Raw genomic sequence first — 221,563 nt, 5'->3', positions numbered from 1 at the left:
CTGCGTGGTCATTGGCGAAGTGGTGGACCGGTTTCGATCTGTCAGAACCGTGTCTATGGCTCACGGCGAGTGCGCGACGGGGCTGTAGTCACCGCGAGCAGATGGACGGGGGCCTAATAAACGGTGGGTTTCCGGTCAGGGAAAACGGCAAGTTACCGTAGTTCGACCGGCGCGAGCCGGTTCTGTATGGTCGTCCGTGTGATTTTTGTTGTGGTTTGTTTGCATGCGTCCCATTCTCTTCCGCCAGCGGCGTTGGGCGTGAACGGGGACGGAGTACTGGTGCGTTCAGGCTCAGAAACTGGTCAAAGCGTATACAACCGCTCGAAGCGAGCGTTCGGGTATGCAGATCACGACCACAGATACCGTCCCGGACCGAGAGATCGTCGAAGTACTGGGCGTCGCCCGCGGCAACACTGTCGAGGCCAAGAACGTTGGTCGCGACATCACCCAGGGAATCCGGAACGTCTTCGGCGGCGAGCTCAAAGCCTACTCCGACCTGCTCACGAAAGCCCGAAACGAGGCGATCGACCGCATGGAGGCGGACGCCGAGCAGATGGGCGCTGACGCCGTCGTCACCGTTCGCCTCGAGACGTCACAGATCACCGACGGCGGCTCGGAAGTGATGGCGTACGGAACCGCCGTTCGGCTCCGGTAGCCGGAACGTAGTAGGGCTCGTTACTCTTCGAGTCCCTCGAAGTCGACGATACGGCTCCGGATCGGCTCCGGGATGGAACTCGGTCGCAGCTCTTCGTCGTCGACGAAGACGATCGTCGTCTCTGCCGTCGCGACAGTTGCGTCCTCGACGCGCAGGTCGTAGGTCATCGTCGCGCTGGTCTCGCCGAGCCTGGTCGTCTCGATTGCAACCGTCACCGTCTCACCGAGTGTCACCGGCCGTTCGAACGAGAGCTCGAGGTGTGCGAGGACGAAGTTGTACTCTCCGAACTCGAAGCCGAGGACGTCGTGAGCGTACGCCGCGCGAGCCTCCTCGATGTACGTGCCGTAAACGGCGTTGTTGACGTGGTTCAGCGTGTCGAGATCGCGATAGCGAACGGGGACGTCGACCGTGTACTCGTCGCTCATGTGTCGCGTCGGACGGCGGGGAAGACGAAAGTAACTGCGGTTTGGCTGGAAGGCGTGGGTCGATCCTGACGGCGGACCGCCCCTGGCTCGGCTACCGGAGACGGCGATGACTTCCCCGGCCCGCACAGTTATTATCGTCAGCTGTGAACGTCACGACGGTTTATGGGCGTCATACTGGCGGACGGACTCGCGAAGTCGTACGGTTCGGTCGAGGCGCTCTCCGGATTGAGCCTCGACGTCTCGCGAGGGGAGCTGTTCGGATTTCTGGGGCCGAACGGCGCCGGAAAGACGACGACGATCCGTATTCTGACCGGCCAGCTCGCGCCCGACCTGGGCACGGCTGAGGTGCTCGGGGTCGATCCGCTCGCCGAGCCGATCGAGACGCGTCGTCGCGTCGGCATCCTGCCCGAACAGGGGATGCCGCCGAGTTTCCTCACGCCGCGGGAGTACTTCGACTTCGTCGGAAGGGTGCGCGACCTCGAGCCCGACCTGGTCGCACAACGAGTCGAGCGGTGGGCTGACCGGCTCGCCTTCGGCGGGAAGCTCGACACGCTCCACACCGACCTCTCGCGGGGGCAACAACAGAAGGTGATGATCGCCCAGGCGTTCCTCCACGAGCCCGAGGTCGTCTTCATCGACGAACCGCTGGCGAACCTCGACCCGCTGGTTCAGGAGCAGGTGAAACGCTTCCTCGTCGCGTACGCCGCCGACGACAACGCCGTCTTCGTCTCGACGCACAACATCGACGTCGCAGAAGAGATCTGCACGCGCGTCGGCATCGTCGCCGACGGCCGGCTGGTCGCCGAACGGTCGCTCGAGGGTGCGCGAGCGGACGACGGTGACGGGGTCGCGGACGAGAGATCGCTACTCGAGACGTTCCTCGATCACGTCGAGGCCGCGGACCCGCGGGACACGCCGACGCCGACGGTGAGCGACTGATGCGATTGCACACCGACCTGGCGGTGTTCACCGCGCTGTTTCGCGAGGAGTGGCGGCTGCACGCCGAGCTGTTCGGCGGCCGTCGCTTCCTGCTCTTTCCCGCGTTGCTCGCCGGGCTGTCGGCGGCGGGGGCATTCGCGCTCGCCGAGACCGGCACCGCGACGAACGAGGTCGTTGTCGGCCTCCACCTCCTCGTCTTCACGTTCGGCCTCTACAGCGGCACCGCGGGCTTCGCTGGCTCGGACATGCTCGAGAACGTTTTCGGCCGGCTCACGCTCTTGCTCTCGAGTACGGAGACGCTTCCGCTCTCGAGACGACGGCTGCTGGGGGCGTTCCTCGTGAAGGACGCGCTCTACTACGGCGGGCTGTTCGTTCTGCCAATGGCGCTCGGAATCGTCCCCCTGGTAGGGCTCTCGGCGTCGACGCCCGCGACGGTCGGCTGGCTGTGGTGTTCGCTGTTCTTGCTCTTCGCGGCTGGCATGGCCGTCACGGTCGCCACCATCGCCGTCCGGACGCGGGGCGTGCCGGCGTGGGCCATCGGCGTCACCCTCGGACTGGTCGTCGTCGCCGCGTGGTGGAGCGGCGAGTACGGTACCGTCTGGAACGTCCTCGTCGTCTACGGCGGCTCGCCGGCGCAGGCTGCCGGCCTCGCCGTCGCGACCCTCGTCGTCGGAACGGTGGCGCTCGCCGGATACGACCCCACGTACAGCCGCCCGTCGCGGACCGCGAGCGATCGCTTCGCCCGGCTGGACGACTCGCTCCCGACCGGGGGGAAGGGGCTGGTCGCGAAGACCTTGCTCGACCTCGCGCGTTCGTCGGGCGGCGTCGTCAAACCCTTCGTCTCCGCGGGCATCCTGCTCGCGCTGGTGGCGTTCTTGGTCGGCGTCGTGAACGCGATCACGGGCATCGAACCGGCGCCGGGGATCTTCTTCGGCGCCGTCCTGGGCCTCTGTGCGTTCACGACGTACAACTGGCTCACCCAGTTCGACGCCGTCGAGGAGTACCTCGCCTACCCCGTCGCCGTCGAATCGGTGTTCGACGCCAAGCGGACGGCGTTCGTCCTCGTCGGCGCGCCGACGATGGCCCTGCCGTACCTCGTCGCCGTCGTCTGGTTCGAGGCGACCGCCCTCGACGCGGTCGCTGGCGCGATCCTCATGGGCGGCTACTCGCTGTACTACTACGGGCTGACCGTCTACATCGCGGGCTTCTCGCCCAACGAGTTCCTCTTCGACGCGCTACGTTTCGGGGCGTTCACCCTCGGCGTCGCCGTCCCCCTCGTGCCGACGCTGGTCGCCGGCTTCGTCGTCGTCCCGCCCACGCTCCCGATCGTCGCCGCGCTCTCCGCGTCGGGGCTCGTCTTCGGCGCGGTCGGGATCGTGCTCTCGAGTCGCGCCGGCCCTCGCTGGAGCGTTCGGTACCGCGCCGGCTAGTCTCGTCCCGTTTCCACAGCTGACAGCGGCTCGTCACCAGAGGCCAGGGACGAGCCGATACGGCGTCCGTTCGGCGTACGCCTCGTACTCGTCGCCCAGCTGGTCCCGGAGGGCGCGCTCTTCGACGGTGATTCGATAGCCGTAGCCGACCAGCCCGGCGCCGATCACGACGGCGAGGCTGACCCAGTTGCCGACCGCGACGCCGAGCCCGACCAGCGTGGTGAACCCGCCGGTGTACGACGGGTGTCGCACCCATCGGTAGGGACCCGACGTGACGACCGAATCCGTCGAATCGACGGTCACCTCGAGCGAGAAGTACTCGCGGAGCGTCCAGGCCGCGTACTGGCGAACGACCACCCCGAGGACCATCGTTCCGATCCCGCCCCAGAACGCGATCGCCGGGTGCGCCAGCGAGAGTGCGGTGACGAATTCGGAGACGAGGGCGGCGCCCAGAACGCCGGCAGCGACGGACAGTCCGAGAACGCGTTTCGACCCGCGGTCCTGCGAGGCGTCACCCCGCCCACCGAATCGCCACGCGATGTGCAGGTCCGATACGATCCAGAGGCCGATCGCCCCGAAAAAGACGTAGATGTGTGGCGGCTGTACATACACTGGCGGCGACATAGTTAGGAACCGATCGTGCCAGTCGATAACTGTTGGGAAATTGTCCCCTCAGCAGCACCCGATCGAGCCCGCTTCGAGAGACCTCGAGCGCCCGCGTTCGAACCCGCGACACGCTCATGTCCCCAGCAGTGGTATCGTATCCCGAAGAATGCCCGAGTGCGAACTCTGCGAGCGGACGGTGGCGAAGACGACGCGTCACCACCTGGTCCCGAAAAACCGCAAGGGGAGCCCGACCGTCGATCTCTGTCAGCCCTGTCACGACCAGGCCCACGCCGTCTTCACCCACCACGAGCTGAAACAGCACTACGACACACTCGAGAAACTCGAATCGGCGCCAGAGATCGAGAAATTCGTGCGCTGGGTGCGAAAGACCGACCCCACGCGAGTAAAGACCCGCGACGCCGAACGCGTCCGCGACTGGCGGTCGTAAGATGGCCCGAAACGCCCTCGTCACCGGCCCGCCCCGAAGCGGGAAGACGACCGCCCTCGAGCGAACCATCTCCCTGCTCCGCGAGCACGACTACGCGGTCGGCGGGATCTTCTGTCCCGAGTTGCGCGCAGACGGCGAGCGAGTCGGCTTCGAGATCGACGAAATCGCGCCGATGGAACTCGAGAGCGAGCGATTCGTTCGGGAGACCCGTCGCGCCCTCGACGCCCCGGTGCCGGTGCTGGCGGCGATCACGTATCGATCTCGGGACGGATTCCTCGGTGAGGTAAAGTCGAGAGCGGACGTCGAACGGTTCGAGGTGACGCTGGAGAGTCGCGACGAACTCCCCGGGGAACTGCTCGGGTGGGCTCGCACTCACTGAGGTCGATCGACGTGGTTCGGTCGTCGATCACTCCTCGACGAGCAGGTACGTCCGCGCGCCGCGGTGCTCGAGTGAGACCCGATCGGTGGCGACGTTCTGCTGGACGTACTCCTGAACCCCCTGCGCGTCCAGGCGGGTGACGTCGATGCGTCGCGGTGTCATCTGCGTCGGGTTCGGTTCGGCAGTTGCGTCCGATTCGTCAGTCGCCGCCCGTTCGCGTCGCGGTGCAACGAGTTCCATACCAGTCAGTGGTCGTGACCGTACGTCAATCCGATCCGTCCGGAGTGAAAGTGAAAGTGAGTGCCGTAAGCGGGGTCACTCTCCAGAGGTGCTCGAGCCCCTATTCGGCGCTACCCGAGCGGTTTGACCGTGACTCTGACCGCCTCGTCCTCGCGATCGAGTTCGAGTGTGACCTCGTCGACGATCGATTCGAGCGCCCGCTCGCGCCAGGACTCGAGGGCCGTCGCGTGTACCTCGCGAAGCCGGTTCGGGTCGGCCGACCCGTCGTCGGTGCCCCCAGCGCTCGAGTCGACGCCGTCGGCGTCGCCCCTCTCGGCCTCGACGGACTCGAGCGTGGGGTAGGCCTCGACGACCGCCTCGGTCAGCAGGTCCGCGGGCGAGACGTGGATGGCACCCGTCGCGCGGGTGTCGTCGACGTGGTAGACGTGGAGCCGGGCACGCATCCGACCGTGAAACGGCGGCGTAACGCGTACGACGGCCGTTCCGGGGTTCTCACGGCTGTAGACGAACGCGTTCACGACGTCCGCTCTCGAGACGGCGAGTGAACGGATCGCAGCCGGATCGGTCCCTCCCATCGACTCGCCGGTTGGGGGTCGAGCGGCTTAGGTTTCGTGTTCGCGCCGCTCGGGAACGCCTCCCCTATGGTAACCGTTGAACGTCATTGTACACCCGGTCACGACTGCAGCTCAGGCTGGGCTCGCCACTAGACGTCTCGCTCGACGACGAACTCGGTGAACTCGGCGAGTCGTCGCGTCACGTCGGGATCGAACTCGAGTTCTCGGATCTCCTCGCGCGCTTCGGCGGCGAGTTCGAGCGCGCGCTCGCGGGCGTACTCGATGCTGCCGGTCTCTTCGAGGATCGTGAGCGCCTCGAGGATCTCTTCGTCGGTGTTCTCGTCGGCGGCCAGGATCTCCTGGAGGCGCCGGGCGTCGTCCGGGTCGCTCTCCGCTAAGGCGTGGATGACGAGCAGGGTCGTCTTCCCCTCGCGGACGTCGTTACCGAACTCCTTACCGAAGTCGCCCGCCCGGCCCAGGGAGTGTTCGACGTCTAAGATGTCGTCGCCGATCTGGAACGCGATGGCGGTGCGCTCGGCGTAGTTGGCGACGGCGTCTTCGACCTCGGTCGGTTGGCCGGTGATGATCGCCGCGAGCCGGGCGACGATCCGGGCGAGACAGCCCGTCTTGCAGGCACACATCTCGAGGTACTCCTCGTGGTCGACCCGAACCTCGTCCTCGTTGTGCCAGCAGATGTCCATCCCCTGGCCGAGGTGAGTCCGGTTGAGTTCGTACGTCAGCATCTCGTAGGCCGCCAGCCGCCGCTCCGGCGGCAGGTTCCCGGGGTCGTTGGTCAGGACCTTCAGCGGGAGAAAGTACATCGCGTTCCCGGCGTTGAGCGCGACGTCCTGTCCGTAGCGGTGATGTAATGCCGGCTCGCCTCGCCGTATCGACGCCTCGTCCTCGACGTCGTCGACGATGATCGTCCCGTTGTGGAGGATCTCCGGAATGCAGGCGTACGGGAGGTACGCCTCGGGATCCTCCCCGAACGCCTCGACGAAGACGAGAAAGAGGACGGCTCGCCAGCGTTTCCCCCCACGATCGAGTAAGTCCCAGATCGGATCGGACAGCGCGTGCTGGATTCCCTCCGAATCGTACCGGTAGGTCGGCGCACCGAAGAACGACTCGAGATACTCGTCGTCCACGTTCCGAGGGAGCAGGTCGGAGATCGCCGCATCCACCGCCGGCCGCCACTCGGCAAGCGTTTCCCGCATACTCATCACGGTTGCAGAGCGACGTGAAAAAGGTTCAGTTCCGCCCGTACAGCTGACAGCGAGCAGATACTCGGGCCTCGAGCGACCCGGACGAATCCGCATCCACGCAACCGCCGGCCGAGAATTCCGTCATACAGACCGCTGAAGTCAGTTCTGGCGCAACCGCCACACGGTCGCGGTTGCGCCGGCAAATCACACAGTAATCCGTATCAGAGATCCATACCGCCGTTGACGTCGATTATCTCGCCGGTGACGTAGGAGGACTCCTCGCTAGCGAGGAATCGAACGACGCTCGCGATGTCTTCGACCTCCGCCAGCCGCTCGAGGGGGATGCCCGCGACGATGCGATCGAGGACCTTCTCGGGGACGGTCTCGATCATCTCCGTCTTCGTGTAGCCGGGGGCGACGCAGTTGGCCGTCGAGCCACCCTGGGCGAACTCGAGCGCGATGGTGCGGGTAAAACCGAACATCCCGCTTTTGGCCGTGGCGTAGTTGGCTTGGCCGAAGTTGCCCTGCTTGCCGACGACGCTCGAGATGTTGATGAGCCGGCCCTCCTCGGCCTCCCAGATGTCGTCGTAGAACTCCTGGGTGCAGTTGAACATCCCACCCAGGTTGACGTCGATGACGCGATCCCACTCGTCGCGGGTCATCTCGACGAACTGGGTGTCTGCGGTGATGCCGGCGTTGTTCACGAGGACATCTGCCGGGCCGAACGCGTCGTGACAGACCTCGCGTAAGTGCTCGACGGCCTCCCGGTCGGCCACGTCCGCCCGGGCGGCGACGGCTTCCCCGCCGGCGTCCTCGACCGCCACGACGGCCGCTCGCGCCGCCTCCTCCGAAGAGCGGTAGTTGATGACCACGTTCGCACCCTCTCGCCCGAGGTGCTCGGCGATACCGCGACCGATTCCCTTCGCGGAACCGGTGATGACGCAGGTTCGTCCATCCATCGACATGGGAATACGTTGGACCTCCGACGATATATAACAAGCTGTGTGACTAAGGTCCATACTAGATTCTGGTCCAATTCTCAACCGTATCTGGTCGGGAAATTATGCCTGATTGACGGATACTACCGGCAATGCGTTCGGCAGTCGGAGCCCTCGATCCGGCGTTCGCCATCACCCTCTGGATGGTCGGGTTCCTCCTCGCGGGGGTCTGTTTCGCGTACGCCATCGGGATGGACGCCACCGTGCGCGGCGCGAGCGGCCTCTTCTGGGGGCTTTCACCTGGATCCCCCCGTTCCTCGCGGTTCCAGCGTACCTCTTCTACCGGGCCCGTCGACTCTCCTCACGGGAGACGCTGGGACGCCTCGAGCGGTGGTTCGGCGCGTTCGGAATCGGGTTCGCGATGGCGGCCGTCGCCGCTGCCGTCGTCAGTCCGCCCGACCCGTTCTCCGTGATACTCGTCGACCTCCCGCTGGCGATCCGCTTCGTGCCAGGTGCCGCCTACCTCTGCTATGGGCCGGGCTGGTGGTCGCTCCGGGCACGTGTCGCGTGACAGAAAATCGGGAGCGCTATCGCTCGGTCGCTTGCTCGATCCAGTCTTCGATCCGACTCGGGGAGATACCGGTGTCGGCAGAGAGGGTCGCGGCGTCGGCGCTCGTGAGGTCGTCGAACGTCTCGATGCCGGCCTCGCGGAGGTCGTCGGCGTAGGCCTCGCCGACGCCGTTGAGTTCCGTTAGGTCGTCTGCATCCACCGTCTCGCCCGCACCGTTGGCCTCCGTTGCCTCGGCGAGAGTCGCGTCGGCTTCCTTCGGCTCGGGCGTCTCGGGCTCCGCGGTGACGGGCTCCTCGTCCACCTGCGAACGCTCCTCGAACCATGCACAGACGTCGGGCCAGAGCTCGGCGTGGCTCCGCGAGGAGACGGACATCCCGATGTGGCCGGTCGCGAACTCCATGATCTCGGTGTCCTCGCTCGGGATCTCCTCGTTGAATGGCTTCGAGGCGTTCGGCGGGATGAGGTGGTCGTACTCGGCGACGATCTGGAGGACGGGCATCTCGAGGTTCTCGATGTCGACGTGTTTGCTGTCGAGGTACAGTTCGTTCTGTATCAGCTTGTTCTCCTGGTAGACGTCGCTGATGAACTGGTCGTACGTCGCGCCGGCGACGTCGATACCGTCGCCGAGCCACTTCTCCATCCGGGCGAAGTTCTCGACGAAGTCCTCGTCCTCCATGTTCTCGTAGAAGCGGACGTACTTCGTCACGTTGTTCTGGACGGGGTCCATCAGCGCGAAGCCAACGTCCAGGAACTCCGCCGGGACGTTGCCGAAGGTGTCGGTGACTCTCTCGGGATCGTAGTACTCGTCGGCACCCCAGAGCTCGAGGACGCCGCCGTCGCCGGCGAAACAGAGGCCGGCGGCCATCAGACCGAGGTTGCGAACCTTCTCGGGGTAGAGGGCGGCGTACATCGTCGACATGGTGCCACCCATGCAGTAGCCGAGGATATTGATGGCGTCCTGCCCGGAGCGGTCGCGGACGACGTCGACGCAGTTGTCGATGTACCGGGTGACGTAGTCGTCGAGCGTCAGCGTCCGGTCCATGGGCGAGGGTTCACCCCAGTCGACCAGGTAGACGTCGAAGCCCTCCTCGAGTAACGTCTGGACGACCGACCGATCGGGCTGGAGGTCGAGGATGTACGGCCGGTTGATCAGCGCGTAGACGATCAGGATGGGGACGTCGTGTTGCTCGTCGGTCAGTGGCTCGTAATGTTTGAGGTGGAGTTTGTTCTCCTCGTAGACGATCTCGTGGGGGGTCTGTCCCACCTCGACTTCGTTCAGCGTCTCCGATCGATCCGGGGCGACGGAGGCGTTCTCGGTCAGTTCGATCGCTCCCTCCCAGGCCTGGCGCTGCATGTCCAGCGCGAGTGCGTACGGGTTCTTCATTCTTCGAGTGCCTCGAGGACGCGGTCGAGTTTCTCCTCGACTGCGTGCTGTCGCCGCTCGAGTTCGACCAGCCGATCGCCGACCTCTAAGACGTCGCTCTCGGTAGCGAAGCCGAGGCTTCGGAGCGTCGTTTCGGCAGCCTCGTCGGCCTGTTGCTGTGCCTCTAAGACGTCGCCGACGGTCTCGCCGGTCATCTTGGCGAAGGCCGTCGTCGACATCACTTCTTTGAACGCCTCGTTGGCCGTGTTGAGCCAGATGTCGCGAAACTCCTCGAGTTCGACGTCCTCGCCCTCGAGTACGTCGTTCATCCGCTCGGCCATCTGCGTCGAGGCGGTCATCCACGCGTCGTACGCACGGGCGTAGCCTTCGACGCCCTCGGCCATCTCGCCGTCGTCGGTCGCCTCGCCGACGGCGTCGGCCCAGCTCTCGACGAACTGCGCCTGGGCTTCCATGTTCCCCTCGATCGCCTCGAGGAACTGCTCGTTCCACCGTTCGACCATCGCGTTCCAGTTTTGCACGTCTGCGCTTGAGTCTGTCATTGGACGAAAATGGGGCTGCTAGCGTGAAAAAGTATTGTTACTACGCCGAAACGTCGAACTCGCTCGCGGCGTCCTCGACGTTCTCGGAGAGCTCTGCGACGTTGGCCTCGACCTGTTCGTGGGCCTCGAGCAGCGAGTCGAACGAGGAGTCGACGACCTCGGCGTAGCTCTCGGCGAACTCGTCGTAGGCCGTGCCGGACTCCTCGACGGCGTCGACGACTGCCTCGAGCGACTGGACCTGTGCGTCGGTGGCGGCGTCGAACTGTTCGTCGACAATCTCGCGGAGCTCGTCGAAGTCGGCCGTCTCCTCGGGCATGTTCGCTTCGACGGCGTCGAAGTAGGCGTGGATCGCGCCCTTGGTCAGTTCGGCGTTCTGCTCGATCATCGACTCGGAGGCCGAAACGACGTCGGCGGCGGCGCCGAACGAGGACCGCTGGGCCTCGAGCAGCTCGTGGGTCATCGACTGGCTCTGTTCGACGGCGGTGCGCTGGGCTTCGAAAACGGCGGTGAATGGGTTCTGGGTCATGATTACTGATCCTCGCGGGTTCGTTTGACGGGGACGACGATCGTCTGCACGATGTCGCCCTCTTCGATGTCGAGTGCATCCCGTTCGGGTTCGGGAATGCTGATCCGGCCGCCGCTCTGCACGCGGGCTTTGAACGTCGCGGTTCCCATGTTCATCGGACCGAAGCTCGAGGCCCCTTCGAACGCTTCGAAGGGGTTCGTGCCGGCTTGCATCAACTGTGTCATCAGCTCCTGCTGGGACTCAGCGACCTGCTCGCCCGCTTCCTGCATCTGCTTCGTGAACAGCATCGGCAACCAGGGCGGCTGGCCGGAAGTATCCGTCATCAACTGAAACAACGGTCGGATCACTATTAAACCTTTCCACCGAATACCATATGGTGACATTGAATGGTTTTGAGTGGTGTTTCCCTCCTTTCAGCAACCATCTATGGGTCGTCCCCCCCTCTCGATCGAACGAATCGAAGCCTGCCCAACGCGATCGACTCGAGCAGTCAGCACCGGCTCGAGGCGACGCTTCGCAAGCGGCCGATCGTCGCGAGCGGGACCGCCTGAACGGGCGTCCGTCGGCCGCTCGATTCGGATCGTTCCACGACGATATTCCCCGCGTATTTGACGCTTGTTGACACGTCGTGCTCCGACCAGCGCCTCGAACCAGACGTGCGCTCGAGTGCCAGCAGCGCTCGAACGGGCTATCGGAGGAGGCCGTCTCCGTGACGATGGGGTAAGAGGTTCTTATGTAAACCAAAGAAGTGATAACCGTCAGCCCCTTACAGTGTTACTATATGACACAGCAGGACGCTGCGGGGAGTAATCTTTCGGCGATGACGAACGTATGGACGACGATGACCAGTAGCTTCCTGCAGGGTGCAGTCGCAGCCAATCGCGCTGCCACCGCTGCGATGCTACCGCCGGTCGCCAGCGCCAACGGTTCGAGCCACGAACCCGCCGCGTCCGACCCCGAGGCCGTTTCGCCGCCGATTCCCTCGCTCGAGTACTCGAATCTCGGCTGGGAGTTCGAGCGCACCGTCGACGATCCCGAGGCCATGACGGTCGGCGACCTGGTCACCTTCGAGAAAGCCATCACCGAAGCCGACGTCCGCGCGTTCGCGGAGATTAGCGGCGACACCAACCGACTCCACCTCGACGAGGCGTTCGCCGCCGAGAGCCGATTCGGCGAGCGGATCGTCCACGGCACGCTCGTCTCCGGGCTCATCAGCGCCGCCCTCGCTCGCCTCCCGGGGCTAACCGTCTACCTCTCCCAGGATCTCGAGTTCCGCGCCCCCGTCGCGATCGACGACCGCGTCTCCGCCCGGGTCGAGGTCGTCGAGGACCTCGGGAACGGCCAGTTCCGACTCGAGACGCTCGTCCGGGATGAGACCACCGACACGGTGGTCATCGACGGTGAGGCCGTCGTGCTGATCGACGATCTGCCCCAGGAGTGACCCTGCGCCGGCGCACCATTTTCTCGCCGACCGCCGATATCGTCGGCCCTGTGCCGGGCACGCGTACCCTGGCTGGCGTCCTCCAGTAGTATAAGTAGTTCCTCGAGAACACCCCTAGCATGACGCTGTTCGGGACGGCAGGGATTCGTGGCCCCGTCGAGGAACGAGTGACACCGGCGCTGGCCCTCGCGGTCGGGCAGGCTGCTGGGGAATCGGGAGCGACGTTCGTCGTCGGCCGGGACGGCCGGGAGACGGGAGCTGCACTCGCCGCGGCGGTGACTGCCGGCCTCGAGAGCGCCGGCGCGGACGTCAAGCGCGTCGGCGTGGTGCCGACGCCCGCGCTCGCGTTCGCCTCGCAGGGTCGCCGCGGCGTGATGGTGACCGCGAGCCACAACCCGCCCGCGGACAACGGGCTCAAACTCTTCGTCGACGGCGTCGAGTACGACCGCAGCCAGGAGGAGGCCGTCGAAGCCCTCGTCGAGGCACCGGAACTTGCCCCCTGGGACGAGTGGGGCCGGTCGGAACGACTCGAGGTGCTCGAACCCTACCGCGAGGCGGTCGTCGATTACGTCCGCGAGGCGGTCGCCGGCGAGGCGCGGCCGCTCGAGGGACTGTCCGTCGTCGTCGACTGCGGGGCGGGCGTCGGCGCGCTCGCGACACCACAGGTGCTCGAGCGCCTCGGGGCCGACGTGGTCGCCCTGAACGCGACCGTCGACGGCCACTTCCCCGCCCGCGAGAGTAAGCCGACGCCAGAGACGCTAACCGACCTCTCGGCGTTCCTCGCCGACGGATCGTTCGACCTCGGGCTGGCCCACGACGGCGACGCCGACCGGCTGGTGGTCCTCGACGGCGACGGCGAGGTGATCCACGAAGACACCGTGCTGGCGGTCGTCGCCGCCCACTACGCCCGGACGACCGACGCCGACGTTCCGGTCGTCGTCACCACCCCCAACGCCTCCGCACGCATCGACGAACAGGTTCGCGAGGCGGGCGGGCGCGTCGAACGCGTCCGACTCGGTGCCCTCCACGAGGGAATCGCGCGGGAACGCGAGCGCGGCGGCGCCGGAACCGCGGTCGTCTTCGCCGCCGAACCCTGGAAGCACGTCCATCCCGCCTTCGGTGGCTGGATCGACGGCGTCGTCAGCGCCGCGGTCGTCGCCGCGCTCGTGGCCGACGCCGGTGGAACAGACCCGCTGCGCGAGCCGGTCTCCGAACGCCCGTACCGAAAGGTGAGCGTCGACTGCCCCGACGCGGCGAAGGCGGCGGCGATGGCCCGACTCGAGACGTCCCTGCCCGAGACGTTCCCCGACGCGACCGTCGAAACGGACTACGGCGTGCGACTCGAGTTCCCCGACGCCTCGTGGCTTTTGGTTCGGCCGAGCGGCACCGAACCCTACGTCCGGCTCTACGCCGAGAGCGACGCGGTCGACGACCTGGTTGCCGACGCGCGTGCGGTCCTCGAGTCCGCGGTCGAAGCCGCGGGATAACCGTCGATCGAAACCGGTCGTCGAGCGCGGATCGGCTGTGACCGATCGCGGATCGTCGGCCGTGGACCGATTGCGAGCGTTCGGCCGACGATCGGGACCGTTTGCGCTCTCTCAGCCGTCAGCGGACCGTATTATTTAACTTACTGTCGTCTACAATGGACGTTCATGGTACGTGATAGACGACGATTCTTACAGGCAGTAAGCACCGCCGGCCTCGCGGCCGTCGCAGGCTGTGTCGGCGGGTTCGGCGACGAAGAGACGGAGTCGGCGGCGACCGTCGGGATGATCTACTCGACGGGTGGGCTCGGCGACAACTCGTTCAACGACATGGCTCAGCAGGGGGTCATGGCAGCCGACGAGGAGTTCGGCGTCTCCTACGACGAGACCGAACCGGACACGGAGGGCGACTTCGACTCGATCCAGCGGGACTTCGCCGAGTCCGGGGAGTACGACCTGATCACCTGCGTCGGCTTCCAGCAGGAGGATCCGCTGGCGGACAACGCACCGGAGTACCCCGAACAGAACTTCATCATCATCGACGCGGTCGTCGAGGACGCGGACAACGTCCGCAGCTACGTCTTCGGCGAGCACGAGGGCTCGTTCCAGGTCGGCCACCTCGCGGGGCTGCTTACCACCGAGGAGTTCGAGGCGGGCGACGCCGCGACCGACCCGGACGAGGCGACCGTCGGCTTCGTCGGCGGCATCGAGGCGCCGCTGATCCGAAAGTTCGAGGCCGGCTTCGTCGCTGGCGTCGAACACGCCAATCCGGACGTCGAGGTCGTCACGAGCTACGTCGGCGACTTCAACGATACCGCCGGCGGCCGGGAGACGGCGCTCTCGATGTACCAGGACCAGGGCGCCGACATCGTCTACCACGCGGCCGGCGCGACCGGCGTGGGCGTCTTCCAGGCCGCCGAGTCGGAGGGGCGGCTGGCGATCGGCGTCGACGACGACCAGTCGGTCTCCGAAGAGGACTACGCGGACGTCATCGTCGCGAGTATGGTGAAAGGAGTCGACGAGGCGGTCATCGACGCCGTCGCCGACGTCATCGACGACGAGTTCTCCGGCGGCGTCGAGGAACTCGGGCTCGCGGACGACGGCGTCGGCGTCGCCTACGGTCAGTCGATCGGCGACGCCGTCCCCGACGAGATCGTTTCCGCGCTCGAGGAGTCTGAAGCCGCGATCGTCGACGGCGAGATCGACGTTCCCGAGCAACCCTAGGTCGTCATGACCGAACCGGGAGCGGGCGAAACGAGCGAGAGAGCCGACAGTTCGGTCACCGACGGTGCGGTCGCCGTCCACCTCGACGGGATCACCAAGCGATTCCCCGGCGTCGTCGCGAACGACGACGTCGACCTCCGCGTCGAACGGGGGACCGTCCACGCGCTGCTCGGCGAGAACGGGGCGGGGAAGACGACCCTGATGAACGTCCTCTACGGGCTGTACGAGCCCGACGAGGGCCGGATCGTGGTCGACGGCGTCGAACGAACCTTCGAGACGCCGCGCGACGCGATCGACGTCGGCGTCGGGATGATCCACCAGCACTTCATGCTCGTCGGGCCGATGACCGTCGCCGAGAACATCGCCCTCGGGAACGAACCGCGCAAGTGGCTCGGGCTGGCCGTCGATCGGGACCGCATCGATCGCGAGATCCGGCGGCTCTGTGAGAAGTACGGCCTCGACGTCGATCCCGACGCCACCGTCGAGGAACTGGACGTCGGCGTGCAACAGCGCGTCGAGATCCTCAAGGCGCTCTACCGCGGCGCGGACGTGCTCGTCCTCGACGAGCCGACGGCCGTCCTCACGCCACAGGAGGTCGAGGGACTGTACGCCGTCCTCGATGAGCTCACCGACCAGGGGAAGACGGTCATCTTCATCACCCACAAGCTCGGGGAGGCGATGCACGCCGCCGACGCGATCACCGTCCTCCGTGACGGCGAATCGGTCGCCACGGTCGATCCGGCGGCGGCGACCCGCGAGGACCTCGCTGAGCGCATGGTCGGTCGCGAGGTCGTCCTCGAGATCGACGCTCCGCCGGCGGACGCCGGCGACCCGGTCCTCTCGGTCGATACCCTCACCGTCGAGGACCGACGCGGCGTGGAGACGGTCTCCTCGGTCGACTTCGAGGTCCGGGCCGGCGAGATCTTCGGCATCGCTGGCGTGGACGGCAACGGACAGGCGGAGCTGGCAGAGGCGATCACGGGGCTCCGGACGCCCGCAGCCGGGCGAATCGACTTCGACGGCACGGAGATCACGACCCTGTCCCGGCGCGACCGGATCGACGCGGGGATGGCCTACGTCCCGGCGGACCGCCACGAACGCGGACTCGTGATGTCGTTCGACCTCGTCGAGAACGGCGTCCTCGGGAGCCACCGATCGCCGCCGTTCGCCGAGTCCGGCCGGATCGACTGGGCAAGCGCGCGCGAACACGCCGACGCGATCGTCGACACGTACGACGTCCGGCCGCCGGACGCCGAGGCGGGCGCCGCTTCGCTGTCGGGCGGGAACCAGCAGAAGTTCATCGTCGGCCGTGAGATCGAGCGCGATCCGACGCTCGTGATCGCGACCCACCCGACCCGCGGCGTCGACGTCGGCTCGACGGAGTTCATCCACGACCGGCTGCTCGAACTCCGTCGCGAGGGCGTAGCGATCGTGCTCGTCTCCTCGAAACTCGACGAGGTGCGGGGGCTGTCGGATCGGCTCGCGGTCATGTACGAGGGCGATTTCGTCGATGTGGTCGATCCCAACGACGTCACCGAAGAGGAAGTCGGGCTGTTGATGGCCGGCGAGCGTCCCGAACGGCTCGTCAGCGCCTCGAACGGAGGGGTGCGCTGATGCGAGCCAGGCTCGAACGGCTCTTCGAACGGCTCGTCCACGCGTCAGCCCTCGAGCGCGTGGCGATCAGCGTCGCGGCGCTGCTCGTGGCGATCGTCGTCGGCGGCGTCTTCGTCTTCGTCTCGGGTGCGTTCGCGAGCTGTCGAACCGGCCTGAACCTGGCCGGCCAGACGTTCTGTTACAACCCGATGCAGGTCTACTACGAGCTGTTTCTCGGCGCGCTCGGCCATCCGCTCGAGGGCGGCTGGCACCCGCGGAACCTCCGGCTGGCGACGACGCTCCAGCAGACGACGCTGCTGATCTTCGCGGGGCTGTCGGTCGCCGTCGCGTTCCGCGCGGGGCTGTTCAACATCGGGACGCAGGGGCAGCTGGTCGTCGGCGGGTTCGCCACCGGCATCACCGTCCTCGCGGCGGCCTCGATCTTGCCGGGCGGGTTCCTCGGCACCGTCTTGCTCATCCCGATCGGCGTGCTCGCGGGCGCGGTCGCCGGCGGGCTCTACGGCGCGATCCCCGGCGCGCTCAAGGCGTACGCCGACGCCAACGAAGTGATCACGACGATCATGCTCAACTTCGTCGCCGTGGGCGTCACCTCGACGCTGCTCTCCTGGCAGTTCCAGGATCCCGACAGCGCGAACTCACAGACGGCAGCGGTCCCGGAGTACGCGACGATTCCGACGATCCCGATCGTCGGCTTCCACGGGCGGATGAGCTTCTCGCTGCTCGCGCTGGCGTTCGCAATCGCCCTCATGGTCGCGATCGCGTGGCTGCTGGCGGCGACCTCCTTCGGCTACGAGCTCCGGACCAGCGGCATCCAGCCGGCGGCGGCCGCCTACGGCGGGGTCGACGAGAAACGGATGGTCGTCGCGAGCATGACCCTCTCGGGCGCGCTCGGGGGGATTGCCGGCGCCTTCTGGGTGCTCATGGTTCACGGTCGCTGGCTCGAGAACGTCCCTCCGCTCGGGTTCGACGGCATCGCCGTCTCGATCCTGGCGGGCAACAACCCGCTCGGCGTCGGGGCGGCGGCGTTCCTCTTCGGCATCCTCTCGAGTGGCTCGAGCGCGGTCGGGACGGCGACGGCCGTCCCGCCGGAGCTGGTCGGCATCGTCAGCGGGCTCGTCATCCTGTTCGTGGCGATGCCGGAGTTCTTCCGGCTGCTCGGCCGCCGGTACCTCGACGTCGAGACGCATCGTCCGGTCCGGGCGGACGGCGGAGGTGAGGCGGATGAGTGATCGCATTCCCCGAACGGCTGCCCTCGCCGTCTTCGGGGCCGGCGCCGCGACCATGCTCGTCGTCGGCCTGGCGTTCCCGGACTCCTGGGTCGCCGCGTTACTCTCCGTGTTCGCGAGCCCGAGCATGCACGAGGCCACCCTCCGACTGGCGGTCCCAATCGCGCTGGCCGCGATCGGCGGCATCTTCGCCGAGAAAAGCGGCGTCATCAACATCGGCCTCGAGGGGCTGTTGATCGTCTCGGCCTTTTCGGCGATCCTCGTCACCTTCTGGATCGGCGCCGGCGAGTCGACGATGGGCGTCTCGAACCACTGGTGGGGCTTTCTCGCCGGCGTCGGAGCGAGCACGCTCTTCGCGCTGGTGTTCGCGGTCGTCTGCCTCGAGTTCGAAGCCGACCAGATCATCGCTGGCCTGGCGATCTGGCTCATCGCGCTCGGGCTCGCACCCTTCGCCTCACGGATCGTCTTCCAGAGCCCCAATACGGCGCGAGTCGGCACGTTCGACAGCGTCACCGTACCGGTACTCTCGGAGCTGCCGGTCGTCGGCTACCTGCTGTTCGATACGGGCCCCGAGGTGTGGATCATGCTGCTCGCGACGGTCGCCGGCTGGTACCTGCTCACGCAGACCGCGTTCGGCCGGTGGGTCGTCGCCAGCGGCGAGAACCCGAAGGCGCTCGATACGGCCGGCGTCGACGTCCGGCGGGTCCGGTACGCCGCCGTCCTCCTCTCGGGCGTCTTCGCGGGGCTGGGCGGGGCCGGCTTCGCGCTCGGCCAGCTCGGAACGTTCGCCGGCGGCGGCGAGACCGACATCGGTGGCCGTGGGTTCATCGCCATCGCGACCTACCTCTTCGCGAACTACCACCCCGTGGGTGCCCTCGGCGGCTCGCTCCTCTTCGCCGGCCTCGACGCCGTGCAGATCCGCCTGCAGGCGCTCGGCTACGCGGTGCCGACCGAACTCATCCGCACTATTCCCTACGTCACGGTCGTCGTCGTGCTCGTGTTCGTCGGCAAGACCCGGATCCCGTCGTCGGCCGGAGAGCACTACGACTCAAGCGAGGACTGACCTCGCCGTCGCACCCACTTTCGGGACGCTGCGAACCGACCCGCGACCACCGGAACCGGCAGCCATCCACTGGTACGAGGCCGGTGACTTCTTACCCCGAGCGCGAGTGTCTCCGCCATGGACGAGTTGATCGAGGCCGCCCGCGAGGTCCAGGATCGCGCGCACGTCCCCTACTCCGACTACCGGGTTGGGGCTGCACTCGAAACCGCCGACGGCGAGGTCTTCGTCGGCTGTAACCTCGAGAACGCGAACTACAGCAACAGCCTCCACGCCGAGGAGGTGGCGATCGCCGAGGCGGTCAAGCAGGGCCACCGCGACTTCGTCCGGCTCGCCGTCAGCTCCGACCGCCGGGACGGGGTCACGCCCTGCGGGATGTGCCGCCAGACGCTCGCGGAGTTCTGCGACGACGACCTCCTCGTCCTCTGTGACGAAGGCGACGCGGTGTGTGAGTACACCCTCGGCGAACTCCTGCCGAACACGATCACCGAAGAGATGCTCGAGTAACGGGTCCTACAGCCGTTTCTCGAGCACTTCCCGGAGGATCGTCCGGTGACACCGCTTCTTCTCGGTGTTCTCGTAACAGACAAGTGCGAGCGACTCGCCTCCCGCGAGTCGGTCCCCGAGTTCCTCGAGGGCCGCCCGCGCGTCGGCCGACTCCTCGAGGTACATTTGATATCGCGACTCGAAGTTGACCTGGTCCCACGCGGCGTTGTGAGCCCCTTCCTCGCAAAGCCCCTGGATCTTCAGGTCGTCTTCGGCCGCGCTGACCGCCTCGAGCAGGTCCGACGGCGGCCCGAGCTCGGGGACGTTCTCGTCGACAGACCCGTGGAACCATCGCGTCGGTTTGCGGACGACGCCGACGAGCGTCGCGTCCGGATCGACGTCAGCCCGGTCGTGCTGCAGGGCGGCGACGTACGTGTCCTCGAGCGTTCCCCGTGCCATACCGGACCTTCGTTCGCCTCCCAATTATATACGGTGTCGGATCTAACCTCGCCACCGAATGACCGGCGATAGCGAAGATCCGAACGCCGACGTACAGTATCACCTAGAGATCGGTCCCGGCGACGTCGCGGAGGCCGTCCTCCTGCCGGGCAACCCCGAACGAGTCGAGAAGATCGTCGCCTGCTGGGACGAGTACGACCACCGGGCGCACCACCGCGAGTATCGGACGGCGACCGGAACGTACGAGGGGACGCCGATCTCGGTCACCTCGACGGGCATCGGCAGCCCCTCGGCCGCCATCGCCGTCGAGGAACTCTGTCGCGTCGGCGCCGACACGTTCATCCGGGTCGGTTCCTGTGGAGCGATCCAGCCCGAGATGCGCGTCGGCGACCTCGTCATCACCACCGGCGCCGTCCGTCAGGAGGGGACGAGCGACGAGTACGTGCGCCCGGACTACCCCGCCAGCGCCGACCACGAGGTAGTCTGTGCGCTCGTCGCGGCCGCCGAACGGCTGGATTATGACTACCACACCGGGATCACGATGAGCGCCGACTCCTTTTACGCCGGCCAGGGCCGGCCCGGCTTCGACGGCTTCCGGGCCGCCGACTCCGAGGGGCTGGTCGAGGAACTCCGTGAAGCGAACGTCGCGAACATCGAGATGGAAGCCAGCGCCATCCTCACGCTCGCGAACCTCTACGGGCTCCGGGCGGGCGCCGTCTGCACCGTCTACGCCGACCGGAGCGGCGGCGAGTTCCGCACCGAGGGCGAGACTCGAGCCGCCGAGACCGCCTCGCTCGCCGTTTCCCTCCTCGCGAAGATGGACGAGGTGAAACGCGAGGCCGGCGTCGACCGGTGGCACGCGGGGCTCTCGATCCCCTAATCTCGGATCCGGACGATCCCCTCGTCGAACACCTGCCGATTCGGAATGATGTACTCTTCCGAGTCGGACTCCACTTTCGTCACGAAGAGGTCGACCTCCTGGACGATCCCTCGACGATCGCCGATCTCCACTCGATCGCCGATGCCGTACGGTTGCTCGAGCAGCAGGTAGATGCCGACGGCGCTCGAGACGACGAAGTCCTTGAACGCGTAGGCGCCGACGATGACGAGGCCCGCAACGTAGACGATCAGCAGGATGTACAGCGCGATCACCTGGACGTGGACTTGGTCCAAGGCGATGAGGAAGGTCACGTACAGCACCGAGTACTTGACGACCTTCGGGATGATCGACACTTCGGGGAGTTTCACCCCGCGGAGGTACTCGCTGACGTAGAGTTCGGCCTTGTCGGCGACGACGAAGCCGACGATGAGCACGAGCACCGCGATGAACACCTGCGGGACGAACCCGATGATCCGCTCCCAGAACACGTCCGTCTCGAGCAGCTGTGCGATGTGGATCGCCGTGATGATCGCGATGCCGTAGATGAACCACGAACTCAACCGGGCGACGATCTCGACGGTCGAGGTGCCGAGCGACTGGGCGGTTCGCTCGAACGGCGTCCCTTCGACGGCCTCCGGTACGCCCGCGGCACTCAGCAGCTGTTCGTTGAGCCGACCGACGAGGTAGCCGACGACGAACCCCAGCGCCAGGACCGCCAGCGCGATGACCGCTGGTTCGTCGATCAGCGTCTGCCACGTCTCCATGTCAGTACTCCTCCGGGTCGACCTCCAGGATGATCTCTCCACCCTTGAACGCCCGGACCATCCCGTCGCTCTCTGAAAGCACGATGGCGATCGCGTTCGTATCCCGGGTGATCGCGCCGCCGGCCATGTGGCGCGCGCCGAGCCCCTTCGGAATGTCGACCCCCTCCGCGGAGGGCTCGAGGTAGCGGTACGCCGAGACGATCTTCCCCGAATCCGAGATGACGAACGCGCCGTCGAGCCGGGAGAACTCCTTCAACATGACGTTCACGATCGGATCACCGACGTGCACGTGAGACTTCTCGAACGGGTTGTACGACAGCGGCCGGGACTTGTTCATCACTTTCCCCGCGTCGCCGACGATGAACAGCGCCCCCACCGGCTTTCCCTTCTGCCCTTTCTTGCCGAGCTCGATCGCCAGCTCGAGGACGGCCTTGACGACGCCCGTGTCCGCACGCGAGCGCGTAAACAGGTCGTAGATGCCAGTCTGCGTGTCGGAATCCACGCGCACGCGCGATACGGTGTCGATGCCGTCGCCGAAGACGCTCGTTGCACACGCCAGCTCGTCCCCATCGTCGACGAGGTCGGCGTCGAGACAGCCCTCGAGGCCGAACCGGATCCGGTCGGTGACGTCGTCGAACTCGATCGGCAACTCGACGAAGACGTCGGCCCCGACGGCGTTCTCCGTTCCCACGACGATCACCGGACACTCCTCGTCCTCGAGCGACTCGAACCGCTCGTAGTACGAACCGCTGGGCGAGAAGAGAAGCACCCCGTCGACGCCCGAGAAGAGGTCTCCGAACGCGTCGTCTAATCCGGCCATTGCTACTACAACCCGTTCCCGCTCGAATAAGCGTTGTGGACTGTCTGACGCGCGTCTGTCGATCCGCTCGTCGGCGACGCGGCGAAACAATCCCGCGGTGTGTCGTCGACGTGGCTGGCAGTGAGATACGATCACGGTTCGTGTAGATAGATATATACAATTCGTTCAGGATAGTATATAGATATGTCGCCCAGAACGCCCCTCCTGAACCCCCACGAATACTTCGCCGACCGGGACGATCCGTTCCCGACGGGGTTGCTCGTGTTCGTCCTCCACGTCGCCGTCGATATCTTGCTGCTCTTCGTACTCGTCCACCTCCTCTTCAGTCGGATCGAAAACCCACCGAAGGGGCTCCAGGGCGAACTGACGAACATGCTCGTCGGAGTCCTCCCTGTCGGGCTCTTGCTCTACGGGCTGGCGTGGCTCATCGTCGCAGCGATGATGCACGGGTTCATCGGCGGGTCGTCGACTGACGGCAGCTTCCGCGACGCCCTCGGTGTGGCCGGCTGGGCGTACGCCCCGGAGCTCATCACGGCACCTGCTACCCTGGGATTCACCTGGTACCAGCTCTCGCAGCTGCACCTCGACGGTTCGGACACGGCCCAGCTCGCAGCCGAACTCGAGGCCATCGAGAGCGCGACGTTCCACCCGGTTTCCCTTGCCATCCTCCTGTTGGTTACCGGCTGGAGTCTCTGTATGCTCGCGAGAGGGATTGCAGCGACGCACAACGTCTCCGTGTCCGAAACGCTCTTTCCGGCACTCCTGATCGGCGTGGGTTCGTTCCTTCTCGCGCTCATATAGCCTCCGAGTGCGCGAGTCCGAGTCCTCGAGTGGCCCACGTCGATCGTCCGTCGCTCCGTCGGCGAGCGAGCGGCTCGACACACTCGAGCGCTGTGACTTGCAGAATTTGAAGCACTCGTCGTGATGCTTCTCCTTGCGAAGGTGCTCGGAGAAGCATGCGCGGGACAGGATTCGAACCACGGTCGGACGTTCCGGGTCGCTCCCTTCGGTCGCTTCCCGGGCTGCGACCTCCCTGATTCGAATCCCGCCGTCGCGCAGACACGTCTCTCACGTTCGTTCGAGACGGTATGCGCGGGACAGGATTCGAACCGTAGCAAGACGGTCGCTCTCGTTTCACTCGAGCGCTGTGACTTGCAGGGTTCGAATCCTTCGTCGTGATGCTTCTCCTCGCGAAGTTGCTCGGAGAAGCATGCGCGGGACAGGATTCGAACCTGCGGACTCCTACGAGACAGCGTCCTAAGCGCTGCGCCGTTACCACTTGGCTACCCGCGCGCAGTTTCGGGTTCCCGCGAGCCGGATAAGAAGTTGTCGGTCCGCCTCATTCGTGGGTCACCGGCTCCTCCGGCGACCAGTCCGGCGGCACGATAAACGTCACGTGCTCGGGGTCACGCAGCTGGTGGAGCTCCGCCGCCTGTTCGGCCAGAGATCGATCTCGGTACGGCATCTCGAGTCCGCATCCAGTACAGACGAGTTTGCAGGTTGGTTCGTTCATCGAGGTGACACCGGGGCCATCCGGCGGTTGGCGTCGACGCAAGCTTGGTCGGCTCGAGCTATTAGTAATCGTCTCCTAGTGAAATCGGCGACGAACGGCCGGTTCAACTAGTCGTTCATAGATTTTCGGTGTGGCTGGGCGTCCGAACTGTTACCGGGCGTAGCTGATCGTTGTCAGAACAGTGTTTTCGACCCGAATTCCACCCGCCAGTGAGTCGACTCGAGCGATCCCGAAACGATCGGGACGAACGAGTGGCTCCCCGAGAGTATATGATTCACGGCCGACTACACGGCTGTATGTACAGCGCCCGCGACCGCGTCGAACACGAGGGCTGGCTCGAGGAACTCGAGCAGGTCGCCGATCGGCTCGAGCTCTCGACTGAGGCCCGATCGTGTGCACTCGATCTCTTTCTGGCCAACGTCCCCGACGCCGATCGGTCGAAGCAGGCCGTTCTCGCGGCCAGCGTCTATGCTGGATCGCTCGTCGCCGGCGACGGTCGCACACAGGGCGAAGTCGCTGACGCCACCGGCGTGTCCCGGCTGTCGATCCAGAAACGGTGGAAAGAACTCCTGGCGGCTGCCGGCCTCGAACCACCACGGTGGTAGTTCGTCGCGTTCGACAGGCGTAACAGGCTACTTCTACCGCGAAGTTCGCTACTTCCGGGGCATAAGCTCACGCTACGTCGAGAAACTCGGTGAACGGTTCTGGAAGCGGTACCCACGAACCAGCGCGTGCCGGGTAACCCCAATCGACGACGCTATCTCGGCTGGTCGGCCCCGCGGCCGTCGCGTTCGGGGGTAAGATTCCCGTGTTCGTCGATCTCCCCCTGTACGATACGGGTGCTCGAGATAATGTCGTCGTCCTCGGCGCGAACGTGTGGGACGACGACGATCTCGAGCGGATCGTATCCCCGTTCGCGGCGGAGCTCGTTGATTCGCTTGCCACCGTCGACGGTCTCCGGTGAGACGATCAGGTAGTCGAACTCCGGTTCGGTCGCGATCCCCGTTGGTTCGGTGAGCGTTCTGATCTCGAACGACCGGTCGCGTCCGTCGGCGAACGTTTCGAGTTCGGCCTCGAGGTCACGCGCTCGTTCGTCGTACGGTCTGACGTATCGATCGACGTGACGGGTCTTCGGTGCGAGTTCGTCGCTCGTCAGTCCGACGGTCACGTCCCCGAGTTCGAACGCCCGTTCGAACAGTCTCCGGTGGCCGTCGTGAACGGGGTCGAACGTCCCACCAAGCGCGACGTCCATACCCCACCCCACTGGTGCGGTGCGTATAAAACGGTCGAATCGGGCGAACGAGTGCTCCGGAACCCTCGGCACGCACGTGAACGGGGTTCGACAATCGTCGACTGTCCCTTTCGCATCGTTTTTAATAGCCGCCGACAGTGAGCTTATTTATGGGACTCGACGAGGATGCGCTGGAATACCATCGCATCGATCCACCAGGAAAGCTCGAGATTTCGACGACGAAGCCGACGAACACGCAGCGCGACCTCTCGCTCGCGTACTCCCCGGGCGTCGCTGCGCCGTGCATGGAGATCCACGAGGACGAGACGGGCGCCTACACCTATACCGCGAAGGGAAACCTCGTGGGGGTCGTCTCGAACGGATCGGCGGTGCTCGGCCTCGGAGATATCGGTGCCCAGGCGTCGAAACCCGTCATGGAGGGAAAGGGCGTCCTGTTCAAGCGCTTTGCCGACATCGACGTCTTCGACGTCGAGCTCGACGAGGCCGATCCGGACAAACTCGTCGAGGCGGTGAAGATGATGGAGCCGACGTTCGGGGGGATCAACTTAGAGGACATCAAGGCACCCGAGTGTTTCACCGTCGAGGAGCGCCTGCGCGAGGAGATGGAGATTCCGGTGTTCCACGACGACCAGCACGGCACCGCGATCATCAGCGGCGCCGCGTTGCTCAACGCTGCCGACGTCGCCGGCAAGGAACTCGAGGACCTCGAGATCGTCTTCTCTGGAGCGGGAGCGAGCGCGCTGGCGACGGCGCGCTTTTACGTCTCGCTGGGAGCGCGCAGGGAGAACATCACGATGTGTGACTCCTCGGGGATCATTACGAAAGCCCGCGCGGAGGCCGGTGACGTCAACGAGTACAAACGGGAGTTCGCCCGTGACGTCCCCGAAGGGAGTCTCTCCGATGCGATGGCCGGCGCCGACGTCTTCGTCGGCCTCTCGATCGGCGGGATCGTGAGCCAGGAGCAGGTCGCGTCGATGGCCGACAACCCCATCATCTTCGCGATGGCGAACCCCGACCCAGAGATCGGCTACCACGAGGCCAAGGAGGCCCGGGACGACGACGTCATCATGGCCACCGGCCGCTCTGACTACCCGAACCAGGTGAACAACGTGCTCGGCTTCCCGTTCATCTTCAGGGGGGCACTCGACGTGCGTGCGACGGAGATCAACGAGGCGATGAAAGTCGCCGCGGCGGAGGCGCTCGCAGACCTCGCCCGCCAGGACGTCCCCGACGCGGTCGTCAAGGCCTACGGCGACCACCCGATCCAGTTCGGCCCCGACTACATTATTCCCAAACCGGTCGACCCCCGGGTGCTGTTCCAGGTCGCACCGGCCGTCGCGAAGGCGGCGATCGAGTCGGGCGCGGCACGCATCGAGATCGACGTCGAGGCGTACAGAGAGCAACTCGAGGCCCGTCTCGGCAAGTCCCGCGAGATGATGCGCGTGGTCCTGAACAAGGCCAAGACCGATCCAAAGCGCGTCGCGCTCGCGGAGGGCGACGACGAGAAGATGATCCGAGCGGCCTACCAGCTCCAGGAGCAGGGCATCGCCCTGCCGATCCTCATCGGCGACGAGTCCGAAATCAAGCAGACCGCAGCGAACCTCGGGCTCGACTTTACACCCACGGTGGCCGATCCCACCGCGGGTGACTACGAAGAGTACGCCGACCGGCTGTACGAGCTGCGCCAGCGAAAGGGAATCACCCGCTCTGAGGCGACAGAACTCGTCCGGCGTGACACCAACTACTTCGGCAGCGTGATGGTCGAGCAGGGGGACGCCGACGCGCTCCTGACCGGACTGACCCACCACTACCCCTCGGCGTTGCGGCCACCGCTCCAGCTCATCGGGACCGAACCCGACGCGAATTACGCCGCCGGCGTCTACCTGCTCACGTTCAAGAACCGCGTCATCTTCGTCGCCGACGCGACGGTCAACCAGGACCCCGACGAGGAGGTGCTCGCGGAAGTGACCAAACAGACTGCACGGCTCGCCCGCCGGTTCAACGTCGAACCGCGCGCCGCATTGCTCTCGTACTCGAACTTCGGCAGCGTCGAAAACGAGGGGACGCGGAAAGTCCGGAACGCCGCCAGTCTGCTCAAAGGCGACGACGAGGTCGACTTCCCGGTCGATGGCGAGATGCAGGCCGACACCGCCGTCGTCGAGGAGATTCTCACCGACACCTACGACTTTGCCGACCTCGAGGAACCCGCGAACGTGCTCGTCTTCCCGAACCTCGAGGCGGGCAACATCGCCTACAAACTGCTCCAGCGGCTGGGCGGTGCGGAAGCGATCGGGCCGATGCTCGTCGGCATGGACAAGCCCGTCCACGTCCTCCAGCGCGGCGACGAGGTCAAAGACATCGTGAACCTGGCCGCCGTCGCGGTCGTCGACGCCCAGCAGACGGAGTAGCCGGGACCCGGGCGTCGACCGCGCACGGGTTGCCGCCGTCTGAACGCTATTTTCCGTGGCGCGACAGGGAGTCGTCATGCGCACGATCGACGCGCGGCCGGTCCGCTTCGGCGAACTCGCCGGTCCGCTCGCTCACAGTTCGACGATCTTCGACTGGCAGATCCGCGCGCTCGAGTACGTCGTCGCCACGTTCGGCTACGGCTTTCCCGACCTCATCGCCGAGGGGAAGATTCCCCACGCACCGGTTGCCGTCGACACCACCGTCCATCGCTACCCCGCGCTCGAAGACGTCGTCACCGTCGAGGTCGACCCGGTGGCCGTCGGCGAGTCGAGCCTCGAGTTGTGCTACGAGATGAGAGACGGGACGGGGGAACCGCTCTGGGCCGCGCGAATCACCCACGTGACCGTCGACGAGAACGGGGCGGCGGTGGCGCTCCCCGAACGGGTTCGCCGGAACGTCGCCGACGTGCTGGTCGACCGGGCTCCCGCGGTCGGTCCGGCGAAACTCCCTGACGACGACGCCGACGACGCCAGTGACGTCCTGGCGACCATCTCATCAACGGTTCCGATCCGCAGCCCCCACACCGAGGGCGTCTCGTGGGCCTACTTCGAGGAGTATCCTCGCTTCGCGACGATCGCCCTCGAGGAGTTTCTCGAGGAGCGTGGCTCGAGTCTGGCGGCGACGAGCGGCGAAAAACAGCCGTTCCGCATGGGCGACTGGCACTGGGAATTCCGCTCGCCGGTCCCGCTCGGGTCGACGCTCGCCGTCGAGGGCGACGTCCTCGCGGTGGACGAGGAGACGGTCCGGGTCGGCCACACGTTCACGTGCGACGGCAGGCTCGCCATCGAGGGCGTCACCGAGTACGGCTGTTTCGACCGGGCTGGCGAGCCGATCGCGTTCGACGGGGCACACCTGGAACCGTTCGACGCGTGACGGGCGCCGACACCGACGGCGCGAGCCGTCGCTGACGCAAAAGGTTGCATTCAAGTATTCGCCGGGACTGGTTCCGGGTATGCAAGACCAGGGACGCTCCACGCGAAAGCGAACGGGCGGTCGACTCAAGCACTTCCGAAACCGCAAGAAATCCGAACTCGGACGGCTCCCCGCCGAGACGCAGGTCGGCGAGCCCCGCTTCCGGACGGTCGGCGTCCGCGGCAACGGTCAGAAGGTTCGCGCGCTCGCGACGGACGTCGCGAACGTCAGCGTCGATGGCGAGACGGTGACGACGACGATCACCGACGTCGTCGAGAACGACGCCAACCCCAACTACGTCCGCCGGAACATCATCACCAAGGGCGCGGTCATCGATACCGACGAGGGCGAGGCGCGCGTCACCTCCCGCCCCGGCCAGACCGGACAGGTCAACGCCGTCTCCCTCGAGTGAGCGGCCCCGTTTTCTGTCTTCGAACGCGAATCGGTGAGCCGACGCGCTCTCGGTCTCGGTGAAACAGGTACTCTACCGACCGATTTGAACCCCGAGTCGTCTCTCTCCTCGATCCAGCTGGGTCCGACCCCGATCACCGCAGCGTCGTCGGGAGCGCCGCGAGCGACTCGAGTTCGTACGCTGCCCCGTCCGGCAACGGCGCATCGTGGTTGTGTGGACGACGGAGATACGCGGGCTCGAGCCCCGCCTTCCGGGCGGCGATCACGTCCGTCTCGCGGTCGCCGACGTAGATCCCGTCGGCGACCCCGAGGGCGTCCATCGTCTCGAGGAGATAGTCGGGCCGTGGTTTCCGGCGGCGAAATCCCTCGGGCGTCGGGTCGCGGCCGCGGACGGCGTCGAACGGGAGTTCGAAGTGCAATGCGACGAACTCGGCGGTCGCGTGACGGTTGTTGGTGACGAGCGCGAGCGTTACGTCGGCTCCGAGAGTCCGGACCACCTCGAGGTCGTCGTACGTTCTTCGCTCGCCCGATAAGAGACGAGCGTGAGTAATCTGTGAGGCGTGGGCTTCTTTCAGCCGCCAGAACTCCTTGGGATCGAGCTCGAGCATCGTACAGCCCGTCTCGACGTCCGCGTACTCGTAGGTGCGAAGCAGCCGCCTCGCGTCCACCGGCGCGTCGACGCCCAGTTCCTCGAGTGCGGCGTCGGCAGCCCGGTCGTAGACCGACGGGTCAGTGCCTCGACCCTCGAGGAGAACGCCGTCCATGTCGAAGAGAAGCGGTGGCGTCATCGGCGGTGACGATCGCCGACGGTCACGGCCGTGGGGCGGCCTTCTGGAGGGCGTTCTCGGCGATGTTGCCGCCGTAGTCGGCGCTGCGGGAGAGCGAGTCGACGATCAGCCCGAGCGACTGTGCCTGGACGGGGTCGAGCTCCCTGAGCATGTCGTCGATCGTCCGGGTGTGCTCGTCGACGTCGATCACCGACTCGATCGCGTCGTGGGCCAGGCGGTTCGCCTCGTCGGTCTCCTCGGCGAACAGTGCGTCCATCGACTTCTCGAGGATGTCGGCAGCGTCGTCGTGGAGCTCCTCGAGCGCTACCGCAACGTCGTCGGGGATCTCCTCGAGTTTCAGCGCGAGCTTGCTGATCTTGACGGCGTGGTCGGCGACGCGCTCGAGCTGGCGGGCGCTCGAGTGGTAGTCGAAGCAGTCTTCCCGGGAGACGCCGAGCTCCTCTGCTGCCCGGGGCGAACGCAGCGTCGCCCGGAAAATTCGCGAGACGACGAGCCAGAGGCGGTCGACGTCGTCGTCGCGCTCGATGACGTCGCGGGCGACGTCGTCGTCGTTCTCGATCAGCGAGACGAGCGCGTCCTCGAGCATCGAGGTGGCGATGAGACGCATCCGCGTGACGGCGTTGACGATCGAGAGCTCCGAGGAATCCAGTAAGTCCTGAATGACGACCTTGTCGGTCGTCTCCTCGAGCACCTCGACGCCGACGAGGTTCTGGGTGGCGTCCCTGATCGCCCGTCGCTGCGCCGTCGTGATCCGGCCCGCCTCGAGGGAGATGATGTCGAAGCCGCTGACGTACATCGTCATCACAGCCCGGACGAGGCGTTCGTCCTCGAGGCTCGAGACGTCGAGGGTTCCCCGTTCCCGTTCGATTTCGCTCTGTGGGGTCAACAGCAGGGCGTCGTCCTCGGGGTAGAACTCGACGGTCGTGCCGGCGCTGACGTCGTTGTCGGTCGCCCACGTCTTCGGGAGCGAGACGGTGTACGTCGAACCACCGGTCACCTGGACCTTGCGCGTCTCCATGCACCGTAGTTTTGAACGAGGGAATATAAATCCACTACAATCTATAGAGACGATTGGAAAACGGGAGTACTCCGCAGTAACACACGATATACTGGTGTCGGAGAACGAAAAAGACGACGCCCATCCACCCAGACAACGGTTGTCGAACATACTACTATATAGAAAACATAGTAGGGTATTTAGAGACGGTATCGTCAATAGGTTACCGATGGGAAACGAGCCGACACCGGGGCACGCCGGGGGGATCTCCCGTCGGCGCGTTCTGCTCGGTACCGCAGGAGCGACCCTGGTGGGACTGGCAGGGTGTATTACACGAGGTGAGGATAGCGGGTTGTCGGGGGAGATCCGGATGGACGGAAGCAACACCGTCCTCCCCCACGGTGCCATCGTTTCTGAGGAGTTCATGTGGCGGAACAACCGCGTCGACATCCCCGTCAACGGCTCGGGGACGGGCGCGGGATTCCAGCGATTCTGTGCGGGTGAGACGCACGCCCAGAACGCGAGCCGAACGATCCTCGAAGACGAGCGCCGACTTTGCGAGACTAACGACGTCGAGTACCTCGAACTCGAGACGGCGCTCGACGGCCTCGCGGTCTTCGTCAGTCCGGAGAACGACTGGTGTGACTGTCTCACCGTCGAAGAACTGAGCCGAATCTGGCAGTCGGGATCCGACGTCGAGACCTGGAGCGACGTTCGCCCGGACGACCCGGACTTCCCCGACGAGGAGATCGAACTTTACGGTCGCGATCCGGCCTCGGGGACGTTCGACTACTTCACCGAGGCGATCAACGGCGAGATCGGCGACATCCGTTCGGACTACTCCGCGAGCGCTGACACGAACGTGATCGTCCGTGGCGTCCGCGGCGGCCCGCACACGATCGGGTTCGGGGGTGCCGGCTACTACTACGAGAACGAGGAAGACCTCAAACTCATCGCCGTCGACGACGGCGACGGCTGCGTCGAACCGACGCGCGAGACGATCGAATCCGGTGAGTACACGCCGCTGACGCGACCGCTCTTTACGTACTTTCGCACCGACCTGTTCGAACGCGAGGAGGGGCGGGCGTTCGCCCGCTTTTTCTTCCAGGAGATCGACGACGTGGCGGCCGAGGCCGACATCGTCGAACCTGGCGAGACGCTGACCTGGACGCAGTGGGGTGCTCGCCGGGTCGGCTACTACGCGATCCCCGACGAGACCGTCGACGCGGAGCACGAGAAACTCGAGAACGCCATCGCGGGGGTGGTCGCGTGAGCGGCACCGACCGAACTGTCGACATCGCTCGCGGAAACGGCGGAGTCGCAGACCGAACGGATTCCATCGTTCGATACGTGTTCCTCTCGTGTGCACTCGTGACGATCCTCACGACGCTCGCCATTATCGGCGTCCTGGTCGCGGGATCGGTCGAGTTCTTCCAGCACGTCTCGATCGTCGAGTACCTCACGGGAACCGAGTGGTCGCCGGTCATCCGTCCCCAGAGTTACGGCGTGTTGCCGCTCGTGTGGGGGACGCTGGTGATCACGCTCGGATCGGCGCTCATCGCGATCCCCGTCGGGACGGCCACGGCGATCTACCTCTCGGAGTACGCCGACCCGGAGATCCGGAAGGTCATCAAGCCCACGCTCGAGGTCCTCGCCGGGATTCCGACGATCGTCTACGGCTTCTTCGCGCTGTCGTTTATCACGCCGATCATCCAGCAGTTCTTCCCCGAAACGGGGACGTTCAACGCGGCCGCCGGCGCGATCGTCGTCGGGATCATGATCATCCCGATGGTCTCGAGCCTGAGCGAGGACGCCATGTCCTCGGTGCCCGACGACCTCAGAAACGCTGCCTACGGCCTCGGCGCGACGAAGTTCGAGGTGTCGACGAACGTCGTCGTCCCCGCCTCGCTGTCGGGCGTGATCGCCTCCTACATCCTCGCGCTCTCGCGGGCCATCGGGGAGACGATGGCCGTCACGCTCGCCGTCGGGATGACCCCACAGATCACGGCGAACCCGCTCGAGTCGATGCAGACGATGACCGCGTACATGGTCCAGATCGGCATCAGTGACGTCTCGGTGGGCTCGATCGGCTACCAGAGCCTGTTCGCCGTCGGCCTGACGCTGTTCGCCATGACCCTCGCGATGAACCTGTTCAGTATGTGGATCAAATCGCGCTACCGGGAGGAGTACCAATGAGCACCGAGAATCCCTTCGCCGAGTCGAGGGGCGACATCGAACGCAAGCGCACGATCGGTCGCGCCTTTGTCGCCGTCTGCTTCGCCTCGACGCTCGTCGGCATCGTCGCCCTCGTCGCCCTGCTCGCCGACGTCATCTACGAGTCCTGGGGCTGGGTCACCTGGGAGTTCCTCACGTACCCGCCGTCACAGGCCGTCGAGAACTTCCTGCCTGACGGGCGAGGAGCCGGCATCTACCCTGCCATCGTCGGCTCGATCTTTCTCATCGCGCTGACAGCCGTGTTCACGATCTTCCTCGGCGTCGGTGCGGCGGTCTACTTAGAGGAGTACGCCCCCGAGAGTCGACTGAAGTCGTTCATCGAGGCGAACATCGCCAACCTCGCCGGGGTCCCCTCGATCGTCTACGGGCTGCTCGGGCTGGCGATCTTCGTCCGCGCGATGCAGCTGGGCTCGAGTCTCATCGCCGGTGCGCTCACGCTCACGCTACTCATCCTCCCTATCGTCATCGTCTCGACTCAGGAGGCCCTGCGTGCAGTGCCCGACTCCCAGCGGCAGGCGGCCTACGGCGTCGGCGCGACGCAGTGGCAGGTCACCCGTGACGTCGTCCTTCCGCGGGCGCTGCCCGGCATCATGACGGGGACGATCCTCTCGCTCTCCCGGGCGATCGGCGAGACGGCGCCGATCCTGATGGTCGGCGCGTCGACGTCGCTGTTCGTCGCCCCCGACGGCCTCACCAGCCCGTTCAGCGCGATGCCGATGACGATCTTCAAGTGGGCCACCCTGCCCGAGGCCGAGTTCCAGCACATCGCCGCCGCTGGGATCGTCGTCCTGCTCACCATCCTGTTGCTGATGAACGCGACGGCAGTCCTCATCCGCAACCGGTACGATCCGCGAAGCTGATCGCCGCCACGAATTTTCACACCCTCGTTCAGGTCTTACCGGACGAACGGCCGGTCTTCGCAGCCACCAGTACGCCACTCGAGTGAGACCTGCCGAAGAGTGAGACCCACCGAATACTCAATAGCAGTATATAGATGTCATAGTAGCCTATTTACTCGAGAGCCCGGTTCGTTCACTCGATGGCAGACGAGACGTTCGACGGGCGACGTGACGCGTCCTCGTGGCGGTACCGTTTCGCAACAGGTAACTTCCGTAGCGCCCTGTCTCCAGTAACTGCATGACCGCTGATGGAGGTGGATCCGAGACCGTTCCGCGGGCCCAGTCGGGTTCGATCGGTGAGGAGACGACCGACAGAGACTACACCGCTGGCTCCCCTCGCGTCGACGAGGCGGTCATCGAGTCGCGCGACCTCAAGGTGTTTTACGGCGACGACCAGGCGCTTCAGGGGATCGACATGGATATCCCCGAAACGCAGGTGACGGCGCTCATCGGCCCGTCGGGCTGTGGTAAGTCGACCTTCCTCCGGTCGATCAACCGGATGAACGACCTCATCGACGTCGCCCGCGTCGAGGGTGACCTCTACTTCCACGGGAAGAACATCTACGACGACGACGTCGATCCCGTCGCCCTCCGCCGAAAGATCGGCATGGTCTTCCAGAAGCCCAACCCCTTCCCCAAGAGCATCTTCGACAACGTCGCCTACGGCCTGCGCGTCCAGGGGAAAGACGACGACGTCGAAGAGAAGGTGCTAACGGCACTCGAGCGCGCCGCCTTGCTGGACGAGGTCGAAGACCGACTCGACGAGTCGGGACTCGAACTCTCCGGCGGCCAGCAACAGCGGCTGTGTATCGCCCGTGCGATCGCGACCGACCCCGAGGTCATCCTCATGGACGAGCCTGCCTCCGCGCTCGACCCCGTCGCGACCTCCCAGATCGAGGATCTGGTCGAAGAGCTCGCCGAGGAGTACACGGTCGTCATCGTCACCCACAACATGCAACAGGCCGCCCGCATCTCCGATAAGACCGCCGTCTTCCTCACCGGCGGCTACCTCGCGGAGTTCGACGATACCGCGAAGATCTTCGAGAACCCCGAGAGTCAGCGCGTCGAGGACTACATCACCGGCAAGTTCGGCTAACCGGGTTCGGCCAACCGGCCACCACTAGCAATCGGTCGTCGGTTCGACGTCTGGTACCTGTTTCCATCAGTGCTGTGAGAGTACCTGCGGGTTCGATCGTCGGTTCTCGAGTCCGCCTCGAACTTCGTCTGTAAAACCGGGCGGAAGCCGCGACGGCGTGCTCCGACGCGCTCGAGGTGAGTACCGACGCGTTCGATGCGGGAGCTGTTTCGCTGCGAGCAGTGTGTCTCCCGTTTCAGTTGTTACTATATCCGTTCAGACGTCCGCTCGGCGATCTTCGAGTTCTGGCCGAGAACCGTCGTTCACGAAATTCTATATCACGGTATGTGGTTTATCGGGTGGCTAGTCGCCGCTGTCGGCTGACCGAGGACGAACGAGTGGCCCTCGACGCGAGCCCGAACTCCGCACACTCCGCTGGTGTCTGTGGACGCAGACCACCAGTTCGACGCCGATCGGGCCCGTACCGAAGCGACCGCGAGTCGGACGACGTGTCACCGAACCGGTTCGCCCGCGCGTGCGTACTACCGAGCCGGTTCGGGATCGACGGTCGACCACTCCCCGGCGAACCGCGCACGAGTGGACGGTTGTCTCACGGGAACGACGATGAACGACCGAACCTGTGGTTTTCAGTGAATGAGGTGAGCGCAACATACATCACCACCGGGGAGTGTGTCACATTCATGGCCAGGAAATCGTACCAGGAACAACTCACGGAGCTCCGCGAGGACGTCTGTTACATGAGCGAGGTCGTGATGGAGCGGCTTCGGATGGGGCTCGACGCCCTCGACCGCAAGGACGAGGAGCTCGCCCAGGAGGTGATCGAAGGCGACGGCGAGGTCAACCGGATGTACCTCGACTTAGAGCAACAGTGTATCGGGCTGCTGGCGCTCCAGCAGCCGGTCGCGAGCGACCTGCGCTTTATCGCCTCCTCGTTCAAGATCATCACTGACTTAGAGCGGATCGGCGACCTCGCGGTGAACCTCGGCGACTATACGAAAGCGTCCGAACGCGACCTCTTCCCGGACGTCGACGTCCAGGCGATGGGTGAACTCACCCTCGAGATGGTCGACGACGCGATGCAGGCCTACGACACCGGCGACGTCGACGCCTGCCGGGAACTCGCCGTGCGTGACGACGACCTCGACCACTTCGCCGAGCGCGCGAGCGAGATCGTCGTCCGCGACCTCATCGAACGCGAACTCGAGTCCCCCGCCGAAGTCGAGATCCTCCTCCAGGACGTCTCCCGGCTGTTGCTCACGATCCGTGACCTAGAGCGCGTCGGCGATCACGCGGTCAACATCGCTGCCCGGACGCTATATATGGTCGAGAACGACGACGAACTCATCTACTGACTCGAGTCGTTCGGTGTAACGACGGTTTTCACCGTGTGCTCGGACGAACCTTGCCGTGAGAGCCACTGCTCCGTCGCTCGAATCGCAGGGTTGGTTCTCAGCTGGTCCCCGACGGGGCGAAACGTGGGTACAACGGCAGGGCCGCCGTTCACGAGCGAGGTCGCCGTTCTATCGAGCGTAACCGACGGTCGCACCACAGCTGAGAATAAATGGTATATTGCGATATCAATTCGAGGAGGTGAGCTCACACGATCGCGGGGTAAGAAACCGGACAGGGAGGCGAGTCGATCAGAGATACGGCCGGAGCAGGTCGCCATCGTGGAGGTTTCCGGGAATCGTCTCGAACCACCGCGCCGCCTGAATCTCCCCCTCGGCCACACCCAGCTGTGACGCGTCGGGAATCTCACCGTCAGCGGTCGCCGAATAGACGGCCTGCAGTGCCGAGAACTGTGGGTCGCCGTCGGTTTCGGAGACGTAGGTCTGCTCGAGCGCGACGAGCGGCCCCTCGAGGGTTGCCTCGAGACCCGTTTCTTCACGCACCTCCCGTCTAGCGGCCCCAGCCGGCGTTTCACCCGGTTCGACCGCGCCGCCGGGGAGGAACCAGCCGTCGGTCCAGTCGTTTCGGACGAGTGCGATGCGTCCGTCTGGATCTCGAACCCGGGCCAGCGTAGCGAGTCCAGTCCCGTCGATCGCCCACCCCCGCAGCGAGGCCAGCGTCGATGCTGGAAGCACAAGCGTCTGTCGAACGCGCGGGACGTCGGGAGCGATGTCGTCGGATTCGATCATGCGTCCGTTCGCTGGGTCGACTCCTTTCTTTCTACGGGTCGCCTGTCGACCCGCCGAGCGGCCATCGGTTTCATCAGTAAACCGTTCGTTTCGTTCCGTTCGGGGTGCATACTCACCCGTTCGAGGAACGCGTTCCGTTCGAAAATCACGGTCACGTCGACGCGGTTCGAACGAGCGCCCGAACGAAGTCGACCGCCTCGAGCGCCGTCGTTCCGAAGACGTACGTGATCGGTTCGATACCGAACGCGCCACGGTGGTAGATGACCCGTGGAACGCGACCCTCGTCGTCGAATCGCTCACAGAGGTGCGCGGCACGATCCTCGTAGTCGGGGTCGAACTCGAGTGGCTCGCAACCGAGTTGTCGGGCGGCCTCGAGGAGACTGTCGTCGGTGGCGACGTTCACGGCACCGCGAACGGTGGGGTCGACCGTCGAGGCGGCGAGCACGGCGGTCGAGACGTTCCTCGAGGCGCCGAACTCGGGATTGGCCGGGACCTCGACGCGACCGCCCACCACGTAGATCCGCCCGGGGATCGCTGCGACGTCGGTGACGTCCGCCGCGTCTGGCAGTGCCGTGCCGACGTTGGTTCCGACGTTCGGGACGTACGCGTCGAAATCGGCCGTCGCCGCGAGCGTGCGCGCGGCTTTCCGAACGTCTGCGAGGACGTCACGTTCGGCCTGCACGTCGGTGTCGATCCCTCGGACGCACAGATCACAGCCGAGCCCCTCGAGTGCTGGCATCTCGGCTTCGTGGAGTTCACAGATCGGGCCACGATCCTCGAGCCGTCTGATCAACGAGAGCAGTTCCGCGAGTGCGTCGTAGCCGTCCATCGAACCGTCCGCGAGTCCGTCGGCGATCAGTTCGACGGTCGCGACGGTATCCGGATCGGCTCGAAATCGGTCGTCGCCCGTCGCCTCGCCACCGACGTACTTGCTGACTGCTGCCTGTGTGACCCCGAGGTGGGTCGCGATCTCCTGTTGGGTCAGTTCTCGGTCGGCCAGCCGTGTGGCGAGCATCGCTCTGACCGTCGGCAAGAATCGGTCGACGACGAGTTCACTCGGCAACACTAACGACATGACTCGCCGTTGGCCTGGAACTGTGATAAAACCGTCCGAGGGACGCAAGCGGTCGGTGGGAGACGACCGGCGAGGTCTGGCAGTGGCGACCACACAGCCACGAGTGGTCGCGAACGGTGATCGAGCATGAGTGAGTTCGGGAGACAGTTACATCTCCCTTGACTGACGATTCGTGAGAATCGTTTGCCACCGGCACTCACAGGGATCGGTCAGTTGGCGGTACGTCGCGTCGTCGTCTCGCAGACGACAGTCATACTGTATGCGTGTCCAGTATTAAAGCTACCTTTTGAGGATAATTCGACTCTGTAGACCGGATGATGTGTTTTCCTGAAGTATTGTCCCGTGATAGTTGGACAAGAGTGTTTGTTGCCCTAGTTGCGGAGTGAATAATTCACGACTGTCGATCCGAGGCTACGGATCGATCTCCGTCGGTGCCATTCGGCTCGAGAGTTCCGCGTTCACGAGCGCGGCGTGGCTTCGCCGAAGTCGTTCCGAGAGCGCCTGATGGGAGACGTCGAGTTCCGCGGCGAGTTCTTTCAGCGTCACTTTCCGCGGGACGTCGAAGTAACCGAGTTCGTACGCCGTGACCACCGTCTCGTACTGGGTCTTCGTCAGCGGCGACCCCTCGCCACAGGCGCCGTCCATCGTCGCTACCCGCGTCACCGTCGCGCCGAACTCGTATCGCTCGAACAGTCCGTGGGCTACAGACAGCGCCTCGCGATCGTGAAACAGCAGCGTGAGCGACCACGTCCCGTCGCGTCCGGACGCCTCGAGGATCGCGCCGGCGTTCTCCGAGACGAGCTGCTGGAAGAGCTTCACCGTCTGTCCGAACGCCAGCCGGTAGAGCCAGCGGCCGCCACCGGCATCGGTCAGCCGTGCGATCACCTCGACGCTCGCATCGTCCTCGAGCGCCGACTCGACAGCCGCCCGATCGGCACCCGACACCCAGACCAGCGGCGGCGCGTCGCCGATCATCCCGCCGATTCGAAACTCGAACGTCGGCACCCGTTCGAAGGTCTCTGAGAGACCGAACTGTGCAGCCGGTATCTCGAGTTCGACGACGGTCGTCATTATTGGAAACCACCACAAACTCGTATAGACGGATTGTGATAGCGACAGGGTTTCCCGCCACCATTCTGCCCTGAACGTCCACGCTGGAAGATCATCTCTTCAGCGTGAGAAACCACGCCGGCCGAACGTCACCGACACAAACAGTCGATCCGGATCGGGCGCAGCGCATATCCGCACGAGGGCCGTACCCGAATCGATGATTCAGGTCGGCGTCGTCGGTGCGGGTGTGAGCGCGAGTGCGCTCACGTTCGCCCTCGATCAGCACGGTTCGGACGCAGCGGTGACGATCCTCGAGAAGTCTCGCGGCGTCTGTGGCCGCGCAGCGACCCGTCGCCGCGGCGACGTGACGTACGACTACGGAGCGAACTACGTCACATCGGCCGACGACCGCGTCACTGACGTACTCACGAACGACCTCGACACCGACGGACTCGTCGACGTGATCGAGCCGATCTGGACGTTCGACCGGGACGGCACCGTCTCCGAAGGACGAACCAAAAACGAGCACAAGTGGACCTTTCGATCGGGACTCACCCAGCTCGCCAAACGGTTGCTCGAGCCGACGGACGCAACGGTCCACCGCGGAACGCGCGTCGAACGGATCGAACGCCTCGACGACGGCTGGCGGCTCACTGACGCCGACGGGACCGCCTGGGGGCCGTTCGACGTCCTCGTGTTGAACCCGCCCGCCCCACAGACCGCCACGCTCCTCGAGACGGCCGACTGGGACGCCGCCGTCCGGGACGAACTCGCGGCTGCCGCGAGGGCTGTCCCGTACCGGACGGTCTGGACAGCCGTCCTCGGATACGAGTTCGAACTCGAGGTGCCCTACTACGCGCTCGTGAACGACGACAAAGCCCACGAGGTCGGCTGGATCGCCCGCGAGGAGTGCAAACCCGGACACGTTCCGGACGGCGAGTCGGTCCTCGTCGTCCAGGCGAACCACGAGTGGTCGACCGAGCGGTACGACGTACCGGCGCCAGCGAACGTCGCCGAACTCGCCGAACTGACCACGTCGATTCTCGACGACGAACGCCTGACAGCGCCCGACTGGACCGACCACCAGGGCTGGCGCTACGCGCTCCCCGAGGCGGCTGTCGATCGCGGCCCGCTCGTCGAGGCCGAAACGCACGGTCTCTACGCCGTCGGCGACTGGATCCCCGGCGAGGGCCGCGTCCACGCCGCACTCAGAAACGGCCTCGAGACCGGCGACCGACTCGCGAACGAGTATTGATCGTCGACGATCTCTCCTCTCGAGAGTCGAGGCTGGTGCCGGGTTCGACCTCTCGGGCCGACCGAAGCCACGTCTCTGACGAGCCGAACCGACCGTCCAAATCGCTCGAAAGCCACATTCGCCCCGGGTCCGGAACGCTGATACACTGCACCACTAAATCGCTGACAGGTGACGACGATACACGTGCGCTATCTCTCGGTTCTCAGCCGTGAAGCACGGCGTCTCTGGAGCGATGGTCGCGGACCGATTCTGCTCGTAATCGCCGCCGGGTGGCTCCTCTCACTCGGCGTCAGGATGATCTATCCCGTGATGCTGCCGTACCTCCGGGACGCCTACGGACTCGATCTTACGACGGCGGGCTTCCTTTTGACCGTCCTGTTCATCGCCTACGGGCTCGGACAGTTCCCTGGCGGGGTGCTCGCGGATCGATTCGGGGAGAAGGCGATTCTCATCCTCAGTTCGGCCATCTCCGTGGGCACCCTGGTCCTGATCGTAACCGCGCGATCGACGCCGGTCCTCTTTCTCGTGACGGCGCTGTTCGGTTTCGGCGTCGCACTGTACGCCGTCGCCCGCTACACCATCCTCGCCGATCTCTACCCCGACCAGCTCGGTGCCGCAAACGGCGTCACGTCAGCAGCCGCCGACGCCGGCCAGTCGCTCCTCCCGCCAGTCGCCGGCTTCATCGCCGTCGCCTTCGCCTGGCAGTACGGCTTCGGCTTCGCGATCCCGCTGTTCGCCCTTGCCGCGATCGCCCTCTGGGCAGTCGTCCCCTCCGGACGCGCGACCCCGTCTCCACCAGCGGAGACTTCCTCGCTCGAGTCCGCGCGCACCGTCCTCTCGGGAATCAACCGCCCGCCGGTCCGCTACGGGACGGCGTTGCTCTTGCTCGGCGTCACGGTCTGGCAGGCGTTCACCGGCTTCTACCCGACGTACCTGATCGACGAAAAGGGTCTCTCGGGGACGCTCGCCGCCGTCCTGTTCGGGCTGTTCTTCGGTCTTGGGGTCGTCGTCCAGCCCCTCTCGGGTGCCGCCTACGACCGAATCGGCATCAAACGGTCGCTGCTGGTCGTGATGGGTATCTCCGGGATCGGTCTCGTGGTGTTGCCCGTCCTCGAGGGATTCTGGCCCCTCGTCGCTATCACGGTCGTCCTGAGTACGATGCTCGGGTTCGCGACGATCACGCAGTTACACCTCATCCTTTCGCTCCCCGAAGAGATCCAGGGGACCGGCTTCGGGCTCCTCCGAACGGTCTCGTTCACGATCGGGGCGGTCAGTCCTGCGCTCTTCGGCGCCGCCGCCGATCGGGGCTTCTTCGACGAGGCGTTCCTGGGTCTCGCCGTACTGGTCGGCCTGATCGTGGTTCTCGGGCTGGTAACACCAGCAGCACAGGCTACCGAATCAGACCGACCCTCGAGCTGAGGCGATACCCCCAGTCGTTTCATCGCTGCTCGGTCTTGCAGACGAACTCGTCCTCAGAGAACGCGGACGCTCGAGTGGTCTCGAGAACTGAGAAAGTGAGAGCGGCGTTTATTCGCGGCCGAACATCTGGCGCATCATCGGATGCATTTCCATCATCTGCTCTTCGGCGATCTCCTCGTACAGCTTGTACGTGATGGAGACCGCGAGCAGCAGACCGGTCCCGCCGACGGCACCGATCGTGCCGAGCATGTTCGCCCAGACGGCAAGCAGGCCGACGAGCGCGCCGCCGATGACGGTCACCTGCGGAATGTACCGCTCCATGACTTTCTCGACGACGCCGACGTTCTGTCGGAAGCCGGGGATCTGCATCCCGGAGTTCTGGATCTGTCGCGCGGTCGCTTCGGGGCCCATGTTGGTCGTCTCGACCCAGAAGATGGCGAAGATGGCACCGCCGATCACCATGAACGTCAGGTCGACGCTCACTCGGATCATGACCATCCACGCCTCCTGGGTGACGGCCCCCGTCCACCACATCCAGTCCTCCGGCGAGTAGATCGGGGCGGTGTAGTAGAAGAAGCCGCTGACCGGCTGTCCTTGGGGACCGTAGACACCGAGCCAGTCGGGCATCGACTCACCCAGCTGACTGTTCAGGATCTGCCCCAGGAACTGGATGTTCGCCTGGAGCGCGCGGACGAGGATCATCGGCAGGACGCTCGCGTAGATGAGCTTCACCGGGAAGCGACCGCGAGCACCCTTGACGCGCGAGTGGCTCAGCGGAATCTCGACGCGGACGGACTCCGCGTAGACGACGATCCCGAAGATGAGCAGCGTCGTCAGCAGCGCGATGATCATCCCCTCATCGACCAGCAGCTGGTAGAGGCCGTCACCGGCGACCAGCGAGCCGATCTCGGTCTGGCCCGTGACGATCATGTACCAGCTGTAGAAGAAGCCGTCGGGGCTCAGCGAGAGGAACCCGGCGACGAGCATCTGGCTCACGCTGGCGATGATGAACAGCCCGACGCCGCTGCCGATTCCCCACTTGCTCACGACCTCGTCCATGTACAGGATGAGGATGCCGCCGATGAAGATCTGGAAGAACACCAGCGCCTTCACCTCGGTGGGACCGAGGACGAGACCACCGAGCTGGAGCTGTGGCTGGGCTGGAAGGAACTCGCCGGCGAACACCATGGGGAGCGCCGTCAGCGCCGTCATCACGATGACGAGCAGCTTCTGGAGCCCCTGGTAGAGCACCTGGTCCCGCGGATCGTTCGTATCGAGCCCGAGCAGGTTCGCCCCGCCGAGTAGCTGCAAGACGATGCTGGCGGTGACGATCGGCCCGATGCCGACCTGCATCAGCGACCCGTGTTCACCGGCCAGGATCGTCCGGAACTGCCCGAAGAGGTCGTCCTGGGCGTCGGCCTCGAGGAGTCCGACCGGTGCGACGTTCGTCAGGAAGAAGTACAACACGAGGATGCCCGCCGTCCACATGAGCTTGCGCTTGAACGGGACGTGGCCCTCTGGGCGCACGACCGTGGGCATCCGAGTCAGGACCGGTTCGGCGGTTTCCTTCCATCCCATAGTTTACTCCTCGTCCTGTTCGTTCGCGTCGGCCTGGGCACGCTCCGTGAGGATCGCGTCTCCGCCGGCGTCCTCGAGTTTCTCTTCGGCGGCCGCGGTGAAGGCGTCCGCGGTGACCTCGAGTGCGTTGCGCACCTGGCCGCCGCCGAGCACCTTCACGACGTCGGCCTCGTGGCCGTCTTCGACGACGTCACGGACGTCGATCGCGTAGCCGTCGGCGGTCTCTTCGGCGAGACCGTCGGCGGCGTAGAGGATCGCGTCCTCGTCGAGCGTCTTGACGTCTACCTCGAGGACCTCCTCGCGGATGCCCTGGGGACGCTTGAAGCCGTGTTTCTTCCGCGGTTCGTAGTTGTGGAACTCGTGTTTGCTGCGCCCTGCGCGTCCGCGGCCACCTCGGTGGCCCGCACCACGGCGGTTCTTGTGCGTGCCGCCGCCGTGGGTTCGTGAGCCGCGCTGGCGTCGTTTCTTACTCGTCATGATTATCGCATCGACGTTAGGAGGTCGTTAATCTCCTCCGTTGTATGTTTTCCGAGTTGGCCGCCTTCGATTGCCGGGTGCTTGATACCCTCGTGACCGCCACGTGGCGGGTGCAGGCGGAGCGTCGGCGACAGTCCCTGCTCGCGCAGGGTCGTCTCCTCGTCGAGCAGCGCCTCGGCTAACTCGGCGAAGTCGTCGTAGTCGGTGTGCTCGGCGAGCCACTCCTCGTCGACGTCCGACTGTCGACCCTCGAGGGGCTCGGCGCGCTTTGCGAGCACCGTCTCGAGCACTTCCACCGAGGGTTCGCCGTAGGCGACGAAGTCGTTGACCTTCGTGATCATCCCACGGTAGGCGTCGGTGTCGGGGACGACCGTCGCGTGGTTGACCTTGTGGATGTTGAGCATCGACAGCGTATCGTCAACGTCGCTCGAGCGGTTCACCTCACCGCGCAGCTGGACGATCGCTTTCATTGTTCGACCACCTCACGTGCGGCCGGCGTGCGCGACTGCGAGGCGTTCTCGAGTGCGTTGAACGTCGCCTTCGCCAGATTGACCGTCGTGCGGGTGTTGCCGAAGCTCTTCGTCCAGGCGTTCTCGATGCCGGCGAGCTCGAGCACCGCGCGGACGGTGTCGCTCGCGGCCAGGCCCAGGCCCTCGGGGGCCGGGATGAGCTCGACTTCGACCGAGCCTGCTTTCCCTTTCGTCCGGTGGGTCAGCGAGTGGGGTCGGTCCGAGCGGTCCTCCCAGGAGCCAGAGCCCCGGGGAACCTGGATGATGTTCAGCTTCGCGATGCCGATCGCCTTCTGGATGGCCGAGCCGACCTGGTCGTCCCGTCCCTCGGCGTAGCCGACGAAGCCGTCGCGGTTGCCGACGGCGACGACACACCGGAACTTGACCCGGCGGCCGGAGTCGGTCATGCGCTGGACCATGTTGATGTCCAGCACCTCGTCGTCCAGTCCGGGGAGGAGCTGGTCGACGATCTCGGGCTCTTTGAGCGGGAGTCCCGAGTCGAGGGCGGCCTGCATCGTGTCGATCTCGCCCTCCTGTACCATTGTGCCGAGACGGGTGACAGGCTGCCAGCCGTCGTCGTAGTCGTTTCGACTCATTCTAGGATCGCCTCTCGTACCGCATCGAAGTGTTCGGGGAGTTCCGTGGCGTCGAAGTCCGCATACAGCGGCTCCTCGAGCTGTTCGGCGTACTCGGCGATGTGCTCGCCGCGCGTGCGCGACCAGTCTGCGAGGACGCTGTCGTTGTGCGGAATCTCGACGCCCGCGTCGATCGCTCCTTCCTGTACCGCGAACACCTTGTTGCCGGGCGTCGCCGTGTTGAGGCCGATATCCAGCACGGCCTCCTCGACGCCCGCCTCGAGCGCTCGTTTGCCGGCCAGCAGGCCGGTGAGGTACGCTGCTGGAAGGTTACCCGTTGGGGCTTCCCAGCCGTACTCCTCGAGGTCGCTCGAGTGTGCGTTCGCGAGCGTTTCGTCGCCCTGGGGTCCGGGGACGATCAGCTGCGCCGTAGTGTGCTTGTTGCTCTTGCGAGCGACCAGCCGGGGCTTGCCCGATTTCAGCAGGCGCAACCTCTGATGGTAGTCCGTCCGGACCTCGCGGCGACGACGCATCGGTACCTTGTATCGTGGTCCTGTTGCCATTATTGGTCACCGTAGTTGTCGTCGATGTAGTTCAACAGGTACCGGACGCTTCGGAACTCGCCACCGCTCGCCTTGCGGTAGAGCTCGCGGTACTCCGTGGGCGTGAGTTCGCCCTTGTCGCGGAGTTCCCGCAGCGTCCGTCGCTGTGCACGGATCTGCTGTTGCCACTGTGCTTTCTCGTTCTGCCGTGCGCCTTTCTTCCCCTTCCGGGTGCCCGGCCCCTTGCGGTGACCGTAGGCGCGTTTCTGGTTGCGCTCGCGGGCGCGGCCACGCGAGTTACCGCGGGCGTCTTTGGCCTGAATCAGGCCCTCCTCAACGAGGTCGCGGATCTCCTCTCGCGTGATGGCCGCCGCGATGTCGCCCTGGGCGTCGGGGTCGAACCAGACGCGGTTCTTCCCGACGTCTAAGACGTCCGCCGCGAGCCGTCGCTGTGCGCGCAGGTCAGTCATTTCTCCACCTCGACTTCGACGTAGGTCGGGTTCAGGACGCGAATCCCGTCCGCTTCAGCCTCCTCTTCGATCCGCTCGCGCTTGCGAGCGCCGACGGACGAACCGATTCGAACCGCCTGCGTGTCGCCGTCGACGTCCTCGAGGTCGTCGACGTTCTCGACGCGAACCTCCTCGAAGCCGCTCGGGTGCTTCCCGCGCACCGTCGTGGGCGTGCGGTAGCCGGCCTGGACCTTCGGGCCCTTGCCTTTGATCCCGCGCCGTTGCTTCGAGAGGCCACCACGGGGGCGACGCCACGATTCCGGCGTGCGCTTTTTCTTGTGGTAGTCCTGCCGGTTGAACTGTGGCTTGCCCTCGCGCTTGCGGCGGGCGAGCAGCCGCTGTTCGTCGTCGGTGAGCTCCGGCGTCTTCTCGACGAGTCCACGCGGCTGGAGCTCCGTTTCGACGTCTTCGGCCGGCTCTGCTTCCTCCTCGGCGGCTTCGTCTTCGATCTCGGCTTCGGCCTCTTCGGTGACCTCGAGGTCACCGACGTCGGCTTTGATACGGGCGGCCAGTGCCATCCCGATGCCGTCGACCTCGGCGAGGTCGTCCTGTGAGGCCTCTCTGACGTCCGTGACGGACTCGTAGCCGGCCTCGCGAAGCGCCTCGGCTTTGCTCGAGCCGACGCCGCTGATGTCCTCGAGCTCTTCTGGACCGTCGTCCTCGGCGTCGACGTCTTCCTGGGCTTGCTGTTCTTCGTCTGCCATCTATCAGGCACCTCCGTTGGCGGGTTTGGCGGTGATGTAGACGCCGTCCTGGAAGACGCGGGTGTCCTTGCCTTTCACCTTGGTCAGCTGTTCGATGTCGGCGGCGGTCTGTCCGACGTCGTCCTTGTTGGGACCGGACAGGGTTACGGTCTCGCCGTCGACGGAGACGTCCGTGTCACCGTGGATAGTCGTTCGTCGCGGTGCTTTCTCGCCGAGGAAGTTCTCGATGACGACCTCGTCGCCCTCCACGCGGACCTGCATCGGGAAGTGAGAGTAAAAGACTCCCATCTCGTACTCCCAGCCCTCGGTCACGCCGTGGAACGCGTTCTCGACGTGGCTCTCGAACGTGCCGACGGTCGAGTTGGTCTTCGCGTTCTCGACGTCGCTCTCGATCACCACGTGGTCGTCTTCGACCTCGACTGAGACGTTCGGGTACCAGAGGCGGCGCGTGACGGCGCCGTTCGGTCCCTCAACGGTCAGGTCGAGGTGGTCGACTTCGGCGGTTACCTCGTCGGGGATTTCCAGTGCTACTCTCATCGTTAGTAGACGTACGCGATCACCTGGCCCCCGATGCCCTGCTCTCTGGCCTCGTAGTGGCTCATGATGCCACTGCTCGTCGTGACGACGAGCGCGCCGAAGTCCCGAGCGGGGAGGTATCGCTTCTCCCACTTCTCGAACTCGTCGGCTTTGGCCGAGTAACGTGGCTTCACGGGGCCACACTCGTTGATCGCTCCTTTCAGTTCGACCTCGAACCGACCGGCTTTACCGTCGTCGACGAACTCGAAGCCGTCGATGTACCCGCGGTCGTAGAAGACCTCGAGTACGCTGCCGATCTCGTTCGAGGCGGGCGTTACCTCGTGGCTGAGATGCCCCACGCTCTCGGCGTTGTCGATCCCCGAGAGTGCGTTGCTGAGTGGGTCGTTTCCGGTCATTTGTACTTCTTGAATCCCATGTCGCGGGCGATCTCGCGGAAACACTGCCGACAGAGGTTGATGTCGTACTTGCCGACCAGCCCCTGTTTGCGGCCACAGCGTGGGCACGCTTCGGTCTGCCCCGTCGCGACCTCACCCGTCTCGTTCTCGCTTTCACTCATCCTCGGTCACCTCGACGTCGAAGTTCGACTCGAGGAACGCGATGGCGTCCTCCGGTGTGAGTCGGTGTCTCGACGGAATCGTCTGGCTGGCCTTATCGCGTTTCGCGACGCGGTAGCCCGGACGCACCAGGTTGACGGTGACGTCCATCCCGTAGATCCCGACGGTCGGGTCGTACTCCTGGCTCGGGAACTCGGTGTGTTCCTCGACGCCGAAGCTGAAGTTGCCCGTCTCGTCGAACTGCGTCGACGAGAGCTCCGCGAGCGGCAGCGCGGTCTCGAGGAACGACTCGGCGTCCTCGCCACGGAGGGTGACCTTCGTACCGATCGGGTCGCCCTGGCGGATGCCGAAGTCCGGCTCGGTCCGTTTGGCCTGCGTGCGGACGCTCTGCTGGCCGGTGACGTCCTCGATGATGTCCTCGGCGTGACCGAGGTCGCGGCCACCGCGGCCGACGCCCATGTGGACGACGACCTTCTCGACGCGGGGTTCGCGCATCTCGTGGAACTCGGCCTCGCTCATTCGTCGTCACCTCCCTCATCTCCGATGAAGTTCTCGTCGATGACGACGACGTACTCCTCGACGGTCTCGAACGTCTCCTCGCCGTCGAGCGTCTCGACGGTGACGATGTTCGAGCCGCTGCCGTAGGTGACCTCGATCTCCTCGAGCGAGCCGATCTTACCGCCGTGGTTACCGCGGACGGCGGTCACGAGTTCGCCCTCTTCGTACGGGAAGTGGGCGACGATCTCTTTGGTTTCGTTGTCGACGACGATCGAGTCGTTCGTGCTGTACTCGTCGGAGTCGACGACGACGTTCGTTCCGTCGTGTAGCGACAGCTGGGTGTTCCCACCCTGGACCTGGCGCTTGCCCGCGACCTTGCCGAGGCGGCTTCCGGCCGCGTCGGCGTCGATCGGTGTCAGCGAGAGGCGTCCGCCCTCGTCGGGGAAGACGCGGTAGTACTCCTCACGCTGGGGGAACGCGACGATGTCGAACATCCCGATCGGGCGTCCCTCGTCGTTGATCGGGTCGCCGTTGACCAGGATTGCGTCCTGGCTGAGCGCGTAGCGCGCTTCTTTTCGGGAGTCGACGTAGCCCAGCACGTCCCGAAGCAAGATTAGCAGCGGGACGCCGTCCTCGCCGTGGGGGCCCGCGCGGGCCTTGACGGTGAACGTGTCGGTCTTGCGCTCGACCGGCCAGGACTTCGGTACCGAGAGTCGTTTCTGGTGGTTGCTCATTCGTTATCACCTTCGAGGCGTGCCTCGCGTCGCTCGTCCTCGAGGTCGAGCGCCGTGATCCGGACGTTCGACGGGTAGGTTGGCCGCGGCACCTCTTCGCCGTCGGCCGTCTCGACCGTGACCCCCTCGACGTGGATGACGCCGTCTTTGAGGATCGTCCGGAGCACCTCGCCTTCGTGCCCGGCGTGGTCGCCGCGCATGACCTCGACGGTGTCGCCCACGTTGACGCGGGTCCGGCGAGTGTCGTACTCCTCGCGAAGCTCCTCAGAGAGGGTCGCGTGAAGCTGTGCGTGTCGCTGGTGCAGCGGGGCACGCTCCGTTTCGTTTCGCTGTTTGCGTGGTTGTCTGCTCATACGATCATCGTGGCTGTGCTCGCGATTGCTCCGAAGCGCTCTGCGACTTCGCGGGCGATCGGGCCCTTGATCTCCGTTCCGCGGGCCTCTTCGTTCTCGTCGATGATGACCGCCGCGTTGTCCTCGAACTTCACGCGCGTGCCATCCGGCCGGCGAATCGTCTGTCGCTGGCGGACGACGACGGCCTCGAGGACCTGTCGGCGCATCTCGGGAGTCCCTTTGGTGACCGAGACGGTCACCTTGTCACCGAGTCCCGCCTTCGGCTGGCGGTTCTTGGTGCCGTGGTAGCCCGAGACGCTGATGACCTTCAGCTCGCGTGCGCCCGTGTTGTCGGCACACGTGACGAGCGAGCCCTTGACGAGCCCTTGCGTGACGTCGGCTTTGATCGCCTCCATCACTGCTCACCCGCGTCTGCGTCTTCGTCGCCACCGGCCGCGAGGTCCTCAGCCGAGAGCTCCGGCTCAGGCTCGGCCTGACCGGTAAGCTCGGCGACGTCCTCGGCGGTCGCTTCTTCGGTTACTTCGACGACCACGTGCGATTTCGTCTTCGACAGTGGTCGGGTCTCTGCGATCTTGACCGTGTCACCGACCGAGAGCGGCTCGAGCACGCCCGGCACGTGTGCCGGAATGCGCGAGCGACGTTTCATCTGACGGTCGTATTTGGGTACCGTCACGTCGTACTCTCGCTCGACGACTACGGTCTTGTCCATGTCCGTCGAGACGACGAGTCCCTCGAGGATCTGACCTCGAACGGGAAGCTCGCCGTAGAACGGACACTTCTCGTAGTCGTATTCCTCCGGCTCTTCTGGTTCCGGAGGGGTGTCAACGTCTAGTCCTATTGCCATGGTGAATCACCACTTGTTTCCGTCCGTCGGGCGGGTCGTGAGAGCAGTCGCGATCCATCGACCGTAACGTAGGCTACGTCCTCGCCAGCCCGGTCCTCGAAGTCGTCTGACGTCGAGGGTTGAGTGTCGGCCAGTTTGGACGCAGTCCCCGATCCCTTCTCGAGACCGGCGGCGTCATCTGTGATCGCGAACTCGAATACTGAGCCCGATTTCGGCACCTGGACCACCCGAACCTCGCCGTCGTCACGAGCCGCGATGTGGAGGGTGTTCGTCGTCTCGATGACGACGCGCCCCTCGAGGCCGACCCGGCCGGGGTCGTCGCTCTCGACGACGCGGACCGGCAGGCCGTTGAGTTCGTGTCGCGGCAGGGTCTCGGGTGTCAGTGCCATCGTTCTATGCTTCGTCTTGGGCGTCGTCCAGATCGCCCTCTTCCCGCTGAACCGTCTTGAGCCGCGCGATCGTCCGCTTGAGCTCGCCGATTTCGCCCGGGTTCTCCGGGGCACCACCGGCGGCCAGCACGGACTTCGCGTTCAGCAGCTCCGTCTCGAGCTCCTCGAGTTCGACCTCGCGCTCGGCGGGCGTCATGTCGCGCATCTCCTCGACGTGCAAGATCGCCATCAGGCGTCACCTCCCTCGTCGGCTTCGTCCTCGTCTTCGGCTTCCATCTCCTCGAGGAGCTCCTCGGCTTCGGCCTCGACGTCCTCCTCGAGTTCCTCGAGGTCTTCCTCGGCCTCCGCGTCGGCATCTGCTTCCGCGTCAGCGTCGGCGTCTGCTTCCGCTTCGTCAGCGGCGACTTCCTCTTCGATGACCTCCTCGACGACCTCTTCGTCGAGTTCGGGCGCTTCTTCGGCCTCGACGTCGGCTTCAGCCTCCTCGGCTTCGGGCTCGTCGGCTTCCTCGGGTTCGGCCTCGAGCAGTTCCTCGACGCCTTCGTTGGCCTCGACGGCCTCGGGGACGACCTCTTCGGGATCGAGATCCTCGTGGATGCGGAAGTCGTCGGGGAGCTCGGCTCCCGGCGGGATGATCTTGACCGTCACGCCGATCGTGCCGAGCTTCATGACGGCGACGCCCTGGCCGTGATCAACGATCTCCTCGGCGGGTTCGCCGTTGTGCTTGATGTAGCCACGGTTGAACTTCTCGACGCGCGAACGCGCGCCCGTGACCTTCCCGGCGAGGACGATCTCGGCGCCCAGCGCGCCAGCGTCCATGATCCGGTCGATCGTCGTGTGACCGGCCTTCCGGAAGTACCAGCCGCGCTCGAGCGCGTTGGCCAGCCGGTCGGCGACGATCCGCGCGTTGAGGTCGGGTTCGTCGACCTCCTGAACGTCGATCTGGGGGTCGTCGAGGTTGAACTGCTCCTCGAGTGCGCGGGTCACTTTCCGGATGTTCTCACCGCCCTTGCCGATGACCATACCGGGCTTCTCGGCTTTGAGGACGATCTGCGTCCCCATCGGCGTCTTCGCGACTTCCATCCCGCCATAGCCCGCTCGACCGAGCTCTTCGGCGAAGAACTCGTCGATCTGCGAGCGCTGCAGGCCGTTTTCGATGAACTGGTGTTCGTCTGCCATCAGTTATCTCCCTCCTCGTCTTCGGGTTCTTCGACGACGATCTCGACGTCGACCTGCGGCGTGTTCCACGCCGTCGCCCGCCCCATCGCGCGGGGCTTGCGGCCGATCGACTCGCCGACCTTGTGGGCGGCGCAGTGGACGATCTCCATCGCCTCACCGTCGAAGCCCTGGTTCTCCGCGTTGGCAGCGACGTTCTCGAGCAAGTCGAGGAACGCTTCGGAGGCTTTCGTCGGGTAGCCGCCGGCGTCCCAGCCGTCGATGTCCGAGCGGTGGCCCGCACCGGTGTTGTGCGACTTGAGGGGGAGCGATCGCTCGCCGGCGATGACCGCCTCGAGGTACTCCTGGGCCTCGTCGACGCGCTTGCCCTTGATCTCGCGGGCGATCTCTTTGCTGTGCTTGTGACTCATGTGACGCTCCCGGAGCATCGCTCTCGCGGTGGTGTCCGGGTCCGCGTCGACCGAGTAGTTGATTCCCATACGTGGATCACTTCAGTGGGACGAACTTCGACGAGCGAGTGGCACCGATCCCCGCCTGTCCGTGTTCGACGGAGTTGCGTGTCAGCTGGAACTCGCCGAGATAGTGGCCGATCATCTCGGGCTCTACTCGGACGCGGCCGAACTCCTGGCCGCTGTAGACGGCGAACGTGAGTCCAACGAACTCCGGCAGCACCGGCATGTCGCGCAGATGCGTCCGGATCGGCGAGTTTGCAGTCTCCTGCTCGTCTTTCTCGCGGGCTTTCTCGAGCAGCTTCTGTTGCTCCTCGTCGAGTCCGCGTACGATACTTCGCCGCTTCCGTGCGGGGAGCAGTTCCGCGACGTCCTCGAGCTCCATCTCCTGCAGCTCCTCAAGCGTGTGGCCGCGGTAGGTGAACTCCTCACCCTCGCGGCCGGTTCTGTACTCTTGGCTCATTTGTTCCCACCTCGGCCGGTTCGGCGCGAAGCGATGTCACCCACCTTCCGTCCCGGCGGGGCGTCCCGCGAGACGGACTTGGGGCGACCGGGGTGCTGGCGGCCACCGCCACCGAAGGGGTGGTCGACGGCGTTCATCGCGACCCCACGGACGCGTGGGTACTTCGTACCTCGTGCGCGCATCTTGTGGTACTTTTTGCCGGCTTTGACGAACGGCTTCTCCGTCCGCCCACCGCCGGCGACGACGCCGATCGTTGCCCGACACTGCGGGTCGAGGCGTTTGACCTCGCCGCTGGGCAACTGGACGACCGCGGCGTCGCGGTCGTGGGTGATCAGGTCTGCGTTGACGCCGGAGGCGCGGGCGAACTTACCGCCGTCACCCGGCTTCGATTCGACGTTGCAGACCGGTACTCCTTCGGGGATCTCCGCGAGCGGGAGCGTGTTGCCCGGCTTGATCTCCGCGGAGACGCCGACCTGGATCTCTTCGCCCACTGTGATACCCTCGGGTGCGAGGACGAGACGCTGATCGCCGTCCTCGAACTCGACGGCGGCGACCGGCGCCGAGCGCGCGGGATCGTGTTCGATGTCGACGACCGTGCCGGAGACGACGTCGTCGTCTCCTTCTTTCCGGTGGTCGAGCTTCGCCTTGTAGCGGTGGCTTGGCGCCCGGAACGTGGGCGTGCCGCGTCCGCGTCGTTGGCCCTGAATTCTGCGTCCCATGTTCAGAACACCCCGATTCTGGAGGCGACTTCCTGGGCGTCGTCGTCAGTCGACAGCGTAACCGTCGCTTTCTTTTTGCCCTCCATCGTCACCTGCGTGTTGATCTTGACGACCTCGACGTCGAAGCGCTCCTCGACAGCCTCGGTGATCTCGGGTTTGGTGGCGTCGACGTTCACGATGAACTGGAGCTTGTTCTGGAAGTCCATGTCGTTCATCGCCTTCTCGGTCACCAGCGGGTAGTCGATGATTCCGCTCATCGGTCAGCCACCTCCTCGAGTGCACTCTCGGTCCAGATCGTCAGCCGTCCGGGCTGTGCGCCGGGTGCGAGGTCCTCGGCGTTGACCTCCGCGGCCGTCGCAACGGTGGCGCCCGCGAGGTTGCGGGCGGCCGTCGACGGGCCGGCCTCGCTCGAGGTCACGAAGAGGATCGACGACGGCGTCTTGTACTTCCGGCCACGGGTCTTGCCGCGACCCGCGCGGATGCCGCGTCCGTCCTCGGCGCGCTCGACGTCTGCGTAGACGCCAGCGTCCTCAAGGAAGGAGACGACCTCTTTCGTCTTCACGAGCTCCTCGAACTCGTCGGAAACGACGAGCGGGAGTTCGGTGTCCTCGTCGAACTGGTGGCCGCGCTCGGCGACCAGTTCGGCGTCGGTCGTCGCAGCGATGGCGCTGCGGACGGCCAGCTTCTTCTCTTTGTCATTGAACGATTCACTCCAGTCCTTCTCGGCTTTCGGCGGGTGGGCCTTCCGTCCTTTGACGGTCTGGGGAACGCGTCGGCCGCGCCCGTTCTGTCGGGGGACGTGGGCCATCCCGCGGCCGCTGCCGAACGACTCCGCGGGCGTTCGCATACCGGCGAACTCGTCGGCGCCGTAGGGCTGGGTTCGGTTGGCCTGGGCGACGCGGACCGCGCGGGCGATCAGGTCCGGGCGGTACTCCGTCTCGAAGACCGCCGGGAGCTCGACCTCCCTTGCGTCCGCACCGTCCAGGTCGCGTACTGTTGCCTGCATGGATTATCCCTGGTTGGATGCGGTAGAGACGTACCGAACCTCGGGATCGAGGCGCGGCTGGTCTCCGGGTCGGATCGCCGGGCGGAAGCGCAGGAGGCGCTTGTTCGGCCCGGGGAGCGATCCCTTGATCAACGCGTGCGGTCCGTCGACCTCGCCGTAGTTGACGAAGCCGCCGTCGACCGTCGCGTCCGCGCCGTCACCGACGTCGATGAGGCGCTTGTTCAGTTCCGTCCGCTGGTGGTAGCCGGTCTGCCCCTGCTGGGGGACCGTCGAGCGGACGCGGCTTGGGTTCCAGGGACCGAGGTTCCCGATGCGGCGGCGCCATCCCTGCCGGGCGTGTTTGCCCTTGCGCTTCTGGACGCCCCATCGCTTGACGGGACCCTGGGTTCCTTTCCCCTTCGTGACGCCGCTCGCGTCGACGTACTCGCCGGCGCGGAAGACGTCGGTCATCGAGTGCTCGCCGCCGTCGGCCAGCAGCTCGAGGCCGAAGTCGACGCGCTCGCCGATCGAGCCGCCGCCGACGCGCGTTTCCATCACGTCGGGTTTCTTCTTCGGCATCGAGGGGACGTCGCCGGGGACGGTGTGGGTGATCGCCCGCACGTCCGAGACGCGTCCTTCCTCGAGGAAGCCGCGAAGTTCGTCTTCGGCGGCCTCGGCGTCGTAGTCGTCACCGGGAAGGTCGAGGACGCGGTCGAGTTCAGGAACGAACTCGCCGGTCCAGACTTCGGTGAGCGGCTGGTGTCCGTAAGGCGTTTCTTCGTACGCACGCAGGGCGACGGCGCGCATCGGCGGCGTCTCCACGATGGTGACAGGAACGGTCGTCTCCATTCCCTCGGTCGGCGAGTTCGCTTTGTCGTCGACCATCACCACGTGGGTCATGCCGGCCTTGTAGCCCGCGAAGCCCTGGAGCGTCGGCTGTCCATCGTCGTCCGGCCACGAGTTGAAACGGGGGACCTCGCTGGTCGCCCGCTGTCGTGGGCCGAACCCGAGTGAGCCTTTGCGTGGTGCGTGTTTTTGTGGCATTCTATCACGCTCTCAGTGAGAGGGGAGCGAGGGTGGCGAACATCGCTTCTTCCGTTCTGACCACCTTGCTGCCCTGGTTCGGAACCGTATTGAGCCAGAGGTCGAACCCCGGATCGGCGGGTTCGACGTGTGCGTCGTCGTCCTCGGTCTCGGCGTCGCCGACGGCGGCGTGGTCGTCCCACGCCGCGTCGACCGACGACGCGTCGATGCCGAGGATGTCCGGCAACCCTCTCTCGGGCGCGCCGAACGCGACGGTCATCCCGTCCCGCTCGACGCGTCCGGCCAGCGTCTCGAGCCCCCCACCGGTGAGTTCTGCACCGAATCGGGAGGCTGCGATTCGAACGCCGGCGTCCTCACGGCCGAGTGCTGCCGAAAGGTCCGTCTGCTCGACGGCGAACCCCGGCAGGGGTTCGTCGACGAGCTTCGCCCGGACCGGTCGTCGCGAAGAGATCCTGACGGTCACGCGTTCTCCCTCCTCGACCGTCATCTTCGACGGAACGGGGAGGGAGATCGGGTGTTGCAGTCCGCAATTGACCCGGACGCGCCCTTCAGGTCCGACCTCGGTCACGATCCCTTGTCTTGTCGACCCCGAACCGTTCGATTCGGAGCCGGTCTGTGACGGTGCGCGGAGCGGCGGCAAGATGCCCGCGTACTCCAGTTCGTCCCGCACGCCCCACGCCTCCTTTCGAAGGTACGGTGGCGTTGCGGCGTACCGCAACACGGTGCTTACGAACCCGCCGTCGAATCGCCCGCGTTCGCCCTCCCGATCGGGATAGACGAGCAGGCGGTCCACCCGGAAGATCGTCGCCGCGCGGGCGACGTAGCCGAGTTTGCGAGTTGCCTCGCGTTTGTCCTCGGCTTCACGGGTGAGCGACGACGGCACGAGTACGCTGACGGTCATGCCGAGACTTCGGCGCCTCGTCACTAGACTGTAGCGATCTTTTGCTGACCACGTCTTAAAAGGATAGCGGATTCCGATCCCGGCTGTGAGCGGTTCACAGCCCCGATTTCGTGGTAATTAGAGACACAGTCAGTGATGATGATACAGTGACCGATGAACCGATTCATACGGATCGTTGTACCGTGTTATAGGTGATCGCTCGAACGGTGCAGCGATCGCCGGTCCCGAGTCACAACAGACCGTATCACACACAGCCCTCTCAGTGGCTATACTGGTTGTTGAAACGATGTACCCCCCACAGCCAAGCGGACTGCCTCGGTCTCGTTGCCGAGGCTAGCCGCGGCCGTTCGTGATCGGGTGTGCACTGACGGTTGACGACTACTGCACTGTGCTCGCCACCCTGGGCCAGTCAGATCGCATCCGCGGGACGACTGAGGGAGAAGTTTCATGTCGTCATGTGAGCCATCGAGTACCGTGACAGACTCAACCACCGCTCTCGCCACCTACTGCGTCGATCGCGCCGAGACGCCGCTGACGGCCGACGTTCGCGAACAACTCGAGCAACACCTCCTCGACTGGCTCGGCGTCGTCGTCGGCGGAGCAGCCCACGCCGATTCAACCCCGGCGGTCCTGGGCGGCCTCAAGGCGCTCGGTCCGGCCGCCCACTCGGCTGCTGCCGACGGGCTCGCCACCGTAATCCCAACGGGCGAACGTGTCCCACCGGATCACGCAGCGCTCGTCACCGGCACGCTCGCGCACTCGCTCGACTTCGACGACACCCACCGGATGTCGTCGCTCCACCCCGGCGCACCCGTGATCGCGGCTGCGCTCGCGACCGCGGAGGCGATCGACGCCTCGACCGACCGTCTGCTCCGGGCGATCGCCGCGGGCTACGACGTCGCCTGCACCGTCGGCGAGGCGGTCAACACTGACGCTCATTACGATCGTGGCTTTCACATCACGGCGACCTGCGGGACGTTCGGCGCGACGGCCGCCGCGGGAATCGTGCGCGGACTCACGACGGTCGAACTCGAGAACGCCTTCGGCGTCAACGGCAGTCAGGCGGCGGGCTCGCTGCAGTTTCTCGCCAACGGCGCGTGGAACAAGCGCCTCCACCCCGGCCTCGCCGCCCAGCGGGCCGTAACCGCGACGGCCCTGGCCGAGGCCGGCTTCGAGGCCGCGGCCGACCCACTCGAGGGCGAGTACGGCTTCTTCGCTGCCTACACCGACGACCCTCACCTCGAGGCGTTCGACCGACTCGACGATCGGGACGCCGTCGTCGAGACGGCGCTCAAGCCCTACCCGTGCTGTCGGTACATGCACGCTGCCCTCGACGCCCTGGCTGACCTCGCCCCGAAGGTCGAGGCCGATCGCATCGAGGCGATCGAGGTCGCGCTTCCCGCCGCCGGCATCCGGCTCACGGGCGACCCGATCGAGGAGAAGCGCCGCCCGTCGAACTTCGTCGACTGCCAGTTCAGCATGCCATTCGGCGCGGCCCTGACGCTCACCCGAGGGGACGCGAGCTTCGCTTCCTTCCTCGCCGCCCAGTCGGAACTCGAGGACCTCCGCCTGCGCGCACTCATGGCGGCGACGACCGTCACGACCGACGAGGAAGTCAGCGACCTGTTCCCCGACCAGTGGGCTGCCAGGGTCGTCGTCGAAACGACCGACGGAACCCACGAACGCTTCGTCGAGTCTGCCCGCGGCGACCCCGAAACGCCGATGTCGCGAGCGGCGACCCTCGAGAAGGTTCGGGACCTGGTCGAGGCGGCCGACCAGGGCGGAGTCGACGTCGCCGAGCTCGAGGCCGTCGTGGGAAGCCTCGAGAGGCGGTCGGTCGAGGAACTCGTCTCGAGTGCGACGTGGGAGTAGGGGACTCGCTCGAATTGTCGACTCTCGTGGGTCACGCATTCACAGCCCACACCGCTCCCGATTCGCAACCCTTATACATCCCTCCCGGTGTAGTTGAAAGTGCAGCACGGCGCTGGTAGTGTAGTGGTATCACGTGACCTTGCCATGGTCACAACCTGGGTTCAAATCCCAGCCAGCGCATTTCTCCGAACACAACCCCACGAGCGCTGCGAAGCAGCGCGAGTATTCGTGTTCGGAGAAATCGAATCTGGATTTGAACTAGACCAGTCGCAGCCCGCGCAACCGAGCGAAGCGAGGTGAGCAGGACCGTCTGGGCGTAGTTCAAATCCCAGCCAGCGCAGTTTTCCCTCGCGAACACGGCAGCCAGCGCAGTTTTTCCCGTTCGCACTCGAGTGTCGTCGCCCCGGACGTGTCCAGTGCCGTCGACGTCAGGGGCTGTACGCCGGCGGTTGCGTCTCGATCGCGTCGGTGACGGTCTCGAGTTACTCGCCGACGGTCATGGAGCCGCTAGCCGGCACGGGCAAGCCCCAGCGCCACCCGCGAGGACACCCTTCGGCCGGGTATGAAAGTCGTCTACAAACCGGGGAACGCCTACGAGGAGATCGACTGCTTCGACTTTCGTGAGTTCGAACGCGGGATCGTCCTGCGCAACGAGGAGGGATACAACATCGGCTACGTCCCGCACGAGATTCTGAGCCACATCGAGCCCCATCCCCAAGAGCGCGTCGAGTTCGAGAGCGGCGGCTAAGCCCGAACCGATAGCTCGAAACCGCCCGGCGCACATCGTCCGCTCGAGCGAATGACCCGAACGATCCTCGTCGCCGGGACGGCGAGTCACGTCGGCAAGTCGACGGTGGCGGCCGGACTCTGTCGGCTGCTCGCCGACGCGGGCGTCGACGTGGCGCCGTACAAGGCCCAGAATATGAGTAACAACGCCCGCGTGGTCGTTCGGGCGGGCGAGACGGCTGCGTCGAGTGAGGCAGGCGACGAGTGGGGCGAGATCGGCGTCTCCCAGTTCGTCCAGTCCCGGGCCGCCCGCGTCACCCCGACGACCGACGTGAACCCCGTCCTGCTCAAACCCCGCGGCGACGGTGAGAGCCAGCTCGTCGTCCAGGGCCGGGCGCTCGAGCACCTCGCCGCCGGCGCGTACTACGAGGACCACTGGGAGCGCGCCCGCGCCGCGGCCGAGGCGTCTCACCGCCGACTCGCCGGGGCACACGACGTCGTGATCGCCGAAGGGGCGGGAAGCATCGCCGAGATCAACCTCCACGACCGGGACCTGGCGAACGTCGAGACGGCGCGCTTTGCCGACGCCGAGATCCTCCTGCTCGTGGACATCGAGCGCGGCGGGGCGTTCGCCAGCCTCTACGGTACCCTCGAGTTGCTCCCCGACGACCTCCGTGAGCGGGTGCTCGGCGCGGCCATCACGAAGTTCCGCGGCGACGCGAGCTTACTCGAGCCCGGGATCGACGCGATCGAGTCGCGAACCGGCGTTCCGATCCTCGGCGTGTTGCCGTACGCCGATCCAGGCCTGCCGGAAGAGGACAGCGTCGCCCTCCCGGCGACGGACGAGCGCGTCGTCGACGGCACCGAAGACGGCGTTCCGTCCGACCGGAGCGTCACCGTCGCCGTCCCCCGGCTGCCGCGCATCTCGAACGCGACCGACCTCGAGGCGCTCGCCGCCGTCCCTGGCGTCAGGGTCGCCTACGTGCCGGTCGACGGCCCCCGCCGCGCCGAGGTGCTCGCCGACGCCGACGCCGTCGTCCTCCCGGGGACGAAAAACACCGTCGACGACCTGCTGGCGCTCCGCGAGGCGGGATTCGGCGAGGCCCTCGAGTCGTTCGACGGCCCCATCGTCGGCCTCTGTGGTGGCTACCAGCTGCTCGGCGAACGGCTGGTGAACGCCGACCGCGAGGGCACCGGTCCCCGGACAGCCGTCCCCGGGTTCGGACTGCTACCCGTCGAGACGAGCTTCGAGGGGACGAAGCGACTCGAGCAGACGACCGTCGACGTCGACGGCACGGGGCCGATCGAGGGGTCGACCGGAACCGCCTCGGGTTACGAGATTCACGCCGGCCGGACGCGCGCGCTCGAGCCCGTTTCCCGACCGCTCGAGCCCGAGAGCGCGGCGGTCGGGCAGGTGCTGGGAACGTACCTCCACGGCCTGTTCGACAATCCGAACGTCCGCGAGGCGTTCCTCGAGTGCGTCTACGACCACGCGGGACGCGAGCGACCGTCGCCGAGTGAGTCGGGCGTCGACGAGGTGTCGCCGTACGAGCGTGCCGCCGCCCTCGTTCGCGAGGGGCTCGATCTCGAGGCGCTCGGCGACCCGTTCCGTTCGATCGACGGCTGACGCGCTGGGATGGCCGCGAACGCTCGCTCGAGGAACAGTTCACCCGCGTTCGGATGGATCGGTCACCGGGGACCGCAGAGCGGACAGCCGGCGGGTTCGACGAGGCCAGCTCAACGACCCACCGAGTGACGGCCGACGGTCACACCTTGCCGGAACCTCGGAGCCCAGACGAGCGCTGTCACCACCACAACTCCCTTACTCGCGCGTCCCGGAGCCACGACCCATGAGTCGCCGGTCACGCGGGCTCCCTCGCCGAGCGTTCGTCCGCAGCGCCGTCGCCATCGGCGGGGCGAGCGCGTTCGCCGCCTGCCTCGAGCGCGAGGCCGACGACGGTCCCGCGCGGGCGTCGGTCGACCCCGACGACCGTCCCGAGCGCCAGCACGCCTGGAACTCGGCCGTGCGCGAGGACGACCACGGAAATTACCTGCTGCCCGAACACCACGTGCTGTGCTGTCTCGAGTACGTCGGCGACGGGCCGACCGAGGGCGAACGCGAGCAACTCGAGGCCGCGTTCACGAGCCTCGAGCGCGCCTACGAGTGGGGGAGCGAGGGACTCGCGTTCACGGTGGGCTACTCGCCGACGTACTTCGATCGATTCGACAAGGATCTCTCCGAGGCCGTCGACCTGCCCCAGCCCGAGGCGCTCGCGCCGATCGAGGACCCCGAACCCGACGCCTACGACGCCCTGGTCCACCTCGCGAGTGACTACGGCCAGGCCGTCGTCGGCGCCGAGGAAGCGCTCGCGGGCGAACTCGAGGAACTGAACGGCGTCGGGGTCGAGGGGACGCTCGAGGGCGTCTTCGACGTCGCCGAGCGCCGAACGGGGTTCGTCGGCGACGGCCTTCCGGCGGCGGAGCAGGCGAACGCGGCCGACGTGCCCGACTCCGAGCCGGTGCCCGAGGACGCCCCGCTGTTCATGGGCTTCAAGTCCGGCTTTCGGGAGAACCAGGCCTCGGAGGATCGCGTCACGATCCGGGACGGCCCCTTCGAAGACGGGACGACGACCCACCTCTCGAAGATCGACCTCAATCTCCACCAGTGGTACGAGCAAGACAGCCGCGAGCAGCGCGTCGCCAAGATGTTCTGCCCGGCCCACGCCGACGAGGGGCGCCTCGAGGGAGCCGGCCACAACCTCGGCGACGGGGCCGACGTCGACGACTGCGGCGAGACGGCCGAGACGGATGCCCGCGAGCGCGGCGTGGTCGGCCACACCCAGAAGGTCGCCCGCGTCCGCGACGGCGACGAGCCCCTGTTGCTCCGCCGAGACTGCAGTTCGACCGACGGCGACCGGGCCGGGCTCCACTTTCTGTCCCACCAGCGACGGGTCGCCGACTTCGTGGCGACCCGCGAGGCGATGACCGGCGCCGACCTCGCCGGCTCGACGGCAGTCGGTTCGCGAACGAACAACGGCATCCTCCAGTATCTCACGGTGCGCCGACGGGCGAACTACCTCGTGCCGCCGCGACGTCACCGGTCGCTGCCGACGCCGAACCCGTCGTGACGCTCTGACTTCGACGGGCGAACCAGTCGGTTCATTTCCGTCGACGCCCACACTCTACCCGTGCGCGAACGCTCCCGGACCACCTGGTACCTGGTCGCGGCCGTCGTCGTCCTCGGCGCCGTCGGGCTCTTTCTCGTCGACGTCGGCTCGACGTCGCCCGACCCCGTCGACTTCGACGACACCATCTCGATGGGGCTCGCCTTCGACGACGAGGTCGCCCTCGAGGACGACGTCGAACTCCCTCGAGTCCAGGTCTTTTACTCCCAGTATCAGTACGTCACGGGCTACTACGGCGTCGAGCGGTTCGTCGAGGTCCAGCGGGAGCCAACCCACGAACAGCGCTTTGGCTACCCGCTCGCGATCTACGTCACCGATTACGCAGAGAGCGATCTCGAGTTGACCGACGACGGCTACCCGAACCCGGCCGCCGAACCCGGCTGGGTCGACGCGGCCGACGCCGTCTACGTCGTCGGGAGCGACGCCCGAACGCCGTCGAGCGAGACGGTCGTCCCGTTCGGCGACCGGGCCGCGGCCGAGGCGTTCGTCGACGACCACGGGGGCTCGGTCCTGACCTGGGAGGCCGTCCTCGAGACGGAGTTCGACCTCGACGACGCCGGGACGGTCCGCGAGCGCGTCGACGATCACCACGCGAACGCGGACGCGCTCGTCGACGACTCGCGAGCCCTGCTCGAGCGCCCCGAGACGGTCGTCGTCGGCGAGGATGCCGACACGATCCAGGGAGCGATCGACGCCGCCGGGGCGAACGAGACGGTCGTCGTCCCCGACGGAACGTACGAGGAGACGGTGACGATCGACCGGCCGATCACGCTCCGGGGCGAGGGCGACGTGACGATCGATGGCGGCGGGAACGGCTCGGTCGTGGCCCTCGAGTCGCCACGAGCCGCGGTCGTGGGCCTCGAACTAACTGGCGTCGGCGAGGAGACCGGCGACGAGCTGGCCGTCGACCACCAGCCGGACGAGGACGCCGACCTGGAAGCGTGGGAGGACGACCTCGAGGGTGCGTACAGCGAGGGTGACGCGGGCGTCGTGACGACCGGCGCCGCGGGTGCGCTGATCGAGGACGTGACGATCGAGACGCCCGCCAACGGCGTCTTGCTCCGCCACAGCCCCGACGCAGTCGTCCGGAACGTCACGGTGTACGGGGCCGAGAACTGGCGCGATGGCTACATGGGCGTCGTCGCGATGCACTCGCCGGGCGTGATCGAAGACTCGACGTTCATCGACGGTCGGGACGGCGTCTACACCCACCGCGCCGACGGGATCGTTATCCGGGGTAACCACATGGAAGGCGGCCGGATGGGCGTTCACTTCATGTACACGTCGGACGCGCTGATCGCGAACAACCACGCCAGCGACCAGGACAACGTGGGGATCTACGTCATGACCGGCCCCGAACGGATCGGGATCGTCGAGAACGAAGTCGTCGGCAATCCGAGAGGGATCCGTCCCGAGGGCAGCGACAGTTACGTGGCCCGGAACGTCATCGTGGGCAATCAGGTCGGCCTTCGGGCCGAGGCCTCGAACACGATCTACGAGGAGAACGTCATCGCCGGCAACGTCCAAGGGATGCAGGCGCGGTCGATGCTGCCGACTAACCTGGTGGTCGGCAACGACTTCGTCGACAACGTCGACCACGCCAGCAGCGGCCCGTTCACGCCGCTTCGCGTCTGGACCCAGGACGAACGAGGGAACTACTGGGACGGCTCGATCGGGGAGACAGACGGCGTCGTCCTCGAGCGATCGTTCTCGCCGACCCACCCCGTCGACCAGCGGCTCCCCGACGTCGACGGGACGCCAACGCTCGCCCGGGCGCCCGTCATCGACGCCGTCTCGTCGTTCGAGGCGACGGTGCCGGGAATGCGAGCGGGAGACATCGTCGACACGGCGCCGCTGTGTGAGCCGACGAACGCCGACTGGTTCGACGCGGTCGAGTGGGAACTCGAGGAGCGCCACTGTGACCCTGAATCTGAGAACTCGTAGGTGTTCGAGCGACCGTTCTGGGCCGGTTCGTTAGCGTCCGCCGCCGGCGAGCGCCACGTAGGCGAGGCGCCAGCCGACGAGCAAGAGCAGTCCCATTCCGGTCATCACGAGCGGGAACGCCCAGGCGATTCCGCCCTCGAACCACGGCGAGGCGCGCAAAATAAATCCGACATTCGCCGCCGCGAGCCACCCGATTACCGTCACTCGAACGGCTGCCGTCGGCGAGGACAGCACCGCTCGAGCGTAGACGCCTGCAAAGGGGGCCACGACGATCCAGGCGAGGACGAACGGCGCGATCGCCTCGAGTGCGCCCAGCGGCTCCGCGAGCGGGTTCTGTCCGTGGCTCAGCTGCCCCAGGAGAACGAGTCCCGCAAGCAGCGCCACGTCGACGACGCCGACGAACACCGTTTCGCGATCCGCCCCGTCTCCAAATCCGGGTATCCGAACGGTTTCGGCCATACCCTCGAGTCGGTGCTCGGGCCCTATTGGTCTCCCGGTTCTCGGTTATGCCCGATCGTCGCTCGCCGAAACTGGTGACAGGAGAGGAGGAACCTCGGCGACTGGCGTCGCCGGGAGTCGGCCAACGGACAGGGCGCTGGCGTGCGAGGATGGCCCTCGCACTCGCTCCGTAGCCGTGTTCGGACTTCGTTATCCACTCCTTTCGCGTCCACCGCTCGCGTTCGATCTGCGGCTTCCGTCGTCGCCGTTCTGTGGTAATCGCTTACTATAGTACTCGTTGAAACGATTTACACCCGGTCACAGCCGAGCGGCCAGCCTCGGCCTCGTCGTCGAGGCTGGCCGCTGACGTTCGTGACCGGGTGTGCAATGACTTTCAACGGGTGCTATATCCCGTCGGGCGTCGACGGGTGCGCCGAATCTGGATTCAGTCACCGACGCGACGACAGGACTGATATAGGACGATGCCGAATCCCTCACCCGATGGCAGTAGTCGACGGACGGCGCGACGGATGTGACGGCTGTGGACGGCTCGTTCTCCTCGACCGGCTCACCACCGTGTCGATGCCGGACGGGGAAACGGTCGCGTGCTGTCTCGACTGTGAGCCGTACGCTCGCGAGGCGGTCGAACGCCTCGCTTCGCTCGATCGATGTCGTGCCGACTGTGACGGCTGTACCGGCGACTTTTCGCGTGGCGACCTCGAGGACGTCGTCCTCGTCGACGGGACGGTCGTCACCTGCTGTCCGGACTGTCTCGCGGAAGTCCCTGGCCGGAGTGATGGGAACACCGAGCCGTCGGTCGCGAACGGCCGGTCGGACGTGGAAACGACCGAACTCGCCACGACCCGGAGCTGCTGTAGCCAGTGTCACGAGTGGGTCGAAGCGGAGCTCTTTCGCGTCACGACGATCGACGACCGAACCGAAGCGCTGTGCGCCGACTGCACGGAGCGAGCCAAAGCGGATGGCGTCGTCGCGGACGTGATGATGCGAACGACGGAAGCGCGTGCGGTCCTCGGCGTCGACGAGGGAGCGACGGACGAAGCGATTCGCGAGGCGTTTCTCAGACAGATCAAGCGGGCGCACCCGGACCGAAAGAGCGGCAGTCGGTCGGCGTTTACGCTCGTCAAAGACGCCTACGACCGACTCCGGTAGTCCGGCTGCGATCAGGGTGCGCTCTCGCGTCGGACGAAGCCGATCGTCGCCGGGTCGAAGTAGTACGTCGTCTCACAGACGTCACACGTCGTCTCGAGGAGGTGACCGTGCTCGCGGAGCTTCCACAGCTTCGGCTGTCCCTGGCTGATCTCGAGGGTGACCGGGTGGCCACAGTCGGGCATCGTGCAGGGGAACCGAACGTACCAGTCGGGAACCGACAGCGCCCCGAGCGGGGCGAGCTGCGCTCGAAGCCGGCTGAGGAGGTTGAAGATCGTGACCGTCAAGTTGTCTCGAGCGATCTCGACGCCGTCGACGTCGGCGAGGTAGCCGGAGCGAAGCGACTCGCGGTCGTACAGCGGGAGGACGGGGACGCCGCTCGCGAGCGCGTAGCCGACCTCCTGGTTGAGCCACTGGCTGTCGGCCGAGGACTCGGTGAGGACGGCGACAACGACGTCGCTGTTCGCGATCCGCGCTTTGAGCCGCTCTCGCGCCCGACCGGACCCCACCTCCTCGAGGGCGAGGTGCACGCCGAAGGGGAAGTTCTTCACCGTCGAGAACAGGTCCTGAACCAGCTCGAGGTCTGCCTGATCGTGAGAAACGAAGACGTGCTCGCCGGTCATGATGGATTGTCTCAACAACGCGCGGCCACAAAACTTAATACTACTGTTCTCGCGCCGATCGGTTCTCCACCGACGACAGCACGAGTTCCGAGAATTCGAGTTCCGAGAGGTCGTCGTAGAGTCGCCTGAACCAGTCGGCCTCGACGCGCCACTCGCCTCTGACCGTCCCGTCGGTCGTCGTCGACGTCGCCTCGAGCGTGATCGGCGTCCACGCCTCGTGCTCGTCGGCGACCTCGAGCAGCGTCCGGACGACGACGCCGACCTCGTGGCTCGTGACCGCCGGCACCTCCGCGACGGTCTCGTACGCACAGTCGACGACGTCGCCCTCCTGTTCCCACCGCGTGAGGTAGATTCCCTTGCCCATGAGCCGATTCTCGAGTGCGACGTCGAACGGATGCTCCTCGGCCATGTGGCTCCTTTCGACGGGGACCGTCAAAGGGTTGCGGGCCAGGACGAGCGCGTCACTCGAGTGCGGCCGCCAGCGCCTCGATCGGATGGTGGGGCCGGTCGTACCCCGCGAAGTCGCCGACCTGCGTTCGACAGGAGGCACCGGGGGCGACCACTGCCTCGCCGGCACTCTCGTCGAGTTGCTCGAGGAGCAGGCGGCCGATCGCTCGCGAGAGGTCGTAGTGGTCGGCCTCGTAGCCGAAGCTGCCGGCCATGCCACAGCAGCCCGACTCGAGCGGGTCGACCGCGTAGCCAGCCTGACGGAGGACGGTGACGGCGTGGTGATCACGGCCGAGGGCCTTCTGGTGACAGTGGCCGTGATAAGCGAGGGTCACATCGGCGTCGAAGGCGAGCGAGTCGACCACGCGATTCCAGTCGAGGTACGCACAGACGCCGACGGCGTTCGCGGCGAGCGTCTCGACTCGCGAATCGGACAGCAGCGAGCCGTACTCGTCGACGACCATCGAGGCGTCGGAGGGCTCGAGAAAGAGAACCGACCGACCGCGCTCGAGATGGGACTCGAGGTCGTCGAGCAGCGCCGTCGCCCGGTCGGCCGCGACGTCGAGCAGGCCCTGGGAGTAGGCCGCCCGACCCGTCGGGCCGAGAGACGGAATCTCGACGTGGACGTCCGCAGCCTCGAGCACCGCGACGGCGGCCTTCCCCGGGTCGGGGTCGGTGTAGTTGGTGTACGTGTCCGGGTAGAGCACCACGCGGTCGATCGCTGTCGCGGGGTTCACCCGTGGGCCGCGCTCGTCGTACCACGAGACGAGCGACTCCCCGGCGAACGACGGTAGCGAGCGCTCGGGCGCGATTCCCAGCGTTCGCTCGAGGAGCCGACGCGAGCCGGGGAGTCGGGGACCGTAGTTCGACAGCGGTGCGAGCCGGCTTCCCAGGGCGGCGAGCCGATCGACGTTCGCGAACAGCCGTTCGCGGGCGCTGATTCCCTCGCGGTCGTGGTACTGGTGTTTCACTTCGGCCTTGAGCTTCGCCAGGTCGACGCCCGTCGGGCAGTCGCTCTGACAGCCCTTACAGCCGATACAGAGGTCGAGGACGCGTCGCTGGAACTCCTCCGTGTACAGCTCCTCGGGTGGGAGGTCGCCGCTGACCGCCGCCCGGAGCAGGTTCGCCCGGCCGCGGGTCGTCGTGATCTCCTCTTCGCTCGCACGATAGGTCGGACACATCACGTCGCGATCGGTCTGTCGGCAGGTCCCACAGCCGTTGCAGAGCTCGACGAGGTGGGAGAAGCCGCCCTCGTCGTCGAACTCGAGCGTCGTCCGTGGCTCGAGCGAGTAGTAGTCGGGGCCGTACCGGAGGTGCTCGCGCATGTCGGCGCCGACGCCGCGTGGCGAGTCCGGACCGGGGTCGTCGGGGCCGTCGCGGTAGACGACGTTGCCCGGGTGCAACAGCCAGTCGGGGTCGAACGCCGTCTTCACCCGCTTGAACGCCCCCCAGAGCTCCTCGCCGTACATCTTGGGCGTGAACTCGGTGCGGGCCATCCCGTCGCCGTGTTCGCCCGAGAACGAGCCGTGGTGCTCGAGGACGAGGTCCGTCACGTCGTCGGCGATCGAACGCATCGCCTCGACGCCGCCTTCCTCCTTCAGGTTCAAGATTGGCCGGATGTGGAGCGTCCCCGATCCCGCGTGGGCGAAGTAGGCCGCCGAGGTGTCGTGGGCCTCGAGGATCTCCTCGAAGGCCGAGACGTACTCGGCGAGCTCTGCGGGCGGGACGGTCGCGTCCTCGATGAACGGGTACGGCTTCGGGTCGCCCTCGAGGCTCATCAACAGCGGAATCGCCGCCTTCCGAAGCTTCCACAGCCGCTCCTGGTCGGCCTCCTCGTACGCCTCGAGGACGTCGAAGGCGTCGCCGTTCGCGACGAAGTGCGCGGTGGTGTCGGCGACGGCCGACTCGAACGCCGCGCGTTGATCGTCCCCGGAAACGAGTTCGTCGTCCCACTCGAGCATGAGCGCGGCCGCGGCCCCGCCGGGGATCGGGTCGGCGTACTCGGCGTAGCCGTCGGACTCGCTGGCGAGGCGGAACACCTCCTCGTCCATCAGCTCGACCGCGCTGACGGGGAACTCGAGGGCCTCGGGGACCGCCTCGAGCGCCTCGAGCAGGTCCTCGAAGGCGTAGAGCGCGAGCGCCGTCTCCTCCGGGTTGCTCACGAGCGAGACGGTCGCCTCCACGACGACACCCAGGGTCCCCTCCGCTCCGACGAGCAGTTTCGAGAGGTTGATCACCGCCTCGCCGTCGTCGGTCTCGTAGATCACTCGGTCGAGGTTGTAGCCGGTGACGCGCCGCTTCAGGTTCGGGTACCGCGCTTCGATCTCGTCCTCGTGGTCCTCGACGAGTCCGCGCACGGTCTCGTAGATCGCGGCCTCGCGGGTGTCCCGGGAGACGATGTCCTCGTACTCCTCGCCGTCGAGGACGACCTCCCGGGTGTGGATCAGCTCGCCGTTCGAGAGCACCACCCGGAGTTCGTCGACGGAGGCGTCCGTGATCCCGTATCTGACGGAGTGGGCTCCTGTCGAGTTGTTACCGATCCCGCCGCCGATCGTCGCCCGGTTCGCGGAGGCGGGGTCGGGCGCGAACTTCAGTCCCCACTCGGCGAGGTGGTCGTCGAGGTCGTCCTGGACGACGCCTGGCTGGACCCGCGCGGTTCGGGCCTCGGGGTCGACCTCGAGGATCGCGTCGAGGTGCCTCGAGCAGTCGAGCACGACGCAGCCGGGGCCGACTGCCTGTCCTGCGAGCGAGGAGCCGGCTCCCCTGGGGAGGACGGGCACCTCGTGGTCGCTCGCGACGCGGACCGCTGCCTGGACGTCGGCGACGTCTCGCGGGAAGACGACTCCTGCGGGCTCGGCGCCGTAGATACTCCCGTCGGTCGCGTAACAGACGCGCGTGTACCGGTCGAACCGGACGTCGCCGTCACAGGCCGCCCGAAGGTCGCGGGCGAGTCGTTCGTGCCCACCCTCGTCCGCCGCTGGTCTCAGCCCTTCGGCCGTCGACCGGCGTTCCATGTCCTCTGTTGCCATGGTACGATACAGCTCACGAGGGTGAATAAATGGTCGCCGTCGAACCGGCATTCGTCGGAGGCGTCGCTCTCGGAGACAGTTGCGCTCGTCGGGGAGGCGTCGCTTTCGGAGACAGTTGCGCTCGTCGGGGAGGCGTCGCTTTCGGAGACAGTTGCGCTCGTCGGGGAGGCGTCGCTTTCGGAGACAGTTGCGCTCGTCGGGGAGGCGTCGCTTTCGGAGACAGTTGCGCTCGTCGGGGAGGCGTCGCTCTCGGAGACGGTCGTCGAAAGAACTAGAACGTGTACCTGGTCGGCTACCGGACGGTCGTCCGGTCGACTACTCGAAGTGGTCGAGACACTTCTGGTACTCTTCGTCGACTTTCTCCCAGTTGACGACGTCGAAGAAGCCCTCGATGAAGCTGCCACGGTCCGGACCGTAGTCGTAGTAGTAAGAGTGCTCCCAGACGTCACACGCGAGGATTGGGTGGGCTCCCCACAACGCGTGGAGGTCGTGCTTGTCGACGGCGAGGTTGCGCAGTTGCTTCGCGACGGGGTCGTACACCAACAGCGCCCAGCCGCTGGCGGCGCCCGCGGCGGCCTCGAACTCGCCCTTCCAGGCGTCGTAGGAGCCGAAGTCCTCCTCGATGCGGTCGGCGAGGTCACCCTCGGGCTCGCCGCCACCGTTCGGGGACATGTTCTCCCAGAACAGCGTGTGGAGGTAGTGGCCACAGCCGTTGTGGGTGACGTTCTTCATCGCCGCCGGGGAGGAGCCGAAGTCACCGGACTCGCGGTTCTCGGCGAGCGTCTCCTCGGCGCTGTTGAGGCCGTTGACGTAGCCCTGGTGGTGCGTGTCGTGATGCCAGGTGACGACCTGTTCGGAGATCGCCGGCTCGAGTGCGTCGTAGTCGTACGGAAGTTCGGGAAGTTCGTGATCAGTCATGGTGACACCGTGTTTCTCTGACGACCGCTCACCTGTTAAATATTGAGGATGGGAACGATAGCACGCCTCACGAAACGTAACCAGTATGGGTTTCAAAATCGCCCAATTTGGGACACTGGTCCATCGCTGCCGTTTTCGTGTCACGACGTCGCCGCGAACGGGGCGATCGACCTAGGAGAGTTCCTTGTGGCAGGCGTGTTCGAGCCACTCCTCGAGTGACGGCTGGCGCCAGTACCGAACCGTCTCGCTGCGCTGGTCGTACTCCACGACGCCGGCGTCCTCGAGCTTCGGCAGATGCATGTGCTGGAGTGACGTGACTACGTGCAGCCGATGCTCCGCCGGTTCGGCGTCTGACTCCTCGAGTGAGGCCACGTATGCTGCGATCTCGTCGATCGTCGCGATGCCGTCGGTCGAGTCGTGTAAGTGATAGAGCACGAACCGTCGCCGCTGATTCGCGAGCACGTCGAAAACGACGTCGAGAGACGGCGTGCACGCGTCGGCTATGGCCGTCGCCTCCCGTTCAGTCTCACGCATCCACGGACCACCTACCGTAAGTTACCATTCGAAACCACCACGGCTCCATACACCTGCCGCCACATTAGTTGTTACGTCTATCTACCTCTTAATATGTAATGATCTATTCATTTATTTGGTGAGATACACGACTGCTGCGGTCGTGAATCGGTGTGACGCGTGTCGGGTCACCGATCGAGTGCGCACGCGGACGCGCCGACGCTGATCTGAGGGGTGATCGACGCGTGGCTCTCCGGTTCGTTCGCGTCCGCCGGCGAGAAAATCAGGTGAGACGGAACTATCCGCGCTATTCGTACAGCCACTCGGCGTCGTGCTGGTCGTAGTCGATCAGCTCGTCCTCGTCGAAGTGGATGGCGATCTCGCGTTCGTTCGCGCCCTCGTCCTCGTGGTCGGCGGCGTGAACGACGTTCCGGCCGAGGTCGAGTGCGTAGTCGCCGCGGATCGTTCCGGGGGCGGCCTCGAGCGGGTCGGTCGCGCCGATCATCTGGCGGACCTGCCGCGTGGCGTCCTGGCCCTCCCAGACCATCGGGACGACGGGGCCGGCGGTGATGAAGTCGATCAGGTCGTCGAAAAAGGGCTTGTCCTCGTGCTCGGCGTAGTGCTCTCTCGCCCGCTCTTCGGGCATGTTGAGCACTTTGATGCCGACGAGCTTGAGGCCGCGCGACTCGAGTCGGGAGACGACTTCGCCGACGAGCCCGCGCGCGAACGCGTCGGGCTTGACCATCACGAAGGTGCGCTCGTGGTCGCTCATTTGTCTGCCTCCTCGGCTTCGGCTTCAGCCTCTTCTTCCTCGGCTTCGCCCTCTTCGGCTTCGTCCTCTTCCTCGGCTTCAGCCTCTTCGGCTTCGTCCTCTTCCTCGGCTTCAGCCTCTTCGGTTTCGTCCTCTTCGACGGCTTCGGTCTCGTCGACCTCCTCGTCGGCTTCCTCGGCCTGGGCCTGAACCGGGCCCTTGCCGCGCCGGCCCTCGGCGGTCCACTCGAGGTCGCGCGGTTCGCGGCCGAGCAGATAGTTTTTCTCCGCCTTCGAGTCGACGAAGTGGAGGACGGTGCCGTCTTTCTGGACGTACATGATGCCCGTTCCGGGCTCGATCTCTTCTCCCGTGTAGTCACAGGTTCGCTTCTCGACCATCTTACTGTCCTCCGATGGAGTCCGCCTCACGGGCGGTCTCGCGGAGCTGGAGGATGTCCCCCTCGCGGACCGGTCCGAGGCAGTTTCGGGTGATGATGCGACCCTGGTTCTCGCCCTCCTTGATCCGGCACTTGACCTGCATGGCTTCACCGTGCATGCCGGTCTTGCCGACGATCTCGATGACCTCGGCGGGCGTGGATCCGTTTTCCTCTTCAGCGCTCATGTTCGGTCACCTCAGCGAAGGTCCTCGACCTTGCCAGCGATGTCCTCGACGTCGCTTCCGGCTTCGCCGGCGTTGACGATCGCCGCGGCGGCCGAGCCGACCTCGAGGCCGGCGGCGTGGCCGACGTCGTCCTGGGTCTCGACGAAGACGTACGGGATTCCCTTCTCGTCGGCGAGTTCGGGGATGTGCATCACGATCTCCTCGGGCGTGACGTCTTCGGCGACGTAGACGAGGTCGGCGTTGCCGCGCTCGATGGCTTTGGTCGTTTCGTTGGTTCCTTTCTTTACGCTGCCTGTGTCTCGAGCGACCTCGAGCGCCTCGAGGGCGTCTTCCTGGAGGTCGGCCGGGACTTCGAAGTTTACGTATACTGACATTGGTTGTTCACCTCTCCTACGCGCGGGCTCGCGCTCCCCTGCCGTCCGGGACACTGGAGATCCCGGGCCGGATGGCGTCCGGCGGAGGTCCTGTGCGGCTAGGAGCATCATCAACCCCGCGTAGGGTGTACGACTTCGTAGCGTGTGCCCCCTTAAAAGCGTGTCCAAATGACCGAGTGGATGCGAACGGTCCGCATCCCGACTGGTCGCCGATCCCGGGCGACCGGGACGAACCGGTGGGACTTACGGGGTCGGCGACCGACCGTCAGCTATGGACGTCGTCGACGTGGCCACCGGGCTCCGCCGTGAAGCGACGCGCGTCGGCGAACGACGACTCCTCGTCCTCGCGGGCGGGCGCGAACGTGGCTACGAAACGCTCGAGGTCGCCCTGGACGCACTCGACGTCCCCATCACACGAACGACGCTCGTCGGCCCCGAGGACCGACTCCGCTGTGAGCAGGTGCCGGTCTCGAACGCCGGCCAGCTGCTGGGTGCGACGCGGGACGTCGTCGTCGTCGACGCACACGAGTCGTTCCGGCCGAACGCGCTGGGGCAGGTCACGGGCGTCGTCGACGGCGGGGGGCTCCTCGTGGCCCTCACGCCGCCGCTGGCGGAGTGGCCCGCGCGTCGGGACGGCTTCGACGAGCGACTCGCCGTGTCGCCGTTTACCCTCGAGGACGTCACCGGGAACTTCCGGGAACGACTGGTCGAGACGCTGTATGCCCACCCGGGGATCGCCATCGTCGACGTCGACGCCGGCCGCGTCGAACGCGACGGGCTGACCCAGCCGGCGCCGAGGCTGCCGGCGGCCCCGATCGAACTGCCGGCGGAGCGTCGGTTCCCGGCCGCTGCCTACGACGCCTGTTACACGGCCGACCAGGCCGCAGCGCTCGCCGGGCTCGAGGCGCTCGCCGAACCGGGAACTGCCGCCGTCCTCGAGGCGGATCGGGGCCGCGGGAAATCGAGCGCCGTCGGACTGGCTGCCGGCTGTTTCGCCGCCAACGGTGAGGACGTCCTCGTGACGGCCCCGTCGTTCGGGAACGCCGCGGAAGTGTTCGCCCGCGCGGCCGCACTGCTCGAGACGCTCGAGGGGCGCGACCGATCCGACGGAGCGAGCGCGGACCGACGGCTCGAATCCGACGCCGGCGGACGAGTGCGATTTCTCCGGCCGCCCGACGCCGTCGAGGAGGCGGCGGCGGCCGAGCTGGTCGTCGTGGACGAGGCGGCGGCGCTTCCCGTCTCGCTACTCGAGTCGCTGCTCGTCGCCGACCGGATCGCCTTCGCGACGACGATCCACGGCTACGAGGGTGCAGGGCGGGGGTTTTCGGTTCGGTTTCGCGACCGGCTCGCCGAGAGCGACCACGCGGTGACCGAACTCGCGCTCGCGGAGCCGATCAGGTACGCCGCCGGGGACCCGATCGAGACGTGGGCGTTTCACGCGCTCGCGCTCGACGCGCGGCCGGCGGTCGAGCCGGTCGTGACTGCGGCGACTCCGGATACGGCGACTTATCGGCGGCTCACTCCGGAGGCGTTGCTCGCGGACGAACACCTCCTCGCGGAGACGTTCGGCCTGCTCGTGCTCGCCCACTACCGGACCGAGCCCGACGACCTGGCGCGGCTGCTCGACGCTCCCAACCTCGCGGTCCGCGCGCTCGTTCACGACGGCCACGTGGTGAGTGTCGCGTTGCTCGCGCGCGAGGGCGGGCTCCCGCCCGCTTCTCGGGCGATGATGTACGAGGGGGGACGCATCCGCGGCAACATGCTCCCGGACGTACTGACGAGTCAGCTTCGCGACGAGGCCGCCGGCGAGCCGACCGGCCTCCGGGTGATGCGCATCGCCACCCACCACGCCGTCCGCTCGCGCGGCCTCGGCTCGGCGCTGCTCGAGCGCATCCGCGAGGAGGTCGCCGACGACGTCGACTGGCTCGGCACCGGCTTCGGAGCGACACCCGAACTGCTCGAGTTCTGGCGGGAGAACGGCTACGCGACCGTCCACGTCTCGACGACCCGCAACGACGCCAGCGGCGAGTACTCGGCGCTCATGCTCAATCCGACGAGCGAGGCCGGGCGCGACCTCCACGACCGCCACGCCAGGTGGTTCCTCCGCCGGTTCCCCGCCGTCGCCTCCGATTCGCTCGCCGACCTCGAGCCCGACGTCGCCCGGGCGCTCCTCACGAGCGTCGACGCGACGCCGCCGTGTTCGCTTTCGGATCACGAGTGGCGCGTCGTCGCGGGGGCCGCCTACGGACCTGGCCTGCTCGACGTCGACCCCGGCCCATTCTGCCGGCTGGTCGTCCGGTACCTCGTCGACGCCCCCGGGAACCTCTCGGATCGAGAGGAACGACTGCTCGTCCTGCGGGTGCTCCAGGGCCGGCCGTGGTCGGCCGTCGCGGACGAACTCGAGTACCCCTCCGCGGGCCAGTGCATGCGAGCCCTCGGCGAGGCGCTCTGCCCGCTCGTCGACCGCTACGGGAGCGAGGCTGCGCTCGAGGTCCGCGATCGGTTTCGGTGACGACGGCTCTCGCGACGGTCCGATCCATCAGAGCTCTGTCTAATGAGAACGATTGTCCTGGTTTATACCCTCACACGTCGTACGGCCCTCGCATGAGCGCCGACTCGCTCACCGACGAACTCGAGACCGAACTGCAGAGCGCGGCGCGGACGGTCGTCGGCGACGAACTGCGCAGCCTCACGTACTTCACCGAGGGCGACGTCGAGCAGGTCTACCTCCGGAGCGACCTCGAGGCGAGCGCCGACCTGGTCGGCTTCGCCGACACCGAACGGCTCGGATTCCGGTCGCAGATGGACTACGCGGGGACGGAACTGGGTGCGTACGAGTTCACGATCCGCGTGTTCGAACACGGCTACCTCACCCGCGTAATCGTCGGTGATCGGGGCGTCTTCGTCACCACCGACGAGATGGCACGCGACCGGTTCGAGGAACTCGCGTCCGCCATGCGAGGCGTCCTCCGCGAGGCCGACGAGGAGTGAGCCGCCGGCGCGGATGAACGGCTCTAGACCCGGGCGAACAACCGCCGGAGCGCCGGCTCCGGCGCCGCCTTCAGGAGCCACGCGACGAGTCGCCACCGGCGGGTGACGTAGACGTGTCGCCGGTCACGCTCGACCGCCCGCAGGATCTGCCTCGCCGCCGTCTCGGGCGAGCACATCCAGAAGCTTCCCATCGCCATCTCGGTGTCGACAAACCCCGGCTCGACCGTCGTGATCGTCACGTTGGCCTCCCGGCCCGCCTGCCGATGTCGAAGTCCCTCGAGATAGGTCGAGACGAACGCCTTCGAGGCGTTGTACGCTGGCGCGCCACCGTTGCCGAAGACCGCCGCAACTGAGGAGATGCCGACGAGGTGGCCGTCCGTTCCGCTCGCCTCGAAGTGCTCGAGCGCCGCCGTCGCGATTGCCGTGAATCCACGGACGTTGACGTCGATCGTCTCGCATTCGGGCTCCCACTCGAGGTCGCGGTTCAGGTGACCGACCCCGGAGCTGATCACCACGAGGTCGACCGAGCCCATCGCGTCGGCGAGTTCGACGAACGCCTCGCGTGCGCGCTCGGCCTCGGTGAGGTCCATGTACGCGACGTACGCCTTCGTCGGGAGGTCGGCCCCGATCGATTTCAGTCGCTCCACGCGCCTCGAGGCGAGGCCCACCTCGTAGCCCTCGGCGGCGAGCGTTCGAGTGAGTGCCTCGCCGATGCCCGAGGACGCGCCAATGACGATCGCACCGTCAGTCATACGGGGGTGTTCACACGCCGGGACCTAATAGCCGGAGGAAAGACGCCAGGGCTTTGCCGTCGGCGCTCGAGCGTCGGCTATGGTCGACGCGATCACGGTCCTCGCCGTCGCGTTGCTGGTCGGGGGCGTCGTGGGGACGCTGATTCCGCTGGTTCCCGGCGGCGCGCTCTCGCTCGCCGGGGTCTACCTCTACTGGTGGCACTCGGGCTTTACCGAGCCAGGGACGCTCGCGCTCGTCGTCTTCACGCTCCTGGGTGTGCTCACGCTGCTCACGGAGTTCTTCGGCGGCGCGATCTCTGCCCGGTTCGGCGGCGCATCCTGGGGAACGACGGCGATCGCCGCCGTCGTCGGCATCGTACTGATGGTCATCACCGGCCCCCTCGGCCTGCTTGCCGGCCTGTTCGGGACGGTCTTCGCCCTCGAGTTCGCCCGAAACGGCGACGTCGACCACGGCGTCCGGTCGGCCGCGTTCGCGACCGTCGGCATCCTGGCGTCGACGGCCGTGCAGGCCCTGCTGACGGCGACCATCCTCTTTGGATTTCTCGTCGTGCTTCTCCTCTGACCCGAATAGGTCGAAACGACTGAGTCCTGCAGGCCCGTCGCTCGAGTCATGGAGTGTTCAGAAGAGGGGTGTGAGCGGCCTGCCGCCGTCGAGTTGTACATTCCCTGGGCCGACAACCGCCTGGTCTGTGCCCCGCACGCCCGCGTACTCGCCCAGCAGGACGGCGTCGTTCCCGATCCGTTGCCCGACAGCGACGACGAGCTCCTGGGATGAGCGCAGTTCGTCGAGGCGAGGGCGTCACCGGGTGTCGAACCCGCTGGCGAGAGTCTCACTCGGGGTCGAACCCGCCGGCGAGCAAGTCGAGGACGAACAGGGAAATTGCACCGACGAGGGCCCACGCCGCCGTCAGCAAGAGCACTTCGTTCGTCAGGCTGTGGGTCTCGGCGATGTTGTGAAGCGGGGCGGGAATCGAACCCGCGATGAGGCTCACGAGGAACACGAGCGTCACCTCGCGGTTTCGGTCGAGGGCGTACCTGACCACCCGCGCGATGGTGACGAGCCCGACCATCCCGCCGAGGACGAACAGCGTCACGGTCGTTCCCGGGCCGACGACGGCCTCGAGCGAGCCGCCCGCGCCGACGAGTCGTCCGACGCCGGAGAGAAACGCACTCAGCTCCGCAGAGAGGTAGACGTACTGGCCGAGCAGGATCAGGATCAGCGCGCCCGAGACGCCAGGGAGGATCATCGCACTGATCGCGAGCGCCCCCGACAGGAAGATCAGGAGGGGACCACTGCCCGGCAGCTGGATCACGTTGGCGGCGATCAACAGTGCGAGCGTGACGCCGACGACGGCCGCGACGGCGTGCTCGAGCGAGGAGAACTCGAGGCTCCGATAGAGGACGAGCGCCGAGGCAGCGATCAGGCCGGTGAAAAAGCCAAAGAGGGCGATCGGGTGAGATGCAGCGAGCGCCGAGACGGCGCCGGCGATGAGCGCCACGGCCGTCACCATCCCGACGCCGAGCGGGAGCAGAAAGCCCAGATCCATCTCGAGCATGGCCTCCTTCGCCCGTTCGCGCCGGGCGGGGTCGTACCCACGGAGGACGGCTACAGCCCGGGCGGGGGTGAGGGCGGTCACGGCGGCGATCAGCCGGCCGTAAAAGCCGAGCAACAGTGCCACCGTCCCACCGGAGACGCCGGGGAGGGCGTCGGCCGATCCCATACAGAGCCCGTAGGCGTAGATTCGGAGTACCGCCAGCCGGTCGACGATCGACCGCTCGAGGCTATACCCCATGCGTTCGCGGGCGTCGGTCGTTCGGTCCCGCCGACGCGTCGCGGTGGGACTGCCGTTCGCGGTACATACGTATCGGATATCGGTGCCGTCGTATAAATGTCACCACCCGCTGCAGTGAGCGACGGTGGGCGTTCTTCTCGGTTTCGGTAGGTGTTCGCGTCGATCCCGTTTTCCGGGTTTCGGTGGGCGGTCGCGTCGACCCAATCGTCGAGTTCGGCAGGCGAGTTCTACAGGGTTCGACGGTGACCTACGGCGAACGAGACGCGTCGGTCGGGAACCGACTGAATGGTCGTGATGTAAGTACGATCCTAACAACAAGTATATCGGCACTCGTTCTGTAGGATCGTACTAACAGAGATGTATCCGAAGGTCCCCGCCGTGACGAAGCGTCCCGACGTGAACGGAGGGCTGCGCGAATGAGCGCCCCGGACCGGATTGGCAACTGGATCACCGCCCACAGTGCCGTCGTCATCGTCACCCTCCTGTTGACGACGGCGTTGCTCGGCTCCGGCGTGGCGATGATCGACGACGACTCGTCGCTCGAGCAGTTCGAGACGGACTCTCCCGAAGTCGAGGCGTCTGAGTACGCCGCGGAGAACTTCAGTACGGCGGGCGACGGGAACACGACGACCGTCCAGCTCATCGTCAGGGGCGAGAACGTCCTCACGAAGGAGTCGCTGCTCGACTCGCTCGCCTTCCAGCAGGAGCTTCGCGACGCCGACGCAATCGACGCGACGCTCGCTGAGAACGACTCGGCGGTCGGCGTCGAGAACCTGCTGGTCATCAGCGCGATGGTCGACGAGCGCATCGACGAACTCGAGGCCGAAGCCGACGCGATCAACGCGTCGGCCGACGAACTCGAGGCAGAGTTCGAGGCATTAAACGAGTCGGCCGATGACCTCGAGGCGGAACTCGAGGCGTTGAACGAGTCGGCCGACGAACTCGAGGCGGAGTCAGAGGCGTTGAACGCGTCGGCCGACGAACTCGAGGCGGAACTCGAGGCGCTGAACGCGTCGGCCGACGAACTCGAGGCGGACGCCGAAACGCTCGAGTGGCAGGCCGAACGGCTCGCGGACCGGGCGGCGCAACTCGAGGCCGATTTCGAACGGCTCGAGAGAGACGGCGAGGAACTCGCCCAGGAGCAAGCGGCACTCGAGGCCCGGGCGGAGATGCTGTCGGGCGCGCTCGCCGACACGAGCGAGGTGCAAGCCGAGTACGAGGCCAGGAACCTAACGGAATCCGAGGCCGACGCCAAGATCGAGGCGCTCCTCCAGGGGGCGATCGACGAGGCGGCCCTCGACGCCGACCAGGAACGGCAGTTCCGGGCGTCGGCCGAGGAGGTTCGAACGCTCACGAGCGAACGGGCCCAGCTCGAGGCGACCCTCGAGCAGGCGTTCGAAGACGGGACGGTCGGCGTCGTTGGACCGGATCCCCGCGCGGACGACCTCCTGGCGGCGTTGAACCAAGTCGCCGAGTTACAGAGCCAGTACGACCAGCTCAACGCCTCCTACGCCGCGGGTGAGATCGACGACGGGGCGTACGCGGAGAACGCGACCGAGCTCGAAACGGCGATCGAGACGACCTTGCAGGAGGCAGCGGACGAGGCTGCACTCGAACAAGACGAGCGCGACGACTTCCTGGCTGCTGCCGCCGACGTTCGGTCGCTTACGAGCGACCTTTTCGAGGTCGAAACGGCGCTCGCGAGGGTCGTCGAAGGTGCGCCGTTCGAGCTCTTCCAGGACGAATTCGCCGAGCTCGAGGCCCGTGGCGAGGAACTCGAGACTCGCGGCGCGGAACTCGAGGCGGAAGCCGAATCGATCGAGGCGCGAGGGGAGCGACTCGCAGATCGTGGTGACGAGCTCGAGGTCCGCGGCGATGAGCTGGAGGCGTGGGGTGAGGAACTCGAGGCGCGAGGCGACGACCTCGAGGCGTGGGGTGATGAGCTCGAAGCCCGCGGTGATGAGCTCGAAGCTCGTGGTGACGAACTCGAGGCCCGCGGCGACGAACTCGAGGCGTGGGGTGAGGAGCTCGAGGCGTGGGGTGAGGAGCTCGAGGCGCGAGGCGACGACCTCGAGGCGGCGTTCGAGGAGCTCGAGGAGTTCGATCCATCGCTCGACGAGCAGCTCGAGTACCTCGAGTCGATGAGCGCGGCGGCGTTCGAGGAGGCAGTGACCGATACGCTCGGGGACGACGACAACGAGTTCGCGCTCGGATTGCTGCCGTCGTCGTACGATCCCGGCTCCACGAGCGCGGACGCCCGGATGACGTTCATCACGCAGTCCACGGCGGAGGCGACCAGCGCTGGTGAGCCCGGGGGCTTCGGCGCCGACGTGGTCGACGCCCAGCTCGAGATGCGCGAGCTGGCGTCCGACCGGAATCAGGAGTACGTCGTCTTCGGGGCCGGAGCGATGATGGACGAGATCGACCGTTCGATGGGCGACAGTTTAGCGATCGTCGGCCCGCTGGCGTTGCTGTTCGTCGTGATCGCACTATCGGTCGCCTACCGGGATCCGCTGGACATCGTCCTGGGGGTCCTCGGCATCCTCGCCGTCCTCGTCTGGACGTTCGGGTTCATGGGCTGGATGGGGATCGCGTTCAACCAGATGATGATCGCCGTTCCCGTCCTCCTGATCGGGCTGTCGATCGATTACGCTATCCACGTGTTCATGCGCCACCGCGAACAACGGGAGGCCGACGGCGTAACTGACGACGTTCGCGGGTCGATGACGGTCGCGCTGGCGGGCGTGGGCGTGGCACTCGTCTGGGTAACGGCGACGACGGCGATCGGATTTTTGGCGAACCTCGTGAGCCCGATCGAGCCGATCCGGGCGTTCGGGATCGTCAGCGCGTTCGGCATCCTGGCGGCGCTCGTCGTCTTCGGTGCGCTCGTGCCCGCCGTGAAAGTCGAACTCGACTGTCTGCTGGAACGGGCGGGATTCGATCGTCGGAAACGAGCGTTCGGGACCGGTGAGAGCAGGTTCGCGAGCGCGCTCTCGGTCGGTGCGATCGCCGCCCGGCGGGCCCCGCTGGTCGTCCTCCTCGCCGTCCTCCTGTTGACTGCCGGTGGGATGTACGGCGCGACGCAGGTCGACACCAGCTTCGAGGACGAGGACTTCCTCGCCGACAGTCCGCCCGACTGGGTGTACTCGCTTCCCGCCCCGTTCACTCCGGGTGAGTACCACGCGAAAGCCGAACTCGACTACGTCAACGAAAACTTCCAGCGCGAGGACGCCCAGGCCCAGCTCCTCATCCGAGGGGAGGTGACCGACGACGAGACCCTCGAGCGGGTCGCCGCCATCGAAGAGCGGGCGGGCGAGAGCGACGTCGTCTACGTCCTCGCCAGCGGGGCGGCCGACGTCGACAGCCCGCTGTCGACGATGGAAGACGTCGCGGCGAACAACGAGTCGTTCAACGAGTCGTTCGTCGCTGCCGACACGACCGGCGACGGCGTCCCGAACGAGAACCTCGAGGCGCTGTACGACGAGCTCTTCGAGGTCGACGAGAACGCGGCGAACCTGATCTATCGGACCGACGACGGCGAGTACGAGGCGATCAGGATGCTCGTCTCGATCAGCGGGAACGCCGGTTCTGCCGAGACGACCGACGAGATGCGCGACCTCGCCGCCAGCTTCGACGACGGCGGGACCGATCCCCGCTGGAGTGCAATCGCGACCGGCGGTCCGATCGTCAATCACGTCGTCGAGCAGGACCTGCTGAACACGGTTCTCGAGAGCCTCGCGATTACGCTCGTGGTCGTCTTCGTCTTCCTCACGGTCGCCTACTGGATGACGGGCAACAGCGCCACTCTGGGTGCGGTGACGCTGTTGCCGGTGGCGTTCACGGTGAGCTGGATTCTCGGGACGATGTACCTGCTCGGGATGCCGTTCAACGTCCTGACGGGGATGATCACCAGCCTTACGATCGGGCTGGGCGTTGCGTACAGTGTGCACGTCAGCTCGCGATACACCCTCGAACTCGAGCGACAGGGCAACGTCTGGGACGCGATGCACACCACGGTGACGGGAACCGGCGGTGCGTTGCTCGGGAGTGCCGCGACGACCGTCGGCGGCTTCGGTACGCTGGCGCTCGCGATCCTCCCGGCGCTCCAGCAGTTCGGGATCATCACCGGGTTGACGATCGTCTACGCATTCCTCGCGAGCGTGATCGTCCTGCCGACGCTGCTGGTGCTGTGGACGCGCTACTTCGGCCCCGACGTCTCGTTCGACGTCTCCAGCCGAACGCCTGCGACGCCGACCGCGAGCGACGGCGGCCAGGACGTCAGTTCTGGAGGTGACGAATGACCGCAGACGAGTCGGCCGCGATCGAGGCGTTCGAACGGCTCGGGCTCACCAGCTACGAAGCCAAGGTGTTCATCGCGCTCCAGCAACTGGGGTCGGGCACCGCCCGCGACGTCGCCGACGTCGCCGACGTGCCTCGATCGCAGGTGTACAGCGTCGCCGAGAGCCTCGAGGGCCGTGGGCTCCTCGAGGTCCAGCAGTCGAGCCCGATCCGGTACCGACCGGTGGACGTCGAAGAAGCGCGCGAGACGCTCCGGAGCCGGTTCGAGACCGAACAGGAACGCGCGTTCGAGTACGTCGAGGCCGTTCGCGAAGAGGCGGGTGGAGAAGAGGCCCAGGAAGACATCTGGACGGTCCGCGGCCGCGACCGCGTCGACGACCGCGTGATCGACGTCCTCTCGAGTGCCGAGAAACGGGCCGTCTTCGGGACCCGCCTCCCGGCGCTGGTCACCGACGAGGTCGAACGCGTCCTGCGAGAGCACGCTGACCGCGGCGTCGACGTCTCGGTGATCAGCCGTGATCCCGCCGTCAGAGAACGGTTCGACGCCCTCGAGGGGGTGACCGTCTTTGCGCCGTCGGATCACCGCGAGGACGACGAGCGCTCCGGGCGGATCGCGATCGTGGACGACGACGCCGTCCTGTTGAGCGTCGTCGACGACGCTGGCAGCGAGACCGCCATCTGGAGCGACGGCTCGCTGTTCGCGTCAGTCCTCATCCAGCTGATCGAAGCCACCGCCGAGCCGCCACTGCGGTGACGGCGCCTCTCGCGTTCGGGAACGCCACCCGCCAGCGCTTCGGGAACGCCACCCGCCAGCGCTTCGGGAACGCCACCCGCCAGTGCTTCGGGAGTCGATCCACGCTGCCCGATGGCTTCGGTTCGCGTGAGCGGAGCGACTCGAGTGAACCCTACGGGTGTGCGTAGTAGGCGACGACTTCGTCGCCGTCGATGTCGTCGATCCGGGCGAAGCCGATCCGCTCGAACTGGACCACCTCGTCGGGCTCGAGGTCGGCGACGTCGGGTTCGGCCCGGCCCGAGACGTCGCCCTCCATCGTCCGCATCCGGACGGGGACGCTCTCGCTCGCGGGGACCCAGTGGACGACGTCGACGTCGCCCTCGCGGACGACCTCGATCTCCTCGCCGGTGTACTGGAGCGCGTCGCGGGTGTACTGGAAACAGCCCAGGCCCTTGAGCCAGACGCGGTCCTCGCGGGCGGGGAGGTCCTCCTCCTCGAGCAACACGGCGTCGCCAGCCGGGATCGTTCGGGTTCCGCGCGCTTCGTGGTCGGGGTGCAGCAGTGGGGTCGCCTCCGCGGGCGGGCTGCCGGCGAGGGGAAGTGAAACACCGTCGCGAACGAGGAAGCGTCGATCGGCCTCCTCGTCGATCAGGTCGCGGTTGGCCGCGTAGATCGCACTCATCGCGAGGTCGACGTCGCTGGTCGACGTGCCGAGTTCGACCATCGCCGACGTGATCGCCTCGCCGCGGATGCCCCGTCGCTCGAGGCTCGCGAGCGTCGGCGCGCGGGGGTCGTCCCAGCCGTCGAGCTCGCCCGCTTCGATCAGCTCCTTGATCGTCGACGTGCTCATCTTCACGTCGTAGGCGTCGAGCTGGACGTGGCCCCAGTGGACGACTTCGGGGTATTCCCAGTCGAAGTAGTCGTAGACGAACTGCTGGCGTTTGGCCGAGTCCTGCAGGTCGATCCCACGGATGATGTGGGTGATGCCGATCAGGTGATCGTCGATTCCCGACTGGAAGTCGAGCATCGGCCAGCAACGGTACTCGCTGGCTTCCTCGCGCGGATGGGGCGTATCGACCATCCGGAACGCGACGAAGTCCCGGAGCGCGGGGTTCTTGTGCTCGATGTCGGTCTTGACGCGCAGGACGATCTCGCCGCTCTCGTACTCGCCGTCGACCATCGCCTCGAACTCGGAGCGCACCGTCTCCGGATCCTTATCGCGGTTCGGCGACGGCTTCCCGGCGTTTTTCAGCTCGCTGAACTCCTCGCCGGGGAGGTCACAGGTGTAGGCCCCGCCCAGCTCGATCAGCTCGCGAGCGTGGTCGTAGTAGGTCTCGAGGCGGTCGCTCGCTCTGTACACCGCGTCGGGCGAAAAGCCGAGGTACTCGACGGACTCGAGGATGGCGTCGTAGGCGTCGAGATCCGGCCGTTTGGTCTCGGGGTCGGTGTCGTCGAAGCGGACGCAGAACCAGCCGTCGTAGCGCTCCTTGTACGTGCCGATGACGGCGGGCATCCGGGCGTGGCCGACGTGCCACGGGCCGTTGGGATTGGGGGCACACCGCATCCGGATCTCGTCGTACGCCTCGGCGTTCGGCAGCGCCGGCAGGTCGTACTCGTCTTCCTCGTCCTCGGCCTCGAGCTCGGCTAACTCGTCGGGGGCGAGTTCCTCGAGTCGCGCGCGTTTCTCGGCGTACTCGAGGTCGTTGACCCGGCTCACGACGCCGCCGACGACGCCGGGGACGGCGTCGGCGTGCTCGCGGAAGTCGGGGTTGTCGCCCATCAGCGGCCCCATCACGGCGCCGACGTTGGCGTCGCTCTCGTGTTTGACGGCGTTCAACAGCGCGTGTTTTTCGGCCTCGCGCTCGACGCGCGTTCGCAGTTCGTCGTCCATTACCGAAGCAGTTTACGCCCCCTGATCAAAACCCCCGCGGTGTCGGTTCGCCACCCACGGTGTCTCTCCTCCTGAGCACCCGACCGTATCGGCGTTGGCGTTTGCATCTCGAATTGTCAGACTCTGTCACACAGACTGTGCGGTGATGGTTCCCAACAGTCGTACTGTATCAGGACGTGAATGTGTCACGAACTGTCAATCGAACGCGGGTTGTGGCATCGTTGTCGACTTCCCCCCGCGTTGACGAGACGCAAAGCGTCTCGTTCGCACATCGGAACGCTCTGCGTTCCGAGGACGCCTGAAGACGCGGGTTTCCGCCTTGCATTCATTATGACGGTTGTAACTGTGTACCGGTGATCGCCGTCCCGGGGGGCGATCACCGGTAAGAGACTACAACCATCAGTATGAGACGGGATCTGCGAGGGTTAGTGATTGGGGCAGTACAGGGAGTGTGATTCTCAGATCATCTCCGTATCCCGGGACAAATGAGATAGCAACCAATATGTTTTTGAGCCACTTGATTTCACGTATGTCCCCGCAAACACGCCGTCAAGTCCTCCGCTGGTCGGCTGCGTCAATTCCGGTTGCGCTTGCTGGATGTTTTGACCGGAGCGAACCGACAAAAGATACACAACTAGATCAGTTGTTGGCTGTTAATTATCAGGACGACCCACATACACTATTCATAGATATCTCTGAGCAGGACGAGATCGTATATGAGACCTCAATCGAGATCCCAGCAGCAGCGGAGACGACGTCGGAGTTAGGAGACGACAGGTGGAGTGGAGTGTATTTCGAAGGCCATCCAACACAGGCAGGATCGTACGTCATCCAAGCGTGGCGGGCCGATCAATTACGAGACGAAGGAATAACACTCGATCTCACCGACTACGATTACGAGTGCGTCCAGGTCCGCGTAGATATCGGAGAAATACGAGAAGATAGTGGGCCAAGGCTTTCGTTCTGGAGAACGTTTGATTGTTCAAACTCTGAATAGGCTAGATATGTGATTCGACTTGAATGTTGTATACCACACGACAGTGAGGAAAACATCTTAGAACTGGCAAACATCCAACGGTGAGTATGCACGTGTAGTGAGCAAACTGGGTCACCGACCTCGGCGTGAACCAAACAGAATCGTCGTGCTGTACTCCTCTCCTGTGTGCAGTCGGCCGTTTGTATCAGTCACCGATGGTCTCAACAGAGCCCAACTATCCCCTCGAGCGGTAATACCTGCGTGCTGGTTGCTCCCAAGGGTTATTCTTCCGGCGACCCTCCAACTACTAATGGACCTCATCGTCCCGCTTCAGGTCGTCGAATCGTTCACCATCGTCGGCGCGCTCGTGCTCGTCGTGGTCGTCGCAGCGATACTGAGCGCGGTCGAAATCGTCGACGCCTACGACAGGGGCGCACTGACGGTCTTCGGCGAGTACCGCAAGCTCTTAGAGCCGGGGATCAACTTCGTGCCGCCGTTCGTCTCCCGGGTGTACCGCTTCGACATGCGGACCCAGACGATCGACGTCCCTCATCAGGAGGCGATCACGCGAGACAACTCGCCGGTCACGGCCGACGCGGTCGTCTACATCCGGGTGATGGACGCCAAGCGAGCGTTCCTCGAGGTCGACGACTACAAGCGGGCAGTGTCGAACCTCGCCCAGACGACGCTGCGCGCCGTGCTCGGTGACATGGAACTCGACGACACGCTGAGCAAGCGCGAACGCATCAACGCCCGGATCCGCGAGGAACTCGACGAACCCACCGACGAGTGGGGCATCCGCGTCGAGAGCGTCGAGGTCCGCGAGGTCACTCCCTCCCGCGACGTCAAGGGCGCGATGGAACAGCAGACCTCCGCCGAACGCCGGCGCCGGGCGATGATCCTCGAGGCGCAGGGTGAACGCCGCAGCGCCATCGAGAAAGCAGAGGGTGACAAGCAGTCGAACATCATCCGCGCCCAGGGTGAAAAACAGAGCCGAATCCTCGAGTCACAGGGTGAGGCGATCTCGACCGTCCTGCGGGCCCGATCTGCGGAGTCGATGGGCGAACGCGCCATCATCGACGAGGGACTCGATACGCTCGCCGAGATCGGCCAGAGCGAATCGACGACGTTCGTCCTCCCCCAGGAACTCTCCTCGATGGTCGGGCGGTACGGCAAACACCTCACCGGCAGCGACGTCAGGGAGGACGGCCACGTCCTCGAGAGCCTCGAGTTCGACGCGGAGACGCGCGAACTCATCGGCCTCGACGACATCGGCGAGATCCTCGGCGAGATCGAGGCGGTGACCGAGATGGACGTCGAGGAGATGGAACAACAGGCCCAGGCGGTCAAAGAAGGGCAGGACGCGGGTCAGAACGAGTTCACTGGCGGGGCGGACGAGGGGCCACAGTCGTAACCCCCCGGCGAGTGTCTCCGTCGACGAATGATGAGCGAACGTCAACGATGAGCGGTTGCCACGACGGATTCCGTGACTTGCGAGCGAGAAACGGGATCGGCGAGCCTCAACGGGACCGGGCGCTGGCCGAGGAAGGCGGCCTCAGTCTCCCGACTCGAGATCTCGAAACACGCCGACGAACTCCTCGTGACTCGAGAGTTCCGAGACGGTCTCGTCGATGCGTACCCGGTGTTCGTCGAGCCGATCTCGAAGGCGCTGGTACTCCTCGGTCTCCGCGAGTTCGTGATCGGTCTTTTCGGACTCGAGGAGCGCCTTTTTCGAGACGAGCGAGTAGTACTCCTGGACGTCGGCCGCGTAGCTCGACCGGCGCAGGACGGAGTTGACGATCTCGTGGAGGTCGTCTTTCGAGACCGGCTTGACGAGGTAGTCGTCGAACCCCATCTCGATGATGTCGAAGTCGGGGTCGACGGCCGTCACCATGACGACCCGACAGTCGTATCCCGCCTCACGGATCTCCTCGAGCACTTCGTCACCTGAGATGCCGGGCATCCGACGGTCGAGGAGGACGACCTCGACGGAATCGGTCAGCTTCTCGAGCGCCTCCTCCCCGTCGTAGGCGGTCGCGACGGACCACTCCGTCTCGAGCCACGCCGCGAACAGGTCAGCGAGACGCGTCTCGTCGTCTACGACGAGTACCTCCGGCTCGTTAGTCATGATGGACTCCTCCCACCGATTCGTCGATTACTGCCACGCCCGACAGATGGTCATAGCGGATGATAAATCTCGCGGCTACGTGATTTGACGTGGGTCGGATGGCGACGGCCGCGGTCGTGTGTCGCCGTGGATGAGACCGATCAGGCGCCGACTCGTGATCGGAGGCCGACTCGAGCTACGCCGGCACGGAACGGGTGCGTTACTTGCCTTCGAACTCGGGATCTTCGCCGCCCATGAACGCGGTGATCCCTTCCATGAGGTCGTCGGTCGCCATCAGCTGCCCGAACGCGGTAGCCTCGATCTCGAGGCCGGCGTCGGTGTCGTTGCGGCCGGCGAGCATGGCACGCTTGGTGAAGCGGTGGGCGATCGGCGGGCCGCCGGCGAGCTGGGCTGCCAGCTCCATCGCGCGCTCTTCGAGGTCGGCGTTGTCGACGACCTCGTTGACGAAGCCGTACGCTTCCATCGATTCGGCCTCGTACCGGTCGGCTGTGAAGATGATCTCCCGGGCGCGGCCCTCGCCGACGATGTGTTTGAGCCGCTGGGTGCCGCCCCAGCCGGGGATCAGGCCGAGGTTGAACTCCGGCTGGCCGAACTCCGAGCGCTCTGCGGCGACCCGGAGGTCGGCGCAGGTCGCGAGCTCCATCCCGCCGCCGAGACAGTAGCCGTCGATTCCCGCGACGACGGGCAGCTCACAGGCCTCGAGTTTGCCGAACGTCCCCTGGCCCTTCCGGGAGAGTTCGACCGCAGCGATCGGATCCGCGCCACCGGCAGCCATGCTCTGGACGTCCGCGCCTGCGGAGAAGGCCTTCTCGCCCTCGCCGGTCAGCAGGATCGCACGCACCTCGTCGTCCGCCTCGAGCAGGTCGATCGCCTCGGCGAGTTCGTCGAGCAGCTCGGTGCTGATGGTGTTCATCCGATGTGGGCGGTCGAGGACGATCTGTCCGACCATCTCGCCGGGGTACTCGACGCGGATCGTCTCGAAGGAGACGCCCTCGTCGTCCTCGTCGACGTCGTAGAAGCCGCCCGCCTCGGCGCGTTCCTCGAGGTAGTCCGCGGGTGCGTAGCGTTCGTGGCCCGTCTCCTCGGAGGCCTCCTCGAGCGTCTCGAGTACGTCCTCGAGGCCGTGGGCGTCGACCATCTTGACCGGGCCGTCCGGGAAGCCGGCGCCGAGCTTCGTCGCCTCGTCGATCGCCTCGGGCTCGGCGACGCCGCCGCCGATCAGCTTCGCGGTTTCGTTGGCCATGATCGCGAGCAGTCGGTCTCGAGCGACCTCGGAGAACTCGTCGGTCGGGATCTCCGCACCGGGGCCGTCCTCGTAGTCGTAGATGCCCGCGCCCGTCTTCTTGCCGAACTCCTCGGCCTCGACTTTCGCCTCGAGCAGCGGCGCCGGCTCGTAGGCGTCGCCGAGCACCTCGTGCATGTACTCGAGGACGTGGTAGCCGACGTCGATGCCGACCTGGTCGGCGAGTTCGAAGCTGCCCATCGGCAGCCCCAGGTCGAATTTGGTCGTGGAGTCGACCTCGGCGATCGTCGCCACGTCGTCGTCGACGAGCCAGGCCGCCTCGTTCATCAGCGGGACGAGGATGCGGTTGACGATGAAGCCGGGTTCGTCCTTGTGGACGTGGACGGGCGACTTGCCCATCGACTCGGCGAGGTCGGCGACGACCTCGAGGACCTCGTCGTCGGAGTCGTCGCCGGCGATCACCTCGACTAGCTGCATCCGGACCGGCGGGTTGAAAAAGTGCATCCCGCAGAAGCGCTCGGGCCGGTCGGTGAACGCGGCGAGTTCGGTGATCGAGAGGCTGGAGGTGTTCGTCGTGAAGATCGTGTGGTCGGGGGCGGACGCCTCGACGTCTTCCCAGACGTCCTGTTTGATCTCCATCTTCTCCGGGACGGCCTCGATGACGACGTCCGCGTCAGCGACGGCCTCCTCGAGGTCGACCAGCGGCGTGACGCGCGCTAAGGCGGCGTCGGCCTCTTCGTCGGTGATCTGGTCGCTCTCGGCGAGCTTTCCGAGGGACCACTCGATCTGGTCGTAGCCGTTCTGGACGAACTCGTCGTTGATGTCACGCATCGTGACGTCGTACCCGGCGAGGGCAGCGACCTCCGCGATGCCGTGACCCATGTTCCCCGCACCCAGAACTGCTACGGTGTTGATATCCTCCAGTTCCATGTTCAGGTATGTAACCGCAAGCGGTTTGAACGTTTCCCTCTCTGAGGGAAGAAACTCTTTCCGAGTTTATGTCGGGTTACGAAGTTCTTTATCGTTCAGGCAAGAAGTGGTGCGTATGGACTTCGCACTCACCGACGAGCAGAAACAGATCCGCGAGGAAGTCCGCCGATTCGCGGAAAACGAGATCGAACCCGAAGCCGAGGAGTACGACGTCGAGGAGAAATACCCCTACGAAATCGTCGAGAAGGCGGCCGAGATGGGCCTGACCGGTCCGTACATCCCGATCGAGTACGGCGGCGCCGGCTACTCGATCCTCGACACCACGATCATCGTCGAGGAGCTGTTCGCCGTCGATCCCGGCATCGCGCTCTCGATCGTGGCCTCCTCCTTTGGCTGTGAGGCCATCATGGAGTTCGGCACCGAGGACCAGAAAGAGCGGTTCCTCGAACCCGTCGCGATGGGTGAGAAGATCTCCGGGGCAGCCATCTCGGAACCCGACACCGGCTCTGACGTCTCCTCGGTTTCGACGACGGCCGAGAAAGACGGCGACGAGTGGGTGATCAACGGCAACAAGATGTGGATCACCAACGGTACCGTCGGCGACTTCTTCGTCGTCCTCTGTAAGACCAACCCGGACGCCGAGGGTCGCTACAACGGCTTCTCACAGCTCATCGTCGAATCCGACCGCGACGGCTTCAACGCGGACAAGATCACCGGCAAGCTCGGCATCCGCGCCTCGGACACGGCCGAACTAATCTTCGACGACGTCCGCGTCCCCGAAGAGAACCTCGTGGGCACGAAAGACGCCGCCTTCCTCCAGCAGATGCAGTTTTTCGACCAGACCCGCGTCGCGGTCGCCGCCCAGGGCGTCGGCATCGCGAAAGGCGCCAGCGAGGCCGCCCTCGAGTACGCCCAGGATCGCGAGCAGTTCGGCAAACCGATCTCGGAGTTCCAGGCGATCCAGCACAAGCTCGCGGACATGCACACGAAGACCGAGGCCGCCCGCATGCTGACCTACAAATCCTCGTGGAAGGTCGACCAGGGCGAGGACATCACCATGCTCGCCTCGATGGCCAAGGAGTACGCCTCCCGCGTCGCCGTTTCCGTCGCCGACGAAGCCGTCCAGATCCACGGCGGCGCCGGCTACGTCAACGACTTCCCGGTCGAACGGCTCTACCGCGACTCGAAGATCACCCAGATCTACGAGGGGACGACCGAGATCCAGAAGAACATCATCGCTCGCGAGCTGCTCGGTAAGGGCTTCTGATACCGGCGGCTCATACTACCGGACGAAACTGTGTGAAGATTCCCGCCACCTGGGGCGGCGAGGATCTTTCACGACTTCCGTCCGGAAGTGTCAATCGACGTGTCGCTCCTGAACGTCCTTGCTCATCTCGATCAGCTCCCGGAACACCGCCCGGACGAGCTCGGGGTCGGCACCCGCGTCCTCGCCGGTGCCGGCGACGCGGTCGAGGACGACCTCTTCCTGCTCGGGCACCTCGATCGGGAGCCCCTCCTCGGCTTTGACGATCCCAATCTCGTCGGCGATCGCCATCCGCGCCTCGATCAGGTCGAGGATCTCCTCGTCGATCGCCGAGACCTCGGCGTCCTCGTACGCCGCTGTCGCGTCCTCCGACGCCGGATTCGACGGCTGAGCACAGCCCGCAAACACCAGCGCGAGCCCTGCGAGCGCCGTCCGACGGGAGACCGTCTGCTTCATCACTCCATCGCCTCCTCGAGCAGTTCGAACACCCGGGCCGTGTCGTCCTCGGCGAGGCCGCGCTCTCGAGCGCCCTCGCGTGCCCGCTCGAGGACGACGCGGCGGGCAGCGTCGGCGTCGTCGGTGAACGGTCCGTGCTCGACGCGTCGGGCGATCGCCTCGACCAGTTGCTGATCGATCGCCGCGAGGTCGTCGCGAAACGGTTCGAGTGGCATGACAGTCAGTTTCACGTATCGGTATATGGCCGTTGTCAATCGATCCGCGCGGTGGCCGGTGGAACCCCTCGTTCGGCCGCTAGAGTACACGTTGAAAGTCATTGCACACCCGGTCACGAACGTCGGCGGCCAGCCTCGGCTTCGTTACCGAGGCTGGCCGCTCGGCTGTGACCGGGTGTAAATCGTTTCAACGAGTCCTCTACCCGTCACGATCCGAGTCCGAGTCGGTGTCACCGTCGTCCCGATCGGTGTCCGTATCGCCGTCCCGGGGAGTGTCATCGCCTGCATCCGGTCGAGCGGTCGACGATCGGTCGTCGTTCGCTGGCTGCCGAACGTAGAGGACGATCGGCGGGAGGACGTACGAGCCGATCGCGACGACGGCGAAGAGCGGGTCGACGAAGATGAGAATCCCGAAGATCGCGAGCGCCGCCGTCGCGGCCGTGTGTATCGGCGTGCTCGTGTACTCACGGTAGTAGTTCCACAGCCCGCGGAGCCACGGAATCGCGGCGATCACCACCATCGCGTCTTCGTACGTGGGTGAGCGGGAACCCTTTTTCCCGTGAGCCCCTCCCTTCGGGTATGAGAGAGTTCGTCTTCGCCCTCGAGCACGAGTCCGGAACCAACCCGGTCGCCGACGTGCTCGCGGCCCACCCCGACGCGACGATCCGGTCGCTGTCGTGTCACGTCACCGAGGACCACCTCTGGCGGGTCGACCACGCCGAGGGATCGCCGGAGGCCCTCGAGGCGCTCGAGGGCGCCTACAGCGAGTCGAGCTACTGCGCCGACTGCCTCGTCAAGGACGACTGCGGCGCAGACTGTGAGATCAAGGTGCTCGACCGCTCGAGCGACACCCTCGTGGTCTACACTCACTGGGACCGGACGGACGTCTGTACGTCGGTGCCACACCTCGCCCTCGAGCATCTCGGCGAGGGGTTGCTGTTCGAGACCGAACGCGAGGGGCGACGCTACCGGTGGCGCATCGTCCTCGGGAACGGGACGCCGATCGGCGACTTCGTCGACGCCCTCGGCGAGGAGGTCGACGACTGCACTGGTCTGGAGCTGCTCCGACTGGCGGACGTCGATCCCGAACCTGACGCGGAGGGCCCCCTCTCGAGGGAACAGCGCGCCGCCCTGCGAGCGGCGGTCGAGCGCGGCTACTACGAGACTCCACGTCGGATCGACCTCTCGGAGCTCGCGGCAGAACTCGAGTTGCCGCGGTCGACGCTCTCCTACCGCCTGCGCCGGGCGGAGGCCGAGCTGGCGACGACGTTCGTCAGGGGTGAAACGGGCGAGGCGCTGTTTCCCCGGCTGTGAGTGTGTTGTTGTCGCGTTTCTGGCGGAATCGACGGTCACTCACCGGCGTCGACGTACAGGTAGACGGCGCAGACGGCGAGGATCGCCTCGGCGGCTTTCGTGATGACGGCTAACGGGTTGAGGTTACCCTCCATGTAGAACGCTTCGACGCCCCAGCCCTGGACCGGGAAGAGCGCGAGGATCGTCACGATCGAGTACGCCGCCGCGACGAGAAACAGCGGTCGCCGCCAGAACCGAGTCAGGTACAGCGCCGCCCCGCCGAGGAAGCCGAGGCCGTTGAGGACGAACAGGATTGCGAGCACCTGACTAAACTCGATCGCGTTGGTGGACGCTACCAGGTGGAGCACGCCCGTGATAACCGCCATGAGGATGGCGACGTATCCGACCGGATTGGATGGTAACTCGAACGTCGAGTCTGTACTGGTCGTGGGAGTTGCGCCCATATCCGTTCTATCGGACTAAATTGTTAAAAAACCACCTGGTGTTCGTATCCCGGCCGATACCGTACGCCGATTCGAGGGGGAGTGTATCGCTGGCGCCACGGCGCTCCAGCGGGGCGCCGTCAGCCGCTTCGTTCGGACTCTTCGACCTCGAGTCGGTCGCCGCGGGACCGTCGGCTGTGTCCCGTCTCCGACGGGGACCGCTCGGGTGCTTCGAGGGCCGCTTCCAGCGCGTTTTCGAACTCCTCCTCCGAGAGCCGCCCGCGTCGGTACTCCTCCTTCAGCCGTTCGACGGGCGACGGTGACGGCGAGGGACTGGACCGAGCCGCGTCCGCGTACTCGGTCGGACGGTCGATTCGACCGATGAGCGAGAGGTAGACGGGCCAGAGCGTGAGCAGGGTCAGACTCACGAGCGCGACGCCCACGGCCGCCGCCGTCGGGACGAGCAGCCACGACACGAGCGCCGGGTTGAGCAGAAAGCCGACTGCGACGATCAGCGAGTACACCCCCACCGGGGCCGTCACCGCGCCGAGCCCCAGTCGTCCGAGCGTTCCGTCGGGCGTGTACGTTTCGACGAGCCGGCGAATCCCCGTCCCCGTCGAACCGTTCTCGGAAGCGGTGGGATCGCGCATGGATAACCAATTGCGCGCGAATTTTCAATAAATTGTCGATACGTATTCACTCCTCGTGAGTCGAGCCCGAATCGAGTCGAATTTGGCGCACGCCAAATAACCCGTATCCCGCTGGAGCGTCTATATCGAGGTGATGAGTGAGCTGGATCCAGCGAGCCCTCCCGCCGAGACGCGACCCCTCGAGCTCGCCGTCCCCGAGATGGACTGTCCCTCCTGTGCCGGGAAAGTGACCAACAGCGTCGAGACGCTCGAGGGGATCGAGCGCCTCGAGCCGCGGGTGACGAGCGGGACGCTCGTCGTCGAGTACGATCCCGAGCGAACGGACGAGGCGGCCGTCCGCGAGCGCGTCGAGGCGGCCGGGTACACGGTCGAGTCCGGAGCGTCCGAACTGACCCTCTCGGTTCCGGAGATGGACTGTCCTTCCTGTGCGGGCAAAGTCGAGAACGCCCTCGAGGGTGTTTCCGGCGTCGGTGCCGTCGAGACCCAGCCGGCGACGGGACGAGTCACGGTCACCGCCGCGGACGTCGAGCCGGCTGTCGCCGTGACGGCGATCGAGGACGCCGGCTACGGAGCGACGCCGATCGACGAGGACGGAGGCCGCTTTCGCGATCCCGGCGCAGTCTGGCGGAGCCGTCGTGCCCTGGGCACGGCGATCGGTGGCGTCCTCGTGGCCGTCGGGATGGCCCTGGCGTTCGTCTTCACCGGGGCAAACCCCGACCTGTTCACGGTCGCCGGCCGGACGGTCGCGCTCTCACACGTCCTGTTCGTCGTCGCGGCCGCGGTCGCGGGCACACCGATCGTCCGCAACGGCTACTACTCGGCGCGAAACCGGAGCCTCGACATCGACCTCCTGATGTCGATCGGGATCCTCGCCTCCGTCGCCGCCCACCACCCCTTCGAGGGGGCGATGCTCGCGGTGCTTTACAGTCTCGCCGAGTTACTCGAGCGCTTCTCGATGGACCGGGCGCGTGACTCGATTCGGGAGCTGCTCGACCTCTCGCCGGAGACGGCGACGATCAAGCGCGAAGACGGCACCGAGGAGACGGTGCCCGCCGAGGCAGTCGCCGTCGGCGACACCGTCGTCGTCCGACCCGGCGAGAAGATCCCGGTCGACGGGGTCGTCCGCGAGGGGGCGAGCGCGGTGAACCAGGCGCCGATCACGGGCGAGAGCGTCCCCGTCGACCGGGAGGCGGGCGAGGAGGTGTTCGCGGGGACGATCGCCGAGTCGGGCTACCTCGAGGTCGAGGCCACGAGCGAGGCGGGGGAGTCGACGCTCGCCCGGATCGTCCGGCTGGTCGAGGAGGCCGAGCGCGAGAAGACCGACCGCGAGCAGTTCGTCGACCGCTTCGCGAGCGTCTACACGCCGGTCGTCGTCGTCGCGGCCGTCGCGCTCGCCGCCGGGCCGCCGCTTTTAGTCGGCGCGCCGTGGGACACGTGGTTCTTGCGCGGGCTGACCCTGCTCGTCATCGCCTGCCCCTGTGCGTTCGTCATCTCGACGCCCGTCAGCGTCGTCTCCGGGATCACGAGCGCCGCGAAACACGGCGTGTTGATCAAGGGTGGTCGCCACCTCGAGGCCGTCGGCGAGAGCGCGGTCGTCGCGGTCGACAAGACGGGCACGCTGACGACGGGTGACCTCTCCGTGACGGACGTCGTCGCGCTCGAGGGAGTAGACGAGGCGGAGCTGCTGGCCCGGGCGAGCGCCGTCGAACGGCGCAGCGAACACCCGCTCGGCGAGGCCGTCGTCGGCTACGCGCGCGAGCGGGGCGTTCTCGAGGACGAGGAGCGTCGGGTCTCCGACTTCGAGGCGCTCGCCGGACGGGGCGTCCGCGCCGACCTCGACGGGGAGCCCCACTACGTCGGCAAGCCCGACCTCTTCGCGGGGCTCGGCCTCGACCTCGAGCACGTCCACGCGACGACCGACGGCGGGCAGGTCGTCGAGTCGAGCGGCGGCGAGGGGATCCTCGAGTCGGCTCGCCAGCAGTGTGGCGACGGTGACTGTCTGGACGTCATCGGCGAAGCCGTCGCCGAACTCGAGCGCCAGGGGAAGACGGCCGTCCTCGTCGGCACCGACGACCGGTTGCTGGGCGTCCTCGGGATCGCGGACACGGTCCGACCGGAGGCCACGTGGGCCGTCTCGCGGCTCCGGGCACAGGGTGCTCGTGTCGTGATGCTCACCGGTGACAACGAGGGAACCGCCCGGGCGATCGCCGACGAGGTGGGCATCGAGTCCTACCACGCCGACCTCCTCCCCGAAGAGAAACTCGAGGAGATCCGCCGACTCGAGGCCGAACACGGCGACGTCGTCATGGTCGGCGACGGCATCAACGACGCGCCCGCGCTCGCGACCGCCACCGTCGGCGTCGCGATGGGCGCGGCCGGGACGGACACGGCGATCGAGACGGCCGACGTCGCGTTGATGGGCGACGATCTCACCCGTCTGCCGTACCTGCATCGGCTCTCCCGGCAGGCAAACGGCGTCATCCGCCAGAACATCTGGGCGAGTCTCGCCGTGAAGGCCGTCCTCGCCGCCGGTGCCCCCTTCGGGATCGTGACGGTGATCCACGCGGTCGTCATCGGCGACATGGGGATGAGCCTCGGGGTGACCGGCAACGCGATGCGGCTGTCGGGCGTGGAGCCGGAGATGCCGGAGGAGGGGTGAGTATCTGTTCGCGTGGCCTTTTACCGACCTTGATGAATCAATAGTGTTCGATATGTGCCATACCTTCTCGTGATGAATACACAGCGCGAATGCAGCACGAGCTGAAGCTCGATCTCGAAGAGTAACGAGCGGTCAATACAGGAGAAGCAGTTATCGAAGTACTCGTCGTTATTTGCCTTCAGTATTATGAGTGGCGTGTCAAATAAGCGCTCTACTTCGTTCGATCTGGTGTACGGTGAGGAGAGTAATATCGGGAGAGTGGTAGCTACTCGTTCATCGCCCGGTCGAGTACGTTCTTAATGAACTCCGATTTCGCAGCAGTATACTTCTCTCTGTTTTTTGGGTGCTTCTCTGCCAACCTTTTCTTCAGTGAGGCGTACCGTTCGGCGGCTTCAGGATGCTCACGAAGATACTCTCTGAAGGCGACTTTCTCGTCGTAGAAGTCACTCCCGTGTTCCGAGATCGAGAGGTATACCGTCCGATTCGTGCGCGGCCCCTTGGCGAAGAAGAGTCGCCCGTCAACGTCTCCGGGGCGGTATTCGTATCCTTGTTCTTCGAGAACTGGAATGAGAGTGTCTGCGTCGTCCAGATCATCGACGACAGCAAGGACATCGATAATCGGTTTCGCAGGCATCCCATCGATAGCAGTACTCCCAATATGTTCGAAATCAACGAACTGATCGCCTGCGATGTCGTCTAACTGGTCTATCTCTTCTCCGTAACGTTCCTTCCATTCGTCTCGGTACGGTTCCAGTTTGACTGTTCCTCGTTCTAATCCAACCATTATTTCGAGAAATCAGCGTGAGTGTATTAGGTTTTTGGAGCAGATCGACTCATTCGAGCGCTCTGGTTGGGGCAGCCATCTAAAGTTAGTCCGTTACAATCCTGCGCGAGAGACACGTACTCTTCAGCGAACAGTTGATTCACCACTGATTGGTCGGAAGCAACGAACCACCTGTGCTGCATACACGCTCTGAGTCTTGCACGCTAACTCTTGCCAATATCACTCCCTCTATGATTGTTTCACCAAATTAGGCAACGGCCTTCTCCTGAACCTGCTGTGTCCGCTGTTTCCCGTCTCAGGCGAGCACCGCTGGCGCGTCCTCGCGGAGCCGACCGACCACGTCCCGGAGCTTCTCGCTTCCGGAGCCGTACGTCCCGAAGACGACCGCGTCGACGTCGACGGCGGCCTCGAGTCTCCCCGTAAGCTCGACGAGCCGATCGACGGCGACCCCGTCGGTCGAGAGCTGGACCACGAAGTCGGCCTCAAGGTCCTCGAGTTCGCTGTCGAATCCTTTCGCGAGGGATTCGACCCAGTAGGTCGTCGCGTAGCCGGCCCCACACAGGGGGACGAGGAAGCCGTCGACGTGGGGGGCAAGCGCATGGGGATCGACGCCGGTCCGCTCACGGAGCGCACCCGGGTAGGGATCGGGGTACAGCGTCGCGATCAGGTCGCCCTCGACGCGGTCGGCCGCCTCGGCGACAAACTCGGTGATGACGTCGACCCGCCAGGCCTCGCGGCTGTCGTGAGCGCTGTCGGCGAACAGCCGGTCACAGCGCTCACAGTGACAGAAGTCCTCGCCCGGGAAGCCGAGCGTGGTGAGTCGGACGTCGCCCGTGGCACCGATCGCGGCGATTCGCTCGAGTACTGCTTCCCGGTAGTCGGGATCTGTCGGACAGACGGTGCCCCAGTCCTGTCCGCGGGCCTCGGGCGTCGCCCGGGTGCCGTCTGCGGCGACCGCGGCCCGGTCTGGCTGGTCGCGAACCGTTTCCGTGTCGCCCCAGCAGGCCACCGAGTTGACCACGCCCTCGAGCGGGGGCTGACGGCGGCCGGACACCTGGTCGGTCAGGTAGTACGTGACGTCGCCGACGCCCGCCTGAGCGAGGTCGGCGTCGTCGGTGAGATAGCCGTACATGCCTGGGACGTCTCCGCGAGCCGAGTTAAGGCTGCCCGTTGGCGCAAGCGCCGCCCGACGGCCGCGTTACAGCCGGGATCGGATCGCCCCCAGTCCCGGCCGCCCGTCGTGCCACCAGAGGGCGACGCCGGCGACGAGGATCACGGCCTCGAGCCAGAGCGTGGTGACCTCGAGGCCGGCGACGGTGCCGAGGGACTTGACGCCGGTGTACTGGGGCATGTGCGTGATCGGCCAGAGCAGAAATCCGAGCTCGTCGTAGTCGCCGGCGAGGACGTGCCAGGGGACGTCCGCCGCGAGGTGTGAGCCGTACCCGATCGCGAACGCGACGCCGAGTATGGGCTCGCCGCGACGACGAGTGAGGTACGAAACGAGGAGAATCGTCGGCACGGCGAACAGCAGCGAGTGGGCGATCGTTCGGCCTACTGGGGTCACGCCGGCGAGCCACAGCGGCTGATCGACCAGGTCGGGGAGCACCGCGCCGAAGGCGGCGACCAGTACCGGTCCGTCGGCGGGCGTCACGCCGCGGCCGCGTCGCCACCGGACGTAGGCGGCGTAACAGAGGTAGCCGACGGCGAGGTGGACGACCGGTTGCATTCGTCCTGTACGACTCACGCCCCGATGCTAAAACCTGCCCCGGAGAGCGCCTGTGAGGCGCAACGTTGATCGACAGAAATATGTGTGGTGGTTGAGAACTGCTCCGGTACGTATGTCGTCGAACGCCACCGTAACCCCTGTCATCGCCGCGGTCGTCGCTTTCGTCGCCGGAGGGGTAGAGGGTGTCGTCCGACTGTCGACCGGACTCGGGGTCGAGTACCTCGATCTCGGCATGGAATCGGTCTCCTTGCTCGCGATCGGCGCGAACTTCGGGTCGGTGCTCGTCACCCCGATCGCGGTCTTCGCCGTCGGATACCTTCTCGTCCGAGATGCGGACCCGGGTCGGTCGTACGCGGTCCTGACGGCAGTCCTCTTTCTCGGCGCCGCCGTCGGCAGCGTCGCGGTGCAGTTCGCACTCAGCCAGTCCCTGTCGATCGCGCACTACTCGCTCACGCACACGATTCTCGGATACCTCGAGCTCGCCGTCTCGACGGGGCTCGCCGTTACGGTCGCCGGGCTCGCCGGCGTCGGTGCAGCCGTCCTGTTCGACGCCGACGCCCGTCGGGACCGACGACCCGTCCGTCGCCGGTAGCCCGGTCGCGTCGCCGAGAATCTCCTCACGCCTCGTACGCCGCCCAGAGGTACCGCGTCGCGAGACTCCGGTAGGGTCGCCACGGCTCGGCGAGCTCCCGCATCGTCGCTCGAGAGAGTTCCTCGCCCTCGTTGTACAGTAACTCGATGCCCCGACGAACCGCGAGGTCTCCCAGGGGGAGCACGTCGGGTCGCTCGAGGACGAAAATCAGGTACATCCGGGCCGTCCACTCGCCGACGCCCCGAATCCGAGTGAGTTCGTCGAGCACCTCTCGATCCGAGTGCTCGGCGAGTCCCTCGCGGGTGAGGTCGCGCTCGCAGAACGCCCGGGCGGCCTCGCGGACGTACTCGAGCTTTCGCGCGCTCAGGCCGGCCTCGAGCAGCGCCTCGTCGTCGGCGGCGAGGACGGTCTCGGGCCGGACGTCACCCTCGAGAACATCGAACGCCCGCTCGCGGACGGCCGTCGCCGATGCGGTCGACAGCTGCTGGTTGACGATCGAGACGAACAGTCGCTCGTACTCACAGCCAACGGGCTCGATGGGGTGTGGATCGTGCCGATCGACCACCGTGGCCATGACCGGATCGCGCCGGAGGACGGTTTCGGGGTCGGCGACCATGGCTCGAGCGTCGGACGGAGGGGAGAAAGCGTCGTCGGTCCGCGTCTTACTCGACGCTCTCTTCTTCCTCTTCGGGGCTGTCCGGCGTCTGGCCGTCGACCCGACGGCCGACGTCGACCTGGTAGTTCCCCAAGATGTCTCGCCCGAGGATGACGGGGTAGTCCATGTGGCTGCGGTCCTCGACGCTCGCGGTGACGGTGTGCTGGTTGCCGCCGACGCCGACGACGACGTCGACGACGGGGCGACTCTTCGCCGTCTTCCGGCTGCCCGACTTGACGCGCGTGATCGACTTGATCGGGCCCGCCCCGATGTCGGCGGCGAGACGGGTGTCGATGCTCGTTCGCGACGCGCCGGTGTCTGACTTCGCGAACACGCTCTTCGAGCCCGCCGTCCCCGAGAGGACGATCTCTTCGGTGTAGCCGATGACGCTCGGCTCGCCGTCGTCGACCGTGAGCGACGCGGGCATCACCGACGGCGTCGAGTCGTCGAGGTGGGCCGACAGCTCCCAGACGCGGCCGTCGTCGACCTCGCCGCCGGCGCGCTCGATGGCGAGCTTCGCGATGTACGGCGCCGGGCTGACGTTCGTGGCCTCGTACAGCCCTTTGAAGCCGGCGGTGGGGTTGACCTCGAGGACGTACCAGCCGTCCTCGCCCTCGACGAGGTCGACGCCGGCGTAGTCGAGACCGATGACTTCGGCCGACCGTTCGGCCATCTCGCGTGCCTCTTCGGGGAGGTCAGCCGTCGCATCTTCGACCGAGCCGCCGAGGGCGACGTTGGTTCGCCAGTCGTTGTCAGGTGCGTACCGATACATCGCGGCGACGACCTCACCGCCAACGACGTAGACGCGGACGTCCCGGTGACGCTGCCCGTCGCGCTCGATGAGATTCTGCAAGAAGGCGTACCGGTTCCCAACTTTCGCGTTGATCGGATCCTCAGGGCCGATCTTCCAGGTGCCGCCGCCGTGGGTCCCGATCGCCGTCTTGTACACCGCCTCCTCGCCGAACTCGTCGCGAGCCGCGTTGAGCTGGTCCGACGCGAGCGCGAGTAAGACGTCCGGTACGCGAACGTCGTGCGTCGCGAGCGCCGTCGCCGTCGCCAGCTTGTGTGCCGCCGTCAGCGTCGCTGACGGCTCGTTCAACATCGGCACGAGCTGTGAGAGCGTGTCTGCCAATCCGAGCTCCTCACATGGTTGCTCCGTGTTCGAGAGCAACATCCGGTTCGCGATCACGTCGACCTCGGGCTCGAGCTGCACGGCGCCGTCACGAACGCGAACGGTCGTGTTCTCGCTTCGAAGCCACTCGGGGCTGTGGCCGAGTTCCTCGACGGCGTTACAGATCGCCTTGCTCTCTTTGCTCGTGTGTAGACTTAGTACCCCCACCCGTACCGCACGGTCAGTAGTCATAGCTCAATACACTCTTCCCCACCGGAAAAGCATTGTCAGTCGGTACAGTCTCCAAGGGGGAATCCTTGCTGCCTTCTGTCATTTACGACACTCAATCGGGTGTAACGAACTGTGCGTGCCCTATACATGAACGTCGTGAGACAGGTCTGTCGCAACCATGACCGTGCTGCAGTTTGGCCGGTACCTCGTCACAGTAATCCGTCTCAGGTGACGTGTCTTCCGTCCGGATCGATTCGAACTGACGAGGGTCAGTGACCGGCCGAATCGGACTCGGCCGAGAAGAAGCGTCGAGCGTCCTGCCCGATTCAGGTCGATGCGGTTACTGGATCGAGTAGCCGGCGGCGATGGTGAGCAGGAACACCATGAACACCGCGATGGTCATCATGTAGGTGATCGACCGGGGCTCTTCGATCAGGTGCTGGTAGTAGCCGGCGATGAGCAGCGATTTGACGATCGCGAGGAAGATCGTCGCACCCAACGCCATCTGGTAGGTGAAGATCTGGTCGAGTTCGAAGAAGATGAACTTGCTCGTCCCCAACACCAGCAGTACGACGTAAATGATTGCGTACGTTCGAACGCTCGCCATTGGTACGCAACTAGTAAGACATCTACTTATAGCTTCTCTTCTCCCCTCGAAGCCGGACCCAAAACCCCGTCACGGCGACGGAGACCACGATCGTCGACGCGACTCGAGCCGGTGGAATGGGTGAGCGCCTGGGCGCTCGCGGACGGTGAGGCGTCGCCTCACCGTGAAACGCTAAAAACCGAAAACCGAACGAACAGCGGTTCGCCGCCGTTACATCAGGTAGAACAGCGGGAAGAGGATGACCCAGACGATGTCGACGAAGTGCCAGTAGAGCCCGAAGAACTCCACCGGACGGTTGTCCTCGAGGTAGGCGTCCACCGTGACGATCCGGAAGATCATGAACACCGCGATCATGAGTCCGAAGATGACGTGCAGCCCGTGGAGCCCGGTCGTGACGTAGTACAGCGAGTACTCGATGCCGCTGAACCAGAAGTCACCCTGGCTGAATTTCAGGCTCCACTCCCAGGCTTTCACGCCCATGAACCCCAGCCCGAGCAGGACGGTCGTGCCCATCATGGCGAGCAGTCCCTGCTTGTTCTTGCGCTGGGCCATCACGAGCGCCAGGATGACCGTGAAGCTCGAGGTCAGCAGGATGTACGTGTTGAGCAGGCCCGGCCAGGCGTAGTCCGGGACCGGCTCAAACGTGCTCCAGCCAGCGTGCAGGCGCATGAAGATGTACGCGCCGATGATCGCACCGAAGACGACGACGTCGGAGGCCAGGAAGACCCACATCCCGAACTTCGTGTCGTCCATGTCGCCACCGAACGGCCAGCGCTCGGCGACCTTCGGCTCGGGGACGTTGAAGTCCTCGACGCCCAGCTTGAACAGGGCAGCGCAGGTGAACAGGAAGCCGAACACCGTGAGCGCCGGGTAGAGGTAGTTCATCTCACCCTCGGTGGTGATTTGCGCCCACGCGGGGAAGTACTGGTCGAGGCCGTTCGCCTCGATCAGCTCGATCGTCACGGGCGTGAGCCCGGCGAGTCCGAGGAAGAAGAAGAACAGACCGACGCCGGTCATGAACGGCCAGATGCTGGCGTGGTCGGCGTGTTCTTCGTGGTGATCGACGTCGGTGACCTCGGCCTCGGCGGTGGGCGTCCCACCGTCGGTCACGGTCGGCGAGTCGTCGACGAACTCGAGGCGGCCGTTCGCGTACGTCGCGCGGCCGTCCCAGTTCTCGAGTGGCGGGGGCGAGGAGACTGCCCATTCGGCGGTCCGAGAGAACTCCCAGGGGTTGGCCGGTGCGGCTGGCCCCTTGAAGAGGCTGTGCACCAGCGTGACGAGCACGAGCAGGACACCCAGCCCGAGGATGAACGCGCCGCCGGTCGCGATCTGGTGGTAGAGCGTCATATGCTCGGCGTAGTGGAAGACCCGTCGGGGCGTCTCCCAGGCGAGGAACATCGGGAAGTAGAGCACGTTGAACCCGATGAAGTAGACGGCGAAGCTGAGCTTGCCGAGGGTTTCGTTGTACATCTTCCCGGTCATCTTCGGCCACCAGTAGAACAGGCCGCCGATCAGGGCGGTGATGCCGGAGACCATCACGTAGTGGAAGTGAGCGACGACCCAGTAGGTGCCACGGAGCTCGTAGTCGAGGATGATGGCACCGAGGAAGACGCCGGTAATACCACCGATGATGAACAGCACCAGTGCGCCGAGGTTAAAGAGGAACGGCGTGGTGAACTGCACGCGTCCTTTGACCATCGTGTAGATCAGCGCGAAGACCATCAGGTCGAACGGTAGCGAGATGCCGATCGTGGTAGCCATGATCAGCGTCTTGATCTCGAGGTTGATGGTCGTCAGGTACATGTGGTGCATCCAGACGAGGAACGACTGGACGGTAACCAGCACCATCGCGATGATGATCCACTTGCGGCCGACGAGTCGCCGGCCGGTGAACGTCTGGAACGTCTCGAACATGACCCCGAGAGCGGGGAAGAAGACGATGTACACCTCCGGATGACCGAAGAACCAGAACAGGTGTGCCCACAGCAGGCCCGAGCCCTGGTCGGTTGCAAAGTACTGCGTGAGGAAGATGCGGTCGACGCCCAGCAGGAACACCGCAGCGAGCAGCGCCGCGAACGCGAACAGCATCATCCAGACGGTGAGCAGGATCGACCACGTGAACAGCGGCATGTTCCACAGGCCCATCCCCTCCGCACGGTGGCGGTGGATCGTGGTCATGAAGTTCACCGTCCCGAGAGTGACCGAAACGACGAACAGGAACAGGCCGAGGATGGTCGCGTTCCCACCCGTCGTCGCCTCCATCGCGGGCGTGTAGGTCGGCACGTTCAGCGGCGCGTACACCGTCCAGCCGCCGCCGTACGTCCCACCCTGGAGGAACGAACTCACGACGAGCAGTCCCGAGAACAGGTACAGCCAGTAGCTCATCGCGTTCAATCGCGGGAACGCGAGGTCTTTCGCGCCGATCTGTATCGGCACGAAGTAGTTAGCGAACCCGACGGCGATCGGTGAGAAGAACCAGAACACCATCAGGAAGCCGTGTGCGGTCACGAACTGGTTGAACTGGTTGTGCTCGAGGTCCAGGAACCCACCGGATTCGAGGAGGTGGAGCCTGAACGCCAGTGCTAGGACACCGCCAGCGAGCAGGAAGAAGATCGCCGTCGCGATGTAGAGCAGTCCGACGTCTTTGTGGTTAGTCGTGACGAGCCAGCGCTTGATCGACCGTTTCGGCGGCAGATCCTCACCCATCAGTCGTCACCTCCGTCGTCGTTCTCATCTTCGTCTTCGTCCTCTTCATCGTCTTCGTCATCCTCAACCTGTTCGTCTAACCAGTCGTCGAACTCGTCTTGCTCCATCACGTGCAGCGTCCCTTCCATGTCGGTGTGGAAGGGGCCACACAGCTCGAAGCACTCGATGAGGTGCTTCTCACCGGGTTCGTCGGCGACGAACCAGGTCTGCTCGTACTCACCGGGGATCGCGTCGGCTTTCACCCGCAAGTCCGAGATGCCGAAGGTGTGCCAGACGTCACCTCCTGTCACATTGATCCAGACCGTCGTGTCCGCCGGGACGTACATGTCGTTGACTGTCGTCGCGCCGTTCTCGTACTCGAAGAACCAGGAGAAGCCGTTCCCTTCGACGTCGATCTCGATCGCGTCCTCGCCGGGGTTTTCACCTTCGGGTCCCGCTTCGACGTACAGGAGCAACCCGTACGCGTACACGATGAGTGATAGAACGACGATTGCACTCAGTCCGAAGGAAACGAACAGTTTCTTTCCGCCCTTTCCACCCGTCGGTAACTCCCCGAGCGTTGGTAGATCATCATCTGACGCGCGATCACCGTCATCACGGTACTTGTACGCGTTGTACACCGTATACGCGATGACGATGATGCCGATGATCGTACCGAGTGCGAGGAAGACGAGGAAGATCTCGTCGAATACCTCGGCACGTGTCTGCATCGGGGTCGGTATCGTATTCGTGATCGTGTTCACCTCGATTTAGGCTGTTATCTCGTATCCGAAGGATGGGAGGTATTTATTGTTTTGGGAACTGCCTGACGACGGGCAATTTACCAGCAATAATTTCATGATTTGCTTACCATTATCACGAGCATTGGCGACAATTACCATATATGGTGGCCCCTTCACGGACTTTCGTCGACACGAACCTCGTCGATTCGTTCTAGGAAACTGTCCACTTCTCTCGAAAGGCAGTCGTCGCTAACCGGTTTGAACGTCCACAACCGCTTATAACGTCTTTTAGATATGTATGGTGACTATACTTTCGAAACTGCCTATACACTCGAGGCCATAGTGGAGCTATGCCCGAAGAAATCCTCTTCAAATTCGAACAGCGAATGGACCGCTCGGAGATCGCCGACTACCTGCGAACCGTCGCCGACACCCTCGAGGGCGACGACTCGCTCACCCTCGAGGCCGGCGCCGACTCCGTAACGCTGTCACCACCTGCCCGCCCCGAGTTCGAGGTCAAAGCCGAACGCGAGACGTCGAGCTCCGGCGGCCCCGCGGAGCTCTCGATCGAGTTCGAACTCGAGTGGAACGAGGGCGAAGACGACGACGGGGAGCTCACCATCGGCTGAGCGGCGACCTGGGAGCGACTCACTCGAGCGTGCAATCGCTGGTAGCCGAGCGCCCGTACTGCTTCTAGACGGCGACGACCCAGGCCCGGTAGGTCTCGGACAGCCCGTACACCTCCTGGAACAGCGCGTCGAAGAACTGGGCGATCCGGTTCGGGTCTGCCTTCGCGCTCACGCGCACGTTGACACCCGCTGCGTTCTCGGGCCGCGTCAGGTCGTCGATTTTGAACGCTGGAAACGTCGCGAGCAGCGACTTCAACGACTCGAGTTCGTCTTCCGTACAGTCGAGGTTGACGACGCCGTCGGCGAACTGCACCCACGGCGGCCCGGGGTCGTCCTCGGACTCTTCGAGGTCGGCTGCGTCGACTTCGATCGTCAGAAACGGGCTGGCGCGCTCGCGGTGGGCCACGATGGCGTCGACGAACAGCGTTCGCCGGGCCGCCGGGTCGGCTGCGTCGAAGCGTGTCATACCTCCCCCTTTCTGCGCGATTCTTTAAGCATTTATGCAGCGGTAGTGAAGGTGGGCGTATGGCAACACCACGAATCCTGATCCTGGGCGCACCCGGTGCGGGCAAAGGGACACAGAGTGCGAACATCGTCGAGCACTTCGACGTCGAGCACATCACTACCGGCGACGCCCTCCGGGCGAACAAGGACATGGACCTCTCGGACATGGACACGGAGTACGACACGCCACGTGAGTACATGGACGCCGGCGAACTCGTTCCCGACGCGGTCGTCAACGCCATCGTCGACGAAGCACTCACTCAGGCCGACGGCTTCGTCCTCGACGGCTATCCCCGAAACCTCGAACAGGCCGAAGAGCTCGAGGACATGACCGACTTAGACGTCGTCCTGATGCTCGACGTGAGCGAGGAGGAACTCGTCCACCGGCTCACTGGCCGCCGGATGGACCCCGAGACGGGCGAAATCTACCACGTCGAGTACAACCCGCCCGAAGACGACGAGGTCGAGGCCCGCCTCGTCCAGCGCGACGACGACAACGAGGAGACCGTCCGCGAGCGTCTGCGCGTCTACCAGGAGAACACCAAGCCGGTCGTCGAGTACTACGAAGAACAGGGGATGCTCGAGCGCGTCGACGGCGAGCAGGCGCCCGACGAGGTCTGGGAAGACGTAAAGGCGACGCTCGAGGACGCGGCCTGAGACGGTAGCGTTCAGTTTTTCGATGCTCGCCGTTGGCGATGAGGTCTAGAATAGCTGCTCGCCCGCCACGGCCGTAGTACACTCGCTTCTCTCGCCGAGAAACGCCTGGAAACGGTGATTACCTGCTTTCGACGTCGACGACGTGTTCGGCGATGTTGAGGTAGGTGATCCGTGGGGGGAGCAGAGTCGGATCGGGGTAGATGTCGAACTCGGCGTCCCTGAGCGATTCGTCGTACTCGAACTCGACAGCTTCGGCGTGGACGCTCACCGAGGATGCCACGATCGAGCCGTAGAGATCGGGGTTCGACAGGATACACACCTGCATCTCGCAGTTCTGTCGCTGTTCCCAGTCTTCGTTCGTCCCTCCGGCGTAAATGACGCCCTCGAAACGGGAGCTGCCTCCCGGGCCGAAGTCGAATTTCGACTCCGAGGTGCCGTAGATCTGTATGACCTGTGCACTCACGTTTTCTTCACAGGGTTCGACGCACACGTCTCCGCTGTTTTCAGCATCGTAGTCCCCTGAGACGTAGATCTTCACGGATCGATTCTCTCGCCACGTATCCTCGTTGACGGTGATCGTCTGCCCGTCAGCGCGGATGTCGCCGTCGACCACGACCGTCGCGTTCCCGTCCGAGAGATCGAACTCGAGGTGGCCACTTTCTTCGATGCCATCGGTGAGGTAGACGCCGGCTTCCAGTTCGTGATGTTCCTCAACCGTCGACAGGTTCTGGACCGGCTCTCCGAAGAACGTCCCCGTTTCGGTCCGGTTGATAATGTCGTCGATAATCGAGTCGATCGGTGGGAACGCCGCCTGCTCGTACTCCTCGACGTTGTCGTGCTGATCGTGGAAGTCGGTGGCGTAGACTGCGCCTTCGCTGAACGCGTGCTCGATCTCGAGGTAACCGAGCTCGGCGACCACCGTTCCTTCGTCGGATCCCTCGTGTGCGTCGACGCTGCGAACGACGGTCGCACCGGCCTGTCGTTCGAAGTACTCCGCCCAGCCGCGGTAGTACTCGCTCGTGATGGTAATCGTGACGGTATCGTCTTTCACGAGGCTCGCATCGCGGTGAGGGTCGGTGTGCTGGTGGCTGATCGTCACGTCGCCGGTGTCGAGTCGGTCCTCGTCCTCGACCTTGATGATCGGGAAGGTGAACGTTTCGGCGGCGGCGTCGTAGTGAAGCGGCGGCGCGGAGACGATCTGCGTTTCGTTACCCGCCTCGCGGAAGACGCCGCCGGCCTGGTAGGCGATCCGGGTTCCGTCGTCACCCCGATATTCGATCGCGCCCACGCGGAACGTCTCGTTGATGGTGCCACCCTCGATCGTGATCTCACCGGTATCGGCTTTCACGACCGCCCCTTTCTCGCCAGCGGAGAAGTCGATCAACTCGATCGTGTCCCCGGTCGTCGCCGTCGTCCCGATCGTCTGGCTCAACTCGACGAACGCCCCTTCGATGCGCTCGTTCTCCGTCTCCTGTTGGACGTCAGCCGTGGACTGGCTCGCATAGAGCAAGATCCCGACGGACGCCATCGCGACGATCCCGATCAGGAGCACCAGCCCGAGAAGCGCGGTCTGCCCTCTCGAGCTGTGACCATCGACTGACCCGGGACCCGTCGTATTCATACCGGTTACTATGATTGCCACAGGTAATATACTGTTCGGTGCCGCACACTGTCTAGAAATGGGTGCTATCGATGGTTCAATCGACTCCTGAAGCGCCGAGACTGGTGCTTTTCGGAGCCTAAAACGGTTTTGAGATTTGTCGACCTCCATTGGCGGTGTGCCGTGACTGGCATTCAAGTAGTGCTTGAGCAGCGAATGAACGTGTGTAGGCTGGCGTTCCAAATCGTAGGCCACTATTGAGTTGCGAGAGATTGTCAAATAACAGTTTCTGCGAAAGCTATCGATTGAAACTAGGCCTGGAATTTCGATACTGGGTTAGTGAGTGTGATCACGAGTTACGGCCTGCAGAAGGCTCGGCCGAACGTAGCCATTCCGGGAGTGGATAAAGTTACGCTGAGGTGTGAATTTTTGGGTGCTAGCCGGTTATTCTCGTACAATCATGGCCGGCTGATTGATTGATAAGGCGGCTCAACCGAAAAATATTACGGCTGAGGCGAAGACACAATTGACGTAAAAATCATTTGTGTTAATCGAATGCACCTCAGTTCTCTACGTCGACTTCGTGTTTAACCACGTTTAGATACGTGATGTCAGGGAATTCACCACCTGCCTCAAAAGAGGGGCCACCTTCAAGTTCCTCGTCATATACGAGGTTCGCATTCCCGCCAATTTCTATAGAGTCTGCAATTATTGAACCACTCCAATAAGGAGTGCCAGCGGATGAAATGTCTGCCCCTGGCGCATATATGACGCCCTCACCAGAGATTGTGCCCCCTCCTGCACCAGCGTTAAGGTCGAAGTCAGACGTACCAAATATTTCCAGATGGTTTGCGTTAATGTGATCTCCAGACGGGTGGTGAACTTGGTGAGCGGGATTATAGCACCCATCAATACAGAGGTAGGAATTGCCTGTTATGCTCAACACACCGCTCGTATACAGTTTGACCATATGGCCACTACTTGTTCCAGTAATCTCAACATCCTCAACGGCTACATCCCCGTCAACGACAATTGAGATGTCGCCATCAGCAACATTGAGGGTCTGTCCTTCCAGAGAGATATCTTCGTCCATTGCATTAAAGTACTCTCCAGCAGTAATTTCATCACCTGGGATATTGTCCCAGTTTTCATCATCTGCCTGTTGTATTTTCCGATCAATTTCATCATCTAGCGGTTCAAGTTCGATATCCACACCGTCTTCGATATCTCCTTCATCAGCATGAATACGTTGCTTATCACTGTCGCTGAGATTTTCACCAGTTAGAACAGGCCCATGAATGCCTGAATCGGGTGATCCACCACCGATATCCAAATCAGTAGCGGCTACGGCAGCATAGTCGTATAATCCACTGAGATCTGACGCCCCCAATTTCACAGTAACAGTGTTATTCCCATGGTCTACAGAGTCAATCGCGTGCCCCCCTGCCTGCCGCTCGAAGTATTGGTGCCAACCACGGTAGTACGGACTTTCGATCTCGACAGTCACGTATTGTCGATCGACCCGTTCAGAGAAGGTGACGTTAGTGTCGTCCTTTTTGACCGTGACCTCACCGGAACTGAGCTGCGCTTCGTTTGTAGCCTCGACGATCGGGAACGAGAACGTCTCGGCACCCGTTTCGTTGTCGTAGTGAATCGGCGGTGTGGAGACGATCTGCGTTTCGTTACCCGTCTCACGGAAGACGCCGCCGGCCTGGTAGGCGATACGGGTACCGTCGTCACCCTCGTACTCGATCGTCCCGAAATAGATGTCCCTCGTCTCGTCCCCGTACTCGATTGTCATCCGACTCGTATTCGTCAAGATGACAGCACCGTGCTCGCCCGCGGCGAAGTCGATCACCTCGGTCGTGTCGCCGGTCGCCGCCGTCGTCGCCATCGTCTGACTCAACTGAACGAACGCCCCCTCGATACGCTCGTTCTCCATCTCCTGCTGGGCGTCCGTCGTCGACGTCCCGGCGTAGACGAGAATGCCAACGGAGGCGATCGCGACGATGCCGATCAGGAGGATGAGCCCGAGGACCGCCGTCTGGCCCCGTTCGGCGCTCACGGTCGCTCACCACTACGTTGCGCGCACATATTGAACCTACAGACACTCACGGGTAATATATTGTTCGGCTAACAAGAGCTGGTTGAAGCGTTCAAGGGCCACTCACATCGTCACAGGCAGCCCTTGAACGCCCTCGAGTCGCTGCGACGCTCCCGTTCACGTCGCCTGAATCCCTGGACAAAGTCGACCTCGAGTCCGTCGCGACCTGTGCCACGCGAAGAAAAAAGCTTGTATACCGGACGTGACCTAGCACGAACGAATGACGCGCACAGCGGAGAAGATCGACGCCCTCGTCCGCGAGGACGCCTCGATGGTCGACGCCCTCGAGGCCATCCGTGAGGAGGCCGACGACAACGGCGGGGAGGTCGCGTGGGCCGACGTCAAGGGGGATCTCTCGAGCGGCCAGTGGGGACGGCTGATCGAGAAGGGCGTGCTGGTCGACGGCGAGGAGGGCTTCGTCATCGCCGATCGGGAGGCGTTCGACGAGGCGCTCGACGGCGACGCCGACGCGGGAGCCGTGTCCGTCCCCGACGTCGATATCGACGAAGACGCAGCGAAGTGGTCCCAGTGGGACAAGATGGCCGCCGCGGGCGCGGTGTTGCTGATGGTCGCGTACTGGTTCGAGTCCGTGCGCGACGTCGTCGGCGGGACGGTCAACCAGGTGCTCGGACCGCTGGACGCTGCGTTGCCGTTTTACGCGGTGATCCTCTCGGTGGCGATGCTCACCGGCGTCTACACGACGTTGCTGCAGGCCAACATGATGAACATGGACCGGATGGCCAAGTACCAGAAGCGGATGAAGGCCATGCAGGCGAAGCGAAAGGACGTCCAGGAGCGCAAAGAGGAGGCCGAAGAGCGCGGCGCGAGCGAGGCCGAACTCGAGCGACTGGACGACGAGATGGAGAAAGTCCAGGAAGAGCAGATGGAGGCGATGGCCGAGAACCTCGGGATGTTCAAAGAGCAGTTCCGACCGATGGTCTGGATCATGCTCTTTACCATCCCGCTGTTCCTCTGGATGTGGTGGAAGGTCCACGACGTCGGCCTCGACGAGAACATGGTGATGCCCATGATCGGCATCATCGAGTGGGACGACCCGCTCCGCGGAATCCAGGTCTTCCGGCCGTGGATTATCTGGTACTTCCTCTGCTCGATGGGCTTCACCCAGCTGCTGCGCAAGTCACTGAACATCGATATGAGCCCCACCACCTGATCGGGGCCGACGCGATTCGACGGCCGATTTTTGCCGGGGTTTACGACCGCACGGCGCTATCGTGGCAACTGAACCGGAGACGCCTTCGTATGGCTGCTGACTCGCGGACCGGATTTCCTGCGGGGCAGCGACAGCTTGGGGGATCGCTGGGACGTCGCGTTCACTCGAGGCCCGACTGCTCGGCTGTCCGGCTCGCGCGCGTGTGGCTGATCGAGAACGAGGTCGACGGTCGAGTCGGTGAGAGAACGTGGGCCAGCGATCGAATCGGCGAGACGAGGATGACCGCCGAATCGGTGAGAGAACGGGGCGTCGTTACAACTCGTTGAGCTTCCGCAGCAGCTGTCCGCGGTACTCCTCGTCGCTCTGGACGCCTTTCATCTCCAGGACGTTGCGCTCGAGTTTGTCGAGGGCGACGCGGAAGGCGTTCTCGGAGCCGTAGCCCTCGCCGGAGCCGGCGGCCTGGCCTTTGTTGGTTCGCAGCCGGATCTGACAGCGGATCAGGGGCGTGCCACGGAGTTTCTCCTTGTGTTCGTGAAAGCGGACGTGGGCGTGGAACACCTGCATCTCGGCGTACTTATCGGAGACGCTCTGGATGCTCTCGACGATGGACTCGCGCGTGATGGTGTCGAGCAGCGAGATGTTCGTGATCTGGACGTCCATGTGCTCTTCTTCGGTGTAGGTGAGCGCGCGCAGCACGTCGGTTTTGGTGATGACGCCCTCGACGACGCGGTCGTCGTCTGCAGGGGTGACGATCAGCCCGCCGTAGTCTTCCTCGAGCATCTGCTCGACGGCCTCGCGGGCGGTCGACTCGATGGCCACTGTCCGGACGGGGCTGTTCATGATGTCGTAGACCGGCACGTCGAGCATCCGGTCGCTGTCGCCGACGCGGTCGCCGGTCGTGGTTCGCTCGTCCTGGCGGATGACGAAGTCGGCGATGTCGTGGGTCGTGACGACGCCACTGAGGTAGCCGTTCTCGTTGAGGACGGGCAGTCGAGAGACGCCGTGTTCGCGCAGGTAGTTGATCGCCTTGCCGATGCCGTCGTCCTCGTTCAGGGTCGCTGGATCGGCGGTGTAGACGTCGTCGACGGTGATCGCGTCTAAGTTCTCGAGGACGGCCTCGAGGATGCCGTCACCGCTGACGATCCCCCACAGCTCGTCGTTCTCGAAGACGGGTGCGACCCGGGCGTTACCCTCGATGAGTTTGCGGGCGGCGTCGCGGACGTTCTCGGTTCGCCCGATCTTGGGCACTGGATCGGTGCGACTCGGCTTGATGAGCGCCGCCACTTTCGCGTCGTCTTCGACGTGGGACTGGAGGACCTCCCGTTCGCTGATCATCCCCCGGTACTCCCCGTCGTTGGTGACGACGAGTCCCTTGGGGTTTCCGTTCTCGAATGACGAACGGACCTTCCCCATTCGCGTCCCGGCGTCGACTTCGATATACTCCGTCGTAGCGATGTCAGCGATGTCCATCGTTCTGCGGGGGCCTACTCCCGCGACGGTTATCAACGTACCGCCCGCTGGTGCTCTCGGCGCCACTGGACAGCAGTGGACGCCGGTTTGCAGCGTCACGCGATTTTGGTTGGGACGCTCCGATCCAGCCGGTGAAACTGCCGGATACGCTTTTTTCGGCGGCGGTCGACTCTCGGGTATGGTGCCGGACATCGGGATCTTCGGACGGTACACGTACCTCGCGACCGAACTGTTCTGGGGAACGATCGCACTGATCCTCTTGCGACGAGCCGGCGCGCTCGGCAAGGCTGCCGTCACGATCGTCGCACTCTACCCGATCGCCTACCTCTGGGACCGCTATACGCTCGCGGTCGGCGTCTTCGAGATCAACCTCCGGACGGGGATCGAGGTCGCGGGAATCCCCCTCGAGGAGCACCTCTTCATGCTCGTCGTGCCGGGGCTGGTGATCGGCGTTCACGAGACGATCTTCGGGGAGACGGCGGGCTATAGTATTCGTTGAAACGAGTTACACCCGGTCACAGCCGAGCGGGCAGCCTCGACCTCGTCGACGAGGCTGACCGCCGATGGTCGTGACCGGGTGTGCAATGACGTTCAACGGTTACTATAGAGCGTCATCGATCGCTGACTATCACTCGAATTGATCACTCTCAACGAGCGCAACTGACCCTCGCGCACTTAGCCCGGAGCGTGGAACCGCGAGCCGAATGACCGGTCCTCGCCGTCGTGATCGCTCGACCGCCACGCCCAGCGACGAGCGTGGGATACTCCGTTCACTCGTTGCGCTCGTCCACCTCGTGATCGTCGTCGTTCTGTTCGTGTCGCTCGTCGTCGGGGTCGTCGTTCTCGCGCCGACGCTGGTCGGCGAATTCGAGCCGGAGCCGTCGCCCGTCGTCTTCGACGAGCCGCCACCGGCTGGAGAGCGCGAGCCCGACCTGGTCGATCCGAACGACCCGCACGAGTCGACGTACGCGTCGTCGAGCGGCACGTTCTCGTCCGAGGTCGTCGAGGACTTCGTTCACGCCGAGGTCAACGATCGGCGGGAAGCACACGGGCTCGATCCCATCGAGTGGGACGGCACGATCGCCTCCGTGTCACGGGCACACAGCGTCGACATGAACGAGCGGGAGTACTTCGATCACACGAATCCCGACGGAGAGAGTCCGATGGATCGCTTCGACGAGGTCGGCGATTACTGTCAGGTGTACGGCGAGAATCTCGCGATGACCTGGGCCGACCGAAACGTCCAGGGGAACGACGACGAGATCAACCGCTACGAGACGCCCGAGGAGCTCGCCGAGGGGCTGGTCGACCAGTGGATGAACTCGCCACCACACCGGGAGGCGATGCTCGATGACTCCTGGGATCGTGGCGGCGTCGGCGTCTACCTGTCCGACGACGGCCAGGTGTTCGCGACGCACAACTTCTGTGAACTGCCGTAGTCGAGGAGCCGGTCTCGGTCGCTGAACTCGAGCGACGACCACGCGTCGTGGGCGTCCACGCCTCAGAATCTGCAGGGAAGTCACACGCTCTTTGGTGTGGGGGTCCGTATAGCCACGGTATGGACGCGAGGGAGACACTCGTCTCGATCTACCAGGTTGCGAGCGATCGCGAGCTCACCTTCCTCGCCGCGGGGTTTGCGTACTACGCGTTCGTTTCGCTCATCCCGCTGGTGGTGCTCGCGCTCGTGGTGGGCTCGATCGTCGGCGGTGAGGAACTCGCCCAGGACCTGATCGAAGTCGCCGGCGACCTGCTCCCGGATGCCGGTGAGGACCTCGTGACGATCGCGCTGACGACCGAGGCCGGTCGCGCCGAGGCGTCAGTTATCGCCCTCGCTGTCGCGACCTGGGGTGGATTGAAGGTGTTTCGCGGCCTCAGCAAGGCGTTCGACGAGGTCTACGGCGAAGCCGGCGAGGATTCGCTGCTCGAGGAGATCCGCGACGGGATCGTGATCGTGTTCGCAATCGCCGTGGCGCTCGGTTTGATGATCGTCGTCGGAGTGATCCTCGGGATACTGGCGGGCGAGATCCCGTTCGTCGGCGTTCTCAGCTGGGTCGCGTTGATCCTCGGGTTGTTCGTGGCCTTCCTCCCGGTCTACTACGTCCTCCCGCCGATCTCCGTAAGACTGACCGAGATTCTCCCGGGAGCCGCGTTCGCCGCCGTCGGCTGGACGATTCTGCAGATCGGGTTCCAGCTCTACGCCGCGAACGCCGGGCAGTACGAGGCGTACGGGGTGATCGGTACCGTCTTCCTGTTTGTCATCTGGCTCTACTTCGCGGGAGTTCTGGTCCTCACGGGAGCGGTGATCAACGTCGTGCTGTCCAGGCCGGAGATCGTCGAGTGATCAGAAGAGGAGAAACTGGAGCGTCCAGAGCGCTACCATCCCGGCGACGATCGTCGCGAGGATGTCCTCGGTCCACCAGGCCACCACGCCGGCGACGACACCGGCGAGCAGCCGCTCGTCGACGAGCGTCTCCTGGACGGTCGGCCCGATACTGATGAGCTGTGGGGCGACGAGCGCCGCGAGCACCGCCGCCGGAACGAACTTGAGGAACAGTTTGACCCGCGGTGGGACCTCGTTGATCCGTCCGAACAGGTGGATGAACGAGAGCCGGATGAGGTAGGTCGCGACGCCGACGGCGACGATCACGGCCCAGATCTCGAGGGCGCTGTAGCCGCTCATCGGCTCAACACCTCCTCGGTCGCGACGCCGGCGACGATTCCAACCACGGCACCGACCATGAGGTCGAGCCCGGCAGGGATTCCGGCGGTGAAGACGCCGATGGCGACGCCCGCGCTAACGAGTGCAGCGGCGACCTGTGGTCGGGTCTTCATCGCCGGGACCAGGATGGCGAGGAAGACCAGCGGGATGACGAAATCGAGCTGCCACGCCGGCGGGACGCCGGCGCTGAAGACGGCGCCGGCAACCGTGCCGACGATCCAGATGAGCCAGATGCTCAGGCCGAGCCCGAGGTAGTACAGCCGTTTGTCTCGGTCGCGATCCTCGTTGACGTACTCGCCGATAGACACCGCGTAGACGTGATCGGTGAGAAAGTACGCGAGGTACGCCCGCGTTCGTTTGTGATACGTCGCGAGGTGGGGTGCGATCGACGCCGAGTACATCAACATCCGGAGGTTGATCACGACCGCCGTGCCGATGACGACGGCGAGCGGGGCGGCGTCGCCGAGTAGCTCGACGGCGGCCAGCTGGGCGGTGCCGGCGAAGACCGCGGCTGACATCGCCACGGTCTGACCCATCGTCAGCCCCGCGCCGTCGGCGGCGATCCCGAAAACGAGGGCGAAGGGCAAGATGCCGAGCAGAATCGCGAGCGAATCGCGGACACCCGCCTTGAGGTCCTCGTGCATACGTCACGTTCACTCACGAGCGATTCAAAACCCTGTCGAACTGAGAAGAGTAAGGGCGGCATCAGATTGGCCGAGTGCAACGCTCTTTGTCGTGGGTGACGGAACCAGTTATCAATGTCGTTATTTTTATCCGTGATATGCCCTCCCGCCGGAGCGGACGAGAGACAATCGCTGCCCAATCAGTGTGTGCGGGCGACAGTTTTTGTACGATTCGATCGAATAGTCGGCAATGAAGATCATCAAGGACAGCGTCCACGACCACATCGAGATCGACGGCGTCGCTCGAGCGCTCCTCGACACGCCGGCGATGCAGCGGCTGCGGGAGGTTAGACAGCTCGGGACGGTCTCGCTCGTCTACCCGTCGGCGAACCACACCCGGTTCGAGCACAGTCTGGGGGTGTACCATCTCGCCTGCGAGGCGCTCGAGAACTTCGGCGTCGAGGGGCTCGAGGCCGAACGGGTGCGCGCGGCGGCGCTGTTACACGACGTTGGCCACGGCCCGTTCAGCCACAACTTAGAGACGCTCACGTATCGACGGACGGGTCGGTACCACGACGACGTCCACGAGCTGCTGGCGTCGGGACAGGTCGGCGACGTTTTACGGACTCACGATCTTGACCCGGACGACGTGGCAGACCTGGTGGCGGGCGGAGGCCGCTTCGGCCAGGTCGTCTCGGGCGAACTCGACGTCGACCGGATGGACTACCTCGTGCGGGACGCCCACCACACCGGCGTGCCGTACGGGACGATCGACCACGGCCGGCTCGTGCGCGAACTCACCTTCGTCGACGGCGAGCTTGTGTTGGGCGAGGGGAACGTCCAGACCGCCGAGAGCCTCCTCGTCGCGCGGGCGCTGATGAACCCGACCGTCTACAACCACAGCGTCGCCCGGATCAGCAAGGCGATGCTGCGGCAGGCGACCCGAGCGCTGCTCGAGGCCGGGGCCGTCGACGCGGCGACGCTCCAGCGGATGGACGACCACGACCTGATCGTCGCGCTCCGGAGCCACGAGGTGACGAGCGAGCTCTCGCGGCGGCTCGACGAGCGCGACCTCTACAAGCGGGCGGTCTGGGCGGAGATCGACGACGTTCCCGGCGGGATCGTCGAGGCCGACCACGAGTCGATCCGGGCGTTCGAGCGGGAAATCTCCGACGAGGCGGCCGTCGAGGAGGAGAGCGTGATCCTCGACGTCCCCGGGCGGCCGTCGATGAAGGAGTCGACGACCCGGGTGATGGTCAACGGCGAGGTCCGTCGGCTGGGCTACCAGTCGCCGCTGGTCGACGCCCTGCGGGCGGCCCAGTACTCCCAGTGGCGACTCGGCGTCTACTCGCCGGCGGACGTCCGCGAACGGGTCGGTCGCGCCGCCGTGGACGTCCTCGGGCTCGACATCGACGGCCCGCTCGTGAGCGAGAGCCGAACCGGGCTCTACGCGACGCTCGATCAGTTCCTCGAGTGATCGGGTACGGCCCAGTGAGCGGCCGACGAACCGTTCAAGACGTTCCCGCCGAAACCGTAGGTATGGAACGCGACGGGGCGGTGTACGAGGGAACGATCCTCCGGGGACGGGAGCTCGAGCCCGTCGAGGGACGACTGGTGGTCGGCGACGACGGACGGATCGAGCGTATCGAGGAGGCGTCCGTCGACTCGTCGTCGATCGTGCTGCCGGCGTTCGTCAACGCCCACACGCACATCGGTGATTCGATCGCGAAGGAGGCGGGCGGGGGACTCTCGCTCGAAGAGCTGGTTGCGCCGCCGGACGGGCTCAAGCATCGATTGCTCCGGGAGGCGTCCCGGGAAGCGCTCGTCGGTTCGATGCGTCGGTCGCTGCGGTACATGCTCCAGGGTGGGACGGCGGCCTGTTTCGACTTCCGTGAGGGCGGCGCCGACGGCGTTCGGATGCTGAGGGAGGCGGCAGAGGGGCTTGAGATCGACGCGTTCGCCTTCGGTCGGGAGTCGCTCGAGGCGATGGAAGCGGGCGACGGCTTCGGGGCGAGCGGGGCGAACGACGCCGTCTTCGACCGCGAGCGAACGGCCACCCGCGAGGCGGGAAAACCCTTCGCCATCCACGCCGGCGAGGCGGACGCGAGTGACCTCAATCCGGCGCTCGACCTCGACCCGGAGTTTCTGATCCACGTCGTCCACCCCGAGGCGATTCATCTGGATCGAATCGAGGATCGGGCGGTGCCGGTCGTCGTCTGTCCACGTTCGAACCTCGTCACGGGCGTCGGGCTGCCGCCGATCGAGGAACTCACGGCGCGGACGACGGTCGCTCTCGGCACCGACAACGTCATGCTCAACTCGCCGTCGATGTTTCGCGAGATGGCGTTCCTCTCGAAGCTGTCGGACCTGTCGGCCCGCCAGATCCTCCGGATGGCGACCGTCAACGGTGCGGAGTTGCTCGACCTCGAATACGGCGTCCTCGAGCCCGGTGCGTACGCCAGGATCCTGATCCTTGACGGCGGTTCGGACAACCTGGCCGGGGCGATCGACCCCATCCGGGCAGTCGTGCGGCGTGCGGGCGTGGCCGACGTCGAAGCGGTCGTCTTCGAAGAGCCGGTCGATTGAACGGCTCGGTTCGCGAGCGGCCAATCGCCGGGACCCAGTTCCAGTACCGCGCCCACCGGCTCGTCGACTGGTCGTCACACGACAATGCTTAATACCGTTCGCTGACGTATGGTAGCATATCACGATGTACGATCGGATCCTCGTCCCGACCGACGGATCGGCGGAGGTCGAACGCGCCGTCGAGTACGCGGTCGAGTTCGCGCGCGAACACGACGCGACGATCCGGACAGTGTACGTCGTCAACGCGGCGAGCTACGGTGGCCTCCCGATGGAGACCGCCTGGGATGGGATCAGCGACGCCCTGCGTGAGGAAGGGACGGAAGCCGTCGAGCGGGTCGAGGCGCTGGCCGATGGCGTCCCCGTCGAGACGGCGGTACTCGAGGGCTCTCCGAGTCGCGTCATCGCGGAGGAAGCCAGGGCCGACGGCTGTGACCTCGTGATCATGGGAACCCACGGCCGTGGCGGTATCGACCGCCTCCTGCTCGGCAGCGTCGCCGAACGGGTCGTCCGGTGTTCGACCGTCCCCGTCCTGACGGTGAACGTCGAAGAAGAACGCGTCGAGGGGGAGTCGATCGACGCGCGTGCGACCGTCGAGTGACCGGCGAACGGGCGACCGTCGAGTGACCGGCGAACGGGCGACCGTCGAGTGACCGGCGAACGGGCGACCGTCGAGTGACCGGCGAACGAACGCCCAGCGACGGCCGATCGCGATAGCGAGCGTTGGCGTTCTCGAGTGAGAGTCGCTACTCGAGCGGGAGGGCGTCGGTCTCGATCTCCTCGCGACGGCCGTCGAGGACCGAGAACCGGTCCCCGCGTCGTCGTTCGAGCCAGTACAGCAGCCGTTCGGCCCACTCGAGTTTTTGCGCCTTCACTGATCCGACGGCGGGATCGTCGACGTCCCAGCCGACGAACTCGAGGTCGGCGGCCCCCAGGGCGTCGGCGAGAAAGGCGGCCCGGTCACCGTCGGTGAACCCGCCGACGTTCCGCACTGGCCCGCTCGGGGCGGCCTGGGTCGTCGGCAGGACGAACTCGTCGACGCAGTCGGGAACCACCGACCGGACGGCCGGTATGTTGTCGCCGTGGGCGTGCACTGCGACCGGGATTCCCTCCGCGGTCAGCCGCCGGACCGTCTCCGGGTTCTTGTCCAAATCCGTCACCATACAGTCGACGGTCACGCCGTTGGCCTCGAGGACGTCCGCCGCCGTCGAAGCGGCGATCACGACGTCGACCTCGCGGGCTCGCTCGAGGTCGGCGACCGAGTCGAGGGAGGGCCCTGCCCCGGCGATCGCAACGGTCGCGCCATCGACGGCCGAGAGGTGTGTCGTGTCGAACGGCCCCGTCAGCGAGGCGAGCACGTCACGCGCCCGTTCGTCGGCCTCCCGGTCGTAGCCGAACGTTTCGAGGATCGCCTCGTAGACGGGTTCCCACTCGTCGAACTCCATGCTGCTCGTTGTGTAGCGACGTACATGACCGTCACGTCTCTTCGTTACGAACAGCGTAGAGACTGCTGGTCGACACTCGTCGAATCGATCGCGCAATAATTCCGTGTGTGGGCCGGGACGGCCTCCAAAGTACCCCTACCCGGGAGGCGACCCGGCTTCCACCCCCCTATTTCGAAGCCTCCGGCATAAACTTTCTCTTAGCGTACGGTTTCTTCGAGTTCGGCGCCGAGTTCGGCCACCGTACCCGATTCGCGCCGTAGCCGTTCGCTGACGCGAGCGATCGCCGCCGTCGAACCGACCAGGAGCCACTGGTCTCCGCCGCCCTCGATCCAGACCGCACCGCTCTCGCCGGCGACTCGAGCGAGCAGGCTCACATCGCCGGGATCGAGCCCCTCGATCTCGAGGGCGTGGTGGACCCAGTCGTCTGCCAGCAGGGGATCGACGTCGCGTTCGGCGAGGTAGGCGCGCAGCTCCCTGGTCGACCCCAGGTCGAGCCGGGAGAGCGAGAACGCCTCACGGGTGACCGTCGATCGCTCGGTGAACGCCGCGCCGATCAGGGCCGCATCGCGCGTCTCGGCGACGTCGTGGGTCCGGATCACGTGGGCGCCGCGTTCGACCGCCATCGAGGTGGCCGCCAGGCTCACGGGAAGCCGTTCGTCGGTCTCCCGGCCGGCGAGTTCGCCGAGGAAGTTCTTCCGGTTGATCGAGACGAGCATCGGCTTGCCGAGCGCGCGGAACTCGCCCAGTCGGCGGAACGTCTCGCGGTCGTCTTCGAGCGTCTGGGCCTCGCTCCAGCCGCCGAAGGCAGGGTCGACGATCGTCTTCTCCGTGAAGCCGTTCTGTTTGAGGGCTTCGTAGACCATGTCGACGTAGTCGGCCTCGGCGGCCCACGCGGGCGACTTCCGGGCTGCCCAGTCGGTCTCCTCGACCGCCCCCGGCCGCTCGAGGTCCGGCGGACTCGCCATCTTGGCGACGGCGGCGTCGTGGTCGGCACAGACGGTCGGCATCTCGGGGTCGGCGAAGCCACAGATGTCGTTGACCATGTCGAACCCCGACGCGAGCGCCTCGTCGGCGACCGACGCGTACCGCGTCTCGATCGAGAAGACGGCGTCGCCGGTGACCCGATCGATCGTCTCGAGGGCGACGTGTAACCGCTCGAGTTCTTCCTCGGCGGTGAGCACCTCGAAGCGTTTGTTCGCCGACTCGAGGCCGACGTCGACGATGTCTGCGCCCTGACCGATCAGCGCCTCGTCGACGTACCGTGCGGCGGCCGCGGGGTCGTCGTAGACGCTCGGATCGTACGGCGACTCCTCGCTGACGTTCAAGACGCCCATGATCCGAGGCGGGTACTCGTCGCCGATCCCGAGCCCGGCCGCATCGACGCTGTCCATACGCCGTCTCAGGAAGCGGGGTAAAAAGGCAGCGTGGTTGCGGCGAACGAGGACTCCTTCTCGGATCGGTCACGGTCACGGGAGCCGGTACGTCACCGGCTCGTCCTCGACCCGGTTCACCGCGTTCTCGGTCTCGAGGGCCTCGAGGTGGGCCGCGGCCTCGCCGGCGCCGAACTTCACGTGGATGCCCGAGAGGTCGCCGAACAGCTCGCAGGCGACCGCCCACGGCGTCGCCGGCTCGAGTCCTTCGAGCGCCGCGACCACGCGTTCGGTGCGGGCGTGGTGGTGGGACCGAATCTCCTCGATCCGGTCGGCCGCGAGCGTCGTGCCGTGGCCGGGGAGTAGCGGTTCGGGGCGACGCTCGAGTCGCGAGAGCGTCTCGACGTAGTCGCCGAGTGGGTCTGTCGTCCGGGTTCGGGTGTCGCTCCCGCCGACGTTCGGGGTGTACGTCGGGAGGACGGCGTCGCCGACGAAGACCGCGCCCGTATCCGCGTCCGCGTCCCCGTTCGCCCCGCTCGCGAACGCCACGTGGCCGAGCGTGTGCCCCGGCGTGGCCAGCACCTCGAGGCCGGCGATCCGGTCGCCGTCCGCGAGCCGCTCGACGGGGAACGAGTCGGGAAGCGGCGATGGTCGGTCGCCCTCGAGGACGGCCGCGACCGCGTCGTCGGGGGCGCCCCAGGTTCGCATCGTCTCGGCGTCTCGCTCGAGCCGTCGGTCGCGCTCGGCGGCGTAGTCGGCGATGATCGGCGCGTCGGTGTCGCCCATCGCGAGCGTCGCGTCGGCCGCCTCGGCCAGCCGCGGAGCGAGCCCGGCGTGATCGGCGTGCCAGTGGGTGACGAGCACGTACTCGACGGCCTCGAGTGTGAGGGCCGCCCGCTCGAGACCTGCCTGGAGGTCCGCCCACGCCGACTCGGTGGGCGGTCCCGGATCGATCACCACGCCTCGCTCGGGGAGGAGGTAGGCGCTGTTGGTCCCCTCCGGCGTTCCCTGGCCGACCGCGACTCGCTCGACGGCCGGCACGTCGTCGACAGTCGTCGTCATCGGTTCGAGCGTCGGCCTCGAGCGTCGTCACTTCCACGGTTTCGTCCTCGAGTGGGCGGGGCGCTCGAGAGCGATTCGCACTCGAGTGTTCGAGGAAGTCCGTGCACTCGAGTGTTCGAGGAAGTCCGTGCACTCGAGTGTTCGAGGAAGTCCGTGCACTCGGGTGATCAGGTCGTCCGTGCACTCGGGTGATCGGGTCGTCCGTGCACTCGGGTGATCGGCGACACCAGTAGAATCGGAACCTCGACGACGTCCGTGAAGCCGCAACAACTCGTGCCGAAACACGGTGAAATTCCGGTTCCTCGCGCGGGCTTCGCCGCCCTTCGGGATGGCTCAGCCCGCGCTCGGGGTGTCGTCCCCACGCCTCCCCCGTCGGCGCGAGCCGTTCTCGCCGTCCCGTCGCTGCCGCTCCGGGTCGGCTCGAGGGTGCGCCGTCGCTACCCGTGGTCGGTTCAGTTTCTGGAAGGGCGAGAGAGGGCGGTCTCGGATCGTGTGCCGGGTGTAGAACCCGCGTCGTGATCAGGCGTCGGGCGCCAGCGCCTCGATCGTCGCCTCGATCTCTTCGGTCGTCGCCCCCCGCGGGAAGCCGACGGCGATCGCGTCGACGCCGTCGATCGCCTCGAACTTTCGTAGTTCCTCGCGGGCGCGATCGGGCGTGCCGGCCGCCCCGAGGTCGTCGAGCAACTCGTCTGTGATCAGGTCGCAGGCCTCCTCGTGGTCGCCGCTGGCCCACGCGGCGGCGATGGCGTGGGCCTCCTCTTCGTAGCCCTGTCTCGCGAGCGATTCCCGATAGTAGGTCCCCATCGCGCCCACGTAGAACGCGAGGTGCTGGCGACAGAGCTGCCGGGCGCGCTCGCCGTCTGTGAGCGCACAGGCGGTGATCGAGAGCGTCGTTCGAACCTCGTCGGGGTCGCGGCCGCCGAGTTCGGCACCGCGGCGGAGGTCCTCGAGACGCTGCTCGATCCCGTCGGGGGTGAGGGTGATAGCGTGCCAGCCGTCGGCGAAGCGGCCGGCGAGTTCGACCGACTTCGGGCCCATTCCGGCGGCGTCGATCGCTACCGGCACCTCGGGCGGGTCACAGCGCAGCCGGAAGCCGGCCAGCGAGAAGACGTCGCCGTCGTAGTTGAGCGTCTCTCCAGCCATCACCGTGCGCATGATCTCGATACACTCGCGGGTGCGCCGCAGCGGGCGGTCGAACTCGACGCCGTGCCAGCCCTCGATGACGGCGGGGCCGCTGGGGCCGATGCCAACTCGCAGCCGGCCGTCTGCGACCTCCTGGAGGGTCGTCGCGGTCTGGGCCAGCAGGGCGGGCGAGCGAGAGTAGATGTTGAAGATGCTCGGGCCGATCCCGATTTCGTCGGTCTCGTGAGCGATGCTCGTGAGGACGGTCGTCGCGTCCCGGCCCCACGTCTCCGGTAGCCAGGCGCGTTCGTAGCCGTGGTGCTCGCCGAGGACGGCGAGGTTCACGAGCGAGTCGACGCTCGGCTGTGCGGCAACGGGCAGGTGGAGTGTGCGGTCTGTCATGTCTGATAGACGGTTGGGTCTTCGAGGATCGCGGGTTTGCCGGCGGGCTCGAGCGTTTGCCCGACGAGGTACGACGAGGCGGGACTGGCGAGGAACGGTTCGGTCGTCATTCGTGTCGCCTCCTGGTCATGCGAGTTGTTCCCACTCTCGAACACACAATGAACGCTCTTAAAATTGTATGGTGGCCGACCGGAACCCTCGCGGCGTGGAATTCTCCCCCACTGGACGTGGATCACCACCAGCTGGTGACGTCCGGTACGCTAACGTGACGCGGGTGTTAACTGGATTGCATGGCCGACGAGATCCTGGTTCCGACCGACGGTAGCGACGGGGCGACCGCCGCCCTCGAGCACGCACTCGACGTCGCCGAGGCCGACGGCGCACGGCTACACGTGCTGTTCGTCGTCGACACGACGCGAGACGGGCTGCGATCGGACGACGACGAGGTGCTCGAGGTGTTCGAAGCGCGAGGCGCCGAGATCGTTGCGGCGGCGGCCGAGCGTGCGAGCGAGCGCGGCGTCTCCGTCGTCGACGTCGTCGAGCAGGGCGATCCCCACGAGACGATCCTCGCCTACGCCGAGACGGCGGCCGTCGACCTGATCACGATGGGGACGCATGGTCGCCGCGGACTCAAACGGCTCTTTCTCGGCAGCGTGACCGAACGCGTGGTTCGCACGGCGACCGTGCCGGTCTTGACCGTCCGGGAACCGACCGTCGATGCGATCACGTTTCCCTACGAGGACGTCCTCGTCGCGACCGACGGCAGCGAGTGTGCAACGGCGGCCCTCGAGCGTGGTGCCGAACTGGCGGCCGAGCGCGGGGCGACCCTCCACCTCCTCTCGATCGTCGACGTCACGACGACCGGCGCCGAGGTCGCCACCGGACAACTGCTCGAGGCGCTCGAGGCGGACGCCCGTGCGACGGTGGACGCGGCAGCGGACCGTGCCCGGGAGGTCGGTGTCTCGTCGGTCGTCACGTCCGTGGAGGTCGGAAGCGTCTCGCGTGGGATCACGAACTACGCCGACGAGGAGGGGATCGACCTCGCCGTCGTGGGGACACACGGTCGACGCGGTGTGAGCCGGTACGTCATGGGTAGCGTCGCGGAACTGGTCGTGCGGACCGCGCCGTGTCCAGTGGTGACCGTTCGAACGGCGGAGCCTGACGAGGCATAACGCAGTCGAATCGTCGCCGACGGTTCATACTGTCTGCCCTCTGTCGTGAATGATTGTCGCCGTCCGGGCGACGAAACGAGTCACACAGTTGCAGCCGAGAGGCTCAGAACAACGCGTCGAGTTCGCCACCGGTATCCAGCAGCGCGGCCGCCTCATCCTCGCGTTTGGCGTCGATGTACTCGCCCGTCTCCTTGGCCTCGATCGCGACCTGCTGGAGCCGCTCGATCCGGCGGACGTCGGTGACTCCCGAGAGGAGGACGACAGCGCCGACTTCGTCCTCGTTGGGGAGCGGATAGTCGCCCCCACGGACCTCCATGCTCCCGGTCTCCTCCTCGAGCCACTTTCGGCTGCGTTCGATGCCCTTCCGGTTGAGCTCTTCCGGCGGGCCGGTCGCGACGACGAGCGCGCGATCGGTGCTCGAGACCGCACACGGGAGTGTGAGCCGGCCGAGCGTTGCCTTTCGAACGAGCGTCGTCATTCGGTTCGTCCGGTCGGTTCCGAACCGCTCGTCTTCAGAGCGACCGAAACGGGAGAGGAGGCCGCCCCCGTCTTCGACCTGTTCGGTCGCGTACCCGATCGTCGAGACGCCGCCGCCTGAAAGCGTGTTGATGATCTCCGAAGAGTCGACGACGCTCTCGCCGACCTGGGTGCTCGAACCGATCTCGCCCGCTGCGAACAGCTTCCCGAACCGCTGGACGATCTCGTCGTTGATCCGGCCGTAGCCGTCGGCGACCGATTCGCCGTTTCGCCGCCAGTCGTCGTTGTCGAACACGAGCAGATTATCCACCTCGTGGACGAACGTCTGGAACGACCGGGCGGCGTTGAGCGTGTAGATCCCGCCCTCGTCCGTCGCCGGCAGGATGCCGAGGCCGTAGACCGGCTCCGAGTAAATCATCTGCAGGTGTTTCGCGAGAACGGGTGCGCCACCCGATCCCGTTCCACCGCCCATCCCGGCGACGATGAGAAAGGCGTCGATCTCGTGGACGGCAATCTCGTCGATCGCCGCCTGAATCTCGTCGATGTCAGCTTCGGCGACCGCCGCGCCGAGCTCGTTGTCTGCACCGACGCCGTGTCCTTTTACGCGCGACTGACCGATCAGTACCTGGCGTTTCCGAGGAACGTTTTCGAGGCCTTCGAGGTCCGTTATCGCTGAGTTAACCGCGATCGCGTCCTCGACGAATCCGCTGCCGACCGCCGCATCGTACGCGACGAACTCGTCGACCACCTTTCCACCTGCCTGCCCGAAGCCGATGAGTGCGAGTTTCATGGTTTCGTACGTGTACCATTCCCTTACCGTGAGACGACGGCCCCGTAAGACCTGATAACGGAGACCTGTCGTCCGATTCTGGGAACGGATGCCACGTCACTCACACCCTCGAAGAGGGGTATTGTTATGAACTCATGAACCAGTCGGAGCGTTCGACGAATCGGTGCGTACCGATCGCTCGAGACTGGTATGGAGTGATTAAACCCGGTTCGCCGTCTGGTCTTCGGAGCGACGATAGTCGACTTCGGAACGACGATGGTCGACTCCGGAACGATGCTGGGACACGTCGTGTGCGTTCGACCGACGGACGAGAGAGCTGTCGCACAGAGAGTAAGTCCTATACCGAACCATGGCTAATGTGCTCATCATGTCCCGGTCCCCGACTCGCCGCCGCCTCCTCGCGGGCCTCGGTACGGCCACCGCTGGCGCGCTCGCGGGGTGTGCGCAACGGCTCTGGCCGGGCACTCAAGACGGGCCGAGACAGGTGGCTCTTTCGATCAAGACCACGCCGGCCCAGGACGATCCAATCGCCGCGATGATCGTGAGCCAGCTGGAGGAGAGCCTCCGGGCGGCAGGCGTAGACGCCGTCAGGGAGCCGATGGAACAATCAGAGCTTTACCGCGACGTTCTCGTCGAACGCGAGTACGAAATCTTCGTCTCTCGCTACCCCGATCTGGACGACGTCGACGGCCTCCGGTCGATGCTCCACTCGCAGTTCGTGGGCGAACAGGGATGGCAAAACCCGTTCGGTTTCTCCGACCCGACGGTCGACGAGTACCTCGAAGCGCAGCTGTCGGAAACGGGTGAGCGTCGACGGCAGACGCTCGCAGAGCTGTTCGAATATCTCCTCGACACGGCGCCGTACACCGCGATCGCGTTTCCAGACCGACTCGCGGCGGCGGCGAGCGACTTCGGTCTCGAACGGCCACCACGCCGGCCGACCGACTTTCTCGAACTACTCAACGCACGTCCGAACGACGAACCACTTCGCATCGGCACGTTCAGACTCTCGTCGACTGATCGACTCAATCCGATCACCGTAGACGCCACGAACGCCGCCCTCATCCTCGATTTGCTGTACGACCCGCTCGTTCGCCACACCGACGAGGGACTTATGCCGTGGCTCGCCGAGACCATCTCGTGGCGCGATCCAGCAGTGAGCGGTGGCCGTCTCGTGGCGACCGTAGAGCTACACGACGAACTGCGCTGGCACGACGGAACGTCCCTCGACGCGACGGACGTCGGATTCACGTTCGAATTTCTCGGCGATACGGCACTCGGCGAGGCCGAGGGAAACGTCCCGTCCCTTCGGTATCGAGGCCGTGAATCGCTCGTCGACGACGTCACCGTACTCGACGCACGAACGGTCGAAGTCGAGTTCTACGGCCCTACGAGGACCGTCGCCGAACGGGCGCTGACGGTACCGATCCTGCCCGAACACGTCTGGGAACCGCGATCGGAACTCGTCGGCGACCTCTGGACGGAAGCACTCACCGTAGACAACGAGGCTCCCATCGGCTCGGGTCCGTTCTCGTTCGTCGACGCGAGCAGCGACCTGATCGAACTCGAGCCGTTCGACGAGCACGTCCTTCGAACGGGAGGCGTTCCGGGCTATGACAGTCCCGATCCCGTCACAAACAGCCTCGAGTTCCACCTCTCACCCGGACCAGGGGCGGTGATCGAAGGACTGCTCGAGGGGACGGTCGATCTCACCGCAGACTGGCTTACGCCGGAAGACGTAGAGCCGGTCGAAACCGAGCCGAACGTATCGGTCCTGCACGACCAGACGCGGTCGTTTTACATCGTTGGGTACAACGTTCACCAGCCCCAGCTCGGCAACCCGAACTTTCGGCGAGTCGTCTCACAGCTCGTCGACCGCGAGCACGTCGTCGACGAGATTTTCAGCGGCCACGCACAGCCGGCGACGACGCCGAGCTCGCTGGTCGGCGTCAAAGAGGACGAAGCGGACGAGTTGGTCGACTCGATCGTTCCATCGTTCCCCGGCTCGGATGGAGTGGTCGACGAGGAGCAGGTTCGGTCGCGGTTCGAAGACGCCGGCTATCGGTACGAAAACGGCGACCTCATGGCGTGAGAAGACTCCGAAACCGGGACGGGGCGAATCGATCCGAAGTGATCGATCTCACTGCACTTGCTCGCGGTGACGGTCGTCGCCTCGAACCCGAGGAGCAGCCACCCCGCCTTCGGTCGAGGTCGCCGCCGACAGTTCAGTTAAATCGATGGAGACCGTAGCGAACTGCTATGGCACTCGTGGCCGTCCTCATCGAGCTCGTCCTCGTCGTCGTGACGATGCTCGTCACCGCGACGCTCGTCTTCGTCGGCCCGAGGCGATTCGTGACGGCCGTCCGTGACTTTCGATGGCGACTCGAAGCGTGTGCGCTCCCGCTCGCCGTCCTGGCCGGCGTCCTGTTCCTCCGGTGGGCGACTGGTGACCTCCTGCCACAGCTCTCCTGGCGGCTGCTCGGAAGCAACATTACGCCGTACATCTTCGAACTCGAGCGAACGGTCTTCTCGCAAAACCCGGTGACAGTTCTCCAGGCGTTCCAGACCGAAGTGATCACGACCTACTTCGTCTTTAGTTACATCTACGGCTACGCGTTCTTGCTCACCTTCCCGTTTATCGCCTACTTCGTCCTCGAGGAGATGGATGACCTCTCGACGCTGCTCGTCGCCTACACGGCGAACTACGCCATCGGACTGATCTGTTACGTTCTGTTCATCGCCTACGGCCCCCGGAACTTCGACCCGTTCCTCTTCGAGGGCGTCCTCTACCAGGCCGAAGTGTTTCCCGCCTCGGGCTACCTGACGCACACGGTCAACGTACCAGAAAACGTCTTTCCCTCGCTGCACACGTCGATGGCCATGACGGTGTTCTTTCTCGCGTGGTTGACCCGCGAGAAATACCCCCTCTGGGTTCCCGTCGCCGGAATTCTCGCCGTCAGCGTCCTCATCTCGACGATGTATCTCGGGATCCACTGGCTCTCCGACGCCATCGCCGGCGTCGTCCTCGCGCTCGTCAGCGTCTACATCGGCGTGCACTACTCGGTCGAGGGTGTCCTCGAGTCGACGAAGGGCTACCTCATCGCGCGTTTCGGTCGGATCGGAAGCGAAAGCCGACGAGGGTAGGTCGGCCACTTTTCACCCAGCCGGCCGTTCTCGAGCTATGTACCTCCACTGGCACCGCCGGGATCTACGCGGCGTCGACAACCGTGGCCTCTCGAGGGCCGTTGACCGCGGCCCCGTCGTCCCCGTCTTCGTCTTCGATCCCGTCGTCCTCGCTCACGCCTCGCCCGTCCGCGTCGCGTCGCTGCTCGAGGCGCTCGCCGACCTTCGGGCGTGGTACCGCGAGCGGGGAAGCAACCTCGTGATCGCCCATGGGGAGCCGAGCGAGCTGCTCCCGGCACTCGCCGCGTCCCACGACGCGGCGGGCGTCACCTGGAACGAAGACTACAGTGGTCTCGCCCGCGAGCGCGACCTCGCCGTCACCGCCGCCCTCGAGGACGCCGGTCTCGAGGCCAGGACCGTCCACGACCGGCTCCTCCACGAACCGGGCTCGATCACTCCGAACGAAGGCGACCACTACTCCGTGTTCACCTACTTCTGGAAGAAGTGGCGCGACCGGGAGAAAGACGACCCGCTCGAGGCACCCGCGGCGGCCGACCTCGCCGGCGTCGAGGGTGAGTCGCTCCCGACGGCGGCCGACCTCGGCTTCGACGAGCCCGACGCCGGCCTCGAGTCCCACGGTCACGTCGACGACCGCGGCGTCGACCGCGACCTCCCGTCGGCCACGCGAGACGCCGCACAGAGCCGACTCGAGACGTTTTGTGCGGACGGGATCTACCGCTACGCCGACGAACGCGACTATCCGGCCGCCGAGGCGACCTCGCGACTCTCGGTCCACCTCAAGTGGGGCACCCTCGGCGTCCGGGAGACCTACGCCGCGACCGAAGAGGCGGCGGCGTCGGCGGGAACGGCCGACGAACGCGAGTCCGTCCGCGAGTTCCAGCGCCAGCTCGCCTGGCGGGAGTTTTACGCCAACGTGCTCGCGTTCAACCCCGAGACGGTGACCGAGAACTTCCGCGCGTACGACCGCGGGATCGAGTGGCGAACCGACCCCGAAGAACTCGAGGCGTGGAAACGCGGTGAGACCGGCTACCCGATCGTCGATGCCGGGATGCGCCAGCTGCTCGCCGAAGGGTGGGTCCACAACCGGGTGCGGATGATCGTCGCCTCATTTCTCACGAAAGACCTCCTCTGTGACTGGCGGGCGGGCTACGACTGGTACCGCGAGACACTCGCGGACCACGACACCGCCAACGACGTCGGCGGCTGGCAGTGGGCCGCCTCCACCGGCACCGACGCCCAGCCGTACTTCCGGATCTTCAACCCCACGACCCAGGGCGAACGCTACGATCCCGACGCCGCGTACATCAAACGGTACGTCCCCGAACTCGAGGGCGTCCCGGCAGACGCCATCCACGAGTGGCCCGCCCTCGAGACAGGCAAGCGAACGATGCTCGCGCCCGACTACCCCGATCCCATCGTCGACCATGCCGAACGGCGGGAGCTGGCGCTCGAGACGTTCGAACGGGCGCGCGGCGAGGACTGAATCGGGTTGTGGTCCACCCGATCTCGAGCGAACCACGTGGCGCGCGCTGTTGGGCCACTCGAGCGACTGCGAGAGCGGCCCGACGACGTCGTGCGAGGGACGAGTGAGCGAGCGGAGCGAGCGAACGAGTCGGCTGGGGAGGGCGTGGCTCCATTCGTGTTTCGTGCGAGCAACTCCGTATGGGCAGCTTCGTGTGAGCAGCACGCTCGCCGTCACGATCCCTCGTGTTCGACTCGTCGGACCGACCGCAGACCACCCGGATCAGGTAAGGCGACCACCGACTCGAGCCAGTGGCTTCATGCTCTCCCCACCCTTCCCCTCGAGTAGCGAATGCGACTGATCGCTCACCGCGGGTTCGCCGCCATCAACCCCGAGAACACCATCGCCGCCGTCCAGTCTGCCGCCCAGTGCGCCGACGCCGTCGAGTTCGACGTCCGCCGCTGTGGCTCGGGCGAACTCGTCGTCATCCACGACGACACCGTCGACCGCGTCACCGACGGCGCCGGCCCCGTCGTCGAGCACTCCCTCGAGGAACTTCGATCGCTGTCGGTCCTCGGCACCGACGACGGCGTTCCGACGCTCGAAGAGGTGCTCGCGGCCGTCCCCCGAGAAACGGAGGTCAACCTCGAGATGAAAGACCACGGCATCGCCGAAGACGTCCTCGCGGCGCTCGAGGGGGTCGAGAACCGCGTCGTCACGACGTCGTTTCTCGCCGACGAACTCCGGGCGATCCGCGAGCTCGACCCCGACCAGCCGACGGGACTGCTGGCGAGTCGCCACCTCGAGAATCCCGTCACCACGGCGGTCGAACTCGACTGCGACGTGATCGGGGCCAACTACTGGCGCTGTCTGTTCACCCCGCTGCCCGACCGGGCGAACGCGGTCGACCTCGAGATCCACGCCTGGTCGATCGAACGCGAGCGCACGGCGTGGCTGCTCGGACTGCGCGGCGTCGACTGCGTCTCCTCCGATCGGCCCATCTCGGTGTGAGGCGGTCGGCCCTTGCCGGCTCGAGCCCGTTTTTCCCGCTCGAGTTCGTGCCTCGAGCCATGGACCTGGCGATCACGGACACCCTCGCGTTCACGATGGCCGACGACCGACTGGGGATCCTCGAAGACGCCACCGTGGCGATCGACGACGGAGAACTCGCCTACGTCGGCCCCGCGAGCGAGTTCGACGGCGAGGCCGACCGGACGATCGACGGCGCGGGACGGGTGACCATGCCCGGCCTCGTGAACGTCCACGTCCACTCGGGGCTCACGCTCGTCCGCGGTGGGGCCCAGGACGTTCCCGAGATCGAGTGGATGAACCGCGCGCTCGGGCCGCTGAGCGAGTCGATGACGCCCGCGGATCACGTCGCCGGTGCGAGACTCGGCGTCCTCGAGGCGCTGCGCTCGGGCGTGACGACCGTCGGGGAGTACGCCGCGGACGTCGCCCGGCTCGTCGAGGCGGTCTACGACCCGATGGGGCTCCGGGTGGTGGCGACCGAGACGATCAACGCCGTCGGCGAGTCGAAAGCCGACCTGGGGCCGGACGACCCCTATCCGCTCGAGGCGGAGGCGGGGTGGCGCGGCCTCGAGCGCAACGAGGCGCTGTTCGAGACCTACGCGGCCCACGATCGGGTGTCGGCGCTGTACGGTCCCCAGGCACTCGACATGGTTCCCCGAGCGCTGCTCGAGGAGATCCGGGACCGGGCCGAGACCCACGACCGGGGCGTGCACATGCACGTCGCCCAGGGCGACCGCGAGCGTCGCCAGATCGAGGCCCGGTACGGGGCAGGTAAGACGACGGTGAGCGTGCTCGAGGAGCTCGACCTCGTCTCGGAGCGACTCCTCGCGGCCCACCTCCACGGCGCGACGGCGGCCGAACGCGAGCGACTGGCCACGGCGGGCGTCCGGATGGCCGCCTGTCCGAGTTCGATCGCGGCCATCGACGGGATCGTTCCACCACTGGTCGGGTTCCGCGAGCACGGCGGCGTCGTGGGTATCGGCACCGACCAGGCGCCCGGCCCGGGCGGGCACGACTTCCTCCGCGAACTCCGGACGGCGGCGCTGCTCGCGAAAGTCGACCGGACGGACCCGACGGCGTTCCCCGCCTGGGACGCCCTCCGCGTCGGGACGATCGAGGGCGCCCGCGCGCTTGGGATCGCCGACCGGGTGGGCTCGCTCGAGGAGGGCAAACGGGCCGACGTGATCGTCCTCGACCTCGAGCAGCCGTCGACGGCCCCGACCGTGGCCGAGCCGCTGCACACCGCCGTGGCGAACCTCGTCTACGGCGCGACCGCCGGCCTCGTCGAGACGGCCATCGTCGACGGCGAGGTGGTGCTCGAGGACGGGGTAGCGACGACGGTTGACGAGGGGGCGATCCTCGAGGAGGCGAACGAACGCGCGGAACAGTTGTTCGTCGAGGCCGGGCCGCGCTGGCGGGAGGCAGAGTCGGAACTCGTCGAGCGAGTCGATTCGGGGTGGCTGTAGGAGGCCGCCCGAACTCGAGTCGTCGCGGCTCGAGGATCAGCGAACGACCGTCACTGGAACCGGCGCCCGGCGGACGACCTCCTCCGCGACGCTGCCGAGCAGCACGCGGGAGACGCCCGCTCGGCCGTGATTGCCGACGACGATCTGGTCGACGTCGTGCGCTTCGGCGAACGCGACGATCTCCCTGGCCGGATTCCCGACGGCCGTCTCGATCCTGAACTCGACGGGCGTCGAGTCGAGGAAGTCGTCGACGTCCTCGGAGACCGCCGCTTCCGACTCGTCTCGCCGTTCTTTCAACCGTTCTTTGACGAGTTCGATACCGGCGCCGGTGGAGCCGTCGGCCGCTTCGATGACCCGTAACAGGATGAGTTCGTCGTCGGCGTGTTCGCTGACCGCGTGTTCGACTGCGTTCCGTGCCGGAGACGAACCGTCGTAGGCGACGAGGACTGCCATACCGAAGGTGAATGCCGAAGGGGTATAAATCTCGACCTCTCCGACTCGTCGCCGGCGCGCTTCCCGGTCGTGACCACAGCCGATGGCGGGGACTCGTCCGAGACGGGGTGCGGTCAGCGAACCGTCACCGACACGCGCCGCGTCCGCGGCCCGTCACACTCCACCAGCAGGATCGACTGCCACGTCCCGGTGGCGAGCGCGCCGTCCTCGACGGGAATCGTGACCGACGGGCCGAGCAGCGTCGCCCGGAGGTGTGAATCAGCGTTGCCGTCGAGTTCGTCGTGGGCGTGGCCCTCGTCCGGGACGAGGTCGGAGAGGAAGTTCTCGAGGTCGCCGCGCAGGCGTGGCTCGTTCTCCTGGACGACCAGCGCGGCCGTGGTGTGCTCGACGAACGCGGTTAACAGTCCAGATTCGAGGTCGTCGGGGACGGCACTCGAGACGCGGTCGGTGACGTCGACGGTCGTCAGTCGGGCCTCGGTGTCCACGGTGAATCGCATACGACCCGAACGTCGGCCAGTGTCAAAAGGTGTCCCGTCGATCGGACCTCGAGTGGGCGGTCACGGCGTCCGGACGCCGGTACGGCGCACGACGACGAGGGCGTGCTCGGCCCGGTCGCGGACGTCGTCGCTCGGGTCGGTGTCGGCGAGCCGCTCGAGGGTCGACGACCACGACGTCGAGGCAGGCTCGGTGGCCGACGCGGGAGCCTCCTCGACGACGTCCCGGAGCCGGTCGATGGCCGCCACCCTGAGTGCCGGCTCGTCGTGCTCGACCAGCGGTTTGACGGCCTCGAGGAACGTGGCGACGCGGGCGGGCTCGGCTCGTGCGAGCCGGGCCAGCGCTGCCAGCGCGGCCGGCCCGTGTGTCTCCGGCTCGCGCTCGAGGGCGGTCTCGAGGAGTGGCGTCGCCGGATCGATCGCTCGCGGGTGGCTCGTCGACAGCGTCTCGAGAAGGCGCGTTCCCCACGGATCGATCCGTTCGTCAGCCTCGAGGACGGCGACGACGTCCGCCACGTGGTCGACGACGGGGTCGGGTCGCCGTTCGGCGACGTGAGCCAGACACCGCAACGCGTCCGTCGTCCCCGGATGTGGCGTCTCCGCTCTCACAAACTGGACGACGGCGTCGACCGACGGCGCGACGTCGTTCGGGGCCTCGGCCGCGAGCTCTGCGAGACAGGAGACGACGAGTTCGTCGAACCCCGTCGGTGCTCGTTCGAGGAGCTGTCGGAGTTTCGGTACGGTCGGGACACAGCGCCGTGGCTCCTCCTCGAGAGCCGTCCGAATCGTCCGGACCGCTTCGAGCTGTACGTCCTCGTCGGTTGCGTCGAGTTTCGCGAGTATCGACGGGAGGTGGAGCTCATCGGACGGCTCGGACGCTCCCCACGCTACTCGCCGGTTCCCATCCCCCGGCATCGCACGGTTGAACGTATCGCAAGGGTAACAAAAGCGTTCCGGCCGTCGAGACCGGTTCGAGGCGACACCGGCGGCCGTTCGTTCGGTGCTGGCGAACGCGTCACTCGCGTGGCCGCTCAGGCCAGCCACTCCTCGGGCTTGGTGTCGTAGTCGACGTCGTCGGCCGCCAGGTGCTCGACGTCCTCCCACGGGACGTCCTCGATCGTGACTTCGTGGCCGTCGTAGCGGATCAGCTTCCCCCGTTCTTCGGGTTCGGGCTCGCGGTTGCGCCGCCTCGCCACCTCGACGTCGTGGTCGTCGACTTCCTTGACGATCGTCAGCAGGTTCACCGGCCGGCCCCACAGCTCGAAGACCCGTTTCAGCGTCTCGGCGGCGTTCCCGACGTCGAGCATGACGCCGTTGTACTCGTGACCGAGCAACAGTTCGCCGGCGTTGTCGTAGTTGCCGTCGTAGACTGCGATCGTCGGCTTCCCGAAGTTGGTAAACTGCAACAGCAGTTTCTTCTTGACGTCCTCGGCGTCGACGCTCGAGACGTGATACTGCCCCGTCGCCCGGGAGTACTCGTAGGTGAAGTAGTCGTTTTCCGTGATGAACTCCTGGGTTAAGAACTGATCGAGGAAGGTGACGTCGTTGTGGCTCTCCCGGACGTCGTACAGCCGGTCCCAGCCGGCGGTAAAGTCGACATCGGCGAGTGCCTCCTCGACCGACGAGTAGCGGGCGTCGTCGAAGAGGTAGCGGCCAATCCGCTCGAGTTCGTTCTGGCTCACCCGCGAGAGGAACCCGCGGTGCTGGCGCTTGACCAGCGAGTAGTGTCGCCGGGCCAGCCCTTCGTCGATGAGCACCTTCCACGGGTAGCGATTCACGTCGATTTCACCCGCACGGGCGGCTTCGAGCGCCTCGCGGTCGACATACTCGTCTGGGACCTCCTCGAGGGCGTCGAGGCTCTCGGGCGTGATCCGATCGATCGCCTCGGGCGGCTCGAGGAACTCGAGCACCTCCTCGAAGTCCACCACGTCGGTCAGGTTCCGCCAGGAGACGCCCTCGATCCGCAGCAGGTGCTCGAGCACCTCGCGGCGGTTCGTGGTGTTCTCGACGTACTGCCAGAGGGCGAAGCCGAGGCTGTAGGGGTTGAGCCCCGGCGAGGCGAGTACCTTCGCCATGTGGTCGGCGTAGCTCAGGAACTCGTCGTCGCCGGCGAACGCCTCGTCGCTCATCATCTTCGACTCCCAGTAGGCGGCCCAGCCCTCGTTCATCACCTTCGTCATCTTCTGGGCGGCGAAGTAGTACGCCTCCGCGCGCATCATGTCAAGGACGTCTCGCTGCCAGGGCTCCATCTCGACGGCCTTGCCGGCCTCCTCGTCGTACTGTTTGCCGTGTTCGCGGACGAACGCCAGCACGTCCTTCTCGGGGCTCTCCGGGAAGCTCGCCACGTCCTCGTCGGCCTCGAGTGCCTCGAGCCAGGCCTCGTCGAACACCTCGGCTTTCACCTCTTCGGAGAGGCCGAGTTCGTCGAGCTTCTCGGCGAGGTCGTCGTCGAGCTGTTCGGCCCCGTCGTCCAGTTCGAGCCGACGGGCGAACACGCGGTGCTGGTCGATGTTGTCCTCGAGGCTCAGGCAGTGGTCGACCCACTTTTCGACCGCCGCACGGTCGATCTCGGGGTCGGCCATGTACTCGCCGATCGCGCGGGCGTGACGCTCGAGCATCGCCGCCGCGTCGACCGCGTCCCCATCTGCCCGCCCGGCGGTGAACATGCCGAACCACTCGTTGTTCGCGAAGAAATCGGAGTGGGCCTCGACGTGGGTGATAACCGCCTTCTGGTCGGCCAGCGTGTTCGATTCCTGGAGGAATGCGTGGGCGGGGTTGTCGTTGTTGACGATCTCGAAGGCCTTCCCCCCGCCGTAGCGGTCCTGCTTCTGCTGGCGGTCGTACTGCATCCCCCAGCGCCAGTGGGGATATCGCGACTGGAAGCCGCCGTAGGCGATCAGCTCGTTCATCTCGTCGTAGTCGACGATCCAGTAGTTGACCGGATACGGCTCCAGGCCGAGCTTCTCGGCGAGGTTGCGCGCTTCCTCGACCGGCTCCTCGAGTTCGCCGGCGATCGCCTGCTTGCGGTATCTGTCTGCGTTGCTCATGATTCGGATTCACCCTCTGTGCTAAGGATTTCGTAGATCGCGTCGGTCACGTCTTCCTCGCTGTTGACGTACGCCACCGCCACGTCCTCGGCGTCGCCGAAGTGACGCTCGAGTTCCTCGGCGTGGGTGGCGTTGATCGCGTTCCCGCTCGGCTGGGTCTCGACGTAGGCGTGGAGGTTCGCCGGGATCTCCTCCATCAGCGGGATGACGCGCTCTCCGGTGTCGTTGCTCGAGTTCTCGCTGTCCCCCGCGGCGAAGACGTAGCGGTTCCAGTCGCTCCAGGGGTACTCCTCGAGTACCTCCCTCGCGAGTTCGTACGCACTCGAGATCTTCGTTCCGCCACCGGAGCGGATGCCGAAGAAGTCCTCGCGCTCGACCTGCCAGGCCTCGGCGTCGTGGGCGATGTAGACGAACTCGGCGTTGTCGTACTTGCCCGTGAGATACCAGTCGAGCGGGGTGAACGTGCGCTCGACGAGTTCGCGTTTCTTCTCGCGCATCGAGCCGGAGACGTCACGAATGTTGACCACGACCACGTTCTTCTCTTTCTCCTCGACGATCTCCGGGTAGCGGTAGCGCTCGTCCTCCCGGCGGAAGGGGACGTGTCTGATCCCCTCCCGGCGGATCTTCTGCTGGACGCTCTCGCGGTCGACGTTCGCTTCGACCTCCTCGATCGAGGCCCACGTCCCGCGGTCGTCTGCGACCTCGCGGTGGGCCTCCTCGATCCACGCCATCGAGACCGGCAGGTTCTCGCCGCGAGCCCACTCGAAGACCTCGCGCGGGGTGATCCCTTCGATCTTGCACAGCTCTCGCAAAAAGTCCTCGTCGAAGTCCATCGCGAGCTTACGCTTGAGCCCCTCCTTGAACATCCGCTCGAAGTCGAGCGTGCTGTCGGGGCCCGAACGCGTCAGGTCCGTGTAGGGGCCTTCCTTCTCCTCGATCACACGCTTGCCCTTTGGCTCTAAGTCGAGCCCGAGTTCCTCGTCCAGTTCCTGGGCGAACTCCTCGGGATCCATCTCGTAGTACTCGTGGTCGCCGCCCTCCTCGCCGGGTTCGTCGCCGTCGCCGTCGTCGTCACCCGGCTGGGGCTGTGGCTGGCCGACGGGCTGGCCCACGTCGGGCGTGCCGCCGTCGCCCTGCCCGACGCCACCCTGGTCGCGCCGGTCGTACTCGAACTCCGGCAACGAGACGATCTTGACGGGGATCTGGATCTCGTCCGGCCGACTTCCCCCGAGGTCGCCGTACTGGATGAAGTCGGCCAGATCTTCGCGGCGCTTCTCACCCACTTCGCGGAATCGGTCGAGGTCGTCTCTCAGTCCCATCGGTAGCTCACCTGGCCCATGACGTGTCTGCTGGTCAGTTCCGCCGACGCTCTCGAGTAGTCGAACAGATCGATCATCGCCTCTAGCGTCTCTTCTTTGACGGTTTCCGTCTCCGTCCCGCTCGGCGGATCGTCCCACTGCCGCGGGTCGAAGTCCTCGAAGGTCCGGCGCACGTCGTCCCAGTCGTGACTTTCGAGGACGGCCTTGACGACCGGAATCGCGCCGAGGTCGACGTCCTCGACCGCGAAGTCCTCGTCGCGCTGTTCCCACGCGTAGCGGTTCAGCGCCGTGATGACCTTCTCGCGGCGGAATTTTCGGACGCTCTCGCGGGGAAGGTCGCCCTGGTAGGCCTCCTCGGTAAAGCGCCCGAGGTGCTCGACCTCGAACACCTTCATCTTCAGCGGATCGGGTTCGACGCGCTCGCCGCGTTCGTTCTGCAACGGTTCGTCGGTCTCCCAGGCGTAGACGTGCTCGACGTACTCCGCAACGGTCTCCTCGTCGACGCGTTTGTCGTGCATGATCGCTTCGACGACGTCCGCCTCCTGGCGGTCGAAGACGTGGTTTTTGACCGGCACCACGCGGTTCTCGAACTCCGAGCGTTCGCCGGCCGAGAAAACCGGCGCGTCGGCCATTCCGTCGGCCAGCGCGTTCAGGACGTCGCGGGGCATGATCACGTCCTCGACGGGAAGATCGGGGTGGTGGCGGTCCTGGCTCGTCTGGAGAAGCTCTGCCAGCGTATCCCGCGTGTACGTCACCGGGATCCCGTGTTCGCCGTCGTCCGCCTCGTCGTCGAAGTCGAACTCGTCTTTCTCGAGTCTGGCGTCGCCCTCCTGGAGGTAGCCCTGGTCGAAGATCAGCGCCTTATCGACGAGATCGAGCCCCGAGGGCAGGTCCATCTCGTCCAGGCGCGTGACGACGGCGTACAGCGCCGCTGCCTCGATCGCGTGCGGGGCGAACTCCCGGTCTCTGAGGTCGCCCTCGGCGTCTTTGACCCTCACCGTCACCGGCTCGCGAATCTTCGCCTCGAGGTCGTCGTACGCCTCGGCCTCCCAGACGTCGGTTTCGCTGGTGAGCTCGCGACGGATGAGTTCGGTTTCGAGACTCAGGTTGGTGAGGTAGCCGAACTCGTGTTTGTCGAGCCGGCGTTTCAGCGCCTTCAGCGGGTCGGTCCCGTTGCGGTCGGCGTGCTGGTTGAGCTGGGCCTCGAGGTCGGGGTTCGAGATGATCAGCAGCTGGGTGTCGACGTCCATCCCGATCCCCTTGTCGAGTTTGACCGACTGCTCGTCGGGGACGTTCAGCAGCTTCTGGAGCAAGTCGGCGTGCTGGGCGGCGTCCTCGACGATCGTCAGGACGCTGTTGCCCTGGGAGAGCACGCCGTCGTAGGAAAATGCCTGGGGGTTCTTCCGCCCGCGCGAATCGAGTTCCTGGAGCATGCCGTGCATCCACGAGCCCACGAGCCGTTCTTTCGGCGAGCCGTCGTCCTCGGAGTGAAGGACGCCGACGCCCTGTCCGACGTCGATGACGTAGTTTTTCACCCGCAGGTGGCTCTCGTCGGTGATCGCCGAGAACAGCTCGTCTTTGCCCTGCCGGCGGTAGCGTTCCTCGAGGAAGTCGTACGCCTCCCGCGAGAACGGGTCGAGGCGGGTGTCGACGTCGATCGGGACGGGCTCCTCGAGTTGCTCGTTCAGGTCCGCGAGCAACGCCTCGCGGGCCTCCTCGGGGAACACCGACAGCGGGTGCGCCTGGACGGGACTCTGGTACCAGTTTTCGTCGTCCACTGCCGTGGGGTCACCACCGTAACTCAGTCCGCGGGCGTCGGCCTCCGTCGTCGCGACGTTCCACTCGACCGTGTAGCGCCGTCCCTCGGGCGTCTTCGAGTACTCACGGAGGCCGTTGACCAGACACCGCTTGAGCTCGGATTTCCCCGTCGCCGTCGGTCCCTCGAACCAGATGATCTTTTCGGCCTTGCCACGGCCCGCGGCGATCGACCGCAGGTCGTCGACGAAGTCGTTGAGCACTTCGGTGTTCCCGAGGATGGCGTGTTCGCCGCCGTTTCCCGGGTCGTCGAAGAAGCGGTAGCGCTGTTTCTCCTCGCCCTCCTCGACCACCGTCCGCGTTCCGGCCGCCTCGATCGCCTCGAGCAGGTACTTCGCGGCGTGGGAGGCGAGCCCCGGGTTCTCGAACACCCGATCGACGTACGCCGCGAGGCTCATCGGCTCCTCGTAGGTCTCCTCCAGCGCGCGGTCGGCCGCCCTGACGTACTCCTCTCCGGTCATGCTAGGTCTGGATCTCTGCTTTCGCGACCTCCGCGCCGGCGAACTCGAGGACCTCCTTGGCGCCGTCTTCGGAGTAGCCCTGTTCGATCAAGGCGTCGATCCACGAGGAGCGTTCGTCGTCGTCGACGTCGCTCGCGCTGACCAGCGCGGAGAAGTTGATGTTGTGTTTCTTGTCCTCCCAGAGCTTGCGCTCGAGCGCGCGGCGCAGGCGGTCGTTGTCCTGGGGGTTGAACGTGTCGCCCTCGCGAGCGCGCCGGGAGACCCAGTTGCTGACCTCCTGGCGGAAGTCGTCTTTGCGGTCTTCGGGCACGTCGAGTTTCTCCTCGACGCTGCGCAGGAACGTCTCGTCGGGTTCTTGCTCGCGACCCGTGAGTTCGTCCTCGATGGTGTCGTCGTCGATGTAGGCCATCACGTGGTCCATGTACTTCTCGCCCTGGCGCTGGATCTCGTCGAGATCGTACGCCAGCGCGTGGCGGACGTCCTCGATGGCGCGCTCTCGGTACTCCTCGCGGACGGTCTCGAGGTAGCGGTAGTACTTCTCGAAGTTGTCCTCGGGGATCGAGCCGTGGTGTTCTAAGTTCTCCTCGAAGAAGTTGAACACCGTCAGCGGCGAGAGGAAGCCCCGGCTGCGGTGTTTCGAGTCCATGATCGCCTCGGCGATCTCGTCGCCGATGAAGCGCGGCGAGACGCCGACCATCCCCTCACCGATCTCGGCTTTGACGGCGGCTTCCTCGCGCAGCTTCTTCACGTCTAAGTCGTCACCTTCGTCGATCTCGCCGTTGTACGCCTTCGCTTTCGAGAGCAGGTCGATCGTCTCGGTGTCGGGTTCTTCGATCCGCGTGAGCACGCCGAACAGCCCCGCCATCTCCAAGGTGTGTGGCTCGACGTTGATGTCGGGGACGTCGGCGTTGTTCAACATCTTCTCGTAGATGTGGGCCTCCTGTTCGTAGGAGAGGACGTACGGGAAGTCGATCCGTTTCGTCCGGTCGTTGAACGCCTCCATCTTCTCGTCGCCCTTCTTGTCCTTGTATTCGGGCATGTTCGTCCGCCCGACGATCACCTGGTCGATGTCGATTCGCGGGTTGTTCTTCGGCTTGATCGTCATCTCCTGGGTGGCGTGCAGGAAGTCGTAGAGGAACTCCCGCTGGAGTTTCAGCAGCTCCTCGCCGGAGAACACCCCACGGTTCGCGTTACAGAACGCCCCCGAGTAGTCGAACGCGCGGGGGTCTGACTCGCCGTAGATGGCGATCTTCGAGTAGTTGACGTCGCCCGTGAGCTCGGTCTCGTCCTGGTTCTTCTTGTCCTTGGGCTCGAACGTCTCCAGACACTGGCGTTTGTTCTCGTCGGCCACGAGGCGAACGATCTCGACGTGGTTCTCGAGTACCTGTTTGAGGTCGTCGTCGTAGTAGGCCAGCAGCCGATCCATGTAGAACTCGCTCTCGGGGTCGAGGCTCTGCTCGTTGCGGATCGTGTACGGCGCGTCGAGGCGCTCGTTCAGGTCGTCGATCACCGACTGGCGCTGCTCGAGCGGGAGGAGCACGAGCGGGTCCTGATTCATCGGGGAGCGGACGGTGTCGTCTGCGGGATCCTGGTCCTTGATCACGTCACAGAGGTTCGTCCAGCGGAAGGTGTACATCCGCCCCTCCTCGCGCAGGGTGTAGTCCTCGAAGTACCGGCGCACCTGCCGGTCGAAGTGGGACTTCCCGGAGCCGACCGGGCCGAGCAGGAGTTTGATGCGCCGTTCGGGACCGAGCCGCCGAGCCCCGGATTTCACCTTGTTGACGAACTCGTGGATCGACTGGTGGATCACCTTGCCGTAGAAGGTGTTCTCGCCGTCGCCTAGCGGGTCCTCGGAGGCGAGTCGGTACTCGACCACGCCTTCTGTCTCGTCGTACGTCGTCCCGTAGTAGTCGAACATATCCGCAACGCGCTGGTGGGCGTTTCGCGCGACTTTCGGGTCCGCGTACAGCTCCTCTAGGTACCAGTCGAAGGTTCTGGTCTCCCGCAGATCTGCGGGCATCGACTCCTGGTAATCGTTGCTCAGCTTCTCGAGCGTCTCGATGTCACCGGTCATGGTATCGTTGTGGTCGAAGGCTCCCCAGCTGCATCCGTTCTGATCGTCGCGTTCGCGGCCGACCGGTTTTCGGTCGGCGTGTGCCGTCCGGTCGGACGGCCTTCGGAATCCGCCACGCAGTCGACCGAGTCACAAGCACGACTCCTCGCGAGTGGACGCGTCGAAGAGTGCAGCTCGGTTCGGGCGGCGATCTGTCGTGTCATGCGTGAACCAATGCCACTCGACTCGGGTGACGGCCTGGTCGACACGTCACGATGTCGTCGCGCCGGGGACGGGCGCAGCGTGGCTCGGTCCGTCGGACGGATACCGATAGTATTTAATGAGTGAGTAATACAACTACTTAACTCTGGCCCCAAAAGATATTTACCAGGAGCTAATTCCGACGGCCATCTGACAGAACCCATGATTGTTAAGGGGTATCACACCCGTACTGGGGGTGGGTCGTATATAAGTGAGCGGCCTGAGAACGCCGGTGCGCGCTCGCGCGCACTCCCCGGTCGGGCGAGATTTCGTCGAGCGAGATTTCGCACCCACCGACCGTGGCGATCGACGCGACGGGGATTTACGTTTCCCTCCCCTCGATCGACCCATGACGGCGTTCGCCGACCTTCCGGAGAGCTGGGTCGTCTGGAGCGACGAGGACGACGGCCGAAGCGTGCTCGTCTACCGACCGGACGTCTTCGACGCTGAGGAGTTCCCGCCCGCCTGTCTGCCGACGCTCTATCTCACCCAGGGCAGACGGTCGCGCCGACCGAAGACGAACCCCAACGACCGCATCGGCGACCGCGACTGGTACGTCACCCTCTACCTCGAGCCCGACGTCTCCCTCGACGAAACCCACCGGTTCTCGAGCCGCGACGCGGCCCTCGAGTGTGTCGTCGAACTCGCACGGTCGTTCGACGACGGTGAGATCGATTACCGCGAGCTGTACCAGGTTCCACGTGATCGATACTTCGCCCGTCTCGACGAACTCACGGGCCGCGACTGACGTGAGTCTTAACCGCCCCCGTACCGAACCGCTTCGTATGTCCACCGTCACCCTCATCGGAACCCGCCTGGCCAATCCCGACACCGAGTTCGTCTACCGCGGCGAGGCCGACGCCTGCGCCGGCTGCCCCTATCGGAGCCAGTGTCTCAATCTCACGCCCGGAACCCGCTACCGGGTCACCGACGTCCGGGAGAACGCCCAGACGCTCGAGTGCGCGCTCCACGCCGACGGCGTCCGCGCGGTCGAAGTCGAGCCCGCGACCGTGACCGCGAACGTCCCCTCGAAGGGGGCGTTCGCCGGGAGCAAAGCCGGCCTTCAGGGCCCCTGTCCGTACGTCGACTGTCCCAGCCACGAACTCTGCGAACCCGACGGCGTCTCCTTCGACGAGGAGTACCGCATCGCCGAGATCCACGGGGACCCACCCCACGACGTCTGCCACCTCGACCGCTCGCTCCAGCAGGTCGACCTCGACCTCGACGGCTGATCGGCCTCGACCGAACGACTCACAGAAGGCGGTGGCGCGTATCGGCGTCCAGCCGATCAGCTGGCGGTCTCGCTGACCTTCTCGGTGAACTCCTCGAGCGTGAGCTCGTCCTGGACGTAGGCGACGGCCCACTCGACGTCGACGAAGAACGACAGGACGGCATTTCCGGCGTCGTCGACGACGGTGACGTCGATCGAGCCGATCGCCACCTTGAACGCGTCCGGGTCGACGATCGCGTCCGCGACGACCGCGAGCAGTTCCTCGAGGTTCTCCTGGGCCAGGGCCGTTTCCGTCGCCTCGACCTCGACGTGGACCGTCGATCCGTCGCGTTTGACGTGATCGATCTTCAGCCCGTACTCGTCCAGGTCGAGTTTGTCTTTGTCGAACCCCGGGACGTCACCGGTCGAACCGCCGTTCCCGTTTCCGTTTCCGTCGTCGGTTCCGTCACTGTGGCCGTCGTCATCGACGCCGCCGCCGTTCTCGTCGTCACCGCTGTCATCGCTCCCGGTGCAGCCGGCCAGGACGGTTGCGAATACAGTACCGCTGCCGATCAGGAGGGCACGTCGCTCCATATCACCCTCATTGAATTCCTCCCGGATTAGTAATTAGCAGCTACCAGACCTTCCGGGACGTCGACTCGCGACCCACCGTTTCGACTGCCGATTTTGGGTCTGATCGACACGGACCTGACCAGCTTCGCCGGACGGCCACCTGGTCTGATACTCGGTAGGCGAGTGGCTAACCCGGTGGGTGAATAGCCATCCCCCGGGCGAGGCGGTGGTAGTCGAGTCGTTTCTTCGGGGAACTGGGTCGCGGCGACGACCCTCCAGGAAGTGCCGGATGGAACGGGTGTACGGCGACGGTACTGCCGGGTACACGGTTCGTTCCGTTAGCCCGTGACGGTTCAGGCCGTGTCTCGCTTCTCGCCTCCGTCCTCGCCGAGCCAGCTGCTCGCCCAGCAGGCGATCTCGTCGAAGACGGGCTCGAGTGACTCACCCTTCTCGGTGAGGCTGTAGTAGGTCGCGATGGGCGCGTCTTCCTCGATGCGCCGGTCGACGAACCCCCGTTCGCCGAGGTCGTCGAGCACCCGCGAGAGCGTCCGCGCGTTCGCCCCGGTCGAGCGCTTGAGTTCGTTGAACCGCTGTTCGCCCTCGAGCAGTTCGTGGAGGACGGCGAGTCGCCACTGCGAACCGATCAGCTCGATCGATTCGATGACGGGGCAGGCGTCGACGTCCTGTGTGTCGGTCTGCGGTGGTTCCGATGCCATCTGGTAACCCGTACGTCAGCGAAAGGCTATAGCAGTTCGGTATCGTACCAGCTAACACGACGTTAGTACTGTTCGCCGACCGACTGTGACGACCACACCGCGATGACAGACACCCCACCGACGACCGGCTTGCACCACGTGACGAACATCTGCACCGACATGGAGCGGACGAAGGCGTTCTACGAGGACGTGCTCGGCTTTCACACCGTGAAGCTGACCGAGAACTACGACGATCCCGGCACACTCCACTACTACTTCTCGTCCACGCCCGAGGGCGAGCCCGGCACGACGGTCACTTACTTCGAGTACCCCGACAGCCGTGGCCAGCCCGGGCCGGGGGCGAGCCACCACTTTGCGATGGGTGTCGAAGACAGGGAGACACTCCTCGAGTGGCGCGAGCACCTGCTCGACCACGGCGTGCGCGTCTCGCCGGTCCGCGACCGGACGTACTTCGAGAGCATCTACTTCTCCGATCCCGACGGACTGGTGTTCGAACTGGCGACGATGGGCCCGGGGTTCACGGTCGACGAGGAGGTGCCCGGGAGCGAGCACGTCGATCCGCGAGGGGCCGACCAGTGACGGACGACGAGCGCCACACGAGCGAGGCCCTCGAGACGACCGGTGACGAATCGACGATGGGCGTCGACGTCGCTACACACGAGGGGTCGCTCTACCGGATCCTCTCGAGTGCGGTCGTTCCGCGGCCGATCGCGTGGGTGAGCACGACCACCGGAGAGGGGGTGGACAACCTCGCGCCGTACAGTTTTTTCACGGTCGCTTCGGTCGACCCGCCGATCGTCCTCTTCGCGCCGGTCGACGCCCCCGACGGCCTCAAGGACACGCCGCGAAACGTGCGCGAGACCGGCGAGTTCGTCGTCAACCTCGTCACGATGGAGCTCGCCGAAGCGATGAACGAGACGAGCGCCACGCTCCCCGCTGACGAAAGCGAGTTCGACCACGCCGGACTCGAGCGCGCCCCTTCCGTCGTCGTGTCGCCACCGCGCGTGGCCGACGCACAGGTGGCACTCGAGTGCACTCTCCACGACCTGCTCGACGTCGGCGGCTCGACGCTCGTGCTCGGCGAGGTCCGATACGTCCACCTCGACGGGTCGGTGACGACTGACGGGAAACTCGACGTGCGCGACGTCGACGCCGTCGGCCGTCTCGCCGGGAGCTTCTACGCGACGACGCGCGACCGGTTCGCGATGGAACGGCCACCCTGAGCCGGGCCCGGGACGTCGACCAACGCGGCGAGTCGCCCGCGCCGGAGCAATGGAACTCCGTCACCCTGGTGCACGAAACGCCTTGAGCCGAAACTGCAGAACGACCCGTTCGACGACCGGCTCGGCCCCCGTCCACGTCACCGTCACCTCGGTGAGCCGGTACGACGGACCGACGGAGACTTTCCGCGCCGAGAGTTCGGCTCGCCAGCCGTCGCCGTCGAGTTCCGCCTCGCCGACGCGCTCGCCGCCGAGGTGCTCGAGGTAGCCCACCGCCTGCTCGAGCGTGAGTCCACGGAACCGCCGCGTGAGCCGAAGCTCGCCGTTCTCGAGCGATCGTTTCGCCGGTGGGATCCCATCGAGGGCTGCTCGCTGCTGTTCCATCCGCGGCGTGAGGCTGGGGCTAGTCATAGTAGGGTCTCGTATAACACCCTCCGCCGGCTGTGGGGATAACCGTTGGTTCACCTGGACGAGACCGTTCCGATCCGGTCGTGAGTTCAACGCACCGACCGATCGCTACTCGAGAAACTCGCGCAGAATCGCGTTGAACACCTCGGGCCGTTCGCGCGTCGGCCAGTGACCGCAGTCCTCGAGCACGGCCAGTTCGGCGTCCGGCAGCCGATCCGCCGCCCGTCTCGACCACCGGGCGGGAAAGAGCGGATCCTCGGCGCCGTGGACGAGGAGCGTGGGGACTGTCAGCGACTCGAGGTCGTCGGCGTAGTTCGTCACGACGGTGCCGTCGGGCGCGAGTTCGTTTCGCTGGAACGCCTCGAAGGCGCGGCCAGCGTCGGAACGCCTCGCTCGGCTGCGGACGTCCTCGACGAATTCAGGCGAGAGGCGGACCGGATCGGCGACGACGCCGCTTAGCCCGACCCGCGTGGCCTCACTCGAGAGCGCCAGCGCGTTCCAGCCGAGGGCGTTCATCCCGGGCACGTGGGCGACCGTCTTCCAGAACGAGCCGACGGGAATCCGTTCTCCGAGGCCGTAACTCCCGACGAGCGTCAGCCGTTCGACCCGCTGTGGGTATTCGAGTGCGAACCCGAGCGCCGCCGCCCCACCCATCGAGATACCCGCGAGGGCACACTGCTCGAGGCCGACCGACTCGAGAAAGCCCTCGAGGAGGGAAACGTAGCTGTCAGTCGTGTGCTCGAGCGGGCCCATACTCTCGCCGTAGCCGGGCCAGCTCGGTGCGTACACCTGGTACCCCTCGGCGAGTTCCTCGAGGGTGTGTCGCCAGGAGAGCGTCGCGTCGTCCACGCCGCCGCCGTGGAGCAAGACGACGGGCGGTCCCTCGGTTCCTGCCCGCCGGTAGGCGATCCGACAGCCGTCGACCGTCGTCACGCCGGTGCCGCCGGTCATGGGGTAAACTCCGCTTCCGTGAGTCGGACGACGAGCGTCTCGTCGACGTCCCGGAGGTCGTACGTCGGCACCTCGCCGTCGGTCCGCCGGACGTAAAGCGGCTCGACGAGCCGACCGGCCGCGGCGGTCCGCGTTCGTCCCCTCTCGTCGACACCTCCGCTCGCCGTGGCGTCTTCGTCCGCCGGTGCGTCGGTCCCATCCGTCGGAGCGTCTTCGTCCGCCACTCCGTCACCGCCGTCTGTCGCCGGTGTCTCGGCGGTTCCAGATTCCGCATCGGGGTACTCGACGCCGTAGACCTTCAGGTACTCCCCGGTCTCCCCGGGCTCGAGGTCGCCGTTGCGAAGCGCCTCGGCCAGCTCTCGCGAGAGCCACTCCGTCTCGCTGACGCTCGGCTCTAAGACGAGCGCCTCGTCGACGAACCGGACGAGGTACCACTGGAGATCGTTGAGCAGGGAGACGGCGGCGCCGACGCTGACCGTCCGCAGCGCCAGCGTGTTCTCGAACGGCCGCTCCAGCTGGTAGGTCGCGAGCGCCTCCCGAGACGTCTCTCGAGAGAGCAGTTCGTACCGCACGTTCACATCCGGGGACCCGACGAGACAGACGCGCGTCACTGTGTTTTGGTGGGACCGACGGGGTAATGTGGGTTTCGCCTCCCGACAGCCATTGCCAGACACGCGACAACGGTGGGCCGTTCGGACGGGGTGGATCGACGACGTACCGTCTCTGAGGAGTGCTAATTTGGCTGTTACTTATGTCGATTGGTCACTCGAGTAGCGCACTCATCACTCGAGCGAGACGGCGATCGTCGTTGAACGACGCCGGGTGTCCGGCGACGACCTGTTACGACGAAACGGGCCGAAAGAGCGACCAGTGGGGCAGGGGTGGCGCTTTCGAACCGAATCCGGCTGGTCACGCCGACGTGGCACGCGCCAGTCGTTCGACGTGAATCGGCCGGGTGTGTGAGTCGTCCAGCCGATTCGACTAACTGTACCGTCTCTCGTCTTGACTCCGGTACTGACAGCGAAACACAATAGCGTCGGCGGTCGTCTCGAGACGGAACAAAACGAAGCGAGTCCGGTGACCGGCCGGTCAGGCGGTGACGCCGAGGTACGTATCGAGGATCTCTTCGTCGGCCTCGAGTTCTTCGGAGGTGCCTTCCCAGACGATCTCGCCCTGGTTGATGACGTAGTTGCGGTCGGCGAGCGCGAGCCCGACGTGGACGTTCTGCTCGACGAGCAGGACCGTGATGCCGCGGTCGTTGAGCTCGCGGACGATGTCCATCACGTCCTGGACGATGTAGGGGGCGAGCCCCTCGGTGGGTTCGTCGAGCAGGACGACGTCGGCACCGCCGACGAGCGCTCGAGCGATCGCGAGCATCTGCTGTTCGCCGCCCGAGAGCGACGAGCCGGCGTTCTCCGTCCGCTCTTTGAGGTTCTCGAACATGTCGAGGGCCTCGTCGATCGACATCGAGTCGGCGTCCGTTCCGCCGCCTAAGTCGGCGATCTCTAAGTTCTCCATGACGGTAAGCTCGGGGAAGATCCGGCGTTCCTCGGGAACGAGCGAGATCCCGCGCTTTACCGTCTCGGTCGCGTCGAGGTCGGAGATGTCGTCACCGCGGTAGACGACGGAGCCGGACGTCGGGTGGATGATGCCCATGATCGTCCGCAGCGTGGTCGTCTTCCCGGCGCCGTTGCGGCCGACCAGCGAGACGACTTCGCCTTCCCGAATCTCGAGGGAGAGATCGTGAAGGACCTTCGTCTCGCCGTAGCCCGAGTGGATGCCATCGACCGTGAGGATCGGGTTGGTGCTCATTCGACCATCCCCCCGAGGTAGGCGTCCTGGACGGCCTGATCGTTTGCGACCTCCTCCGGCGTTCCCTCCGCGAGGATCTCGCCACGGTTCAACACGGTGATTCGATCGGAGAGCGTCATGACGAGTTCGATGTCGTGTTCGATCAGCAACAGGGTCTGGTCGACCAGCACCTCCTCGATCAGGTCGATCGTCCCCTGGGTCTCCTCGACGCTCATCCCGGCGGTCGGCTCGTCGAACAGGACGAGGTCGGGGTCGGTGGCCAACACGACGCCGATCTCGAGGCGCCGTCGGTCACCGTAGGCGAGTGCGTCCGCTTCCTCCTCGGCGAGGTCTTCGAGTCCGACCCGCTCGAGGATGCGGTCGGTATCCTCGTTCATTCGTTCGTACTGGTCGGTCGGTTTGAACAGCGACTCGACGAAGTTGTACTCGTCGCGATGGACCGACTGGGCCGCGAGTCTGACGTTCTCGCGGACGGAGAGCCCGCCGAAGATATTCGATATCTGGAACGATCGACCGATCCCGCGGCGAACGCGCTGGGGAGGCGAGAGGTCGGTGATGTCCTCGCCGTCGAAGTAGATCGCGCCGTCGGTGACCGGGAGCGCGCCCGAGATCAGGTTGAACAGCGTGGTCTTGCCCGCGCCGTTCGGGCCGATGATGCTCCGGAACTCCCCGCGTTCGACCTCGAGGTCGACGTGGTCGGTCGCGGTGAACTCGCCGAACTTCTTGACGAGGCCGTCGGTCTGAAGGATCGTGTCCCCGCCGACGGCTTGTTCCCGTTCCTGTGCGTCCATGGCCATCAGTCATCACCCCTCGTGCTTGAGTCCTCCGGCGACGGTTCAGGCTGTGGACCTGGCCCGCCCGGCAGGTGGGGTGCGAGCAGTTCCGGCACCGAGACCAGTCCCCGGGGCAGGAAGATCACGAACAGGACGAAGATCGTCCCGAGCACGAGTCGCCAGCGGTCGGTGAACCCCGTGAGGAAGTACTCGAGGGTGAAAAACGAGAACGAACCGATGATCGGCCCGTAGAGCGTCCCCATCCCACCGAGGATGACCATCACGATCACCTCACCGGAGACCATCCACTCGGCGGTGGCCGGGAAGACGCGCCCCGAGAAGAGGGTGTACAGCCCGCCTGCCATGCCAGCGAGTGCACCGCTGACGACGAACGCCCGGCGCTTGTAGACGGTCGTATCGTAGCCGAGGAACGTCGCCCGTTGCTCGTTCTCGCGGATGGATTTGAGCACCGAGCCGAACGGCGATCGGAGCATCCGCCGGGTCAATAAGAACCCGGCCACCAGCGCCGCCAGGGCGATGTAGTAGAACAGCGATCGACCGGTGAGCACCGTCGGACCGACGAAGATACCGATCTCGTTGAGGTCGACGCCGACGCCGGCGATCCCGTAGTAGGCGTCGAGCCCGAAGATTCCTTCAGAGCCGCCGGTGAGTTCACGTTCCTCGCCGAACAGCTCGACTGTATCGAGCCGATAGACTGCGTTGTAGAACAGCTCGGCGAACGCGAGTGTGATCATCGCGAAGTAGACACCGGCCACCCTGATCGAGACGAAGCCGACGAACCACGCGATCACCGCGGAAACCGCGATTGCCAGGACGAGTGCGACGATCGCCGACTCGGTGACGTTCACCAGCGTGATCGCGACTGCGTACGCGCCGAGTCCGTAGAACAGCGCGTGACCGAGCGACACCAGCCCAGTGTAGCCCATCACGAAGTCGAGACTGAGTGCGAACAGCCCCCAGATCAGGATCTCGATCAACAGGGTGACGACGAACGTCGAGTACAGCGTTCCCGCACCGAGGGGGACCAGCGCGAGTAAGACGATCATCGCGATCCCCAGTCGATTGCGCGTCTGTGGATCGAGGAAGCCGCCTTTGGTCCCGGTGAGTAACTCGCCACTCTCGTCTTCGGGTGCCTCGGTACCGAACAGCCCCTGTGGCCGAATCAGGAGGATTCCGATCATCAACAGGAAGATCACCATCCCCTCGAGGAACGGGAAGTACGGCCGCAGGATCGACTCCTGGAGGATGCCGACGAACAGGCCGCCGACGACGGCACCCTTGAAGCTCCCCAGCCCGCCGAGGACGACGATGACGAACGCCGGGATGATGACGGACATCCCCATCTCGGGGTTGACCTGCCTGCTCCCGGCGAGAATGATGCCGGCGAACGCGGCCAGCGCCGCCCCCATGCCGAAGACCAGCGAGTAGTACCGATCGATGTTGATCCCGAGATTCCGGACCATCTGTCGGTCCTGCGAGCCGGCCCGGATGATGAGCCCGTACCTGGTGTGTTCGAGCATCGCCCAGACGGCGACGGCCATCAGCCCGCCGGCGACGATGATGAAGAGGTTGTACGCGCTCACGCTGAGCCCGAGCAGCGGAATCGTTCCGGTGATGATTCCTGGCCGCGGCACGCTCGAGGCGCCGGGCCCCCAGATCAGGTAGATCAGGTCGTTCAACACCAGTACCAGACCGAACGTCAGCAGGATGTGATAGAGTGGGTTTCGCCCGTACAGTGGCTGGACGGTGTACCGTTCGATCGCCACGCCGATGACGCCGACGATCAACGGCGCGATCAGCAACGCGGCAAAAAACGCCGAGCCACCGAACGGAGCGATCAGCGCCAGCGCGAAGTACGCACCGAGTGCGAACATCTCACCGTGGGCGAAGTTGATGACGTGCATGACGCCGAAGATGACCGAGAGCCCTGCGGCGAGCAGTACGTATACGACACCGAGCGTCAACCCATCGAAGAGCTGTTGTATAATTGCGCCAACCATAATGTGGAGAATTTTTGCTGGTTACCGTTCGCAGCCGGTCTCTTCACAGTCCGGGATCGCTTCCTCGCCGTCGAGTCCGGTCAGGATCTCGACGTCGGCGACGTCGCCATCGTCAGGTTCGACGAGTTCGCCCATCCAGACCGGGTTCACTGCCTGCCCGTCACACTCGCGGAACTCGTTGGGACCGAAGATGGTCTCGTGCTGGAGGCCGCCGAGGACGTCTTTTACGACGTCCGGGTCACGCGAGCCGGCTTCCTGGATGCCACGGGCGAGCATCCGGATCGACTCGAATCCGACCCGGGAGAAGTTGTCCGGCAACTCGCCGTCGAACTTCTCCTGATAGGCCTCGACGAACTCCTGATTGTCGCCGGTGTCGAGATCGTGTGAGTATCGGATGCCGCTGTAGGTACCGACGGCCCCAAGTCCGGCACCGCCTCGAACGGGCGTGAACGACGCCGTCGTCGTCACGATGGGGATGTCGTCTTGCAGCCCGCGCTCGCCGGCCTGTGAGAGGAAGATCGCGAGGTCAGCCCCCGTCATTCCAACTACGAGGGCGTCGGCCTCGTCGGCGGCGTTCTGGATCTGGGTGATGAACGCGTCGAAATCCGTCGAACCGGGATCGGATGCGGTCTCGCCGACGTTCTCGTAGGAGCCGCTTATCGACTCCATCCGTTTCTCGAACTCGTCCCGGACCGACTCGCCGTAGACGTAGTCGGCGATGTGATAGAAGATCTGATCGCCGAGTTCGTCGTACGTCCACTGAGCCATCACTTCCGTCATCTGGGCGGTGTTCGTCTCGAACCGGAAGACGTACTCGTTGCACTCCGATCCGGTGATCGAGATGTCCGCCGCCCCCGGCGTGTACACGGCCCCTTCACGGCCGGCGATGTCGGCGACCGCCAGCGCGGACGAACTGCTGATCGCGCCGGTGAGGAAGTTGGCGCCGTAGTCCTCGATGGCTTCCTCGGCCTCGCGACTGGCCGTCGCGGGGTTGGTTTGCGTATCGAACTCCTCGTACTCGAACTCGAAGTCGAACTCGTCGCTCTCATTGACCCATTCGATGCCGAGTTCGTTCCCCTGCATTCGCTCTGCGCCGAGTGCGCTGAACTCGCCGGTGAGTGGCTCGAGGATGCCGAGGGTGACCGTGTCGAAGTCCTCGTCGTCGCCGTCGTCATCGTCGGTGGCCGTCGGATCCCCCACACAGCCTGCCAGCCCGGCCACGCCCGCGACGCTTCCGGCTGATACTGCCCTGATAAACTGACGTCTACTCCCACGGAGCTTGGTATCTCGAATCACAATCTCAATCATGCAGAAACCTGCATAAAACTTCACCCGGTTATAGACGCGTTTTATATTATCTGTGCCGATTAATCGACGCACTTCAACGCAGGTAACGACCACACTCGTTGCACACTCCGCGAACGATAACCCCGGGTTGGGACTTCGAAAACGTGAATTATCGTTTCCGAAACCGGGTTTTCGATTGGACGGAAGACGGTTTCCCGCTGCACTCCGGCCTTCTCACCGATCACTCCGCGCGCTTGATCAGGAACTTCATGTCGCCCTCGAAGACGACGTCGTCGTCCTGGTTCGTCATCGTCGTGTCGATGGTGACCAGGCCCACGTCGTCGCGACTCGAGAGCTCTTTCGTCTTCGTGACCTCCATGTCGAGGCTGATCGTGTCGTCCATGTAGACGGGGTTCGGGATGTCCATGTAGTTCATCCCGAGGAACGCGTAGACGGTGCGCTCGACGATACCGCTCCGGTAGACGAAGCCGGTCGCCAGGCTGAACGTCATCGGGCCGTGGGCGACGCGGCCGTCGAAGTGTCCCTCCTCGGCGTAGTGGCGGTTGGTGTGCAGTTCCGTCCAGTCGCCGGTGAACATCGAGTGGATCGCGAAGTCGGATTCGGTGACGGTGCGGCCGACGCTCTCGAACGTCTGCCCCACTTCGAAGTCTTCGAAGTAGTGGGGCTCGTAGCTGTACGCCATGCCATCTTCTTCTGACAATGCCGATAAATACGTTTTCCTTCGTTCTCGAGCGGTGACAACGTCGGTCGTGTCCGGCGACGGCCGATTCTGTCCCACCCGAGGAGTTATCACGGCCGACTTCGACGGTGAAACCATGTATCAGATACTGGTCGGTATCGACACCAACGTCGACCGGGCGAGCGCACAGGCATCGACGATCGAGTCACTCCCTGCTGCGTCCGAGGAGGTTTCGGCGATCCTCTTTCACGTCTTCCAGGACAACCCCGAGGGTCGCTCGGTGCAACAACTCGACGCCGTTCGGACCGTCGCCAACTCGTTCGACGAAGCAGGGGTCGAGTACGAGTACTACGAGGCGAGCGGCGAGCCCGCGAGCGAACTCATCCGAACGGCCGAAGAACGCGAGGTGGACATGATCTGCCTGTCGGGACGGAAACAGACCCCGACGGGAAAGGTCATCTTCGGCAGCGTCACGCAGGCGGTTATCCTCGGAACGGACGTTCCGGTCGTCACGGTCAGTCCCGAGCGCTGATCGGCCGCCCTCCTCGCATCGTCCCGTCCGGTGGCGAGCGTCGCTGCGACGGTATATAGGGGCCGTACATGTCGTGGTCGGCACTGATTCTCCCGGCGAACGTACACCTAGCCGTGATGACGACCGACACCTGCGCCGCCTGGGACCCCACGAACTGCGAGGGGACCGCAGGCTGTCCGCCACGCTGTCCCCGGTTCGTCGACAAACGCGGCGAGGTTCTCCTGGTCGAACCGCTCACCCCGGCGCGCCGGGAGGCGCTCGTGGCGATGTACGAGGCGTACCCCGACGCTCATCGATCGATGGGACTGCCACCCGTCAGGCGCGTCCGGATCGAAGAGTGGCTCGAGGGTCTCGTCGATCACGGCACGAACTTCGTCGCCCGCGACGGCGATCGGGTCGTCGGCCACGCCGCGTACGCGCCGGCCTCGAGCCTCGAGCCCGAGCTGATCGTCTTCGTCGACCCCGACTACCACGACCGCGGGATCGGGAGCGAACTCTGTCGCCAGTTGATCGCCGCCGCGGCCGACGCCGGTCACGAAGCGCTCGTCCTCGACGTCGACGCGGCGAACGAGCGAGCGATCCACGTCTACCGTCAGATGGGCTTCGAAGTGGTAGCGAACAACGGGAGCGACCGCAGGATGCGGCTCTCGTTCGACGAACCGATCGTCGACGTCGTCCAGTTACCGCCCGCGGAGCGGCCGGCCGGCGCGTAACTGGTGACCTCCACGGAAGTGGCGTCGAAGCAGGTCGTCGTTCGCCCGATTGCTCACGTTTTATTAGGGTCGTGACGCATTCTCGAACCGCATGTACAAGCACGTAGCCTTGCTCGTCCGCAAGGACGGGATGAGCCACGAGGAGTTCATCGACCACTGGCAGACAGTCCACACCCCGATCGCGAAGGAGATCGAGGGCGTCGTCCGCTACCAGCAGGTGCTCCCGGCCGACGCCGAGGCCGCCGAGTTCGACGGCATCGCCGAACTGTTCTTCGAGGATCTCGAGGAACTGTACGACGCGCTGGGAAGCGAGGGCTCTCGTGACTACGACCCCGATCGCGGAAAGGCCAAGGAGGCCCGCGAGGACGTCGACAACTTCCTCGCGATCGACGAACGTCCCCGACTCATCGGTGAGGAGGTAGTCGAGAAAGACGAGGTCGACGGCGATACCGACGGCCTCTACAAACACTCCGCGTTCCTCGTCCGCAAGGAGGGGATGACTCACGAGGAGTTCCTCGACCACTGGGCGAACGAGCACGTCCCGCTCGCCCGGGAGATTCCCGGCGTCGTCCGCTACGCCCGCGTCGTCCCGACCGAACCCGAGCACGCCGAGTTCGACGGCATCGCCGAACTCTACTTCGAGAACCTCGACGCGCTGCGCGCCGGCCTCGGCCACGAGTCCTCCCGCGACTACGACCCCGACCACCCGAAGGCGCTCGCTCCTCGCGAGGACGTCGACAACTTCCTCTCGATCGAGGACCGTCCCCGCTTCGTCGGCCAGGAACGGCTGGTGCGCGCCGACGACCTCGAGTGAGATGACTGACTACGAGACGCAGGTCCGGGCGGCCTACCCCGAACTCGAGTCCATCGCCGACGACGAGCTCCGCGACCAGGTCGTCGAGGCGTGGACCCTCGGCCTCGAGCGCGGCGGCTGGCAGGACGTTGCGGACATCCCCTACGCGTGGAATATCCACGAGGTCACGAACGTCGAGCACGTCCGCGGGGTGACGAAGATCGCCCTCGAGTCCGCGCGAATCCAGCGCGAGTTCCACGGCGCCGACCCCGACGAGGACGTGATCGTCGCCGCCTGCTTACTCCACGACGTGGGCAAGTGCTACGAGTACGTCGACTTCGTCGACGCCGAGCTCCTCGAGGGCACGGACCGCGACCGCTACGCCACCGAGGAGATCCCCCACTCCATCTCCGGCTACGCGCTGGCCCACGAGGTCGGCTGCCCCCTCGAGGTCCAGCGGGCGATCCCCCACTTCCTCGGAGAGGTGCCGAAACGGACGCTCGAGGCCGAACTGGTCAAGTCGGCGAACTCGGCGTCCTCGAACGCCATCACGCAGGCGACGATGGGGATCACCCTAAAAGAGTGGGTGAAACAGTACAGCCAGACGCAGGAGTAGTCTCGGTCCGCGTGCGGCTCGGGATCGATTTTCTGGTCGTTTTTCGTTTCGTCGTTCGGGAACTACGACCAGTGCGTCACGCTCCCCACGAGCCGGCGCTAACGCAGGTAACATCTATTACGCTTCTCACGGTAGTAACAGTCACGATGGCAATCGATCGGGAAACCTTCGAGCGATCGACCGAGGACGAGCTCAGGGAATTGTCAGTTACAGATCAGGTGCTCGGTTTTCTCGCAGCGAACGAGGATCGGGCCTTCAAGGCGGCCGAGATTGCGAGGCGAACCGACCTCGACGAGGGGGCAGTGAGCACCGCGCTCACACGCCTGAAGAAGCGAAGCCTCGTCGAGCACAAGGGAACGTACTGGGCGATTACGACCGACGAGCGACGCCTCGAGGAACACGACGGCTACGCCCGCGCGACCGCGCTGTTCAACGAGCAACTGGGACCGGAGGATCGAGACGAGTGGAAAGAACACGCTCCAGACGAACCCCATCCCAGCCAAACGGAGGGAGAGGAGTGACCGAGGATTCCACGGTCGTCTACGAGCACGGTGACGTCGTGTACGGGAGCGATCCGTACAAGGGAGCGGGCGCCGCACGCCCGTGGCTCGTCGTTTCGAATCACGAGGGACGACCGTTTCACGGGGAGCAGTACATCACCCTCGCACTGACCACCAGGACGTGGATGGATGGACTGCTCGAGATCGAGCCCCACCACTGGATTCGTGGCGGAACTTCGGACGACAGCCGGATCGTGCCGTGGGGTGTCCAATTGCTCGGATCTGACGACATCGACTTCTGGCAGGGTCGAATCGATGGCTCGCTCGTCGGTGAGGCCGTCGAGTCGCTCGTCGAATACGTCCAGAGGTGAGCGATTCTCCGTTCAAGCCAGCGGATCCTGCCGGTAGAGCCAGAGGCTACAGCCCAGGGCGATGACACTGGCGAGTGTCGCGATCCCGAAGGAAACCTGGTAGCCAAGTTCCGTGTAGATCCGCGCGCCGGCGACCAGTTCCCCGGTCCAGTAGACGTCGAGGACGTAGCCGAGGACCGTGGGGAACAGCGCAGCACCGAGAAAGCCCGCGCCGTTGACGGTCGACGTGGAGACGCCGCTCGCGCTGGTCGGGTGGCGTTCTTTGATCAGCGCGTAGCTCAACGTGTACGCCCCGAGCAGGAACCCGGCGCCGAAGTAGACGACCGCGACGACCGCCCGCGGGGGCTGGCCGACGACCGCGAGGACGCCGAAACCGACGACGTAGCCGACGCCGCCGATCACGATCAGGAGCGCGCGGCGCTCGAGTCGGTCCGAGAGCCAGCCGAACGCGGGCGGGCCGATCAGGAGCCCGAAGCTGCCGAGTAGGGTGTACCAGGAGGCGGCCGTCACCGAGACGTCGTACGTCTGAACGACGTAGGGGACGCCCCACAGCCCGAGCAGGGTGATGAGCATCCCCGTCGAGCAGAAGAGCATGACGCTCGTGATCCACGTTTCTCGCTCCCCGAGGACGAGCCGCAGGTTCTCGAGGACGTCTCCGAGCGTCAGCGGCTCCGAATCGGCGTCGCCGACCGGCTCGAAGCCGGCGTCTTCGGGCTTGTCGTCGGCGACCAGGTAGACGACGGCGGCGAATCCCAGCCCGATCACGCCGAGGCCCAGCGTCGTCTCGCGCCAGCCGAACGTCGTCGCGGCGACCGCGAGCGGCGTCGTCGCGAGGATGCCCCCGAGGCCGGCGACGGCGATGCTGAGGCCGTTCATCGTCGCGAACTCCTCCTCGCGGAACCAGCTCGCAGCGAACCGCAGCATCGAGATGAAGATCACCGCGCCGCCGAGACCGATCAGCGCCCGCGAGAGAAAGGCGAGCGGGTAACTGTTCGCGAGCGCGAAGCCGACCGCCCCGACGTTGAGCACGATCGCTCCCCCGGTCGCGGTGCGCTTCGGCCCGGCCCGATCCGCGAGGATTCCCGCCGGCAGCTGCATCAGCGCGTACACGTAGAAAAAGGAGGCGTGTAACGTGCCGAGGGCGGCGCCGCTCGTGTCGAACGCGACCATCAGCCGATCGGCCAGCACGGCCGAGGAGAGTCGGTAAAGGTTCACCAGCAGGAAGACGGCCGCGAGCGTCCCCCAGATGATCCACCGTCTGTAGCGGAGCGTCGACCAGTAGTTCACGTGTCGCGGTACCACTCACCGAGGTACCGAAAACGTTCCGTTCGGTGGACAGCTTTGCCGGTGATTCGGCCCGCCCGAGTCAGGTCGACTCGCACGTCGATGCTCGAGCGCGCCGACGCTTCGTCTACCGCCCCTGCCACTCGGGGTCGCGGTCCTCGAAGAAGGCATCGATGCCCTCGTTCTTGTCCGCGGTGGCGAACAGCTGGGCGAACAGTTCGGCCTCGTACTCGATGCCCTGCTCGAGCCCCATCCGCGAACTCGCCTTCACCGCCTGCTTGGCGAACTCGAGGGCGACGGGGCTCTTTTCGGCCATCGACTCGGCGAGGTCGTAGACCGCCTCGTCGAGTCCCTCGGAGTCGGCACAGACCTCATCGACCAGGCCGATCTCGCGGGCCTCCTCGGCGTCGATCAACTCGCCGGAGAGGATCAGCCGCATGGCCTGTCCCTCGCCGACGAGCCTGGGGAGGCGCTGGGTTCCGCCGCCGCCGGGCATGATCCCGAGGTTGATCTCGGGCTGGCCGATCTTCGCACGCTCGTGGGCGATGCGGACGTCACAGGCCTGGGCGAGTTCACAGCCGCCACCGAGCGCGTGGCCGTTGAGCCGACCGATCACGGGCTGGGGCAGGTCGTCGACGACCTCGTAGACGCGCGGCCGTTTCGAGAACTCACGTTGCGTCAACGCGTCGCGGTCGCGGAACTCGCCGACGTCGGCGCCGGCGACGAACGCCTTGGCCTCGTCGGCACCCGTGAGGACGACGACGCGAACGTCACTGTCGGACACGGCGCCCATCACGTCCTTCAACTCCGCGCGAACTTGTGCGTTGAGCGCGTTGCGCGCGTCCGGTCGGTCGATCGTCACGGTCGCGACGCCGGGGACGCGGTCGCCGACCGACGCGTGGACCGTCTCGCAGTCGTCGGCGACGGCCTCGATCTTCTCGGCGCCGTCGACGGGGCCTTCAGGTACCGTCATCCGTCCACCTCACCGCTGACGCCGACGATCTCGCCGTCCTCCCAGACGTAGAAGCCCTCGCCGGTCTTCTTGCCGAGTTTGCCGGCACGGACCTTGCGCTTGAGCGCCTGTGGCGGGCGGAACCGCTCGCCGAGCTCCTCGCGGAGGTACTCGAGGATGCCCAGCCGGACGTCGAGCCCGACGACGTCGCCCAGTTCGATCGGCCCCATCGGGTGGTTGTAACCCAGTTCCATCGCGGCGTCGATGTCCCGGGGGTCGGCGACGCCCTCCTCGACCATCCGCATCGCCTCGACGCCGAGGGCGACGCCTAGCCGCGAGGAGGCGAAGCCGGGCGAGTCGGTCACCTCGACGGGGGTCTTGTCGATGTCCTCGACGAACTCGTGGGCGAACTCGAGCGTTTCGGCGTCGGTCTGCTCGGCGACGACGATCTCGACCAGCGCCATGATGTGGACGGGGTTGAAGAAATGTAGCCCGATCACCCGGCCGTCGTTCTCGGCGGCGCTCGCGATCTCCGTCACCGACAGCGAGGAGGTGTTCGTCGCGATGATCGCGTCGTCGTCGACCAGTTCGTCGACCTCCTCCATCGTGTTCGTCTTGAGATCCAGGTCCTCCGGGACGGCCTCGATCACGAGGTCCGCGTCGGCGACGGCCTCCTCGAGGTCGGTCGTCCCCGAGAGGCGCTCGAGGGCCGCGTCGGCTTCCTCGCGGGAGACTTTGTCGCGCTCGATGCCGCCTTCGAGATTGGCCTCGATCGACTCGAGGCCGTTCTCGACGTATTCGGTTTCGATGTCCCGGACGATCACGTCGTGGCCGGCCATCGCGGTCACCTGAGCGATTCCGTGACCCATCGTGCCGGCTCCGAGTACTGCAACTTGCATACGCGACACATTCAGGGGTGGTGTCAAAGCGGTTTCCGTTCGAGCGCGAATCGTGTGAGAGCCGAACGGTTTAACCCGGCACCCACAGACCGTTTCAGTGATGACGCAAGCCGAGGCTGTACTCGTCGACGCGGTGCGAACGCCACAGGGGAAAAAAGACGGCGGACTCGCCGAGACCTACCCGGAAGACCTCGTCGCGACGGTGCTCGAGGCGCTGATCGAGCGCACGGGCGTCCCGGCCGAGGAGTGGGACGACTTCCGGCTCGGCTGTGCCAACCAGGAGGCAGAGCAAGGACGGAACCTCGCCCGCCAGTCGCTGCTCGCCGGGGGCTTCCCCGAGACGGTGCCGGGGGCGACGACCACCCGACTGTGTGGCTCCTCGCTCACGACGCTCGTCGACGCCGCCCGCGCGATCGAGACGGGCGACGGCGACGTCTACCCCGTCGCGGGCGTCGAGCACATGAGCCGGATTCCCTTCTCGAGCTGGCTCCACCCCGGCATCGAGGAGCACTACGACGCGGACGAACTTCCGATGGGCGCGACCGCCGAACGCGTCGCCCGGAAGTACGACGTCGGCCGCGACGGACAGGACGCGTTCGCCCTGCGATCCCACGAACGCGCGGTCGACGCCTGGGAGGCGGGCCGGTTCGACGACGAGGTCGTCCCCGTCGAAACTGAGGACGGAACGGTCGACCGCGACGAGGGACCGCGCCCGGAGACCGACCTCGAGACGCTCGCCGGCCTTCCGACCGTGTTCGCCGACGACGACGCGGGGACGGTCACGCCGGGCAACGCCTCGCCGCTGACCGACGGCGCGGCCGGCCTGCTCGTGACCAGCGCCGAGTACGCCGACGAGCACGACCTCGAGGTGCTCGCGCGCGTTCACTCCCGCGGGGTCGCCGGCGTCGACCCGCGCGTGATGGGAATCGGCCCGGTCCCCGCGACGCAGAACGCGCTCGAGGGCACCGACCTCACCGTCGACGACCTCGATCTCGTGGAGCTCAACGAGGCCTTCGCCTCCCAGAGCCTCTACTGTCAACGCGAACTCGGTATCGACGACGAGAAGCTGAACGTCAACGGCGGCGCCATCGCGCTCGGCCACCCGCTGGGCTGCTCGGGGGCACGCATCGCGACGACGCTGCTGCACGAACTGAAGCGCCGCGACGGCCGGTACGGACTCGCGACGATGTGCGTCGGCTTCGGCCAGGGCGTGGCGGTCGTGTTCGAGCGGCCCTGACTACTCATCTTTCTCCGTCGCCTCGAGCCACTCCGCTCTCGACTCCGTCCCGAGTTCCCCCTCGAGGAACGAGACCGTCGAGCTGTAGACGAACGCGTTCTTGACGGCCTCGAGATCGCCGATCGTCCAGCCGGACTCCTCGTCTCCGACGAGGCCGCGATCGTGGAGCCGCTCGAGGGTCGCCCAGGTCGAACTCTCGGTCGCGTCGACCCGGTCGGCGATCTCCCCTGACTCGAACGTCGAGCGATCGATAATGGCGGTTGTAACTGGTTACCAGTGATCGCCCCACCGGGACGGCGATCACCGGCAAGAGGCTACACCCATCGGTATGAGACCACTACGAAAGCCCCTGACTCGCTCGACCCTCCGGGCCTCGTTGCGCTCCTCACTTCGTTGCGGTGCTTACGTCGTCCGGGAGGAATCGAGCGAGTCAGCCCCTTTCATTCCCACCCGTGTCGGCTGCGTAGCCGTTCACAGCGGGTGGGAAAAAGGGGCTGCCGGCTCCGGGAAGACGGACGACGCAAGCACGTGACCGGAGGGAACGCGCGCAGCGAGTCCCTCGACCGGAGCCGGCAGGGGCTTTCGTAGTGGTCAGAGTCCCCGTGGTAATTCAACGCACCATCAAAGAACGTCACTCGAGAACTCGAACGAGCCGACGTCAGTCCTCGAGCAGCCGCATCTTGAACCCGTAGCGGGTCACGCCCTCCTGGGTGTAGATCCGGCGGATCGTCGCCTCGACGCGGTCGCCGACGGCCACCGTTTCGTCGCCGACGGTGAGTACCTGCGTCGGCGTCGAGACGGTCTCGTCGTCCTCGCCGCCGGGTCCGTCGAGGGCGACGACGGCGCTCACGAACGCGCCCTCCCGAGCCTGCTGTTCGACGAACTCCGGCGGCGCGCCGCCCTGGCCGATGACTGTCGCGGCCTCCACGGTGCCGGTGCCGGGGAGTTCGACTTCCTCGAACTCCTCGAGCGCGCCACAGCTCGTACACGCGCCCTCGGGCGGGAACGCGAGCGCGCCACACTCGGTACAGCGGCCGGCGACGAGCCGGTGACGCTGGGGGATGGTGCGCTTCCAGCTGGGGACGCTGACGTAGGCGCCGCCGCCGTCGGGCTCGCCGGGGGTGACGTCGCCGCGCATCCGGAGGTACTCGCCGTAGCCGAGGCTCGCCTCGCCCTCGAGGTCGGTCTCGACGGCCACCCCATCGGCGTCGACGGCCATCGCGGTCGCGCCGCCGCCGGAGCCGTAGCCGAGCAGAACGAGGTCGGTGTGGCCGGCCTCGAGTGCGCTCGCGACTCCGAGGAGGACACTCGCCGCGCCCGTGTCGCCGAGTTCGTGGACGGTGGTGCCCGCCTGGATCGCGCCAGCGTCGACGCCGAGCGCACCCGCGGCGCGATAGGGGAGCTTGCCGTTGGCTGCCTGCAGGCAGACGGCGTCGACCTCGGCGAGGTCGGCCTCGAGGCCCGCCGCCGCGGCCGCGACGGTTTCGGTGAACGCCCGACGGTCGTACTGGGTGACGCCGAGGCCGGTCGTCTCTGCCGATCCTCGGGGGCGGAACCGGGTACCGGGGAAGAGGCCGACGTGCTCGGCGGCGTCGGTCAGGGAACCGGGGCTGTCGGGCGTCAGGACCACTGCGGCCGCACCGGCCCCAGCCGCGTGCTCGAGCTCGTCGTCCGGCGCGCCGCGGGGGGCGTCGCTCGCGACGACGAGGACGGTCGCGTCCTCGCCCGCCTCGAGGCCCGTCGCAAGTGCGTCGACGCCGGCGCGGGTGGAGCCGGTGAGCTGGCGCGTCTCGAGGTCGTCGGAAAGGCCGAGGAAGCTGGCGAGGCGGGCGGTAACCGCCTCCTCCTCGTAGGGCGGGGTGGTCGTCCCGAGATATAGGTGGGTGATCGCGTCGGGGTCGACGTCGCCGGCCGAGAGCGCGCGGGTTGCGGCCTCGTAGGCCATCGTCAGCGTGTCCTCGTCGCCCGCGGGGACGGCCGTTTCGGAGACGCCGGCGCCGTGGAACTGCCCCCAGGCGTCGGTGACGGCGTCGGCAGTCAGGCGGTAGCGCGGTGCGTACGCGCCGACGCTCGCGATTCCCAGGCCCGTCATCGGGCCACCCCCTCGTTCTCGAAGACGTGAACCACGGAGGCACCGCCGCTGCCGCCGACGTTGTGGGTGAGGCCGTATTTCGGGTCCTCGAGCTGACGTGCTCCCGCCTGGCCTGTGAGCTGGTCGAACGCCTCGACGACCTGGCCCGTGCCGGTCGCGCCGATGGGGTGGCCCTTCGACTTGAGCCCGCCGGAAGTATTGACCGGGAGGTCGCCGTCGGGGTCGGTAACGCCCTCTCGCAGCAGCCGGGCCGCGCCACCCGGCTCGCAGAAGCCCAGATCCTCGTAGGCGATCAGCTCGGCGATGGCGAAACAGTCGTGGACCTCGGCGAAGTCGAGGTCGTCGGGTTCGATGCCGGCCTGTTCGTAGGCGGTTTCGCCCGCGACCTGGGAGGCCGAGATTTCGGTGTAGCTGTCGCGCTCGGCGAGGCCGACGCGCTCGCTGGCCGCGCCGACGCCCGCGACGCGGACGCGCTCGTCGGTGAACTCGCTCACGACGTCCTCGCTCGCCAGCAGCGCGACCGCCGCGCCGTCGGAGGTCGGACAGCAGTGGTAGAGGTTGAGGGGGTCGGCGACGGCCGGCGCGGAGACGGCGTCCTCGAGCGAGCACTCGAAGCCGAGGTGGGCCTTCGGGTTCTTCGCGCCGTTTCCGTGGTTCTTCACCGCGACGCGCGAGAGATCCTCTTTCGTCGCGTCGTACTCCTGCATGTAGGCGCTGGCCATCTGAGCGTAGACGCCGGAGAAGGTGGTGCCAGTGAGGCGCTCCCACTCGGTCTCGCCGGAGACGCCGAGCCAGTACTTGGTGACGTCGCCGGAGAGGTCGGTCATCACCTCGTAGCCGCCGGCGAGGGCGACGTCGGCCAGTCCGCTCTTGATCGCCTGAACGGCCTGGCGGACGGCGAAGCCGCCGGCGCCGCAGGCGTTCTCGATGCGCGAGCAGGGCACGTTGTGGAGGCCGACGTGCTCGGTCACCGCCGGGCCGGAGAGACCGAGCTGTCGGCCGCCGACGCCCAGACTGCCAACGGCCGCCTCGTCGATCTCGTCGGTGTCGATTCCGTGGTCGACGCTGTCACGGGCCGCAGCGAACGCCTCGGCGAAGAGGTCCCGGTAGCTCCGATCCGGGAACGCGCCGAAGGCGGTCTGTCCTGCGCCGATGACGTAGACATCCCGCATAGTCGTGCGTTGTCACGGTGGGGGATATAGCTTCTGAAGCCTCATACGGTCTATTGTGATTCTTTACCGGTGATCGCTGATCCGCTTGAGCGATCACCGGCAAAACTTACAATGATCCGTATCAGTTCGCCGATCGGGAATCGTCTCACCAGCGATCCAGTCCGATGGTCGACGAGTATCACATGATTTTTAGTACGGCGCTTCGGAGAATGCTATGAGGATGATTTACACGGACCTCGAGACAGCCTCACGTGAGGAGATCCAGGCTGTCCAGAACGAGCGCTTACAGGAGACGGTTCGCAACGCCTACGAGAACGTCGAGTACTACCGCGAGCAACTGGACGAACTCGGCGTCACGCCCGACGACGTCGAGACGGTCGACGACATTACGAAGCTCCCGTTCACGACGAAGGAGGACTTCCGCGACCAGTACCCCGACGGCCTGTTCGCCGTCGACGACGACGAGATCCTCCGGATCCACGCCTCCTCGGGCACCACCGGGAAGCCGAAGATCGTCTCCTACACCGAGGACGACCTCGAGGTCTGGAGCGAGGTCGTCGCTCGCTGTCTCGCCGCGGCAGGACTCGAGCCCGGCGACACCGTCCAGAACGCCTACGGCTACGGGCTGTTCACCGGCGGTCTCGGACTCCACTACGGCGTCGAGGAGCTCGGTGCGACGGTGATCCCGATCGGCGCTGGCGGCACCCAGCGTCAGGTCGAGATGCTGGCGGACTTAGAGAGCGACGCCATCGCCTGCACCCCGTCGTACTCGCTGTACCTCGCCGAGACGGCAGAAGAGATGGGCATCGACATCAAAGACCTCCCGCTTTCGGCCGTCATCTTCGGCGCCGAACCCTGCACCGACCCGATGCGCGAGGAGATCGAAGAGCGCCTCGGCGTCACCGGCATCGACATCTACGGCCTCTCGGAGATCGTCGGGCCCGGCGTCTCCATCGAGTGTGCAGAAGCCCAGGACGGCCTGCACATCTGGGAGGACCGCTTCTACCCCGAAGTCGTCGATCCCGAGACGGGCGAGCCAGTCGAGGAAGGTGAGGAAGGCGAACTCGTGCTCACGACGCTCTCGAAAGAAGCCCTGCCCGTCTTCCGCTACCGCACTGGCGACCTTACCACGCTGAACTACGAGACGTGTGACTGTGGCCGCACGATGGTCCGCATGGACAACATCACCGGCCGCGCCGACGACCTCATCATCGTCCGCGGGGTCAACCTCTACCCCAGCGAGGTCGAAGACGTCGTCCTCGAGTTCGAGGAGATCGCCCCCTACTACCGCATCGACTTAGACCGCGAGGGGAGCCTCGACACCATCGAGGTGACCGTCGAGATCGACGACGCGTTCGACGGCGACCGCGACGAGCTCCACGACCGCATCCTCACCCGCCTCGAGAACGTCCTCTCCTTTACGCCCGATCAGCTCACGCTCGCCGACTACGGCACGATCGAGCGCACGGAGGTCGGCAAGGTCCAGCGCGTCTTCGACCACCGCTGAGACGGACGCCGACTCGAGTCTGACCCCTTTTCACCGCTCGTCTCCCGCTCGAGCGGAGCCCTGACTCGTCGAACGGACGACCGAACGGGTGACGACGCTATCGGTCAGCTGTCGTCGCACAGGTTGGTCGGCAATCAGTTGCTAGCTGTCGCGTCGCTGATCGGTCGCCGTTCGGTCGTCAGTCGTCGCTGGCCGGGGCCGCATGGCTGGGGGCGCCACTCTGGCGAGCCGCGGCCGCCTGCCGTTCCCCCTCCGAGAAGAGCGCTTCGAACAGCGACGCCTGAGCGCGCTTGAGTCGATCGAGGAACGCCGACTTGCTGATGCCGAGTTCCTTGGCGACCTCCGTGGCGTTCGTCCGGCGTGGCACCTCGAAGTAGCCCATCTCGGTGGCCGCGATCAGCGCCTCCCGCTGTCGCTTGGTCAGGCGCGCGTCGGGGCTGTCCCGGGGCATTCCGCCGGCGGTCGGCGCCTCGCTCATCGTCGTCGCCCGCTCTAAGCGGACCGAGCCGTGCTCGCGGGCGGCGTTGATCACGTCCGCGAGCGCGTCACGACCCGGCACCGACCCCCAGAGGCGCTCGACGCCGTCGACGATCCGGACGTCGTGGGGCTTGAACCCGGCGTCGATCAGCGGCGCGAGGAGACACTCCCCCTCGAGGGAGGCCCGGCAGGTACCGACCCCGCTCGTCCCCGTGACCTGGAGGTCCGAAACCGCCTCGTGGTCCTCGAACGACGCCGCCATCGCCTCGACGTCGCCCTCGGCGTCGAAGTGGACCATCGGCGTTCCGTCGGCCCGCAGCGCCGGGACGTGCTCGTCGACGACGACGTCGTGCTCCCGGGTCGCCTCGACGAGCGGACAGCCCGCCCCGGTGATGGCCAGTTCGACGATCACGTACTCAGCTTCCATGTGTCACGTTCACGGCAAGCGGTTGCATAGGTTTAGACCCGGTTTTGTGGCGGCTTTAAGTACCTGCGGGCGCGGACGGCCGACCCGTCGAGGGTCCCGAAAACCGCCTCGAGCGGGTCGCTAACTTAAATCCTGCTCTATAGAGCAATCGGGACTTACCGGGAACGGCGTCCTAGAAGGGCTCGTATGAGTGTGACGGCACCCCAATCGTTCGAAGACCGCGTCCAGCGCGGCGAGCAGGTCGAGCCGACGGAGGACCTGCCGCTCGAGTACCGCGAGGCGGCCCAGCGGATGATCCAGTTCCACGCGAACTCGGAGATCGTGGGTACGTTGCCCGAGCGTCGGTGGATCAAGCAGGCGCCGACGATGCGACGCAAGCGCGCCATCAGCGCGAAGGTCCAGGACGAGGCCGGCCACGCGCAGGTGCTCTACCGCGTCGCCGAGACCCTCGGACTCAACAGTCGCGACGAGATGGTCGAGGAGCTGATTGAGGGCGAGGCGAAGTACGCCAACGTCTTCAACTACGAGGCGAAGACGTGGGGCGACGCGGGCTACATCGCCTGCTTCATCGACGGCGCGGCGATGTTCCGCCAGGGTTCGCTCACGGCCTCGAGTTACGCGCCGTACGCGCGGGGGCTGCGGAAGATCTGTTACGAGGAGTCCTTCCACGTCAAACACGGCGAAGACATCATCCGGTCGCTGGCGACGGGCTCGAAGGCCGAACAGGAGCTGCTCCAGGACGCCGTCGATCGCTGGTGGGAGCCGACGCTGCAGTTTTTCGGCCCGCGGGACGCCGACTCGACCCACCAGGACGAGCTGATGCGGTGGGGGCTGAAGGTCAAGACCAACGACGAGCTCCGCCAGGAGTTCCTCGAGGAGTTCTACGTTCCAAAACTCGAGCGCTACGGGATCGAGATCCCCGACGACGACCTCCACTACGACGAGGAAGCAGGGCGCTGGGAGTACACCCCGCTCGACTGGGATCGCTTTTTCGAGGTCTCGCGTGGAGACGGCCCGATGAACGACGAGCGCCTGTCGGTCCGTCGGGAGGCCTACGAGGACAACGCCTGGGTCCGCCGGGCCGCGGGGGTGAACTGAGATGGAAGACGCGAACGGCGACGAGAACGTCTACCTCGTGTTCCGCCGCCAGCGATCGGGCGCGCCACTGACGGAGGTCGGCAGCGTCGACGCGAACAGCCCCGAACTCGCGAAGGTCTACGCCCGCGAGAACTACGCCCGGCGCAAGCCGACCCAGGACCTCGTCGTGGTCCGCAAGTCGGACCTCGAGGAGATCGGCACCGACGTCCCCTACGGCGGGACGCTCGAGAAGGAGTACCGCGAAAATTCCGGTTACGAGGACGTGGAGGGATTCACCGCATGAGTATCCAGACCCCCGACGACGCAGACGAACCGTTCACGACCGCGCTCGAGGCCGCCCTGCTCGCGGCGGCCGACGACGACCACGTGATGGGCAACCGGCTCTGTGACTGGACCGGCGTCGCCCCCACGGTCGAAGAGGACGTCGCGATCAGCAACGTCGCCCAGGACGAACTGGGTCACGCCGAACACCTCTACGCGGAGGTCGCAAAGCTGCGCGACGCCACGGCCCAGGAACTGGCCTACGAACGCGAGCCCGAGGCGTACCGCAACGCCCGCCTGCTCGAGGCCCCCTTCGAGGAGTGGGCCGACACGATCGTTCGCCACTACTGTTACGACGTGGCGGACTCGATCCGACTCGAGGCGCTGGCCAACGGCGAGTACGAGCCGATCACGGGCCTGCTCGAGAAGATCCTCGCCGAGGAGGCCTACCACCTCGAGCACGGCGAGGTGTGGATCGAGACGCTCGCGAACGACGAGGAAGGTCAGGCGCGGCTCCAGGCCGCCCTCGAGGCGAACTGGGCCGACGCGCTGGCCGTTTTCGAGTTCGACGGGGACGAGCCCGTCGAGGGCGTCTACGGCAGCTCGCTCGCCGAGCAGCGGGAGGCGTTCATCGACGAGGTCGTCCCGACGTTCGAGGCGGCCGGCCTCGCCGTCCCCGAACTCGAAGCGCCCGCGGAGGCCTCGGGACGCGAAGGCGTACACACCGCCGACCTCGAGGACCTCCTCGCCGAGACCCGCACCGTCTACGAGCAAGGGGTGGACGTGGATGCCTGAGCCGATCGACGTCACAGAGATGTTGTCCCGGAACGCGCCGGGGTTCGACCTCGCCGCCGGCGAGGAGCCGTTCCCGCCGGTCGAGGTCGACGGCGAGCCCGACGAGGCGGACCTCTGGCGCGCGCTCGAGGACGTCGAGGACCCCGAACTGCCCGTGAGTCTCGTCGACCTCGGGCTGATCCGGGACGTGAGCCTCGAGGACGGCCACGCGACGGTTACGTTCACGCTGACGTACACGGGCTGTCCCGCCCGCGAGATCATGGAGCGGATGATCGAACGCCGCGCCGAGAGCGTTCCGGGCGTCGAGTCGGCGACGGTCGACTTGCGCTACGACGAGCCGTGGACGCCCGCAGACATGACCGACGCGGCCCGGGAACAGCTCGGCCAGGCCGGCTTCGCCTGTCCGCTGGCCGGCGGAGGAGTCTGCGATGGCGAGTGACGGCGACGACGAGGGGCGGACCGGCGCGGCCGTCGCCGCGAAGATGGACGAAAACGCGGGCCGGCCGCTCGAGTCGAGCGAGGTGGCCTGTCCGTACTGCGCCTCGACGGCGACGCGAGTCGAGAACCCGCGTGGCCCCTCGCTCTGCCGGACGATCTACTACTGCACCGACTGTGAGAACCCGTTCGAGCGGTTCGGCTGACCGGACCCTCGGTTCGGCGCGCTGCGATCAGGAGCTGGATCACGAATGACTAGCGAACTCGAATTCGACGGTATCGACGGCTGCATCGTACGGAAAGCAACGGCCGAGGACGCTCCGGCCATCCGGGAGCTGTGGGACGGCTACGCGGCGGTCCTCGCCGACTACGACGAGCGCTTCGAAGTCGACGCCGAGGGGCGCGAACGCTGGCAGGGCTACTTCACGAACAGCCTGGTGGAGTCCTCCCGCGGCGACGTCCTGCTCGCCGAGCGAGACGGCCGGGTCGTCGGCGCACTCGAGGTTCGGGTGATCGGCGGCCACCCCGTGTTCAAGTTCGGCCAGCACGGGTACGTCTACGGCCACTACGTCCACCCGGACCACCGCGGCGAGGGAATCGGAACGGCGCTGCTCGAGGCCGCCGAGGCCTGGTTCCGCGAGCGCGAGCTCCCCTTCTGGCGGTACGACGTCCTCCACGGCGAGCCCGAAGAGGCGTTCTACGAGGGGTACGGCATGCGACCGATGGAGACGGTCTACGAGAAGGAGCTATGACGCTGGGTGAGCAGTCCGAACCGGCCGGCGACGGCGGAGAGCAGGAGACGTACACCGTCGAGTTCGCGAAAGAGGGCGTCGAACTCGAGTGTCCGCGCGACCAGTACGTCCTCGAGGCGGCCGAGGAAGCGGGCGTCGACCTCCCCTACCAGTGTCTCCAGGGGGTGTGTGCCGCCTGCAGCGCGCGCATCGAGGGCGAGGTCGACCGGAGCGAGGACCGGATCCTCACCCAGTGGGAGCAAGACCAGGGCTACGCCCTGCTCTGTATCTCCTACCCGCGATCGGATCTGACGGTTCACTCCCGCGAAGAGCCGTAGCGACCGCGTTTTCAGCGCAGCTGATCGACCGCAGGTAGCGGCGCCACCGCCGTGAGGCGCGCCGGAGTCTCCGACGGCGCGCCGCACACGCCGCCGTGGCGCCGGGGAGGATGGGGCGTCCTGCTCGAGTGCGGGCCGAGCGACGCGAACGGCTCGGCGAGCCGTGAGCCGGCGCGGCCCGCGCGAGTACGGACGATACCGTTCGTGTTTCGTGTGCGTCGGTCGTACCGTCAGCTGGCCGTGGTGTGCGTCGTGCTCGTCGGCCACCTCACGTCTCTAACCCGGCTTGTACACTCGTCCCCGGAACGTCGCGATGCGCTCGTCGTCGGGGCCGGTGACGGGGATCTGGTACTCGGCCGTCCGCCCGCCGGCGTGCGTTTCGGTCGCCGTCGCGGTGAGCGTCTCACCCACCTCGACGGGCGCGAGGTAGGAGATGTTGGTCTCGAGGGCGAACGCGGCGTCGCCGTGGGAGTTCGAGGCGGCGGCGAAGGCGGCGTCGGCGACCGAGTAGACCGCCCCGCCGTGGGGCGTGCCGTGGAAGTTGAGCAGGTCTTCGGTGATTGTCAGCTCGGTGGTGGCGGTTCCCGAACCGATGTCGACCAGTTCGATACCCAGGTGCGCACAGTACGGGTCGTCTTCGGCGAGCGTCCGCGCACGTGCCACTGGATCGTCGTCGGCGTGCTCTGCCATGTCCTGGCGGTTGTGGTGTGAGCTCAAATAGCTACTGGGTCCGGCGAATCGTGACGATCGCCCCCGTCGTCTCGTTCGCCGTAGTCGTTCGTCGCGAGCGGTAAGGGGTCACATGAAGATCTGCGAGAACAGCGAGGCCTCCGCGCGGTGGAGTCGCTCGAGGAAGGCCGACTTGCTGATGCCGAGTTCGGCGGCGACGTCGCTCGCGTCGGCGTCGCGCGGAATCGAGAAGTAGCCCAGCTCGAGGGCGACGCGGATGCACTCTTCCTGGCGTGGCGTGATGTCCCACTGCTGGCTGGGGATCTCCTCGGCTTCGGACTGGAGCGGGTAGATGCGCTCTAGGCGGACGCCGACGGCCTGGCCGGCGCGCTCCATCACGCCTTTGAGGACGTCCCGTCCGACGACGGCGCCGAAGAAGGTGGCTTTTCCCTCACGGTACCGGAGCTGTTCGACGATCAGCCCGCTGCTGATCAGCTCGTGGACGATACAGGGGTGTTTCGAGAGACAGCGATAGGTGTCTCGTCCGTCCGCGGTCGCGACGTGGAGATACCGGATCCGGTCGTCGGCGTCGAGCGTCTCGCGGAGGTGGTGGTTGGTCGGCGAACTGAACTGCAAGAGGACGTAGCCGTCGTCCCGAAGCTGGGGCGCACGCGCGTCTATCTGAACGTTCTCGACCTGCCGCGTCGCGTCGGCCAGGGGGCAGTCGTCGTCGGTGACCTGGAACTCCACCGCCAGGCACTCGTCGATCATGTGGGAAGTTAGCGACTGGGGGTACTTAAACCCGCTCTATGGCCGGGTCAATCCCTAAGGGTCTCTCCGTGCTAGTTTGTGGTGAACGATGGACATCGAAACAGTCGAACAACGGGCCGGGCCGCGGGAGTTCAGCCCCGCGGACGACATGCCGGAGGAGTACCGGAAGGCGGCCACCCGGATGATCGAGTTCCACGCGAACTCCGAGATCATGGGCGCGTACCTAGAGCGCCCGTTCATCCGGCAGGCGCCGAGCATCGACCGAAAGCTGGCGTTCTCGGCGAAGGTCCAGGACGAGATCGGCCACGGGCAGTTGCTCTACCGCGCCGCCGAAACGCTCGGCGTGAAGACGCGCGAGGAGATGCTCGACGACCTCGCCAACGGCAAGGGGAAGTTCCTCAACTGTTTCCACTACCCGATGCAGCGCTGGCCGGAGACGGCGATGATCGCCTTCTTCGTCGACGGCGCGGCGATGCGCCGACAGGCGACGCTGCGACGCACCAGCTGGGAGCCCTACGCCCACGCGATGGACAAGGTCTGTTTCGAGGAGGGCTTCCACGTCAAACACGGCGAGAGCATCCTCGCGACGCTGATGACGGGCTCGAAGAAAGAACAGGAGCTGACCCAGGAGGCCTTCGACCTCTGGTGGCCCCGGATCATCCAGTTCTTCGGCCCCACCGACGACAAGAGCACTCACCACGACTTCGCCTCGGCCGTCGGCCTCAAACAGATGTCCAACGACGAGCTCCGGACGGCGTTCCTCAACGAGTACATCCCGAAGGCCGAACGGTACGGCCTCGAGATCCCCGAGGAACCGCGTATCTACAAGAACGACGAGGGCGACTACCAGGTCGAAGAGAGCGACCTCGACTGGGACGAGTTCTTCCAGATCGCCAAAAACGAGTACGAACCTGGACTCGGCCAGATCAACGGCCGCAAGGCCGCCCAGGAGGCGGTCCAGTGGGTCCGTGACACGCTCGAGTGGGAGAACGTCCCCGCCGGAAGCGCCAAACCACAGGCAGCTGACTAACCATGATCTGGGAAGTATTCCGACAGGAGGAGCCGGGTGGCTACCACACCCACTGTGGCAACGTCCACGCGCCCGACCGCGAGCTGGCCGAGCAGTTCGCCGTCATCCAGCACGGCCGGCGCAAGCCGACCAACAGCATCTGGGTCGTCCCGAAGACCGAGATCGGCGAGGTTGACGCCGAGGAGACCTCCTTTGGCGGCGCGACCGACAAGAGCTACCGCTGGGCGCCGACGTACAAGACGGACGTCGATCACGCCGCCGAAGTGATCGCTTCGGAGGGCGAGCAGGCCGAAGCCGAGAAACAGCGAGGTGAGCTCTGATGGCCGCCGAAATCGAGCACGTCGACGACCTCGACGCCGACGAGCGCGACGCACTCGAGGCCCTGCTGCTGACGCTGGCCGACGACGAGTTCGTCCTCGCCGAGCGCTACACCGAGTGGCAGGTTCGCGCGCCGACCCTCGAGTCCGACCTCGCGCTGTCGAACAACGCCCAGGACGAACTCGGCCACGCCCGACTCTGGTACGACGTGCTCGAGGATCTGGGCTACGAGGAACACGAACTGGTCTACGAGCGCGAGCCGGAGGCCTGGCGCCACAGCACCCTCGTGGAGCTGTCGTTCCCCGACGGTGACTGGGCGGACGCCATCGTCCGACACTACCTCTACGACCTCGCCGAGCAGCTCCGCCTCGAAGCGCTCGAGGGCTCGAGCTACGCCAAGATCGCCGGCCGCGTCGGCAAGATCCAGGACGAAGAACGCTACCACGTAGAACACGCCCAGAGCTGGATGGAACGCCTCGCCGACGGCGAGGGCCACGAGCGCCTCCAGGCTGCCGTCGACCGGCTGTTCCCCCACGCGCTGACGCTGTTCGAACCGGTCGACGAGGGCGTCGAAGAAACGATCGTCGAGGCCGGCTTCCGAACCGAGTCCCTCGAGGAACTGGCCGAGGAGTGGGTCAATACGGTCGTTCCGTTCCTCAAGTCACTCGATCTCGAAACGCCAGCAGTCGAACGAGTGCACTTCGACGAATACGAGTTCGAAGTCCCGAACGAAGAACTCCCCGAAGCGCGTGGCCGCGACGGCAGCCACACCGACGACTGGGCGGCCCTCTACGAGGACTTCACCCACACCTACCGCGAACTTGGTCGCTCCGAGGCGACCAAGATCATGGACAAACCCGCCTAACACGAGACCACGATCATGAGCAGCGAGACTCCAGACACCGAACCGACGCCGTGTGCGTACACCGACTACCGCGAGGGCGAGGCCGTCGAGGATTTCCCCGCGACCGGCGAGGGCGCTACCGGCGTCGACGCCGACGTGTGGGACGTCCTCTACGAGATCGAGGACCCGGAGATGCCGGTGAGCATCGTCGACCTCGGGCTGATCTACGGCGTCGGCGTCGACGACAGCGTCGCACGCGTCGACATGACGCTGACCTACTCCGGCTGTCCGGCCCGGGACATGCTCCAGGCCCAGATCGAGGAGGCCGTCGCCGGCGTCGCCGGCGTCGAGGAGGTCGACCTGAACCTCGTCTGGAGTCCCGCCTGGTCGATCGAGCTGGTGACCGAACAGGGTAAATCGGACCTGCGAGAGTTCGGACTGAGTATCTGATCATGCGAGACCTCGATCCATCCGTCACCACGAGCGGCGAGACGTCCGGCGCGGAGTGCCCCTACTGCGAGTCGACGAACACCGTTCGCGAACACCCCAAGGGACCGTCGCTCTGTCGGTCGATGCACTACTGCAACGACTGCCAGCAGCCGTTCGAGAAGTTCGAATAGCCGGACCGGCCGCCGCTTCTCGAGACCCAACGCCGAGCGACTGCCGTCTCGGTCCGTTCGCCGAGACAGTAGTGGCAACGTAGTGGCTATTCAGCAGTCGACCGAGCCGTCAGTGGAACGAGACGCCAAGGTCGTGCAGTCCGTCGTTTTCCATCGCGAGGTTGATCAACAGCGGCGTCATCGCTTCGACCTCCGCGCTGTTGGCGAGCGCGCCGCCGTCGAGCGGGCGCAGGCCCTCGAGTTCCTCGACGATTCCCTTCACCGTCTCTTTGGCCGCCTCGTCGTCGCCGGTGACGACCACGTCGAAACCGAGTTCGTGTGCTAAGTCGGCCAGCGCGCCCGCGGCGAGGTTCTGGAAGGCGCCGACCACCGGAACGTCGTCGGGCGCGGCGTCGGCCGCGAGTTCCGCGACGCTGCCCTGTGGCGGGCGGTTGTAGTGAAAGCCGTCGTCGTCCCGGGAGATGCCGACGGCGGGGCTAACGAGGATCGCGTCCGCTGAGAGCGCGTCGGCGACGGAGTCGACGGTGTCGGAGAGGTGATACGGCGGGACGCAGGCGACGACGACATCGGCGCCGGCGGCGGCCGCCTCGTTCGGCGCGTCGGAGAGGTCGGCCGTCAGTTCGTCGCCGAGTCGGTCGGCGTACGCTTCGACCGCGGCGGCGGCCTTTTCGGCCGTCCGCGAGCCGACGACGACCTCGTGGGTCGTCTCTCGAGCCAGTCGTAGCGCCAGTCCTTCGCCGATGTCACCGGTTCCACCGAGTAGCGCGATTCGCATACAGGAGCGAATTCGAACCGGTCGGTCAAAGGGCTTCCCGTCCCGGCGAGATACCCGGCCGGATAAACCAAGAGCTTTGGTACTTCACGTCATGCCTCCGGATGAAGATTCATGACCGAGGAGATCGAGCACGCCTCACGATCCGAGCTCCGCGAACTGCAGTCTGCACGCCTCCGAACGACGGTCGAACGCGCCTACGAGAACGTCCCGTTCTATCGGGACGCCCTCGACGAGGCGGGGGTGACGCCAGGCGATATTCGTGGTGTCGAGGACCTCCACGAACTGCCGTTCACGACGAAAGCGGACTTTCGCGACCAGTACCCCGACGGCCTGTTCGCCGTCGACGACGACGAGCTTCGCCGGATCCACGCCTCCTCGGGCACGACGGGCAAGCCGAAGATCGTCGCCTACACGGAGGCCGACCTCGAGCTGTGGCACGGCGTGATGGCCCGGTCGATGCGCGCGGCGGGCCTCGAGCCGGGCGACACCGTCCAGAACGCCTACGGCTACGGCCTCTTCACCGGCGGCCTCGGCTTCCACGGCGGCGCCGAGGCGCTCGGCGCGACGGTCATCCCCTCGAGTAGCGGCAACACCCAGCGCCAGGTCGAACTCGCCCAGGATCTCGGGAGTGACGCGATCGGTTGTACGCCGTCGTACGCGCTGTACTTCGCCGAGACGGCCGAGGAGCTGGGCGTCGACCCCCGCGAGCTGCCACTTTCGGTGGTGCTCTACGGCGCCGAACCGTGTACCGAACCGATGCGCGAGGAGATCGAGACGCGCCTGGGCGCGACGGGGATCGAGAATTATGGCCTCTCGGAACTCATCGGCCCCGGCGTCGCCGTCGAGTGTGCGAAAGCCCAGGACGGCCTCCACATCTGGGAGGACCACTTCTACCCCGAGGTGATCGACCCCGAAACGGGCGAGCCCCTGCCCGAAGGCGAGGAGGGCGAACTCGTGCTCACGTCGCTCTCGAAGGAGGCTCTACCCGTGCTGCGCTACCGCACCGGCGACATGACCTCGCTCACCTACGACGAGTGTGACTGCGGCCGCACCATGGTCCGCATGGACGGCGTCACCGGCCGCGCCGACGACCTGCTGATCGTCCGCGGGGTGAACCTCTACCCCAGCCAGATCGAGGACGTCGTCCTCGAGTTCGACGACGTGGCGCCGCAGTACCGCATCGACCTCTATCGCGAGGGGAACCTCGATCGGATGGAGCTCACCGTCGAACTCGTCGACGGCTTCGACGGCGACCGCGAGGAGCTGTGTGACCGGATTCGAACGCGGCTGCAGAACGCCCTCTCGTTTACGCCCGACGAACTCGAGCTCGTCGAGTACGGCTCGATCGAGCGCACGGAGGTCGGAAAGGTCAAACGGGTCTACGACCACCGCTGAACGTCGGTTCCGGCCCCGACTCGAGCGAGTGAGAACGATCTCGTCTGGTTTTATGTTCCCCGAACGTGAGGATGGCGTATGGACGTCGAAGCGTTCTTCGAAGGGATGCCCTTCGCATCCTTGCTGGGTATCGACGTGACCGAGTGTGCAGACGGCCACGCCGAGGGCCGCCTCGAGATGACCGAGGACCTCTCGTGGAACGAAGAGCGGCTGATGGCCCACGGCGGGGTCACGTTCACCCTCGCCGACACCGTCGGCGGGGCAGCGCTCGTCTCGCTGGTCGACCAGCCGGTGCCGACGATCGACATGCGCATCGACTACCTCAGCGCCGGCACGGGCGACCTCTACGCGGAGGCCGACGTTGTTCGCTGTGGCGGCGAGGTCGGCGTCGTCGACGTCGAGGTGTACGCCGCGGACGACGAGACGCTGATCGCGGACGCTCGAGGCGTCTACAAGACGGGATAGGGGTCGACGACTGACACATTTTTCAGAACGATCGGGTTCGGGTCGGCTACCCAGCCGGCCGGGCGTCGAAAAAGATCCAGTGTTCGCCCTCGGTGAGGACCCCGCGGAGCTCGTGTTCGGCCTCGATGGTGAAGCCGGCCTCGCGCAGTCGGGTTCGCGTGGCCTCGGCTCCCGCAATGTCCCACTGCATCTCGGCACCACTGTCGAGCCAGTCGGAATTGGTTCCGCTCCACGGCTCGACCCCCTCGGAGACGAGTAGCCGTCCGGACGGGCGGACGACGCGTGCGAACTCCTCGAGAACTGTCCGGTGTTCGGCAGACGGGACGTGGATGAGCGAGTAAAACGCCGTCACGACGTCGAACGAGTCGTTGGCTACAGGCAACCGCGTCATATCTCCCTGGACGAACGAAGCCTCAGGAACGTTCGACGTGGCGCCCTCGAGTTGTCTCCGCGAGAAGTCGAGTCCGACGACGGTCGCCTCGTCACCGACTCGCTCGAGCGCCGGGGTCCCCTGTCCACACCCGACGTCGAGGATCCGAACCGACGAGGGGAGCGGTTCGAGAGCCGACTCGAGCACGCTCGCCTCTCCCTCGGTCTCCGACCGCTCGTCGGCCCACACGTCGGCCACTTCGTCGTAGCCCCGTCGCACCGCGTCTCGTTCTATCATCAGGCCGTACTGTACAGGTGAGGTGCACAAATAGGTCCGGGTTCATCGGGGGGCTTGCCGAACTCACCGGAGTTCCGGGGCGACCTCTTCACCGAGGCGGTGGACGCACTCGACCATCTCCTCGGTGCCGACGCCGGGGTGGTAGGTGCGGAAGATGAAGTGGATGTCGTCACCTAAGGCCTCGCGGTACTCGTTCAGCTCCTCGACCACCTGCTCGGGCGTGCCGAAGATCGCCTGGTCTTTGAGCTCCTGTTTCCGTTCGGCCTCGAGTTCTTCGACCGGCTCGCCCGAGAAGATCTCGGCGTAGCGACGCTGGATGTAGAGGTAGCCCTCGCGCATCGTCTCCCAGGCCTCCTCGCGAGAGTCGCCGACCCAGCCGTGCTGGAGGACGTAGATCGTGAAGTCGCCCTCGAGTCCCTCCTGCTCGCGCACGTTGCGGATATCCTCGACGCGCTTGCGAACGCCCTCGATCGAGAGCGACGAGGGAGCACACCAGCCCTCTGCGGTTCTGGCGGCACGTCGCACGGCGGGCTTGGCCGCCCCGCCAAGCATGACCGGTACCGTTTCGTCGACTGGCTTGGGCGTGACTGAGACGTCCGTCGGGACGTCGTGGAACTCTGAGTCATACTCGAGGTCGCCCTCACTCCAGGCACCGCGCAGGAAGGGCACGAGATCCGCGAGTCGCTGGGCGCGTTCGTCTCGCGGGACGCCGAAGACGTCGAACTCCTGTGGGTTCGAACCGATGGCGAGGCCGAGGGTGAGCCGTCCATCTGAGAGCAAGTCGACGGTGGCGGCGTCCTCGGCGAGCCGGATGGGGTCGTACAGCGGCCCGAGGGCGACACAGGAGCCGATCTCGAGCGCGTCCGTTTCGGCGGCCATCGCCCCGAGGGTTGGCATCGTCGCCGAGAGGTAGCCGTCGTCGGCGAAGTGGTGCTCGGAGACCCACGCGCTGTCGAGGCCCGCGGCCTCGATCTCGCGGGTCAGCGTCAGCACCTCGTCGTAGAGCTCGCTCATCTCGCGGTCGTCCTCGGGCCGTCGCTGGGCGGTAAACAGGCCAGTGCCGAGTTGCATACGTCTACTACTTCTCTCGAACCGGTATAACAGTTGGTGATACCGCGCAGGTTGCCGATGCCGCCGGTCAGTAGTCGATGACCGTGATCTCCTCGACCGGCCACTGGCTGAGGATCTCGACGCCGTTCTCGCGGACGACGACCATCTCCTCGACGCGCACACCCTGACGGCCCGCGGGTTCCTGGGTCTCGACGGCCATCGTCATTCCCTCCTCGATCTCGATGGGGTGGTCGGGCGAGAGGCCGCGCCAGATCAGCGGCACCTCGTAGAGCTGGAGGCCCAGCCCGTGAGCCCAGTGGTTCGTCGTCATCTGCCAGTGCTCGTCGGCGTCGTAGAAGTCCGCGTGCTCGCCCTCCATGTCCGGGAAGCCCTGGGAGATCTCGTCGGTCGTCGCGCCGGGCTCGATGCGCTCGAGTACGTCGTAGAGGTTGTCGCGGGCGATCTCGTAGGCGTCCTGCTGTTCCTGGGTGGGCTCGCCCATCGAGAAGGTGCGGTAATAACACGAGCGGTAGCCGAGGTAGGCGATGTTGTACATATCGGCGTAGACGAGGTCACCGGGGCGGATCATCCGATCCGTCGTGTTCGCCTGGTGTTTCGGCCACGTGTTCGGGCCGGAGGTGAGGTAGCCGCCGCCGACGAACGCGCCGTGGCGCCAGAGTTCACTGACGGCCTCGCCCCAGACCTCGGTCTCGCGCATGCCCGGTTTGGCCTCCTCGGTGATCCGCTGGAAGCCCGCCTCACAGATCGCAGCCACCATCCGCAGACACTCGATCTCGTCGTCGGTTTTCACCTTGCGGGCGTCCGCCATGATCGCGTTGGCTGTCTCGACGTCCGTCTCGAGGCCCTGTCCCTCGAGCGCCGAGAGCAACCCCGCGTTTCCGACGTCGACGCCGAGCGTCTCGTCGGCGACGCCGTACTCGGCCATCGCCTCGGCGACGCCTTCGGCCATCGTCTCGAGTAAGAAGTTCCGAGCCGAATTGCGACCCGAGGCCCGCGGGACGTTCCCCAGGCCGGGGCAGGCGTAGCGGATGTCCGGAAGCCACGGGCAGTTTGCCCGCTGGTTGCTCGCGTGGTCGGCCGTGTCCCAGTGGACGATGTCGCCCTCCTCGGTCAGCAGCGTGTAGTGGTCGGCGCCGCTGCCGCCGGTCATCGCCAGCCCGGTGACGTACCGGATGTTGGGATCCGAGAGCAGGAGGATCGCGCCGAGGTCGGTGTCCTGCAGACGCTCGAGGGCCTTCTCTTTTCGCTCCTCGCGCAGGCGCTGGGTGTTGATCCGCTCTTCCCAGTCGACGGCCTGCGTGCCGAGCGTTCCTTCCATGTAGCTTCGCTCGTAGAAGGTCATGTACGGCCGTACCAATCCGCGCGAAGGTCATAAATGGTACCGCTTTCCGTCCGCGACGGCTAGCGATTCGAACGCCTCGACGGCGCCACCCGTTCCGTCGTTCGACACCTCGAGCGATCCACGGTTCACGTCCCACCGACCGATCCACGGTTCACAGCCCATCGACCGACCCACGGCTCACGGCCGACTGATCGATCCACGGGTCGCGACGGCGCCACTCGTGAGGAGTGCCGAAGGCACGACGAACACCCCGGCGCCGTCGGGGGAGGAGTGGGGACGCATCTCCCGAGCGGCGCGAGCAGTCGCGAGCGCCGTGAGGATGGGCGGCCCCATTCGTGTTTCGTGCGAGCAGCGTCTGCCTGCTCCTCTCTCCTCGAGCGACGACCTCGGCTGGCAGCTCGTCTCCACTCGAGCGACGCGCGCTCGAGACGGCACGCGGATGCACTCGAGACCAGGCCAGAGGACGCGCTCCAGTCGACACGAACTCGAGGCAACGGTTTTGACCCCGGCCTTCGAACCCGGTGGCGTATGCGAATCATCGACCCCGACGGACTGATCGACACCCAGCAGATGCACTACAGCCAGGCCATCGTCGAGGACGACGGGACTCTCTACATGTCCGGACAGGTCGGCTGGGACGAGCAGTTCGAGATCGCCGGCGACGACATCACCAGCCAGGCGCGACAGGTGTACGAGAACGTCGAGCTCCTGCTCGAGGAGGCTGGCAGAGACCTCGAGGACGTCCGCAAGGTGACCAGCTACCTCGTCGATGCCCCGGCGAACCTCGAGGACTACCTCGAGGTCTGGGAGGACGTCTTCGAGACGAAGCCGTTCCCCTGTCACACCATCCTCGGCGTCGAGTCACTCGCGCTCGAGGAGTTCTTACTCGAGGTCGAAGTCGAACTCTAGGTCGCGTCCTCAGTTCTCGACGACACTCGCTCGGGACTCACTCGAGCGGGCGTCTCCGCTCAGATCGTCGAATTCGGAAGCGGGAACGCCTGCGTGTCGAGTAGGCAGTAGGCGGACGCTACTCGCACGAAACACGAATGGGACCGCCCGTTCTCGCGCGCCCCTCGCGGCGCTCGGGCCGCGCTCGAGCGGAGGACTCCCCTGGCCGCCCCGACGGCGCGTGACCGGTGTTCGACGCGCCGGCGCCGTCGCGCCGGCACGCCTCACGGCTGCGCCGTCGCTACCCGAGGTCGGATGGGGGAGCCGTAGCGGGTGGGTGCCTCGATCCTCGAGTTCGGAAACGAGCGCCTCGAGCCGATCGAAGAACGGAGATCCGACGGCCGACTCAGTCGTCGTCGGCGTCCGCGCCGGCGTCGGTCGCGCAGTGGTCGCCGTGGCCGGGGACGTCCTGACCTTCGATGGCGTGCTGTGGCGGCACGTCCATCGCCGGGCTCCCGTCGAAGAAGTTCACGGGCTGGAGTGTGAAGCTGTACACCTGCACGGAGAGGATCGGCCAGTCTTCCGGGCGGGTGACGTGGTTCACGCCCAGGGTGTACCAGAGCACGAGGTCTTCTTCCTCGAGGTTCCGGTCGGCCTCGGTCCACGCGGGCAGGCCCGCACCGCCGGGGTGCTGGTTGGGGTAGGTGCCGGCGGGGAAGCGCTCGTCCTCGCGGAAGGGGGTCGCCCAGAGGTGGTACTGGATGAACCCGGAGCGTTTCATCACGCTCGATTCGGGCTGCATTGCGGCCTCGACGTTCCCGCCGGGAACGAGCTTGTACCCCGTCGGTTTACCGAGGTAGTTTTCTTCGGCCGGGTTAATCACCTGCCAGTAGCGGCCCTTCAGCGGGTCGATGAGGTCCTTGGCCGCCGACTCGCTCGAGAGCTGCTCTCGCTTGGCGTAGAACGCCTGGCCGCCGGGGTTGGCCGTTCGCTCGTCGGCCTCGCCCATCGGGTCGAGCCCACCGGGACCGATCGGCACCTGCTCGTTCTGGACGCGGTAGAGGCTGTTCGGCCCGTCGTCGACGTTCATGTCGAGCCGGAAGTTAAAGAAGTGCTGGTGGATCGGGCCGTTGAGCTGCGGGGCGAGCAACTCGCCGTACCCGTCCGGATCTTCGTCCGGTCCGACGGCGGAGACGCTGTCGATACCCGTCAGCCGGACCTCGACCTCCATGGAGGCGTCCTGGTAGAAGTACCAGTTGAAGATGTAGTCGTAATTCCCCACCGCGGCGACGAACGAGACGACCAGTCGGCGGCGCCTCCGCACCTCGTCGGTCTCGGTGCGCCAGTCGCTACGCTCCCACAGCGTCCCGTTGTCCTCCTCGTGGAGGCAGATGGCGTTCTCGAGCACGTTCGGCTCGCCGGCGGCTGTGTTCATCACGGCGTCCCAGTAGTGCATGTGACCGAGGCAGTCACAGCCGTTGGTCAGCGATTTCGCCAGCCGACCGATGTTGTACTCCCCGACGTCCATCGCGTTCTTGAACCGGTCGTTGATGTTCTGATCGCCGTAGGGGACGGACATCTCCGCACAGGAAGCGCGATCGATGATCGACCGAACCTCGCCGTCGTCCTCGTAGCCGACGTCGTACAGCACCAGCCCCTCCCGCTGGGTCCAGCCGACGCGCATGTGCCAGTTCTGCCACTCGAGTTTGTGGCCGTCGACGCTCCAGCTCGGGCCGTCCGGCTGGTCGACGTTGTAGGCGGTCAGGTCGTCTCGGAGCTCGACGTCGCCCTCGCGGTAGGCCATCTCCTCGGGTGGGATCGGACTGTCCTCATCCGGCGGGCCGTAGTCGACGACTTTCACGACCTCCATCCGGTCGAGGTCGACGAACGTGTGCAGCCCGGAGACGGGATGGGCGTAACCCTCGTCGCCGTCGTCCTCGCTGGGTCGGACGAACGTCAGCCCGTGGGCCAGCCGCCTCGAGCGGTCGACGTCCTCGGGGACGAACTCGTGACCGACCGACCACGGGTCGACCATCGCGCGGTCGGTGTTTTCGATTCCTCGATCGTGGAGCGCGGCTTGCCACTCCTCGTTGCGTTTGACGGTCTCCTCGCAGGCGATGAACTCCTCGATGGCGATCGACGGCTGGCCGTTGACCTCCTCGGTGGAGACGACCGACGCCTCCTCGAGCGAGACGACGGCCTCGAGCGTCTTTCCGTCAGAACTGTTTCGGATCACAAGCAGCGCCCGTCGATCGGGACGCTCCCCGCCGTCGTCGTAGGCCCGAAGCGCCTCCTTTTCGGGTTCGGCCAGTTCGATCTTGATACAGAGGCTCGCCTCGCCGACGTCGCGTTCGTCGGTCAGCACTTCGTAGGCGGCCTCGATCTCGTCCGGCGTGAGCGGATCGAGCGGATGGTCGATCGCTCGCGTGTGGCTTTCTGCCATGCGCTAGATGTTGTCAACCAAGGATAAATAAGTTCGCTCGGTCCGACGCAGCTGATATCGATTCGCCGGAATCGGCACGGCACGCTACCGATTCATGACGATTCGCCGGGAGCGACGCGGCGCGCTACCGGTTCATGGCGATCAGCGCGGCGCCGTTGAGGACGACCATCGACGCACCCCACAGGACCCAGAGTACGGGATCCTCGAGTCGGTAGGCGACGAACAGCGTGACTCCGAACACCGCCACCAGCCCGCCGACCGTCGCCGTTTCGTCCATCTCGAGCGGTCGATCCACCGTCGGCGCAAAAAAGCGTTCTGTCCGAGACCGGGTCGGATCCCCGCTTCAGACGGGATCGAGGCCCGCGTCTTCCCGGAGCACGTTGATGTACTTGCGGAAGCCGGACTCGAGGTCGTACTCGACGTCGTAGCCTAGATCCTCCTGGGCTTTGGTCATGTCGAGGTTCTGGGTCCAGGGGAGTTCGCCCTCGTCTGAAACCTCGATGTCGGCGTCGGGGACGATCGACTCGACCGTCTCGGCGGCCTCGCGGACCGTCGCGAGCACGCCGCGGACGTTGTAGATCCGCTGGGTGAGATCCGCTTCGGGCACGAACGCGGCCTTGCGGAACGCCTGGGCGATGTCCTCGACGTGTTGCCAGTCGACGTACTGGTCGCCGTACTCGACGCTGTAAGACTCGCCGAGGGCGGGTTTCTCGATGATGTTCGCGAGGAACGCCGAGCCACCAGTCTCGCGGTAGGGACCGTAGGCGACCGTCGGGCGCAGGCCGACGTGGTCCAGGCCGTAGTCCTCGTGGTAGACTCGGGCCTGATGTTCGTTGTACTCCTTGTTCGCGCCGTAGAGCGTGTCGGGGTAGACGAGTTCGGTCTCGTCGACCCACTCGGCGTCGTAGTTTTTCGGTGGGGCGTAGACGGCCGCCGAGGACGCCCACGCGACGCGCTCGACCTGATCGTCGAGCGTCCGGGCGGCCTCGAAGACGTTGTTCGTCCCCAGAATGTTTACCTTCGCGGCCAGCCGGGGCTGTTCGCGCGCCGTCGTCGTCAGCAGCGCCGCGAGGTGGATGATGCGGGTCGATCCCGTCTCCTTGACCGCCCGAATCACGTCGGTCGGATCGGAGACGTCGCCACGCCACACCTCGGTCTCCTCGGCGACGCCGAGTTCCTCGAGGATCGACGTGTCCGTCGAGAGGTCGTAGGCCACCGCGTCGTGGCCCTGTTCGAGCAGATCCTGTACCACGTAGGACCCGATGAAGCCGGTTCCACCCGTTACCAGTACCGTTTCGTCACTCATGTTTGAATCGTATCCGTTTGGTGTGTGATATTTCCTGCGGTTCGTCCCGTTCGATGCCTCACTCGTGCAACCCGCCGACCGTCTCGTAGAACGAGGAGGAGAGCGTCTCGGCCATGTCCTCCTCGCGGTCGATCCGGACGTCGATGACGTACGGGACGTCGGCGGCCTTGGCCTCGAGCAAGGCGTCAGCGAAGTCCTCGGGTTCGGTGACGCGCACGCCAGTCGCACCGAACGCCTCGGCGGCCTTCACGAAGTCGGTGTCGTGGAACTCGACGCCCGCGATGTCGTCATCCTCGTGTTGCATCTGGCGGACCATCCCGAGGCTCGTGTCGTTGAGGACGACGAACGTCGGGGCGACGCCGTACTCGACGGCCGTCTCGACCGACGTCATCGTCATCGTGAAGCCGCCGTCGCCGGCGACTGCGATGACGTCCTTCTCCGTCGTCAGGGCCGCCGACACCGCGGCCGGGTTGGCCCAGCCCATGCCGCCGACGCCGCCGCTGCCGAAGTAGGTACGAACGGCCGGCGTCTGGAGGTAGTAGAGCAGCCAGAAGCGGTTGTTGCCCGAGTCGGCGGTGACGATGGTGTCCTCGTCGACGACCTGCTGAATCTCCTTGGCCGCCCGCTGGGGCTTGATGGGCGCCGAGTCGTCCTCGCACTCGGGCGCGGTGAACCACTCGCGGGCCTCGGCCGCCCGCTCGAGCGCCCAGCCGTTCGACGCCTCGCCCGCGTCGGCGAGTGCGGCGAGGCTCTGTTTCGCGTCGCCGATCAGCCCGACGTCGGCAGGGTAGACCCAGCCGGCGTTGCGGGTGTCGATGTCGGCGTGGATGATCGTCTGCTCGTCGGGACGGATGAACTCGGGGGCCTGCCAGTTGGTGTCCATCGGGTTCATGCGACAGCCGACGACCAGGATGGTGTCGGCCTCGCTGACGACGCGATTGGCTCCCTCGTGGCCGAACGAGCCGATGACGCCCGCCGCTCGCTCGTCCGTCTCGGGGTAAGTCGACTTGCCCAGATAGGAGGTCGCCACGACGCAGTCGTACGCCTCCGCGACGGCCGCGAGTTCGTCGTACGCCTGCGCCGCGTGGACGCCGTTACCCGAGACGATCACGGGTCGGTCGGCGGCCTCGAGCGCCTCGACCGCCGCCGCGACGTCCTCGCTCGTCGGTGCGGCGTCCCACGTCCGCGTCTGTTCCCGTGCGTCCCACGTGGGCGGGGTGGACTCTTCGGGGACGTCGGCGTTGATCGCGTCGCCGTCGAGGATCACCGCCGTCGGGCCGGGCCGGCCAGCTTCGGCGTGCTTGAACGCCAGCTGCACGCTACGAAGCGTCTCGGTCGGCGTCCGGGGGAACCACCACTCCTTCGTCACGCCGTCGAGGATCTTCGGGAGACTGAAGCCGCCGTAGTCGCCGCGGGCCTGCTGGTACGGCGCGAGCGTCGAGTACTCGCCGCGTTCGGAGGCCTCCGTGAGTGTGACCAGCGGCGAGGAAGAGAGCCGTGCTTCCATCTGCCCCATCATGCCGAGGCTACCGATCCACGGCCCTTGCCCGGTCAGGACGCCTGGCTGGCCGGTGAGTCGACCGTACATCTCCGCCATGACACTCGCCTCGCGCTCGTCGCGCGGACGGACGAGTTCGACCTCGGACTCCGGAACGTGATCGAGCAGTTCGATGGCCCGCCCGCCGGGGTAGCCGAAGACGTACTCGACGCCCAGTTCCTCGAGCGTCTCGACGAGCGCGTCTGCCGTCCCCGTCATTCGTCGACGTCGACGTGGATCGTGTCCTCGACGACCATGCGCGGCCCCGCGCCGATCTCGAGGAATTCGGCGGCGTCGGCCATGACTTCCTCGCCGACTTCGGAGGCCCACGCCTCGTTCATCGCCGCCTCGCTCTCGAAGGTGAGCTGCAGGACGCCGTCGTACTCGACGTCGTCGGGGTTCGTCGGCACCGACGTGCTGTATCGCTTCAGTCCAGGCAGTTCACGCGCGATCTCGGCGTGGTCGCCCTGCCAGCGCTCGACGAACTCCTCGTGGCTGTACCCGTCCCCTCGGACGAGTAGCTCTACCATCGTTATCATACATCTCAACCGTCGGGAGTCGGTGACTTTGTTCTATCGGTGTCCTGCGACGGTTGCCGGCGACAGTCACTCCCCGTCTACCGGCTCCCAAACGACTATGTGGCGAGCCCACGGTCTCGAGCGTATGTCCGAACTGCCCCCGATGCGCGTCGATCACGCCGGTATCGCCGTCGAGTCGATTCCCGAGGCCGAACCCCTGCTTTACGCCCTCGGCTGTGAGAAGATCCACGAGGAACCGAGCCTGTACGGCGACTTCACCTGGGCGACGTACGTCCTCGGCGACGCCTCCCGCCTCGAGCTGATCGCCCCCCGGGGCGACTCCGACTCCTTTCTCACCGACTTCCTCGCCGAGAACGGCCCCGGCCTCCACCACGTCACGCTCGAGGTGGCCGACCTCGACGCGGCGATCGAGGCGCTCGAGGCCAGAGACGTCCACATCACCGGTCACCAGGAGTTCGAGCACTGGGGGGAGGCGTTCGTCTCGCCGACGAACCCGACGGGTGTCCTCTTCCAGCTGATGGAGTACTACGACGGCTACGCCGAGGCCCGTGAGGCTGGCTGCCGGCTGTTCGTCGGCGGCGAGTCGCTCTGAACTGTCGACTCGACGGCCGCCGCGCCGATCGGGTTCGTTCGCGCAGTCGGCGTCGTTCGGCTCTTCAAAACACCTAAATGATCGCTATTCCTGTGTATTGACGATGAACGAGGACGCACGCACGATCCAGTCGGTCGAGACGGCGTTCGAGATCGTCGAACACCTGAAGGAGGCCGACGGTGCCGGCGTCTCGGAGCTGGCGTCGGCGCTCGACCTGGCGAAGAGCACCGTTCACAGCCACCTCGCGACGTTGTACGCGGCGGGATACGTCACTCGCGACGGCGATACGTTTCACGTCGCGCTCCGGTTTCTCGATCTCGGCAACTACGCTCGAGAGCAGGACACCCTCTACCAGGTCGGCCGGCCGAAGGTCGACGAACTCGCCGAGCAGACGGGGGAGAAAGTCTGGATCCTCGCCGAGGAACACGGCCGGGGAATCCACCTCTACGTGGCCTCGGGGAAGCGATCGGTGCGGACGTACGCCCGGACCGGCCAGCTCAACTACCTCCACCAGCTCGCCGCGGGGAAGGCGATCCTCGCGTACCTCCCCGAAGAACGGATCGACGAAATCGTCGACCGCTACGGGCTCCCCGCCCGCACCGAAGACACCATCACCGATCCCGACGAGCTCCGGAACGAACTCGCGGAGATCCGCGAGCGAGGGTTCGCACAGAACCGCGAGGAGTCGATCCCCGGCCTCCACGCCGTCGGCGTTCCGATCACCAACGAGCGAGACGTTGCGATCGGCTCGCTGAGTCTCTCGGCGCCGGCCAAGCGACTCCGCGGGAACCGCTTCGACGAGGAGGTGCCCAACCTGCTGCTCGGCATCGCCAACGAGATCGAGATCAACATGGCCCACGTGTAGCGTTCGCCAGCGGAAAACGGCGTTTTTCGCCGACGGCACAGCACCGACGGCGACAATACTCCTGGAAACGAGGTACTCACTGTGCACTCGAGCGGCCAGCACGGACGCTGCTGGCCGCTGGGTCACGAGCGAGCGTGCAATGCCGGCGACCGAGTGCGATACGTCCCGGTCGTACCCAGCACCTGGCCGTTAGCTGGCGAGCCAGGACGCTCGTGCGGTCGCCGGTTCTCTCACCCTCGTTCGCCTGCTGCGAACGGCCTCCGTACTCGATTTCGTTACAATCCTATTGTTGTAATAGTGTGTCTACCTCTCGCACAATGGATTCGAATCGCCTGCCGATGAGAATCGCCTGTCGATGAGCGTTGCCGACGGCCACATGGGTCGACGACTCGGAACGACAGTGTCTCTCTCGAAGACATGTCTAACTTAAGTTAGTTATGCAGATAGATCGGCAACTAGATGGTTTGTATGATTGGTTGATATTCGGTGTCACAAGGTGAAAAAATTGCTACCGAGCCGGTATCTGGCTCAAGGACGGCTGAGCCACCTCGAATTGAATGTAGATCGGCGTCCAGACGCGGATCGGACGAATTTGTGCTCCAGATCGTTTATACCAGCCCTCTTCGAACGAGCACTCGATCACTACGAACTGTACCAGTGAATGCCTCTCCGTACAGTATACTGTATGTGAATCTGTTCACTCGGTGTGTGACACACTCGAGCAGCGACGATGCCCAGGTGGGCCTGGCGGGAATCGCCTCGTCATCGTCGAGCCGGTGTGTCGTGGCTGGCGCCTCGGCTACCGTCGCTCGAAGCGGTGTAAGACCACCTCGGAGTCGTCGTCCCACTCGAAGTGGTCGTGGGCGCGCTCGAGGACAGCCCGGTACTCCTCGAGGTCGGCCATGCCTTCGGCCTGGACGTCCTCGTCGGTCACGTCGCCGAGCGTGCGCTCGGTCACCTCGACGACCTCGAACGTCGTTCCCTCGATGGTGAACGTGTCGCCCTCGTCGGCGTACTGCTGGCCGCGGTGGATCTGGGTGACGTCGCCCTCGAGTGCCTGGCTGCGCATTCGGTCGCTGGGCAGGAGCACGTCTGGTTCAAGCTCAGACATGGGAGCCAGTTCGCGTCGGCCGGACAAAGTGGTTGGCATCGCCAGCCCACCGACGCGGAGCCGAGAACCGTTCGGGACGTTTGGGACGGGCGAGCCAGACGAGACGACGGAAACGACGGAACTGTGGGGGGTGCTCACTCGAGACGCGTCCGGACGCTCTCGGCGTGGGCCTCGAGCCCTTCGGCCTCGGCGAGCGTCGTGATCGTGTCGGCGAGGTCGCCGAGGCCGTCCTCGGAGAGCCGCTGGACGGTGGTCGAGCGGAGGAACGTCTCGACGGAGAGGCCGCCGGTGACGCGCGCGCCGCCGTTGGTCGGGAGCACGTGGTTCGTCCCGCTGGCGTAATCGCCCGCGGCGACGGGCGTGTACGGACCGAGAAAGACGCTACCGGCGCTGTCGATTCGCTCGAGGATCGCCTCCTCGTCGGCGGCCATAATCGAGAGGTGCTCTGGGGCGTACTCCTCGGTGAAGAGGATCGCCTCGCTCATCGACCGCGCGAGCAGGACACCGCTGGCGTCGTTTGTGAGTGCTTCGCGGATGACGTCCTCGCGTTCGCGCTCGCCCGCCTGTCGGTCGACGGCGTCGGCCGTCGCTTCGGCGAGGTCGGCGTCGTCGGTGACGGCGACGACCGACGCGTTGGGGTCGTGTTCGGCCTGGGCGACCAGTTCCGCGGCGACGAACTCGGGATCGGCCGTCTCGTCGGCCACCACGACGACCTCGCTCGGGCCGGCCAGCATGTCGATCTCGACGTCGCCCCGAACGTCGGCTTTCGCCGCCGTCACCCACCGGTTGCCCGGCCCGACGATCTTCTGGACCCGGGTGATCGACTCCGTGCCGTACGCGAGCGCGGCGATCGCCTGCGCACCGCCGACGCTGTACACCGCGTCCGCGCCGGCGACGTGGATCGCCGCCAGCGTGGCCGGATTGAGCTCGTCGGCGGGCGGCGTCACGACCGAGACGTGCTCGACGCCCGCAACGACCGCCGGCACGACGCCCATGATCGCACTCGAGGGGTACGCCGCAGTTCCCCCGGGGACGTAGACGCCGACGCGATCGATCGGGCGGAATCGTCGCCCCAGCTCCCGTCCCTCGCCGAACGCCTCGCGCCAGTCTTCGGGAAGCTGGGCCTCGTGAAATTCCCGAACGTTCGCCGCGGCCGTCTCGATCGCCTCGCGGAGGTCCGAATCGAGGTCGTCGAAGGCCCGCTCGCACTGGTCGGTGATCTCGAGGTTGCCCACCTCGACGCCGTCGAACTCGCGGCAGAACTCCCGGACGGCGACGTCGCCTTCCTCGCGAACGCGACCGACGATCTCGCGGACGTCCTCTCTGACCGCGTCGATGCCGGCGTCGCGTTCGAAGAAGGCGACCCGTTCGTCGGGCCCGAGGTCGCCGATCTCCCGTACGTCTACGCTCATGGGCCGAAATTCGAGTGGGCCGCGAAAAACGGTTTTGTTTCGCACACCGCTGTGGATCGGATCGCAGAGCCGCCCGGGATCCTCAGAACAGGACCGTCAACACCGCGAGCGAGAGCGTGCTGACGAGCGCCAGCGCGAGCAGGACGACCAGCGCGGGCGTCAATCCCGTGCGACGAAGCGCGGCGAGTCGAATCTCCGTCCCGAGGCCGACGAACGCCAGCAAGAACAGCCAGTCGTATGCCCGCTCGATCGCCGCGTGCTGGGCCGGCGAGAACACCCCGACGCTCGCAGCGAGCACGAACACGAGAAAGCCGAGGACGAACGTCGGGAACCCCTCCCAGAGCGTTCGGATCGACGGCGGCCCCTGCCCCGCCGCGTTCGTCCGTGCGTAGTAGGTCGCGTAGCCGACGACGACCACGCCGATCAGGGCGTTACGCGCCAGTTTCGTCACCGTCGCCCACTGGCCGGCGACCTCCGAGTGGGCGAACCCGACCGCGACGACCGGCCCTGTCGAGAACATGCTGACTCCGGCCCAGATGCCGAAGACCATTCCGGATAGCCCCAGCAGGTCGCCGACGATCGGAAAGACGACGATCGTGATCGCGTCGAACAGCAGGACCGTCGCTGCGGCGTAGGCGATCTGCTCCTGGCGCGCGTCCACCGCCCCCGCGACTGCGACGACCGCCGAGACGCCACAGATGCTCGCGCCGGCCGCGAGCAGCGATCCGAGGCGGTCGTTCAGGCCGAAGACGTTTCGGGCGAGCCCCTCGACGACGAGCAGGGTGAACCCACAGACCCCGAGCACGACGGCGAGCACGACGCCGCCGGCCTCGAGCAGCGTCTCGAGCGTCACCGACGCGCCCATGAGGACGATCCCGGCGGCCAGCCAGCGCGAGTGGGTGTCCACGCCCGAGGCGGCGACCGCCGGAACGCCGGAGGCGTTCGCCACGACGAATCCGATCGCGATCGCCAGCAGCAGGTGGTGCACGCCGACGATCGGCGCGAGCGTCCGCGCGACGATCGCGCCGGCGACGAGCAGGGCGAGACCGGGGAGGAGGGAAACGGCGCGCATCCGCGATCACCGACGGCGTCGCGTCACGCCCACCCAGGTCTTCGCGCGGGTTTCGACGCCCCTCGGCCCGTCGTCGCTCGTCGGGCTACCCCAGGCGATCAGTCCCTCGACGTCTCGGCCGATGAGTCCCATTCGCTCGAGGCAATTCGGTGCTGGGGGATATAGTATTCGTTGCAACGATTTACACCCGGTCACAGCCGAGCGGTCAGCCTCGGCCTCCTCGACGAGGCTGACCGCCGATGGTCGTGACCGGGTGTGCAATGACGTTCAACGGTTACTATAACACTCCCGATCGCGGCGGTCACTCGGGATCGATCGTCCACACGCCAGCCGCCGAAAGCGTGGCCCTGACGAACAGGAAGATCGCGAGTCCAAAGCCGGCGAATCCGATCGGCGCCGCCAGGAGCTGGGCGGTCCGAAAGTCGAACACAGTCCGCGAGAAGCCGAGGACGAAGAAGCTCAGGATGACCAGCCCGAACGCCACGATCGCGAGTTTCACGAACGCCTGCTGGTTCATACTCGCTCGAGGTAGGATGCGCCGATGCTAAGCTGTATCGAAGCCGCTCGGGCGACGGCCGCGGATCGCCCGACTCGGGTACCGGCTCGTGACTGGGTACACGTACCGGCCCGTGACTGGTCACACGTCGAACCAGAACCGTTATCGGAACGCGTCGACGAATAACGGTTCGAGTACTACACCAATCGTCGCCAGGTCGAGCCGCGACGACTGCACCCGAATCACCGATGACCACGAACGCCACCGAGTCGGCGACTGCCCTCCGATCGAGCCGCGCTCGGTCGGGCCGGTGCCGACAGTACGGTCGCCGGAAGTGGAGCCGCGCTGGCCGGCGCCGACGCGCGCTGACAGCGGGTTCGACGGAGGTGAGCCATGGCCGCTGACGACGGGTGTACCCTCTGTGACCTCCCGCTGCCGAAAAAACCCGTCGAGAACGCCGACGGCGACGCGTTCTGCTGTACCGGCTGCAAGGAGGTGTACGAGACGCTCGCCGACCGGGACGACGTCGAGACGGCCGACGTCTCCCTCGAGGACGCTCGAGAGGAGCTCGAGGACGGCGACGAGTACGAACGGCCCGAGGACTACGAGACGACGTTCTTGCACGTCGACGGCATGCACTGCCCGACGTGTGAGGTGTTCATCGAGTCGGCCGCGGTCGACGACGACGCCATCGCGACGACGCGGGCGAGCTACATCACCGACACCGTCCGCGTCGACCACGACCCCGAACGGGTGACCGAGGACGACCTCCTCGAGGGACTCAGCGGGCTGGGCTACCGGGCGTACCGTCGGGACGATCCGCTCGCCGAACGGCGTGCCGAGGACCGCATCCTCGGGCGGATCGTCGTCGGTATCCTCTTCGGGATGATGGTGATGTTCCAGTACGTCGCGGTCATCTACCCGACGTACTTCGGCGGGCTGTTCTACGACGATCGAACGGCCCAGTTGATCTCCGACGCGATCGCGAGCCCCACGGCCACCTACTTCTTTCTCATCGTTGCCGTCCCGACGACGCTCGTCCTCCTGATAACGGGCGGCCCGATCCTCCAGGGGGCCTACGTGAGCCTGAAGACTCGCTCACCGAACATGGACCTCCTCGTGAGTATCGCGGCGCTCTCGGCGTACGCCTACAGCTGGGTCGTGGTCGTCGTCGGCGGCACCCACATCTACTTCGACGTCACCGTCGCGATCATCGTCGTCGTCACCGTCGGCCGCTACTACAAGGGCACCGTCAAACGGGACGCGATGGACCGGCTCACGGATCTGACGACCTCGAGGGTCGAGACCGCCCACCTGTCGACCGCCGACGGCTCGACGACCGAGGTCGACGTCGACGACCTCGAGCCCGGCGACGAGGTGCTCGTCCGGGCGGGCGAGCGCGTCCCCGTCGACGGCGTCGTGGCCGACGGCGACGCGACGATCGACGAGGCCGTCGTGACCGGCGAGTCCTTGCCGGTCACGAAACATCCGGGCGACCGGGTGGTCGGCGGCTCGCTCGTGCAGGACGGCGCCGCCGTCGTCGAGGTCGGTGACGACGCCGGCAGCAGCGTCGAGCGCATCACCGACATGGTCTGGGACCTCCAGAGTTCGTCTCACGGCATCCAGGGGCTCGCCGACAAGATCGCGACGATCTTCGTCCCGCTGGTGCTCGTGCTCGCGACCGTCGTCACGGCGGCGTACCTGCTGCTCACGGGCGACGTCGGCGTCGCGTTGCTCGTCGGCCTCACCGTGTTGATCGTCTCCTGTCCCTGTTCGGTCGGACTGGCGACGCCGCTCGCGGTCGCCTCCGGCGTCAAGGAAGCGCTCGAGCGCGGCATCGTCGTCTTCGACGAGACCGTCTTCGAGCGGCTCCGCGAGGTCGACACCGTGATCTTCGACAAGACGGGGACGATCACGACCGGCGAGATGCGCGTCGTCGACGCCGACGGCTCCGCGGAGCTCTTCGCGGGGGCGGCCGCCCTCGAGCGTCGCTCCGCCCACCCCATCGCCGAGGCGATCGCCGCCGAGTTCGGCGACGGGGGCGACGAAGTCGGGGACGCGGCGGTTGCCGACGGCGGCGTGGTCGACGAACGCGGTGACGTCGCCGGCGACGCCCCGGATGGAAACGACCGCGAGGATCGCCGCGTCCAGCACTTCGCCAGCTACGCCACCGGCGTCGGCGGCGAGGTCGAGGGCACCGCGTACCTGGTCGGTCACCCCGACCTCTTCGAGGAACGCGGCTGGACGATCCCCGACGACGTCGCGGCGACCATCGACGAGAACCGCGTCTTCGGACGCGTCCCGGTCGCCGTCGGCCGGGACGGGCGTGCTGAGGGGGTCGTGATCGTCGGCGACGAACCGCGGGAGGGCTGGGACGACCTCGTCACCCGGCTGGCCGAGCGGGGCGTCGAGGTCGTGTTGCTCACCGGCGACGACCCGCGGGCGGCCGCGTTCTTCGAGGAGCACCCCGGCGTCGCCCACGTCTTCGCCGACGTTCCGCCCGAAGGGAAAGCCGAGACGGTCGCCCGCTTCCAGGCCATCGGGGGAACCGTCATGGTCGGCGACGGGACCAACGACGCGCCCGCGCTCGCCCGGGCCGACCTCGGCATCGCGATGGGGGGCGGCACGGCGCTGGCCGCCGACGCCGCCGACGTCGCCATCGTCGACGACGACCTCGAGGCGCTCGAGACGATCTTCGACCTCTCGGCCGCCGCGGGCGAGCGCGTCAAACAGAACATCGGCTGGGCCTTCTTCTACAACGGCGTCGCCATTCCACTCGCGATCACCGGCCTGCTCAACCCGCTGTTCGCCGCCCTCGCGATGACCACGAGCAGCCTGCTCGTGGTGATGAACTCCTCGCGGGACCTGCTCGAGGACGACTGAGCCGGCTCGCCCGCTCGTCGTATCTCTCGGGTGACACTCTGCGAAGGCGTCAGGTTGATAGCTCGAGGCGACGTGCACTCGAGGTGAACAATGGCGACCCCGCCTTCGCCCCCCGCTTCGCTCGCCTCTCCCTCCCTCGAGGTGACGACTCTCTCGCCTCCCCTTGCGATCCAGTCGACGCCGGCGTTCGCGGCCGGCCTCGAGCTCACCGACCTGCTGGCGTGGGTCGCGATCGGCGCGTTCGTCGTCGCGCTCGCCCTGCGGTGGTACGACGTGGCCGACGGCGCGCGATACGTCGGCGCGGCCGCGTGGGTGCTCTTTGGCGCGTTCTGGCTCACGATGGTGCCGTACTACTACTACGACGCCCGGAGCCCGCTCCAGACGGTGCTGGCGCTCGCCGCGCTGCCGCTGTGTGCGTACACGGGCTACCTGCTCTACCAGGGCCGGGACTCGCTGCTCTTGCTCACGAAGGCGGTCGCGATCATGGGAATCATCTACCTGCCCGCGGAAACGATCCCGTTCGTCCGCCAGTGGCTGATCGAGACGACCGCCAGACAGGCCCACTGGGGCATGGAGCTGGTCGGACACAGCCCCGGCCTCAACGAGGGCCCCGACGGCTACGTGAGCCGGTTTAACTTCGACCCCGACGAGACCGTCACCGGCCGGACGACCTACATCGTGCTGGCCTGTACCGGCCTCGGGAGCATGGCCATCTTCGGCGGCCTCATCGCCGCCGTCCGGGCTCCGCTCCGGCGGAAGGTCGCGGCGTTCGTCCTCGCGATCGGGGTCATCTGGTTCCTCAACCTGCTCCGGAACGTCTTCATCGGCCTCGCCTCGCCGTGGGGCTGGTTCCAGTACGAGCCGCTGATCTATATCGTGTCCGACCTGATGGGCGAGCCCGAGAGTCGCACCTCGTTCCTCGTCGCCCACAACTTCATCGCCCAGGTGCTGTCGATCTTCGCGCTGGTCGGCATCACCTACCTCGTCGTCCGCATCCTCCCCGAGGTGCTCGCGATCTTAGAGGACGTGCTGTTTATCGTCACCGGCAACGAGTACGACCTCGAGGGCGCCATCGGCCAGCCGATGCGCGCAGACGGTGGTGCCGATTCCGGCGCGAGTGGCGCCGACGACCCCGCTGGCGACGATTCCGAGAGCTGAGATGGCCGCCGTCGACGTCCCGTTCTCGTTCGTCGACCGGGCCCTCTACCTCCCCGACGCCGAGGCGCTCGTGCTCGCCGACCTCCACCTCGGACGGGCCGTCACGTCTGCCGTCGACGCGCCACTCTCGGCGACCGCCGACGTCGTCTCCCGACTCGAGTCCCTCCTCGAGCGCCTCGACCCCGGAACGGTCGTCGTCGCGGGCGACCTGTTGCACTCGTTCTCGTCCCTCCCGCGCGGCGTCGAGGACGCGGTCGCCGACCTCGAGCGCGCTGTCGACGACGCTGGCACCGCGCTCGTCGTCACGCCCGGCAACCACGACGCGATGCTCGAGGCCGCCTTCGACGGCGAGACGGCCGACGAGTACCGCCTCGACGACGGGACGGTCGTGCTGCACGGCCACGATGAACCGACCCTCGGGGCGCAGCGGTACGTGATCGGTCACGACCACCCGGCGCTGTCGGTCGACGGCCGGAAGCTACCCTGCCTGCTCTACGGACCCGACTGCTATCGGGGGACGGACGTCCTCGTCCTCCCGGCGTTCACCCGGCTCGCGCCCGGCTCGACCGTCAACGGGCTGTCCGGCCGGGACTTCCTCTCCCCGCTCGTGAGCGACCCCGACGCGTTCTACCCGGCGGTCAGGGACGAAAGCGGCGACGAGACGCTCTGGTTTCCGCCACTCGGAGAGTGTCGACAGCTCCTCTGATCGACCTCCGGAAGACCATGGGCGATCGCGTGCGTCGTCGCTGAACGCGGCGAGGAACTGGCCGGCCGCCTCTCGTAGCTGCCCAGCTTACGAGTCCGATGCGCTTAGATCGCGTGTACAGTCGTGGCGAGCCAGGCGCTCAGTGGCTGGGACCGCTCGCGATAATACGCATAGAGGTCGTGGCCCCACTCGAGCGCCCCGGGGTTGGCCGTATCCACCAGTGTGCACGGGTGGCCGGTCTTGTCGTCGTGGACGATGAACGCGAGTCGGTGATCGAAGGTCGCGAACTGGACGGGGATCGGTTCACGAGTGATGCGTAGCTGTGCGTTCGGTGCGTCCAGCCACATCGACTTCAGCTCCGGATATCGCTCGAAGTACTCCGTCACTGCTCGTGGAGTCCAGATACTGTCCACCTCGGTTTCACCGCGGAGTTTCGGTTTGAGCTGCTCGACGACGTTCGGGGGAACCACGCTGATACTTCGGGCACCCGTTACGCGCTCCGTACTGTCCCAGTGGTCGAGGTAGCGATCGTGCATTCGGTAGGGGTCCTCGAGCGACGCCGTCACCACGGTCGCCTCCTCGAGCCAGGCGAGGTCGAACTCGAGTGGCAGCTCACCCAGGCGCTCGAGCAACGTGGAGGACGCGAGCACGTCGACGACGCCCAGCCGCCGGAAGGCTGCGTCGGCCTCGTTCAGGACGACGGTTCCGAACTCGGTCAGCTCGTAGCGGCCGTCTCGCGCCTCGACGAGCCCCTCGCTTCGAAGGTCGGCGAGCCGGCGGTTGACCGTCGCTCGCGAGTACTCGAGGCCGTCCTCGAGGTCGCGACTCGAAAGCGGGCCGTCGGACTCGAGACTCGAGAGGACGTCGCGGTGTTCGACGACGGCTGCGACGAGTGTGGCCCCTCGATCACTATTCATACAGTGCACACGGTGTGAACGCAGTATGAATGTTCACCGCCCATGGTCGGTCAGTACTCGAACTCCTCGAACACGTCGGGAACCGTCTTCGAGCGCTCGCGGTAGTGGGCGAACACGTCCGCCGCCCACCCCATCGCGCTCTCGTCGTCCGTTTCGACGTAGCGGGTGGGATGGCCGGTCCGCTGGTCGTACGAAAGAAATACGAGGCAGGTGTCGAACAGGCTGAAATCGATGGGGATCGGGTCCCCAGAGATGTACACCCCGAGTTCGGGATTCTCTCGTCTGAGTTCGTGGATTGTCGGATGCACCTGCATGAACCGCTCGGCCGACGCTCGAGACCAGATCCCTTCGGCGTCGAACGCGGGATCGAGCAGTTTGGGCGTCATCGCTTCGAGCACGCCCGGAGGGATGACACCCTCGTTTCGGAGCGCTCGAAGGCGTGATGCGTCCTCGAAGACCTCGACGTATCGGTCGTACAGGCGGTACGGATCTGTCGCCGTCGATCGGATCACGGTCGCATCGGCGAGCCAGCGGACGTCGAACGGCTTCGGTGCGTCCGCCACGTTCGAGAGAAACGGTGAGTCGGCGATCGTCTCGAGGACGGCGACCTGGCGGGCAGCCGTCTCGACCGTCCGCAACACGGCTTCCCCCAGCGCCGTGAGGGCGTACGCCGTCCCGTCTTTCTCGACGAGTCCGCGCTCGCGAAGCGTCCCGAGGTAGCGGTTGGCCGTCGCCAGCGAGCAGTCGAGGTCGTCCTCGAGAGCACGGCTGGGGAGTGGCCCAGCGGCCTCGAGAAGGGAGAGCACGTCGTGGTGTTCGAGCGCCGTTTCGGTGAGCGAGATCCCCGATCCCTCGGCCATATTACGTTTATGTTGCTAATTGATGTAAATAATCCTTCCGCTGGTGTTCTCACGTTCTGCGTTCCACTCACTCGATGAGCAGAATTTATTTCTTGATTTCAGATATGAAAAGATTGAAGGGATGGCGGGCGATTCCCCGTACATGAATCAGTCAGATCGGTTTCCGTCGGGTCACGTGGCTCGGTGGCTATTCATCTGCATCGTGGGACTTGGGGGAGTGCTTCTGGTGGCAACCGGGGGTGTCGCCGCCGAGACGGATGCACCGGACTGTAGCGAGGTCGACCTCGACCAGAACAGCGAGGGGTATTACGAGGTCGGGACGCTCGAGCAGTTACAGTGTGTCGGCGACGACGCGGACGGGCCGGGCCTCGATGCGGACTACGTCCTGACGAACGACATCGACGCCTCGGCGACGGCGGGGTGGAACGACGGGGCGGGCTTCGAGCCGATCGGCGCGTCGACCCTCGGCTCCGTCGGCGAGTCGACGGACGAGGGCTTCGTCGGGACCTTCGACGGCGACGGCCACACCATCTCGGGGCTCGCGATCGACCGGCCCGACGACGAGAACGTCGGCCTGTTCGGACTCGTCGGGACCGGCGCCACGGTGACCGACCTCACCCTCGAGGACGCCGACGTCACCGGCGGCGAGCACGTCGGCGGGCTGGCCGGGATGAGCGCCGGGTACGTCGAGGACGCGACCGTGACGGGATCGGTGGTGGCGACCGGCCACGACACCGGCGCCGACTACGGCACGCAGGTCGGCGGGATCGTTGGCCGTCTCGACGGCACCGGCACCGTCACGGCCTCGGTCGCGAACGCGACGGTGACGGCCGAGTCGGGCCAGCGCGCCGGTGGGCTCGTCGGAACAGTCACCGGCGAGGAGGGCACCGTCTTCGCGTCCGGCGCCGAGGGCGACGTCACTGGCGTGGAGACGGTCGGTGGCCTCGTCGGGGTGAACAACGGGGAGATTTCGGCCTCGTACGCGACCGGTGCCGTCACGGGTGAAGAGAACGTCGGCGGGCTCGTCGGGGAGAACTTCGACCAGCGGGACCCGGTCATCACGGCCTCCTACGCGACGGGCGTGGTCGACGGTACCGGGACCGTCGGCGGCCTCGTCGCGACCGACGAGAGCGCCGAACCGATCGTCGACAGCTACTGGGACGAAACGGCCTCGGGCATCACCTACTCCGACGGCGGAACCGGCCTCGAGACCTGGCAGATGACCGGCACTGACGCCGAGGAACACATGGCCTTGCTGTCCCATCCGCAATGGTTCCTCCCGGAGGGTGACGACTACCCGATCCTGTTCTGGGAGGCCGCGGACCTGCCGGCGTATCAGGCGCCGGACTGCAGCGACGTTGAGTTCGAGGCAAACGACGACGGCTATTACGAGGTCGGGACGCTCGAGCAGTTACAGTGTGTCGGCGACGATGAGGAGGGGCCGGGACTCGACGCGGACTACGTGTTGACGAACGACATCGACGCCTCGGCGACCTCGGCCTGGAACGACGGGGCGGGCTTCGAGCCGATTGGTTTTAGGGGAGAGCCAGGATCCGGCGAAGACCCCGAACTGTTCACGGGAACGTTCGACGGCGACGGTCACGTGATCTCGGACCTCACCGTGAACCAGCCAGACGGCTTCTCTGTGGGTGGACTGTTCGAATACACCGAAGGGAACATTACCCGTGTTGGTCTCGAGAACGTCAGCGTGACGGCGGAAGCAGCCGCCGGCGGATTCGTCGGGACAAACGAGGGAACGATCACCGATTCGTACGTCACCGGGGAACTCGTTGCCGAACAGGACGTTGGCGGGTTCGGTTTTGAGACGAGTGGGCAGGATGCTGTCTTCGAACGATCGTTCGCGGCGGTCGACATCGAGACTGATGGGCTAGTGAACGGTGGGTTCCTCGCGGGTCACTCCAGTGGGACAGTCAGCGACGTCTACGCGGTTGGCGAGATCGATCTCCCGGATGACTTCGGCGACGACGATGAAGACTATGCGGGCGGACTCATCGGGTGGCATTCGGGTGGCACCGTCGAAAACGCCTACTGGGACGTCGCTGCCACGGGCGTAGACGAGGGAATCGGAGACGATGACGACGAGGGCGTCACAGGCCTCCACACGCCCGCAATGGTCGGCGTCACCGCGACCTACGAACTCGAGTTCGACTTCGAGGACGAGTGGGCCGTCGAGCACGACGACACCCTGTCCTACCCGTACCCTGCCGCGACCGAACCGAAAGCGCCCCCGACTCCCGAGACGATAGGAGCACCCGTGTGTGCCGACGTCGAGTACACCGAGCGCGATCGCAGCCGCGACTTTGGGTACGAGGTCCTCCTCGAGGTCGGAACCCCGATCGAGCTGCAGTGTATCGGCCACGAGGACTCGAGTGCCAGTTACGATGACGACTACCTCCTGACGAACGACATCGACCTCGCGGATACGGCCCACTGGAACGACGGCGAGGGCTTCGATCCGATCGGTGTCCGGGCAGAGCCAGGCGAAGACGACCAGTCGTTCACGGGGACGTTCGACGGCGACGGTCACACCATTTCGAACCTGACGATCGACAGGACCGGTCAGTTCAACGCACTCTTTGTGGCGGCTAACGGTACCATCTCCGACGTGGGACTCGAACAGGTAGCCATTGCAGGAGGCTCGAGCAATACTGCTGGGCTGGTCGGTGTGCTCGAGGAAGGGGGTGCGGTCCACGGCGTGTCGGCTTCGGGGTCCGTCGAGGCAAATCGACAGGTGGGTGGCCTGGTTGCCGTCATGTACCCGGACACCGAGGTGCGTGATTCGTCCTCCACCGTGGACGTCACGGCCCACAACAACTGGGCGGGAGGCGTTGCCGCGGGTATGCTGGAGTCATCGTCCGATGACGAGGTCACCATCGAGAACACCTACGCGGCGGGTACCATCTCCGGGAACGAGAGCGGCGGTGTCGTTGGTTTCCTGGACATCGATACCGAGTACACCAACGTCTACTGGGACGTCAACACGACCGGCCAGGACCACGCCGTCGGAGACGTGGGTGGGGACAACGAGGGACCTACTACTCCTGAGGGCGCGACCGGTCTCGAGACCTGGCAGTTGACCGGCGCAGACGCCGAGGAGCACACGGAATTGCTCTCCGAGCCGCGATGGTTCCTCCCGGAGGGTGACGACTACCCGATCCTGTTCTGGGAGGCCGCCGACCTGCCGGCGTATCAGGCACCGGACTGCAGCGAGGTCGACTTCGTGCAAAATGACGACGGCTATTACGAGGTCGGGACGCTCGAGCAGTTACAGTGCGTCGGCGACGACGAGGAAGGGCCGGGCCTGGACGCGAACTACGTCCTGATCGACGACATCGACGCCTCGGATGCCACAGCCTGGCACGACGCGAAGGGCTTCGACCCGATCGGAGATGAGGACGAAGGCGTCGCATTTACCGGTACGTTCGACGGGGACGGCCACGTCATCTCGAACATCGTGATGAACCGGCCCGAACACGGCTACGGTAACTACCTCGGTGGACTGTTCGAGTACACCGGCAACGACGGGACCATCACCGGCGTCGGACTCGAGGACGTAGACATCACCGCGGACACGAACGTCGGCGGCTTCGTCGGCCGGCACGAGGGGACGATCACCGACTCGTACGTCACCGGAACCATCACCGCGCAAGGGTCGATGGGCGGATTCGCAATGCAGACGATGGGGGATGGCACCATCGAACGCTCGGCCGCGGTGGTCGATCTCACGGGCGACCAGTGGGCTATCGGCGGATTCATCGGTGCCCACGACGCCTCTCGGGGAGCACTCAACGACGTCTACGCCGCTGGCGAGATCACCCTCCCGTCGGACTACGGTGACAGCGACTCGTATTACGCGGGCGGCGTCGCCGGTGGAGCAACCGCTTCACCCGACATCGAAAACGCCTACTGGGACGTCGACGCGACCGGGCTGGACGACGGAATCGGCGAGCGAGACGATCAGGGCGTCACCGGCCTCCACACGCCCGACATGGTTGGCGTCTCCGCGACGCAGGCGATGGACCTCGACTTCGAGGACGACTGGGCCGTCGAGCACGGTGACTCGCTGTCTTACCCCTACCCTGCTATGGTCGGCCTGGAAGCGCCCCCGACGCCCGACTCCCTCGAGTTGGCGTGTCACGCCATCGAGTACGCCGAGGCCAGCGACGGCTTCCTCGAGATCCGGACGCCGATGGAGTTGCAGTGTCTCGGCCACGAGAACGCCAGCGGCAGTCTCGAGGACGACTACGTCTTGATGAATGACATCGACCTCGCGGACACGGCCCACTGGAACGACGGCGAGGGCTTCGAACCGATCGGTGAAGACCGGACGGGCGACAATTGGTTCACGGGCACGTTCGACGGGAACGGCCACGTCATCTCGAACCTGACGATCGACCGCAGTGAGCGCCATCAGGGACTGTTTGCGACGATCAATGGAACTGTCACCGCTGTCGGTCTCGAACAGGTGGACATTACGGGAACCCGATTCAATGCACCACTGGCCGACGCTCTCAAAGAGGATGCGACGGTCGAGTGGGTGTCGGTTTCAGGATCCGTCGAGGCAGAGCAAGAGAGCAGCGGTCTGGTTGCCAGAATGTTCGAGGGGTCTGAACTTCGAGATTCCTACACCACTGCTACCGTCACGGTTTCTTCCGATGGCGGGGGCATCGTCTCCGGGGTGGTAGACGCGACCATCGAGAACACGTATGCTGCGGGCCCCGTCTCCGGGAACGAGAGCGGCGGCGTCGCCGATTTCACCCCTGACGGCAACCAGGTCGAGTTCATCGACGTCTACTGGGACGTCAACGCGACCGGCCAGGACGACGCTGTCGGGAACGACGGCTTCGACGGGGATTCCAACACCCCCGAGGGCACGACCGGCCTCGAGACGACGGCGATGGTCGGCACGGCGGCCGAAGAACACATGAACGTCAGCTTCGGTGCCTTCTGGGCCACCCAGACCGACCCCGACGACTACCCGGCGCTGTTCTGGGAGGTCGGCATGCCACACCCGACGTCGCTAGACTGTGCCGAGATCGACTTCGAGCAGACCGACGAGGGTGCCTACGAGGTCGGGACGCTGGATCAGTTACAGTGCATCGGCGACGACGAGGACGGGCCAGGACTCGACGCGCACTACGTCCTGACGAACGACATCGACGCCGCGCGCTCGCCGTACATGAACGACCACACAGCCTTCGCGCCCATCGGGGACGAGGACGCGCCCTTCACCGGCTCGTTCGACGGCAACGGGTACGAGATCACCGAACTGACCATCGACGACCCGGACGGTGACGGACCAACCGGCCTGTTCGCGGTGTTCGACGACGGACGCGCTGGACACGAGATCCACAACGTGTCGCTGCTCGACGTCGACGTCTGGTCCAACCCCGACGCTGAGGACAACGAACACACCGGCGCGCTGGTCGGAGTCGTCGAGGAGGGCTCGATCTCGAACGTGACCGTGACCGGGAACGTCACCGGTGGTGATAACACCGGGTTGGTAGCCGGCGAGGTGGACGGCTCGATCACGAACGTGACCGCGACCGGGAACGTCACCGGCGATCGGAACACCGGAGTGGTGGCCGGCGAGGTGGACGGTGACTTCCGGCACGTCTCCGCAGCCGGCACGGCCTCCGGCGGGACGCAAACGGGCGGGGCCGTCGGCGTGCTTCGCAACACCGACGCGAAGGCGGTGTCCGCGGACGTCGACGTGACCGGTGACCGGTGGGTCGGCGGCGCCGTTGGCCGTGTCTTCAGTGGTGAGGCGACGCAACTGACCGCGACCGGGACCGTCACCGGCATCGACGAAGTCGGCGGCCTCGTCGGCGCGGTGGCGTCCTCCGGCACGGTCACCGACTCCGTCTCGACCGGCGACGTCTCCGGCGACAGTGAGGTTGGCGGCTTCGCCGGCCGGGTGCACGGCGGCGAGGTGACCGACTCCGTCGCGACCGCCGACGTCACCGCGACTGGTAACCGGGTCGGTGGATTCGCCGGGCGCATGTTCGGTGGCTCCGTGAACAATTCCTACGCGCAGGGAGCCGTCTCCGGGGGCGGTACCGGCGGCTTCGTCGGATACTTTACCTCGGGCGAGATAACCGGTGTCTACGCGACCGGCGCGGTCGAAGACGGTGGCGGGCTCGTCGGCAGTCGCAACCCACAGACGTCTCCCGAGATGACCAACGGCTACTGGGACGTCGACGCCACCGGCCAGGACGAGGGAATTGGAAGCGGCGAACTCGAGGGCATGACCGGCCTCGAGACCGACCAGTTCGTCGACGTCGCCCCGGCGGTCTTCGCACCCCTCGAGTACGAGGAGGCGTGGACGCTCGTCGACGACGACTACCCGGCGCTCGCCTGGGAAGACCGCGCCGTTCCCGCCACGGCCGAGGAACCGATCACGATCGACGAATCGGGGACGTACAGTCTCCACGCGGACCTCGAGGGCCCCGGCACGATCCTCGAGATCACGGCGTCTGACGTTGCCTTCGACGGCGACAATCACGCGCTCGAGGTGGCCGACGCGGGCGGTGTGCCCGCCGTCGTCATCGACGACGGGAGCGAATCTAACGTGACCGTCGCTGCTCTCACCGTCGAGCACGACGCGAGTTCGGCTGCGCTCGAGGTGGGCGACGTGACCGGCGCGACCGTCGAATCGCTGACGGCGAACGCGACGGTCGGCGAGCCCGTCACCCTCTCGTTCGAGGGCGAGAACGTCGTCGTCGAGGCGACCGACACCCCCGCCGAGGCGCCCACGGACAACACTGTGGAAACCTACTCGGCCGAGCGGTACGTCGAGGTGACCGTCTCGGGCGCGGGCGAACTGCGCGACCTCGAACTCTCCTACGACCCCGACGTCCTGCCGGAAGACGCCGCCGAGGAGACGCTCGCGCTGTGGACTCACGACGGCGAGGAGTGGAGCCCGGTTGCCGACTCGAGCGTCGACGCCGACCGACGGGTCGTGATCGGGAACGTGACGGATGGTTCGACGGTCGGCGCGTTCGCCACGCCGCCGATCGCCGACCTCGAGATCGGCGACTTCGCCGACCAGTTCCCCGACGGCGAGGCGGGCGACGACTACGGTACCGTCGAGATTCCGATCGAGGAGACCGCCGGCGAGGGTTCGATCGACCTCGCGGTCACCCTCGAAATCGTCGGTGACGAAACGGGAACGGTGTTCACTGAGACGAACGACACGCTCGAGCTGGCTGGCGAAGGAGCCACCCTCGAGTTCGACGTCGGCGAGATCGACGAGGCGGACACCTACACGGCGACGGTGACGGCCGACGCGACGAACGCCGAGCCGACGACCCGGAGCGAGACGTTCGAGACGCTCGAGCCCGCGACGGCCGCGCTGAGTGACCTCGAGATCGCGGAATCGGGTGAGACGGCGACGATCACCGAAGGCGACGAGGCGAACGTGAGTGTCGACGTCACCAACGCCGGGGACGTCGCTGGCTCGTTCACCATCGAGCTCGAACTCGGCGACGCATTCGAGGCGAACGCGACGACCGACGAGCTCGCCGCCGACGAGACCGAGACGGTCGGCTTCGAGAACGTCACGGGCGACCTCGAGGCCGAGGAGTACGCGGTGTCGGTCGCCGACGCGGCCGGCGACGACGAACTGACGGGTACCCTGACGGTCGAGGCGCCGGCGGAGTTCCTCGTCTCGATCGAGGAGACGAACGAGCCGGTGGACCCGGGTGCGGTCCTGACCGTCACGGCGAACGTGACCAACGCGGGGGACCAGCCGGGCACCCAGACCGTGGGGCTGCTCGACTTCGAGGGAACCGAACGGGACGCGACGGACGTCACCCTCGAGGGTGGGGAGTCGAACGAGTCGGTCGTCCTCGAGTGGGAGACGGAATGGAACGACGGCGACACCGCCGAGGTGACCGTCGAGACCGCAGACGACGCCGCCACGACCGAGGTGACCGTCTACGAGACGATCCTCGAGATCGAGGACTTCGCCGACCAGTTCCCCGACGGCGAACCCGGCCACGACTACGCCACCGTCACGATTACCGTCGACGAAACGATGGACCAGGTCATTGACGGGTTCGAGATCACACTCGAGGTGGCCGGTGTCACCGAAGGCGTGGTGTTCGAAGAGACGATCGACGACGAAACAATCTGGGGTGCCCACAACGAGTTCACCTTCGCGGTCGGTCAGCTGAACGCCACCGACGAGTACACCGCGACGGTGACCGCCGACGCAGAGACCGTGAACGAAACCACCCGATCGGTGACGTTCACGGTCGAGGAGCCACCAGAACCGGCCCAGTTCGAGGTGAGTGACCTCGAGCCCGACGCCCCGACGGTCGCACAGGGTGAGACGCTCGACGTCTCGGCGTCCGTCACGAACGTCGGCGAGGAACTCGACGAACAGGTCGTCGAACTCCGCATCGACGGCAGTGCGGTCGCCACCCAGACGGTCGAACTCGCCGGCGACGAAACCGAATTCGTCGAGTTCGCGGACGTGACGACGGCCGACCTCGAGCCCGGTTCCTACGAGTTCGGCGTCTTCAGCGACGACAGTAGCCAGACCGGGACGCTGACCGTCGAGGAACCACCAGAGCCGGCCGTTTTCGACGTGAGCGACCTCGAGCCCGACGCCCTGACGGTCGAATCGGGCGAGTCGTTCGACGTCTCGGCGACCGTCACCAACATCGGTGAGGAAGCTGGCGAGCAACCGGTCGAACTCCGCGTCGACGGCGACGTCGTCGCCACCGAGTCCGTCTCGCTCGGGAGTGGTGAAACCAAATCGGTCGCGTTCACAGAGATCGAACCAGCCGGACTCGAGCCGGGCACCTACGAGTTCGGCGTCTTCAGCGAGGATGCAAACCAGACCGGGACGCTGACCGTCGAGGCGACCGCTCCGGACGAGGCCGTCCTCGAGGTGGGCGACTTCGCCGCCGAGTTCCCCGACGCGACGGCCGGCCACGACTACGCCCCCGTCGAGATTCCGGTCGAGGAACTCGCAGGCGTCGAGACCGAGGGGCTCGAGGTCACCCTCGAGATCGTCGGCGACGAAACGGGCGAGGCGTTCGTCGAGACGAACGACACGCTCGAACTGACCGGCGAGGAGGCAACCGTCGAGTTCGAGGTCGGGCCGATCCTCGAGGCGGACACCTACACGGCGACAGTGACGGCCGACGCGATGAACGCCGAGCCGACGATCCGGAGCGAGCCGTTCGAACTGGTCGATCCAGACGGGATCACCGACTGCCGGGTGATCGACGACCCCGGCGTCTACGAACTCGCGGGGAACCTCACGACCGACGATGAGGGGAGGTGTCTCGAGGTCACCGCGAGCGACGTCGTCCTCGAGGGCGGCCACCACGTGCTGAGCCACGAGACGGCCTCGGGCGACCGGACGGCCATCGCCGTCGACGGCGGCGCGGAGGGACTCGAGAACGTCACCGTCCGCGAGTTGACCGTCGACGGCTGGGAGACCGGTGTCGCCTTCGAGAACGTCACCGGCGGCGGCCTCGAGTTCGTCGACGTCTACGGCACCCCCGACGCCGATGGCGACCCGACACTCGGAACCGTCGGGATCGAACTGCGCGGGACCGAGGGACTCGAGGTGTCGGCGGTCGACGTGACCGACGTCAGGATGGGCCTCTCGATGATCGAGGCGAACGACACCGACGTCTTCGATCTCGTCACCGTGGGGACGCAGATCGGCGTCTCTGGCGGCCTCGAGTTCCCCGGTGAGCGAGATCCCGAGGGGACCACCGGCGTCGGAAACACCTTCGAGGAGGTGACCGCGGCCGACAGCGCCGGTCAGGGCATCTACCTCCACGAAGCGACGGGGACGACGATGAATCGAACCGTCGCGATCGGCGAGTCCAACGGCATCATGGTCGTCCACGGCGAGGCCCTCGAGGTGACTGCCACCGACGCGGTCGGCTCGTCCGGGCTCTACGTCGGCGGCGTCAGCGACGCGACCCTCGAGGACGTCTCCGCCGAGGCCACCGACGAGTTCGGAAACGGCCTCACCCTCGAGCTGGTCGAGGACGTCACGGTCTCTGACGCCGACGTATACGGGGGGTTGACCGGAATCCACCTGGTCGACGTGACGGGCCTTCACCTCGAGGACGCCACGATGACCGGTGGATCGCTGGGGTTCAACGTCTACCGGTCTGATGGGGCGGTCGAGAACGCGACCCTGACCGACGTGACATACGCTGCAGTCGTGTTCAACGACGAGGCCGACGTCCGGTTCGAGGACGTGGTGATAGACGGCGACGTCGTCTCCGCCGAGGGTGAGGAAGTCACCTTCCTCCCGACGACGGCTCCGGCCGACGGCCCGGATGGGGTGGTGAGCCTCGACCGATACGTCGCCGTCGAGCCGCTGGAAGCCGACGGCTGGCTCGACCTCGAGGTCCACTACACCGAAGCGGAGCTCGGGAGCCTCGACGAGGAGACGCTCTCGTTGTGGGCCCACGACGGCGAGGCGTGGCACGAAATCGAGGAGTCCACCGTCGACACCGACCGCCGGGTCGTCACCGCCACTCTCGTCGAGGACGTGACAGTCGGCCTGTTCGCGGCGGGCGTCCCCGGAGAAGCCGTCCTCGAGGTGGGCGACTTTGCAGCCGAGTTCCCCGACGCGACGGCCGGTCACGACTACGGCACCGTCGTGATTCCGGTCGAGGAACTCGCAGGCGTCGAGACCGAGGGACTCGAGGTCGCCCTCGAGATTGCCGGCGACGACGAGGGCGTCGTCTTCGACGAGACGGTCGACGACCGCGAACTCGAGGGCGACGGCGAGGGCTTCGGCTTCGACGTGGGCGTGATCGACGCACCCGACACGTACACGGCGACGGTGACTGCCGACGCCGACAACGCCGAAGCGGAAACGCGAACGGTGCCGTTCGTCGTCCTCGAGGACGAGCAGGACCTCGCCGACTACGTGAACGACGACGGCGTCGTCGACACCGACGGACTGCGGGCGGCGATCGACGACTGGCGGGGTGGGGTGATCGACACCGACCTGCTTCGCGACGTCATCGACGCCTGGCGAAGCGGCGAGCCGGTCGGCTCGGAACCGACCCTCGCCGACTACGTGGACGACGACGGCGTCGTCGACACCGACGGACTGCGCCGAGCGATCGACGACTGGCGGGGCGGGGAGATCGACACCGACCTGCTCTGGGACGTCATCGACGCCTGGCGATCCGGCGAGCCGGCCGTATAAGCCTCGAGGCGAATCTCCTCGGCAGGGGCCCGCACCCTGTTGCCAGCGCTGATGAGCGTCCCTCCCGGAATCGCGGAGAGCTGGTGATGGCGAATTTAGCGCGAACGTTTGCGCTCGGTTCCCAATCGGGCAATCCACTCGAGGGCGACGCCGACGCGCTCACACTCTGGGTCGACGGCGGCGGTGAGTGGGAGTTCGTTCCTGACGCCGAGGTCGACGCCGATCGAGGTGTCGTCACTGCCGATGTCGACGACGAGATCGGCTTCAGTCCCCTGACGGTCGGGCTGTTCGAGTTCGACGAGCCGTACTACACCGTCGAGATCACGGACACGAACGAACCCGTGACCGTCGGCGAGACGCTGACGGTCGCGGTCGTGATCGAGAACCTCGGCAACGACGCCGCCGACGAGCCGGTCGAACTGTTCTACGATGAGAGCGGTGACTTCGTGGCGGACACCCTCGCGGACAGCCAGAACGTCTCGGTCGCACCCGGTGACACCGGCAGCGTCACCCTCGAGTGGCCCACTGGCGACGACGACTTCGGCCAGGACGTCACCGTCGAAGTCAGAAGCGAGTTCGACGCGGCGACGGATTTCGTGACGATCGAGAAGGACGCGGCGAAGGACGTGGCCGTCGTCTCGAGCAACGAGTGGTTCGCCGAAGACGTCATCGCGTTCGCGCTCGAGCCCGGACTCGAGGACGCGGGCGTCGCGGGTGAGTATCAGCTGGACGTCGTTCTACCCGAAGCGGTCCTCGGCTCGAGCGCTTCTACGGCGGCAGACGACTACGACGTGATCGTTGTCGCCGACTACGGCCAGGACCCGGACAGCGACGCGGTGGAAGCGCTGTACGCCGAACTCGACGAGGAGACGGGCCTGGTCTCGTTCGAGGACGCTGATTTTGACGGTGCGATCAGTACGCGTACAGCGGTGTTCGACGACCCAGACTCCGTCTCCGACGCCGGGGGTGACGACGCCCAGTTGACGATCACAACGGACCACCCGCTGTTCGAGGGCGTTGGTGAAGCCGGAGAGACAATCGATCTCTTCAGTGAAGAGGGAGTATTCCGAACGTGGTTCGACGGATTCGACGACGGCGACGTACTCGGTGAGATTGGTGAGGGGAGCGAGGAGACCGACGGGCCAGCAGTGGGAGTGACCGACGACGGCCACGAGGTGTTGCTCTCGATCACTGACGGCCTCTACATGGAAGAGACCAGCAATCGCGACCGTATCCTCGCGAACGCGGTGACGTTCCTCGCACCGCTCGAGGAAGACGCGTTCTTCAAGGTGAGCGAACTCGAGCCCGATAACGCGACAGTCGAGCAGGGTGAAACGGTCGACGTCTCGGCGGTCGTTACCAACACCGGAGGCGCAGTCGACGAACAGGTCGTTGAACTCCGCATCGACCACACCACAGCCGCCACTCAGACGGTCGAACTCGGTGGCAACGAAACCGAATCTGTCGAGTTCGCCGACATCGAATCTGAGGACCTGGACGTTGGAACGTACGAACACGGGATCTTCAGCGACGACAGTAACCAGACCGGGACGTTGACCATCGAGGAGGTCGACGACGGGCAGATCACCGAGTGTACCGTCATCGACGAACCCGGTGAGTACGAACTGACCACCGATATCAATGCCACCGAGACGTGTATCGAGATAACCGCAGACGACGTGCACTTCGACGGGAACAACCACACGGTTTCGGGTGACGACTCAGGTTCTGGCGTGCTGGTCACCGGTGTCGAGGGAGTCACCGTCACGAACGTCACCGTGGAGGGGTGGTATACGGGCGTAGCGTTCGACGGTGTCGAAGACAGTGCAGTCACGAACAGTACGGCTGTTGCGAACGGAGAGTACGGCTTCTTATTCGAGGACTCCTCGAACAACGACGTATACGGGAACCAGGCGTCCGAGAACGCATTTGAAGGCGAGTTCCGCACCCGGGGCAATGACTTATACTTCGACGAGGGCTCCGACCACAACGACGTCCGTGACAACGTTGCAGTCGGAAACCTCGAACAGGGCTTGGCGACGGACGAGCGTGGCATCTACGTCAGGGACGGGGAGGGCAACACGCTCGAGCACAACACCGCCAGAGACCACGCGGACTGGGGTATTCGGGTCGACGAGCCCAACACGGTGGTAAACAACACCGCTATCAACAGCTCTGGAATCGGCATCGACGTGGGAGGCGACGACGCGGTCGTGAGCGACAACTACGTCGCGGAAAACGGCGAGTTCGGAATTCACGTCCGAAGCTCTTCGGAAAACACCGTCGTGGAGAACAACACTATCGAATCGAACTACGACGGTATCGGCATTCGCACGGGAGCCGCGAACACCACTGTCACCGGAAACACCATTCAGGCCAACGAGAACGAAGGTATCATTTTGGGACGCGAATCCACCGATACCACTCTCTCGGAGAATACGCTCCTCGGTAACGAGAATGCAGGCATCCACCTCCAGGGTGCAATCAACACGACGCTGGCCTCGAACGTCGTGACCGGCGGCGGCGTGGGCGTGCTGGTGTCCGATTTCGAGACTTCGATGGGGACGCAGTTCAGGTCGACCGATACCGACCTCGACGACACGACGATTCACGACACCGACGAGGCTGCGCTGGTCGTCGAAAACGATTCAGAGCGGACCTCCGCCGAGGGACTCGACATCGGCGCGTCCACGGCGGCGAACACGACGCTCTCGTTCGAAGCTCACAACGTTCGCGTCGACCCCGTCGATCCTGGAGCGCTACCCGACCCCACGCCCCCAGAAAACAAGACCTCCATCGATCGCTATTTCGAGGCCGAACCGACGAGCGACGAGAGGGGTGAACTGTTGCACCTCGAGCTCGGCTACGTGGCAGGTGATCTGGAGGGCGTCGACTTCGAGACGCTCTCGCTGTGGACGTTCGACGCGGATGAGGGCGAGTGGGAGCCAATCGCAGACTCGAGCGTCGACCCAGAGAGAGGGGTGGTGACGGCGAACGTGACGGAATTTTCGACGTTCGGGGCGTTCGCTACGCCGTCGAATGCAGCAATCGAAATCGGCGACTTCGCCGACCAGTTCCCCAATGGTGAGGCGGACGACGACTACGGCACCGTCGAAATTCCGGTCGAGGAGACCGCTGGCGTCGACACGGATGACCTCGCGGTCAGCCTCGAACTCGTCGGCGACACAACGGGTACGGTGTTCGATGAGACGGCCGACGCCGGTTCGCTCGGGGCGGGTTCGAACACGACCGTGGCCTTCGACGTCGGCACGATCGACGTACCCGACTCCTATGCGGCGACCGTGACCGCCGTTGCCGACAACGCCGAGGAGGCGACCAGGATCGAGTCGTTCGAGGTGCTCGATCCCAGCACGGTCTCAGACTGTCGAGTGATCGACGGACCTGGCGTCTACGAACTCGAGGAGAACCTCACGACCGACGGTGAGGGCTCCTGTATTGAGATCACCGTGAGCGACGTGGTGCTCGACGGCGGTGAGAACGCGATTACCAACGAGGGAGCGACGAGCGGGGGAGTTGCGATTCACGCAAACGGGGACGACGCCGGTATCGAGAACGTCACCGTCCGAACCGTCTCGGTCGCCGGCTGGGAACGCGGCGTCGTCTTCGAGAACGTATCCGGCGGCGGGATCGAGTTCGTCTCCGCCGACGGAACGACAGATCCGGACGTATCGCCCGCCGGGGGCAGCGTCGGTATCGACCTCCTCGGTGCCGACGAACTCACCGTGTCCGACGTGATTGCAATCCGGTACGACGTTGGGATCTCACTCGAGGACTCGACACAGAACGCGTTCACCGGCGTGGCCGCCCTCCAGAACGAAATCGGCCTCGAGATCGTCTCACACGATGGGGTCGTCCCAGACGAGCCTCCCGAATCCGGTGTCGGCGCTGGAAACACCTTCGACGGCGTTTCTGCGGTCGGCAACGACGCCGCGGGAATCCGCCTCGAAGGCGTCACCGACGTCGCCTTCGACGACGTCGTCGCAGACGGATCGGAAATTGGGTTCGCCGCGGTCGACACCCACGGCGTGGAGGTGACGAACACCACCGCCATCGGAGACGACGCGGGATTCTTCGCCGTCGTCTCGACCGACCTGACGCTCGAGGAGGTCGTCGCCGTCGGGGATGCGGAGGAAAGCGTAGGCGTTGGACTCCAGATGGTCGACGGCGCGACGCTGTCGAACGTGGACGTCCCCCGAAGCGAGATCGGAATCGCCGCTGAAGGCGTCGGGGAGTTCGCGCTCTCGAACGCCGCCGTCGACGGCAGCGACGTTGGGATCTGGACTGTCGGGTCGAACGGAACGGTCGACGACTCGTCTGTCACCAACGTCACGTCGGTTGCCGTCAGACTCGAGTCGATGGGCGACGTCGAACCCGAATCGATGGCCGATCACGGACTCGACTCCGTGGCCGACGCCGAACTCGAGTCGGAGGCCCACGTCGCGTTCGACGCGCTCGAGATGGACGACGTGACCGCTTCCTTCGAGGGAGAGAACGTCGAGATCGTCCCCGTATCATCACCCGCCGATGCACCCGGTGAGACAGTGAGTCTCGGCCAATACGTCGCACTCGAGAACGTCAGCGACGAGAACGGCTGGCTCGAGCTCGAGCTCCACTACGGTGCAGTCGAGATCGGCGACATCGACGAGGAGACACTCTCGCTGTGGAAAGACGACGACGGGAGCTGGTCCGAGGTCGAGGGTTCGACCGTCGACACCGATCGGCAGGTCGTGATGGGGACCGTTACCGAGTTCACCACGGTCGGCGCGTTTGGCGACGAACCGTCAGCCGAACCGAGTGTGGACGACTATCGTGACGAGGAAACCGGCGTCGTCGAGACGAACGGGCTCCGCGAGGCGATCAGCGATTGGCGAGCGGGCGTGATCGATTCCGACCTCCTCCTGGCGGTCGTCGACGCGTGGAAACGCGGCGACTGATACGGTCTGTTTTGGTGGGGCACTGGTGATCGCTCGAACGGTGCAGCGCTCACCAGTAACACGGTACAACGAGCCGTCTCAGACCGGCCGACGGCCACGAGAGTTGCTCTCGTGCGCCCCATCAGAACGCTTTGCGTTCTGAAGACGCCGAAACCGTCGGGGCCCTCAACTGGACTGTTCATCAGTCGAGATCGTCGTTTGACACACCGGAGAGAGTATATCGGCGCCAGCAACGCACCGGTTGACGATCGACACAGGCGATGCTCATCGCTCGTGTCGTAATCAAAACGTGAGTTCCATTCAATCGCTGATGTATAAAATACCAGAATGCTTATGTATAATCGGCCGCTGTAATTCAGTATGGACTGGAGGTTAACAGACCTGTATGCGATAGTAGCGTGGCTGCTTGCATTCGTGGGGCTCGTTCTACTCGTCCTCGCGTTTCTCGATCAGGCAAACCCCGAGCTCGTGAGCAATCCGTTCCAGGGGGCATTCGTGATGGGGCTCGCGTATGCAGCTGTCAAAGTCGCTGAAGCGTACGTTTCTCGAACAGAAGCGTCCCTGGAACGGTCGTGAACGATGTCGAAGGCACTCAAAGTATCCGGATTCCTCGGACTGGCAGTGATGATGTCCGTCGGGATGTATCAGACCTATCTGAACGCCACACTGCAAGGGACACCGACGTGGATGATCGGAGGGCATGCACACCTCGGTGTCCTCTCGATTCTCGCTGTCGTGCTCGGATTCGCGGTTCCTGCACTGCAGCTCACTGGGACGCTCGAACGAGTCGTAACGTGGGCTTTTATCCTCGGGCAGTGGGGGATCCCCCTCGTGCCGTGGTTGGCCATCGGTGGAGGGTTTTCCGCTTTTCACCTGACTGCATTTCTTTGGGGCGCGCTGTTGATCCTCTCGATGCTGATCATGGCGTGGCAGGCCGCGGTCCAGACTGACGCCTCATTTTCTGGACGGAAAACTCCTAATCCAGCAGACGATTAGGCACGTTTCGTTTCCGAACAGTTTCGATGTACAATCTGTGGATTCTCGCAACTGTGCTCGTCTCAGACGGTGTTCCCCGGAGAAATCACCGGTCCCGGCGCGTGTCTGCAGGGAAATCGTTGTTGTAACTGACTACGGGTAGAGGGGGTTCGGTCCGACCGAGCTGATCGGTCAGAACGCCGTGACTGAGTCGAAACGCTCAGAAACACCGCCGGCAGCGGCGTTTCTTCGCTCCCTCCCTTTCCATTTTGCCCCGCTTGTCACAGCATCGTAATCCACGTCGGTTGATCAACCAACTTCGCTCGGCCATCTACATTGAATCGGCAACTACTGTGAACGGCGGGACCCCTCGCTGCAAAACGGTGGGGACGTTTCCATGTCCGATTTTCGATTCTCCCTGCCAATCGGGGGACGACGTCTGTTGTACTGATATAACTCTGTTAAACAGGAGAATATGATGTTTGAAATAGAGGTCGAATCGACGGCTCGAGTGATGGACTAACGGCCGGTTCGATCACGGATAGCTGGTCGAACTCGAGCGAGCACTCGATCTGGGTGTGTCTCGTGCTCTGTAACTCACCGCCAAATGACGTCCTTTTCGACCGAGTGAGCCGATTATCTACCTGGCAGTCACCATGCGCAGGTATGGACAACGACAGTGTCCAGGCCGAGGTCGCGTCACTATGGTGGTACGGTACTAGCCGGGAAATCCTAATAGAAAATATCTGTATTCTACTTTGAGATGACTCTGGCATGCATCGACGTGGTTCGAACGTCACTGCGCTCGCGAGCGGTGACCGTTCGACGCGGGCGACGCGCCCTACCGCCACGGCAAGACTTTTAGACGTTCATAGAAGATTACCCACGAACATGGACTTACAGATCGACGGCAATGCGGCACTCGTAACGGCCTCCTCGAGCGGGCTCGGAAAGGCGTCTGCGAAAGCTCTTGCACGCGAGGGGGCGAACGTCGTCATCAACGGCCGTGACGAGGACCGACTGTCGGCGGCGAAAGCCGAGATCGAGACGGTGG

The 221,563-nt window shown here is 65.7% G+C and carries 223 protein-coding genes, 2 tRNA genes and 1 pseudogene (2 of these 226 cut by a window edge); 98 read left to right on the top strand and 128 right to left on the bottom strand.

Annotated elements, in window-relative coordinates; all coding sequences use genetic code 11:
* Nucleotides 1-12: the 5' end (the start) of a cation:proton antiporter gene (locus tag NMQ09_RS16120; protein ID WP_255191607.1), read on the bottom strand. The gene continues 2,049 nt to the left of window position 1, outside the view; the window shows 12 of its 2,061 coding nt (coding positions 1-12); the start codon lies at nt 10-12; its stop codon lies beyond the left edge, outside the window.
* Nucleotides 13-340: 328 nt separating this feature from the next.
* Here NMQ09_RS16120 and NMQ09_RS16115 point away from each other — a divergent pair, with 328 nt between their 5' ends.
* Nucleotides 341-655, top strand: a complete 315-nt coding sequence (locus tag NMQ09_RS16115; protein WP_255191606.1) for a YbjQ family protein — start codon at nt 341-343, stop codon at nt 653-655.
* Between the two features lie 20 nt (nt 656-675).
* Here the strand turns inward: NMQ09_RS16115 and NMQ09_RS16110 are convergent, their stop codons facing one another.
* A complete protein-coding gene (locus tag NMQ09_RS16110; protein ID WP_255191605.1) occupies nt 676-1,080 on the bottom strand; it encodes an acyl-CoA thioesterase in 405 nt (134 codons plus the stop codon).
* 162 nt (nt 1,081-1,242) lie between these two features.
* Between NMQ09_RS16110 and NMQ09_RS16105 the strand changes: the two genes are divergently transcribed.
* Complete coding sequence (locus tag NMQ09_RS16105) at nt 1,243-2,019, top strand: ABC transporter ATP-binding protein (protein WP_255191604.1); 777 nt, start codon at nt 1,243-1,245, stop codon at nt 2,017-2,019.
* On the top strand, nt 2,019-3,449 hold the full coding sequence (locus tag NMQ09_RS16100) for a hypothetical protein (protein WP_255191603.1): 1,431 nt from the start codon (nt 2,019-2,021) through the stop codon (nt 3,447-3,449). The genes NMQ09_RS16105 and NMQ09_RS16100 overlap by 1 nt, the downstream gene beginning before the upstream one ends.
* Before the next feature lie 33 nt (nt 3,450-3,482).
* On the opposite strand, the gene NMQ09_RS16095 is transcribed toward NMQ09_RS16100, so the two are convergent.
* Nucleotides 3,483-4,073 (bottom strand): methyltransferase family protein, encoded by a 591-nt coding sequence (locus NMQ09_RS16095; RefSeq protein ID WP_255191602.1) that lies wholly within the window; start codon nt 4,071-4,073, stop codon nt 3,483-3,485.
* Between the two features lie 148 nt (nt 4,074-4,221).
* On the opposite strand from NMQ09_RS16095, the gene NMQ09_RS16090 reads away from it, so the two are divergent.
* Nucleotides 4,222-4,503, top strand: a complete 282-nt coding sequence (locus NMQ09_RS16090; RefSeq protein ID WP_255191601.1) for an HNH endonuclease — start codon at nt 4,222-4,224, stop codon at nt 4,501-4,503.
* A gap of 1 nt (nt 4,504) precedes the next feature.
* The gene (locus tag NMQ09_RS16085) at nt 4,505-4,882 is read left to right on the top strand and encodes a nucleoside-triphosphatase (protein WP_255191600.1); all 378 of its coding nucleotides are present in this window, start codon (nt 4,505-4,507) and stop codon (nt 4,880-4,882) included.
* Between the two features lie 27 nt (nt 4,883-4,909).
* On the opposite strand, the gene NMQ09_RS16080 is transcribed toward NMQ09_RS16085, so the two are convergent.
* The 4 genes from NMQ09_RS16080 to fabG all read right to left on the bottom strand — a co-directional run bounded on the left by NMQ09_RS16080 (nt 4,910) and on the right by fabG (nt 7,843).
* The gene (locus tag NMQ09_RS16080; protein WP_255191599.1) at nt 4,910-5,122 is read right to left on the bottom strand and encodes a hypothetical protein; all 213 of its coding nucleotides are present in this window, start codon (nt 5,120-5,122) and stop codon (nt 4,910-4,912) included.
* A gap of 110 nt (nt 5,123-5,232) precedes the next feature.
* The gene (locus NMQ09_RS16075; protein WP_255191598.1) at nt 5,233-5,697 is read right to left on the bottom strand and encodes a DUF8009 family protein; all 465 of its coding nucleotides are present in this window, start codon (nt 5,695-5,697) and stop codon (nt 5,233-5,235) included.
* 128 nt (nt 5,698-5,825) lie between these two features.
* Nucleotides 5,826-6,890, bottom strand: a complete 1,065-nt coding sequence (locus NMQ09_RS16070; RefSeq protein ID WP_255191597.1) for a polyprenyl synthetase family protein — start codon at nt 6,888-6,890, stop codon at nt 5,826-5,828.
* Between the two features lie 209 nt (nt 6,891-7,099).
* Complete coding sequence (fabG, locus tag NMQ09_RS16065; RefSeq protein ID WP_255191596.1) at nt 7,100-7,843, bottom strand: 3-oxoacyl-ACP reductase FabG; 744 nt, start codon at nt 7,841-7,843, stop codon at nt 7,100-7,102.
* 125 nt (nt 7,844-7,968) lie between these two features.
* Between fabG and NMQ09_RS16060 the strand changes: the two genes are divergently transcribed.
* On the top strand, nt 7,969-8,289 hold the full coding sequence (locus tag NMQ09_RS16060) for a hypothetical protein (protein ID WP_255191595.1): 321 nt from the start codon (nt 7,969-7,971) through the stop codon (nt 8,287-8,289).
* A 114-nt stretch (nt 8,290-8,403) separates the two neighbouring features.
* Here NMQ09_RS16060 and phaC read toward each other — a convergent pair whose 3' ends face one another.
* The 4 genes from phaC to NMQ09_RS16040 are packed head-to-tail and all read right to left on the bottom strand — an operon-like array spanning nt 8,404 to nt 11,159.
* Nucleotides 8,404-9,771 carry a class III poly(R)-hydroxyalkanoic acid synthase subunit PhaC gene (phaC, locus tag NMQ09_RS16055; protein ID WP_255191594.1) on the bottom strand — a complete coding sequence of 456 codons (1,368 nt, stop codon included), beginning with the start codon at nt 9,769-9,771 and terminating at the stop codon, nt 8,404-8,406.
* The gene (locus tag NMQ09_RS16050; protein ID WP_255191593.1) at nt 9,768-10,310 is read right to left on the bottom strand and encodes a poly(R)-hydroxyalkanoic acid synthase subunit PhaE; all 543 of its coding nucleotides are present in this window, start codon (nt 10,308-10,310) and stop codon (nt 9,768-9,770) included. Before NMQ09_RS16050 ends, phaC begins: the two co-directional genes overlap by 4 nt.
* Before the next feature lie 40 nt (nt 10,311-10,350).
* Nucleotides 10,351-10,836: a hypothetical protein gene (locus NMQ09_RS16045; protein ID WP_255191592.1), complete on the bottom strand. Its 486-nt coding sequence runs from the start codon at nt 10,834-10,836 to the stop codon at nt 10,351-10,353.
* 2 nt (nt 10,837-10,838) lie between these two features.
* Entirely contained in the window at nt 10,839-11,159 is a 321-nt protein-coding gene (locus NMQ09_RS16040; protein WP_255191591.1) for an AbrB/MazE/SpoVT family DNA-binding domain-containing protein, read from the bottom strand.
* A gap of 458 nt (nt 11,160-11,617) precedes the next feature.
* Between NMQ09_RS16040 and NMQ09_RS16035 the strand changes: the two genes are divergently transcribed.
* The 7 genes from NMQ09_RS16035 to cdd all read left to right on the top strand — a co-directional run bounded on the left by NMQ09_RS16035 (nt 11,618) and on the right by cdd (nt 19,392).
* Nucleotides 11,618-12,277 (top strand): MaoC family dehydratase, encoded by a 660-nt coding sequence (locus NMQ09_RS16035; protein ID WP_255191590.1) that lies wholly within the window; start codon nt 11,618-11,620, stop codon nt 12,275-12,277.
* A 119-nt stretch (nt 12,278-12,396) separates the two neighbouring features.
* Nucleotides 12,397-13,764, top strand: a complete 1,368-nt coding sequence (locus tag NMQ09_RS16030; protein WP_255191589.1) for a phosphohexomutase domain-containing protein — start codon at nt 12,397-12,399, stop codon at nt 13,762-13,764.
* Nucleotides 13,765-13,929: 165 nt separating this feature from the next.
* Nucleotides 13,930-14,985 carry a BMP family lipoprotein gene (locus tag NMQ09_RS16025; RefSeq protein WP_255191588.1) on the top strand — a complete coding sequence of 352 codons (1,056 nt, stop codon included), beginning with the start codon at nt 13,930-13,932 and terminating at the stop codon, nt 14,983-14,985.
* 6 nt (nt 14,986-14,991) lie between these two features.
* Nucleotides 14,992-16,599 carry an ABC transporter ATP-binding protein gene (locus NMQ09_RS16020; protein WP_255191587.1) on the top strand — a complete coding sequence of 536 codons (1,608 nt, stop codon included), beginning with the start codon at nt 14,992-14,994 and terminating at the stop codon, nt 16,597-16,599.
* Nucleotides 16,599-17,828 carry an ABC transporter permease gene (locus tag NMQ09_RS16015; RefSeq protein WP_255191586.1) on the top strand — a complete coding sequence of 410 codons (1,230 nt, stop codon included), beginning with the start codon at nt 16,599-16,601 and terminating at the stop codon, nt 17,826-17,828. Before NMQ09_RS16020 ends, NMQ09_RS16015 begins: the two co-directional genes overlap by 1 nt.
* Entirely contained in the window at nt 17,821-18,888 is a 1,068-nt protein-coding gene (locus NMQ09_RS16010) for an ABC transporter permease (protein WP_255191585.1), read from the top strand. Before NMQ09_RS16015 ends, NMQ09_RS16010 begins: the two co-directional genes overlap by 8 nt.
* Nucleotides 18,889-19,005: 117 nt before the next feature.
* Nucleotides 19,006-19,392 carry a cytidine deaminase gene (gene cdd / locus NMQ09_RS16005; protein ID WP_255191584.1) on the top strand — a complete coding sequence of 129 codons (387 nt, stop codon included), beginning with the start codon at nt 19,006-19,008 and terminating at the stop codon, nt 19,390-19,392.
* 6 nt (nt 19,393-19,398) lie between these two features.
* Here the strand turns inward: cdd and NMQ09_RS16000 are convergent, their stop codons facing one another.
* Complete coding sequence (locus tag NMQ09_RS16000) at nt 19,399-19,830, bottom strand: DUF488 domain-containing protein (RefSeq protein ID WP_255191583.1); 432 nt, start codon at nt 19,828-19,830, stop codon at nt 19,399-19,401.
* Nucleotides 19,831-19,888: 58 nt separating this feature from the next.
* Here NMQ09_RS16000 and NMQ09_RS15995 point away from each other — a divergent pair, with 58 nt between their 5' ends.
* On the top strand, nt 19,889-20,710 hold the full coding sequence (locus NMQ09_RS15995; RefSeq protein ID WP_255191582.1) for a nucleoside phosphorylase: 822 nt from the start codon (nt 19,889-19,891) through the stop codon (nt 20,708-20,710).
* Here the strand turns inward: NMQ09_RS15995 and NMQ09_RS15990 are convergent.
* Complete coding sequence (locus NMQ09_RS15990; protein ID WP_255191581.1) at nt 20,707-21,474, bottom strand: mechanosensitive ion channel domain-containing protein; 768 nt, start codon at nt 21,472-21,474, stop codon at nt 20,707-20,709. The two genes, NMQ09_RS15995 and NMQ09_RS15990, sit on opposite strands and share 4 nt — an antisense overlap.
* A 1-nt stretch (nt 21,475) precedes the next feature.
* Nucleotides 21,476-22,294: a diadenylate cyclase DacZ gene (gene dacZ, locus NMQ09_RS15985; protein WP_255191580.1), complete on the bottom strand. Its 819-nt coding sequence runs from the start codon at nt 22,292-22,294 to the stop codon at nt 21,476-21,478.
* Nucleotides 22,295-22,477: 183 nt separating this feature from the next.
* Between dacZ and NMQ09_RS15980 the strand changes: the two genes are divergently transcribed.
* Nucleotides 22,478-23,095 carry a YIP1 family protein gene (locus NMQ09_RS15980; protein WP_255191579.1) on the top strand — a complete coding sequence of 206 codons (618 nt, stop codon included), beginning with the start codon at nt 22,478-22,480 and terminating at the stop codon, nt 23,093-23,095.
* A 410-nt stretch (nt 23,096-23,505) separates the two neighbouring features.
* Here NMQ09_RS15980 and NMQ09_RS15975 read toward each other — a convergent pair.
* Nucleotides 23,506-23,587 (bottom strand) — tRNA-Leu (locus tag NMQ09_RS15975).
* 46 nt (nt 23,588-23,633) lie between these two features.
* Nucleotides 23,634-23,807: a hypothetical protein gene (locus tag NMQ09_RS15970; protein WP_255191578.1), complete on the bottom strand. Its 174-nt coding sequence runs from the start codon at nt 23,805-23,807 to the stop codon at nt 23,634-23,636.
* 296 nt (nt 23,808-24,103) lie between these two features.
* Between NMQ09_RS15970 and NMQ09_RS15965 the strand changes: the two genes are divergently transcribed.
* On the top strand, nt 24,104-24,412 hold the full coding sequence (locus NMQ09_RS15965) for a transcription initiation factor IIB family protein (protein ID WP_255191577.1): 309 nt from the start codon (nt 24,104-24,106) through the stop codon (nt 24,410-24,412).
* A gap of 152 nt (nt 24,413-24,564) precedes the next feature.
* On the opposite strand, the gene NMQ09_RS15960 is transcribed toward NMQ09_RS15965, so the two are convergent.
* On the bottom strand, nt 24,565-25,059 hold the full coding sequence (locus NMQ09_RS15960; protein WP_255191576.1) for a phosphopantetheine adenylyltransferase: 495 nt from the start codon (nt 25,057-25,059) through the stop codon (nt 24,565-24,567).
* A gap of 149 nt (nt 25,060-25,208) precedes the next feature.
* Between NMQ09_RS15960 and NMQ09_RS15955 the strand changes: the two genes are divergently transcribed.
* The 3 genes from NMQ09_RS15955 (at nt 25,209) to NMQ09_RS15945 (ending at nt 28,852) form a co-directional block, all read left to right on the top strand.
* Complete coding sequence (locus NMQ09_RS15955) at nt 25,209-27,467, top strand: NADP-dependent malic enzyme (RefSeq protein WP_255191575.1); 2,259 nt, start codon at nt 25,209-25,211, stop codon at nt 27,465-27,467.
* A gap of 76 nt (nt 27,468-27,543) precedes the next feature.
* Complete coding sequence (locus NMQ09_RS15950; RefSeq protein ID WP_255191574.1) at nt 27,544-28,401, top strand: thioesterase family protein; 858 nt, start codon at nt 27,544-27,546, stop codon at nt 28,399-28,401.
* 79 nt (nt 28,402-28,480) lie between these two features.
* Nucleotides 28,481-28,852, top strand: a complete 372-nt coding sequence (locus NMQ09_RS15945; RefSeq protein ID WP_255191573.1) for a 30S ribosomal protein S8e — start codon at nt 28,481-28,483, stop codon at nt 28,850-28,852.
* Nucleotides 28,853-28,985: 133 nt separating this feature from the next.
* Here NMQ09_RS15945 and NMQ09_RS15940 read toward each other — a convergent pair whose 3' ends face one another.
* Nucleotides 28,986-29,639 (bottom strand): HAD family hydrolase, encoded by a 654-nt coding sequence (locus tag NMQ09_RS15940; protein ID WP_255191572.1) that lies wholly within the window; start codon nt 29,637-29,639, stop codon nt 28,986-28,988.
* A gap of 22 nt (nt 29,640-29,661) precedes the next feature.
* Nucleotides 29,662-30,657, bottom strand: a complete 996-nt coding sequence (locus tag NMQ09_RS15935; RefSeq protein WP_255191571.1) for a phosphate uptake regulator PhoU — start codon at nt 30,655-30,657, stop codon at nt 29,662-29,664.
* 208 nt (nt 30,658-30,865) lie between these two features.
* Here NMQ09_RS15935 and NMQ09_RS15930 point away from each other — a divergent pair, with 208 nt between their 5' ends.
* The 5 genes from NMQ09_RS15930 (at nt 30,866) to phoU (ending at nt 36,218) form a co-directional block, all read left to right on the top strand.
* Nucleotides 30,866-31,909, top strand: a complete 1,044-nt coding sequence (locus NMQ09_RS15930) for a PstS family phosphate ABC transporter substrate-binding protein (RefSeq protein ID WP_255191570.1) — start codon at nt 30,866-30,868, stop codon at nt 31,907-31,909.
* A complete protein-coding gene (pstC, locus tag NMQ09_RS15925; RefSeq protein WP_425607244.1) occupies nt 31,906-32,832 on the top strand; it encodes a phosphate ABC transporter permease subunit PstC in 927 nt (308 codons plus the stop codon). Before NMQ09_RS15930 ends, pstC begins: the two co-directional genes overlap by 4 nt.
* Nucleotides 32,829-33,731 carry a phosphate ABC transporter permease PstA gene (gene pstA, locus NMQ09_RS15920; RefSeq protein WP_255191569.1) on the top strand — a complete coding sequence of 301 codons (903 nt, stop codon included), beginning with the start codon at nt 32,829-32,831 and terminating at the stop codon, nt 33,729-33,731. The genes pstC and pstA overlap by 4 nt, the downstream gene beginning before the upstream one ends.
* Nucleotides 33,732-34,008: 277 nt before the next feature.
* Nucleotides 34,009-34,866, top strand: a complete 858-nt coding sequence (gene pstB, locus NMQ09_RS15915; protein ID WP_255191568.1) for a phosphate ABC transporter ATP-binding protein PstB — start codon at nt 34,009-34,011, stop codon at nt 34,864-34,866.
* A 680-nt stretch (nt 34,867-35,546) separates the two neighbouring features.
* Nucleotides 35,547-36,218 carry a phosphate signaling complex protein PhoU gene (gene phoU, locus NMQ09_RS15910; RefSeq protein ID WP_255191567.1) on the top strand — a complete coding sequence of 224 codons (672 nt, stop codon included), beginning with the start codon at nt 35,547-35,549 and terminating at the stop codon, nt 36,216-36,218.
* Nucleotides 36,219-36,506: 288 nt separating this feature from the next.
* Here the strand turns inward: phoU and NMQ09_RS15905 are convergent, their stop codons facing one another.
* The 3 genes from NMQ09_RS15905 to NMQ09_RS15895 all read right to left on the bottom strand — a co-directional run bounded on the left by NMQ09_RS15905 (nt 36,507) and on the right by NMQ09_RS15895 (nt 39,150).
* Nucleotides 36,507-37,004, bottom strand: coding sequence for an NUDIX hydrolase (locus NMQ09_RS15905; protein ID WP_255191566.1), 498 nt, complete (start codon nt 37,002-37,004; stop codon nt 36,507-36,509).
* A 151-nt stretch (nt 37,005-37,155) separates the two neighbouring features.
* Nucleotides 37,156-38,079, bottom strand: coding sequence for a thiamine-phosphate synthase family protein (locus NMQ09_RS15900; RefSeq protein WP_255191565.1), 924 nt, complete (start codon nt 38,077-38,079; stop codon nt 37,156-37,158).
* A 411-nt stretch (nt 38,080-38,490) separates the two neighbouring features.
* A complete protein-coding gene (locus NMQ09_RS15895) occupies nt 38,491-39,150 on the bottom strand; it encodes a helix-turn-helix domain-containing protein (protein WP_255191564.1) in 660 nt (219 codons plus the stop codon).
* 196 nt (nt 39,151-39,346) lie between these two features.
* Here NMQ09_RS15895 and NMQ09_RS15890 point away from each other — a divergent pair, with 196 nt between their 5' ends.
* Both NMQ09_RS15890 and NMQ09_RS15885 read left to right on the top strand, forming a co-directional pair.
* Nucleotides 39,347-40,384, top strand: a complete 1,038-nt coding sequence (locus tag NMQ09_RS15890) for an NAD(P)/FAD-dependent oxidoreductase (RefSeq protein ID WP_255191563.1) — start codon at nt 39,347-39,349, stop codon at nt 40,382-40,384.
* Between the two features lie 168 nt (nt 40,385-40,552).
* Entirely contained in the window at nt 40,553-41,803 is a 1,251-nt protein-coding gene (locus NMQ09_RS15885; RefSeq protein ID WP_345781269.1) for an MFS transporter, read from the top strand.
* A gap of 108 nt (nt 41,804-41,911) precedes the next feature.
* On the opposite strand, the gene secY is transcribed toward NMQ09_RS15885, so the two are convergent.
* From secY to NMQ09_RS15760, 25 genes are read right to left on the bottom strand one after another with little or no spacing between them, the layout of a single operon-like run.
* Nucleotides 41,912-43,381, bottom strand: coding sequence for a preprotein translocase subunit SecY (secY, locus tag NMQ09_RS15880; protein WP_255191562.1), 1,470 nt, complete (start codon nt 43,379-43,381; stop codon nt 41,912-41,914).
* A gap of 3 nt (nt 43,382-43,384) precedes the next feature.
* The gene (locus NMQ09_RS15875; RefSeq protein ID WP_255191561.1) at nt 43,385-43,858 is read right to left on the bottom strand and encodes an uL15m family ribosomal protein; all 474 of its coding nucleotides are present in this window, start codon (nt 43,856-43,858) and stop codon (nt 43,385-43,387) included.
* A gap of 2 nt (nt 43,859-43,860) precedes the next feature.
* The gene (locus NMQ09_RS15870) at nt 43,861-44,328 is read right to left on the bottom strand and encodes a 50S ribosomal protein L30 (protein ID WP_255191560.1); all 468 of its coding nucleotides are present in this window, start codon (nt 44,326-44,328) and stop codon (nt 43,861-43,863) included.
* A complete protein-coding gene (locus tag NMQ09_RS15865) occupies nt 44,325-44,963 on the bottom strand; it encodes a 30S ribosomal protein S5 (protein WP_255191559.1) in 639 nt (212 codons plus the stop codon). Before NMQ09_RS15865 ends, NMQ09_RS15870 begins: the two co-directional genes overlap by 4 nt.
* Nucleotides 44,960-45,505: a 50S ribosomal protein L18 gene (locus NMQ09_RS15860; protein WP_255191558.1), complete on the bottom strand. Its 546-nt coding sequence runs from the start codon at nt 45,503-45,505 to the stop codon at nt 44,960-44,962. Before NMQ09_RS15860 ends, NMQ09_RS15865 begins: the two co-directional genes overlap by 4 nt.
* A complete protein-coding gene (locus tag NMQ09_RS15855; RefSeq protein WP_255191557.1) occupies nt 45,505-45,954 on the bottom strand; it encodes a 50S ribosomal protein L19e in 450 nt (149 codons plus the stop codon). Before NMQ09_RS15855 ends, NMQ09_RS15860 begins: the two co-directional genes overlap by 1 nt.
* Complete coding sequence (locus tag NMQ09_RS15850; RefSeq protein ID WP_255191556.1) at nt 45,951-46,697, bottom strand: 50S ribosomal protein L32e; 747 nt, start codon at nt 46,695-46,697, stop codon at nt 45,951-45,953. The genes NMQ09_RS15855 and NMQ09_RS15850 overlap by 4 nt, the downstream gene beginning before the upstream one ends.
* 3 nt (nt 46,698-46,700) lie before the next feature.
* Nucleotides 46,701-47,234 carry a 50S ribosomal protein L6 gene (locus NMQ09_RS15845; RefSeq protein ID WP_255191555.1) on the bottom strand — a complete coding sequence of 178 codons (534 nt, stop codon included), beginning with the start codon at nt 47,232-47,234 and terminating at the stop codon, nt 46,701-46,703.
* A gap of 2 nt (nt 47,235-47,236) precedes the next feature.
* On the bottom strand, nt 47,237-47,629 hold the full coding sequence (locus NMQ09_RS15840) for a 30S ribosomal protein S8 (RefSeq protein ID WP_255191554.1): 393 nt from the start codon (nt 47,627-47,629) through the stop codon (nt 47,237-47,239).
* Nucleotides 47,626-47,790 carry a 30S ribosomal protein S14 gene (locus NMQ09_RS15835; protein ID WP_255191553.1) on the bottom strand — a complete coding sequence of 55 codons (165 nt, stop codon included), beginning with the start codon at nt 47,788-47,790 and terminating at the stop codon, nt 47,626-47,628. The genes NMQ09_RS15840 and NMQ09_RS15835 overlap by 4 nt, the downstream gene beginning before the upstream one ends.
* On the bottom strand, nt 47,783-48,307 hold the full coding sequence (locus NMQ09_RS15830; RefSeq protein ID WP_255191552.1) for a 50S ribosomal protein L5: 525 nt from the start codon (nt 48,305-48,307) through the stop codon (nt 47,783-47,785). The genes NMQ09_RS15835 and NMQ09_RS15830 overlap by 8 nt, the downstream gene beginning before the upstream one ends.
* Nucleotides 48,304-49,020: a 30S ribosomal protein S4e gene (locus NMQ09_RS15825; RefSeq protein WP_255191551.1), complete on the bottom strand. Its 717-nt coding sequence runs from the start codon at nt 49,018-49,020 to the stop codon at nt 48,304-48,306. The genes NMQ09_RS15830 and NMQ09_RS15825 overlap by 4 nt, the downstream gene beginning before the upstream one ends.
* Nucleotides 49,017-49,373: a 50S ribosomal protein L24 gene (rplX, locus tag NMQ09_RS15820; protein WP_255191550.1), complete on the bottom strand. Its 357-nt coding sequence runs from the start codon at nt 49,371-49,373 to the stop codon at nt 49,017-49,019. The genes NMQ09_RS15825 and rplX overlap by 4 nt, the downstream gene beginning before the upstream one ends.
* Complete coding sequence (locus NMQ09_RS15815; RefSeq protein WP_255191549.1) at nt 49,370-49,768, bottom strand: 50S ribosomal protein L14; 399 nt, start codon at nt 49,766-49,768, stop codon at nt 49,370-49,372. Before NMQ09_RS15815 ends, rplX begins: the two co-directional genes overlap by 4 nt.
* Nucleotides 49,768-50,217 carry a 30S ribosomal protein S17 gene (locus NMQ09_RS15810; protein WP_255191548.1) on the bottom strand — a complete coding sequence of 150 codons (450 nt, stop codon included), beginning with the start codon at nt 50,215-50,217 and terminating at the stop codon, nt 49,768-49,770. The genes NMQ09_RS15815 and NMQ09_RS15810 overlap by 1 nt, the downstream gene beginning before the upstream one ends.
* A complete protein-coding gene (locus NMQ09_RS15805) occupies nt 50,208-50,606 on the bottom strand; it encodes a ribonuclease P protein component 1 (protein WP_255191547.1) in 399 nt (132 codons plus the stop codon). The genes NMQ09_RS15810 and NMQ09_RS15805 overlap by 10 nt, the downstream gene beginning before the upstream one ends.
* A gap of 4 nt (nt 50,607-50,610) precedes the next feature.
* On the bottom strand, nt 50,611-50,835 hold the full coding sequence (gene rpmC / locus NMQ09_RS15800; protein WP_255191546.1) for a 50S ribosomal protein L29: 225 nt from the start codon (nt 50,833-50,835) through the stop codon (nt 50,611-50,613).
* Complete coding sequence (locus NMQ09_RS15795; protein ID WP_255191545.1) at nt 50,835-51,785, bottom strand: 30S ribosomal protein S3; 951 nt, start codon at nt 51,783-51,785, stop codon at nt 50,835-50,837. The genes rpmC and NMQ09_RS15795 overlap by 1 nt, the downstream gene beginning before the upstream one ends.
* Nucleotides 51,785-52,261, bottom strand: a complete 477-nt coding sequence (locus NMQ09_RS15790) for a 50S ribosomal protein L22 (protein WP_255191544.1) — start codon at nt 52,259-52,261, stop codon at nt 51,785-51,787. Before NMQ09_RS15790 ends, NMQ09_RS15795 begins: the two co-directional genes overlap by 1 nt.
* Nucleotides 52,262-52,268: 7 nt before the next feature.
* Nucleotides 52,269-52,694 carry a 30S ribosomal protein S19 gene (locus NMQ09_RS15785; RefSeq protein ID WP_255191543.1) on the bottom strand — a complete coding sequence of 142 codons (426 nt, stop codon included), beginning with the start codon at nt 52,692-52,694 and terminating at the stop codon, nt 52,269-52,271.
* Nucleotides 52,691-53,413 (bottom strand): 50S ribosomal protein L2, encoded by a 723-nt coding sequence (locus NMQ09_RS15780; RefSeq protein WP_255191542.1) that lies wholly within the window; start codon nt 53,411-53,413, stop codon nt 52,691-52,693. Before NMQ09_RS15780 ends, NMQ09_RS15785 begins: the two co-directional genes overlap by 4 nt.
* A 2-nt stretch (nt 53,414-53,415) precedes the next feature.
* Nucleotides 53,416-53,670 carry a 50S ribosomal protein L23 gene (locus NMQ09_RS15775; protein ID WP_255191541.1) on the bottom strand — a complete coding sequence of 85 codons (255 nt, stop codon included), beginning with the start codon at nt 53,668-53,670 and terminating at the stop codon, nt 53,416-53,418.
* On the bottom strand, nt 53,667-54,419 hold the full coding sequence (gene rpl4p, locus NMQ09_RS15770) for a 50S ribosomal protein L4 (protein ID WP_255191540.1): 753 nt from the start codon (nt 54,417-54,419) through the stop codon (nt 53,667-53,669). The genes NMQ09_RS15775 and rpl4p overlap by 4 nt, the downstream gene beginning before the upstream one ends.
* A 3-nt stretch (nt 54,420-54,422) precedes the next feature.
* A complete protein-coding gene (locus NMQ09_RS15765; protein WP_255191539.1) occupies nt 54,423-55,442 on the bottom strand; it encodes a 50S ribosomal protein L3 in 1,020 nt (339 codons plus the stop codon).
* 4 nt (nt 55,443-55,446) lie between these two features.
* The gene (locus tag NMQ09_RS15760; protein WP_255191538.1) at nt 55,447-56,343 is read right to left on the bottom strand and encodes an RNA methyltransferase; all 897 of its coding nucleotides are present in this window, start codon (nt 56,341-56,343) and stop codon (nt 55,447-55,449) included.
* A gap of 474 nt (nt 56,344-56,817) precedes the next feature.
* Here NMQ09_RS15760 and NMQ09_RS15755 point away from each other — a divergent pair, with 474 nt between their 5' ends.
* The 6 genes from NMQ09_RS15755 to NMQ09_RS15730 all read left to right on the top strand — a co-directional run bounded on the left by NMQ09_RS15755 (nt 56,818) and on the right by NMQ09_RS15730 (nt 64,070).
* Nucleotides 56,818-58,215, top strand: a complete 1,398-nt coding sequence (locus NMQ09_RS15755; RefSeq protein ID WP_255191537.1) for an MmgE/PrpD family protein — start codon at nt 56,818-56,820, stop codon at nt 58,213-58,215.
* 109 nt (nt 58,216-58,324) lie between these two features.
* Nucleotides 58,325-58,395, top strand: a tRNA-Gly gene (locus NMQ09_RS15750).
* Nucleotides 58,396-58,777: 382 nt separating this feature from the next.
* A complete protein-coding gene (locus tag NMQ09_RS15745) occupies nt 58,778-58,963 on the top strand; it encodes a hypothetical protein (protein ID WP_255191536.1) in 186 nt (61 codons plus the stop codon).
* Nucleotides 58,964-59,014: 51 nt separating this feature from the next.
* Nucleotides 59,015-60,568: a cobyric acid synthase gene (locus tag NMQ09_RS15740; RefSeq protein WP_255191535.1), complete on the top strand. Its 1,554-nt coding sequence runs from the start codon at nt 59,015-59,017 to the stop codon at nt 60,566-60,568.
* Between the two features lie 223 nt (nt 60,569-60,791).
* A complete protein-coding gene (locus tag NMQ09_RS15735) occupies nt 60,792-62,069 on the top strand; it encodes a DUF7405 family protein (RefSeq protein ID WP_255191534.1) in 1,278 nt (425 codons plus the stop codon).
* A gap of 60 nt (nt 62,070-62,129) precedes the next feature.
* Entirely contained in the window at nt 62,130-64,070 is a 1,941-nt protein-coding gene (locus tag NMQ09_RS15730; RefSeq protein ID WP_255191533.1) for a NosD domain-containing protein, read from the top strand.
* A gap of 30 nt (nt 64,071-64,100) precedes the next feature.
* On the opposite strand, the gene NMQ09_RS15725 is transcribed toward NMQ09_RS15730, so the two are convergent.
* The gene (locus NMQ09_RS15725; RefSeq protein ID WP_255191532.1) at nt 64,101-64,529 is read right to left on the bottom strand and encodes a DUF3054 domain-containing protein; all 429 of its coding nucleotides are present in this window, start codon (nt 64,527-64,529) and stop codon (nt 64,101-64,103) included.
* A 480-nt stretch (nt 64,530-65,009) separates the two neighbouring features.
* Here NMQ09_RS15725 and NMQ09_RS15720 point away from each other — a divergent pair, with 480 nt between their 5' ends.
* Entirely contained in the window at nt 65,010-65,678 is a 669-nt protein-coding gene (locus NMQ09_RS15720) for a J domain-containing protein (RefSeq protein ID WP_255191531.1), read from the top strand.
* A gap of 11 nt (nt 65,679-65,689) precedes the next feature.
* Here the strand turns inward: NMQ09_RS15720 and NMQ09_RS15715 are convergent, their stop codons facing one another.
* The 9 genes from NMQ09_RS15715 to rpl7ae all read right to left on the bottom strand — a co-directional run bounded on the left by NMQ09_RS15715 (nt 65,690) and on the right by rpl7ae (nt 72,951).
* The gene (locus NMQ09_RS15715; protein ID WP_255191530.1) at nt 65,690-66,298 is read right to left on the bottom strand and encodes a toll/interleukin-1 receptor domain-containing protein; all 609 of its coding nucleotides are present in this window, start codon (nt 66,296-66,298) and stop codon (nt 65,690-65,692) included.
* Nucleotides 66,299-66,338: 40 nt separating this feature from the next.
* Complete coding sequence (locus NMQ09_RS15710) at nt 66,339-66,707, bottom strand: DUF8159 domain-containing protein (protein ID WP_255191529.1); 369 nt, start codon at nt 66,705-66,707, stop codon at nt 66,339-66,341.
* A 52-nt stretch (nt 66,708-66,759) separates the two neighbouring features.
* Complete coding sequence (locus NMQ09_RS15705) at nt 66,760-69,774, bottom strand: FAD-binding and (Fe-S)-binding domain-containing protein (RefSeq protein WP_255191528.1); 3,015 nt, start codon at nt 69,772-69,774, stop codon at nt 66,760-66,762.
* A gap of 315 nt (nt 69,775-70,089) precedes the next feature.
* Nucleotides 70,090-70,692, bottom strand: a complete 603-nt coding sequence (gene sod, locus NMQ09_RS15700) for a superoxide dismutase (protein WP_255191527.1) — start codon at nt 70,690-70,692, stop codon at nt 70,090-70,092.
* A gap of 171 nt (nt 70,693-70,863) precedes the next feature.
* Nucleotides 70,864-71,226 carry a DUF7344 domain-containing protein gene (locus NMQ09_RS15695; protein WP_255191526.1) on the bottom strand — a complete coding sequence of 121 codons (363 nt, stop codon included), beginning with the start codon at nt 71,224-71,226 and terminating at the stop codon, nt 70,864-70,866.
* 286 nt (nt 71,227-71,512) lie between these two features.
* On the bottom strand, nt 71,513-71,977 hold the full coding sequence (gene ndk, locus NMQ09_RS15690) for a nucleoside-diphosphate kinase (protein ID WP_255191525.1): 465 nt from the start codon (nt 71,975-71,977) through the stop codon (nt 71,513-71,515).
* Entirely contained in the window at nt 71,974-72,354 is a 381-nt protein-coding gene (locus NMQ09_RS15685) for a 50S ribosomal protein L24e (RefSeq protein ID WP_255191524.1), read from the bottom strand. The genes ndk and NMQ09_RS15685 overlap by 4 nt, the downstream gene beginning before the upstream one ends.
* Before the next feature lies 1 nt (nt 72,355).
* Nucleotides 72,356-72,577 (bottom strand): 30S ribosomal protein S28e, encoded by a 222-nt coding sequence (locus NMQ09_RS15680; RefSeq protein ID WP_255191523.1) that lies wholly within the window; start codon nt 72,575-72,577, stop codon nt 72,356-72,358.
* An 11-nt stretch (nt 72,578-72,588) separates the two neighbouring features.
* A complete protein-coding gene (rpl7ae, locus tag NMQ09_RS15675) occupies nt 72,589-72,951 on the bottom strand; it encodes a 50S ribosomal protein L7Ae (RefSeq protein ID WP_255191522.1) in 363 nt (120 codons plus the stop codon).
* A 271-nt stretch (nt 72,952-73,222) separates the two neighbouring features.
* Between rpl7ae and tmcA the strand changes: the two genes are divergently transcribed.
* Together tmcA and NMQ09_RS15665 are read left to right on the top strand one after the other, a co-directional pair.
* Complete coding sequence (tmcA, locus tag NMQ09_RS15670) at nt 73,223-75,463, top strand: tRNA(Met) cytidine acetyltransferase TmcA (RefSeq protein WP_255191521.1); 2,241 nt, start codon at nt 73,223-73,225, stop codon at nt 75,461-75,463.
* A gap of 92 nt (nt 75,464-75,555) precedes the next feature.
* Nucleotides 75,556-75,942: a DUF7522 family protein gene (locus NMQ09_RS15665; RefSeq protein WP_255191520.1), complete on the top strand. Its 387-nt coding sequence runs from the start codon at nt 75,556-75,558 to the stop codon at nt 75,940-75,942.
* Nucleotides 75,943-75,965: 23 nt separating this feature from the next.
* Here the strand turns inward: NMQ09_RS15665 and NMQ09_RS15660 are convergent, their stop codons facing one another.
* On the bottom strand, nt 75,966-76,694 hold the full coding sequence (locus tag NMQ09_RS15660) for an SDR family NAD(P)-dependent oxidoreductase (RefSeq protein ID WP_255191519.1): 729 nt from the start codon (nt 76,692-76,694) through the stop codon (nt 75,966-75,968).
* Nucleotides 76,695-76,773: 79 nt separating this feature from the next.
* Here NMQ09_RS15660 and NMQ09_RS15655 point away from each other — a divergent pair, with 79 nt between their 5' ends.
* Together NMQ09_RS15655 and NMQ09_RS15650 are read left to right on the top strand one after the other, a co-directional pair.
* Nucleotides 76,774-77,256 carry a DUF456 domain-containing protein gene (locus NMQ09_RS15655; protein WP_255191518.1) on the top strand — a complete coding sequence of 161 codons (483 nt, stop codon included), beginning with the start codon at nt 76,774-76,776 and terminating at the stop codon, nt 77,254-77,256.
* Nucleotides 77,257-77,304: 48 nt separating this feature from the next.
* On the top strand, nt 77,305-77,469 hold the full coding sequence (locus tag NMQ09_RS15650; protein WP_255191517.1) for a DUF8014 family protein: 165 nt from the start codon (nt 77,305-77,307) through the stop codon (nt 77,467-77,469).
* A 55-nt stretch (nt 77,470-77,524) separates the two neighbouring features.
* On the opposite strand, the gene NMQ09_RS15645 is transcribed toward NMQ09_RS15650, so the two are convergent.
* Complete coding sequence (locus tag NMQ09_RS15645; RefSeq protein WP_255191516.1) at nt 77,525-78,487, bottom strand: DUF368 domain-containing protein; 963 nt, start codon at nt 78,485-78,487, stop codon at nt 77,525-77,527.
* Between the two features lie 1,280 nt (nt 78,488-79,767).
* Here NMQ09_RS15645 and NMQ09_RS15640 point away from each other — a divergent pair.
* The 3 genes from NMQ09_RS15640 to NMQ09_RS15630 are packed head-to-tail and all read left to right on the top strand — an operon-like array spanning nt 79,768 to nt 83,707.
* A complete protein-coding gene (locus NMQ09_RS15640; RefSeq protein ID WP_425607269.1) occupies nt 79,768-82,788 on the top strand; it encodes an efflux RND transporter permease subunit in 3,021 nt (1,006 codons plus the stop codon).
* A complete protein-coding gene (locus NMQ09_RS15635) occupies nt 82,785-83,540 on the top strand; it encodes a TrmB family transcriptional regulator (protein ID WP_255191514.1) in 756 nt (251 codons plus the stop codon). Before NMQ09_RS15640 ends, NMQ09_RS15635 begins: the two co-directional genes overlap by 4 nt.
* A complete protein-coding gene (locus NMQ09_RS15630; RefSeq protein ID WP_255191513.1) occupies nt 83,537-83,707 on the top strand; it encodes a hypothetical protein in 171 nt (56 codons plus the stop codon). The genes NMQ09_RS15635 and NMQ09_RS15630 overlap by 4 nt, the downstream gene beginning before the upstream one ends.
* On the opposite strand, the gene NMQ09_RS15625 is transcribed toward NMQ09_RS15630, so the two are convergent.
* Nucleotides 83,692-85,410 carry a glutamate--tRNA ligase gene (locus NMQ09_RS15625; RefSeq protein WP_255191512.1) on the bottom strand — a complete coding sequence of 573 codons (1,719 nt, stop codon included), beginning with the start codon at nt 85,408-85,410 and terminating at the stop codon, nt 83,692-83,694. The two genes, NMQ09_RS15630 and NMQ09_RS15625, sit on opposite strands and share 16 nt — an antisense overlap.
* A gap of 529 nt (nt 85,411-85,939) precedes the next feature.
* Between NMQ09_RS15625 and NMQ09_RS15620 the strand changes: the two genes are divergently transcribed.
* Both NMQ09_RS15620 and NMQ09_RS15615 read left to right on the top strand, forming a co-directional pair.
* The gene (locus NMQ09_RS15620) at nt 85,940-86,407 is read left to right on the top strand and encodes a hypothetical protein (protein ID WP_255191511.1); all 468 of its coding nucleotides are present in this window, start codon (nt 85,940-85,942) and stop codon (nt 86,405-86,407) included.
* A gap of 289 nt (nt 86,408-86,696) precedes the next feature.
* Nucleotides 86,697-87,800: an SPFH domain-containing protein gene (locus NMQ09_RS15615; protein WP_255191510.1), complete on the top strand. Its 1,104-nt coding sequence runs from the start codon at nt 86,697-86,699 to the stop codon at nt 87,798-87,800.
* A 141-nt stretch (nt 87,801-87,941) separates the two neighbouring features.
* Here the strand turns inward: NMQ09_RS15615 and NMQ09_RS15610 are convergent, their stop codons facing one another.
* Both NMQ09_RS15610 and NMQ09_RS15605 read right to left on the bottom strand, forming a co-directional pair.
* Nucleotides 87,942-88,514: a HalX domain-containing protein gene (locus NMQ09_RS15610; protein WP_255191509.1), complete on the bottom strand. Its 573-nt coding sequence runs from the start codon at nt 88,512-88,514 to the stop codon at nt 87,942-87,944.
* Between the two features lie 199 nt (nt 88,515-88,713).
* Nucleotides 88,714-90,687 (bottom strand): 3-hydroxyacyl-CoA dehydrogenase/enoyl-CoA hydratase family protein, encoded by a 1,974-nt coding sequence (locus NMQ09_RS15605; RefSeq protein WP_255191508.1) that lies wholly within the window; start codon nt 90,685-90,687, stop codon nt 88,714-88,716.
* A 115-nt stretch (nt 90,688-90,802) separates the two neighbouring features.
* On the opposite strand from NMQ09_RS15605, the gene NMQ09_RS15600 reads away from it, so the two are divergent.
* A complete protein-coding gene (locus NMQ09_RS15600; RefSeq protein WP_255191507.1) occupies nt 90,803-91,954 on the top strand; it encodes an acyl-CoA dehydrogenase family protein in 1,152 nt (383 codons plus the stop codon).
* A gap of 90 nt (nt 91,955-92,044) precedes the next feature.
* Here the strand turns inward: NMQ09_RS15600 and NMQ09_RS15595 are convergent, their stop codons facing one another.
* The 3 genes from NMQ09_RS15595 to NMQ09_RS15585 form a co-directional block, all read right to left on the bottom strand.
* Nucleotides 92,045-92,407, bottom strand: a complete 363-nt coding sequence (locus NMQ09_RS15595) for a chorismate mutase (RefSeq protein WP_255191506.1) — start codon at nt 92,405-92,407, stop codon at nt 92,045-92,047.
* A complete protein-coding gene (locus NMQ09_RS15590; RefSeq protein WP_255191505.1) occupies nt 92,407-92,622 on the bottom strand; it encodes a hypothetical protein in 216 nt (71 codons plus the stop codon). The genes NMQ09_RS15595 and NMQ09_RS15590 overlap by 1 nt, the downstream gene beginning before the upstream one ends.
* Before the next feature lie 199 nt (nt 92,623-92,821).
* Nucleotides 92,822-93,142 carry a hypothetical protein gene (locus NMQ09_RS15585; RefSeq protein ID WP_345781268.1) on the bottom strand — a complete coding sequence of 107 codons (321 nt, stop codon included), beginning with the start codon at nt 93,140-93,142 and terminating at the stop codon, nt 92,822-92,824.
* Between the two features lie 59 nt (nt 93,143-93,201).
* Here NMQ09_RS15585 and NMQ09_RS15580 point away from each other — a divergent pair, with 59 nt between their 5' ends.
* Complete coding sequence (locus NMQ09_RS15580; RefSeq protein ID WP_255191504.1) at nt 93,202-93,936, top strand: helix-turn-helix domain-containing protein; 735 nt, start codon at nt 93,202-93,204, stop codon at nt 93,934-93,936.
* Between the two features lie 35 nt (nt 93,937-93,971).
* Here NMQ09_RS15580 and NMQ09_RS15575 read toward each other — a convergent pair whose 3' ends face one another.
* Nucleotides 93,972-94,379 (bottom strand): DUF7475 family protein, encoded by a 408-nt coding sequence (locus tag NMQ09_RS15575; RefSeq protein ID WP_255191503.1) that lies wholly within the window; start codon nt 94,377-94,379, stop codon nt 93,972-93,974.
* Between the two features lie 119 nt (nt 94,380-94,498).
* Nucleotides 94,499-95,008, bottom strand: coding sequence for a hypothetical protein (locus tag NMQ09_RS15570; RefSeq protein ID WP_255191502.1), 510 nt, complete (start codon nt 95,006-95,008; stop codon nt 94,499-94,501).
* Between the two features lie 133 nt (nt 95,009-95,141).
* Here NMQ09_RS15570 and NMQ09_RS15565 point away from each other — a divergent pair, with 133 nt between their 5' ends.
* Complete coding sequence (locus NMQ09_RS15565; protein WP_255191501.1) at nt 95,142-97,667, top strand: heavy metal translocating P-type ATPase; 2,526 nt, start codon at nt 95,142-95,144, stop codon at nt 97,665-97,667.
* Between the two features lie 265 nt (nt 97,668-97,932).
* On the opposite strand, the gene NMQ09_RS15560 is transcribed toward NMQ09_RS15565, so the two are convergent.
* The 3 genes from NMQ09_RS15560 to NMQ09_RS15550 form a co-directional block, all read right to left on the bottom strand.
* A complete protein-coding gene (locus tag NMQ09_RS15560) occupies nt 97,933-98,451 on the bottom strand; it encodes a GrpB family protein (protein ID WP_255191500.1) in 519 nt (172 codons plus the stop codon).
* 295 nt (nt 98,452-98,746) lie between these two features.
* Nucleotides 98,747-99,583, bottom strand: coding sequence for a hypothetical protein (locus tag NMQ09_RS15555; RefSeq protein ID WP_255191499.1), 837 nt, complete (start codon nt 99,581-99,583; stop codon nt 98,747-98,749).
* 66 nt (nt 99,584-99,649) lie between these two features.
* Nucleotides 99,650-100,177, bottom strand: a complete 528-nt coding sequence (locus tag NMQ09_RS15550; RefSeq protein ID WP_255191498.1) for a metal-dependent hydrolase — start codon at nt 100,175-100,177, stop codon at nt 99,650-99,652.
* Between the two features lie 112 nt (nt 100,178-100,289).
* Here NMQ09_RS15550 and NMQ09_RS15545 point away from each other — a divergent pair, with 112 nt between their 5' ends.
* Complete coding sequence (locus tag NMQ09_RS15545) at nt 100,290-100,769, top strand: hypothetical protein (RefSeq protein WP_255191497.1); 480 nt, start codon at nt 100,290-100,292, stop codon at nt 100,767-100,769.
* Nucleotides 100,770-100,794: 25 nt separating this feature from the next.
* Here the strand turns inward: NMQ09_RS15545 and NMQ09_RS15540 are convergent, their stop codons facing one another.
* From NMQ09_RS15540 to coxB, 5 genes and pseudogenes are all read right to left on the bottom strand, one after another.
* Entirely contained in the window at nt 100,795-101,385 is a 591-nt protein-coding gene (locus tag NMQ09_RS15540; RefSeq protein WP_255191496.1) for a DNA-3-methyladenine glycosylase family protein, read from the bottom strand.
* 46 nt (nt 101,386-101,431) lie between these two features.
* A complete protein-coding gene (locus NMQ09_RS15535) occupies nt 101,432-102,787 on the bottom strand; it encodes a RimK family alpha-L-glutamate ligase (protein WP_255191495.1) in 1,356 nt (451 codons plus the stop codon).
* Between the two features lie 319 nt (nt 102,788-103,106).
* The gene (locus NMQ09_RS15530; protein WP_255191494.1) at nt 103,107-103,373 is read right to left on the bottom strand and encodes a cytochrome C oxidase subunit IV family protein; all 267 of its coding nucleotides are present in this window, start codon (nt 103,371-103,373) and stop codon (nt 103,107-103,109) included.
* 210 nt (nt 103,374-103,583) lie between these two features.
* Nucleotides 103,584-106,079, bottom strand: coding sequence for a cbb3-type cytochrome c oxidase subunit I (locus NMQ09_RS15525; RefSeq protein ID WP_255191493.1), 2,496 nt, complete (start codon nt 106,077-106,079; stop codon nt 103,584-103,586).
* An 11-nt stretch (nt 106,080-106,090) separates the two neighbouring features.
* Nucleotides 106,091-106,789: pseudogene (coxB, locus tag NMQ09_RS15520) on the bottom strand (cytochrome c oxidase subunit II); the annotation flags it as partial.
* A gap of 362 nt (nt 106,790-107,151) precedes the next feature.
* Between coxB and NMQ09_RS15515 the strand changes: the two are divergent.
* Complete coding sequence (locus NMQ09_RS15515; protein ID WP_255191492.1) at nt 107,152-107,430, top strand: amphi-Trp domain-containing protein; 279 nt, start codon at nt 107,152-107,154, stop codon at nt 107,428-107,430.
* A 64-nt stretch (nt 107,431-107,494) separates the two neighbouring features.
* Here the strand turns inward: NMQ09_RS15515 and NMQ09_RS15510 are convergent, their stop codons facing one another.
* Nucleotides 107,495-107,896 carry a DUF7975 family protein gene (locus NMQ09_RS15510; RefSeq protein WP_255191491.1) on the bottom strand — a complete coding sequence of 134 codons (402 nt, stop codon included), beginning with the start codon at nt 107,894-107,896 and terminating at the stop codon, nt 107,495-107,497.
* 59 nt (nt 107,897-107,955) lie between these two features.
* Here NMQ09_RS15510 and NMQ09_RS15505 point away from each other — a divergent pair, with 59 nt between their 5' ends.
* Nucleotides 107,956-108,591: an adenylate kinase gene (locus NMQ09_RS15505; RefSeq protein ID WP_255191490.1), complete on the top strand. Its 636-nt coding sequence runs from the start codon at nt 107,956-107,958 to the stop codon at nt 108,589-108,591.
* Between the two features lie 118 nt (nt 108,592-108,709).
* Here the strand turns inward: NMQ09_RS15505 and NMQ09_RS15500 are convergent, their stop codons facing one another.
* Both NMQ09_RS15500 and NMQ09_RS15495 read right to left on the bottom strand, forming a co-directional pair.
* The gene (locus NMQ09_RS15500; protein ID WP_255191489.1) at nt 108,710-110,212 is read right to left on the bottom strand and encodes a DUF7289 family protein; all 1,503 of its coding nucleotides are present in this window, start codon (nt 110,210-110,212) and stop codon (nt 108,710-108,712) included.
* A gap of 541 nt (nt 110,213-110,753) precedes the next feature.
* Nucleotides 110,754-112,256 carry a DUF7289 family protein gene (locus tag NMQ09_RS15495; RefSeq protein ID WP_255191488.1) on the bottom strand — a complete coding sequence of 501 codons (1,503 nt, stop codon included), beginning with the start codon at nt 112,254-112,256 and terminating at the stop codon, nt 110,754-110,756.
* Nucleotides 112,257-112,515: 259 nt separating this feature from the next.
* Here NMQ09_RS15495 and NMQ09_RS15490 point away from each other — a divergent pair, with 259 nt between their 5' ends.
* Nucleotides 112,516-113,466 (top strand): DUF106 domain-containing protein, encoded by a 951-nt coding sequence (locus NMQ09_RS15490; protein WP_255191487.1) that lies wholly within the window; start codon nt 112,516-112,518, stop codon nt 113,464-113,466.
* Nucleotides 113,467-113,778: 312 nt separating this feature from the next.
* Here NMQ09_RS15490 and NMQ09_RS15485 read toward each other — a convergent pair whose 3' ends face one another.
* Nucleotides 113,779-114,936: a CBS domain-containing protein gene (locus NMQ09_RS15485; RefSeq protein ID WP_255191486.1), complete on the bottom strand. Its 1,158-nt coding sequence runs from the start codon at nt 114,934-114,936 to the stop codon at nt 113,779-113,781.
* A 178-nt stretch (nt 114,937-115,114) separates the two neighbouring features.
* Between NMQ09_RS15485 and NMQ09_RS15480 the strand changes: the two genes are divergently transcribed.
* From NMQ09_RS15480 to NMQ09_RS15470, 3 genes are all read left to right on the top strand, one after another.
* Entirely contained in the window at nt 115,115-115,435 is a 321-nt protein-coding gene (locus tag NMQ09_RS15480) for a lycopene cyclase domain-containing protein (RefSeq protein WP_255191485.1), read from the top strand.
* A gap of 205 nt (nt 115,436-115,640) precedes the next feature.
* The gene (locus NMQ09_RS15475) at nt 115,641-116,375 is read left to right on the top strand and encodes a CAP domain-containing protein (RefSeq protein WP_255191484.1); all 735 of its coding nucleotides are present in this window, start codon (nt 115,641-115,643) and stop codon (nt 116,373-116,375) included.
* 119 nt (nt 116,376-116,494) lie between these two features.
* Nucleotides 116,495-117,277, top strand: a complete 783-nt coding sequence (locus tag NMQ09_RS15470; protein WP_255191483.1) for a YihY/virulence factor BrkB family protein — start codon at nt 116,495-116,497, stop codon at nt 117,275-117,277.
* Here NMQ09_RS15470 and NMQ09_RS15465 read toward each other — a convergent pair whose 3' ends face one another.
* A complete protein-coding gene (locus tag NMQ09_RS15465) occupies nt 117,278-117,616 on the bottom strand; it encodes an AzlD domain-containing protein (protein WP_255191482.1) in 339 nt (112 codons plus the stop codon).
* Nucleotides 117,613-118,299 (bottom strand): AzlC family ABC transporter permease, encoded by a 687-nt coding sequence (locus NMQ09_RS15460; RefSeq protein ID WP_255191481.1) that lies wholly within the window; start codon nt 118,297-118,299, stop codon nt 117,613-117,615. The genes NMQ09_RS15465 and NMQ09_RS15460 overlap by 4 nt, the downstream gene beginning before the upstream one ends.
* Nucleotides 118,300-118,528: 229 nt before the next feature.
* On the opposite strand from NMQ09_RS15460, the gene NMQ09_RS15455 reads away from it, so the two are divergent.
* The 3 genes from NMQ09_RS15455 to NMQ09_RS15445 all read left to right on the top strand — a co-directional run bounded on the left by NMQ09_RS15455 (nt 118,529) and on the right by NMQ09_RS15445 (nt 121,462).
* Nucleotides 118,529-119,755 (top strand): HD domain-containing protein, encoded by a 1,227-nt coding sequence (locus NMQ09_RS15455; RefSeq protein ID WP_255191480.1) that lies wholly within the window; start codon nt 118,529-118,531, stop codon nt 119,753-119,755.
* 62 nt (nt 119,756-119,817) lie between these two features.
* Nucleotides 119,818-120,864 (top strand): amidohydrolase family protein, encoded by a 1,047-nt coding sequence (locus tag NMQ09_RS15450; RefSeq protein ID WP_255191479.1) that lies wholly within the window; start codon nt 119,818-119,820, stop codon nt 120,862-120,864.
* Between the two features lie 124 nt (nt 120,865-120,988).
* Nucleotides 120,989-121,462 (top strand): universal stress protein, encoded by a 474-nt coding sequence (locus NMQ09_RS15445; RefSeq protein WP_255191478.1) that lies wholly within the window; start codon nt 120,989-120,991, stop codon nt 121,460-121,462.
* Between the two features lie 145 nt (nt 121,463-121,607).
* On the opposite strand, the gene NMQ09_RS15440 is transcribed toward NMQ09_RS15445, so the two are convergent.
* From NMQ09_RS15440 to NMQ09_RS15425, 4 genes are all read right to left on the bottom strand, one after another.
* Complete coding sequence (locus tag NMQ09_RS15440; protein ID WP_255191477.1) at nt 121,608-122,306, bottom strand: 6-hydroxymethylpterin diphosphokinase MptE-like protein; 699 nt, start codon at nt 122,304-122,306, stop codon at nt 121,608-121,610.
* A 197-nt stretch (nt 122,307-122,503) separates the two neighbouring features.
* Nucleotides 122,504-123,697, bottom strand: coding sequence for a dihydropteroate synthase (gene folP / locus NMQ09_RS15435; protein WP_255191476.1), 1,194 nt, complete (start codon nt 123,695-123,697; stop codon nt 122,504-122,506).
* A 75-nt stretch (nt 123,698-123,772) separates the two neighbouring features.
* Complete coding sequence (locus NMQ09_RS15430) at nt 123,773-124,738, bottom strand: MBL fold metallo-hydrolase (protein WP_255191475.1); 966 nt, start codon at nt 124,736-124,738, stop codon at nt 123,773-123,775.
* A gap of 519 nt (nt 124,739-125,257) precedes the next feature.
* Nucleotides 125,258-126,262, bottom strand: coding sequence for a TIGR04024 family LLM class F420-dependent oxidoreductase (locus tag NMQ09_RS15425; RefSeq protein ID WP_255191474.1), 1,005 nt, complete (start codon nt 126,260-126,262; stop codon nt 125,258-125,260).
* A gap of 290 nt (nt 126,263-126,552) precedes the next feature.
* On the opposite strand from NMQ09_RS15425, the gene NMQ09_RS15420 reads away from it, so the two are divergent.
* Nucleotides 126,553-127,434 (top strand): universal stress protein, encoded by an 882-nt coding sequence (locus tag NMQ09_RS15420; RefSeq protein WP_255191473.1) that lies wholly within the window; start codon nt 126,553-126,555, stop codon nt 127,432-127,434.
* Between the two features lie 103 nt (nt 127,435-127,537).
* Here the strand turns inward: NMQ09_RS15420 and NMQ09_RS15415 are convergent, their stop codons facing one another.
* Nucleotides 127,538-128,701 (bottom strand): tubulin/FtsZ family protein, encoded by a 1,164-nt coding sequence (locus NMQ09_RS15415; protein WP_255191472.1) that lies wholly within the window; start codon nt 128,699-128,701, stop codon nt 127,538-127,540.
* Nucleotides 128,702-129,068: 367 nt separating this feature from the next.
* Here NMQ09_RS15415 and NMQ09_RS15410 point away from each other — a divergent pair, with 367 nt between their 5' ends.
* From NMQ09_RS15410 to NMQ09_RS15390, 5 genes are all read left to right on the top strand, one after another.
* Nucleotides 129,069-130,793 carry an ABC transporter substrate-binding protein gene (locus NMQ09_RS15410; protein WP_255191471.1) on the top strand — a complete coding sequence of 575 codons (1,725 nt, stop codon included), beginning with the start codon at nt 129,069-129,071 and terminating at the stop codon, nt 130,791-130,793.
* 167 nt (nt 130,794-130,960) lie between these two features.
* Nucleotides 130,961-131,845 carry a phosphatase PAP2 family protein gene (locus NMQ09_RS15405; RefSeq protein ID WP_255191470.1) on the top strand — a complete coding sequence of 295 codons (885 nt, stop codon included), beginning with the start codon at nt 130,961-130,963 and terminating at the stop codon, nt 131,843-131,845.
* A gap of 37 nt (nt 131,846-131,882) precedes the next feature.
* Complete coding sequence (locus NMQ09_RS15400) at nt 131,883-133,328, top strand: cryptochrome/photolyase family protein (protein WP_255191469.1); 1,446 nt, start codon at nt 131,883-131,885, stop codon at nt 133,326-133,328.
* A gap of 330 nt (nt 133,329-133,658) precedes the next feature.
* Complete coding sequence (locus NMQ09_RS15395; RefSeq protein ID WP_255191468.1) at nt 133,659-134,318, top strand: glycerophosphodiester phosphodiesterase; 660 nt, start codon at nt 133,659-133,661, stop codon at nt 134,316-134,318.
* 59 nt (nt 134,319-134,377) lie between these two features.
* The gene (locus NMQ09_RS15390; RefSeq protein WP_255191467.1) at nt 134,378-135,802 is read left to right on the top strand and encodes an amidohydrolase family protein; all 1,425 of its coding nucleotides are present in this window, start codon (nt 134,378-134,380) and stop codon (nt 135,800-135,802) included.
* 36 nt (nt 135,803-135,838) lie between these two features.
* Here the strand turns inward: NMQ09_RS15390 and NMQ09_RS15385 are convergent, their stop codons facing one another.
* From NMQ09_RS15385 to NMQ09_RS15355, 7 genes are all read right to left on the bottom strand, one after another.
* Nucleotides 135,839-136,255, bottom strand: coding sequence for a universal stress protein (locus tag NMQ09_RS15385; protein WP_255191466.1), 417 nt, complete (start codon nt 136,253-136,255; stop codon nt 135,839-135,841).
* A gap of 113 nt (nt 136,256-136,368) precedes the next feature.
* Nucleotides 136,369-136,752, bottom strand: coding sequence for a secondary thiamine-phosphate synthase enzyme YjbQ (locus NMQ09_RS15380; RefSeq protein WP_255191465.1), 384 nt, complete (start codon nt 136,750-136,752; stop codon nt 136,369-136,371).
* Between the two features lie 60 nt (nt 136,753-136,812).
* Nucleotides 136,813-137,664 (bottom strand): HEAT repeat domain-containing protein, encoded by an 852-nt coding sequence (locus NMQ09_RS15375; RefSeq protein ID WP_255191464.1) that lies wholly within the window; start codon nt 137,662-137,664, stop codon nt 136,813-136,815.
* 116 nt (nt 137,665-137,780) lie between these two features.
* Nucleotides 137,781-139,796: a SpoVR family protein gene (locus NMQ09_RS15370; RefSeq protein ID WP_255191463.1), complete on the bottom strand. Its 2,016-nt coding sequence runs from the start codon at nt 139,794-139,796 to the stop codon at nt 137,781-137,783.
* Nucleotides 139,793-141,115, bottom strand: coding sequence for a YeaH/YhbH family protein (locus NMQ09_RS15365; protein WP_255191462.1), 1,323 nt, complete (start codon nt 141,113-141,115; stop codon nt 139,793-139,795). Before NMQ09_RS15365 ends, NMQ09_RS15370 begins: the two co-directional genes overlap by 4 nt.
* The gene (locus NMQ09_RS15360) at nt 141,106-143,391 is read right to left on the bottom strand and encodes a PrkA family serine protein kinase (protein WP_255191461.1); all 2,286 of its coding nucleotides are present in this window, start codon (nt 143,389-143,391) and stop codon (nt 141,106-141,108) included. The genes NMQ09_RS15365 and NMQ09_RS15360 overlap by 10 nt, the downstream gene beginning before the upstream one ends.
* 1 nt (nt 143,392) lies before the next feature.
* Complete coding sequence (locus NMQ09_RS15355) at nt 143,393-145,465, bottom strand: PrkA family serine protein kinase (RefSeq protein ID WP_255191460.1); 2,073 nt, start codon at nt 145,463-145,465, stop codon at nt 143,393-143,395.
* A 589-nt stretch (nt 145,466-146,054) separates the two neighbouring features.
* On the opposite strand from NMQ09_RS15355, the gene NMQ09_RS15350 reads away from it, so the two are divergent.
* Nucleotides 146,055-146,453: a DUF5820 family protein gene (locus tag NMQ09_RS15350; protein WP_255191459.1), complete on the top strand. Its 399-nt coding sequence runs from the start codon at nt 146,055-146,057 to the stop codon at nt 146,451-146,453.
* A gap of 37 nt (nt 146,454-146,490) precedes the next feature.
* Nucleotides 146,491-146,937 (top strand): UPF0179 family protein, encoded by a 447-nt coding sequence (locus NMQ09_RS15345; protein WP_255191458.1) that lies wholly within the window; start codon nt 146,491-146,493, stop codon nt 146,935-146,937.
* Nucleotides 146,938-146,993: 56 nt separating this feature from the next.
* Here the strand turns inward: NMQ09_RS15345 and NMQ09_RS15340 are convergent, their stop codons facing one another.
* Both NMQ09_RS15340 and NMQ09_RS15335 read right to left on the bottom strand, forming a co-directional pair.
* Complete coding sequence (locus tag NMQ09_RS15340) at nt 146,994-147,509, bottom strand: DUF8159 domain-containing protein (protein WP_255191457.1); 516 nt, start codon at nt 147,507-147,509, stop codon at nt 146,994-146,996.
* 332 nt (nt 147,510-147,841) lie between these two features.
* Complete coding sequence (locus tag NMQ09_RS15335) at nt 147,842-148,204, bottom strand: winged helix-turn-helix transcriptional regulator (RefSeq protein ID WP_255191456.1); 363 nt, start codon at nt 148,202-148,204, stop codon at nt 147,842-147,844.
* A 102-nt stretch (nt 148,205-148,306) separates the two neighbouring features.
* Between NMQ09_RS15335 and NMQ09_RS15330 the strand changes: the two genes are divergently transcribed.
* Both NMQ09_RS15330 and NMQ09_RS15325 read left to right on the top strand, forming a co-directional pair.
* Nucleotides 148,307-148,783, top strand: a complete 477-nt coding sequence (locus tag NMQ09_RS15330; protein WP_255191455.1) for a VOC family protein — start codon at nt 148,307-148,309, stop codon at nt 148,781-148,783.
* 56 nt (nt 148,784-148,839) lie between these two features.
* On the top strand, nt 148,840-149,427 hold the full coding sequence (locus NMQ09_RS15325; protein ID WP_255194603.1) for a flavin reductase family protein: 588 nt from the start codon (nt 148,840-148,842) through the stop codon (nt 149,425-149,427).
* Nucleotides 149,428-149,487: 60 nt separating this feature from the next.
* On the opposite strand, the gene NMQ09_RS15320 is transcribed toward NMQ09_RS15325, so the two are convergent.
* The 8 genes from NMQ09_RS15320 to NMQ09_RS15285 all read right to left on the bottom strand — a co-directional run bounded on the left by NMQ09_RS15320 (nt 149,488) and on the right by NMQ09_RS15285 (nt 157,379).
* Nucleotides 149,488-149,835 (bottom strand): MoaD-like domain-containing protein, encoded by a 348-nt coding sequence (locus NMQ09_RS15320; protein ID WP_255191454.1) that lies wholly within the window; start codon nt 149,833-149,835, stop codon nt 149,488-149,490.
* Between the two features lie 105 nt (nt 149,836-149,940).
* Nucleotides 149,941-150,783, bottom strand: a complete 843-nt coding sequence (locus NMQ09_RS15315; RefSeq protein WP_255191453.1) for an alpha/beta fold hydrolase — start codon at nt 150,781-150,783, stop codon at nt 149,941-149,943.
* The gene (locus tag NMQ09_RS15310) at nt 150,780-151,394 is read right to left on the bottom strand and encodes a DUF5804 family protein (RefSeq protein WP_255191452.1); all 615 of its coding nucleotides are present in this window, start codon (nt 151,392-151,394) and stop codon (nt 150,780-150,782) included. Before NMQ09_RS15310 ends, NMQ09_RS15315 begins: the two co-directional genes overlap by 4 nt.
* 478 nt (nt 151,395-151,872) lie before the next feature.
* Nucleotides 151,873-152,595, bottom strand: coding sequence for an ABC transporter ATP-binding protein (locus NMQ09_RS15305; RefSeq protein WP_255191451.1), 723 nt, complete (start codon nt 152,593-152,595; stop codon nt 151,873-151,875).
* On the bottom strand, nt 152,592-153,392 hold the full coding sequence (locus NMQ09_RS15300; protein ID WP_255191450.1) for an ABC transporter ATP-binding protein: 801 nt from the start codon (nt 153,390-153,392) through the stop codon (nt 152,592-152,594). Before NMQ09_RS15300 ends, NMQ09_RS15305 begins: the two co-directional genes overlap by 4 nt.
* Nucleotides 153,392-155,389 carry an ABC transporter permease gene (locus NMQ09_RS15295; RefSeq protein ID WP_255191449.1) on the bottom strand — a complete coding sequence of 666 codons (1,998 nt, stop codon included), beginning with the start codon at nt 155,387-155,389 and terminating at the stop codon, nt 153,392-153,394. Before NMQ09_RS15295 ends, NMQ09_RS15300 begins: the two co-directional genes overlap by 1 nt.
* A gap of 21 nt (nt 155,390-155,410) precedes the next feature.
* On the bottom strand, nt 155,411-156,589 hold the full coding sequence (locus NMQ09_RS15290; RefSeq protein ID WP_425607243.1) for an ABC transporter substrate-binding protein: 1,179 nt from the start codon (nt 156,587-156,589) through the stop codon (nt 155,411-155,413).
* 328 nt (nt 156,590-156,917) lie between these two features.
* Nucleotides 156,918-157,379 (bottom strand): MaoC/PaaZ C-terminal domain-containing protein, encoded by a 462-nt coding sequence (locus NMQ09_RS15285; protein WP_255191447.1) that lies wholly within the window; start codon nt 157,377-157,379, stop codon nt 156,918-156,920.
* A 133-nt stretch (nt 157,380-157,512) separates the two neighbouring features.
* Between NMQ09_RS15285 and NMQ09_RS15280 the strand changes: the two genes are divergently transcribed.
* The 6 genes from NMQ09_RS15280 (at nt 157,513) to NMQ09_RS15255 (ending at nt 160,901) form a co-directional block, all read left to right on the top strand.
* Nucleotides 157,513-157,908 carry a universal stress protein gene (locus tag NMQ09_RS15280; RefSeq protein WP_255191446.1) on the top strand — a complete coding sequence of 132 codons (396 nt, stop codon included), beginning with the start codon at nt 157,513-157,515 and terminating at the stop codon, nt 157,906-157,908.
* A gap of 116 nt (nt 157,909-158,024) precedes the next feature.
* The gene (locus tag NMQ09_RS15275) at nt 158,025-158,621 is read left to right on the top strand and encodes a GNAT family N-acetyltransferase (protein WP_255191445.1); all 597 of its coding nucleotides are present in this window, start codon (nt 158,025-158,027) and stop codon (nt 158,619-158,621) included.
* Between the two features lie 91 nt (nt 158,622-158,712).
* Nucleotides 158,713-159,435 carry an EthD domain-containing protein gene (locus NMQ09_RS15270; RefSeq protein ID WP_255191444.1) on the top strand — a complete coding sequence of 241 codons (723 nt, stop codon included), beginning with the start codon at nt 158,713-158,715 and terminating at the stop codon, nt 159,433-159,435.
* Between the two features lies 1 nt (nt 159,436).
* A complete protein-coding gene (locus NMQ09_RS15265; protein WP_255191443.1) occupies nt 159,437-160,030 on the top strand; it encodes an HD domain-containing protein in 594 nt (197 codons plus the stop codon).
* Nucleotides 160,031-160,176: 146 nt separating this feature from the next.
* Nucleotides 160,177-160,551 carry a MarR family transcriptional regulator gene (locus NMQ09_RS15260; protein ID WP_255191442.1) on the top strand — a complete coding sequence of 125 codons (375 nt, stop codon included), beginning with the start codon at nt 160,177-160,179 and terminating at the stop codon, nt 160,549-160,551.
* Nucleotides 160,548-160,901: a type II toxin-antitoxin system PemK/MazF family toxin gene (locus NMQ09_RS15255; protein WP_255191441.1), complete on the top strand. Its 354-nt coding sequence runs from the start codon at nt 160,548-160,550 to the stop codon at nt 160,899-160,901. The genes NMQ09_RS15260 and NMQ09_RS15255 overlap by 4 nt, the downstream gene beginning before the upstream one ends.
* 12 nt (nt 160,902-160,913) lie before the next feature.
* On the opposite strand, the gene NMQ09_RS15250 is transcribed toward NMQ09_RS15255, so the two are convergent.
* The 3 genes from NMQ09_RS15250 to NMQ09_RS15240 form a co-directional block, all read right to left on the bottom strand.
* Complete coding sequence (locus NMQ09_RS15250; protein WP_255191440.1) at nt 160,914-162,188, bottom strand: MFS transporter; 1,275 nt, start codon at nt 162,186-162,188, stop codon at nt 160,914-160,916.
* A 124-nt stretch (nt 162,189-162,312) separates the two neighbouring features.
* Nucleotides 162,313-163,158, bottom strand: a complete 846-nt coding sequence (locus NMQ09_RS15245) for an enoyl-CoA hydratase/isomerase family protein (protein WP_255191439.1) — start codon at nt 163,156-163,158, stop codon at nt 162,313-162,315.
* Complete coding sequence (locus tag NMQ09_RS15240) at nt 163,155-164,036, bottom strand: 3-hydroxyacyl-CoA dehydrogenase family protein (protein WP_255191438.1); 882 nt, start codon at nt 164,034-164,036, stop codon at nt 163,155-163,157. Before NMQ09_RS15240 ends, NMQ09_RS15245 begins: the two co-directional genes overlap by 4 nt.
* Before the next feature lie 100 nt (nt 164,037-164,136).
* Here NMQ09_RS15240 and NMQ09_RS15235 point away from each other — a divergent pair, with 100 nt between their 5' ends.
* Nucleotides 164,137-165,273 (top strand): thiolase family protein, encoded by a 1,137-nt coding sequence (locus NMQ09_RS15235; RefSeq protein ID WP_255191437.1) that lies wholly within the window; start codon nt 164,137-164,139, stop codon nt 165,271-165,273.
* Nucleotides 165,274-165,931: 658 nt separating this feature from the next.
* Here NMQ09_RS15235 and NMQ09_RS15230 read toward each other — a convergent pair.
* Both NMQ09_RS15230 and NMQ09_RS15225 read right to left on the bottom strand, forming a co-directional pair.
* Entirely contained in the window at nt 165,932-167,365 is a 1,434-nt protein-coding gene (locus NMQ09_RS15230) for a zinc ribbon domain-containing protein (RefSeq protein WP_255191436.1), read from the bottom strand.
* Entirely contained in the window at nt 167,362-168,537 is a 1,176-nt protein-coding gene (locus tag NMQ09_RS15225; protein ID WP_255191435.1) for a thiolase domain-containing protein, read from the bottom strand. The genes NMQ09_RS15230 and NMQ09_RS15225 overlap by 4 nt, the downstream gene beginning before the upstream one ends.
* Nucleotides 168,538-168,757: 220 nt before the next feature.
* Between NMQ09_RS15225 and paaK (NMQ09_RS15220) the strand changes: the two genes are divergently transcribed.
* Entirely contained in the window at nt 168,758-170,044 is a 1,287-nt protein-coding gene (gene paaK, locus NMQ09_RS15220) for a phenylacetate--CoA ligase PaaK (protein WP_255194602.1), read from the top strand.
* Nucleotides 170,045-170,222: 178 nt separating this feature from the next.
* Here paaK (NMQ09_RS15220) and NMQ09_RS15215 read toward each other — a convergent pair whose 3' ends face one another.
* Nucleotides 170,223-170,948, bottom strand: a complete 726-nt coding sequence (locus NMQ09_RS15215; RefSeq protein ID WP_255191434.1) for a helix-turn-helix domain-containing protein — start codon at nt 170,946-170,948, stop codon at nt 170,223-170,225.
* Between the two features lie 186 nt (nt 170,949-171,134).
* Here NMQ09_RS15215 and paaA (NMQ09_RS15210) point away from each other — a divergent pair, with 186 nt between their 5' ends.
* From paaA (NMQ09_RS15210) to NMQ09_RS15180, 7 genes are read left to right on the top strand one after another with little or no spacing between them, the layout of a single operon-like run.
* Nucleotides 171,135-172,046 carry a 1,2-phenylacetyl-CoA epoxidase subunit PaaA gene (gene paaA, locus NMQ09_RS15210; RefSeq protein WP_255191433.1) on the top strand — a complete coding sequence of 304 codons (912 nt, stop codon included), beginning with the start codon at nt 171,135-171,137 and terminating at the stop codon, nt 172,044-172,046.
* Between the two features lies 1 nt (nt 172,047).
* A complete protein-coding gene (locus tag NMQ09_RS15205; protein ID WP_255191432.1) occupies nt 172,048-172,329 on the top strand; it encodes a phenylacetic acid degradation protein PaaB in 282 nt (93 codons plus the stop codon).
* On the top strand, nt 172,326-173,102 hold the full coding sequence (gene paaC / locus NMQ09_RS15200) for a 1,2-phenylacetyl-CoA epoxidase subunit PaaC (protein WP_255191431.1): 777 nt from the start codon (nt 172,326-172,328) through the stop codon (nt 173,100-173,102). Before NMQ09_RS15205 ends, paaC (NMQ09_RS15200) begins: the two co-directional genes overlap by 4 nt.
* The gene (locus NMQ09_RS15195; protein WP_255191430.1) at nt 173,095-173,541 is read left to right on the top strand and encodes a metal-sulfur cluster assembly factor; all 447 of its coding nucleotides are present in this window, start codon (nt 173,095-173,097) and stop codon (nt 173,539-173,541) included. Before paaC (NMQ09_RS15200) ends, NMQ09_RS15195 begins: the two co-directional genes overlap by 8 nt.
* A gap of 43 nt (nt 173,542-173,584) precedes the next feature.
* Nucleotides 173,585-173,743, top strand: coding sequence for a PaaD-like zinc ribbon domain-containing protein (locus NMQ09_RS15190; protein WP_425607268.1), 159 nt, complete (start codon nt 173,585-173,587; stop codon nt 173,741-173,743).
* Nucleotides 173,744-173,788: 45 nt separating this feature from the next.
* Nucleotides 173,789-174,289 (top strand): GNAT family N-acetyltransferase, encoded by a 501-nt coding sequence (locus NMQ09_RS15185; RefSeq protein WP_255191429.1) that lies wholly within the window; start codon nt 173,789-173,791, stop codon nt 174,287-174,289.
* Nucleotides 174,286-174,606 carry a 2Fe-2S iron-sulfur cluster-binding protein gene (locus NMQ09_RS15180; protein WP_255191428.1) on the top strand — a complete coding sequence of 107 codons (321 nt, stop codon included), beginning with the start codon at nt 174,286-174,288 and terminating at the stop codon, nt 174,604-174,606. The genes NMQ09_RS15185 and NMQ09_RS15180 overlap by 4 nt, the downstream gene beginning before the upstream one ends.
* A gap of 276 nt (nt 174,607-174,882) precedes the next feature.
* Here the strand turns inward: NMQ09_RS15180 and paaI are convergent, their stop codons facing one another.
* Together paaI and NMQ09_RS15170 are read right to left on the bottom strand one after the other, a co-directional pair.
* The gene (gene paaI, locus NMQ09_RS15175) at nt 174,883-175,296 is read right to left on the bottom strand and encodes a hydroxyphenylacetyl-CoA thioesterase PaaI (protein ID WP_255191427.1); all 414 of its coding nucleotides are present in this window, start codon (nt 175,294-175,296) and stop codon (nt 174,883-174,885) included.
* 108 nt (nt 175,297-175,404) lie between these two features.
* Entirely contained in the window at nt 175,405-176,046 is a 642-nt protein-coding gene (locus tag NMQ09_RS15170; protein WP_255191426.1) for a helix-turn-helix domain-containing protein, read from the bottom strand.
* A gap of 88 nt (nt 176,047-176,134) precedes the next feature.
* Here NMQ09_RS15170 and paaA (NMQ09_RS15165) point away from each other — a divergent pair, with 88 nt between their 5' ends.
* From paaA (NMQ09_RS15165) to paaE, 5 genes are read left to right on the top strand one after another with little or no spacing between them, the layout of a single operon-like run.
* Entirely contained in the window at nt 176,135-177,076 is a 942-nt protein-coding gene (gene paaA / locus NMQ09_RS15165) for a 1,2-phenylacetyl-CoA epoxidase subunit PaaA (protein WP_255191425.1), read from the top strand.
* A 2-nt stretch (nt 177,077-177,078) separates the two neighbouring features.
* Nucleotides 177,079-177,396, top strand: coding sequence for a 1,2-phenylacetyl-CoA epoxidase subunit PaaB (paaB, locus tag NMQ09_RS15160; protein ID WP_255191424.1), 318 nt, complete (start codon nt 177,079-177,081; stop codon nt 177,394-177,396).
* On the top strand, nt 177,396-178,259 hold the full coding sequence (gene paaC, locus NMQ09_RS15155) for a 1,2-phenylacetyl-CoA epoxidase subunit PaaC (RefSeq protein ID WP_255191423.1): 864 nt from the start codon (nt 177,396-177,398) through the stop codon (nt 178,257-178,259). The genes paaB and paaC (NMQ09_RS15155) overlap by 1 nt, the downstream gene beginning before the upstream one ends.
* A 15-nt stretch (nt 178,260-178,274) precedes the next feature.
* The gene (gene paaD / locus NMQ09_RS15150) at nt 178,275-178,688 is read left to right on the top strand and encodes a 1,2-phenylacetyl-CoA epoxidase subunit PaaD (protein ID WP_255191422.1); all 414 of its coding nucleotides are present in this window, start codon (nt 178,275-178,277) and stop codon (nt 178,686-178,688) included.
* A gap of 2 nt (nt 178,689-178,690) precedes the next feature.
* A complete protein-coding gene (paaE, locus tag NMQ09_RS15145; protein WP_255191421.1) occupies nt 178,691-178,858 on the top strand; it encodes a 1,2-phenylacetyl-CoA epoxidase subunit PaaE in 168 nt (55 codons plus the stop codon).
* A gap of 109 nt (nt 178,859-178,967) precedes the next feature.
* On the opposite strand, the gene npdG is transcribed toward paaE, so the two are convergent.
* A complete protein-coding gene (npdG, locus tag NMQ09_RS15140) occupies nt 178,968-179,633 on the bottom strand; it encodes an NADPH-dependent F420 reductase (protein WP_255191420.1) in 666 nt (221 codons plus the stop codon).
* A 111-nt stretch (nt 179,634-179,744) separates the two neighbouring features.
* Between npdG and paaK (NMQ09_RS15135) the strand changes: the two genes are divergently transcribed.
* Both paaK (NMQ09_RS15135) and NMQ09_RS15130 read left to right on the top strand, forming a co-directional pair.
* On the top strand, nt 179,745-181,028 hold the full coding sequence (gene paaK / locus NMQ09_RS15135) for a phenylacetate--CoA ligase PaaK (protein WP_255191419.1): 1,284 nt from the start codon (nt 179,745-179,747) through the stop codon (nt 181,026-181,028).
* Between the two features lie 78 nt (nt 181,029-181,106).
* Entirely contained in the window at nt 181,107-181,493 is a 387-nt protein-coding gene (locus NMQ09_RS15130) for a PaaI family thioesterase (RefSeq protein WP_255191418.1), read from the top strand.
* A 46-nt stretch (nt 181,494-181,539) separates the two neighbouring features.
* Here NMQ09_RS15130 and NMQ09_RS15125 read toward each other — a convergent pair whose 3' ends face one another.
* The 4 genes from NMQ09_RS15125 to NMQ09_RS15110 form a co-directional block, all read right to left on the bottom strand.
* Nucleotides 181,540-182,160 carry a class I SAM-dependent methyltransferase gene (locus NMQ09_RS15125; protein WP_255191417.1) on the bottom strand — a complete coding sequence of 207 codons (621 nt, stop codon included), beginning with the start codon at nt 182,158-182,160 and terminating at the stop codon, nt 181,540-181,542.
* A 63-nt stretch (nt 182,161-182,223) separates the two neighbouring features.
* The gene (locus NMQ09_RS15120; protein WP_255191416.1) at nt 182,224-183,231 is read right to left on the bottom strand and encodes an LLM class flavin-dependent oxidoreductase; all 1,008 of its coding nucleotides are present in this window, start codon (nt 183,229-183,231) and stop codon (nt 182,224-182,226) included.
* A 67-nt stretch (nt 183,232-183,298) separates the two neighbouring features.
* Nucleotides 183,299-184,573: a M24 family metallopeptidase gene (locus NMQ09_RS15115; RefSeq protein WP_255191415.1), complete on the bottom strand. Its 1,275-nt coding sequence runs from the start codon at nt 184,571-184,573 to the stop codon at nt 183,299-183,301.
* A gap of 27 nt (nt 184,574-184,600) precedes the next feature.
* Nucleotides 184,601-184,735, bottom strand: a complete 135-nt coding sequence (locus NMQ09_RS15110) for a hypothetical protein (protein WP_255191414.1) — start codon at nt 184,733-184,735, stop codon at nt 184,601-184,603.
* 366 nt (nt 184,736-185,101) lie between these two features.
* Between NMQ09_RS15110 and NMQ09_RS15105 the strand changes: the two genes are divergently transcribed.
* Nucleotides 185,102-185,482 carry a RidA family protein gene (locus NMQ09_RS15105; protein WP_255191413.1) on the top strand — a complete coding sequence of 127 codons (381 nt, stop codon included), beginning with the start codon at nt 185,102-185,104 and terminating at the stop codon, nt 185,480-185,482.
* Nucleotides 185,483-185,867: 385 nt separating this feature from the next.
* On the opposite strand, the gene NMQ09_RS15100 is transcribed toward NMQ09_RS15105, so the two are convergent.
* From NMQ09_RS15100 to NMQ09_RS15080, 5 genes are all read right to left on the bottom strand, one after another.
* On the bottom strand, nt 185,868-187,904 hold the full coding sequence (locus NMQ09_RS15100; RefSeq protein WP_255191412.1) for a primary-amine oxidase: 2,037 nt from the start codon (nt 187,902-187,904) through the stop codon (nt 185,868-185,870).
* A gap of 124 nt (nt 187,905-188,028) precedes the next feature.
* Nucleotides 188,029-188,181 carry a hypothetical protein gene (locus NMQ09_RS15095; RefSeq protein WP_255191411.1) on the bottom strand — a complete coding sequence of 51 codons (153 nt, stop codon included), beginning with the start codon at nt 188,179-188,181 and terminating at the stop codon, nt 188,029-188,031.
* Nucleotides 188,182-188,247: 66 nt separating this feature from the next.
* On the bottom strand, nt 188,248-189,210 hold the full coding sequence (locus NMQ09_RS15090; protein WP_255191410.1) for an NAD-dependent epimerase/dehydratase family protein: 963 nt from the start codon (nt 189,208-189,210) through the stop codon (nt 188,248-188,250).
* 58 nt (nt 189,211-189,268) lie between these two features.
* Nucleotides 189,269-190,966 carry a thiamine pyrophosphate-binding protein gene (locus NMQ09_RS15085; protein WP_255191409.1) on the bottom strand — a complete coding sequence of 566 codons (1,698 nt, stop codon included), beginning with the start codon at nt 190,964-190,966 and terminating at the stop codon, nt 189,269-189,271.
* Entirely contained in the window at nt 190,963-191,286 is a 324-nt protein-coding gene (locus NMQ09_RS15080; protein ID WP_255191408.1) for an EthD family reductase, read from the bottom strand. Before NMQ09_RS15080 ends, NMQ09_RS15085 begins: the two co-directional genes overlap by 4 nt.
* Nucleotides 191,287-191,410: 124 nt before the next feature.
* On the opposite strand from NMQ09_RS15080, the gene NMQ09_RS15075 reads away from it, so the two are divergent.
* Both NMQ09_RS15075 and NMQ09_RS15070 read left to right on the top strand, forming a co-directional pair.
* Nucleotides 191,411-191,878, top strand: coding sequence for a VOC family protein (locus NMQ09_RS15075; RefSeq protein ID WP_255191407.1), 468 nt, complete (start codon nt 191,411-191,413; stop codon nt 191,876-191,878).
* Nucleotides 191,879-191,981: 103 nt separating this feature from the next.
* Nucleotides 191,982-192,743 carry an IclR family transcriptional regulator gene (locus NMQ09_RS15070; RefSeq protein ID WP_255191406.1) on the top strand — a complete coding sequence of 254 codons (762 nt, stop codon included), beginning with the start codon at nt 191,982-191,984 and terminating at the stop codon, nt 192,741-192,743.
* Between the two features lie 799 nt (nt 192,744-193,542).
* Here NMQ09_RS15070 and NMQ09_RS15065 read toward each other — a convergent pair.
* The 5 genes from NMQ09_RS15065 to NMQ09_RS15045 all read right to left on the bottom strand — a co-directional run bounded on the left by NMQ09_RS15065 (nt 193,543) and on the right by NMQ09_RS15045 (nt 196,855).
* Complete coding sequence (locus tag NMQ09_RS15065; RefSeq protein ID WP_255191405.1) at nt 193,543-193,854, bottom strand: ASCH domain-containing protein; 312 nt, start codon at nt 193,852-193,854, stop codon at nt 193,543-193,545.
* Nucleotides 193,855-193,988: 134 nt separating this feature from the next.
* Complete coding sequence (hisD, locus tag NMQ09_RS15060) at nt 193,989-195,266, bottom strand: histidinol dehydrogenase (protein WP_255191404.1); 1,278 nt, start codon at nt 195,264-195,266, stop codon at nt 193,989-193,991.
* A gap of 82 nt (nt 195,267-195,348) precedes the next feature.
* Complete coding sequence (locus NMQ09_RS15055) at nt 195,349-196,338, bottom strand: YeiH family protein (RefSeq protein WP_255191403.1); 990 nt, start codon at nt 196,336-196,338, stop codon at nt 195,349-195,351.
* A gap of 6 nt (nt 196,339-196,344) precedes the next feature.
* Nucleotides 196,345-196,470, bottom strand: coding sequence for a hypothetical protein (locus NMQ09_RS15050; RefSeq protein WP_255191402.1), 126 nt, complete (start codon nt 196,468-196,470; stop codon nt 196,345-196,347).
* Between the two features lie 169 nt (nt 196,471-196,639).
* Nucleotides 196,640-196,855, bottom strand: a complete 216-nt coding sequence (locus NMQ09_RS15045; RefSeq protein ID WP_255191401.1) for a hypothetical protein — start codon at nt 196,853-196,855, stop codon at nt 196,640-196,642.
* 372 nt (nt 196,856-197,227) lie between these two features.
* On the opposite strand from NMQ09_RS15045, the gene NMQ09_RS15040 reads away from it, so the two are divergent.
* From NMQ09_RS15040 to NMQ09_RS15030, 3 genes are all read left to right on the top strand, one after another.
* Complete coding sequence (locus NMQ09_RS15040) at nt 197,228-199,717, top strand: heavy metal translocating P-type ATPase (protein ID WP_255191400.1); 2,490 nt, start codon at nt 197,228-197,230, stop codon at nt 199,715-199,717.
* A gap of 90 nt (nt 199,718-199,807) precedes the next feature.
* The gene (artA, locus tag NMQ09_RS15035) at nt 199,808-200,875 is read left to right on the top strand and encodes an archaeosortase A (RefSeq protein ID WP_255191399.1); all 1,068 of its coding nucleotides are present in this window, start codon (nt 199,808-199,810) and stop codon (nt 200,873-200,875) included.
* Between the two features lies 1 nt (nt 200,876).
* Nucleotides 200,877-201,581, top strand: coding sequence for a metallophosphoesterase (locus NMQ09_RS15030; RefSeq protein ID WP_255191398.1), 705 nt, complete (start codon nt 200,877-200,879; stop codon nt 201,579-201,581).
* Nucleotides 201,582-201,685: 104 nt separating this feature from the next.
* Here the strand turns inward: NMQ09_RS15030 and NMQ09_RS15025 are convergent, their stop codons facing one another.
* Together NMQ09_RS15025 and NMQ09_RS15020 are read right to left on the bottom strand one after the other, a co-directional pair.
* Nucleotides 201,686-202,498, bottom strand: coding sequence for a helix-turn-helix transcriptional regulator (locus NMQ09_RS15025; protein WP_255191397.1), 813 nt, complete (start codon nt 202,496-202,498; stop codon nt 201,686-201,688).
* A gap of 50 nt (nt 202,499-202,548) precedes the next feature.
* The gene (locus NMQ09_RS15020; RefSeq protein ID WP_255191396.1) at nt 202,549-203,358 is read right to left on the bottom strand and encodes a helix-turn-helix transcriptional regulator; all 810 of its coding nucleotides are present in this window, start codon (nt 203,356-203,358) and stop codon (nt 202,549-202,551) included.
* Between the two features lie 226 nt (nt 203,359-203,584).
* On the opposite strand from NMQ09_RS15020, the gene NMQ09_RS15015 reads away from it, so the two are divergent.
* From NMQ09_RS15015 to NMQ09_RS14995, 5 genes are all read left to right on the top strand, one after another.
* A complete protein-coding gene (locus NMQ09_RS15015; RefSeq protein WP_255191395.1) occupies nt 203,585-214,579 on the top strand; it encodes a GLUG motif-containing protein in 10,995 nt (3,664 codons plus the stop codon).
* An 86-nt stretch (nt 214,580-214,665) separates the two neighbouring features.
* Nucleotides 214,666-219,534: a right-handed parallel beta-helix repeat-containing protein gene (locus NMQ09_RS15010; RefSeq protein WP_255191394.1), complete on the top strand. Its 4,869-nt coding sequence runs from the start codon at nt 214,666-214,668 to the stop codon at nt 219,532-219,534.
* A 360-nt stretch (nt 219,535-219,894) separates the two neighbouring features.
* Nucleotides 219,895-220,110: a hypothetical protein gene (locus tag NMQ09_RS15005; RefSeq protein ID WP_255191393.1), complete on the top strand. Its 216-nt coding sequence runs from the start codon at nt 219,895-219,897 to the stop codon at nt 220,108-220,110.
* 3 nt (nt 220,111-220,113) lie between these two features.
* Nucleotides 220,114-220,530, top strand: a complete 417-nt coding sequence (locus tag NMQ09_RS15000; RefSeq protein WP_255191392.1) for a DUF8059 family membrane protein — start codon at nt 220,114-220,116, stop codon at nt 220,528-220,530.
* An 870-nt stretch (nt 220,531-221,400) separates the two neighbouring features.
* Nucleotides 221,401-221,563 carry the 5' portion of an SDR family oxidoreductase gene (locus NMQ09_RS14995; protein ID WP_255191391.1) on the top strand. Its footprint extends 629 nt past the window's final position, so 163 of the gene's 792 nt are visible here — the first part of the coding sequence; it begins with the start codon at nt 221,401-221,403; its stop codon lies beyond the right edge, outside the window.

It is taken from the genome of Natronobeatus ordinarius (assembly GCF_024362485.1).
Taxonomy (GTDB): Archaea; Halobacteriota; Halobacteria; order Halobacteriales; family Natrialbaceae; genus Natronobeatus; species Natronobeatus ordinarius.
This window is presented reverse-complemented; position numbering and strand designations above follow the sequence as displayed.

Excerpts from the sequence above, each read along its gene's own strand:
- NMQ09_RS15445 (WP_255191478.1), top strand. The coding sequence starts at position 120,989 with ATGTACGATCGGATCCTCGTCCCGACCGACGGATCGGCGGAGGTCGAA.
- NMQ09_RS15585 (WP_345781268.1), bottom strand. The coding sequence starts at position 93,142 with ATGGTGGTGATCGCCGCGATTCCGTGGCTCCGCGGGCTGTGGAACTAC.
- rplX (WP_255191550.1), bottom strand. The coding sequence starts at position 49,373 with ATGAGCAGACAACCACGCAAACAGCGAAACGAAACGGAGCGTGCCCCG.
- NMQ09_RS15525 (WP_255191493.1), bottom strand. The coding sequence starts at position 106,079 with ATGGGTGAGGATCTGCCGCCGAAACGGTCGATCAAGCGCTGGCTCGTC.
- NMQ09_RS15000 (WP_255191392.1), top strand. The coding sequence starts at position 220,114 with ATGTCGAAGGCACTCAAAGTATCCGGATTCCTCGGACTGGCAGTGATG.
- NMQ09_RS16090 (WP_255191601.1), top strand. The coding sequence starts at position 4,222 with ATGCCCGAGTGCGAACTCTGCGAGCGGACGGTGGCGAAGACGACGCGT.
- NMQ09_RS15075 (WP_255191407.1), top strand. The coding sequence starts at position 191,411 with ATGTCCGAACTGCCCCCGATGCGCGTCGATCACGCCGGTATCGCCGTC.
- NMQ09_RS15600 (WP_255191507.1), top strand. The coding sequence starts at position 90,803 with ATGGACTTCGCACTCACCGACGAGCAGAAACAGATCCGCGAGGAAGTC.
- NMQ09_RS15475 (WP_255191484.1), top strand. The coding sequence starts at position 115,641 with ATGACCGGTCCTCGCCGTCGTGATCGCTCGACCGCCACGCCCAGCGAC.
- NMQ09_RS15530 (WP_255191494.1), bottom strand. The coding sequence starts at position 103,373 with ATGGCGAGCGTTCGAACGTACGCAATCATTTACGTCGTACTGCTGGTG.
- NMQ09_RS15305 (WP_255191451.1), bottom strand. The coding sequence starts at position 152,595 with ATGAGCACCAACCCGATCCTCACGGTCGATGGCATCCACTCGGGCTAC.
- NMQ09_RS16115 (WP_255191606.1), top strand. The coding sequence starts at position 341 with ATGCAGATCACGACCACAGATACCGTCCCGGACCGAGAGATCGTCGAA.
- NMQ09_RS15505 (WP_255191490.1), top strand. The coding sequence starts at position 107,956 with ATGGCAACACCACGAATCCTGATCCTGGGCGCACCCGGTGCGGGCAAA.
- NMQ09_RS15810 (WP_255191548.1), bottom strand. The coding sequence starts at position 50,217 with ATGGCAATAGGACTAGACGTTGACACCCCTCCGGAACCAGAAGAGCCG.
- NMQ09_RS16035 (WP_255191590.1), top strand. The coding sequence starts at position 11,618 with ATGACACAGCAGGACGCTGCGGGGAGTAATCTTTCGGCGATGACGAAC.
- NMQ09_RS15025 (WP_255191397.1), bottom strand. The coding sequence starts at position 202,498 with ATGAATAGTGATCGAGGGGCCACACTCGTCGCAGCCGTCGTCGAACAC.
- NMQ09_RS15515 (WP_255191492.1), top strand. The coding sequence starts at position 107,152 with ATGCCCGAAGAAATCCTCTTCAAATTCGAACAGCGAATGGACCGCTCG.
- NMQ09_RS15680 (WP_255191523.1), bottom strand. The coding sequence starts at position 72,577 with ATGAGCGCTGAAGAGGAAAACGGATCCACGCCCGCCGAGGTCATCGAG.
- NMQ09_RS15625 (WP_255191512.1), bottom strand. The coding sequence starts at position 85,410 with ATGGACGACGAACTGCGAACGCGCGTCGAGCGCGAGGCCGAAAAACAC.
- NMQ09_RS15245 (WP_255191439.1), bottom strand. The coding sequence starts at position 163,158 with ATGACGGTACCTGAAGGCCCCGTCGACGGCGCCGAGAAGATCGAGGCC.
- NMQ09_RS16000 (WP_255191583.1), bottom strand. The coding sequence starts at position 19,830 with ATGGCACGGGGAACGCTCGAGGACACGTACGTCGCCGCCCTGCAGCAC.
- NMQ09_RS15940 (WP_255191572.1), bottom strand. The coding sequence starts at position 29,639 with ATGACGCCACCGCTTCTCTTCGACATGGACGGCGTTCTCCTCGAGGGT.
- NMQ09_RS15125 (WP_255191417.1), bottom strand. The coding sequence starts at position 182,160 with ATGATAGAACGAGACGCGGTGCGACGGGGCTACGACGAAGTGGCCGAC.
- paaA (WP_255191425.1), top strand. The coding sequence starts at position 176,135 with ATGGACATCGAAACAGTCGAACAACGGGCCGGGCCGCGGGAGTTCAGC.
- NMQ09_RS15865 (WP_255191559.1), bottom strand. The coding sequence starts at position 44,963 with ATGAGTCGAAACGACTACGACGACGGCTGGCAGCCTGTCACCCGTCTC.
- paaI (WP_255191427.1), bottom strand. The coding sequence starts at position 175,296 with ATGGCAGAGCACGCCGACGACGATCCAGTGGCACGTGCGCGGACGCTC.
- NMQ09_RS16105 (WP_255191604.1), top strand. The coding sequence starts at position 1,243 with ATGGGCGTCATACTGGCGGACGGACTCGCGAAGTCGTACGGTTCGGTC.
- NMQ09_RS15450 (WP_255191479.1), top strand. The coding sequence starts at position 119,818 with ATGGAACGCGACGGGGCGGTGTACGAGGGAACGATCCTCCGGGGACGG.
- NMQ09_RS15960 (WP_255191576.1), bottom strand. The coding sequence starts at position 25,059 with ATGGACGTCGCGCTTGGTGGGACGTTCGACCCCGTTCACGACGGCCAC.
- NMQ09_RS16025 (WP_255191588.1), top strand. The coding sequence starts at position 13,930 with ATGGTACGTGATAGACGACGATTCTTACAGGCAGTAAGCACCGCCGGC.
- NMQ09_RS16015 (WP_255191586.1), top strand. The coding sequence starts at position 16,599 with ATGCGAGCCAGGCTCGAACGGCTCTTCGAACGGCTCGTCCACGCGTCA.
- hisD (WP_255191404.1), bottom strand. The coding sequence starts at position 195,266 with ATGAGCGTAGACGTACGGGAGATCGGCGACCTCGGGCCCGACGAACGG.
- NMQ09_RS15395 (WP_255191468.1), top strand. The coding sequence starts at position 133,659 with ATGCGACTGATCGCTCACCGCGGGTTCGCCGCCATCAACCCCGAGAAC.
- cdd (WP_255191584.1), top strand. The coding sequence starts at position 19,006 with ATGGACGAGTTGATCGAGGCCGCCCGCGAGGTCCAGGATCGCGCGCAC.
- NMQ09_RS15745 (WP_255191536.1), top strand. The coding sequence starts at position 58,778 with ATGAAAGTCGTCTACAAACCGGGGAACGCCTACGAGGAGATCGACTGC.
- NMQ09_RS15900 (WP_255191565.1), bottom strand. The coding sequence starts at position 38,079 with ATGTCGTTAGTGTTGCCGAGTGAACTCGTCGTCGACCGATTCTTGCCG.
- NMQ09_RS15090 (WP_255191410.1), bottom strand. The coding sequence starts at position 189,210 with ATGAGTGACGAAACGGTACTGGTAACGGGTGGAACCGGCTTCATCGGG.
- NMQ09_RS15275 (WP_255191445.1), top strand. The coding sequence starts at position 158,025 with ATGACGACCGACACCTGCGCCGCCTGGGACCCCACGAACTGCGAGGGG.
- paaA (WP_255191433.1), top strand. The coding sequence starts at position 171,135 with ATGAGTGTGACGGCACCCCAATCGTTCGAAGACCGCGTCCAGCGCGGC.
- NMQ09_RS15320 (WP_255191454.1), bottom strand. The coding sequence starts at position 149,835 with ATGACTAGCCCCAGCCTCACGCCGCGGATGGAACAGCAGCGAGCAGCC.
- NMQ09_RS15610 (WP_255191509.1), bottom strand. The coding sequence starts at position 88,514 with ATGACTAACGAGCCGGAGGTACTCGTCGTAGACGACGAGACGCGTCTC.
- paaB (WP_255191424.1), top strand. The coding sequence starts at position 177,079 with ATGATCTGGGAAGTATTCCGACAGGAGGAGCCGGGTGGCTACCACACC.
- NMQ09_RS15130 (WP_255191418.1), top strand. The coding sequence starts at position 181,107 with ATGGACGTCGAAGCGTTCTTCGAAGGGATGCCCTTCGCATCCTTGCTG.
- NMQ09_RS15375 (WP_255191464.1), bottom strand. The coding sequence starts at position 137,664 with ATGCCGGGGGATGGGAACCGGCGAGTAGCGTGGGGAGCGTCCGAGCCG.
- NMQ09_RS15190 (WP_425607268.1), top strand. The coding sequence starts at position 173,585 with ATGGACGAAAACGCGGGCCGGCCGCTCGAGTCGAGCGAGGTGGCCTGT.
- NMQ09_RS15615 (WP_255191510.1), top strand. The coding sequence starts at position 86,697 with ATGGACCTCATCGTCCCGCTTCAGGTCGTCGAATCGTTCACCATCGTC.
- NMQ09_RS15695 (WP_255191526.1), bottom strand. The coding sequence starts at position 71,226 with ATGCGTGAGACTGAACGGGAGGCGACGGCCATAGCCGACGCGTGCACG.
- NMQ09_RS15430 (WP_255191475.1), bottom strand. The coding sequence starts at position 124,738 with ATGACGACGACTGTCGACGACGTGCCGGCCGTCGAGCGAGTCGCGGTC.
- NMQ09_RS15415 (WP_255191472.1), bottom strand. The coding sequence starts at position 128,701 with ATGAAACTCGCACTCATCGGCTTCGGGCAGGCAGGTGGAAAGGTGGTC.
- NMQ09_RS15195 (WP_255191430.1), top strand. The coding sequence starts at position 173,095 with ATGCCTGAGCCGATCGACGTCACAGAGATGTTGTCCCGGAACGCGCCG.
- NMQ09_RS16030 (WP_255191589.1), top strand. The coding sequence starts at position 12,397 with ATGACGCTGTTCGGGACGGCAGGGATTCGTGGCCCCGTCGAGGAACGA.
- NMQ09_RS15170 (WP_255191426.1), bottom strand. The coding sequence starts at position 176,046 with ATGATCGACGAGTGCCTGGCGGTGGAGTTCCAGGTCACCGACGACGAC.
- NMQ09_RS15105 (WP_255191413.1), top strand. The coding sequence starts at position 185,102 with ATGCGAATCATCGACCCCGACGGACTGATCGACACCCAGCAGATGCAC.
- NMQ09_RS15805 (WP_255191547.1), bottom strand. The coding sequence starts at position 50,606 with ATGGCACTGACACCCGAGACCCTGCCGCGACACGAACTCAACGGCCTG.
- NMQ09_RS15080 (WP_255191408.1), bottom strand. The coding sequence starts at position 191,286 with ATGATAACGATGGTAGAGCTACTCGTCCGAGGGGACGGGTACAGCCAC.
- NMQ09_RS15965 (WP_255191577.1), top strand. The coding sequence starts at position 24,104 with ATGTACAGCGCCCGCGACCGCGTCGAACACGAGGGCTGGCTCGAGGAA.
- NMQ09_RS15480 (WP_255191485.1), top strand. The coding sequence starts at position 115,115 with ATGGTGCCGGACATCGGGATCTTCGGACGGTACACGTACCTCGCGACC.
- NMQ09_RS15455 (WP_255191480.1), top strand. The coding sequence starts at position 118,529 with ATGAAGATCATCAAGGACAGCGTCCACGACCACATCGAGATCGACGGC.
- NMQ09_RS15855 (WP_255191557.1), bottom strand. The coding sequence starts at position 45,954 with ATGACTGACCTGCGCGCACAGCGACGGCTCGCGGCGGACGTCTTAGAC.
- NMQ09_RS15265 (WP_255191443.1), top strand. The coding sequence starts at position 159,437 with ATGACTGACTACGAGACGCAGGTCCGGGCGGCCTACCCCGAACTCGAG.
- NMQ09_RS15815 (WP_255191549.1), bottom strand. The coding sequence starts at position 49,768 with ATGGAGGCGATCAAAGCCGACGTCACGCAAGGGCTCGTCAAGGGCTCG.
- NMQ09_RS15935 (WP_255191571.1), bottom strand. The coding sequence starts at position 30,657 with ATGGAGACGCGCAAGGTCCAGGTGACCGGTGGTTCGACGTACACCGTC.
- NMQ09_RS15715 (WP_255191530.1), bottom strand. The coding sequence starts at position 66,298 with ATGACCGGCGAGCACGTCTTCGTTTCTCACGATCAGGCAGACCTCGAG.
- NMQ09_RS15560 (WP_255191500.1), bottom strand. The coding sequence starts at position 98,451 with ATGGTTGGATTAGAACGAGGAACAGTCAAACTGGAACCGTACCGAGAC.
- NMQ09_RS15005 (WP_255191393.1), top strand. The coding sequence starts at position 219,895 with ATGGACTGGAGGTTAACAGACCTGTATGCGATAGTAGCGTGGCTGCTT.
- NMQ09_RS16075 (WP_255191598.1), bottom strand. The coding sequence starts at position 5,697 with ATGGGAGGGACCGATCCGGCTGCGATCCGTTCACTCGCCGTCTCGAGA.
- paaC (WP_255191431.1), top strand. The coding sequence starts at position 172,326 with ATGAGTATCCAGACCCCCGACGACGCAGACGAACCGTTCACGACCGCG.
- NMQ09_RS15410 (WP_255191471.1), top strand. The coding sequence starts at position 129,069 with ATGTCCCGGTCCCCGACTCGCCGCCGCCTCCTCGCGGGCCTCGGTACG.
- NMQ09_RS15020 (WP_255191396.1), bottom strand. The coding sequence starts at position 203,358 with ATGGCCGAGGGATCGGGGATCTCGCTCACCGAAACGGCGCTCGAACAC.
- NMQ09_RS15470 (WP_255191483.1), top strand. The coding sequence starts at position 116,495 with ATGGACGCGAGGGAGACACTCGTCTCGATCTACCAGGTTGCGAGCGAT.
- paaE (WP_255191421.1), top strand. The coding sequence starts at position 178,691 with ATGCGAGACCTCGATCCATCCGTCACCACGAGCGGCGAGACGTCCGGC.
- NMQ09_RS15280 (WP_255191446.1), top strand. The coding sequence starts at position 157,513 with ATGTATCAGATACTGGTCGGTATCGACACCAACGTCGACCGGGCGAGC.
- NMQ09_RS15180 (WP_255191428.1), top strand. The coding sequence starts at position 174,286 with ATGACGCTGGGTGAGCAGTCCGAACCGGCCGGCGACGGCGGAGAGCAG.
- NMQ09_RS15875 (WP_255191561.1), bottom strand. The coding sequence starts at position 43,858 with ATGACGAGTAAGAAACGACGCCAGCGCGGCTCACGAACCCACGGCGGC.
- NMQ09_RS15050 (WP_255191402.1), bottom strand. The coding sequence starts at position 196,470 with ATGGGACTCATCGGCCGAGACGTCGAGGGACTGATCGCCTGGGGTAGC.
- NMQ09_RS15825 (WP_255191551.1), bottom strand. The coding sequence starts at position 49,020 with ATGAGCAACCACCAGAAACGACTCTCGGTACCGAAGTCCTGGCCGGTC.
- npdG (WP_255191420.1), bottom strand. The coding sequence starts at position 179,633 with ATGCGAATCGCGCTACTCGGTGGAACCGGTGACATCGGCGAAGGACTG.
- NMQ09_RS15905 (WP_255191566.1), bottom strand. The coding sequence starts at position 37,004 with ATGATCGAATCCGACGACATCGCTCCCGACGTCCCGCGCGTTCGACAG.
- NMQ09_RS15270 (WP_255191444.1), top strand. The coding sequence starts at position 158,713 with ATGTACAAGCACGTAGCCTTGCTCGTCCGCAAGGACGGGATGAGCCAC.
- pstB (WP_255191568.1), top strand. The coding sequence starts at position 34,009 with ATGACCGCTGATGGAGGTGGATCCGAGACCGTTCCGCGGGCCCAGTCG.
- NMQ09_RS15955 (WP_255191575.1), top strand. The coding sequence starts at position 25,209 with ATGGGACTCGACGAGGATGCGCTGGAATACCATCGCATCGATCCACCA.
- NMQ09_RS15835 (WP_255191553.1), bottom strand. The coding sequence starts at position 47,790 with ATGAGTGAAAGCGAGAACGAGACGGGTGAGGTCGCGACGGGGCAGACC.
- NMQ09_RS15510 (WP_255191491.1), bottom strand. The coding sequence starts at position 107,896 with ATGACACGCTTCGACGCAGCCGACCCGGCGGCCCGGCGAACGCTGTTC.
- NMQ09_RS15300 (WP_255191450.1), bottom strand. The coding sequence starts at position 153,392 with ATGGCCATGGACGCACAGGAACGGGAACAAGCCGTCGGCGGGGACACG.
- NMQ09_RS15045 (WP_255191401.1), bottom strand. The coding sequence starts at position 196,855 with ATGAACCAGCAGGCGTTCGTGAAACTCGCGATCGTGGCGTTCGGGCTG.
- NMQ09_RS15930 (WP_255191570.1), top strand. The coding sequence starts at position 30,866 with ATGGGAAACGAGCCGACACCGGGGCACGCCGGGGGGATCTCCCGTCGG.
- NMQ09_RS15650 (WP_255191517.1), top strand. The coding sequence starts at position 77,305 with ATGGAGTGTTCAGAAGAGGGGTGTGAGCGGCCTGCCGCCGTCGAGTTG.
- NMQ09_RS15215 (WP_255191434.1), bottom strand. The coding sequence starts at position 170,948 with ATGGAAGCTGAGTACGTGATCGTCGAACTGGCCATCACCGGGGCGGGC.
- NMQ09_RS16020 (WP_255191587.1), top strand. The coding sequence starts at position 14,992 with ATGACCGAACCGGGAGCGGGCGAAACGAGCGAGAGAGCCGACAGTTCG.
- NMQ09_RS15720 (WP_255191531.1), top strand. The coding sequence starts at position 65,010 with ATGGCAGTAGTCGACGGACGGCGCGACGGATGTGACGGCTGTGGACGG.
- NMQ09_RS15555 (WP_255191499.1), bottom strand. The coding sequence starts at position 99,583 with ATGTACGGCTATCTCACCGACGACGCCGACCTCGCTCAGGCGGGCGTC.
- NMQ09_RS15315 (WP_255191453.1), bottom strand. The coding sequence starts at position 150,783 with ATGACCGGCGGCACCGGCGTGACGACGGTCGACGGCTGTCGGATCGCC.
- NMQ09_RS15845 (WP_255191555.1), bottom strand. The coding sequence starts at position 47,234 with ATGAGAGTAGCACTGGAAATCCCCGACGAGGTAACCGCCGAAGTCGAC.
- NMQ09_RS15645 (WP_255191516.1), bottom strand. The coding sequence starts at position 78,487 with ATGGGGTATAGCCTCGAGCGGTCGATCGTCGACCGGCTGGCGGTACTC.
- NMQ09_RS15425 (WP_255191474.1), bottom strand. The coding sequence starts at position 126,262 with ATGACAGACCGCACACTCCACCTGCCCGTTGCCGCACAGCCGAGCGTC.
- NMQ09_RS16100 (WP_255191603.1), top strand. The coding sequence starts at position 2,019 with ATGCGATTGCACACCGACCTGGCGGTGTTCACCGCGCTGTTTCGCGAG.
- NMQ09_RS16085 (WP_255191600.1), top strand. The coding sequence starts at position 4,505 with ATGGCCCGAAACGCCCTCGTCACCGGCCCGCCCCGAAGCGGGAAGACG.
- NMQ09_RS15115 (WP_255191415.1), bottom strand. The coding sequence starts at position 184,573 with ATGACCTTCTACGAGCGAAGCTACATGGAAGGAACGCTCGGCACGCAG.
- NMQ09_RS15440 (WP_255191477.1), bottom strand. The coding sequence starts at position 122,306 with ATGGAGTTCGACGAGTGGGAACCCGTCTACGAGGCGATCCTCGAAACG.
- NMQ09_RS15710 (WP_255191529.1), bottom strand. The coding sequence starts at position 66,707 with ATGGCCGAGGAGCATCCGTTCGACGTCGCACTCGAGAATCGGCTCATG.
- NMQ09_RS15485 (WP_255191486.1), bottom strand. The coding sequence starts at position 114,936 with ATGGACATCGCTGACATCGCTACGACGGAGTATATCGAAGTCGACGCC.
- NMQ09_RS16080 (WP_255191599.1), bottom strand. The coding sequence starts at position 5,122 with ATGGAACTCGTTGCACCGCGACGCGAACGGGCGGCGACTGACGAATCG.
- paaD (WP_255191422.1), top strand. The coding sequence starts at position 178,275 with ATGAGCAGCGAGACTCCAGACACCGAACCGACGCCGTGTGCGTACACC.
- artA (WP_255191399.1), top strand. The coding sequence starts at position 199,808 with ATGGCGACCCCGCCTTCGCCCCCCGCTTCGCTCGCCTCTCCCTCCCTC.
- folP (WP_255191476.1), bottom strand. The coding sequence starts at position 123,697 with ATGGACAGCGTCGATGCGGCCGGGCTCGGGATCGGCGACGAGTACCCG.
- NMQ09_RS15540 (WP_255191496.1), bottom strand. The coding sequence starts at position 101,385 with ATGGTCGCCGACCCCGAAACCGTCCTCCGGCGCGATCCGGTCATGGCC.
- NMQ09_RS15655 (WP_255191518.1), top strand. The coding sequence starts at position 76,774 with ATGGTCGACGCGATCACGGTCCTCGCCGTCGCGTTGCTGGTCGGGGGC.
- NMQ09_RS15775 (WP_255191541.1), bottom strand. The coding sequence starts at position 53,670 with ATGAGCGGAATCATCGACTACCCGCTGGTGACCGAGAAGGCGATGAAC.
- phoU (WP_255191567.1), top strand. The coding sequence starts at position 35,547 with ATGGCCAGGAAATCGTACCAGGAACAACTCACGGAGCTCCGCGAGGAC.
- NMQ09_RS15780 (WP_255191542.1), bottom strand. The coding sequence starts at position 53,413 with ATGGGACGCAGAATTCAGGGCCAACGACGCGGACGCGGCACGCCCACG.
- NMQ09_RS15335 (WP_255191456.1), bottom strand. The coding sequence starts at position 148,204 with ATGGCATCGGAACCACCGCAGACCGACACACAGGACGTCGACGCCTGC.
- NMQ09_RS15040 (WP_255191400.1), top strand. The coding sequence starts at position 197,228 with ATGGCCGCTGACGACGGGTGTACCCTCTGTGACCTCCCGCTGCCGAAA.
- NMQ09_RS15990 (WP_255191581.1), bottom strand. The coding sequence starts at position 21,474 with ATGGAGACGTGGCAGACGCTGATCGACGAACCAGCGGTCATCGCGCTG.
- NMQ09_RS15100 (WP_255191412.1), bottom strand. The coding sequence starts at position 187,904 with ATGGCAGAAAGCCACACGCGAGCGATCGACCATCCGCTCGATCCGCTC.
- rpmC (WP_255191546.1), bottom strand. The coding sequence starts at position 50,835 with ATGGCGATCTTGCACGTCGAGGAGATGCGCGACATGACGCCCGCCGAG.
- NMQ09_RS15340 (WP_255191457.1), bottom strand. The coding sequence starts at position 147,509 with ATGGAGCGACGTGCCCTCCTGATCGGCAGCGGTACTGTATTCGCAACC.
- NMQ09_RS15185 (WP_255191429.1), top strand. The coding sequence starts at position 173,789 with ATGACTAGCGAACTCGAATTCGACGGTATCGACGGCTGCATCGTACGG.
- NMQ09_RS16045 (WP_255191592.1), bottom strand. The coding sequence starts at position 10,836 with ATGACCCAGAACCCATTCACCGCCGTTTTCGAAGCCCAGCGCACCGCC.
- NMQ09_RS15030 (WP_255191398.1), top strand. The coding sequence starts at position 200,877 with ATGGCCGCCGTCGACGTCCCGTTCTCGTTCGTCGACCGGGCCCTCTAC.
- NMQ09_RS15760 (WP_255191538.1), bottom strand. The coding sequence starts at position 56,343 with ATGACCGTCAGCGTACTCGTGCCGTCGTCGCTCACCCGTGAAGCCGAG.
- NMQ09_RS15285 (WP_255191447.1), bottom strand. The coding sequence starts at position 157,379 with ATGGCGTACAGCTACGAGCCCCACTACTTCGAAGACTTCGAAGTGGGG.
- NMQ09_RS15365 (WP_255191462.1), bottom strand. The coding sequence starts at position 141,115 with ATGGGACTGAGAGACGACCTCGACCGATTCCGCGAAGTGGGTGAGAAG.
- NMQ09_RS15465 (WP_255191482.1), bottom strand. The coding sequence starts at position 117,616 with ATGAGCGGCTACAGCGCCCTCGAGATCTGGGCCGTGATCGTCGCCGTC.
- NMQ09_RS15705 (WP_255191528.1), bottom strand. The coding sequence starts at position 69,774 with ATGGCAACAGAGGACATGGAACGCCGGTCGACGGCCGAAGGGCTGAGA.
- ndk (WP_255191525.1), bottom strand. The coding sequence starts at position 71,977 with ATGAGCGACCACGAGCGCACCTTCGTGATGGTCAAGCCCGACGCGTTC.
- NMQ09_RS15095 (WP_255191411.1), bottom strand. The coding sequence starts at position 188,181 with ATGGACGAAACGGCGACGGTCGGCGGGCTGGTGGCGGTGTTCGGAGTC.
- NMQ09_RS15010 (WP_255191394.1), top strand. The coding sequence starts at position 214,666 with ATGGCGAATTTAGCGCGAACGTTTGCGCTCGGTTCCCAATCGGGCAAT.
- NMQ09_RS15355 (WP_255191460.1), bottom strand. The coding sequence starts at position 145,465 with ATGACCGGTGACATCGAGACGCTCGAGAAGCTGAGCAACGATTACCAG.
- NMQ09_RS15420 (WP_255191473.1), top strand. The coding sequence starts at position 126,553 with ATGGCCGACGAGATCCTGGTTCCGACCGACGGTAGCGACGGGGCGACC.
- secY (WP_255191562.1), bottom strand. The coding sequence starts at position 43,381 with ATGGGATGGAAGGAAACCGCCGAACCGGTCCTGACTCGGATGCCCACG.
- NMQ09_RS15565 (WP_255191501.1), top strand. The coding sequence starts at position 95,142 with ATGAGTGAGCTGGATCCAGCGAGCCCTCCCGCCGAGACGCGACCCCTC.
- NMQ09_RS15605 (WP_255191508.1), bottom strand. The coding sequence starts at position 90,687 with ATGGAACTGGAGGATATCAACACCGTAGCAGTTCTGGGTGCGGGGAAC.
- NMQ09_RS16095 (WP_255191602.1), bottom strand. The coding sequence starts at position 4,073 with ATGTCGCCGCCAGTGTATGTACAGCCGCCACACATCTACGTCTTTTTC.
- rpl7ae (WP_255191522.1), bottom strand. The coding sequence starts at position 72,951 with ATGTCAGTATACGTAAACTTCGAAGTCCCGGCCGACCTCCAGGAAGAC.
- NMQ09_RS15225 (WP_255191435.1), bottom strand. The coding sequence starts at position 168,537 with ATGCGGGATGTCTACGTCATCGGCGCAGGACAGACCGCCTTCGGCGCG.
- pstA (WP_255191569.1), top strand. The coding sequence starts at position 32,829 with ATGAGCACCGAGAATCCCTTCGCCGAGTCGAGGGGCGACATCGAACGC.
- NMQ09_RS16010 (WP_255191585.1), top strand. The coding sequence starts at position 17,821 with ATGAGTGATCGCATTCCCCGAACGGCTGCCCTCGCCGTCTTCGGGGCC.
- NMQ09_RS15785 (WP_255191543.1), bottom strand. The coding sequence starts at position 52,694 with ATGAGCCAAGAGTACAGAACCGGCCGCGAGGGTGAGGAGTTCACCTAC.
- NMQ09_RS15085 (WP_255191409.1), bottom strand. The coding sequence starts at position 190,966 with ATGACGGGGACGGCAGACGCGCTCGTCGAGACGCTCGAGGAACTGGGC.
- NMQ09_RS15260 (WP_255191442.1), top strand. The coding sequence starts at position 160,177 with ATGGCAATCGATCGGGAAACCTTCGAGCGATCGACCGAGGACGAGCTC.
- NMQ09_RS15325 (WP_255194603.1), top strand. The coding sequence starts at position 148,840 with ATGGGCGTCGACGTCGCTACACACGAGGGGTCGCTCTACCGGATCCTC.
- NMQ09_RS15385 (WP_255191466.1), bottom strand. The coding sequence starts at position 136,255 with ATGGCAGTCCTCGTCGCCTACGACGGTTCGTCTCCGGCACGGAACGCA.
- NMQ09_RS15575 (WP_255191503.1), bottom strand. The coding sequence starts at position 94,379 with ATGGGCGCAACTCCCACGACCAGTACAGACTCGACGTTCGAGTTACCA.
- NMQ09_RS15110 (WP_255191414.1), bottom strand. The coding sequence starts at position 184,735 with ATGGGCTGTGAACCGTGGATCGGTCGGTGGGACGTGAACCGTGGATCG.
- NMQ09_RS15070 (WP_255191406.1), top strand. The coding sequence starts at position 191,982 with ATGAACGAGGACGCACGCACGATCCAGTCGGTCGAGACGGCGTTCGAG.
- NMQ09_RS15895 (WP_255191564.1), bottom strand. The coding sequence starts at position 39,150 with ATGACGACCGTCGTCGAACTCGAGATACCGGCTGCACAGTTCGGTCTC.
- NMQ09_RS16040 (WP_255191591.1), bottom strand. The coding sequence starts at position 11,159 with ATGACGGATACTTCCGGCCAGCCGCCCTGGTTGCCGATGCTGTTCACG.
- NMQ09_RS15235 (WP_255191437.1), top strand. The coding sequence starts at position 164,137 with ATGACGCAAGCCGAGGCTGTACTCGTCGACGCGGTGCGAACGCCACAG.
- NMQ09_RS15055 (WP_255191403.1), bottom strand. The coding sequence starts at position 196,338 with ATGCGCGCCGTTTCCCTCCTCCCCGGTCTCGCCCTGCTCGTCGCCGGC.
- NMQ09_RS15345 (WP_255191458.1), top strand. The coding sequence starts at position 146,491 with ATGTCCACCGTCACCCTCATCGGAACCCGCCTGGCCAATCCCGACACC.
- NMQ09_RS15850 (WP_255191556.1), bottom strand. The coding sequence starts at position 46,697 with ATGGCAGACGAAGAACAGCAAGCCCAGGAAGACGTCGACGCCGAGGAC.
- NMQ09_RS15230 (WP_255191436.1), bottom strand. The coding sequence starts at position 167,365 with ATGACGGGCCTGGGAATCGCGAGCGTCGGCGCGTACGCACCGCGCTAC.
- NMQ09_RS15635 (WP_255191514.1), top strand. The coding sequence starts at position 82,785 with ATGACCGCAGACGAGTCGGCCGCGATCGAGGCGTTCGAACGGCTCGGG.
- NMQ09_RS15295 (WP_255191449.1), bottom strand. The coding sequence starts at position 155,389 with ATGGTTGGCGCAATTATACAACAGCTCTTCGATGGGTTGACGCTCGGT.
- NMQ09_RS15620 (WP_255191511.1), top strand. The coding sequence starts at position 85,940 with ATGTCCCCGCAAACACGCCGTCAAGTCCTCCGCTGGTCGGCTGCGTCA.
- NMQ09_RS15840 (WP_255191554.1), bottom strand. The coding sequence starts at position 47,629 with ATGACCGGAAACGACCCACTCAGCAACGCACTCTCGGGGATCGACAAC.
- paaK (WP_255191419.1), top strand. The coding sequence starts at position 179,745 with ATGACCGAGGAGATCGAGCACGCCTCACGATCCGAGCTCCGCGAACTG.
- NMQ09_RS15490 (WP_255191487.1), top strand. The coding sequence starts at position 112,516 with ATGACGCGCACAGCGGAGAAGATCGACGCCCTCGTCCGCGAGGACGCC.
- phaC (WP_255191594.1), bottom strand. The coding sequence starts at position 9,771 with ATGAAGAACCCGTACGCACTCGCGCTGGACATGCAGCGCCAGGCCTGG.
- NMQ09_RS15405 (WP_255191470.1), top strand. The coding sequence starts at position 130,961 with ATGGCACTCGTGGCCGTCCTCATCGAGCTCGTCCTCGTCGTCGTGACG.
- NMQ09_RS15120 (WP_255191416.1), bottom strand. The coding sequence starts at position 183,231 with ATGCAACTCGGCACTGGCCTGTTTACCGCCCAGCGACGGCCCGAGGAC.
- NMQ09_RS15995 (WP_255191582.1), top strand. The coding sequence starts at position 19,889 with ATGACCGGCGATAGCGAAGATCCGAACGCCGACGTACAGTATCACCTA.
- NMQ09_RS15065 (WP_255191405.1), bottom strand. The coding sequence starts at position 193,854 with ATGTCTGAGCTTGAACCAGACGTGCTCCTGCCCAGCGACCGAATGCGC.
- NMQ09_RS15370 (WP_255191463.1), bottom strand. The coding sequence starts at position 139,796 with ATGAGCAACGCAGACAGATACCGCAAGCAGGCGATCGCCGGCGAACTC.
- NMQ09_RS15685 (WP_255191524.1), bottom strand. The coding sequence starts at position 72,354 with ATGGTCGAGAAGCGAACCTGTGACTACACGGGAGAAGAGATCGAGCCC.
- NMQ09_RS15860 (WP_255191558.1), bottom strand. The coding sequence starts at position 45,505 with ATGGCAACAGGACCACGATACAAGGTACCGATGCGTCGTCGCCGCGAG.
- NMQ09_RS15400 (WP_255191469.1), top strand. The coding sequence starts at position 131,883 with ATGTACCTCCACTGGCACCGCCGGGATCTACGCGGCGTCGACAACCGT.
- NMQ09_RS15830 (WP_255191552.1), bottom strand. The coding sequence starts at position 48,307 with ATGAGCGAGGCCGAGTTCCACGAGATGCGCGAACCCCGCGTCGAGAAG.
- NMQ09_RS16050 (WP_255191593.1), bottom strand. The coding sequence starts at position 10,310 with ATGACAGACTCAAGCGCAGACGTGCAAAACTGGAACGCGATGGTCGAA.
- NMQ09_RS15660 (WP_255191519.1), bottom strand. The coding sequence starts at position 76,694 with ATGACTGACGGTGCGATCGTCATTGGCGCGTCCTCGGGCATCGGCGAG.
- NMQ09_RS15500 (WP_255191489.1), bottom strand. The coding sequence starts at position 110,212 with ATGAATACGACGGGTCCCGGGTCAGTCGATGGTCACAGCTCGAGAGGG.
- NMQ09_RS15580 (WP_255191504.1), top strand. The coding sequence starts at position 93,202 with ATGAGAGAGTTCGTCTTCGCCCTCGAGCACGAGTCCGGAACCAACCCG.
- NMQ09_RS15570 (WP_255191502.1), bottom strand. The coding sequence starts at position 95,008 with ATGCGCGATCCCACCGCTTCCGAGAACGGTTCGACGGGGACGGGGATT.
- paaK (WP_255194602.1), top strand. The coding sequence starts at position 168,758 with ATGATTTACACGGACCTCGAGACAGCCTCACGTGAGGAGATCCAGGCT.
- NMQ09_RS15535 (WP_255191495.1), bottom strand. The coding sequence starts at position 102,787 with ATGACTACTGACCGTGCGGTACGGGTGGGGGTACTAAGTCTACACACG.
- sod (WP_255191527.1), bottom strand. The coding sequence starts at position 70,692 with ATGACTGATCACGAACTTCCCGAACTTCCGTACGACTACGACGCACTC.
- NMQ09_RS15725 (WP_255191532.1), bottom strand. The coding sequence starts at position 64,529 with ATGGCCGAAACCGTTCGGATACCCGGATTTGGAGACGGGGCGGATCGC.
- NMQ09_RS15460 (WP_255191481.1), bottom strand. The coding sequence starts at position 118,299 with ATGCACGAGGACCTCAAGGCGGGTGTCCGCGATTCGCTCGCGATTCTG.
- NMQ09_RS15350 (WP_255191459.1), top strand. The coding sequence starts at position 146,055 with ATGACGGCGTTCGCCGACCTTCCGGAGAGCTGGGTCGTCTGGAGCGAC.
- paaC (WP_255191423.1), top strand. The coding sequence starts at position 177,396 with ATGGCCGCCGAAATCGAGCACGTCGACGACCTCGACGCCGACGAGCGC.
- tmcA (WP_255191521.1), top strand. The coding sequence starts at position 73,223 with ATGGACGTCGTCGACGTGGCCACCGGGCTCCGCCGTGAAGCGACGCGC.
- NMQ09_RS15665 (WP_255191520.1), top strand. The coding sequence starts at position 75,556 with ATGAGCGCCGACTCGCTCACCGACGAACTCGAGACCGAACTGCAGAGC.
- NMQ09_RS16070 (WP_255191597.1), bottom strand. The coding sequence starts at position 6,890 with ATGCGGGAAACGCTTGCCGAGTGGCGGCCGGCGGTGGATGCGGCGATC.
- NMQ09_RS15330 (WP_255191455.1), top strand. The coding sequence starts at position 148,307 with ATGACAGACACCCCACCGACGACCGGCTTGCACCACGTGACGAACATC.
- NMQ09_RS15550 (WP_255191498.1), bottom strand. The coding sequence starts at position 100,177 with ATGCAACCGGTCGTCCACCTCGCCGTCGGCTACCTCTGTTACGCCGCC.
- NMQ09_RS15595 (WP_255191506.1), bottom strand. The coding sequence starts at position 92,407 with ATGAAGCAGACGGTCTCCCGTCGGACGGCGCTCGCAGGGCTCGCGCTG.
- NMQ09_RS15360 (WP_255191461.1), bottom strand. The coding sequence starts at position 143,391 with ATGACCGGAGAGGAGTACGTCAGGGCGGCCGACCGCGCGCTGGAGGAG.
- NMQ09_RS15545 (WP_255191497.1), top strand. The coding sequence starts at position 100,290 with ATGTCGTCGAACGCCACCGTAACCCCTGTCATCGCCGCGGTCGTCGCT.
- NMQ09_RS15205 (WP_255191432.1), top strand. The coding sequence starts at position 172,048 with ATGGAAGACGCGAACGGCGACGAGAACGTCTACCTCGTGTTCCGCCGC.
- NMQ09_RS15890 (WP_255191563.1), top strand. The coding sequence starts at position 39,347 with ATGATTCAGGTCGGCGTCGTCGGTGCGGGTGTGAGCGCGAGTGCGCTC.
- fabG (WP_255191596.1), bottom strand. The coding sequence starts at position 7,843 with ATGTCGATGGATGGACGAACCTGCGTCATCACCGGTTCCGCGAAGGGA.
- NMQ09_RS15740 (WP_255191535.1), top strand. The coding sequence starts at position 59,015 with ATGACCCGAACGATCCTCGTCGCCGGGACGGCGAGTCACGTCGGCAAG.
- NMQ09_RS15945 (WP_255191573.1), top strand. The coding sequence starts at position 28,481 with ATGCAAGACCAGGGACGCTCCACGCGAAAGCGAACGGGCGGTCGACTC.
- NMQ09_RS16060 (WP_255191595.1), top strand. The coding sequence starts at position 7,969 with ATGCGTTCGGCAGTCGGAGCCCTCGATCCGGCGTTCGCCATCACCCTC.
- NMQ09_RS15870 (WP_255191560.1), bottom strand. The coding sequence starts at position 44,328 with ATGAAAGCGATCGTCCAGCTGCGCGGTGAGGTGAACCGCTCGAGCGAC.
- dacZ (WP_255191580.1), bottom strand. The coding sequence starts at position 22,294 with ATGGCCGGATTAGACGACGCGTTCGGAGACCTCTTCTCGGGCGTCGAC.
- NMQ09_RS15795 (WP_255191545.1), bottom strand. The coding sequence starts at position 51,785 with ATGGCAGACGAACACCAGTTCATCGAAAACGGCCTGCAGCGCTCGCAG.
- NMQ09_RS15390 (WP_255191467.1), top strand. The coding sequence starts at position 134,378 with ATGGACCTGGCGATCACGGACACCCTCGCGTTCACGATGGCCGACGAC.
- NMQ09_RS15950 (WP_255191574.1), top strand. The coding sequence starts at position 27,544 with ATGCGCACGATCGACGCGCGGCCGGTCCGCTTCGGCGAACTCGCCGGT.
- NMQ09_RS15735 (WP_255191534.1), top strand. The coding sequence starts at position 60,792 with ATGAGTCGCCGGTCACGCGGGCTCCCTCGCCGAGCGTTCGTCCGCAGC.
- rpl4p (WP_255191540.1), bottom strand. The coding sequence starts at position 54,419 with ATGCAGGCAACAGTACGCGACCTGGACGGTGCGGACGCAAGGGAGGTC.
- NMQ09_RS15240 (WP_255191438.1), bottom strand. The coding sequence starts at position 164,036 with ATGCAAGTTGCAGTACTCGGAGCCGGCACGATGGGTCACGGAATCGCT.
- NMQ09_RS15980 (WP_255191579.1), top strand. The coding sequence starts at position 22,478 with ATGTCGCCCAGAACGCCCCTCCTGAACCCCCACGAATACTTCGCCGAC.
- NMQ09_RS15790 (WP_255191544.1), bottom strand. The coding sequence starts at position 52,261 with ATGGGAATCAACTACTCGGTCGACGCGGACCCGGACACCACCGCGAGA.
- NMQ09_RS15970 (WP_255191578.1), bottom strand. The coding sequence starts at position 23,807 with ATGAACGAACCAACCTGCAAACTCGTCTGTACTGGATGCGGACTCGAG.
- NMQ09_RS16110 (WP_255191605.1), bottom strand. The coding sequence starts at position 1,080 with ATGAGCGACGAGTACACGGTCGACGTCCCCGTTCGCTATCGCGATCTC.
- NMQ09_RS15765 (WP_255191539.1), bottom strand. The coding sequence starts at position 55,442 with ATGCCACAAAAACACGCACCACGCAAAGGCTCACTCGGGTTCGGCCCA.
- NMQ09_RS15590 (WP_255191505.1), bottom strand. The coding sequence starts at position 92,622 with ATGCCACTCGAACCGTTTCGCGACGACCTCGCGGCGATCGATCAGCAA.
- NMQ09_RS15380 (WP_255191465.1), bottom strand. The coding sequence starts at position 136,752 with ATGCGATTCACCGTGGACACCGAGGCCCGACTGACGACCGTCGACGTC.